The following is a 226,415-nucleotide window of genomic DNA, read 5'->3' on the forward strand; positions in this document are numbered from 1 at the left end:
CGCCGGCGCAGCACGGGCGTGGTCGTCAACAGCTGCCACATCGAACCGATCAGGCGGCCGTAGGGCAGGGACGAGCCAGGGGCGCGTTGCGGCAGGCGCGCACGCAGCACGAAGGCCAGCGCCGCGATCGCCAGCGCCGCGCCGCCGTACACGGCATGCCAGCTGAAGTGGTCGGCAATCAGGCTGGCGGCCGGCCGCGCCAGCATGATCCCCAGCAGCAGGCCGCTGACGACCTTGCCGACCGTCTGGCCGCGCGTTTCCTCGCGCGAGAGGTGGGCGGCGAAGGGTACCAGCACCTGCGCGGCGACCGAGCCGAGTCCGATGCCGAGCGAGGCGGCGAGAAACAATGCGGCGCTGCTGCTGAAGGCCGCCGCGGCCAGCATGGCGCTGGTGCCCAGCAGCAGGACGAAGACCAGCTTGCGGTTTTCCAGCAAATCGCCCAGCGGGACGATGAACAGCAGGCCGAGCGCATAGCCGACCTGGGTCAGCGTCACGATGAGTCCGGCCGCATCGAGCGAGAGGCCGGTGGCCGCGCTGATCGGTCCGACCAGGGTCTGGGCGTAATAGAGGCTGGCGACGATCAGGCCGGCGGCGAGGGCGAGCAGGCGGATCATGCCAGGTGAAATATCGTCTGCAGGGGAATGAATCGGTGTCATGGCGGCTCCTCGATAAGTTGCCCCCATTCTAGCGAGGCGCACTGTAAAGATAATTACCCGGTTCATCTCCTATACAATTCGTTTTATATGAACAATCGGGGCAGGCCGTGGACCGGATCAAAGCCATGCAGACCTTCGTGCGCATCGTCGAGGCGAGCAGTTTTTCGCGCGCGGCGGAGACCCTGAACCTGCCGCGCGCCTCGCTGACGGCGACCATGCAGAACCTGGAAGCCTATCTCGGCACCAGGCTGCTGCTGCGCACGACACGTTCGGTGGCGCTCACCACCGACGGCGCCGAATTCTACGCCCGCTGCGTCGAGATCCTGGCCGCCGTCGAGGCGGCCGAGGGACGCTTTCGCAGCAGCGAAGGCGTGCCGCGCGGCCGCCTGCGGATTGAGCTGCCGGGCGCGGTCGGGCGCCGCGTGGTGGTGCCGCGCCTGGCGCAGTTCCACGCGCGCTATCCGGGCATCGAACTGGTGGTGAGCCTGGGCGACCGCCTGGCCGACCTGACCCGCGACGGCATCGACTGCGCGCTGCGGGTGGGAGAGCTCGACGATTCTTCCCTGATCGGGCGCCAGGTCGGCAGCATGCGCTTCGTGACCTGCGCCGCGCCGGCCTACCTGGCCAGCCACGGCGTGCCGGAGACCCTGGAAGATCTCGACGGGCATCGCGGCATCGTGCATTTCTCGGGCCGCACGGGCCGCCCCTTCGACTGGGATTTCAGCGTCGGCGGGCGCATCGAGCGGCGCCGGCTGCCCGGCATGGTCTCGGTCAACGACGCCGACGCCTACGTCTGCTGCGGCCTGCAGGGCCTGGGCATCATCCAGGCCGCGACCTACATGGTCCACGACCACCTGGCGAGCGGCGCGCTGGTCGAGGTGCTGGCAGACTGTCCGAGCGTGCCGATGCCCGTGTCTCTGGTCCATCCGCAAGGCCGGATGGCGAGCCCGAAGCTGCGTGTGTTCGCCGAATGGGTCGAGGACCTGTTCGCCGCCGACCCGCATCTCTGCCGCGCACCGTCCTTACCGTTATCTTCGGAGAATGCATGAACCAACACATCCAGCCGGTCCCCCTCGATAAAGCCTACCGCCTGCTGACCCACGGTCCGACGGTGCTCGTGTCCGGCCACTTCGAGGGCGTCGACAACGTCATGGCCGCTGCCTGGGCCTGCGCCCTCGATTTCGCACCGCCCAAGCTCACCGTGGTGCTCGACAAGGCGACCCGCACGCGCGCGCTGATCGAGGCCAGCGGCCGCTTCGTGATCCAGGTGCCGACCGCCGCGCTGCTCGAGCTGACCAACCGGGTCGGCAACCGCAGCCTCGACCAGCACCCCGGCAAGCTGCGCGAAGCCGGCGTCGCGCTACTGCGCCTTGGCGGCGACACGCTGCCCTTCGTCGCCGGTTGCGCGGCCTGGCTCGAATGCCGCCTGGTGCCCGAGCCGCACATCCAGGCGACGTATGACCTGTTCATCGGCGAAGTGGTCGCCGCCTGGGCCGACGAGCGCGCTTTTCGCGACGGCCACTGGCAGTTCGAGAACGCCGGGCCCGAGTGGCGCAGCATCCACCACGTGGCCGGCGGCCAGTACTACGCCATCGGCGAAGCGCTGCGGGCGCAGGAGGATTGACCCGTTCGAAAATTTCGATGATAGCCGTGCAAACTACTCGCTTTTTGATCCGGCAGGGGGCGCGCATAATTCAATCCATGCACAACACGGCCAGCGTTGAACCGGGAGAGCCCGGGGAGGCAGCGAGATTCGAATCGTTCGAACGGCCGATAACAAAAGGAGCGCATCATGTTGAAAGTACGTAAAAGCGAAGAACGCGGCGTCGCCAATTTCGGCTGGCTCGATTCGAAGCACACCTTCTCGTTCGGCCACTACCACGACCCGGCCCACATGGGCGTCGGCCCGCTGCGCGTGATCAACGAGGACCGTGTCTCCGCCGGCCGCGGTTTCGACGCGCACGGCCACCGCGACATGGAAATCATCTCCTACGTGCTCGACGGCGCGCTGGAACACAAGGACAGCATGGGCAACGGCTCGGTTCTGCGCTATGGCGACGTCCAGCGCATGAGTGCCGGCGACGGCGTGGTGCACAGCGAGTTCAATCATTCGAAGACGGAACCGGTGCACTTCCTGCAGATCTGGATCCAGCCGAACGAAGTCGGCAAGCCGGGCGGCTACGAAGAGAAGCATTTCGACGTCGCCTCGAAAACCGGCCGCCTGCGTCTGGTGGCCTCGCCTGACGGCCGCGAAGGATCGGTCTCGCTGCGCCAGGATGCCTTCCTCTACGCGGCGATCCTGGACGGCAGCGACGACCTCTCGTTCCCGCTGCGGCAGGGCCGGATCGCCTATGTCCACGTGGCGCGCGGTGCGCTCAACGTGAATGGCGTGGCATTGAAAGCTGGCGACGCGGTGCGCATCGACGCCGAGGAGAAGGTGACGCTCGACGGCGCGGTCGACGCCGAAGTGCTGCTGTTCGACCTGCCGCTGTAAGCGATGGACACCTGCGGCACGATGTCCGTAGGGTGGGCATGCCCACCCTACAAGGCGTCAACGCGGCTCGATCAGCCGCGCCGCGCTGCCCGAGGTCCGCAGGCGCTCGCGCCACCAGCGCAGCGCCGCGCCTTCCTCTCCGGTGCGCCAGGCGAGATACAGGGTCTCGTCCGGCTTCGGTTCCTCGACTTCCTTGACAACGAAACGCCCCTGCGCAATGTCCTCGCGCACCCAGGCGGCGGGCAGGAAGCCGAAGCCGAGGCCCGCGCGCTGGAAGTCGTATTTGGTCTGCATGTCGGGCGCCGCCAGCGTGTCCTGGCCGAACAGCAGGCCGACGGTGCGGGCCTGCAGCTGGCGCGCCGAATCGGACACCGAGACCGCGCGATGGGCCGCGAGATCGCTTTTCGAGAGCGGATGGTCGACGCCGGCCAGCGGATGTCCGGGTGCGACCACGAACACGAAGGCGATCGTGGCGATCGGCTCGGCCGTGTAGCCGCCGCCCGGCGGACCCATGCCGGCCGCACCCACCAGCAGGTCGGCGCGGCGCTCGAGCAGGGCTTCCCAGGTGCCTGAGAGTGCTTCCTTCATCAGGCGCAGGCGGGTCTGGTCGGCGATGCCGTAGAAGGCCGTGATGTCGTCCATCAGCGCGCAAGGCGAGAGCATCGAATCGATCGCGATCGTGAACTCGGTCTCCCAGCCGGAGGCCACGCGCCGCACGCGCCGTTCCAGGTCGCCGGCGGCTTTCAGCAGGTAGCGGCCTTCCTTGAGCAGCTCGGCGCCGGCGGCGGTCAGTTCGACGCGCGGGCCGAAGCGCTCGAACAGCTGCACGCCGAGGTCTTCCTCGAGCCTGGAGACGGTGTAGGAAATCGTGGACGGCACCCGGAACAGCTCCTTGGCGGCGGCGGCAAAGGAGCCGCGGCGGGCGATGGTGTCGACGGTGAGCAGTGCGTCGAGGCTGAGTTTGAGCATGCGGTTCCAGGTCCCTCAAAAATGAAAAACCACGATCGCTCGTGGTTTTCGGTTGTGCGTCCCGAGGCGGCCTCAGAAATAGACGTTCACGAACAGGCCGACGTGGTCGCCCTTGACCGGGATGCGGCTGATTTTTTCCTTGAACTTGTCGTTCGCGTAGCGCAGCCTGAAGCCGACGCGCGGCGAGTAGGCGTATTCGATTTCCGCCACCGCACCGGTGCTGTCGGTGAAGTCGTAATCGCCGACGTCGGACGCGCCGCCGCTGCTGAACGCGACCTTGGTGACGTAACGCAGGCCGCCGCCGACGCGCACTTTCTCGCCCACATGATAGAAGCCCAGCAGCTCGAGCGGGATGCGGTCGAAGCGCATGTGGCCATTGCGCGCGTTCAGCTGGTCGACGTGGTAGCCGATCGTGCCCTGCATCGAGAACCGGGGGTTGAAGCGGTAGTCGATGCCCAACTGCAGGGCGATCGAGTCGCCGGCCTTGATGTTCAGTTCGCTGTCGTCTTCGTAGAAGGCGGTCGCGATCTTGTCGCCGCCAAGGGTCAGGCCGGCGCCGAACACGAAGCGCAGCGGCCTGGCGGCGAGGTCCTCGACCGGAACGAAGGTCTGGGCCTGGGCCGCGCCGAGCGAAGCGAGGGCAAATGCAAGTGCAATTTTTTTCATGTCGTTATCGTTGATTTTATCGTTCGGCACGACGCAGGCATGCGTGGTCCGTGGATCGACATGATAAAGAGACAATTGTCTAGATGCAATCAATCGCTGACTGGTTGTTGTCTCAATGGAACATTGACGGTATTGCCGGGCGAGGGAAGCGGCCTGCCGCTTCCCTCACCGGCGCGATCGAAACGATCAGAACACGCGCTGGATCCAGCCGTGCTTGTCTTCGGCGCGGCCGTTCTGGATGTCGAGCAGCGCAGTCTTGAGACGCGTGGTGACGGGACCTGCTTCGCCGTTGCCGATGGCCGCTTCGAAGCCCTTGCCCTTGACCTTGCCGATCGGGGTGACGACGGCGGCCGTGCCGCAGGCGAAGGCCTCGGTCAGGCGGCCGCTGGCGGCGTCCGCTTTCCACTGGTCGATCGAATACGGCTCTTCGCGCACCGTCAGGCCCATGTCGCGCGCCAGCACGATCAGCGAATCGCGGGTGATGCCCGGCAGGATGGTGCCGGTCAGCGGCGGGGTCTGGATCGAGCCGTCTTCGAACACGAAGAAGATGTTCATGCCGCCCAGTTCTTCGACCCATTTGCGCTCGACGGCGTCGAGGAACACGACCTGGTCGCAGCCTTCGCGCGTGGCTTCGGCCTGGGCCGCCAGGCTGGCGGCATAATTGCCGCCGCACTTGGCGTCGCCGGTGCCGCCGGGCGCGGCGCGGATGTAGTGCTCGGAAACCCACAGGGTCACGCCGGCGGCGCCGCCCTTGAAGTAGTTACCGGCCGGCGAAGCGAACACGCAGAACAGGTATTCGGCGGCCGGACGCACGCCCAGCGCGACTTCGGTGGCGATCATGAACGGACGCAGGTAAAGCGCGGCGCCTTCCAGTTTCGGGATCCAGTCGCGGTCGGTGCTGACGATCGCGTGCACGGCTTCCAGGAACAGTTCTTCCGGCAGCGGCGCCATCGCCAGGCGGGTGGCGGAGTTGCGGAAGCGGCGCGCGTTGGCGTCCGGGCGGAACAGGGCGGCGCCGCCGTCCGGCTGCGGATAGGCCTTCAGGCCTTCGAAGATTTCCTGCGCATAGTGCAGCACCATCGTCGACGGATCGAGGGGCAGCAGGCCGCGCGCCTCGACCTTGCCGTCGTGCCAGCCGCGGCCCTCGGTATAGCGGATCGTGACCATGTGGTCGCTGAACGCGCGGCCGAAGCCCGGGTTCTCGAGCAGCGCGGTGCGCTCGGGGGTGGGAAGGGGCATCAGGCTTTGCTGGATCGACAGGGTCGATGGACCAAGTTTGTTCATACAGTCTCCGAGAAACAAAAATGCGCGACAGTGCGGTAGTGCGTCGTCAGGCTGTATTATCGACCAATCACAGCATTTTGGCAGCGCCGAGTTGATCCCGGCCGGGTAAACATTGCGCTTTGACCGTCAATTGAGGGAGAAAACGTGCTTCGATCGATCGACGCCGGCACCGCGCCGGCCCTGCCGTCCATGGGACCCGGCCTTGTGCTGCGGGTGTTGTCGAAACGTCCCCGGCCGGCGGCTGGCGCTCCCGGTCCGTTGACCTCGGAATTCGTCCTTCCCCGCCTCGACCTCGATCACGTCGCGCGCTATGCCAGGGCGCTCGGCTTCGCTCCCGGCGCCATCCCGCTCACGTACTGGTACCTGCCGGTACAGCGCGCCCACATGGCGACCCTGCTGTCGGATGCCTTTCCCTACCGGCTGGCGGGCATCGTCCACGTCGAGAACGAACTGGTGGCGCACGCCGACGTGGCGCCCGGGGTTCCGATCCGGATCGCGACCCGGATCGACATCCTGCCGCCGACGCAGTCGGGCGCCGTCTACTGCACGCTCGAAACCGTCGGCTCCGCACACGGCGAGCCGGTCTTCACCAGCACCAGCAAATACCTTGCCGTGCGCGGGCAGGGTGGCCGCGCAGAATCGGCGGTAAAGCGGGCCGCGAAGCCGGCCGTGCAGCCGGGTGCGACGATCGACAGCTGGAGCGTGGGGCCAGCCAGCGGCCGTGCCTATGCACGCCTGTCGGGCGACTGGAATCCGATCCACCTGACGCGCTGGAGCGCCCGGCTGATGGGGCTGCCGGCGCCGATCATCCACGGCATGCAGTCGCTCGCCAAAACCTGCGCGGCGCTGGAGAAGTCGGCCGGGCGGCGCGTGGCGCGCATCTCGGTGCGCTTCACGGCGCCGGTCCCGCTCGGCTCGACGGCCGAGCTGACGGCGGGCAGCGAGCCCGGCCGCTACCTGCTGTTCTGCGGCGGTGTGCGCGCAGCCGAGGGCGCGTATACCCACGGCTGAAATTGCAGGATTGAAAGTAACGACGGGAAAACCGCCGTACAATGGTGCAGCGCACAAGCGCGCCTTTATCCATTGCCAAGCGAGAACGACATGAACGACCACCAAGGCAGACCCATCCACGAGCTGACGATGACGGTCCTGATGACCCCCGACATGGCCAATTTTTCCGGCAACGTGCACGGCGGCACCATCCTGAAATTCCTCGACAGCGTCGCCTATGCCTGCGCCAGCCGCTATTCCGGCTCGTACGTCGTGACGCTCTCGGTCGACCAGGTGATGTTCCTGCAGCCGATCCACGTCGGCGAACTGGTGACCTTCCTCGCTTCGGTCAACTACACGGGCAGGAGTTCGATGGAAATCGGCATCCGCGTCGTCACCGAAAACATCCAGCAGCGCACCCAGCGCCATGCCAACAGCTGCTATTTCACGATGGTGGCCGTGGACGCGCAGCGCAAGCCGCAGGCGGTGCCGCCGCTGGAGCCCGAGACCGAGGAGCAGAAACGCCGCTTCGACAAGGCGGAAGAGCGGAAGCGCTCGCGCCAGGCGCTGCACGGCAGGAAGGGCTGAAGGGGTCGCGCGCGCGGTCCGCGCGTTTGCAATTTAGTTCCCCTGCTGGGTTAGAGCGGGCTCAGGGCGGAGTCCGGCGCGGAATCTACAGTTGACGCTGTGGTTCCCCAACTCCCTGACCGAGGCTCCCCATGACATTCATGCTCAGCAACAAAGCCCGCCTGCGCTGGGCCGGCGTGTTCGTACCCGCCGTCACGGCCCTGTGCGCCACTGCGGCTCCCACCGGAACGCCAGCCGAAGCGGCGCAGGCGGCAATATCCGCGCGCCCGGCCGGGTACAGCGTCGTCAACCTCGGTCCGGACGCATCGAAGGCGATGCTGAACGAGCGTGGCCAGGCTGCCTTCGTGGTCTCGACCGGCGACGAGTGGCTCAACTGGTTCTTCGACGGCAGCCGCCTGCATGCCCTCGGTTCCCTGGGACGCTCCTTCGCCTACCTGAGGGGCCTGAACAATCGCGGCGTCGTCGTTGGAACGGCGCAGAATCCATTCGCTCGCAGCGAGGCCTTTTCCTGGAGCCTTGCGGGAGGCATGCGCCTGTTGCCGGGTTCTAGCTCGGCGGACGCGTTTGCCATCAACGACTGCAACCAGGTGGCGGGCACGGTGGAGATGCCCGGTTCGGCCCTCATGATGCGCGCCAGCCGCTGGAATGTCGACGGCAGCATGACTGCCCTCGGACCGCCGCCGGCAACCTTCTCGGCCGCCTGGGCCATCAACGAAAGCGGCGTCACGGCCGGCGCCGCCGATGACGAGAGGCGCTTCCTGCGCGCTACCGTATGGGACGCGGCGGGCAGGGCCACGGACCTGGGGGCCCTCGGCGGATCTTCATCGGCCGCCTCGCACGTGAACGCAAGCGGCCAGGTGCTGGGCACCGCCTACCGGGAGTTCGGCGGCGTCGGTTTCCTGTGGAGCCGCCAGACCGGTATCGTGCAGATCGGCCCGGACGCGGGCAACCGCGATGTCACCGCGCTCAACGACAACGGCGACGTTGCGGGCAACAACCAGGTCGAGGACGACGTCCCCGGGGTGAATCACAGGCCCTTCATCTGGTCGATGCGGGGCGGCCTGCGTCCCTTGCCGCTGGCCGGCGCACCCTACGGCAGGGCCGAGGCCCTGAACAACCGCCGCGAGATGGTCGGCTACGTCCAGGACACGCCCATGGATGCGCTCAGCCGGCGCGCGGTCTACTGGAACGATGTGTCCACGCCAGTCGACCTGAACACCCGGCTCTACCGTGCGCCCGCCGGGCTGGTGCTGTATTCGGCACGGGCGATCAACGGCAGCGGCAGCATCCTCGCCGATTCGAACGCCGGGCTGGTCCTGCTGCGCCCGGGACGGGAAGGGACGGCCGCACCGGTGCTCGGCCCCATCGCCGGCGTCGCGGAAGACGTCGGGGTGAGGTCGGGCGACACGGTCGACCTCACGCTCAGCTTCACCGACAGCGCCGTGGGCGAGTCGCACCTGGCCTCGGCCAGCGTCGACGACGGCTGCCCGCAGGCCGCCCCCAGCCTGCGCGAGCGGCGCGGGGTGGGCGACGTCAGCCTGCGCCACACCTTTTGCCGCCCCGGCTTTGCCACGGTCAAGATCACGGTGACGGACCGCGCCGGGAATGCCACGCAGGTGCAGCGCAGGCTGTTCGTCATCGACCGGTCGGTGGCAACGCTGGCCGGAGAGGGCGTGCTGGCGCCGGCGGCGCGGGCTGGGGCGCGCTCCGGCAAGGCGCCGCTGCGGTTCGCCGTGTGGGCGCCGCTGGACGCCAATCCTGCCGCCGGTACGCGTGCTGCCGCAGCTGCGGTCGTCACGCTGACTGGTTCTTTCCACTTCCGTGCCGACGCCGTCGGCAAGCCCGAGCGGAACGGGCAATCGGTGCGGCTGGCCGGCACCGGGCGCCTCGACGGACGCCCGGGCTATCGTTTCAGCATCGAGGCCAGCCCGGGAGACGCGCAGCGCGGAATTGCGGACCGCCTGCGGGTACGTATCAGCCATACCGATGCGGCAACCAGGGCCGAGCTTGTCGACTATGACAACGGGCCAGGCACTGCGTCGATGGCGTCGCTGGCCGCGGCGCGGGCACCTGTCGATGCGGCGGACGGAACCCTGGTCGACCGCGGCAGTCTGCGTATCGCTGACTAAGTCTCGCCCGGCAGGAAACGGAGGCGCGCAAGCGCCCGCATCAGGCAGCGCATCTTGCCTCCAAAAAACATCCGATTCCTGCCGAGTCTGTTTTCGTTCACACAATGAAGGAGTCGTTGCCGAGCCCGTCTTTTGCCAATACACTGAGTCGATCACATCCATTCGCATGTGAGCGGAGACAACCGCAATCCCGCAGCCGCGTCGCGGGCGACATCATAAGTATTCACACGGAGAAGACTCATGGCAAGCAACGACACCCGCGCAACGACACCCTTCAGCATTTGCCTGGCCGCACTCCTGGCCGCCGGCGTATTCGGCAGCGCGCAGGCCGCCGCACCCGACACCACGCGCGTCATCGTGGCCTTCAAGCCCGGCGCATCCGCCCATGTCAAATCGGCCGTCAGCGCAGCGAAAGGCGCCGTCAAGCACGAGATCTTCGGCATGAACGCAATGGCCATCGAAGTGCCGATCGTCGCCCTGAAAGGCCTGGAAAACAACCCGAACGTGGAATACATCGAAGAAGACGTGATCCGCAAGCCCTTCGCCCTGACCACGCCTTCGACCGGCACGCCCTACACCAGCGGCCAGTTGGTCCCCTACGGCATCAAGCTGGTCCAGGCCGACCAGCTGAGCGACTCGCTTGCCAGCAACCGCAAGGTCTGCATCATCGACTCCGGCGTCAACCGCGACCACGAAGACCTGTCCGGCAATAACTTCACCGGCGAATACGACAGCGGCACCGGCTGGTGGTACACCGACGAAAACCACCATGGCACCCACGTGGCCGGAACCATCGCCGCAATCAACAACAGCGGCGTCGGCGTCGTCGGCGTGAACCCGAACAAGCAGCTGAAACTGCATATCGTGAAGGTGTTCGGCGCCGACGGCTGGGCCTATTCGTCGACCCTGGCCAGCGCCGCCAACAAATGCGGTGCGGCCGGCGCCAACGTCATTTCGATGTCGCTCGGCGGCGGGGCGAAGAGCAGGACCGAAGAGAACGCCTTCAATACCTTGTACACGACAAAGAACGTGTTGAGCGTGGCGGCGGCGGGCAACGACGGCAACCGCGTCGTCTCCTATCCTGCCGGTTACGCCAGCGTCGTGATGGTCGGCGCGCTCGACGAGAACAAGCAGTGGGCGAGCTTCTCGCAGTACAACAGCAAGGTCGAGCTGTCCGGCCCCGGCGTCAGCGTGCTGTCGACCGTGCCGACCGGCGCCGGCATCGACGCCGCCCTGGCCGTCGGCGGCACGAACTATGCCGCCGGTGCGATGGAAGGCTCGCCCCTGAAAACGGCAACCGCGCCGCTGGCCGACTTCGGCATCGGCGATGCCATCAACACTGCTGTCTCGGGCAAGGTCTGCCTGATCGCCCGCGGCACGGTCGACTTCGCAACCAAGGTCTCGAACTGCCAGAACAGCGGCGGCGTCGGCGCCGTCGTCTACAACAATGTAGCCGGCGCCTTTGGCGGCACACTGGGCACCACCGTCACCAGCATCCCGTCCGTGACCGCGACCGATACCGATGGCGCGGCCATGAGGGCGAAGCTGGGCCAGAGCGCCACCGTCGCCGTCAAGGCCAGCAACTACGCCTATTACGACGGTACCTCGATGGCGACCCCGCACGTCTCGGCCGTCGCCGCCCTGGTGTGGAGCTACTTCCCGACCTGTACCGCGGCGCAGATCCGCACCTCGCTCGACAACAGCGCGCTGGACCTGGGCGCGGTCGGGCGCGACGTCAAGTACGGCTACGGGCTGGTGCAGGCGAAGGCGGCGTATGACCGCATCAAGTCGGCAGGCTGCGGCAAGTAATCGCTGCCGCAGGCTGTAAGGGAGAGGACGCCATATCGGCGTCCTTTTTTCGTTGGCCCTCGCGTCGGGCTGTTCCGTGCTCGAATCCGCATGCTATAAACACGCTCTCGAGTTCAAGACACCAGGAGGCGTACCCGATGATCACCCTGTACCACTGCATCGCGGCGCGCTCGTTCCGGCCGCTCTGGGCGCTGGAAGAACTGGGGCTCCCGTACGAACTCAAGATGCTGCCGTTTCCGCCGCGCGCGCACGAGCGCAGTTTCCTCGCCGTGAATCCGCTCGGCACGGTGCCCGCCATGTTCGACGGCGAGCTGCGGATGACGGAATCGTCGGCAATCTGCCAGTACCTGGGCGCCCGCTATGGCGATGGCAGGCTCGATGTCGCGGTGTCCGATCCGGACTTCGGTGCCTACCTGAACTGGCTGCACTTCGGCGAAGCCACGCTGACCTTTCCGCAGACGCTGATCCTGCGCTACGAGCGCTTCGAACCGCCCGAACGCCAGTCGCCCCAGGTCGCACACGACTACAAGCGCTGGTTCCTGGGCCGGCTGCGCACCCTGGAACCGGTGCTCGATGGCCGCTCCGCCATCTGCGCCGGCCGCTTCACCATGGCCGACATCTCGGTCGGCTATGCCTTGCTGCTCGCGGAGTACCTGGGGCTGGCCGGCGAGTTCCCGCCGGCGGTCGCGCGTTATCTTGAAAGCCTGAAGGAACGCCCCGCGTTCAGGAGGGCGCAGGAAGCGGAGGCCGCCGCGGCGGGCGAGCAGGGCGTGAGTACCGTGCCGGCGCCCTTGACCTTGCCCTAGCACGCTTAATCGAGATCCTCGTGGTGGTCGGTCACGCCACGCTTCCAGTAAGCCGAGACCCGCATCGCCTCCTTCGGCAAGGCCTTTTCGGCGGCCAGCACTTCGCGCAGGGCACGCATGGCTGCCGCTTCGCCGCCTGCCCAGGCAAAGCCTGCGCCGGGCGGCAGCGCGAGCGCGCGCACGGCGCCGGCCAGCGCAGCCGCGTCCTCTACCCAGTGCACCTCGGAGAGGGACGCGCCCGCGAACGGGATCCGGTCTGCTTCGCCGGCGGCGGCCACGACGATCACGCGCGCAGCGGCCGGCAGTTCCTCCAGACGCCGGCGCATCGCCGGCAGCGCGCTGGCATCGCCGGCCAGCAGGTGCCAGTCGACATCGGGCGGGATGATCATCGAGCCGCGCGGCCCGCCGATGACGGCGGCGTCGCCCGGCCGCGCACAGCGTGCCCAGTTCGAGGCGGCCCCCTCGCCGTGCAGCGCGAATTCGATCGTCAGCTCGCGCGCTTGTGCGTCGAAGCGGCGCGGCGTATAGTCGCGCCGCACCTGTTCGCCGTCCGCTCCCTCGAACATGAACTTGACGTGGTCGTCGAAGGACAGCGAGACGAAACCGGCCAGCGAATCGGCGCGAAAGGTGATCGCGACAAAGTGGGCGCCGAGCGGCTCGACCCGCGTGACCACGACCTCGCGCCGGTGAAGTTCGTGGCGCACGCGCTGGACGCTCCTGCGATTATCCTGTTCCATCATCGGACCCTCAATTTAGTTGATAATGTCTCCCATTATGAAAAAACACGTTGATAAAGTCAACCAAAATTCCCCTGCCTCGGGTCAGGCCGTGTTCGAGGCCATCCATTCGATCATGCATCTCTACCGCGCGCGCCAGATGCGCGCGGCAGGCGCCGGCGTGCCGGAACTGACCCATATGGAAGGCAAGGTGCTGGGCTTTTTTGCGCGCCGGCCGGGGGCGACGCTGAGCGACCTGGTGGCGCATTCGGGGCGCGACAAGGCCCAGCTGACCCGCCTGATCCGCGCCCTGCGCGAGCGTGGACTGCTCGATGCGCAGGCCGACGAACAGGATCGCCGCAGCACGCGCCTGCGCCTGAGCGGCAGCGGCGAAGCGATCCACGCGGGTTGGCACCGCCAGGGCGCCGCGGCGGCCGAGGAGGCCTTTAAGGGAGTGCCGGAAGCCGAGCGGGCCGCCTTGCTGGCGCTGCTCGAGCGCGTGCGCGCCAACCTCGACGCGCAGGACGGGAACTAGCGCTGCGGGGGAACCGGCGGCGCGGCCGGGATGCTGCGCAGGTAGCCCAGCAGGTCGCCGACCTGCTGCGGATCGCTCATGCCCCAGAAACGCATTTTGGTGCCGGGGACGAGGTCGCCCGGCGAATCGAGGAAGGCGGCGAGCGTCTTGTCGTTCCAGACGATGCTTGACTTCAGCATCGCCGGCGAATAGCGGAAGTCGGGCGTGCTGCCGGCGCGCCGGCCCATGACGCCGTTCAGCTGCGGGCCGAAGCCGGCGCGTGCCGACGGACCTACCGCGTGGCAGGATGCGCAGCGCGAGGCGAACAGGCGCTGGCCCTTGGCCAGGTCGGCGGCGCCGGCGGCAAGCGGAAAGCAGGCGACGAGGAGCAGGGACAGTCTGTTCATGAGGCGTCGGTGGCGACCGGCAGGGCAGGGGCCCAGGCGCGCAGGAAGGCCGCCAGGGCGAATTCGATTTCCTCTTCGACCTGGCCGGGGCCCGGTCCGCTGCCGTAATCGAAGAGCACCCGGTCGAACCAGGACGCCTCGAGCAGCGCCCTGAATTGCTGGGCGCTGCCGCGCGCATCGCCGCCGCGCAGGGCGCCGGCTTCCATCTGCGCGCGCAGGTAGCCCGCCAGCGCGGCGTCGATGCGCGCCGCACCGAGGTCGCGGCAGCGCAGGTCCAGTTCGGAGCGGCCGGCGCCGGCGGCGAGCACGCGCCGCAGGCTGCAGACCGATGGCGACAGCGCATACGACAGGTAGCGTCCGGCAAAGCGTTCGAGCGTGACGGCCAGGTCCGGGCCGGCGCCGGCCAGCACCTCGAGCATCGCCGCGACCCCGTTTTCGGTCGCCTCGTCGACGAGGGCGGCGAGCAGGGCCTCCTTGGCGCCGAAATAGCCGTACAGCGTGGTCTTCGAAAAGCCGGTGCGCAGGCCGATGTCGGACATCGATGCGCGCTCGTAGCCCTTGTCGCGAAACTCCTCGGCAGCGGCATCCAGGATCGCCTGCCGCTTTTCAGGCGTGCGTTTCATGGCGTCCGGCGCCGCTCAGTCGACCCGGCGCACCTTGGCCGACTGGTTCGTGCCTTCGACGCTCAGGAACATGGTGCCGAACATGTTGCGCGCGATGCGCACCTTCGTGCCGCTGCGCCGCGGCAGCACGGCCGAGCTGTCGTCGACGATGCGCCAGACCTGGCCGTTCGCCAGCTTGATGCGCGAGTTCGGGCCCCAGCCTTCGAACTCGCCGGCGACCGTGCTCTCCATTGCGGCCGGCAGTTCGTCCGGCTTTTTCTTGATGGTCTCGCTGCCGAAACCGGCGGCCGGCGCGGCACCAAGCGGCATCGCGTCGTAGCAGGCGAGCCGGCTCGCCGCCTCCGGCAGGGCGCGGCACTTCAGGACGGCGTCGTCGTCCGCCAGCGCGGCACTCGATACGAACAACAGCAGGGTCAGGCTTTTTTTCATGAACGGTTCCGGAAAAAGCGCCGCAAGGTGCGGGCGCGGCAGCGCCGATTATAAAGGCAAGCGCGCCAGCCGCGCCCGGCCGTGTCAGGCCGCCAGGGCCGGCGCACCCTCCGCCGCGCTTCCCATGTGGCGGTTCACGGCCGACAGCACCGCCTTGAACGAGGCCGTGACGATATTGCTGTCGATGCCGGCGCCGAACAGGGTCGGGCCGTTGCCCACCCTCAGTTCGACATAGCAGGCCGCGCGCGCATTCGCGCCCGAGCCGATCGCGTGCTCGTGGTAGTCCATCAGGCGCACGTCGAGGCCGAGCGCATTCACGAAGGCGTCGATCGGACCGTTGCCGGCGCCGCGCAGTGCCCGCTGCACCTGCTCATGGCCCGCCGTCACTTCGACCTGCACCTGCTCGCCGGCGGCCGTGTTCTCGCTCATGCGGTGCGAGATGTAGCGGTAAGGCGCTTCCTGTTCGAGGTATTCGCGCACGAACAGGGCGTGGATGTCGCTTGCGGCGATTTCGCGCCCGCTGCTGTCAGCCAGGCGCTGCACCACGCGCGAGAACTCGATCTGGAGGCGGCGCGGCAGGGCGAGGCCATATTCCTGCTCGAGCAAATAGGCTATGCCGCCCTTGCCGGACTGGCTGTTCACGCGGATCACGGCGTCGTAGCTGCGTCCGAGGTCGGCCGGGTCGATCGGCAGGTAGGGCACTTCCCAGACCGCGTCCTTCGGCTGCACCGCAAAGCCCTTCTTGATCGCGTCCTGGTGCGAGCCGGAGAAGGCCGTGAACACCAGGTCGCCCGCATACGGATGGCGCGGGTGCACCGGGAGCTGGTTGCACTCCTCGACCAGCTGGCGCACGCTGTCGATGTCCGAAAAATCGAGGCCCGGATGGACGCCCTGGGTGTAGAGGTTCAGGGCCAGGGTCACCAGGTCGACGTTGCCGGTGCGTTCGCCATTCCCGAACAGGCAGCCTTCGACACGGTCGGCGCCGGCCAGCACCGCCAGTTCGGCCGCCGCCACGGCGGTGCCGCGGTCGTTGTGCGGATGCACGCTGATGACCAGCGCTTCGCGGCGTTCGAGGTGGCGGCACATCCATTCGATCTGGTCGGCATACACATTCGGCGTGCTCGCTTCCACGGTCGAGGGCAGGTTGACGATCATCCGATTGTCCGGGGTCGGCTGCCATTCGGCGCTGACGGCGTCGACGATGCGCTTCGAGAATTCCAGCTCCGTGGTGGAGAAGGATTCCGGCGAATATTCCAGGCCCCACTGCGTCTGCGGGTGCTGCGCCACGAGTTCCTTGATCAGGCGGGTGCCGTTGACGGCGATCTGGACGATCTCGTCCTGGGTCATGCCGAACACGACACGGCGGAACACGGGGGCGACCGAGTTGTAGACGTGGACGACGGCGCGCCTGGCGCCGGCCGCCGATTCCACGGTGCGGCGAATGAGTTCGTCACGGGCCTGGGTCAGGACGATGATGGTGACGTCGTCCGGGATGCGGTTTTCCTCGACCAGCATGCGCACGAAATCGAAGTCGGTCTGCGAGGCGGAGGGGAAACCGACTTCGATTTCCTTGACGCCGATTTTGACCAGCATCTCGAAGAAACGGAGCTTCTTTTCTGGGCTCATCGGCTCGATCAGGGCCTGGTTACCGTCGCGCAGGTCGGTGCTCATCCAGATCGGCGGACGGGTGATGGTGTTACCCGGCCATTGGCGGTCGGCGATCGCGACGGCGGGGAAAGGACGGTATTTCGAAGATGGGTTGGTCAACATGTTCAGTACTCCTGCTAAAAACGAAGGGTGCCGGGTTCGGCGCGGGAGTGGCGAAGGGCTGCCGGACGGGCCACGAGAACGCTAGGCCCGGCAACCGATCGGTAGTTTTAGCAGTAGACGAAGCGAGGCCCGTGCGCCGAGTGGCAGCGTGAGGACAAAACTGATGGAGTGCGGAGAAACGTACATCGTTGCAACCTTCCTGTAACTACTTTGAACACCGGCGGGGGCCGGAACGCGTGAGAATCAGGCGCGTAGTAGCAGCGCCGGCGCTAGCAGGCCGGTCAGCGGTAGAAGGTTCGACAGATGCAGTTGGGTAGTCATTGACTTGACTCTAAGCGGGATGCCGGCGCCCTGTCAAGCATAAATTTGTGCAGCGCAAAATGGCCGCATGCCTCAAGGCTGCTGCGGCTGGGTCAGGAAGATCCAGGCGACGGTAATGACGACGGTGCCGGTGGCCGTAATGCAGGTCCAGGTGAAGAACCAGGCCGACAGCAGGGTGGCCTGCAGCGCGCGTTCGACCAGGCAGCCGAGCGCGAAATCGAGGACGGTGAGGAAGGACCAGCGGCGCAGGTAGACCGGCAGGTATTTGCTCATGCGCCGGTTGTGCTGGGTCGCGGCATGGCGCTCGATCGGCGTGCGCGCGCCGCCGACGTCCTGGAACAGCCAGTCGAAAAAGATGAAGCGGTAGAGCAAGGTGCGAAAGCGCAGGTGCTCGCTGGTCATGCGCACTCCCTGGTGGGTGGTTCGCCTCAGTATGCCGCAAGCGGGGCAGGCGCCGGCGCGCGGATCGCACCTGGCATGCTCATCCTTGATATCATCGCTTCTTTCGGCGCCGCCCGCTCCGGCCGCGTCCACATCGTCAAGAGGAATGCATGAAGAAGACCCTGATCACGGCCGCGCTGCTGGCCGCCGGCCTGGCCAACGCCCAGGAAGTCGTCAAGATCGGCCACTCGGCCGCCGTGACCGGCCCGGTTGCGTATTTTGGCAAGGACACCGAGAACGGCGCCCGCATGGCGATCGAGGCCCTGAACGCGCGCGGCGTCAGCGTCGGCGGCAAGAAGGTGCGCTTCGAGCTGGTCGCCGAGGACGACGGCGGCGACCCGAAGCAGGCGACCAGCGTCGCCCAGAAACTGGTCGATGCCCGCGTCAACGGCGTGGTCGGCCATGAAACCTCGGGCACCACGATCCCGGCTTCCAAGATCTACCACCAGGCCGGCATCCCGCAGATTTCTCCCTCGAGCACCAGCCCGAAATACACCCAGCAGGGTTTCAATACCGCCTTCCGCGTCGTCGCCAACGACATCCAGCTCGGCCAGGCGCTGGGCCACTATGCGGTCAGGAACATGGGCGCAAAACGCGTGGCCGTGATCGACGACCGCACTGCCTACGGCCAGGGCCTGGCCGTCGAATTCGCCAAAGGCCTGCAGCAGCAGGGCGCCCAGGTGGTGGCGCGCGAATTCACGCACGACAAGGCAACCGATTTCAACGCCATCCTCACCAAGATCCGCGCCAGCAAGCCGGACCTGGTCTTCTTCGGCGGCATGAGCGCCGTGGCCGGCCCGATGTTGCGCCAGATGAAGCAGCTCGGCCTGAACGTCAAGATGATGGGCGGCGACGGCATCTGCTCGGACGAGATCCACAAGCTGTCCGGCGGCGCCATGCTTGATAACCAGGTCTTCTGCGCCGAAGCGGGCGGGGTCGATGCCGCCGGGCGCGCAGGCCTGGACAAATTCCGTGCCGACTACAAAAAGCGTTTCGGCATCGACGTCCAGATCAATGCGCCCTACGCCTACGACGCCGTGATGACGATGGCCGAGGCCATGACGAAGGCCGGCTCGACCGCGCCGGCCAGCTACCTGCCGGTGCTGGCGAAAATCCAGCACAAGGGCGTCACCGGCCCGATCGCCTTCGACGCGCGCGGCGATATCCGCGACGGCACCATCACCCTTTACACCTTCAAGGGCGGACGCCGTACGGTGCTGGCCGTGACCAAGTAACATTGCCCCGGCCAGCCAGGCCGTGAGCGATGGCAATCTTTCCGCTGTGGCGGCTTTGCAGCTTTTTGGCTCCGACGCCCACGGATGTGCCGAAAGTCGGGGCAAGGGCGCTACACTGGCGACTGCGCATGCCCGCCGTACAGGGCGCGCGCACCGGTCCCGCAGCACGACGCCGTACACGCCAGGGAGGACAGGCAGGATGAAGATACCGAAGCAGGCTGAGGCTGCCGATGCGGCGGCCGGCGCGCAGGCTGTCGGCCCCGACCAGCTGCAAAGCCTGTGGACGCTGGTCGACAATCTCGACGTCCTGTTCTACGTGAAGGACCTCGACGGCCGCTACCTGTTCGTCAACCAGGCGCTCGCCGCGGTGTTCGGCTCCGATCCGGCCAGCATCGTCGGCCGCACCGACGAGGGCTTCGTCGACGTCGCGGCCTCGGGCATCGCCGCGACCGACCGCCAGGCCCTGGGCAGCGAGAAGGTCGACACCGACGAAGTGGTCTGCCTCAAGAACGGCGACTGCCGCATCTTCCGCACCGTCAAGGTGCCGCTGTTCGATGCGCAGCGCCGCGTGACCGGCCTGTGCGGCATCTCGACCGACATCACCGAGCAGCGCCGCGCCATCGAAGAACTCGTCCAGCGCAACGAACTCCTGAACACCATCCTCGCGAATGTCGACGCGGCGATCTACCTGAAGGACCAGCAGGGGCGCTACCTGTACGCCAACGGCCCGGTGCTGGCCCTGTATGGGCGCGAGTTGAGCGACCTGATCGGCCGCACCGACCGCGAGCTGATGCCGCCCGAGATCGCCGCGCGCGTCGCCGAATACGACGCCGAGGTGTTCGCCGGCGAGGGCGGCGAGATGCGCGAGGAAACCATCATCGGCGCGGACGGCTGCAAGCACCATTTCAGGTCGCGCAAGGTGGCGCTGCGGCTGCCGGGCCAGCCGGTCTGCCTGATCGGCTTTTCGAGCGAGATCACCGAACTGCGCGGCCTGCGCACGCGGCTGGAGCAGGAACGCATCACCGATTCGCTGACCGGGCTGGCCAATCGCGTCATGTTCGAGTCGGCGCTCGAGGAACAGCTGGTGATGGCGGCGCTGCACGGCGCCCGGCTGGCCGTCGTCATCATCGACCTCGACGGGTTCAAGTACATCAACAATACCTTCGGACAGGGCATCGGCGACCAGCTGATCCAGCTGGTCGGCCAGCGCATCCAGCAGTGCAATGTCGCGCTGGGCAGCCTGGCGCGCCTGTCGGGCGACGAATTCGCCTTCACCCTGCCGCGCGCCGCCACCAGCGAGGAGGTGGCGCGCCAGCTCGACCAGGTCCGTGCCTTCCTGGCGCAACCCTATGCGGTGCTGCGCCAGCCGCTCCACCTTACCTTCAGCGCCGGCATCGCCATTTCGAGCGACGGCAAATACGGCGCGGCGGAGCTGCTCGGGCGCGCCGAGGCGGCCATGTACTCGGCCAAGGACAACGGACGCGACCAGTACCGCTTCTATTCGCCCGAGCTGGGTTCCACTGTCGCACGGCGCGTCGAACTCGAGCGCGACCTGCGGGCGGCCGTCGGCAGCACCGAGTTCGCGCTGTTCTACCAGCCGAAGATGCGGCGCGACGGCAGCATCGCCGGCTTCGAAGCGCTGATCCGCTGGAACCGCCCGGGCGTCGGCATGGTCGCGCCGGATAACTTCATTCCGCTGGCCGAGCAGCTGGGTTTGCTGTTGCACCTGGGGCGCTGGGTGATCGAGCAGGCCTGCCGCCAGATCGCAGCCTGGCGCGACGCCGGCCTCGGGACGATTCCGATCGCGGTCAACCTCTCGACCAGCCAGCTGACCAGCGCCGCGCTGCCGGACTACGTGTTCGACCTGATGCGCGAGCACCGCATCGAAGCCGGATGCCTGGAAATGGAACTGACCGAATCGATGATGATGTCCGACCCCGATCTTGCGATCGCCATCCTGCATCGCCTGCGCGGCGGCGGCGTGGCGCTCTCGATCGACGATTTCGGGACCGGCTTTTCCTCGATGTCCTACCTGCGACAGCTGCCGGTGAACTACCTGAAGCTGGACCGCTCCTTCGTGCAGAACTGCGCGGTCGACCCGAAGGACGCCGACCTCTGCGCTGGCATCATGGCCCTGGCCCACAAGCTCGACATGCACGTGGTGGCCGAGGGCGTGGAGACGGCGGAGCAGCACCGGACCCTGACCGACTGCGATTGCGACCTGTTCCAGGGCTTTTTGTTCAGCCGGCCGATGTCGGCCCGGGCGGCGACGGAATTCCTGCAGGGCCGGGACTGAGGCGCGGCTTCAGCCGCGGTCGAGGATCCTGTTGAGGAAGTCGACCGCCTCGACGGCGCCCATTCTGGCCGCCGCCTCGCGGATCGGGATGCCGGCCGCATCGGACAGATGCGGGTCGGCGCCGCGTTCGATCAGCATGCGCATCATCTCGACCCGGTTGAACATGGCCGCGATCATCAGGGCCGTCTTGCCGTTCGGACCGGCGGCATCGACCTGCGCGCCGCGTTCGAGCAGCAGCGCGACCACGGCGGCGTCGCCCTTGAAGGCGGCCCCGGCGAGCGGGGTCTGGCCGGCATCGTTCAGCAGTTCCGGGTCGGCGCCATGTTCGAGCAGGACGCGCGCCGTTTCCAGGTGGCCGTGGTAGCAGGCCAGCATCAACAGGCTGTCGCCCCGCTCGTTGCGCAGGTTCGGCGGCAGGCCCTGGCCGAGCAGCGCACCTAGTTCTTCTGTTTGGCCAGTTCGCGCGAACTGAAAAACGCGCCTGGCGAATTCAAGGGTTTCTTCGTCCATCTGGCTCCTTTCGATCTCGTGTTGCTCTCAGCGTAACGTAGGGTGGGCACCGCCCACGCGTTCGTGCTCATGCGTGGGCATACCGCCCCCGACAGCCGTCAGCATCGGATACGGATTGATCGCCCCCGCCGCCCCATAAATCCCATAATGCAAATGCGGCGGCGTCCCCGCCGCATTCCCCGTGGTCCCCACATACCCGAGAACGGTCCCGGCCCGCACCCGCTGCCCGTTCTCGATGTCCGCATAGCGGTCCAGGTGCGCATAATAATGCCGCTGCCCGCCCGGCCCCAGTACCCAGACGACTTGCCCGCCCAGCCGGTTGGTGCCCACGCGCAGCACGACGCCTTCGGTGCTGGACGTCACCGCCGTGCCGCGCCTGGCGAAGATGTCGATCCCCTCATGCTTGCGCCCCTCGCTGCGAGCCCCATGCCAGGTATCGCGCAGGCCGCGCGGCGCAATGCCGCGCACCGGCACCGGCAAAGCGGCCGGCGGCGCCATCGCGGCCAGCCGCATCGCATACAGCATGTTCTTCAGCCAGGGGCCGAGCAGCGCGAAGCCGCCCAGCAGAAGAAAAAGGAGCAGGGCGCTGCGCAACAGGTTTCGCATCGGGTCTCCTCGGCGCGGTTTGGCAAGATGGCGGGCGCGACGACGCGAACGCCGGGCCGGGAGCGGGGCGTTCGCCGATGTCGATGGCGCCGCAAACGGGCGCCGTGAGATGGGATATGGTCGCGGCTTATTGCTCCTTGCCCATCACGTCCTGGTCCAGGCTGTGGCCGAGGCCGCCTTGGGCGCTCTGGCCTTTCTGTCCGCTCTGCTGGCTGCCGCCGCCTTGGCTCCCCTTGTTGCCCTGGCTGCCCTGTCGTTGCTGGCTGGCGTTCGAGCGGGCGCCCCTGCCGAGGGCAGGCGTGGTGTCGCCGTCGTCCAGGTCGGCCGACTGGCGGTTGCCCGCACGGTTGCCGCTGTCGCCGGCCGAAGGCATGCCGATGCCGCCGTCGCGGGTGCCGGTATTCAGGTTGCCGGTGGTGCCGGTGATGCCCGCACTGCTCGTACCCACGCCCGTCAGTTCGTCGTAGTTGCGGCCTTTCGTGCCCCTGCCTTTGTTCTCTGCCATTGCTGCCTCCTACTGTGGGTGATCGGTTCCCCGATGGTAACGCCAGCCTGAGGACGGACAATAGGCGCATGGGAGAGAGCCTTGTAGGAGCAGTCGCACGCGGTCTCATCCGTACTATTCCGTCGGCAATCAGCTCAAGCATTGGTCCAGGCTTTACTCGACCACCGACCCGTTGCATACTGCTTGCTCTTGTGTCTACATTCCTCGAGGGGACAGTCGATGTCGTACATGTTGCTGATACACGAGGCCGTCGGCCAGCGCGCCACGCGCACCGAGGCCGAAGGGCGCGCAGTCTATGAGCGCATGCTGCGCTTCGGCGACGCGCTGCGCGAGGAGGGCGTCCTGCTGGGCGCGCAGTCGCTGGCGCCCCTGAGTCGCGCCACCCGGGTGCGTGTGGAAGGCGGCAAGGCCAGCGCCGTCGACGGCCCCTTTGCCGAGGCCAAGGAAATGATCGGCGGCTTTTACCTGGTCGACGTGGCCACCCATGCCGAAGCCGTGGCGCTGGCGGCGCGCTGCCCGGCTGCCGAATGGGCGACGGTCGAAGTGCGGGCGCTGGCGCCCTGTTACGAAAGCTGAGATTTTTTTCGCACGGCGTGTCGATTCGCGGTGCGCCCGTTCGTCGTGTCAATGGAAACGGATACAGCGCGGCAGGGGCCGTGCGCCGGCCATCACACCGACAGGAGAACAGCATGCGTTACATGATCATCGTCAAGGCCACCCCCGAGTCCGAAGCCGGCGTCATGCCCGGCGAAGAACTGCTGGGCGCCATGGCCGACTTCCACGGCGAACTGGCCCGCGCCGGCGTCCTGCTCGACGCCAACGGCCTGCATCCGAGCAGCCGCGGCTGGCGCATCCGCTACCGGGGCAAGGAGCGCAGCGTGATCGACGGCCCGTTCACGGAATCGAAGGAAATGATCGCGGGCTATTCCATGATCAGCGTGCGCACGCCCGAGGAAGCTTTGGCGTGGGCGCGCCGCTTCCCGAACCCGCGCGGCGAGGGGCTGGACGCCGAGATCGAGGTGCGCCGGGTGTTCGAGCTCGACGACTTCCCGCAGACCGGAACCCTGGAGCGGTTCCGCGAACTCGAAAACGGCCAGCCTCCGCCGCAAGCCTGAAGGAACACCGATGTTGACTTTATTCCTGCTCGCCGCCGCCGTGCTGGCGATTGCCCTGCTGGCCGCCAGCCGCAGGCCCGACGCCTTTCGCGTCGAGCGGCGCATCCACATCGAAGCGCCCGTTGCGCAGGTCGAACCGCTGGTCGGCGACATGCGCCGCTTCATGACCTGGAATCCGTTTGCGAAGGACAAGCCGCTGGCGCTGGATTTCAGCGGTCCCGCCGGCGGGACGGGCGCCACCTGCGACTTCGCCGGTTCCGGCGCGGCCGGCCGCGGCAGGCTGGAAGTGATCGACTCCCGGCCCGGCAAGATCACGATGCGCCTGACGATGGCCGCCCCGGTCCGCTGCGAAAACACCATCGAATTCCTGCTGGTGCCCGGCGCGGCGGGAACCGACGTCAGCTGGGCCATGCATGGACGCAGCCCCCTCATCGCCAAATTCATGGGCCTGCTGTTCGATACCGACAACATGGTCGGGCGCGAGCTCGAAAGCGGACTGGCGGACCTCAAGGCCCTGGCCGAGGCGGCCGGCGCCATCAAAGCGGCCTGATGCCGCGAAACGGAAAGGACACGGTATGCACAAGCAAATCTTCGTCAACCTGCCGGTCAAGGACCTGGCGCGCAGCCGCGCCTTCTTCTCCAGCCTCGGTTTCGATTTCAATCCCCAGTTCAGCAACGACGACGGGGCCTGCATGATCATCGGCGAGAACATCTACGCGATGCTGCTGGTCGAGCGCTTCTTCCAGGGTTTCACCAGCAAGCCGATCGCCGACGCCAGGGTGAGCACCGAGGTGCTGACCTGCCTGTCCTGCGAGAGCAGGGAGGAGGTCGACGCACTGGTCGCGAAAGCCGTCGCAGCCGGCGGGCGCGTGCCCAACCCGAAGCAGGACCATGGCTTCATGTACGGCCACGGCTTCGAGGACCTGGACGGGCACGTATGGGAACTGTCGTGGATGGACATGAACGCCTTGCCGCCGCGACCTTGATGAGAGGAGCCGTCGACGCGGCGATCGCCGCCGTCTGGCGCATCGAGTCGGCAAAGATCGTCGCCGGCGTGGCGCGCCTGGTGCGCGACATCGGCCTGGCCGAAGAGCTGGCCGGCGACGCGCTGGTGGCCGCGCTCGAGCACTGGCCGGAGGCAGGCATTCCGGACAATCCGGGCGCCTGGCTGATGCGCACGGCGAAGAACGCCGCGCTCGACCACCTGCGGCGCGACAAGTCTTACCGGGAAAAATGCGCCCAGATCGGCCACGACCTGGAAGCGATGGAGGCCCATATTGTGCCGGATTTTGTCGACGATCTCGACGCTGCGCGGGACGCAGCTGACAACGGCCTTGTCCACGACGACCTGCTGCGGCTGATGTTCACCGCCTGCCATCCGGTGCTGTCGACCGAAGCGCGGGTCGCGCTGACGCTCAAGCTGCTGGGCGGCCTCTCCACCCACGAGATCGCGCGCGCCTTCCTGGTGCCCGAACCGACGATTGCCCAGCGGATCGTGCGTGCCAAGCGCAGCCTCGGCCAGGCGCGCGTTCCCTTCGAATTGCCGCCGCCGGCCGAGCTGGCCGAACGGCTCGCATCGGTGCTGGAGGTGGTCTACCTGGTCTTCAACGAAGGCTACACCGCCACCAGCGGCAGCGACTGGATGCGCCCCGCGCTGCAGGACGAAGCCCTGCGCCTGGGGCGCATGCTGGCCGAACTTGCGCCGCGCGAACCGGAGGCCCAGGGACTGGTCGCCCTGATGGAGCTGCAGGCCTCGCGCGCCGCCGCCCGGGTCGACCGCGAAGGCCGGCCGGTGCTGCTGCTGGAACAGGACCGCCTGCGCTGGGACGGCATCCTGATCCGGCGCGGCCTGGCCGCGCTGGCCCGCGCCGAGCTGCTGGGGCCGCCCGGCCCGTACACGCTGCAAGCCGCGATCGCCGCCTGCCACGCGCGGGCGCGCACGGCGGCGGAGACCGACTGGAAGCGCATTGCCGCGCTGTACGGTGAGCTGGCGCGCGTCAACCCCTCACCGGTGGTCGAGCTGAACCGGGCGGTCGCGGTCGGCATGGCCGAGGGGCCGGCGGCCGGGCTGGCGCTGGTGGACGAACTGGCAGGGCAAGGCAGGCTGGCGCGCTACCAGTGGCTGCCGGCGGTGCGCGGGGATTTGCTGGAGAAGCTGGGACGAGGTGCGGAGGCGAGTGCCGAGTTCACGCGGGCCGCGCAGATGGCGACGAATGCGCGGGAAAAGGCGCTGCTGGAGGAGCGGGCGCGGACGAATGCCGGCACGTAGGGTGGGCATGCCCACGCGGACATATGCGTCTCGTCTGCGCATCCTTCCGCGTGGGCGCCCGTCAAACCCGTCGTTACAAATCAATGCCCGTGCTGCTTCTCGTACTCGTCCGCTTCGGCCTTGTTCGCATGCACGATGCCGTCCGGGTGCTCGGGCGGGGTGTACAGCGTGTACAGGCGCATCGGTTCGGTCTTCGAGGTGTTGATGACGTTGTGCTCGGTCCCGGCCGGAATCACGACGGCCACGCCGTCTTCCAGCTTGTGCTCTTCGCCGTCCAGGATGGCGACGCCTTCGCCGGCTTCGACGCGGATGAACTGGTCATGGCCTTCGTGGTGCTCCATGCCGATTTCCTCGCCCGCCTGCAGGGTCATGATCACCAGCTGGCTGCGCTTCGTCGTGTACAGGACCTCGCGGAAGTTGTTGCCCGCAAGCGTTTTTTGTTCGATGTTGATGCTATAGCCCGACATGTTCTCTCCCATTCAAGTTCGGCGCCGCTCGCATCGGGCGCCAGGTGACTTGATTGTATAGCACGTGCGCGCGGGCTGCCGGAGACGGTTCAGCGCCTCCTTCAGCGTCTCCAGCCGCGCTCGCGCGCCGCGCGCTCGGCGGCGGCGTTCATCGTCGTTCCCGCAATGCGCTCGTCGATGGCGTCGAGCACCGCCTCCGGCGCCGTGCTGGCCGCCTGCCGGTAGGCGCCGCCGCTCGCCGCCTTGTCGCTCAGGACGGGTATGCGCCAGGTCTCGCCCTCGCGGCAGGCCAGGCCGGCGCTGGCGCCCACGCTGAAGCTGCGGCAATAGCCGCCGTCGCGGGTGGCGAAGCTGACGCCGATGCGCACCGGGCTGTTCGGCGCCGGATCGCTCGCCAGCTGGCGCGAGAGGGCGCCGGCCAGCTGGCCGCGCGCCACCAGGCGTCCGCCGCCGTCGGCACCGACGAAGCCGCCGCCGTCGTCCTTGAACCACAGGCTGCCGGCCAGCACGCCCAGCACCAGGGTCGCGGCCAGCGCGCCCCAGCGCGGCCAGACCGGCTGGCGGACGGGCGCCGCCGCGGGCGCGGGCGTGGCTGCGGCGCGGGTGCGGGCGTTGCGCGCGGCGTCGAGGGACAGCACCTTGCTGGCGGCAGCCGCGTCGAGGCGCGCCGGCACCGGTTCCTCCAGCACGCCGGCAAAGGCATCGAAGACCCGCGCGCGCAAGGCGCGGTGGCGTTCGACGATGGCGGCCAGCTCTGGATCCGCGCGCACGGCGGCGTCGACCTGGCTGCGCTGCGGTTCGGCCAGCTCGCCGTCGGCATAGGCCATCAGGATATCGTCGGAAAATGTCATGTCAGGGCTCTTTCATCGGACAACAGCTTTTGTAATGCCTCGCGGGCACGCGCCAGGCGGCTGGTGAGGGTGCCCATCGGAATATCGAGGACGGCCGCGGCTTCCTTGTAGGGCAGGCCGTCGACCAGCACCAGCGCGACCACGATCCGGTGTTCCTCGCTCAAGAGGCTCATCGCCTTCTGCACGGCCATGCGCTGTACCTGGGCTTCGGCGCCGTCGTGCCCGACGTGTTCGCCTTCTTCCTCGGGGGCGAAGACGGCATCGCGCCGGACCCGGCTGCGCACCTCGTCGATCCAGGCATTGCGGATGATGCGGAACAGCCAGCTGTCGAGCCGGGTGCCGTCGGTATATTGTTCACTGCGGCCGAGCGCGCGCTCCATCGCGACCTGGACCAGGTCGTCGGCGTCCTCCCGGTGGAAGGTGATGGAACGCGCGAAGCGTCGCATCCGGGGCAGCAGGGCGGCAAGTTCGTTGGCAAGCATGGGGCGATTGGGGTTCACATGAATAAAACGTTGGCGGCATGGATTTTATTCCATCTGACCATCGTTTTATATTTCATGACGCCAACCATCCCTTATGATCGCGACCATGAGACTCTTTTCTTCCTTCGCAAAAGGCCTGGCCTGGGCGCTGCTGCTGTGCTCGACCGGCGCCGCCCATGCCCAGTTGCGCCTGCCCGGTTTGCACCTGCCCCAGCCCCTTGGCGGGCTGGACAGTCTGGCGCGTCCGGCCGAACGCCTGCTCGAGCGCAGCGTGCCGGGCGACCTGCGCGGCTTGCGCCTCGATGCCGTCGAGACGCTGCTGCGGCGCCACCGCACCGAGCTGGAAGCCGATCCGCGCGGCGAGCCGGTGGTGCGGGGCGAGATCCTGGCCACGTCGCCGGCCGCCGCGGCCCTGGAGGCGGCGGCGGGCCTCGAATTTGCGGTGCTGCGCGCGGACCGCTTCGAGGAACTGGGCGAGTCGCTGGTGGTCCTGCGCGTGCCGCCGAACCTGTCGACGCAGGAGGCGCTGGCACGGCTGCGGGCGCTCGACCCGGCCGGTTCCTACGATTTCAACCATGTATATACGGGCAGCTCGGCCTTGCCGCTCGGTGGCGGGGGCGGGGCCGAAGCGGCGCGCGGCGGGACTGCGGCGGGCGCCGTCGGCCTGGTCGACAGCGGCGTCGACCTCGGTCACCCGGTGTTCGAGGGTGCCGCCGTCGAATCCTTCGGCTGCGACGGCAAACCGCATCCGGCGCCGCACGGCACGGCGGTCGCGGCCCTGATGGTCGGACGCGCCGAACGCTTCGCGGGCGCCGCGCCCGGCACCCGGCTGTTCGCGGCCGACATCTATTGCGACAGCCCGACCGGCGGTTCGGCCGACAAGATCGCCGGCGCCCTCGGCTGGATGGCACGCGCGCGCGTCGGCGTGGTCAACATCAGCCTGGTCGGGCCGCCGAACGCGCTCCTGGAGCGGGTGGTGGCCGCGATGGTCGCGCGCGGACACCTGCTGGTGGCGGCCGTCGGCAACGACGGGCCGGCTGCGCCGCCCCTGTATCCGGCCAGCTATCCCGGCGTGGTCGGCGTGACCGGCGTCGACCGCCAGGGCCGTCCGCTGCCCGAAGCCGCGCGCGGCCCGCAGGTGATGTTCGCCGCGCCCGGCAGCCAGATGGTCAGCGCCGCGCCCGGAACGCCGCCTTACCGGCAGGTGCGCGGCACCTCGTTCGCCGCCCCGATCGTCGCCGCCTTGCTGTCGAAAGCGCTGCCGCAGCCGGACCGTGCCGCCGCTGCCCGGGCCGTGTCGACGCTGGCTGCGCAGGCCGTACGGGAGAACGATGCACCGGCGGACGCGCTCGGGCGTGGCGTGGTGGGCGCCGCCTTGCGCGTCGACCCGAACCGGTTTCGCTAAAAATTTAAAAATATTTTTTGGATGGATGGAATAAACGGCCGAGTCCGCTCGTTTTCCTGATAACGGCGCGCAATCGAGCGCCTCTAACAGGAGAAACCACCATGCAAACCAAAAATATCGTCCGCCAGCTCGCCATCGTTTTCGCCCTGTCCGCCGCCGCGTCGGCGCAGGCCCAGTTGCTCGGCGGAGGAGGCGGCCTCGGCGGCTCGGTCGGCGGCATGATCGGCGGCGGCCTCGGCGGCGGCATGCGCCCGATGGCGCCGATGCAGGACATGCGCCGCGTCGAGCGGGCCGCTCCGGTCGAACGCAGTGTTTCCGGCCGCGGCGCGGCAGGCGGCGAGGGCAGCGCCCGCGCTGCGGCACTCCCGGGCGTGGGAGGCTTGCCGCTCGCTTCGCGCGGCGCGGCTGACGCCACGGGCAGCGGAAACGGCAGCCTGGCCGGCAGCGGCGCGCAAGCCGGGCGCGATGTGCAGGCCGGCGGCAACGGTACGGGCGGCCTGACGGGCGGGCTGGCCACGGGCCTGGGCGGCGGGCAAGGCGCCGCCAGTGCAAGCGGTAACGGCGAGGCCGGCGTGGCCGGCAGCGTCCGGCGCGGCGCGGCCGACCTGGGCGGCGGTACGACGGCCGGCGGCACATCGGCGGGCGCTGGCGGCACGGCCGCTCCGGCGTACCCGATGGCCGGCGGCGCCAACGGCAGCGCCTCGACCGGAGGCGGCGCAAGCGCATCGGCCGGCATCGCGCCGGGCGCAACGCTGGGCGGCGCCCGTGAACTGGCCGGCAGCGCCGCCGGCGGCGCACGTTCGGCAGCGTCGCCGGTTGCAGGGGCTGCGCGCAGCCAGGTCGCCAGCACCCGCGACTATGCCGCCGGTACGGCCGCCAACGCCCGCGGCGCGGCGCAAGCGGCCGGCAGCGCCGCCGGCGGCAGCGCGCGCGGAATCGCGAACAAGGCTGCGTCGACCCAAATGCCGGTGTCGGGTTCCGTGAACGGCTCGGTGGGTGGCTCCGCTTCGGGCAGCGCCAACGGCAGCGGCAAGGCCGGCGGCAACTAACTCCCCGCCTGTAGTAAGGCAGGGTGGGCATTCATGCTCACGCGGTGCTACGTAGCAGCGAGATCGCCGTGCACGATCACGAAGCCCGTACGTATCACCGCGTGGGCGGAGCACGGTGAAACCGTGGGCGAGGCCATTGGCCTCGCCCACCCCGACGAAAAAGGCGCACCGCCGCCGGCCGGCGGTGCGCCTTTATGCCGAATGAACATGTCCTTATAGGAATTCAGTCCTTCATCCGGTCATTCACATGGCGTATACTCTCGGGTTCGTCTATTCATGCCCCTTGGAGTCTCATGGCCACCCGCCGCACACTACTTGCCTGCGCGATCGCGCTTTCCGCCCAGCTCGCCCTTGCCGGCGGCGCCCATGCCGACCAGCTGGCCGACATCAGGAAGAAGGGCGAGATCGTCTTCGGCGTGCTCGGCACCGACGAGCCGAACAGTTTCATCGACCCGAAAACGCGTGAACTGGTCGGCTACGAGGTGGACCTGGCCAAGGCCGTGGCAAAGAAGATCGGCGTCAAGCCGGTCTTCAGGCAGATGTCGGTCGCGGCCCGCATTCCCGAGCTGCAGCAGGGCCACGTCGACGTGCTGGCGGCCACGCTCACCCACAACAAGGAACGCGAATCCCAGGTCGATTTCGCGCTGACCCACTTCGTGACCGGCTCCAAGGTCATGGTGCGCGCCGCCGGCGGCGTCACCGCCTTGCCCCAGCTGGCCGGCAAGAAGGTCGTCACCGTCCGCGGCGGTACCCAGGAAACGAACATCCGCGCCGCCGTCCCGACCGCGACCATCGTCACCTTCGAAAACACCCAGCAAGCCTTCCAGGCCCTGCAGCAGGGCAAGGGCATCGCATATGTCAACGACGAGTCCTCGCTGCTGGCGGACTACGGCAAACTCGGTCCCGGCGCGAAGAATTTCACGATCCTGCCGAACAGCATCGGCGTCGAGTCGATTGCGCTCGGCCTGCGCAAGGGCGAGAAGAGCCTGAAGGCGGTCGTCGACGCGACCCTGCGCGAACTCGAGACCAGCGGCGCGGCCAATGCCCTGTTCAACAAGTGGTACGGCCCGGGCACGCGCCCGAACATGACCAAGCGCACGTTTTCGATCCACACCGACAAGATCTGAGTTTTTGTTTTGACGTTTTTCGATGCAAGCCTGCTCCGGTCCGGCGAATACCACGACTGGCTGGTGCAGGGTTTTACCACTTCGCTCCAGCTCCTCGCCGCCAGCTTCGTGATCGCCTTGCCCCTGGGCGTGGCGATCGCGCTGATGCGCACTTCGCACGGCCGCGCCCTGCGCGGCCTCGGCGCCACCCTGGTCGAGGGCATCCGCAACGTGCCGCTGCTGGCGCACCTGCTGTTCTGGTACTTCGCCTTTCCCGAGCTGCTGCCGGAACCCGTGAAACTCGCGCTCTACGACAGCAATCCCGAATTCATCTGCGCCGTGATCGCGCTGTCCCTGTACGCGGGCGTGCACATGGCCGAGGATATCCGCAGCGGCATCCGCGCCGTCCCGGGCGCCCAGATGGAAGCGGCGCGCTCGCTCGGCCTGGGCCGCCTCGCCAGTCTGCGCCTCGTGCTGCTGCCGCAGGCCATCCGCATCGCCGTGCCGCCGCTGCTGTCGCAGACCGTCAACCTGTGGAAGGACACCAGCGTCGCCACCGTCATCGGCGCGGCCGAGATGATGTACCAGGCCGCGCGCGTCGAGACGGCGACCTTCCGCAGCGTCGAAGCGTTTACGTTCGCGACCCTGGCCTACCTGACGGTCTCGCTGGCGATTTCGCTGGCCGCGCAGCTGTATGCGCGCCGTTTCCCGGTGCGGACCTGAGGCCGGCATGATTGAACTGATCCACGACTACTGGCTGTACTTCCTCGTCGGCCAATACCCGAACGGACCGCTCGGCGGCCTGACGCTGACCATCCTGTTATCAAGCGCCGCCCTGGTGCTGGCAATGCCGCTCGGGCTCCTGCTCGGCGTCGCACGCGTCAGTCCCTGGCGCGCGGTGCGCTGGCCGACCGCGGTGCTGGTGCAGATCGTGCGCGCGGTGCCGCTGCTGCTGGTGGTGTTCTGGGCCTACTTCTTCCTGCCGGCCGTGACCGGCGTGAAGACGGGCCAGGCGACCACGATGCTGATGACCCTCGTGCTGTTCGACGCCGTCTATCTCGCCGAAATCGTCGCCGCCGGCATCCGCTCGCTGCCGAAAGGGCAGCTCGAAGGTGCGCGTTCGCTCGGCCTCTCCTACGGCCAGGCGCTGCGGCTGGTGATCCTGCCGCAGGCGCTGCGCCATGTCCTGCCGTCGCTGGTGAGCCAGCTGGTGGCGACCATCAAGGCCACCTCGCTCGGCTATATCATCGGCCTGTCCGAAGTCTCCTTCATCGCCACCCAGGTCAACACCCTGGTGTTCACCAGGGCGGTCGAGGTCTACATCGTGCTGGCCCTGACCTATTTCATGTTGTGCTTCGGCCTCTCGCGCCTGGCCTTCCTGCTCGAGCGCCGCATGAACCGGCGCCCGGTATCTGCTTTCGCAACAAAGGTGACACCATGATCGTCCTCGACCAGGTCAACAAGTGGTACGGCCAGTATCACGCACTCGCCGACGTCTCCGAGCGCGTCGCGAAGAACGAAGTCGTGGTTGTCTGCGGCCCCTCGGGTTCCGGCAAGTCGACCCTGATCCGCACCCTGAACCGGCTCGAGGAAATCGACGGCGGCAGCATCGCCATCGACGGGCGCGACATCCATGCGCGCGGCCTCGACGTGAACGCGCTGCGCGCCGGGATCGGCTTCGTGTTCCAGCACTTTAATCTGTTCCCGCACCTGACAGCGCTCGAGAACTGCATGCTGGCGCCGGTGAACCTGAAGCGCGCGACGAAAACCGAGGCGCGCGCCTATGCCCTGGAGCTGCTCGACGGCGTCGGCCTCGCGCACAAGGCCGACGCCTTTCCGCACGAACTGTCCGGCGGCCAGCAGCAGCGCGTGGCGATCGCCCGCGCGCTGGCGATGCGCCCGCCGATCATGCTGTTCGACGAGCCGACCAGCGCGCTCGACCCGGAAATGGTGGGCGAAGTGCTGGGCGTGATGCGCAAGCTGGCGGGCGAGGGCATGACCATGGTCTGCGTCACCCACGAGATGGGATTCGCGCGCGACGTGGCCGACCGCATCTGGTTCATGAGCGAAGGCCGCATCCTCGAAAAAGCCAGGCCTGAAGACTTCTTCACCCATCCCGCGCATCCACGCGCGCAGCAGTTCCTGGCCGACCGCAGCGGCCGCTGATCAGACCTTGTTGACCTTGCTGGCGGCCTTTCTGGTCGCCAGCGCTTCCATGTCCAGCTCGATCCAGGTCGGCACGTGGTCGCTGGGCTTGTCGCGTCCGCGAATCTCGTGGTCGGTGCCGGCTGCGCGCAGGGCAGGCGCCAGCGAAGGGCTGAGCAGCAGGTGGTCGATGCGCAGGCCCGCGTTGCGGCCGTAGGCATTCCGGAAGTAGTCGTAGAAGGTGTAGATGACCTCGTCCGGGTGCATGGCGCGTAGCGAATCGGTCCAGCCCTGGTTCACGAGGCGATGGAAGGCCTCGCGCGACTCGGGCCGGAACAGGGCGTCGGTCAGCCAGCGCTCCGGCTTATAGACGTCGAGCTCGGTCGGCATGACGTTGTAGTCGCCGGCGATCACCACCGGCGCGCCGGTCTCGAGCAGTTGTTGGGCGCGCGTGATCAGGCGCTCGAACCAGGCCAGCTTGTAGTCGAATTTCGGCCCCGGCGCCGGGTTCCCGTTCGGAAGGTAGAGGCAGGCGACGACCAGGTCGCCGATGACGGCTTCCAGATAGCGGCTCTGTTCGTCGCTGTCGTCGCCCGGCAGGCCGCGCGTGACTTCGACCGGATCGGTTCCGCGCGCGAGGACGGCGACGCCGTTCCAGCTTTTCTGTCCCTGCCAGATCGCCCCGTAGCCGGCGGCATTGATCTCGGCCAGTGGGAAGCGCTCCTGCGGCGCCTTCAGTTCCTGCAAACAGGCCACGTCCGGCTTCTTTTCCTCGAGCCATTCGAGCAGGGCCGGGAGGCGGCTGCCGATGCCATTGATGTTGAAGGTGGCGACGCGCATGTTTTCTCCATGTTGTTGATAGCGATGTTGTAACTCAGCCGGGCTGGAGCAGGCGCACGACAGGCTGTCAACGTTTCCAAAAAGACATGTATCTTGAGAACCACAGACACTGCTGAGCGTGCGCGGTTTTTTTTGCAAAATATATATGATTGAATCTTACTTACTTAACTCCGGAGAAACACATGTTCACTTCCATCCTGCGCACCATCGCCCGTCCAGCCGCCGTTACTCTTTTGCTGGCGGCGTCGGCCACTGCGTCCGCAGGGAGCTGGGTCGTCAAGCCGATCACGATCGAAGGCGCGCTGGTCGAGGCTGTGGGTCCGGCCGATCGCTGCCTGTCGAAATTCGGCGGCACCATCAGCGGTCATGGCACTAGCGACCTCATGGGCGGCAAGGTCGTGTTCATCGCAACCGACTGCATCACCCCGGTCGGACCGCTGTTCAACTTCAGCAACGGCAAATTCGTCGTGATGACGACCTCGGGTGACCAGATCTTCGCCAACTACAGCGGCCAGTTCGTGCCGACCGGCGAAGGCGCGAAATACGTGTTCTCCGGCGCGAGCTTCCAGGTCACCGGTGGCACCGGCAAATTTGCCAAGGTGACCGGCGGCGGCACCCTGACCGGCGGCGAAGACATGATCACCGGCACCGGCAACATCAAGCTGGAAGGCAAGGTCCTGTACTTCCAGAACTGATCCGCCAGGCACGGACGGAAGCGGCGCCAGCGATGGCGCCGCTTTTATTTTGGCGCTGTTCGCGTTAAGTGTGGAATCTTCTTGAACGGCTAAGGTCCAACCTGGACTTCACCCCTGAGACCGCCGCCTGCGCGGCCGGCTGCAGCCGTTTCGCGGGGTTGACAGCCGTTACCTCGGCAACTATCTCGGCTGGCGCTGGGCGCTCGACGGCGCCCGCGTCAAGACGCCGGAGGCTTTGCTGCGAGCGGCAATCGGCATATTCCACACTTAACGCGAACAGCGCCTTTTATTTTGTCCTGTGCGCCGGTGGTTTTCGCACGCTGGCATCCTGTGACGTCTCGATACCAACCAACAGGAGCACAGCATGTCGACATACGACGACAAGAACAACGCGAAAGGCCGGTCCTGGGACCAGATCACGAAGAACGGCACCGGCAGCGCCGCCAGCGTGGGCGTGGGCGGCACCGGCGACAGCGGCAAGCTCACCGGCGACGGCAGCCGCCAGTCGGCGGGGCGCACCGACGACCTGCTCGACGACGGCTCGTCGCAGGAGGAAACCAAGGGTTTTTCGAGCAGCGGCGGCAAGGTCGATACCGGCCTGGAAGGCATGGGCAAGCAGGGCGGCTCCCAGGGGAATCGCCAGTCGGGAGAGCTGGGCAAGACGGGCGACAGCGAGCCGCGCAAGCGCTAGCGCTTCGCCCGCAGCGTGATCCGGACGATCTCGCCCGGCTGCCACAGGCGCATCCGCGGCCCCCAGCTGCCGGCGCCGCGGCTGATTACCAGCTGCATGCCGTGCGCCGCGTGCTGCCCGACCACGTGCGGAAAGCGCCGCTGCACGAGGTAGTTGAACGGCCAGATCTGGCCGCCATGCGTATGCCCCGAGAGCATGAGGCCGACGCCGCGCGCGGCCGCCATGTCGATGACCGGCGCGGCCGGCGTGTGCGAGAGCAGGATGGTCGCCTCGTTCGTGGACGCCGGCAGCACGCGCTCGAGAGCGGTGGTGAGGGACGCGCCGCCGTGCATTGCGCGGCCGACGTCCTCGATCCCGGCCAGCACCAGGCCGGGCGCCAGCTCGACCCGGGCATTGCGCAGCCAGCGCACGCCGCCGGCTTCGAACTCGGCCACCGTGGTCTCGGCGTCGCCGTAGAACTCGTGGTTGCCGGTCACGGCCCAGACCCCGCGCGGGGCCTGCACACCGCGCAGGATGGCCGCCAGGCGCGGGTCGCCGATCGGGTTGTCCTCGACCTGGTCGCCCACCATCAGCACGGCCGCCGGGTGCAGGGCATTGATCTGGGCGACCCGTTCTTCCATCCAGGCGGCGCGGCGCTGGGCGCCCAGGTGCAGGTCGGTGACCATCACCAGCACGGTACCGTCCAGCGCGGGCGGCAGGTTTTTCATGGCCACCTCGTACTCGACCACGACCGGCGCGCGCACACCCTGGTAGACGGCGAAGGCGCCGAGCAGCACGCCGGCGATGGCCGCGATGCCCAACAGGCGCGGCGCGCGCGCACGCCACCATAAGCCAAAGCCGGTCGAGAAGTCCGCCACCAGCAGGCACAGCGTCATCACCAGCATGATCCCGAGCCAGTTCAGCGCGAACTGCTCCGGCCACCAGCGCCAGTCGGTCGCGTCGTCGCCCATGTGCACGCCGGCCAGGTAGACGAGCCAGACGAGCAGGGCGCCGGGCCACCAGCCGCGCGCAGGCACGCGTGCACGGATCCCCTCGATCCGGTACAGGCGGTGGGCCACGTAGAAGTGGAACAGGGTACCGACGATGTTCAGTACGACTGAAAACATGGAGGGCCTAGTCCGCCACCGCTCCTTGCGCCACGTCCTGCAGGGCCAGGCGTGCCAGCGCCCGGATGCCCTCGTAGGATTTGGCCGCAGCGATGAAGCGTCCGTTATGGCAGAAGCTTGCATCCGGCACGCCGGTCACCCGGGCGAGATCGGCGTCGCGCAGGCCGGCCCAGGCTTCGGGCAGGTCGGCGCGCGCATCGAAACTGTCGGCGCTGACCGGCACCGTGTGGATCATGTAGCGCTGTTCTGCGATGCTGTGGCTGATGACGAACAGGACTTTCGGCATCTCCTTGCGCACCACGGCGGTCCAGGGCAGGGCGCCGTTGTTCAGGAAGAGCAGCCTGCCGCCTTCGAGCACCTCGGCGCCGCGCACCTGTTCCAGCGCCAGCAGGGCGCCGACCCGGTACTTGACCGAGTTGACCATGATGTCGGTGAGCAGGGCCATCGCTTTCCGGAACTGGCTCAGGCGGTAGGCGTCAGCCGCTTCGCCGTAGCCGAGGCGCTGCTCGTCCATCCAGTTCGGATTGAAGCCGGAGACCACGGCCGACAGGCCATAGCCGCCGGGCGCGTTCCTGGCCGCGCCCACGTCCGACAAATCCAGGTACTGGACGACGTCGGCATCGATCGCGTAGGCCATCTGCTGGCAGGCATCCGCGCTCAGCGTCTGGCCCGTGTGTTCGAGGGCCAGCGCCGCGACGCAGCGGGCGCCGTATTCGCGCCAGACCAGGCCGGCGCTGGCGTAGGGCACGCCGGTCGGGCGCGCGGTGTCGAAACCTTTCTGGTGGTGGTCGAAGCGGCCGCTGGCCGGGTCGTGGATGCCGCCGACGTCGATCGCGAAGTCGGCCGCCTCGATCGTGGCCGTGTCGCGCGTGCGCACCAGTTGACTGTCCGGGAACAGGATGAAGAGGACGGCGCATGCCCATGCATCGTCCGCGTGAAACTTGCCGCTATGCGTTACCACTACCATACCTGCTCCGATCTGAAATCAGCGAACTGGCCGCGGGCTTGAAACGCCCGCCGGCCCTGAGTCCAGATGATACCGGTTCAGGCGAAGCGGCGTGCGCCGATGCGGACGGGGCTCAGGAAGCGATGTGCGCCGGCGCCGCCGTGCGCGCGCACTGTTCGACGAATTCGGCGACCAGCTGCGGCTGGGTCACCGGCAGCATGTGGCCGCCGTCAACCAGCTGCAGCCGCGCGCCCGCCACCTTGTCGGCCAGCGCCTGGCCGTTCTGTTGCCAGTCGAGGATGGCGTCCTCGCGGCCGTACAGGACCCCGGTCGGCACCGACAGTTCGCGATAGCGCGCCTGCACCCGCGGCATGTGGCCGGGCAGGGCCTGCATGTCGGCGGACGAGGCCAGGAACTGGCGCGGACGCAGGCTCAGCATGCCGCCGCCCTTGACGGGGAAATCGCGCGGCGCGCTTTCCGGCGCGAAGACCGCGGCCAGCACCTTCTTGCCGCCCGCGATCGAGCCCGGCGTGGCCAGGGTCCAGGCGAACAGCTTGCGCAGCCAGGGCGATTCGATCGCGAGCGCCTTGAAGACTTCGGGCGCCGCGTCCTGTAGATGGGTCAGCGGCGCGATCAGGGCCAGGGCGCCGACCTTGCCGGGATGTTCGAGCGCCAGCGTCAGCGCGATGGCGCCGCCCAGCGAATGGCCGGCCACGGTCGGGCGCTCCAGGCCGAGCCGGTCGATCAGGGCGGCCAGGCTCGCGGCCTGGCTCGAAACGTCGGCCGGCGTCGCGGCATCGCGGGTCGAATGGCCCGAGCCTGGGCGGTCGACCACGACCACGCGGTGGTTCCTGGCGAGGTAGTCGGCCACGCCGTAATCGAAGTGGGCGCCCTGGCCGCCGAGTCCGTGGATCAGCAGAACGGCCGGGCCGCTTCCGGATTCGCGCACATGCAGGCGCGCGCCCGGCACGTCGACGAAGCGCCCCTTCGGCGGCAGGAAGGCCTCGATGCGGCCCGCGGTGCGGTGCGTGAACCAGGCCAGGCCGAGCAGCACCAGCAGCACCAGGGCCAGGAGGACGAACAGGATAGTCATCGGGCAGTCGCTTTCTTGAGGATGCGCCAGTAATTCACCGGCGACAGGCGTTCGAGGAGGGATACGAATCGGGCGTCGTTGCCGACCAGGATGCGCGCCTGGCGTCGTTCGATGCCGCGCGCGATGATTTCGCCCGCGGTCTCGGGCTCCATGCGCAGCAGCTTTTCGGACAGCTTGCGCCCGCGCGCGATTTCCTCGGCCGGAGCGTCGCGCGGCACGCGGGCATTCTTCGCGATCGCGGTGGCGACGCCGCCCGGATGCACCACGCTCACCGCCACCGTGCTGCCGTCGAGTTCATGGCGCAGCGCGTTGGAAAAGCCCCGCACCGCGAACTTGCTGGCCGAGTAGGCGGCCTGGCCGGGCGGCGAGACGAGACCGTAGATGCTGGAGACGTTGACGATGCGCGCTTCGTCGCTGGCGCGCAGGAGCGGCAAGAAAGCCCGCGTCATGCCCACGACGCCGTTGAAATTGATGTCCATCAGCCAGTCGAAATCGTCTTCGTCGACCTGCTCGAAGCTGCCGCCCAAGGCCACGCCGGCATTGTTGACGAGCAGGTCGACCCGCTTGTGGGCGTCCATCACCGCCGCCGGCAAGGCGCGTACGGCCGCGCGGTCGGCCACGTCGAGGAGATGGGTGGTGACGCGCACCCTGAGGCTCGACAGCATCCAGGCGGTCTCCTTCAGGCCGGCGGGGTCGATGTCGGCCAGCGCCAGGTGGCAGCAGCGCCTGGCCAGCGCCAGCGCAGTGGCGCGGCCTATGCCGCTGCCAGCGCCGGTGACGACGGCGACCCGGTTCGAAACGTTCATGGCATTCTTCCTTTCGGCCCGAAACGCATCACGCCGTCGGCGATGCGTCCGAAGCGGATCGTAAACATATCCTGGAAATAGTTCTGGTAGACCTGCCAGGGACGGCGGCTGCCCTGTTTCGGCAGCAGCGCGGCGGCACGCTGGACGTAACCCGAGCTGAAGCCGAGGAAGGGTTCCGCCATCACGCCCGCTTGCTGGCGCACGACGGCGATCGCCTGGCTCTTGCGGTCCATGTAGGTCAGCAGGCGGCATACCCAGGCCGCCGTCAGGTCCGCCTTCAGCGTCCACGAGGCATTCGTGTAGCCGAAGGTCATGACGCTGTTGGGCATCCCGCTCAGCATCATGCCCTTGTAGGCCATGGCTTCGCTGGGCACCCAGGGCTTGCCGTCGACCGAGACCTGCGCGCCGCCCAGCACCGACAGCGACAGGCCGGTGGCCATGACGACGACGTCGGCGTCCAGCACGCGGCCGGACGCGAGCACGATGCCGCTTTCGGTGAAACGCGCGATATGGTCGGTGACGACTTCCGCCTGGCCGTGCTTCAGGGCCTTGAACAGGTCGCCGTCGGGCACGACGCAGACGCGCTGGTCCCAGGGCTTGTAGTCGGGCGTGAAATGGGCGATGTCGACGCCCGGGCCGAGCTGGTGCTGCGCCATCTGCACGATCTTCCGTTTCGCCAGTTCCGGCTTGCCGCGCGCGATGCGGTACAGGAGCATGGACTCGAGGATCACGCGCCAGCGCGTGGCCCAGTAGGCGAGGTTCGGCGGCAGGCGGCGCTGCAGGCGCCGGGCGAACCCGTATTCCGACGGGCGCGACACCACATAGCTGGGCGAGCGCTGCAGCATCGTCACGTGGGCGGCGGTCGCGGCCATCGCCGGCACCAGGGTCACGGCGGTGGCACCGCTGCCGATCACGACCACGCGCTTGCCGGCGTAATCGAGGTCCTCGGGCCAGAACTGGGGCTGGACGATGCGTCCCCTGAAGGCTTCTTCGCCCTCGAAACGCGGGCGGTAGGCCTGCTCGTAATCGTAGTAGCCGCTGCACATGTGGAGGAAACGCGTGCGGATCGTGCGGGTTTCACCCGCTTCGCCAGCCTGCGCCTCGACCGTCCACAGGGCGTCCGCGCTCGACCAGGCCGCGCTTACCACCTTGTGCCGGAAGCGGATGTGCTGCTCGATGCCGTGGCTGCGCGCGGTCTCGCGGATGTAGTCGCGGATCGCGGGACCGTCGGCGATCGCCCTGGCGTCGCGCCAGGGCCTGAAGCCGTAGCCGAGCGTGTACATGTCGGAGTCGGAGCGGATGCCCGGATAGCGGAACAGGTCCCAGGTGCCGCCGATCGCCGCGCGTGCTTCCAGGATGGCGTAGCGCTTGCCCGGGCAGCGTTCCTGCAGCATGGCGGCGGCCCCGATGCCCGACAGGCCGGCGCCGACGATCAGGACGTCCAGGGGCGCGTCCTCGTGCCGCGAAGGTGGGGTGTGCATGGCGTCTCTGCTTGTATTTTTGTATAGTTGACACTCTACATTGTCAGATTATTTGTGACAAGCAAGTGTGTCAAAATAGCGGGATGACTTTCGAACCGACCGCACCCCGCGCCTACCGCGGCGTCTCGCCCGAACAGCGCCGCGCCGAGCGGCGGGCCAGGCTGATCGCCGCCGCGATTGCCGTATATGGCGAGCGCGGCTACCGCCAGGCCACCGTCAAGGCGGTATGCGAGGCGGCCGGGCTGACCGAGCGCTATTTTTACGAATCCTTCGAGAACAGCGAAGACCTGCTGGTGACCTCCTTCAATGCCGTCACCTATGCCGTGTTCGACGAGCTCACGGCCGCCGCCCGCGCCGCCGGACGCGGCCGGGGCGCGCGCGCACGCGCCATGCTCGACGCCTATTTCAGCGCGCTGCAGCGCTCGCCGGCCTCGGCGCGGGTCTACCTGGTCGAGATCCGGGGCGTCAGCCGCGAAGTCGACAAGGCCTTCGATGCGGCCCTGCACGCGATCGGCGCCGAGGTGGCGCGCCAGATCGCGCCGGCCGGGGCCGAGCCCGACCCGCTGCTCGAAGCGGGAATCGTCGGCGGCGTGATGCACATCGCGCTACGGTGGATCGATGCCGGCTACCAGCCGCCGCTGGAAGTGGTGACCGACACCGCGCTGCGGCTCGGGATGGTACTTGCGCGGCCTCGGCGCAGCCCCGGCCGCGGCCAGCCGGCCCGGAGCTAGTCGCCTACCTTGCGATCGAGGACCGCGGACAGCGACTCGAGCTTGACCGGTTTCACGAAGTGGTGGTCGAAGCCGGCGCTGCGCGCCAGCACCTTGTCGTGCGCCTGGCCGTAGCCGGTCAGGGCGACGTAGCGGGCCGGACGCGCGCCCTGCAGGGCGCGCAGGCGCCGTACCAGTTCGTAGCCGTCGATGTCGGGCAGGCCGATGTCGAGGATGAACACCTCGGGCCAGTCGGCAGCGGCGATGGCGAGCGCCGCGCCCGGGCTGTCGGCGGTCGACACCGTGTGGCCGAGGGCGCCCAGCACGTCGGCCAGCGATTGCGCGGCGTCGATGTTGTCGTCGACGACCAGCACGCGCCGGCCCGGCGAGCCCGGACATCCGGCTTCGCTACCCACCGCGCCGGCCCGCTCGCGCGCACCCGGCGTGCGCTCCGGACCGGCCGTGGCGGCGATGTCGAACGCCACGCGGAAGGTGCTGCCCTGCCCGAGTCCCTCGCTGTGCGCCTCGACCCGGCCGCCGTGCAGCTGCACCAGGCTTTTCACCAGCGCCAGGCCCAGGCCCAGCCCGCCCTGCGAGCGGTCGGGCGTGCGTTCGGCCTGCGAGAACAGGTCGAATACCTGCGGCAGCATGGCGGCGCCGATGCCGATGCCGTTGTCGCGCACGCTGATCGTGACGCAGCCGGCGCGGGTCGAGACGGCCAGTCCGATGCGCCCGCCCTGGGGCGTGTACTTGGCGGCGTTGTTGAGCAGGTTGGCCACGACCTGCACCAGGCGCGTGCGGTCGCCGAGGACGCGCACCCCGGCGCAGCCGGGGTCCGGTCCGAGGTCGAGCTCGAAGCGGTGCGCGCGCGCCTCGATCAGCGGGCGCGCCTGTTCGACGGCGCCGGTGACGACCGCGTTGATGTCGACCAGCTCGCGCTCGAGCGCCACCAGGCCGCGCGTGACGCGCGAGACGTCGAGCAGGTCGTCCACCAGCGCCGTCATGTGGCGCACCTGGCGGGTGATCACTTCGCTCGACTGGCGGATGCGCTGTGCGTTCGAGCCGGCCATGGTCAGCAGCTGGGCCGCATTGCTGATCGGCGCCAGCGGGTTGCGCAATTCGTGCGCCAGCATCGCCAGGAACTCGTCCTTGCGGCGGGCGGCGGCGCGCAGTTCGTCGGCGCCGGCCTTCTGGTCGTGGATGTCGGTCAGGGTGCCGACCCAGTGGGTGGCGCGGCCGTTCTCGTCGAAGCTTGGCATGGCGCGGTTGAGCACCCAGCGGTAGCCGCCCGCGTGGTGCACCATCCGGTGCTCGGCCTCGAACAGCACGTTGGCGGCGAAGCTCTTTTTCCAGGCCGCCAGCAGCGGGCCCTGGTCGTCTGGATGGACCACCTGGCGCCAGATGCGGTAGGAAGCCGCGGCCGGCACGATGCCGGTGTATTCGTGCCAGCGCTCGTTGACATAATGCTCGCTGCCTTCGACATTGCTGGACCAGACCATCTGCGGGATCACGTTGGCGATGCTGCGGAACTTCTGCTCGCTTTCCTTGAGCGCGCGCTCGGCCTGGACCTGGGCCGAGATGTCCATCGTCGCGGCCACCGCGCCGACCAGGGCGCCGCCGGCGTCGCGCATGGCCTGGGCGCGCACCAGGACGGTCTTTCTCGTACCGGGCGCGCCGAAGGGTTCGATCTCGATCACCGCTTCGTGGCTGTCGCCGCCATCGAGCACGCGCGCGATCGGCCAGTCGGATGGCGCCATGCAGGAGTCCGGGGTGGCGCCATCGGCCGCGAGCCATCCCTTCCAGGCGTCGTAGCCGGCGATGCCGTTGTCGGGCAGGTAGTCGCCCCAGATGGCCCGGTTCGCGGCATTCGTCACCAGCAGGCGACCGTTGGTGTCGGCATAGGCGATGCCGACCGGCGCCGCCTCCAGCAGGGCGTCGAGGCGGCGCCGGCTGTCTTCGGCGCGCAGCGAGGCCGCGGCGGCCCGTGCTTCGCTGGCGATACGCGCATCCTCGGCCATCTTGCGCGCCGTGATGTCGACCGCGATTCTGGCAAAGCGGCGCTTGCCGCTGGCCGGATCGGTGAACACCTTGCCGCGCGCATTGACCCAGACCTCGCATCCCGAGCGCTGGGGAATCCGGTAGTCGATGTCGTAGCGGGTGTCGAGGTGCGCCGGGGCCAGGATCACGGCCTCGATTGCGGCCACCACGCGCGGCCGGTCTTCGGGATGGATCATGTCGGTGAAGCGTTCCAGTTCGGTGCCGGAGCGCGCCAGCGCCGCGTCGACCTGGAACAGGCGCGCGAAGCGCTCGTCGACATGGGTCGCGCCGTCGTCGAGGTCATACGACCAGGTGCCGATATTGCCGGATGCCTCGAGCGAGAGCGCCAGGCGTTCCTCGGCCTCCTTGTGGCGGGCAAGGGCCCGCACCTTGTCGGTGACTTCGACGCAGGTGCAGATCAGGCCGCGCACGCTGCCGCCGGCGTCGCGCAGCGGGTTGTACGAAAAGGTGAACCAGGCCTGTTCGGGGTAGCCGTGGCGCTCGAGCGTGGTTTCGTAGTTCTCGAAAAAGAAGGATTCGCCCGCCATCACGCGGCGGATATACGGGCCGAGGCTGTCCCAGACTTCGTGCCAGACCGCCGGGTAGGGCGAACCGAGGCTGTGCGCCTTCTGGCCCAGCATCGGCTCGTAGGGGTCGTTGAAGAACAGGGTCAGGTCCTCGCCCCAGACCAGGAAGGTCGGGAAGGAGGAGCTGAGCACGATGCCGAGGCTGGTGCGGAGCGTGGCATCCCAGGCCTCGATCGGGCCGAGCGGATGCTTCGACCAGTCGAGGCTGCGGATGCGCCGGCCTGTCCTGCCGCCGTTATCGAGGAATTCTGCCTGGTTTGCTTGCTGGTTCACGGTCGTCCGAGGCGGCTAAATTTTGTATTCTACACAGTTCCTCGTCCGCAAATCCGGCATTGTCGATCCGCCAGCGGGCGGCCCGCCGCGAAGCCGGCGCCCTTGGCGCTCAGTTCCGTCATTTTTTTCGCCGGCTTCGGCCCGCGGCGGACGCAGGCTCAGTCCCAGCCTTTTTCCGATTCCTTTTCGTAGCTCTTGAGGTCGCGCGCGAACATCTCGTTGAGTTCGTCGCGCGCACGCTTGGCCATCGAGACGTACTGCTCGCGGTCCTTGTAGAAGGGATAGACGGCCTCGACGCTCGCCTTGTTGTGCTCGCGGAATTTCAGGGTCGCCTCGCGTGCGCGGTAGGCGCCGTAGCCGAGCTGGCCGAGCACGCGCCGTCCGAGCTGCAGGGCCGACTCGAAGGTCTCGCGCTCGATCACGGTCACGCCGCGGTCCATCAGCTGGTACAGGTGGGTGACGTTGCGCGCCCGCGCGAGGATGGGCAGGTCCGGGAAATGCTCGCGCACGGCGTCGGCCAGGGCCAGGCTGTCTTCGATGTCGTCGATCGCCAGCACCAGCGCGCGCGCCTTGCCTGCGCCGGCCGCATGCAGCAGGTCGACCCGGGTGGCGTCGCCGTAGAAGACCTTGAAGCCGAAGCGGCGCAGCAGTTCGATCTGGTCCGGATCGTGGTCGAGCACCGTCAGGCGGATGCGGTTCGCGTTCAGCAGGCGCCCGACGATCTGGCCGAAGCGTCCGAAGCCGGCGATGATCACGTGGCCCTCGTTGTCGTCGATGGCATCCGGCTCGCGCAGGTTCTGCCCGTGGTAGCGCGGTTCGAGTGCCTTGTCGTGCAGGAGCAGCAGCAGCGGCGTGGTCACCATCGACAGCGCCACGGTCGCGACCAGGATCGAGCCGACTTCGGGCGTGAACACGCGCGCCGCGCCCGCCGCGCCGAACACGACGAAGGCGAACTCGCCGCCTTGCGAGAGGAGAAAGGCGAACAGCCAGCGCTGGCCGCGCGCGATGCCGAAGCGGTGGGACAGTGCAAACAGCACGGCCAGTTTCAGCGCCAGGAAAGCGAGCACCAGCCCGAGTATCAGCAGCGGCTTCGACAGGAAGACGCCGAAGTCGACCGACATGCCGACCGCGATGAAGAACAGCCCGAGCAGCAGGCCCTTGAACGGTTCGAGGTCGGTCTCCAACGCATGGCGGTATTCGGAGTCGGCCAGCAGCACGCCGGCCATGAAGGCGCCGAGCGCCATCGACATGCCGACCCACTGCATCAGCAGCGAGATGGCGATCACCAGCAGCAGGGCAAACGCGGTGAAGATCTCGCGCATGTCCGACTTGGCGATGATGCGCAGCGCCGGACGCACGAGGTAGCGGCCGGCGACGATCACGCCGAGGATCACGCCGGCCAGGCGCGCGGCGCCGAGCCAGCCGCCGCCGCTGCTGTCGCCTGCCGCCACCCCCAGCAGGGGGATCAGCGCGATCATCGGGATCGCCGCGATGTCCTGGAACAGCAGGATGGCGAAGCCGGCCTGGCCGGCGGGCGTGCCCATCAGGTTGCGCTCGCCCAGGGTCGCCAGGGCGATCGCGGTCGAGGACAGGGACAGGCCGAGCGCGCCGACCAGGGCCACCTGCCAGGAAATGCCCGCCAACAGGGCCGCGCCGCACAGGACCCCGGCCACGCCCAGTACCTGCGCGGTGCCCCAGCCGAAGATCGGGCGCCGCATCGACCACAGGCGCGCCGGCTCGAGTTCGAGGCCGATCAGGAACAGCAGCAGCACCACGCCGAACTCGGAAAAGTGCAGGACGGTCTCCGCCTGCGTGATCAGCTTCAGTCCCCAGGGCCCGATCGCCATCCCGGCCAGCAGGTAGCCGAGCACGGCACCGAGGCCGAGGCGTTTGGCCAGCGGCACCGCCAGCACGGCGGCGGCGAGGTAGACGACGGCATTGGCGAGGAGCTCATTTTCCATTTGCGGTTCCATCGGCGTGTCGTTTAGGCGGGGTGAGCAGGAAGGCCTCGAGGCGGGCGCGGAAGGCCGCGACGTGCGCCTCGATCGCGGCCTGGTCGGCGCCGTTCGCGCCATGCAGGATGTGGGGCGGCCACCAATGCATGCCGCACAGGAGGGCGGTCTGTTCGAAGGGCGGCAGGTAGGCCTCGAACGGGCGCCCGTGGCGCTCGCCCGCCTGGTACGCGTCCTCCGGGCTGCCGGTGGTCACCGCCAGCCAATAGCCCTTGCCGCGCAGCGCGGTGGCGCCGGGACCGTAGGCCCAGCCGGGTTCCAGCACGCTGTCGGTCCACTCCTTCATCAGGGAAGGCATGCTGTACCAGCGGATCGGATGCAGGAACACGACCAGCTCGGCCTGTTCCAGCAGCGCCTGCTCGCGCGGCACGTCGATGTAGAAATCGGGATAGGTCTCGTACAGGTCGTGCACCAGCACGCCATCCAGGGCCCGCGCGGCCTCGGCCAGCCTGCGGTTGATGCGCGAGCGGTGCGGCGCGGGGTGGGCGTAGAGGACGAGGACGCGGTGATTCGGCATAGGCATGTACGTGATTGTCTTGCACGATTGTACATGCCGGGCGGCCAGGCGCAGCGCCGCTTGCCTCTTCTGCCGGTGCCGATGCCGGGCGCTAGATCCCGGGTGCCGCGCCGGGCAGCGGCGCATCGGCCGGCAGCAGGCCTTCGCCGACGAGCGCCTCCCAGAATGCGCGCGGTATCGTCATCCCCATCAGGGCCGCGTTGCGGCGCAGGTGCTCGGGGCTGCTGGCGCCCGGAATGGTCGCCGCCACCACCGGGTGGGCGGCGCCGAACTGGAGGGCGGCCGCCGCCAGGTCGACCCCGTGGCGCGCCGCGACCTGGCGCAGGCGCTCGCGCCGGGCGTGCTTGTCCGGGCCGGCCGGCCTGTAGTCGTAATGCTCGCCGCCGGCGAGAAAGCCGGAATTGTAGGGCCCGCCCAGCACGACCGATGCGCCGCGCCCGGCGCACAGCGGAAACAGCTCGGCCAGGGGCGTCGTCTCCATCAGCGTATAGCGTCCGGCCAGCAGGAAAATATCGGGATCGGACGCCTGCAGCGCGCGCAGGCAGGGCTCGACCGTGTTCACGCCCATGCCCCAGCCCTCGATGAGGCCTTCCTCGCGCATCCGGACCAGGCCCTCGAAGGCGCCGCCCGGACCTGAGGCGATGGCAAACCAGTGTTCGAATTCGGCCCGGCTGAACTGGTCGGGCGAAAGGTCGTGCACATAGACGATGTCGATGTGGCCGAGCGCCAGACGCTGCAGGCTGTCCTCGACCGCCCGCCGGGCGCCGTCGGCGCTGTAGTCGATCACGCGCCGGAACGGCAGCGCGGAAACGAAAGGGCTGGCGATCTCGCCCACGGGACCGGGCACCAGCAGGCGTCCGACCTTGGTCGACAGCGTGTAGTGGTCGCGCGGGCGGCACCGCAAAGCCTGGCCGAAACGGTGTTCGGACAGGCCGGCGCCGTAGTGCGGGGCGGTGTCGAAATAGCGGATGCCGGCTTCCCACGCGGCGTCGACGGTCGTGCGGGCGGCCTCGTCGCTCGTCGTATGGTACATGTCGCCCAGGCCGGTGCCGCCCAGGCCCAGGTGCGTGATCGGTCGATAGCGCTGGTTCACGTCGGCTCCCTTGTCGTCGCTGGTCAGGAAAGACATCATGCCCGCTGCGTCACGCCGGCCGCGCACGGTTGACGACAAAAAACCCGGGCAGCTTGCGCTGTCCCGGGCTCTTGTCGCCAGCGCCGGTACGAGCCGGCTGCCACGCCTATCAGAAGTGGAAGGCGACGCCGGCGGTGACCTTGGTCATCTCGCTGATCGGCTTCGACACTTCCAGGCGGCCGCTGATGGCTGGCGAGAAAGCGTAACCCAGGCCGACGCCGTAGACGACGCCGTCGTCCAGCTTTTCGGAAGCCGACACGCCCATGTACGAGCCCTTGACCTTGATCTCGTTGTAGCCGAGGCGGCCGAACAGGTTGAAGCCGCTCGACAGCGGCAGGGTGCCGATGACCGAGATGCTGGTCTGGTTGAACTTGACGTTGACGTTGTGGCCGTCGACATCGACGTCGCCATCGGCCAGGCGGTTGTAACCGGCTTCGATCGCCACGGTCTGGTTGAATTTGTAGCCGACGAAGCCGCCGAAGCCGCCTTCGCGACCTGCGCCATCCAGCTTGGTCGAGCTGGCTTCAGCGCCAACGTAGAATTGTGGGGCTTGCTGGGCGAATGCCGACGACGAAGCGATGACCAGGGTTGCTGCGGCTGCGATTTTCTTGAACATGTCTATGGACCTTTTATGCGATTGTTATTGATGCGGGATAATATTTCCACACAGAACTATTATCGCATGCTTTACTCGAATTTACAATTCGACGAAGGAAAATCTGTGAAACTTTTGGTAGCGATATCGAAGGAAGTGCAATAATTCAAGGACTTGGATTCTCACGCTTTCTCACAGATGGTTAGATTCCGTCGTGCAATTGTTAACTGATAGGTCAGCCCTGCGGGCAAGAAAAAGCCCGGCTGCTTACGCAAGCCGGGCCGGACTGCGTGCCTTGGGGCGCGGCTCAGAACCTGAAAGCGACGCCGGCCAGGATCCTGGTTGCGTCGCTGGACGGCTTCTGCACCTCCAGGCGCGCGTGGATCACCGTGGTGAAGGCGTAGCCCAGGCCGACGCCGTACAGCACGTTATTGTCGTGTTCCCTGGCGCTGAAACCGGCAACCTCGGCGTCGGCCGTCAGGCGGTTGTAGCCGAGGCGGCCGTAGACGTCGAAGCCCGCACTCAGGGGCAGGCTGCCGATCACCGCCAGGTCGAGCTGGTCGAGCGTCACCTCGGCACGCAGCGGCCCGGTACGGTATTCGGTATCGGCCAGGCGGTGGTAGCCGCCTTCGACGGCGAAGCTTTCGTTGAACCTGTAGCCGAGGAAGGCGCCGTAGCCGCCGTCGCGGTCGTAGTTGTGGACCTTGGTCGACGAGACGTCGACGCCGGCGTACAGCGAGGGCGGTTCGGCGGCGAAGGCGCCAGATGCGGCGGCGAGAAGGGCGGTGGCGGCGGCAAATTTCTTGAGCATGGTGTGGGTCTCTTGTCTGGTCAATGAAAGAGGCCGAAAGCGGCGCTTCGGCCAGGCGCGGGTTTGTCGTACGCACCAAGGTGACGCACCAAGGTGACGCACCGAGGTGGCGCACTAAGGTGACGCACGATTGCCAGCCAGCGATTGTTGCGCGCGTCGGGGTGGGTAGGTATTGATCGATCCCAGACAGCGGCCGCGGGTGTGCGCGATTACAACGATTGGAGCGCGCGCAATGCAGGAATCACATCTTGCAGGCGCGTCGCTTCGCAGCTGGGGACCGCCTCCGAGTTGTTGGCCTGGCCGCCGGAATTGAACCAGCAGCTGTCGATGCCGAACCGGTTGGCGCCGAGGATGTCGGCGTCGAGGCGGTCGCCGACGATGACCGTCTCCTGGTGCGAGAAGGCGCGCGCCATGTTGACGGCATAGTTGAAGAAGCGGGCGTCCGGCTTGGCGTGGCCGCAGGCCTCGGAGGTGGCCACGAAGGAAAGGTGCGCATGCAGCCCCGAGGCGCGGATGCGCCGGTGCTGGATGTGCTCGACCCCGTTCGTGATGATGCCCACTTCGCCGATGCCGGCCAGCGTTTCGCACAGTTGCTGCGCGCCGTCGACCAGGACGACGGTGTTCGGCAGCGACTCGAGATACAGGTCGCTGGCCGCTTGCGGATCCAGGTCCAGGCCCGCGCCATACTCGGCGAAGGTTCGGCGGAACCGTTCCACCTTCAGGAAGTCCTTCGACACCGCGCCAAGCTCGAACGCCCTCCAAAGTGCCAGGTTGATGGCCTGGTAGCGAACGAACAGCCCGTCGGGAACCGCTTGCAGGCCCAATTCGCGCATGGTGCGTTCGAAAGAGAGCCGTTCCGAGGCCTTAAAGTCGAGCAAGGTGTCGTCGAGGTCGAACAGGAAGAGTCGGTGTTTCATCGGGGGAGCGTGGCCGTAAAACCCCATGATACAAGGCCCGGTGTGCACGCGCCGGATGCGAAGAAGGCCTGCCCGCGCAGGCCTTCCGGTTGCCACCCGGCCTGCGTTCAGATATGCAGCGCGTGCCCCAGCGCCCGCAGCGCCGCTTCCTGTACCGCTTCGCCCAGGGTCGGGTGCGCGTGGATGGTGCCGCCCACGTCTTCCAGGGTGGCCCCCAGCTCGATCGAGTGGCTGAAGGCCGTACTCAGTTCCGACACCCCGCGCCCGACCGCCTGCCAGCCGAGGATCAGGTGGTTGTCGCGCCGTGCCACGACGCGCACAAACCCGTCGGTCGACTCGATCGTCATCGCCCGGCCGTTCGCCGAGAAGGGGAAGTTGGCGCTGATCGCGTCGATCCCCGCGGCCTCCGCTTCGCCCGGCACCATGCCGACCACGACCACTTCCGGATCGGTGAAGCAGACCGCCGGCATGGCGTTCGGCTGGAAGTGGCGGCGCTTGCCGGCGATGATCTCGGCCACCATTTCGCCTTGCGCCATTGCGCGGTGCGCGAGCATCGGCTCGCCCGCGAGGTCGCCGATCGCCCAGACATTGCGCATCGAGGTACGGCACTGGTCGTCGATTTTCACGGCGCGGCCGTTCATGTCGAGCTGCAGCGATTCGAGGCCCCAGCCGCCGGCGCGCGGACGGCGGCCGACGGCCACCAGCACGCGGTCGGCGGACAGGACGATTTCCTCGCCCATGGCCGTCTTGACCCGCACGCCGTCGCCGGCCGCGTTCAGGCCCAGCACCGAGGAACCCAGGCGCAAATCGATGCCCAGCTTTTTCAGACTGGCCGCGACCGGCTTGGTCAGCTCCGCGTCATAGGCCGGCAGGATACGCTCGGCCGCTTCGACGACGGTGACTTCCGCGCCCAGCTTGCGGTAGGCCGTGCCCAGCTCCAGGCCGATGTAGCCGGCGCCGACGACCACCAGCTGCTGCGGAATCGTTGCGGGCGAAAGCGCCTCGGTCGAGGAGACGACGTTCCCGCCAAAAGGCATGAAGGGCAGTTCGACCGGCTCCGAGCCGCTGGCCAGCAGCAGGTGTTCGCAGCGCACGCGCTGCAGTTCGCCGTCCGCCGTTTTCACCTCGACCGTCTTGCCGTCGAGGATGCGGGCGAAGCCGCGGATCACCTGCACGTCGTTCTTCTTCAGCAGCGCGCCGACGCCGCCGGTCAGGCGCTTGACGATGCCGTCCTTCCAGGCGACGGTGCGCGTGACATCGATCGAGGGCGCGGCGGCCGAGATACCGAGCGGCGAATCGCCGGCATAGTGGCCCGCCTTCTCGAATTCCTCGGCCGCGTGGATCAGGGCTTTCGAGGGGATGCAGCCGATGTTCAGGCAGGTGCCGCCCAGTTGGCCGGCGTCGACCAGGATGGTCGGGATGCCGAGCTGGCCCGCCTTGATGCCGGCGACATAGCCGCCGGGACCGCCGCCGATGATGAGCAGGGTCGTGACAAGTTGATTCATCTCCTTACTCCACGAACAGGGTTGCCGGGCACTCGAGGTAGCCGCGGATGGTCTGGATGAATTCCGCCGCCACCATGCCGTCGATCACCCGGTGGTCGAAGGAAGACGACAGGTTCATGGTCTTGCGCGCCACCATCGCGCCGTTCAGGATCACGGGTTTGTCGATGATGCGGTTCACGCCCACGATGGCCACCTCCGGACGGTTGATCACCGGCGTGGTGACGATGCCGCCCAGCGCACCGAGGCTGGTGATGGTGATGGTCGAACCGCTGAGTTCCTCGCGTAGCGCCTTGCCGCTGCGGGCGGCGTCGGCCAGGCGCGCCACTTCGGCGGCTGCCGACCATGGATCGCGCGCTTCGGCATTGCGCACCACGGGCACCATCAGGCCGGCGTCGGTCTGCGCGGCGATGCCGAGGTGGACGGCGTTATACGTGGTGAGGATGTTGGCGTCGTCGTCGAAGCGGGCGTTCACCGATGGGTACTTGCGGATCGCCAGCACCACGGCGCGCATGATCAGCGGCAGCAGGGTCAGTTTCGGGCGCTGGCCCGCATAGCGCGCGTTGAGCTGGACGCGCAGGGCTTCCAGTTCGGTGACGTCGATTTCCTCGACATAGGTGAAGTGCGGGATGCGGCGCTTCGCTTCGGCCATCTTCTCGGCGATCTTGCGGCGCATGCCGATCAGCGGCATCGCCTGTTCGCCTTCCAGCACGGCGTAGCGGCGGTCGCCTTCGGCGGCCTTGCGCTGGCCGCGCGCGACGTGGGCGTCGAGGTCGGCGTGGCTGATGCGGCCGGCCGGACCGGAGCCGGTCACGTACTGCAGCTCGATGCCCATGTCCCAGGCACGCTGGCGCACGGCGGGAGCGGCCAACGGTTTTTCGCCGGCGGCGCGGCCGTGGTGGGCCGGCGCCTGCGATCCGCCCGCGCCTTGCGTGTAGGCCGGCGCCGGCGCGGGGCGCGCAGGTGCGGCCTGTGCCGGCGCTGCGTCTTCCGCGCTGGTCACGGTGGTGACGACGGTTTCCGGCTGCGCTACCGTGATCGGTGGGAACTCCTCGGCGGTGCCGGCGCTGGAGCCGGCCGGCGCCGCCTTGGCGGCAGGGGTCTGCTGGCGCGCTGCAGTCGTCTCACCGGAGTGATTGCCCGCGCCTTCGACCTCGAGCCGGATCAGTTCCGCGCCCACGGCCATCGCTTCGCCCAGCTTGCCGCCCAGGGAGGTGACGGTGCCGTGCACCGGCGACGGGATCTCGACGGTTGCCTTGTCGGTCATGACATCGGCCAGCACCTGGTCTTCCTTGACCGTGTCGCCCGGCTTGACGTGCCAGGCCACGACCTCGACTTCGGCAATGCCTTCGCCCAGGTCGGGCATTTTAATGACGTGAATACCCATTTATTTCGCCTCCATCGCACGTTTGAACGCGGCGCCGACACGGTCGGGGCCGGGGAAGTACGCCCATTCCTGCGCGTGCGGATAAGGAGTGTCCCATCCGGTGACGCGCTCGATCGGCGCTTCCAGGTGATAGAAGCAGTGTTCCTGCACGAGCGCCGTCAGTTCCGCACCGAAGCCGCTGGTGCGGGTCGCTTCGTGCACGACGACGCAGCGGCCGGTCTTCCTCACCGATTCGACGATGGTGTCGAGGTCCAGCGGCCACAGGGTACGCAGGTCGATGATCTCGCAGTCGATGCCGGTCTCCATCGCCGCCGCTTCCGAGACCCAGACCATGGTGCCGTAGGTGATCACGGTGAGATCCGCGCCGGGACGGAAGATCGCCGCCTTGTCCAGCGGGACCGTGTAGTAGCCCTCGGGGACTTCGCCCATCGGGTGCTTGCCCCAGGAGACCACCGGACGGTCGTGGTGGCCGTCGAAGGGACCGTTGTACAGGCGCTTGGGCTCGAGGAAGATGACCGGGTCGTCGTTCTCGATCGAGGCGATCAGCAGGCCTTTCGCATCGTAGGGATTCGAGGGCATCACGGTGCGCAGGCCGCAGACGTGGGTGAACATCGCTTCCGGGCTCTGGCTGTGGGTCTGGCCGCCGTAGATGCCGCCGCCGCAGGGCATGCGGATCGTCAGCGGGGCCGTGAAGTCGCCGGCCGAGCGGTAGCGCAGGCGCGCCGCTTCGGAGACGATCTGGTCGGAGGCCGGATAGAAGTAGTCGGCAAACTGGATCTCGATCACCGGGCGCAGGCCGTAGGCGCCCATGCCGACCGCGGTGCCGACGATGCCGCCTTCGGAAATCGGCGCGTCGAACACGCGCTGCTTCCCGTATTTGGCCTGCAGACCGTCGGTGGCGCGGAACACGCCGCCGAAATAGCCGACGTCCTGGCCATACACGACCACGTTGTCGTCGCGGCCCAGCATCACGTCCATGGCCGAGCGCAGGGCCTGGATCATGGTCATCTGCGTCATGACCGGATCTTTATCACTATCACGCACCATCATCACACCCCCAGTTGTTGACGTTGGCGGCGCAGGTGCTCGGGCATGTCCTTGTAGACATCCTCGAACATCGACGCCGCGCTCGGGACGCGGCCATCGGCCAGCGTGCCGTATTGTTCTGCTTCCTTCTGCGCGGCGATGACCTCGGCCTCGAGTTCGGCCTGGACCCGCTCGTGCTCCTCGTCGGACCAGGCGCCCAGTTTTGTGAGGTGCTGGCGCAGGCGCGCGATCGGGTCGCCCAGCGGGAAGCGGCTCCAGTCGTCGGACGGGCGGTAGCGCGACGGATCGTCGGAAGTGGAATGGGGGCCCGCGCGGTAGGTCACCCATTCGATCAGGGTCGGTCCGAGGTTGCGGCGGGCACGCTGGGCGGCCCAGCAGGACGCGGCATACACGGCGAGGAAATCGTTGCCGTCCACGCGCAGGGACGCGATGCCCGAGCCGACGCCGCGCGCGGCGAAGGTCACGCTCTCGCCGCCGGCAATCGCCTGGAAGGTCGAGATCGCCCACTGGTTGTTGACGACGTTGATGATGCACGGCGCCCGGTAGACGTGGGCGAAGGTGAGGGCGGTATTGAAGTCGGATTCGGCGGTGGCGCCGTCGCCGATCCAGGCCGAGGCGATTTTCGTGTCGCCCTTGATCGCCGAGGCCATGGCCCAGCCGACCGCCTGCGGCACCTGGGTGGCCAGGTTGCCGGAGATCGAGAAGAAGCCCTTGTCCTTGACCGAGTACATGACCGGCAGCTGGCGGCCCTTCATCGGGTCGCGCTCGTTCGAGAGCAGCTGGCAGATCATGTCGACCATCGGATATTCGCGCGCCATCAGGAGGCTTTGCTGGCGGTAGGTCGGGAAGCACATGTCGCCGTCCTTCAGGGCCAGCGCGTGCGCGGTGCCGATGGCTTCCTCGCCGAGCGAGGTCATGTAGAAGGACATCTTCTTCTGGCGCTGGCCGATGACCATGCGCGCGTCGAAGATGCGGGTCTTCATCATCGTGCGCAGGCCGAAGCGCAGCTGTTCGGTGTCGATCTGCGGCGCCCACGGGCCGACGGCATTGCCTTCGTCGTCGAGCACGCGGATCAGGACAGTCACGAGGTCGGCGGTGTCGCCGAACTGGACGTCCACCTCGGGCCGGCGGACGGCGCCGGCGGGACTCATTTGTAAGTACGAAAAATCGGTCTTGCAACCCGGGCGGCCGGTTGGCTCCGGGACATGCAGCGACAGAGGGTTACCCTGGCTCATAATGCGCGTTTCCTTTGTGAGGTGATGTGCGGCAAGCTGAGATCATAAATCGTGCGATGGCGCGCACGGTCATTGCAGAGAAGTATTTTCGTGGTGCTTTGCAGCATAGATCGCGGGTGTCGGAAGTGTTTCGACAGCGCACATGTCACGTATCACCGCGTGGGCACAAGTGCCCACCCTACGGTACGCAACGACCGTAGGGTGGGCTCTCGAGCCCACGCGGTGATACGCGTCCTCGGAAAACTCGCGACCGCGCCGCCACCCACACGTGGCAAAACCTAGCATGTGGCCGACCGCCGAAGCCTGAACCAGACCAAACCAACCTGATGTTGGATTGCTCCAAGACACCTACCGCGCCATCCATCCACCGCCCAGCGCCCGGTACAGCCCGATCAGGTTCTCGACCTGTGTGCGCCGCAACGTAACCAGGCTCAGCTCGACCTGGTACAAATTGCGCTGCGCATCCAATTCCTCGAGATAAGAGGCGTAGCCTGCCTGGTAGCGGTCGTGCGCGTAGCCGAGCGAACGGGTCAGGATATCGCGCCGCTGCGTCGCATGGTCGACCTGCTCGGCCAGGCGCGGCACCCCGGCCAGCGCATTTTCGACCTCCGAGAACGCCGTCAGGACGCTGCGCCGGTAGGCGAACGCCGCCTGGTCGCGCTGGGAGGCGGCGGCCTCGTACTGGGCGCTCAGGCGCCCGCCCGTGAACAGGGGCGCGAGCACGCTGCCGCCCAGGCTCCAGACGGTCACCGGATCGTAGTCGAGGGCGTTCACGAACAGGCTCCCGAGCTGGGCGCTCAGTGAGACTTGCGGCAGGAAGGCCTGGCGCCGCAGCGCGAGGTTGACGTCGCTGGCGGCCAGCAGCAGTTCGCGCTGGGCGATGTCGGGCCGGCGCGCCAGCAGCTGCGAGGGCAGCACGGCGGGCACCGGCGGCAGGCGCAGGGCCGCGAAGCCGCCTCTCCCATCGGTACTGCGCTCGACGTCTCCGGGCAGTTCGCCCGCCAGCAGGCGCAGCGCGTTTTCCTGGCGCCGTACCGCCAGTTCCAGCTCCGGGATCGCGCCCAGCACCGACTGGTATTCGGACTGGGCCTGGGTCAGCTGCAGCTGCGAGATGTAGCCGACCCGGGCCTGGTCCTGGGCCAGGCGCAGCGCCTCGTTGCGCGAGGCGACCGTCTCGCGCGTGATGCTCAGCTGTGCATCGAGAGCAAGCAGGGCGACATAGTTCTGGACCGTGCCTGCCGCCACCGCCAGCGCGGCCGCATCGCGTTCGGCCTGCGTCGCCCGGTATTGCAGGCCGGCCGCGCGGACCTGGTTGCGGATGCGGCCGAACAGGTCGGGTTCCCAGCTGGCCTGCAAAGTCGGCTGGATCGAGCGGCTGGTGCTGATGCCGGTTGCCGTCAGCGCGCGGCCCGCCTGCACGCCGAGCGCGCCGTTCAGGGCCGGCAGGCGCGCGGCTTCCGCGAGTTCGGCCTGGGCGCGGGCTTCGTCGACGCGCGCCACCGCGATCAGCACGTCGCTGTTGCGCGTCAGCGCCGCCTCGACCAGGCGAGAGAGGGCCGGATCGCCGAAGCTGCTCCACCAGCCCGGATCGACGGCGGCGCTGCCGGCAAGCTGTTCGCGCCAGTTCTCGGGCGCCGTCACGCGGGCGGCGTCCGGCATCGCGCGATAAGTTGGCAGGCAGCCGGCAAGAGTGCCCGCACCGAGCAAGGCCAGCGCCGTGTTGAAGCTGCGCCGCCTCATCGGGCGTTCCCGGCTGCGCGCGCGTTATCGGCCTCGCGCGGCGCCGCGCCGGTATCGACTTCGGCCGTCACCGACATGCCGGGACGCAGGCGCTTTGCCAGCGGCTGGTCCGGGTCGATCGCGATCCGGACCGGCAGGCGCTGCACCACCTTCGTGAAATTGCCGGACGCGTTATCCGGACGCAGCACCGAGAATTCCGAACCCGTGGCCGGCGCGATCTGCTCGACGTGGCCGGTGAGTACCTCGCCCTCGAAGGCATCGACCTTGAAGCTGGCCTGCTGGCCGACCCGCATGCGCCAGGTCTGGCCTTCCTTGAAGTTGGCCACCACCCACAGGGTATCGGGCACGAGGAACAGCAACTGCGAGCCGGCCGTCACGTACTGGCCGCGGCGCACCGTCGCCTCGCTCACCTGGCCGGCGCGCGGCGCGACGATCACGGTGTTGGCCAGGTCGATCTTGGCCAGCTCGAGCTGGGCCTGCGCCATGCTGACCTGGGCTTCCAGGCCGCCGCGCGAGACCGTCGTCCCTTTCACGCGCTGCTGCGCGATCTCGATCTCGGCCTGCGCCTTGAGCACATTCGCCGCCGCCAGACGGGCCGAGGTGCGCACCCGATCGCGCTCGCTGAGCGAGACCGAGCCGCGTTCTGCCAGTTCGTCGACCCGGGCCTGCTCGGCGCGCGCGCGGGCCTGCTCGGCCTGGGCCGCCACCAGGTTGGCGCGCGCCGAGCCGACGGTGGCGGTGTTCTGGGCCTGCGTCTGTTCGGCGTTGTTCAGGGCGGCCGTCGCATTCGCGACCTGGCCCTCGGCCGCGCGCACCCGTTCGCGGTAGATGCGGTCGTCGATGCGCAGCAGTTCCTGGCCACCCTTGACGTACTGGTAGTCCTTGACCAGCACCTCGGTCACATAGCCGTTGACCTGCGGCGCCAGCACGGTGATGGCGCCGCGCACATAGGCGTTGTCGGTGCTGACGCGGGTACTGTTGAAGGGGCCCAGGTGCCAGGCCCACATGATCAGGCCGATGCCGACCGCCGCGACCACCGCCATGATGCCGATCGAGGCCGGGGTGGCCTTGATTTTTTTCGGCGGCGCCGCGGTGTCGGCGGCGCCTGCGGCCGCGGCGGTCCCTGGCGCGGCGACGCGCGCGCTGTCGTCGGCGTCGGTGGGGACCGGCGGGTTGGCCTTGGCGGCTTCGATTTCGTCGCGGGTGGGAGGTGTCGGACTATTCATGTATACCAGGTTCAGGAGGGGTTGTTGGCAAGGGCGGCACGGCGCTCGCGGATGGCCACGCGCACCGCCACGTACAGGGACCAGAACAGGAACAGCAGGGCCAGCACGCCGCTCAGTGCGAAGACATCGTTGTAGGCCCTGACGTTCGCCTCGCGGCGCGTGATCTGGGCCAGCAGGGCGGCGCCTTGCGCGGCGCGCAGGACCGGGTCGGCGATCGTGCCGCGGTAGATCCCGCCCTGCAGCTGCAGGCGCTGGGCGACCTGGGGATCGGCGGGATTGAGTTGCGCCGTGAGGTCGCTCGAATACACCTGCTCGCGGTGCAGCTGGTAGGTGCTGAGCAGCGCGGAGCCGGTGAGGCCGCCAAGCGTCTGCGTCATCGACAGCACGACGGTGAAGGTGATCACGTAGTTCGGCCCGAACTTCAGGGCCTGGGTGATCCCGAGCAGGACCAGCGGCCCGAGGAACATGCCGCTGCCCACGGCCACCAGGAACTGGCTGAAGAAGAAGTCCTGCGGCCGGTCCAGGCTGGTGCGCCCGTAGTCGAGGGCCGCCGCCGTGCCGAACAGGACGATGGCGACGATGATCTGCGCGATCAGGGTCTTGGGGCTGAAGGTGAGCGAGCTGGCGGCGATGCCGCAGATGGTGCCGATCAAAATCACGCCGAACAGCGGCTGCATCTGGTCCGGCCCCATGCCCAGCACGCGCAGCAGGCCGACCGCGCCCACGGTCTGCTCGGTGGTGAGAAAGCGGATCAGGAAGGCGCCGACGATGAAGCGCAGGATGCTGGGCGTGACCAGCCAGCGCGTCTGGATCAGCGGGTTCGCGCGATGATGCTCGATGTAGAAGGCGGCGCTGATCAGGACCAGTGCGCCCATCAGGAGCCAGGCCAGCCAGGGCTCGTCGAACCACCACTGCGAATAGCCCTGTGCCAGTACCGCCACCAGCATGGCGGCGCCGGGCGCCATCAGGGCGAAGGTGAGGAAGTCGAGCTTTTCGAAGACCTTGATGTGCATGCCCGGCGGGAGCTTCAGCACCACCACGGCCGCCCACGAACACAGGGCCAGGCCGGCCTCGAACAGATACAGGTTGTGCCACTGGCCGAACACCAGCAGGGTCGGCGAGAGCAGCCAGGCGAGGGGCGTCGCCAGTTGCGGGATGCCGACCCCGATCACGACCATCTTGCCGGTGTAGGCGCGCGGCGCGGCCTGCAGCATATAGAGCATCGAGAGCGTGGTGGCCGCGGCGCCGGCGAAACCGCTGACGGCGCGCACCGCGACGGCCATCGTGAAGCCGCCGACCATCAGGTGCAGGCAGGTGACGGCCGCGTACATCGCCAGGCCGATCTCCGCGAACAGGCGCAGGCCGTATTGCTGGCGGAACTTGAAGACCAGCAGGTTCACGGTCACGTTGACCATCGCGTAGGCGGCCGGGAGCCAGGTGGCCTCGGAAGGCGTCAGGCCGAGCTGGCCTCCTATCGTCGGCAGGTTGGCCGAGACCAGGGCGTTCCCCAGCCCGCCGGTAATGCCGACCAGCAGGGCGACCAGCGCATAGGCCAGCCGCACCATCGGCGTATGGTAGGGCATCGAGGCGGAGCCGGGCAGGGTCGGCTTTTCGTGTTCCTCCCAGTTGGGCGTCGGTCTGAGCAGCTGCGCCATCAGCGTCCTCGCGGGGCCGGCGCGGGGGGCGACAGCGCGCCGCCCGTCAATTCGAGCGCGCGCCGCACCAGGCTGCGGCGCCTGGCCAGGGTACCTCCGCGCAGCGCCGCGCCCAGCATGCCGCAGAGCAGAACCAGGTCGGCCGGGCGCAGGTCGGGGCGGCAGGCCTTGCTCTTCAGGGCCGCGGCCAGCGGCGAGCGGAACAGCCGCGCCAGGCGCTCGCGCGCGGCTTTCGCGGCCGGGTGGCCGGGTTCCAGCGCGCGCCAGTAGTCGGCGATGGCAGGTGCTGCGACCAGATTCATTCCCACCTGCTCGACCAGGGCGAACAGGTCGTGGCCGCGCGCTTCGGCTTCCAGGCCGCTCATGGCGCGTTCGAACAGGGCCTCGACGAGGGCCGCGCGGTCGGGGAAGTTGCGGTACAGGGTCGCGCGCCCGACGCCGGCGCGCGTGACGACCAGGTCGAGCGGCGCCGTGATGCCACGCTCGGAGAAGACCGCGTCGGCGGCATCGAGGATCTGGTCGCGCCGCAGCGCGGCGTCGGAGCGCAGTAGGGTCATGGTTGTGGACACCCTTGTCCGGTTGGAGGTTGTCGGATTGTTACCAGAATACTGCGATGCGCCGCGGGCGAGCGCACGGGTGGCGGCGGCGGGTGCACGGAGACGTGCGTACCGCGTGGGCATGAATGCTTACCCTGCGTAGAGTGGCTTCCCATAGGGTGGGCATTCATGCCCACGCGGATCTAAAGGACCGAGACAGCAACACGCGACAGCACCACGAACTCACATTGCGCCGCCCCACATCCGCTCGAATTCTTCCATCGCCACCGGCTTCCCGAACAGGTAGCCCTGCAGCACCCCGCACCCGTGCGCCACGAGGAAATCGCGTTGCGCCTCGGTCTCGACCCCTTCGGCCACCACCTGCAGCTTGAGCGTGCGCGCCAGCCCCAGGATGGCGTCGACGATCGCCCCCGCATTCGCGTCCCCGGGCAGGTCCTTGACGAAACTGCGGTCGATCTTGAGCTCGGCCAGCGGGAAGCGCTTCAGGTAGCTGAGCGAGGAGTAGCCGGTACCGAAGTCGTCCAGCGAAAAGCTGACCGCGTGCGCGCGCAGGGCGTGCATCTTGCCGATCACGTCCTCGACGTCCTCGGCGAAGACGCTCTCGGTCAGTTCGAGGCAGAGGCGGTGCGGTGCGGCACCGGTCTCGACCAGGGTCGCCAGCACGCGCTCGACGAAGTCGGCCTGGCGCAGCTGCTGGGCGCTGACGTTGACGGCGAGCGTGAGGCCGGCCAGCTTCGGGTCGCGCGCCCAGCGCGCCAGGACGCGGCAGGTCTCCTGCAGCACCATCGCGCCCAGCGGGACGATCAGGCCGCTCGATTCGGCCAGGCCGATGAATTCGGCCGGGCCGACCAGCTCCAGCCCCGCATGGCGCGAACGCAGCAGCACTTCGCCGCCGACCAGGCGCCCGCCGACGCCGAACTGGGGCTGGCAGTGCAGCTCGAAGCGCTGGCGCCGGATGCCGTCGCGCAGGTCGTGTTCGAGTTCGATCTGGCGGTCGGCCGCCGCCTGCATGCTGGGGTCGAAGAAGCGCACCGTGTTGCGGCCCTCGGCCTTGGCCCGGTACATCGCGAGGTCGGCCTGGCGCAGCAGGGCGTCGACGCTGGCCGGCAGCGCGCCGAACATGGCCACGCCGATGCTCGGCGTGCTGACGCTGGGACGGTCCGCCAGCTGGTAGGGCTGGGCCAGGGCGTGCAGCAGCTTGGCGCCGATCGTGCCCGCTTCGTGCACGGCCGCATCGGCGGTCTCGCCCAGGTTCTCGAGCACGACGACGAATTCGTCGCCGCCCAGGCGCGACAGGTGGTCGCTCTCGCGCACCGTGTGGCGCAGGCGCTCGGCCACTTCGCGCAGCAGCTGGTCGCCGACGTCGTGGCCGAGGGTGTCGTTGAGCAGCTTGAAGTTATCGAGATCGATGAACAGCAGGGCGCCGAACTGGCGCGTGCGCTCGCTGCGCGGCAGGATTTTCGCGAGCTGCTCGATCAGCAGGCGCCGGTTCGGCAGCCCGGTCAGGTAATCGAAATAGGCCAGCTCGTAGATGTGGCGCTCGGCCAGCTTGGCCTCGGTGAGGTCGGTATTCGTGCCCGACATGCGCAGTGCCCGGTCGTGTTCGTCGCGCAGCACGAAGCCGCGCGAGAGCACCGGCACGTAATGGCCGTCGCGGTGCCGGAGCCTGAATTCGACGCTGTAGCTGCGGTCCTGGCCGCGCAGCAGGCTGCGCACGAAGTGGATCGCCCGCTCGCGGTCTTCGGGATGCAGCATGGCGGTCCACGTTTCGGGCCGCTCGGGCAGTTCGCCCGGCCGGTAGCCGACCATCTCCCAGTAGCGCTCCGAATAATAGAGCTGGTCGCTGACCAGGTCCCAGTCCCAGGGTGCATCGGTCGAGCCCTGCAGCACCAGGCGCAGGCGCTCCTCGGACTTGAACAGCGACTGTTCGACTTCCTTGAGCTGGGTGCAGTCGGTGAAGCAGACGATCACCTCGTTGACGCTGCCGTCCCTGGCGTGGACCGGAAAGGCGTTGCAGATCAGCCAGCGCAGCGTTTCGCCGCAGCGCAGGCCGATGATGAAATTGCTGAGCATGGTCCCGTGGCGCAGCACCGAGGCGACCGGGTAGTCGTCGGGCGCGAGGACCGTGCCGTCGGCGCGCAGCAGGATCCAGTCGCTGGCGGCCAGCGGGGCGCGGCGCATGGCGTCGAGGGCCGAGCCGAGCAGGCGCAGCGCATGGCAGTTGGCGTAGACCGCGCGCTCGTCGCTGGCGTGGACGACGACGCCGGCCGGAATATGGTCGAGCAGCTCGTCGAAGCCGCGCGGCCGGCTGGCCGGCGCCGCGGCATGCGTGGGCAAGCCGCTGCCCTCGCGCAGGGTGGCGGTGTAATGGGTGGCCGCGCCGCCGGCGCCCTGCACCGGGACGATGTCGAGTTCCGCCGGCTGGACCAGCGCGTGATTGTGCGCCAGCGCGACGGCCAGTTCGGCCAGGGTACGTCCGACGACGTCGGGGTTCGCCAGGCGGGTACGTTCAAAAAAGGTCTTGCTCGCGGCCAGCACCCGTTGTTCGGCGTCCGCCACCAGCACGCCCGGGTCGGCCGGGTGCGCCGGAGCCGCGCCTGCCGGCCCGGGAAGGGCAGCGGCGCCGCTACCGCGAGCGAAACGCTGTGCAAAGGTTTCCATGTCGTGGCCACCATAGGTAACGGGACCATGGTAGCCGCTTTGTCCAGGCCGCGGCGCGAGCCTCGCTCAGGCCAGCGCGGCGCGGGCGCGGCGCTGGCGCACCACGTAGCCGATGCACAGCACCAGCAGCCATACCGGGATCAGGTAGACCGAGATGCGCATGCCGGGGATCAGGTACATCACCACCGTGATCCCGGCCAGGAAGGCCAGGCACAGGTAGTTCGCGAGCGGGTAGAAGGGGCTCGGGAAGCCGGTGCGGGACCCCGCCTTTGCAGCGCGGAAGCGCAAATGCACGAGCGAGATCGTGGCCCAGTTGATGATCAGGCCCGCCGTCGCCAGTCCCATCATCATCCCGAAGGCTTCGGCCGGCAGGAAGTAGTTCACCAGGATGCAGGCGCCGGTGGCGAGCGCCGAGACCCCGAGCGCGGCCAGCGGCACGCCGCTGCGGGTGAGCTTGAGCAGCGCACGCGGCGCATTGCCCTGGGCCGCGAGGCCATACAGCATGCGCGTGTTGGCGTACACGCCGCTGTTGTAGACCGACAGCGCGGCCGTCAGCACGACGACATTGAGGACGGTGGCGACGGCATTGCTGTTCAGGGCGGCGAAGATCAGGACGAAGGGGCTGCCGCCGCTGGCGACCTTCTGCCACGGGAACAGCGACAGCAGGATGAACAGCGAGCCGATATAGAAGATCAGCACGCGGTACAGGGCCTGGTTGGTCGCGCGCGGGATCGAGCGGGCAGGATCGTCCGCTTCGGCGGCGGTGATGCCGATCAGTTCCAGCCCGCCGAAGGAGAACATGATGACGGCCATCGCCATCACCAGGCCCTGCACGCCGTTCGGGAAGAAGCCGCCATGGCGCCACAGGTTGGCCACGCCCGCCTCGGGGCCGGCCGTGTGCGACACCAGCAGCCAGCCGCCGAACAGGATCATGCCGATCACGGCGACGACCTTGATCACGGCGAACCAGAATTCGAGCTCGCCGAAGGCCTTCACGTTGAGCAGGCTGAAGGAATTGATGATGGCGAAGAAGACGAGGGCCGACACCCAGGTCGGCACCTCCGGGAACCAGAACTGGACATAGATGCCGACCGCCGACAGCTCGGCCATGCTGACGAGGATGTACATCACCCAGTAGTTCCAGCCCGAGATGAAGCCGGCCATGTGGCCGCCGTATTTGTCGGCGAAATAGCTGACGGAACCGGCAACCGGTTCCTCGACCACGAGCTCGGCCAGCTGGCGCATGATCAGGAAGGCGACCAGGCCGGCGACGCCGTAGCCGAGCAGGACCGAGGGTCCGGCCATCTGGATCGTCTGGGCGATGCCGAGGAAGAGGCCGGTGCCGATCGCGCCGCCGAGGGCGATCAGCTGGATGTGGCGGCTTTTGAGGCCGCGTTTGAGTTCTTGTTTTGGGTCTGCCATTGCCGCCTGCGCCGGTATGCAAAAGTCAATGATTCTAATGCATATGGGCATCGGCGGGGATGGAATGGCGGGTCAGACGGTGTGCACCAACCCCAGCCGCCGGTTCGCCGCCAGCGCCACGTCGATCATCTTCGGCTGCGGCAGGTCGAGCGCCGCCATCAGGGCGATGAAATCGTCGCGGCTGCGCCCGGCGAGGCGCGCGTTGTTGCGCTTCTCCCAGCCGATGGTCGAGACGCTCTGGCCGCGGTAATCGTGCCCCGGCCAGACCCGGGTCTCGTCCGGCAGGGCGAACAGTTTATCCCGGACGCTGTCGTACAGGTCGCCCGCGCTGCCGCCCTGGAAGTCGGTGCGGCCGCAGCCGTCGATCAGCAGGGTGTCGCCCGTGAACAGGTTGGCGCGCCACAGGAAGCTGACGCTGCCCGCGGTATGGCCGGGCGTGTGCAGCACACGGACCTCCTCGCCGCCGAAGTGGACCACGTCGCCATCCTCGAGCTGGACTTCGGCCGGCGCGATGCCGCAGCCGCTCGGGGCGCAGGCGCGCGCGCCGGTCAGTTCGCGCAGTCTGCCGCTCGAGGTGACGTGGTCGGCATGGGCATGGGTTTCCAGCGCGTAGGCGAGCCGCAGGCCGAGCCGGCGCAGGTGCGCGAGATCGCGCTCGCAATGGCGGTCGACCGGGTCGATGATGGCCGCCTCGCCGTTGGCGGCCGCCAGGATGTAAGTATAGGTCGACGACTCGGCGTCGAACAGCTGGATCGGGTTCATGGCGTTCTCCTCGCCGCGCATTCTACGGCAGCGGAGGCGGACTCAGGCCATTTTCGGGCCGCGTGCCCGCAGCCATTCGACCAGCTCGAACAAGGCCATGCCGGCGACCATCGCGAGGACGAACAGGAGCGGCTCGCCGCGCCCGGTGCCGAGCGAGGCCAGGGCCGGCCCCGGACAGAAGCCCGCCAGGCCCCAGCCGGCGCCGAAGACGAGGCTGCCGATCACCAGGCGGCGGTCGATGGCGGTGCTTGTAGGCAGCCTGATCGGCGCCCCGGACAGCGTCCGCCCGCGCCGCCGCGCCAGGGCGAAACCGATGGCCGCGACCAGGGTCGCGCCGCCCATCACGAACAGCAGCGACGGGTCCCAGTTCCCAGCGAGATCGAGGAAACCGAGCACCTTGCCGGGGTCGGTCATGCCGGAGACGATCAGGCCGATGCCGAACAGGAGGCCGATGGCGAAAACGAATACGAGTTGCATGGGGTATTCCTCAGGCGAGGGCGTGGCGTACCAGGTACACGGTGGCGAAGCCGGCGCCGACGAACAGGCCGGTTGCGGCGAGCGAACGGGGCGAGCGGCGCGCCACCCCGCACACGCCGTGGCCGCTGGTGCAGCCGGAACCGTAGCGGGTGCCGATGCCGACCAGCAGTCCGGCGCCGAGCAGCATGCCGCTGCCGGCGTCGACGTGCAGTTCGGGCAGCTGATTGAAGAGCGCGTAGAGGACCGGCGCGAGCACCAGGCCGAGCAGGAAGAGGGCGCGCCAGGCGGTGTCGCCATGGCTCGGGCGCAGCAGGCCGCCGAGGATGCCGCTGATGCCGGCGATGCGGCCATTCAGCAGGATCAGGAGCGCCGCGGCCAGGCCGATCAGCATGCCGCCGATGAGCGAGGTCCAGGGCGTGAAGTGGATCCAGTCGACTGTCATGTTCATTCTCCCCTGGATTTGGTCAAGCTGGATCGTACAAGGTGTGCCATCCGGCCAGCGCCCGGGTGAATGATGGCATGTCAGGGCGCCTTGCGCAGCCCGCTCAATTGCTCGTCCAGCGCCGCGCGCGACACCTCGCCCATGTGGCGCCCGGCCAGCATGCCGCGGCGGTCGTAGAACAGCGTGGTCGGATAGCCGGCCGCGCCCACGGCCGGGGCCAGCGCGCGCGGACCGTCCAGCAGCACGTTCGGCAGGGACAGGCCTTGCGCCGCGAGATAGCGCCGTACCGTATCGGGCTCCTCGCCGGCGTTGACGAAGACAAAGGCGACGTCAGGACTGGCCGCCTGCGCCGCCGCCATGGCTGGCATCTCGCGCCGGCAGGGCGGACACCAGGTGGCCCACAGGTTGAGCACGACAGGCTTGCCCTTGAACTCGGCGAGGCGCACCGCGCTGCCGTCGAGGCGCCGGAAGGCGAGCTCGGGCAGTGGGCTGCTGGCCGGCTGGCTGGCCTGGATGGCCAGTCCGGTGCCGGCCCAGACCAGGATGCCCGCCAGCGCCGCCCCGAGCAGCGGCCGGCGCAGCGCGGGTTGGCGGCGCAGCTGCTCGAAACCGGCCGCACAGGCGGCCAGCAGGCCGGCAAAGGCGACAAAGCCGCCGTCGCGGATGTCGAGCATCGACAAAGGCGCGGCGAGGTAGGTATCGAAGTGCTTGAAGACGAAGGCGGCACGGGCTGCGACGAAGCCCCAGACCGTCATGCGCCACAGGGCGGGGCCGGCATCGATGCCGTGCCGGCGCTGCCAGGCCCAGGCGGCAAGGTTGGCGACGGCGAGTGCTGTGAGGGGACTCACGACCCGCAGCGGCAGGACCAGTGGTCCCAGGTGGATGGCATCCAGGGTGCGCTCCTTGATTCGTAGAACGGACGTTCAGGAGCACATATTAACTGGACAGTATTAACGGAAAATTAAGGCGCTGTTCGCGTTAAGTGTGGAATATGTCCGGGTTGGACCTCAGCCGTTCAGAATTCCACACTTAACGCGAACAGCGCCAAATTGATTGGCACACAGGAGCACGGCGCCTGAAGCCCCGGCCTGCGCGAAAAAAAAGGCGCCGCGTCCGGTGCTGCCGGGACGTGGCGCCTGCGCCGGGATGCCCCGGCTTATCGACCCTTGGCCTTGCTGCGACGGCGCAGCGCGCCAATGGCCAGCGCGCCCGCGCCGAGCAGTGCGACCGAGCCCGGTTCGGGCACTTCGCCGCCGCCGGGACCGCCCGTACCGCCGCGCTCAAATGCGCCGACATACAGGGTTTCCGGTGTTGCCTCGGTGCTGCCAAGCGCGAACTGGATGCCGCCGCCGACCACGCATTGCGACAGTACCGGGCAGGCCAGCATGGCCGCCGCGGCCTGGGCGTCGTCCAGCAGGAACAGGTTCAGGCCGGATTGCCCGATGCCGCCACTGTCGCCGAGCACCAGGTCCGGTCCCGTGTACGAGTAAAAGGTCCGGGTACTGGTCGCCGTATTGAAGAGGCTCAGATAAAGGTCCGTGAGCGTGGCCGTGTTGCCGGGAGCGCCTTCGCTGATGTTCACCGTAAAGCCCAGCTGGCCGGCGCTGGTGAGGCCGGCGATATCGCTGAGGAAATACGTATTGTTGCCGGCGTTGCCGGCCGTGTTGTCGCCGCCGAGCAGCCCCTGGTCGCAGGTCTGGGCGGGCGTTCCCGGGTTGCCGCTGGTGAAGGTCACGCATCCGGACTGGATGCCGTTGACGTTGGGCGGGTTCCCGTTACCCTGGCCATTGTCCTGCACGGTCACGACCGTCGAGACGGCTCCGAGTCCGGTTCCGGTCGTCTGGGTGCCGTTCGTGTAGACGAGGTCGGCGAAAGCCGGCGCGGCACCGGTGAGGCAGGCCGCGCTCACCGCAAGTTTGAGGATTGCTGATTTCATGACGTTCCCTTTGTAACAGTTTTCACATCTGTAACTACCGAACACAACACCGTAAGCGAAGCAATTTGCGAACCAGCGTGAATACAACGAATGAAATCATACGTTTAGGCGTGTATAGCTCAGCAGCAAGAACGTGACATGTAAAATCTTCCGAAAGACTTGGTTTACCTCGATGTCACGTTTCAATCAGGCGCGCTATCGAGGCCCAGGGGCTTGAAAATGGAAATTCCCTGCCGAGCACTGTATTCGGGAAGAGAACGCCGATGTGGAGCGATTGCCGCATGAATCCGACCAAGGAACGTGGCGGAGACGTAAAGAATATCCAGCCCGCATACATGGTGGCGGTTTTCAAGTTGCACCGGCCGCGAACCGTGGAAAAAGGCGAAGGCAGGGCAGCTTGTCGAAATAATTTACAGCAGCGCCTGGGCCGTCGTGTGCGGGCGCCGTGGACGCCCTCCACGGAATCAGCTGGTTTCAGGCGTCGTACCTGCGTGGCGCGCTGTGGCCTGCGGAGCGGGAACATGGCTGACCAGCAGCCGGTCGATCCGGTTGCCGTCCATGTCGACGACTTCGAAGCGGTAGTCTCCCCACTGCGCCGTGTCGGCCGCGCGCGGGATGACGCCGAGCTGGTAGAGCATGAAGCCGGCCAGCGTGTGGTAGGTGCCGCCTTCTTCGCCCGGGAAGCGCACGTCGGTGCCCATCAGGTCGCGGAAGCGGTCGAGCGCGACGCCGCCGTCGAGCAGCCAGCTGCCGTCCTCGCGCTGGACCGCGTCGGGTTCGCCCTGTTCGCCGATGACGGTGACCTCGCCCACCAGCGCGCTCATCACGTCGGTAAGGGTCACCATGCCCTGGATGTCGCCGTATTCGTCGACGATCAGCGCGATCTCCGCATTGTTTTTCTTGAACAGTTCGAGCAGGGCCATTGCGCTGACCGTTTCCGGCACGTACAGGATCTCCTGCACCGCCGCCTCGATATCGATCGCGTCGAGCGAGCCGGCCCGCACCGCCTGGGCCAGCAGCTCGCGGGTGTGCACGAAACCGATGATCTGCGAGCGGTCGCCGCGGCAGACCGGCATGCGGCTGTAGTGGCTGGCGGCCACGCGCGCCAGGTTCTCGCTGCGCGGCTGGTCCAGGTCGACCAGGGTCAGGTCGACACGGGGCGTCATCAGCGCCTTCAGGTGGCGGTCGTCGAGGCGCAGGGCGCGCGAGACGATATCGTATTCGGTTTTCTCGAACACGCCGGCGTCGGTGCTTTCCTTGATCATGCCGGTGATGTCTTCCTCGGTCGGCGCCTCTTCCTTGTGGCGTCCGATGCCGATCAGGCGGACGATGGCCTCGGTGGCGAGCGCCAGCATCTTCACGAAGGGCGACATGATCGTCGACAGCATCCGTAGCGACGGCGCAATCAGCGTGGCCATCGCTTCCGGATAGGCCATCGCGATCCGCTTCGGGACCAGTTCGCCGAGGATGATCGAGGCAATCGTGATGCACACCACCACCAGGCCGAGCGAGGCCTGGTAGGCGTAGGGCGCGAGCATCGGCATTTCCTTGAACTGGGGTGTCATGTGCGCCACCAGCGAGGCCTCGCCGAAGGCGCCGTTGAAGATGCTGATCAGGGTGATGCCGACCTGCACCGTGGAGAGGAAATGGCTAGGCTCGTCGGCGAGCCCGAGCGCCGTGCGCGCGCCGCGGCTGCCTTCACCCGCCGATTTCTCCAGCCGCATGCGCCTGGCCGAGACCAGCGCCAGTTCCGACATCGCAAATACGCCATTCAGGAGGATCAGGAAAAGGATGATCAGTATGTCGGTCATCATGGCGTGTGCGTTGGTCTCCAGCGGCATGGCGGGCCGCATCCGGGGGCGCCGGCGGCGCGCGATCATTCGCCGGCATCATCGCACGCGGCCTGGCGCGGCCCGCGCACCGCACGCAGGGCCGCGCCCGGGCCTGCGCAGGCGGGCCATGACGGTTCATCCGCGGGCGCACGCGCTTCGGCCATCGGTTTCGACCGGCCGTCGCGGCGGCCGGGCAGGGCGGCGGCGGCGGTGCTAATGTGCGGCCACCAGACCAAGGGAGACAAGCATGCGAAACCGACTGTTCAAGCTGGCCGCGCTGGCGGCCGCGCTGGTGTGCGGCGCCGCCGCCGCCCAGCCGACGCCCGCCGGCGACTACCACCAGCACGTCTTCAGCGACGAGATCCTTGCACTGCTGGGACCGGACGCGGGCTTGAGGCCGGTGCAGGCGAAAGAAGTGATCGGGCTGCTCGACGCGGCCGGCATCCGCAAGGCGGTGCTGCTGTCGACCGCGTATATGTATGGCAGCCCGCGCCGCGCGGTCGAGGACGAATACGCGCAGGTCAGGCGCGAGAACGACTGGACGGCGGCGCAGGCGGCGCAGTTTCCGGACCGCCTGATCGCGTTTTGCGGCGTCAATCCCCTGAAGGATTACGCAATCGACGAGATCAGGCGTTGCGCCGGCAAGCCCGGGCTGAAGCGCGGCCTCAAGCTGCATCTCGGGAATTCCGACGTGCAGCTCGACCAGGAGGCGCACCTGAAGCGCCTGGCCGAGGTGTTCGCGGCTGCGAACCGCGCGGGCATGGCCATCGTGGTGCACATGCGCGCCAGCATCCGCAACAAGCGGCCCTACGGCGCGGCGCAAGCGCAGGCCTTCCTCGACAAGGTATTGCCGGCCGCGCCCGACGTGCCGGTGCAGGTCGCGCACCTGGGCGGGAGCGGGCCGGGCTTCGAGGATCCGCCGGCGCGCGAGGTGCTTGCCACCCTGGCCGCGGCCGCCGAAAGCGGCAGCCGCAGCACGCGCAACCTGTGGTTCGACGTCGCCTCGATCGCCGACCGCGACATCAGCGCGGAGGCGGCCGCACTGCTGGCAAAGCGCCTGCGCCAGGTCGGCATGGGGCGCATGCTCTACGGGACCGACTCGGCACAGGGGAATAACCTGCGTCCGCGCGAGGCCTGGGCGGCGTTCCGGCGCCTGCCCCTGACCGAGGCCGAGTTCGCGCAGATCGCCGCCAACCTGCCGCCGTATTTCCGCTAGCTGTGGCAATTCGGCCACGACGCTGCGATGACATTGTGACATCAGGACTCATCAATATTTTGCATTGCTGAGTAAACGAGGTATCCTGCCGCCAAGATTTTGAACTTGCAACCGCCATATTCTTTAGCAGAAATACGACAGAGATCACGCGCATGCGTGTTTAGGTTGCCTTACGGAAATTCCAGGGCTACACTCTGCTCAGTAACTGAAAAGGGCAAACACCGCGAAAGCGGTGGACGCAAAGTCAACGGTCTACCGAGCCATGCATGGCTCCATGACGGCAGGACTGCCAGGCATCGACATTCCGTGTTGCGAGCTTTCGTTCGCCCGGATGCATACGGCCAGCATTCCTGTGATTTCTACCTAACAGGATTCGCTTGCCATGATCAATGCTTCCAACCTCTTCTCCCTGCGTCAAACCGCCGCCGCACTGGCAGTCGCCAGTCTCGTCCTCTCGTTCGGCGCCAGCGCCCAGGCCGCACAGCCTGGCGAATTCGCGCGCGGCCGCATCCTGATCGAAGCGCGCGCCGGCCTCTCCGACGCCGAGCTCGACGACCTGGTCAAGGCCCACGGCGGCAAGCGCCGCAAGGTCGGCCAGAGCCGCATGCAGATCGTCGACCTGCCGCCCGGCCTGTCGGAAGAGGACGTGGTCGCCAAGCTGGCGCGCCGCCCGGAACTCAAGTTTGCGGAGCTCGACCGTAAAGTCACGGTCGCGATGGCCGTCAACGATCCTTACATCGGCAGCGCCTGGCACATCGGCAAGATCGGCGCCCCGACCGCCTGGGACAGCACCCAGGGCAGCGGCATCACGATCGCCGTGCTCGATACCGGCGTCAACGTCGCCCACCCGGACCTGAAGGACCGCATCGTTCCCGGCTTCAACGTCCAGGACAACAATACCGACACCAGCGACCTGTGCGGCCATGGCACGGCGGTGGCCGGCACGGCCGCGGCCAGCACCAACAATGCGCTGGGCGTGGCCGGTATCGCCGGCGCCGCGAAGATCATGCCGATCCGTATCGTGTTCAAGGATGCGGCCGGCGCCTGCCAGGCCTATTTCAGCACCATCGCCAGCGGCATCACCTACGCCGCCGACCACGGCGCGCGCGTCGCCAACGTCAGTTTTGTCGGCATCGCGGGCAGCTCGGCCGTGAAAAGCGCCTCGAACTACATGAAGAGCAAGGGCGGCCTGGTCTTCATCTCGGCCGGCAACAACAACGTCGACGAAAACGTGGTGCCCGACACCTCCTTCATCATCGTCTCCTCGACCGACAGCGCGGACGCCAAATCGAGCTTCTCCAGCTGGGGCAGCTTTGTCTCGCTGGCGGCGCCCGGCACCGGCATCTGGACCACCAACAACGCGCTCGGCTATTCGGCCTGGAACGGCACCTCGTTCGCCAGCCCTGTCGCCGCAGGCGTGGCCGGCCTGATGATGGCATCGCGTCCCGACCTGAGCTCGGCGCAGGTCGAGTCGCTGCTGTTCAAGACCGCGGTCGACCTGGGCGCGGCCGGCCGCGATCCGGTGTTCGGCTATGGCCGCGTGAACGCCGCGGCCGCCGTCAGCGCCGCCCGCGCCTTCGTCAGCACGGTCGACACCACCGCGCCGACGGCCTCGATCGCCGCGCCGCTGGGCAGCAGCACGGTGTCGGGTTCGGTGCCGGTCAGCGTGAATGCGCTTGACAACGTCGGCGTGGCCCGCGTCGAGCTGAAGGTGAACGGCACCGTGGTCGCCACCGACAGCGCCGCGCCGTACAGCTTCAGCTGGAACTCGGCCGGTTCGCCGAACGGCATGGCCGCGTTGGTCGCGGTCGCGTATGACGCCGCCGGCAATGCGGGCGCCTCGAGCACGGTGTCGGTGAACGTCGCCAACGTCACCACCTCGGTGCCGAGCGACACGATCGCGCCAAGCGTCAACATCACCAACCCGGTCGCCGGCGCGGTCAACGGTACGGTGGCGGTGAGCGTCAGCGCCACCGACAACGCGGGCGCCGCCGGCATCCGCACCAGCCTGTCGATCGACGGCGTGCTGAAGGCCAGCGGCAGCGGCGGTTCGCTGTCGTACAGCTGGAACACCAAAAAGGAGCGCGCCGGCACCCATACGGTTTCGGTCACCGCGCGCGACGCGGCCGGCAACGCCAGCACGAAATCGGTTGCCGTCACGGTCAATTAAAACCGTCCGACGCAATGGAAAATGGCGCCCTGCGGGGCGCCATTTTTTTCGCCTGATCGCAGGATCGAAGGCTTATTGACGGCTGCGGCGGCGCAGGGCCATGCCGGCCAGGCCCGCGCCCAGCAGGGCAAGCGAAGCCGGTTCCGGCACTTCGCCAGGATTGCCGCCAGGACCGCCGGTGCCGTCGTCGCCCGGCACGTAGGTGATGTGGCTCAGGCGGCCGATGTTGCAGTTGTTGTCGTTGTTGTTGTCGGAGCAATTACCGCCGCTGAGGAAGTTCACCTGGGCGCTGCTCCAGACGAGCTGGGTCAGGTCGCCGATGTTCTTGAAGACATAGGTGTCGATCTTGGTATTGCTGCCGCCGGTGCCGAACTTCAGCAGGAAATAACCTGGTCCTGGTGCGGCAACATTGATCACGAACAAACCGGTCGCCGCGTCGAACGTCGCGCCGTTGGTACCGTCGATCTTGGTCAGGTCGTTTTGGTTGTAATCGTTGCCGGTTGCATCTTCGAAAAAGCTCAGTTCGGTTCCGGCGCCCGAGCTGGCGCTGTCGTACGATTTCAGGAACTCGTCCATCGTTGGTCCTGCCATGGCGCTGCCTGCTGCCAGGCCGGTTGCTGCGATTGCTGCAATCAGGATGCTCTTCATCTTCGTTGCGTACATGGTCAACCCTCTTTTTAGTTGTGAGCTCATCTATATGCAAAGGGCGTGCCAGCGTGCGTAAGTGCTTGATTAGTTTATGAACAGCATTTATTCGAGGTGTGGAAAACACAATAGTAGTTGACCACTGTAAATTATTTCGACAGCGCAGTCCGGGGTGCGGGGCGATTCAGCCGATAACCGTGACCACCACCGTGCGCCGGTGCGGCCTGGTCCGATGCTCCCACAGGAAGATGCCCTGCCAGGTACCGAGCAGCAGCCGGCCGCCGCCGACCGGGACCGTGATACCCGTATCGGTCAGCACGTTGCGCGCGTGCGCCGCCATGTCGTCGGGGCCTTCGTCATTGTGGCGGTAGGCCGGGTCGCCGTCCGGCGCCAGGCGTCCCAGCACAGTGTCGAGGTCGCGCCGCACGTCGGGGTCGGCGTTCTCCGTGATCGTCAGCGAGCAGCTGGTGTGCTGGACGAAGACCTGCGCCAGCCCGCAAGCGATGCCCGACGCCGCGACGACTTGCGCCACCTCGTGCGTGATGTCGCGGGTGCCGCGGCCGCGGGTCTCGACATGCAGGATGTGCTGGTGCGCCATCGGCCCGCTCCCTTACGGCGTCGGCCGGAAGTTTTTCCGGATGCCGGCCCAGCAGTCGTGATACCCGGCCTGCAGCTGCGGGGAAGCGAGGGCGTGCGCGGTCGGGCAGAGCACGTTGCGGGTTTCGAACATGAAGGCCATGGTGTCACCGACCTTCGCCGGCTTGCCCGTATCGGCCGTGCTGGCCTTGTCGAAGGTCGCCGCATCCGGTCCGTGCCCGCTCATGCAATTGTGCAGGCTGGCGCCGCCCGGCACGAAGCCCTCGGCCTTGGCGTCGTAGGCGCCATGCACCAGGCCCATGAATTCGCTGGCGACATTCCGGTGGAACCAGGGCGGGCGGAAGGTGTCTTCGCCGACCAGCCAGCGCGGGGGGAAGATCACGAAGTCGAGGGTGTCGACGCCCGGGGTGTCGGAAGGGGCCTGCAAGACCAGGAAGATCGACGGGTCCGGATGGTCGTAGCTGATCGAGCCGATGGTGTTGAAGTGGCGCAGGTCATATTTATAGGGCACGTAGTTGCCGTGCCAGGCGACGACGTCGAGCGGGGAGTGCCCGATCCTGGCGCTCCACAGGTTGCCGCAGAATTTCGCCACCAGCTGGAAATCGCCTTCGCGTTCTTCATAGCGGGCCACGGGCGTCAGGAAGTCGCGCGGGTTGGCCAGGCCGTTCGAGCCGATCGGCCCCAGGTCGGGCAGGCGCAACAGGGCGCCGAAGTTCTCGCAGATGTAGCCGCGCGCGGCGCCGTCCGGCAGGCGCACCTGGAAGCGGATGCCGCGCGGGACGACGGCGATTTCCTGCGGTTCCAGCGCGATCGTACCGAGCTCGGTGGCGATCTCGAGACGGCCCTGCTGGGGCACGATGAGCAGTTCGCCGTCGGCCGAGTAAAAGAAACGGTCCGTCATCGAGCGGTTCGCCGCGTACAGGTGGATCGCGCAACCGTTCATGCTTTCCGGCGAGCCGTTGCCGGCCATGGTGACCCAGCCGTCGACGAAATCGGTGGGCGCATCGGGCAGCGGCAGCGGACTCCAGCGCATCTGGTTCGGCGGCGGGGCGACGTCGGTAAAACTGCCGACGATGCGGCCCTTGTCGATTTGTTCGAACGGCCCGTGCATGGCCGCCGGCCGGATGCGGTACAGCCAGGAGCGGCGGTTATGCGCGCGCGGGGCCGTGAAGGCCGTGCCGGAAAGCTGCTCGGCGTACAAACCATAGGCGACCTGCTGGGGCGAATTGCGGTGCTTCGGCAAGGCGCCGGGCAGGGCTTCGGTGGCGAATTCGTTGCCGAATCCAGACAAATAAGCTGATTGGTAAGCGGATTCGGTACCGATGTGCTGGGTCATGCGGATCTCCTTGCAGTATTTCCGTGCACTCTAAGTCAGGCGTTGGCATTTTACGACGTGAATAGATGAATGTAGACTATTCATCTGCTAAATACTGGAGTCCCTTGTGATCGAGCCGCACGATATCGACCTGAACCTGTTGGCCGTGTTCCAGGAAGTCTACCGCGAACGCCAGATTTCGAACGCGGCGCGCCGCCTGAACCTCAGCCAGTCGGCCGTCAGCAATGCGCTGGCGCGCCTGCGCCGCCTGTTCGGCGACGCGCTGTTCGTGCGCACGGGGCAGGGCATGCAGCCCACGCCCTTCGCGCAAAGCCTGGCGGAACCGGTCGGCGCCGCCCTGGCCCAGGTCGCGCTGGCCCTGAACCAGCGCAGCGCCTTCGAAGCCGCCACCAGCACGCGCCGCTTCACGATCGCCATGACCGACGTCGGCGAGCTGCATTTCATGCCGGCCCTGATCGAACGCTGCCGCCTGGCGGCGCCCCATCTGCAGATCAGCTCGCGCCGCGCGGGCAGTATCGCCCTCAAGGAAGAAATGGAGAGCGGGCGGGTCGACCTGGCGATCGGTCCCTTCGAGGACATTTCCGAAGCCTTGTATCAGCGCCTGCTGTTTCGCCAGCCCTATGTGAGCATGGTCAGGCGCGGCCATCCGCTCACCGAAGGCAAAGTCGACCTGGCCCGCTTCGCCGCCGCCGAGCACCTGTTCGTCGACTCCAGCGAGAGTCCTTACGACCGCATCAACCAGCTGCTGGAAAAGGCCGGGATCGGCGCCTCGACGCGCTTCCGGGTGCCGCATTTCACGGCCGTGCCCTACATCGTCCAGGCCAGCGACCTGGTGGTGACGGTGCCGCAGAAGCTGGCCGAGCGGGCCGGGCCGCCCTTCGGGCTGGCCTGGATCACGCCGCCCCTGAAGCTGCCGCCGCTGCAGACCAATATGTTCTGGCACCGGCGCTACAACCAGGACCCGGGCAACCAGTGGCTGCGCGGGCTGGTCGCCGGTACCTTCGCCCAATAGGGCGGACGGCCATGCTCCAGCTCGTTCAATCCGCTCGCTTTGATCTAACGCAAACTCTAAACCTTGCGGACAGCGATCCTGACGGCTTGTCCTGAGAGGAGATCAACATGCAACTGCATCGACTCACCCGCGCGGCCGCGCCGCTTGCGCTGACTGCGCTCATGTTCGGCTTCACCGTCCCGCAGGCCTTCGCGGACGAGACCTGCAACTCCCCCTACCTGTCCAGCCTGGTCAAGGGGCAGGAAGACTACCTGTACGTGTGGACCCTGGGCGTGAAGGGCATGGGCGACGGCTCGGACAAGCTGGTCACCCTCGACGTGAATCCGAAATCGCCCAGGTTCGGCCAGGTGATCACGCAAGTCTCCGTGGGCGGGCGCGGCGAGGCCCACCATGCCGGTTTCACCGACGACCGCCGCTTCCTCTGGGCCGGCGGCCTCGACGACAGCAAGATCTATGTATTCGACATCCACACCGATCCCGCGAAGCCGCGGCTGGTGAACACGATAGCCGATTTCGCCAAACGCTCCGGGCTGGTGGGCCCGCACACCTTCTATGCCTTGCCCGGCAGGATGCTGGTCGGGGCGCTGTCGAACAACAGGGACGGCGGCGGCACCACCGGCATGGCCCTGTATAACAACAAGGGCGAGTTCATCCGGACCTACGACATGCCGGCCGCGCCTGCAATGAAAGGCGGCGACGGCTACGGCTACGACCTGGCGATCAATCCGGCCAGGAACGCGATGCTGAGCTCCAGCTTCACCGGCAAGAAGAACTACATGACGCCGCTCGGCACCCTGATCAAGGACCAGGGCGCGATGAAGCAGTTCGGCAATACGATGGTGCTGTGGAACCTGAAGGCCATGCAGCCCGAACACGTGTTCCAGGTGCCCGGCGCACCGCTCGAAATCCGCTGGTCGCTGAACCCGGGCGACGACTGGGCGATCACGGCGACCGCGCTCACCTCGAAGCTGTGGCTGGTGAAGAAGGACGCCAAGGGCCAATGGCAGGCGAAGGACGTCGCCACCATCGGCGACCCGGCCAGGACGCCGCTGCCGGTCGACATCTCGATGCGGGCCGACGGCAAGGGCCTGTGGGTGAATACCTTCATGGACGGCACCACCCGCTACTTCGACATCAGCAATCCGGAGGCGCCGCGCCAGACCTATGCGAAGAAGACCGGATCCCAGGTCAACATGATTTCGCAGAGCTGGGACGGCAAGCGGGTCTATGTGAGCTCCTCGCTGCTGGCCAACTGGGACAAGGGCGGCGCGGACGACGAGCAATTCGTGAAACTGTTCGGCTGGGACGGCAAGGAGCTGAGCGAACAATGGAAAGTGGATTTCTACAAGCTCAAATTGGGGCGCCCGCATCACATGAAGTTCGGCGCGAAAGCGGGGCAGCTTGCGGCCTATCCGGCGGCAGCTACGCCGGCCGCGGTCTCGATCGCGAACCGGTGAGGGCGGGCGCGCTGCCGCGTGCCGCCTTGCTGGCGCTCGCCCTGTGGGCGGGCGCCGCCACGGCGGCGCAGGACCCCGGCCCCTCCACCGTCCCGGTGCTCGGCTTCATTCCGCCCGCGCCGGGCAGCTACCGGCTCGAGCGCATCATGAAGGCGCCGGACGGGATCGTGCTGGAGAGCGACGGCAGCCTGCGCCGCCTGTCGGAATTCACGACCGGCAAGGTCACGCTGTTCTCCTTCATCTATACCTATTGCACCGACGCGAAGGGCTGTCCGCTGGCCTATGCCACCCTGCACAGCCTGAAGGGGACGATCGAGCGCTCGCCCTCCCTGCGCGGCAAGGTGCGTTTCGTCAGCATGAGCTTCGATCCGGAATTCGACACCCCGGTGGCGATGCGCAGCTATGGCGGCAGCGAGGCCCGCGATCGGCGCGGCCTGGACTGGCACTTCCTCACCACCCGTAACGGCAGGGAACTGGCGCCGCTGCTCGACGGCTTCGGCCAGGATGTCTCGGTCGCTGCCGAGGGCCGGCCCGGCCGGCGTCCTCCTGTACTGAGCCACATGCTGAAGGTCTACCTGCTCGACCCCGGCGGCGAAGTGCGCGAGATCTATTCGACCTCCTACCTGCACCCCGTCGTACTCCTCAACGATGTCAAGACCCTGTTGCAGGAGCGGCCCGGTCCTCGCCCGCGCTGAAAAAAAACCGGTTTTCGAACGGGGCGGGGACGGGTATGCTCCGCCCCGAGCATGCCGATCCGACATGAGTGTCCGGAGCAGCTTGAGGAAGGGCGCCCCGACTGGCGTATCATTCCGCTCGCACGGTTCCGCCAGGTAGCGCGCTCACGAGGCGCGCGCCGGCTGGAGGAGATCATTTGTACCAGTAGGAAGATAAGGGAAAACAAGATGGCTGACCTGTTTGAGAATCCAATGGGCCTGATGGGCTTCGAATTCGTCGAGTTCGCGTCCCCGACGCCGGGCGTGCTCGAGCCGATCTTCGAGAAGCTGGGCTTTACCAAGGTCGCGGTACACCGCTCGAAGAACGTGAGCCTGTACCGCCAGGGCGAGATCAATTTCATCATCAACAACGAGCCGAAAAGCTACGCCGCGTATTTCGCCGCCGAGCACGGCCCGTCGGCCTGCGGCATGGCCTTCCGCGTCAAGGATTCCCATCAAGCCTACAAGCGCGCCCTGGAACTCGGCGCCCAGGCGGTCGAGATCCCGACCGGCCCGATGGAGCTGCGCCTGCCGGCCATCAAGGGCATCGGCGGGGCGCCGCTCTACCTGATCGACCGTTTCGAAGACGGCAAGTCGATCTATGACATCGATTTCGAGTTCCTGCCCGGTGTCGAGCGCCGCCCGCCCGGCCACGGCCTCAAGATCATCGACCACCTGACCCACAACGTCTACCGCGGCCGCATGGCCTTCTGGGCCGGCTTCTACGAGAAACTGTTCAACTTCCGCGAAATCCGCTACTTCGACATCAAGGGCGAGTACACCGGCCTGACCTCGAAGGCGATGACCGCGCCCGACGGCAAGATCCGGATTCCGCTGAACGAAGAAGGGAAGGCGGGCGGCGGCCAGATCGAGGAATTCCTGATGCAGTTCAACGGCGAGGGCATCCAGCACATCGCCCTGCTGACCGACGACCTGGTCACGACCGTGGACGCCCTGCGCGCCGCCGGCGTGCCGCTGATGAGCGCGCCACCGGCCACCTATTACGAGATGCTCGACGGCCGCATCCCGGGCCACGGCGAAAATCCGGCCGAGCTGCAGGCGCGTGGCCTGCTGCTGGACGGCAGCGTCGTCGACGGCAAGCCGCGCCTGCTGCTGCAGATCTTCGGCGAAGCCCAGCTCGGTCCCGTCTTCTTCGAATTCATCCAGCGCAAGGGCGACGACGGCTTCGGCGAAGGCAACTTCAAGGCCCTGTTCGAGTCGATCGAGCGCGACCAGGTGAGGCGCGGGGCGATCGGGCAGGCGGCAGAGGCCGCGTAATATAATACGATGCGCCGGACAAACCGGCGCCATTCGGAGAACCTCGCCTTTCGGAGAACCTGTTTGCTGCCCGCATTCGCCCTGCTGCTCCTCTTCCAGTGCCTCGGCGAAGGCCTCGTCTTCCTGCTCGGCCTGCCCGTGCCCGGCCCGGTGGCCGGGATGATCCTGCTGTTCGTCACGCTGGTGCTGCGGCCGGCGCTGCAAACGCGTATCGAAACCGCCGCAAACGCACTCCTGGGCCACCTGTCGCTGCTGTTCGTCCCGGCCGGCGTCGGCATCGTTGCGGCCGCCGGCAGCGGCAGCGGGCACTGGCTGGCGATCGTCGCTTCCCTGGTTGCCAGCACGGTGCTGACGCTGGCGGTCACCGGGCTGGTCCTGCGCGGAATGAAACCGGAAGGAGAGGGCGATGCCTGATTTCGCCCAGCTCAGTCCGCATCTGAACCAGTTCTGGGTGTATTTGTCCGCCTCGCCGCTGCTGGGCCTGACGATGACGCTGTGCGCCTACGTGCTGGCGCAGGAAGTCTACAGGCGCTGCAAGTATTCTCCGCTGGCCAATCCGGTGGCGATCGCGATCGCCCTGGTCAGCATCGCACTGCTCGTGAGTGGCATGTCCTACCAGCGCTATTTCGCCGGCGCCCAGTTCGTCCACTTCCTGCTGGGACCGGCCACCGTGGCGCTGGCCGTGCCGCTGGCGCGCCAGGTACCGCGCATCCGGCGCGCCTTCCTGCCCCTGGCCTGCGCCTTGCTGGCGGGCTGTGTCACCGCCATCGTGTCGGCGGTGGGCGTGGTGCTGGTGCTGGGTGGGTCGGGCGTACTGGCGCGCACGGTGGGGCCCAAGTCGGCCACCTCGCCGATTGCCATGGCGATTTCGGAACGCCTGGGCGGCGTGCCCGCGCTCACGGCCGTGCTGGTGATCGGCACCGGCATTTTCGGCGCCGCGATCGCACGCTCCCTGTTCAATGCCATGAAGATCGAATCCCATGCGGCGCGCGGTTTTGCGCTGGGCCTGGCCGCCCATGGCATCGGCACGGCGCGCGCCTTCCAGGTGAGTGCCGAGATGGGTGCGTTCGCCGGTCTCGGCATGGGATTGAACGGCGTGATGACGGCCGTGCTGGCGCCCTGGCTGGTACCCCTGGTCATGCGCCTGCTGGGCTAGCCGGCAGGCGTTCCGGCTCCAGATTCAGCCCCGAGCTGTCAGCTTGCGTGCCGCGTCGAGCTGGCGTTGGACCAGGTACGGGTGTCGTCCGGCTTGCCACCCGGTTTCTTGACCAGGCTGCGCAGCGCGAGCAGGGCACTGATGCCGCCCACGACCATCGCGGTCGTGCTGCCGGAGAAGCCGACGGCGTGGCTCTTGGCCAGCTGCCCGGCTTTCGGCGCAACCAGTTCCATGCGGCGCTTGTTCATCTGGGCGCCGAGTTCCGACAGGCGCGCCTTGCTCATCAGGGTTTCCGCCTGCGGCAGCAGCGTCGTTTCCTCGTCGGCCACGTGGTGGATCACGTCGCGCATCAGTTCGAGCAGGATCTTGTCGTGGCGCGGGTCGGAACCGCTGGTACGGCGCAGTTCCGCGATCAGGCGGCGCATGTCGTCGTGCTCGGGCTCGGCCTTGTGGACGAAGGGCTCTCCCTTGTCGATCTGGCGCATCACGGGATAAAACACTTCCTCTTCCAGCGTGGCGTGGATCTCGAGCGCAGTGCAGATGGTATCGGCCAGCGCTTTCTTGACGCTCGGCGACTTGTCCTTCGTGTACTGGTGAAACGTGACCATCACATGCGAGTGATCGAAACGGATCATGTCGGTGATAGTCGGGCTCAGCTGGTTCATGGAAAACATGGTGTGTCCCTCCGGATTGACGAATGAATAAGATCCTAGTCCGGGCCGGTGCTGCACGGCGTAGGAGTGCGACGCATCGGTTTGTCGGCAAACGGCGCGCTGATGCGAAAATAGTTGAGTAACTGAAAGTAATAGCTACGGACGCAATCTGACCGGAAACAGGTGTTTTTCCTTGTGATAGTTTGTCACCGATGTCCTACACGGGAACGGCCAGGCTGCTGATTACTCGTCGAAATTTGTCCTGCCAAGATGAAGCCATGTTCGACTGACGGTTGACACCGTGCAGCCGTGTTGAGAGGGCGAGGCACGCTGTCGCGTGGACGCTTAGTTTTCATCTATCGGAGGAGTCGGAATGTTTGCACATAACAAACGCCTGCAGTACACGGTTCGCGTTTCCGGACCGAATCCAGGCCTGGCCAACCTGATGCTCGAGCAGTTCGGCGGGCCCCAGGGCGAGCTGGCTGCCGCCATGCGTTACTTTACCCAGGCCGTATCGGAAGACGATCCGGGCCGCAAGGACATGCTGTTCGACATCGCAACCGAAGAGCTGAGCCACCTCGAGGTGATCGGCAATATCGTCGCCATGCTGAACAAGAGCGCCAAGGGCGAGCTGGCGGAAGCGGTCGATACCGAAGCCGAGATGTACCGCAAGATCACCGGCGCCGGCAACGACTCCCACATCACCCAGGTGCTGTACGGCGGCGGCACACCGCTGGTCAATTCGGCCGGCGTGCCCTGGACTGCGGCCTATATCGACTCGATCACTGAGCCGACCGCCGACCTGCGTTCGAATATCGCCGCCGAGGCGCGCGCAAAAATCGTCTACGAGCGCCTGATCGCGCTCACCGACGACCCCGGCGTGAAGGAAGCGCTGGGCTTCCTGATGACGCGCGAGGTGGCGCACCAGAAATCCTTCGAAAAAGCCCTGTATTCGATGGAGTCGAATTTCCCTCCGGGCAAAATGCCGGTCGATCCGCGCTTCTCCAGCGTCTATTTCAACATGTCGCAGGGTCCCGGCGAAATGCGCGGCCCATGGAACCAGGGTCCGCAGTGGGACTTCGTCACCGACCGCGAAAAGCAGATGGCGGTCGACGGCGGCTCCGGCGAAGCCGAGGTCAAACTGCCCGCGGCCGACATCGAGGTGCTCAAGCAGATGCAGGCGCGCACCCTGTCCGATCCGTCCAAGGATCCGCAGACCGGCGCCGAACTGGGCCTCGACCCATCGACGCCGAAAGGCGCTTCGGCTGTCAGCAAGCCGTAATCACGCAGCGAAGGGCGCGCGCCCTCGTTTTCGGACCGCTTCTCGGTCCGATCCAGGCGCGCGCCGTGGCCGCTCGGGTGTTTGCTACCCTGTTTTCAAGCCGGGTAGTGCGCCCCGGGCGGACGGAAGGAATCGTGGATGGACTCCGAAACAAGCAAACTGGGCTGGACTGGCGCGTATCTGCGCCCCCTTGTTCGTGCCTTGACCGTGCGGCGCATCATCGGCCTGCTGATTTTCTCGGCCGGCTGCGTCCTCATGCTCGGCAGCCTGGCCGACCAGCTCATGACCAATCCCAAAATGCCCGCGGCCTTGCTGGGCGGCGCGACGGCCGCCGCGGCCACGGCCCTGGGCACCCTGCCGGTCCTGTTTTCACAGAATTTTTCGAAACGTACCTATGACGGTTTCCTCGGCTTCGGCGCCGGCGTGATGCTGGGTGCGACCGCATTCTCGCTGGTCATCCCGGCCCTCGCTGCCGCGCGCTCCTCGGGCGCCGGCCCCTGGGAAGCCAGCCTGCTGGCGGGTGTCGGCATCATGGGCGGCGCCGGCGCCATCCTCCTGATGAGCCGCGCCACCGAGCCGGCCCAGGTGCTGGCGAGCGACGTGCACGGCAGCTCGCTGCGCCGCGCCTGGCTGTTCGTCACCGCCGTCGCCCTGCACAACATGCCCGAAGGCCTGGCGATCGGCGTGGCCTATGCCGGCATCGACATTGAAAAAGCCCATTCGCTGATGACCGGCGTCTCGATCCAGGACGTGCCGGAAGGGCTGGTGGTGGCCCTCGCGCTGCGCACGGTCGGCTACAGCCGCCTGGTGTCGGTCGGCCTCGGCGTCCTGTCGGGCGTGATTGAGCCGATCGCCGCGGCGTTCGGCGTGGCCCTGATCGGGGTCGCGGGCGGGATGCTGCCGGTGGCGCTGGCGGCGGCCGGCGGCGCGATGCTGTTCGTGATCGTCAACGACGTGATTCCCGAGATGCGCGAAAACGGAAATGGGACCTCGGCGACGATTGCCCTGATTTTCGGGTTCATCCTGATGACGGTGCTGGATACGGCGCTGGCCTGATTTCTCGACCGGTGCGCCTTCAAGGCTCGAAATGCCGCACGAACCAGCTGCAAGCCAGGTCCGCCACCTGTTCCAGCGCGCCCGGCTCCTCGAACAGGTGGGTTGCACCCGGCACGATCTCGAGCGCCTTCTCGCAGCCCAGCGCCTCGTACGCTTCCCGATTCAGGTCGACCACCTGCCCATCCTCGCCGCCCACGATCAACAGGGTCGGCGCGATCACGTGGGCCAGGGCCGTCCCGGCCAGGTCAGGCCGCCCGCCGCGCGAAACCACGGCCGCGATCCCGGTGCCGCTGTCGGCCGCCACCCGCAGGGCCGCCGCGGCGCCCGTGCTGGCGCCGAACAGGCCCAGGGGCAAGGGCGCCGTCAACGGTTCGGTACCGAGCCAGCTTGCCGCTGCGTGCAGGCGCGCAGCCAGTACGTCGATGTCGAAGCGGTTCCGGTAAGCGGCGTCTTCCTCGGGGGTGAGCAGGTCCAGCAGCAGGGTGGCGATGCCGCCATCGCGCAGCTCGGCCGCCACCTGGTTGTTGCGCGGGCTGAAGCGGCTGCTGCCGCTGCCGTGGGCGAACAGCACGACCCCGATCGGCGTGGCCGGCAGTTCGAGCATGCCTTCGAGAAGCGCGCCGCCCGCAGGAATGCTGATCAATAGCTTGCGTGTCATGGCTCCCTCCAGCGCCTTACAACATCGCCATGGCAGCGTTGCACCGCCTTGCCCTGACGATGTTGTCAGGCGCACTAAATCAGCTTAGACCTCGGCACAAAAAGAAAAATCCGGCAGGACACGCGGTCCGGCCGGATCGTGGAGGTCGGCGCCGGCACGGGCCGGCACCTACTCAGTATAAGAAGCTTAGTCGCGGATTTCCAGCTTGCGGTTCAGGCTCAGCGCCGCCAGCGAGCCAACCGCGCCCGACAGCAGGTAGAGGCTGACATAGCCGAGGCCGAAGTTGGCCGACAGGCCGAGCGCGACCAGCGGGGCGAAGGCGGCGCCGACCAGCCAGGCCAGGTCGCTCGTCAATGCCGCGCCGGTGTAGCGGAAGCGCGACTCGAAGTTCGAGGTCACGGCGCCGGCCGCCTGGCCGTAGGACAGGCCGAGCAGGCCGAAACCGATCAGGATAAAGGCGTTCTGGCCGGCTTCACCGCCGTCGATCAGCATCGGGACGAAGGCCGAGAAGATGGCGATCAGGGCGGCGAGGGTGCCGAGCGTGGTGCGGCGGCCGACCTTGTCGGCGATCAGGCCGGAAATCAGGATGCAGACGGCGGCCACCGCGGCGCCCCACATCTGGACATACAGGAAGCCGCTGATCGGACGGGTGTCGTAGAGCTGCATCCAGGACAGCGGGAACACCGTCACCAGGTGGAACAGGGCGTAGCTGGCGAGGGCGGCGAGGGCGCCGATGACGACGTTGGCGCCCTGCGTGCGGACCAGTTCGCCAACCGGTGCCGGATCGAGTTCGTGGGCGTCGAGCAGGCGCGAATATTCCGAGGTCGAGACCAGGCGCAGGCGGGCGAACAGGGCGACGACGTTGATCGCGAAGGCGACGAAGAAGGGGAAGCGCCAGCCCCAGACCAGGAAATCGTCGGTCGACAGGTTGTCCAGCATGTAGGCAAACAAGCCGGCGGCGATCAGGAATCCTAACGGTGCGCTCAATTGTCCCAGCATCGCGTACCATCCGCGCTTGTGCTCGGGGGCGTTCAGTGCCAGCAGCGACGGCAGGCCGTCCCAGGAGCCGCCCTGCGCCACGCCCTGGGCGATGCGCATCAGCGACAGCAGGACGATCGAGGTGGTCCCGATCTGCGAATAGGTCGGCAGGAAGGAAATGACGACGGTTGCCGTGCCGAGCAGGAAGAGGGCGATGGTCAGCTTGACTTCCCGGCTGAAGCGCTTCTGGATCCCCATGAACAGGATGGTGCCGATCGGGCGCGCGATGAAAGCGAAGGCGAAGATGGTGAAGGCGTACAGGGTGCCCTCGAGCCGGTCGGCGAAGGGAAAGAACACCGCGGGAAACACGAGCACCGAAGCGATCGCATAGACGAAGAAGTCGAAGTATTCGGAGGCGCGGCCGATGACCACACCGACTGCAATTTCGCTCGGGGAGATATGGCCGTCCCGGGCATTGATGTTGCGGGCGCCGCTATGGGGGGCGGTTACTGGCGCAGCTCCTGCGCCGCCGTACGTATTCGTGCTTTGCATATTCTTCGTCTCCAGTCAGGTCGGCGGCCTTCAGAAATCCCCCTGGCCTGGGCAAGGGTGGGACAAAACGTCCAATGTTCAGCGAAGGCCGATGGCATTACAGTAGCATGTTCTCATTCCCATGTAACGTTAGATACCTAGCATGATTCCTAAAATTGTCCGACCCGGGCTTTCACTTCTCCTGCTTGCAGCGCTGTCCGGCTGCAATACGGTGACGATGAATGCGGCCGGTGATATCGCAAGGCAGCAGGCCGACCTGATCAAGGTCTCGGTGTGGCTGATGTTAATCATCATCATTCCGGTGATGATCCTGACCGTCGTTTTTGCGTGGAAGTACAGAAAGAACGCAAACGCCCGGTACGAGCCGGACTGGGATCACTCGACCAAGCTCGAGCTGGTCATCTGGGGCGCGCCCCTCCTGATCATCATCGCGCTGGGCCTGATCACCTGGATCAGCACCCACAAGCTCGACCCTTACCGTCCGCTGGACCGCCTGGACGCGCAGCGCGCGGTGCCGGCCAACACCAAGGTCCTCGAGGTGCAGGTCGTCTCGCTCGACTGGAAATGGCTGTTCATCTATCCGGAGCAGGGCATCGCCACCGTCAATGAACTGGTGACCCCGGTCGACACCCCGATCCGCTTCAAGCTGACCTCGTCGACCGTGATGAACGCGTTCTACATCCCGACCCTGGCCGGCATGATCTACACGATGCCGGGCATGGAGACGACCCTGAACGCGGTGGTCAACAAGGCCGGCGCCTACAAGGGCCAGTCGTCCAACTTCTCGGGCGACGGTTTCTCGCACATGAAGTTCGCCTACCACGGCACCAGCCAGGCCGAGTTCGACGCCTGGGTTGCCAAGGCCAAGGCCAGCGGCAACGCCCTCGGCCGCGCCGACTACCTGGCGCTGGAAAAGCCGTCGGAAAAAGAGCCGGTGCGCCTGTATGGCAGCGTCGAGCCGAACCTGTTCCTGTCGATCGTGAACCGCTGCGTGGCCGAAGGCGCCGCCTGCATGAATCACCAGATGGCCCAGGACATGCAGCGCGTGCGCAACGACATCGCCCTCAAGCAGTTGCCGCAGGATGGCAAGCGCGTGGCCGATGCCAGCGGCGAAGTCTGCGAAACCCCTATTAATTCTGTGAAGAAGTAACCATGCAAGACTCATTTGACTTGACGAAGCTTATCTTCGGACGGCTCAGCTGGGACGCGATTCCGTTCCATGAGCCGATCCTGCTCGCTACCTTCGCGGGTGTGCTGGTAGGCGGTGCGGCCCTCGTCGGCCTCATTTCCTACTTCCGCCTGTGGGGCACCTTGTGGCGCGACTGGATTACCAGTATCGACCACAAGAAAATCGGCATCATGTACATGATCCTCGGCCTCGTGATGTTCCTGCGCGGCTTTGCCGACGCGCTCATGATGCGCGCCCAGCAGGCCATTTCCTTCGGCGACAACGCCGGCTTCCTGCCGCCGCACCACTACGACCAGGTCTTCACCGCCCACGGCGTGATCATGATCTTCTTCGTGGCGATGCCCTTCGTGACCGGCCTGATGAACTACGTCGTGCCGCTCCAGATCGGCGCGCGCGACGTGGCGTTCCCGTTCCTGAACAACTTCTCGTTCTGGATGACGACCATGGGCGCCGTGCTGGTCATGGCCTCGCTGTTCGTCGGCGAATTCGCGCGTACCGGCTGGCTGGCCTTCCCGCCGCTGTCGGGCATCCTGGCAAGTCCGGGTGTCGGCGTCGACTATTACATATGGTCATTGCAGATTGCGGGCGTAGGAACATTGCTGTCCGGGGTCAACCTGATCGTCACCATCGTCAAGATGCGCGCGCCGGGCATGGACCTGATGAAGATGCCTGTCTTCACCTGGACCTCGCTCTGCACCAACATCCTGATCGTCATGTCCTTCCCGATCCTGACCGCCACCCTGGCGATGCTGGGCATGGACCGCCTGTTCGACACCAACTTCTTCACGGCCGACAAGGGTGGTAACGCCATGCTGTACGTGAACCTGATCTGGATCTGGGGCCACCCGGAGGTGTACATCCTGATCCTGCCGGCCTTCGGCATCTTCTCCGAAGTCGTCTCGACCTTCTGCGGCAAGCGCCTGTTCGGCTATACCTCGATGGTGTACGCCACTGTCGTGATCATGATCCTGTCCTACCTGGTCTGGCTGCACCACTTCTTCACCATGGGTTCCGGCGCGAGCGTCAACTCGTTCTTCGGCATCACCACGATGATCATCTCGATCCCGACCGGCGCGAAGATCTTCAACTGGCTGTTCACGATGTACCGCGGCCGCATCCGCTTCGAACTGCCGATGATGTGGACCGTGTCGTTCATGCTGACCTTCACCATCGGCGGCATGACCGGCGTGATGCTGGCCATCCCGGCGGCCGACTTCGTATTGCACAACTCGCTGTTCCTGATTGCGCACTTCCACAACGTCATCATCGGCGGCGTGCTGTTCGGCCTGTTCGCTGGCTTCAACTACTGGTTCCCGAAGATGTTCGGCTTCAAGCTGAACCGTTTCTGGGGCCTGGTCTCGTTCTGGCTGTGGTCGATCGGTTTCTGGGTTGCCTTCCTGCCGGGTTATATCCTGGGCTTCATGGGCGTCACCCGCCGCTCGAGCCACTTCGAAGATCCTGAAATGCAGTGGCTGTTCGTCATCTCCTTCATCGGCACGCTGATGATCGCCGGCGGTATCGCCGCCCTGCTGATGCAGATCTTCGTCTCCTGGCGCGACCGCAAGAAGAACGTCGACGTCACCGGCGACCCATGGGATGGCCGTACGCTGGAGTGGGCGACCTCGTCGCCACCGCCGGACTACAACTTCGCCTTCACGCCGGTCGTGTACGACAACGACACCTACGCCGACATGAAGAAGAACGGCTGGAAGCGTCCATTGACCGATTACGTCGCGATCCACATGCCGAAGAACACCTGGGCCGGCTTCGTGATCTCGGCGCTGTCGATGGTGCTCGGTTTCGCGATCATCTGGCACATGTGGCTGCTGACCGGCCTCGCGTTCTTCGCGATGATGGTGGCAACCATTGCCCACACGTTCAACTACAAGCGTGACTATTACATTCCGGCGGAGGAAGTGACCCGTACCGAGAATGCACGCACTAAATTGCTGGAAGCCCATGTCTGAAATTAACGCAACCCTCAGTGCGCAAAACGGCGGCGTGACCGGCGCCGACGCCGGCTCGCGCTACCACGTGCGCGAGCACCATCCGGAACACGGCACCATGCTCGGTTTCTGGATCTACCTGATGAGCGACTGCCTCATCTTCGCCAGCCTGTTCGCGACCTATGCTGTCCTGGGCCGTAACTACGCCGGCGGGCCATCGGGCGCGGAACTGTTCAACCTGCCGCTGGTGGGCCTGAACACGGCCTTCCTGCTGGTGTCGTCGATCACCTTCGGCTTCGCCATGATCTCGGCGCAGTCGAAGAACCTCGGCCGGGCCCAGCTCTGGCTGGCCGTGACCGGCATTCTCGGCGCCTGCTTCCTGGGCCTGGAAATGTACGAATTCGTCGAGCTGATCCACGAAGGCGCCGGCCCGTCGCGCAGCAGCTTCCTGACCGCGTTCTTCTCGCTGGTCGGCACCCACGGCCTGCACGTGCTGTTCGGTATCGTCTGGCTCGTGACGCTGATGTTCCAGCTGGCCAGGCATGGCCTGTCGGTCGAGAACCTGCGCCGCATGGCTTGCCTGTCGCTGTTCTGGCACTTCCTGGACGTCGTCTGGATCTTCGTATTCACCTTTGTTTACCTGATGGGGACGCTGCCATGAGCGAACATCACAACCACGGTCACGACGACCACGGCCACGGCCACCATGACGCGCACGCAGTGCACTACAGCCTGAAGGACTACTCGATCGGCTTCGCGCTGGCCGTGATCCTGACGGTGATCCCGTTCTGGCTCGTCATGGGCAACATCCTCGATCCTTCGATGACGCGCTTCGTCATCATGGGCTTCGCCGGGGTCCAGGTCGTCGTCCACATGATCTATTTCCTGCACATGAACTCGAAGTCCGAGGGCGGCTGGAACATGATGGCGCTGATCCTGACCATCGTCCTGCTAGGCATCGTCCTGTCGGGTTCGATCTGGGTCATGTACCACATGAACGCCAACATGATGCCCGGCATGGGCGACGCAGCGGCCGTCACCGGCCACGGCACCCACGACATGCCATGACGGACCGGCACGGTCCGGGAGAGGGCGCCCCGGCAACAGGGCGCAATTCAAGCGTCGCCAGGCTGGTCCTGGCGGTAATCGGACTCTTCCTGATCGTGCTGTTTGCGGGGCTGGGGACCTGGCAGGTGCAACGCCTGTCCTGGAAACTGGCCCTGATCGAACGCGTGGAGACACGCGTCGGCGCACCGGCGGCGGCTCTGCCGCCGGCAACGCGCTGGTCTTCCATTTCAAAAGAGTCCGACGAATACCGGCACGTAGCGCTCGCCGGGCACTTCCTCTACGAATACTCGACGCCGGTGCAGGCGGTCTCCGAACTGGGAGCCGGCTTCTGGCTCGTCACGCCGCTGTGCACGCCTGACGGCAGCATCGTGCTCGTGAACCGGGGCTTCATTACCGCCGACCAGGCGCGCGGCCGCTATCCGGCGCGCAGCGCGGGCGGCAATCCCTGTGCCGCCGCCGCCGGCCCGGCGCACCGCCTCACCGGCCTGTTGCGCATCACCGAACCCGGCGGCGGCTTCCTGCGCGATAACGATGCCGCCGGCAATCGCTGGTTCTCACGCGACGTCAAGGCCATCGCCACCGCGCGCGGCCTGAGCAATGTCGCCCCGTTCTTTGTCGATGCGGCGCGGGCGCAGGACCCCGCCGACGCCCCTGAACATCCAGTCGGCGGCCTGACGGTCATTTCCTTCCAAAACAATCACCTCGTGTATGCGATCACTTGGTATGCTCTTGCTTTGATGGTCGCCGGTGCGTTGTGGTACGTCGCGCGCACGGGCGGCAGGGAAACCCGCAAGGCAAGGAACGATGGCAGTAAAGCTTGATCTGTTAACAAAAATAACGCCTTCGATCGCATCCGCGCTCGAGGCGAACGTCGAATACGCCGCCGGCCACAAGAACATGCTGCAGCTCATCGAGCTGCGCTGGATCGCCGTCATCGGCCAGATCACGACGATTGCCGCCGCGATCCTGATCTTCGACGTCAACCTGCCGCTGGTGCACATGCTGCAGGTGCTGGCCTGCCTGATCGCCTTCAACATCGCCAGCCATCTGCGCTGGCACGAACGGCGGCCGGTCGCCAACAGCGAGCTGTTCATGGCCCTGCTGGTCGACGTCGCCACGCTCACCGTCCAGCTCTACCTGTCCGGCGGCACCACCAATCCCTTCGCTTTCCTGTACCTGCTGCAGATCATCATCTCGGCCGTGCTGCTGGAAGCCTGGTCGACCTGGTCGATCGTGTTCGTCACCTTGCTGTGCCTGGCCCTGCTGGCCATCTTCGCCCAGCCGCTCGCGCTGCCCTTCGACCATGCGCGCGGAATCGCCAGCCTGTATGTGCAGGGCATGCTGCTGTGCTTTGCGATCAACGCGGCGCTGCTGGTGATTTTCATCACCCGTATCAGCGGGACCCTGCGCGCCAAGGCGGCCGACCTGGCCGACCTGCGCCAGCGCGCCGCCGAGGAAGACCATATCGTGCGCATGGGCCTGCTCGCTTCCGGCGCGGCCCACGAACTGGGCACGCCGCTGGCCACCCTGTCGGTGATCCTGGGCGACTGGAAGCGCATGCCCGAGTTCCGCGACAACCCCGACCTGCGCGAGGAAATCGCCGAGATGCAGACGCAACTGAAACGCTGCAAGTCGATCGTCAGCGGGATCCTGCTCTCTGCGGGCAGCGCGCGCGGCGAATCGGCGGTGCGCACCACCATCCACACCTTCCTCGACGGCCTGGCCGAAGAATGGGAAGAGCGGCGCCAGGTCGCCGTGTTCGAGTACGAGAACCGGATCGCCGAGGACATTCCGGTCGCCTTCGATTCGGCCCTGAAGCAGACCATCGACAACCTGCTCGACAACGCCTTCGAGGCCTCGCCCGACTGGGTGCGGCTGGAAGCGAGCGTCGAGGACGACACCCTGCACCTCGTCGTGCTCGACAAAGGACCGGGTTTTGCACCGGCCATGCTGAGCCAGTTCGGCAAGCCTTACCAGTCGACCAAGAGCCGCCCCGGCGCCGGCGTCGGCCTGTTTTTGGTGGTGAACGTGGCGCGCACGCTGGGCGGCGGTGTGGCGGCGCGCAACCGCGACGGCGGCGGAGCGGAGGTCAGGCTGACGATTCCCCTCGCGGCGATCGTGCTGAGCGGGGAGGGCGAGCATGTCTGAGCTGTCGCCTGAAACGCCGGTCCTGCTCATCGTCGAGGACGACGAAGCCTTCGCCCGCACCCTGGGGCGTTCCTTCGAGCGGCGCGGCTACCGCGTACTGCACGCGCCCGGTTACGAGGAAGCGGCGAAGGTGCTGGACGAGCACGACCCCGGCTACGCGGTGGTCGACCTCAAGCTGAAGGGCAATTCCTCGGGCCTGAACTGCGTGCAGCTACTGCATGCGCACGACCCGGAGATGCTGATCGTCGTCCTGACCGGCTTCGCCAGCATCGGCACCGCGGTCGAGGCGATCAAGCTGGGTGCCTGCCAGTACCTGGCGAAACCCTCGAACACGGACGACATCGAGGCCGCATTCGGCCACGTGGCGGGCAATGCCGACATCGAAGTCACCAACCGCTCGACCTCGATCAAGACGCTGGAATGGGAGCATATCCACGCGGTGCTGGCCGAGACCGATTTCAATATCTCGGAAGCGGCGCGCCGCCTGGGGATGCACCGGCGCACGCTGGCGCGGAAGCTCGAGAAGCAGCGGGTGAAGTAAGCCCCGCGGGTGTCAGGCGGGGGTCTTGGCTGCGGGAGCCTGGACGGGAGCCGGTGCCGCTTCCGGCGCACCGGGTACCGGACCGCAAATCGCGACCAGGATTGCAGCGGGGGTAGGTTTCGCGCGCGACTGGAAACGGACCGTGCGAATGCCGGCCTGTTCGAGCCGGGAATCGCGCAACTGGTCTTTCGCCGCCGAATGGCTGCGGTCGTCCAGCTCGACGACGGCGACCACGTCGCCGTTCTTCGCGCACACGACGTAATCGGCGCGCTGCTGGGCGATTTTCAACCGGTCGCTGTGGGCGGTTTTCTTGTCGCCGCTGGCGGCTTCGATCAGCGCCGACAGGGCAACCTGCGGAAAAATGTAATGCTCGGGCAGCGCCGCGACGAGCCTGCCGAAAAACTCCAGCTCGTTATCGGTCATCAGTTTCCGGCGACGGTAGGATCCTGTTCGACCTGTTCCTTTCTTGCCTTTCAGCTGAAGGGCAACGACGGCTGCGGCGACAACGAGGAGCAGGAGGGCAAGCAATAGCGTTTTCATGTGCGGACAATCCCATTCTGGCTGACGGTTTTTATCGGAAGCGATATGCCGTCGCGTTAATATGTTTCCCTAAGGAATCACATTATTGCCAAGTCCTGTCGTTTTGTCATCCTTCTTTTGCAGGCAAAAAGCAGCCGGTAAAGCGAACGAGAATCAGCAGACCGCAGTCATGGTCGCCTGCTCCGCCGTCTTCAGCTGTTTCGAAATCAGCTCCGCGAACAGGCGCATGGTCGTCACCGTGGTTTTATTGCTCAGCGATGCAGGGTAAGGATCGAGGCCGCAGAGCGTCCCGAAATACGTGCCGCAGGGGCGGAACAGCGGTACCGAAAAATAGCTCTTGAAGCCATACATGAGCGGCGTCGGATGGTCTTTGTAGACCGGGGAATCGTCGACACTGTCGATGACGATCGCCAGGCCGGTGTCGCGCACGTCTTCGCAGAGCGTGGTCGTCACGTCCAGCGGATCGCCGGGTTGCAGGCCGAAGTCGAGCTGGTCCAGGATGGCGCATGCGGTCCAGGTCGCATCGGTCACGTGGGCGATGCAGATGAAGCGCAGGCCGGTCAATTCGGCCAGTGTGCGCATGATATCGGGAACGGCACTGATGGCCTGCACTTCGGCTACACAATGCTGCAAGGCTTTGTCCAACGGGTGCTCCTGGAATAAAACGGTGAGGATGACATCCTAGCATCCAGCCGGCGCCTGTCCCCGATTAATCGCTCCCTGCCTACTGCTCAGAGCCCCGCCAGCAGCTTGCGCACCGCCTGGTGCGCTTCCAGCCAGCCGCTTTCGATCAGCTTCGGCCGGCACTCGGCGCATTCCTCGAACGGGTTGCAGGCGTGCTGCAGCTCGACATACTTCGATCCGACCACCGGTTTGGCGCCGTGGGCGTCGCGCGAGGAGGGGGCTTTCGGACTGCTGTCGGCGCTGTCGCCGGAGGCGCCGCCGGCGATCCAGCGTGCGAAGGGCTCGCTATCCTTGCCGTCCGGGACGTACCAGCATTTGCGCGTCGGGTTCCAGCGCGCGCCCAGGGACTTGGCTTCGTCTTTTTCGGCGTAGGGGACCTTCAGGAGAATCATGGGTGTGCTTTCGACTGAGCCGCGGTGGTGCGGCGGTCGGTATTGTACGGGGAAGTGGCGCGATGGGGGAGTCCACCCTGGGCTACGCAAGCGGCCGCGGCGCGGATGCCTGCTGCGTTCCGATGCATGCCTGAAGCGGACGGAAATTGTTCAAAAACTTGTTCGAATACGATAATATTATCTTTTAACAACATTTTCGGGAGCGCGTTTGGAACACGAAAGCCACCACCATCATCATGCGCCCAAGACCGGCGTGCGCTGGCTGGACCTCGGCCTGGGCCTGTCGGCCGGGGTCGTCTCGCTGGTCTCGCTCTGGCTCGGCCTGCACTCGGCGCATTCGATGGAAAAGCTCGTCGCCGCGAACAGCTACCCCTACCTGGAACTGATGCGTTCGAACATCTCGACGGTGCGCATGCCCGATTCCGATCGCATGCGCCAGACGGTGACCTATTTCTTCGAGAATAACGGCATCGGTCCCGCGCGCATCGAGTGGGTACAGTTCAACTTCAAAGGCAAGCCGATGCGGGACATGAACGACCTGATCGAAGCCTGCTGTTCGATGGCTGGGTCCGATCTCAGGGCGATCGATACGCGGGGCAATGTAGTAAATGCACTCGTGCGTCCGGGCACCAGCGTCCCGATGTTTACCTGGAACGAGCCGTCGACCCCGAACCCGGCGTTTTATGCGCTGCTCAAGCAGATGAACGACATCACCTTCTCGGCATGCTATTGCTCGGTCTTCGATGAATGCTATGTGCGCAGCGACGACGACCGGAAGCCCCAAGCGGTCGAGCAGTGCACCCCGCCCGCCGTCACCTTCCGCCCAGGCTTCCACCCCAAGGGTGCCTGAACGAGGGATTTCCCTCAGCCGCCCATCTTGCTGAGCGCGAACGCCGCCAGGAAACCCATCACCGTGATCAGGCCCGCGAAATCGTGGGCCTCGTCGAAGGCTTCGGGAATCATGGTATCGGCCAGCATCGCCAGGATGGCCCCGGCCGCGACCGCCGTGGTCGCGGCCACCATTCCCGGCGACACACCTTCGAACAAGGTAAAACCGGCCAGCGCCGACAGGCCCGAGGCCAGCGCGATGCCGCCCCAGATGCCGAAGATGTAGCGCGCGCTGCGGCCGGCCTTCTTCATCCCGGCAGCGCTCGACAGCCCCTCGGGCACGTTCGACAGGAAAATCGCCCACACCGCCACCATGCTGACCTTGCCGCCGCCCAGCATCGACAGGCCGATCACGATCGATTCGGGAATGCCGTCGAGCAGGGCGCCGACCGCGATCGCGGTGCCGCTGCCTCCGTGTTCCCCTTCGGTCGGCTGGCAGCCGGAGCGCTTGCGGTGGCGTGCGCCGCGATGGGCCAGCCACCAGTTCGCCAGGGTATAGACCAGGGCGCCGCCGAGGAAACCGAGCGCCGTCGCCGGGAAGCCGCCCTTGTGGAAGGCCTCGTCCATCAGCTCGAAGGAGAGGGCGGAGATCAGCACGCCGGAACCGAAGGCCATGATGCCCGCCACCATCCGGATCGGCACCTTGAAGCGGTAGCCGACGCCCGCCCCCACCAGCAAGGCGGCTCCTGCCACCAGCCCCCAGAATCCCGCCTGCAGCCACATCGGTATATGTTCCATCGGTTCTCCTTTGTTTTGTCAAAATGTTACGCCGAAGCGCGAAACCGCCGCGTTCGCGAGCCCCGGGCATGCCATGGAACCGTCATAGGGCTGTGGTACATTCGGCACTTTTGCACGGAGCGTAACGCATGACCTCGTCCCCCTTTATCCGGCCGCGTATCAGGATCACAGCGCGGCTGACTGCGCTCGCGCCGGCGCTGCTGCTGGCGGCCTGCGCCGGCCTGGTGAGCGATCCCGGCCCGGACGATGCCGCCTTCGTCGTGATCGGCGAAGACGGCGCCGCCACCGCGCGCCTGGTAACGAGCGCGGCGACCTGTCCGCCGCTGCTGGTCGACAACCGCGCCATGCCGATGCGGGTGCGGGTGCCGAAGTCGAGCATCCCTGCGCGGCCGGGCCAGCCGCACACGCCGCCCTCCAGCGCGATGCTGGCCTGCGAGGCGCCGATCGCGGCCGGTGCAGTCACCGCCAGCGTGGCCGGGCACGATTTACCGGTACCGAAATCGGCGCCGCAGCGGATCGTCGTCATCGGCGACACCGGCTGCCGCCTGAAGGGCAAGGACTTCCAAGACTGTAACGATCCGGCCGCCTTTCCCTTCGCGCGCGTGGCCGCCAGCGCCGCCGCCTTCAAGCCCGACCTCGTGATCCACGTCGGCGACTACCATTATCGCGAAGATCCATGCCCGGCCGGGCGCGCCGGCTGCGCCGGCAGTCCTTACGGCTATGGCTACGACGCCTGGGCCTCCGATTTCTTCACGCCCGCGCGCAAACTCCTCGCGGCCGCCCCCTGGGTGCTGGCGCGCGGCAACCACGAAAACTGCAGGCGCGCCGGCCAGGGCTGGTGGCGCTGGCTCGATCCGCGTCCTTTCCAGGCGGGGCGCGACTGCGATTCGCCGGCCAACGACGCCGTCGGCGAATACAGCGATCCGTATGCCGTGCCGCTGGGCGGCGGCGTCCAGCTGATCGTGTTCGACAGCGCCAACACGAGTTACAAGGGCTTGCCGCCGGGCGACCCGCGGCGCGCGGCCTACGCGGCCCTTTACCGCAAGATCGAGGTGCTCGCGCGCGGCGCGCGCTCCAGCATCGGGGTCAACCATCATCCGGTGTTCGGCGTCGGCGCCCTGCGCGACGAACAGACCGGGGCGGTGAACCTGTTCGGGGGCGATGCCGGCCTGCTGGACGCCTTCGGCGACGTCGATCCCGGCTACCTGCCGTCCAGCGTGGCGATGCTGCTCTCCGGTCACGTGCACCTGTGGGAGCAGGTCAGTTTTGCCAGCAGCCACCCGACCCAGTTCGTGTCCGGCTTCTCGGGTACCTCGGAAGACATCGTGCCGCTGCCGGCCATGCCGCCGCCGGGCATGGCGCCGGCGCCCGGCGCCATCGTCGAGCACATGAGTTCCTGGATCGACGGTTTCGGCTTCATGACGATGGAGAGAACCGGACCCGATGGGTGGCTGGTCCGTGTCCATGACCGCGACGGACTGGAGCGCAATCGCTGCAAGGTAGAGGGCAAAAAGTCGCGCTGCGCGCTGGCGCAGGTGCATTGACCGTCCATACGTTCGCACAAATGTAGTTGCCAAGAATATATATTTGAGGCAATATGGCTGGGTTCGGGGCGCACCGCCAAGGTGGGCTCTCGATCAGCGATGAGACGCGCTTGCGTTTCTTTTGCGCCCCCGGGCCTTCCGGGGGCGGTTTTTTCAGGACCTGCCCAGGTTCTCAATGGGAGGCGCACCGCCCGGTGCACAGCGAGCCTCCCGCCCATCGAGGAGGATGTCCATGCCCGATTACGCCGATCTCGGCCTGCAACTTGCCTGGCCGCTGGCCATCGCGCTGTCCTGGATGGCAGGCGAACTGATTTTCCGCTGGACCGCGCTGCCGCGCATCGCCGTGTATGGCCTCGCCGGCTTCGTGTTCGGCAATCTCGCCGCCGGCTACCTGCCGCCCTCGGAATCGAAGAACTTCATGCTGCTGGCGAACCTCGGCTTCGGCCTGATTCTGTTCGAACTGGGCTACCGCATCAATTTGCGCTGGCTGCGCCACAATCCCTGGATCGTCGCCACCTCGCTGCTGGAAGCGGTGCTGACCTTCGCGGCCGTCTACCTGGTGGTCGGCGCCTGCGGGATGGACATGCTGCCGGCCGCGCTGACGGCCTCGCTGGCGATGTCGAGTTCCCCAGCCGGCCTGTTGCGGGTGCTGAACGAGCAGGGCGCCGCCGGCCAGGTGACCGAGCGCGCCATGCACCTGACCGCTCTGAACTGCGTGATGGCCGTGTTCACCTTCAACGTCGTGGTCGGGATCGGCGTGTTCCAGACCTCGGGCGACCTGGCCCACGCGGCCGGCAGCAGCCTGCTGGTGCTGGGCGCGTCGAGCGTGCTGGGCGCGCTGTTCGGCGCTCTGGTTCCCCTCTGGCTGCGGATGATCAACGCTGCGCGCGACGCCACGCTCGCCTTTGCGCTGGCGGTGGTGCTGCTGGTCGCGGTCACCTATGTGCTGCAGTTCTCGCCGGTACTCGCGGCCCTGACCTTTGGCCTGGTAGCGCGCCACCGCCGCATCGCCCTCAGCCCGGCCCAGCGTAATTTCGGCGTGCTGGGCGACCTGCTGGCGGTGCTGATGTTCTTCTTTGTCGCCACCAGGGTCGAGGTCGAGCACCTGGGCGGCGGCATCGCGCTCGGCCTGCTGCTGGTCCTGGTGCGCGGCCTGGTGAAGGTCGGCGTGTGCACGGCTTTCGCGCGGGTGTCCGGCATCTCGGCGAAAAAGGGCGCCTTGTCCGGCCTGGCGCTCACGCCGATGGCGGTGTTCGCGATCCTGCTGATGGAGCAGACGCGCTGGATCGGCGTCGACCTGTTCGACAGCCTGGCGCCGCTGGCGGCCGTGATGCTGCTGCTCGACGTGCTCGGCCCCGTGCTGACCCAGCGCGCCGTCGTCTGGGCCAACGAAACCCGTCACATCAAGGAGGCGTGAGTATGGCACTCCCACCATTCGCCCAATCGCAATCGCTCACCATGGGCGTCGAGCTCGAACTGCAGCTGGTCAGCCTGTCCGACTTCGACCTGGTCGCGGCTTCGCCCGACATGCTGGAACTGCTGGGACGCGCGCCGTTCCCCGGCAACGTCACACCCGAGATCACCGAGAGCATGATCGAGATTAATTCGAGCGTGCACACCCGGCATGGCGAACTGCTGGCGGAACTGCGCGAGATCCGCGACACCCTGCTGCGCGCCGGCGACCGCCTGAACGTCGGCGTCTGCGGCGGCGGCACGCACCCGTTCCAGCAGTGGTCGCAGCGTAAAATCTTTTCCAAGCCGCGCTTTCGCGAAGTGTCGGCGCTGTACGGCTACCTGGCCAAGCAGTTCACGGTCTTCGGCCAGCACGTCCACATCGGCTGCAAGTCGGGCGACGAGGCTTTGTACCTGCTGCATGCGCTGAACCGCTACATCCCGCATTTCATCGCGCTCTCGGGTTCCTCGCCCTTCCTGCAGGGCAGCGACACCCAGTTCAATTCGGCCCGCCTGAACAGCGTGTTTGCCTTCCCGCTGTCGGGCCGCGCGCCCTTCATCCTCGAGTGGGACGCCTTCCGGCGCGATTATTTCGCGCGCATGGAAAACACCGGCATCGTGCGCAGCATGAAGGATTTCTACTGGGACCTGCGTCCCAAGCCCGAATACGGCACCATCGAGCTGCGCGTCTGCGATACGCCGCTGACGGTGGAGCGGGCGGCGGCGCTGGCCTGCTACCTGCAGGCGCTGTGCCGCTATCTGCTGGAAGGGAACGAGCCGCCGCCGCTGGAAGACGACTACCTGGTCTATAACTACAACCGCTTCCAGGCCTGCCGCTTCGGCCTGGACGGCACGCTGGTGCATCCGCAAAGCCACGAGACGATCTCGCTGCGCGAAGACATCCTCACCACCCTGCGCCGGCTCGCGCCGCATGCGCAGGCGCTGGGCAGCGAGGCGGCGCTGGAGCACATCTACAACGAAACCCATACCGGCAGCGATGCCCACCTGCTGCGCGAAGCGCATCTGGAGGCGGGCAGTACCGAGGGCATTGTGGATGCGGCGCTGCGGCGTTTCCGCGCGGATTGCGACTGAGCGTGGCTGGACAAAGGGTGCTGGTGGAAGGGTGATGCGGTGGAGGCGGACGACGGATCCGGAAAAAGGGGCGTTCACGGCGAATGCCCCTCCATCCCTGCGCAACTTTACCTCGGCTTGACGCTGATGCTGCCGCCCCCAATGACAGTGCCTTCAAGGTTGCTCCCATCGGTGCTGGAATCGAGCTGGTTATCGTAATCCGTCACGTCGGTATCGGTAGCGTCATCGTGGTGCCAGATCTTGATGCGGAAACGGTCGGCTGTCCCCTTGGCGATCCGGTCGCCGTCGACTGCCGTCAGCATGAACTTGTAGCTGCCTGTGCCGTTGATGGTCCCTGTTCCCTTGTATTGGGCGCGCGCACCACCGACGACCAGCCAGTCGTAATCGCTGCTATGGAAGTTCAGTTTGGCAGCCTGGAACTGGAATTCCGTCTCGCCGGAAGGCTTATTGGCGCCGGAAACATACTTCGAGACAAAGCCAAAGCTCGCACGGCCGGTCACCGAAGCATCCTTTCTGTAGGCGCCAGCCGGCGACATGATCCAGCCTCCACCAGTGACAAAGCCGGCGGAGGGGTCATACACGACGACCTGGCGGCTGACCTGGCTCTTCAGGCCGCCGCTATCTGCGAGTTCGATCGTCACATTGTAGATGCCGGCCGCCGTAAACACCCGGGACCCGGTGACGGTGCCGGGAACCGTGCCGTTCTGCTCGGTCACGGTTCCGGTAGTCGTTCCATTGCCTTCCCAGCTCCAGACGGCGCTGTGGGTATCGCTCGTGTTCACGTCGGCAAACCTGACGCTGACGCTGACCGGCGTGCCGACGGCTACAGGGTCGTTTGCAGTGATCGGACTCAAGGTTGCGGCGGTGGGCCCGGGGACATTCACCGCCGGCTTGAGCAATACCCAGCCGGTGTTGCCGTATGCCACGATCAAGCCGGTGTCGGAAATCGCAACTGCATAGTAGAGCTCGACTCCCGGGGCATTGCCCAGACGTGTGTTCAGGTCGATCATCTGGCTGTCTCCGGGGGAGCGGATAAAGGCGCGCGCGCCTCCCTGGCCATATGCATAACCGACCACCTGTCCGGCAGCATTGATGGCACGGGCAGTGGAACGTTCGTACGCACTACCAATCGCGCCCAGGTCGCTCATGGTCGTGCCATCGGACAGGAACGCACGCGAAACCGTTCCATTGAATGAGTCACCCACGACCTGGCCGCTCGCATTGATGGCCACGCCGACCGAATAGGAGCTTGGGCCGCCGAGTGCCCCCAGATCGGTCATGGTTGTGCCATCGGATCGAAACGCGTGGTAGGTGCTGCCGATGGACGAATAACCCGTTACCTGTCCATTGGCGTTGATGGCCTGCGCGTAGGAATAGTTGCCCGGGTTTCCGAGCGCCCCCAGGTCGATCATGGTTGTGCCGTCGGAACGGAAGGCGTGGGAGACGCCGCCGATGTACGAATAACCCGTTACCTGCCCGTTGGCATTGATACCCGTCGCATAGGAATAGGAATAGGAGTAGGCCTGTCCGTCGAGTGCCCCCAGGTCGCTCATGCTTGTGCCATCGGAGCGGAAGGCGTGGTAGTGGACACCATTGTATGAATAGCCCGCTACCTGACCGTTCGCGTTGATATCCGCGGCATACGAATAAGAGGATCCGCCGTCGAGTGCCCCGAGGTCGGTCATGCCTGTCCCATCGGACCGGAACGCATGCACGGTATTCCCGTTATGGGAGTAACCGGTGACAACCCCACTGGCATTGATGGCAACGCCGTAAGAAGGATCGCTTCCGCTGCCGAGGGTGCCCAGGTCGGTCATGGTCGCGCTGTCGGCATCGTAGCGGAACGCGCGCGTGGTATTGGCGGCGCCACTCCAGTCCATGAGGGCGACCTGTCCCCGGTCGTTCAAGACCCGGTTGTCCCAGTAGAGCACCGAGCCGGTCGACGTGATATTGGCGACGGTATAGGTGGCCGGCGTCGCGACAGTGGCAGCGACTGCCGTCGTGGTCGCCGCCAGGCGAGTCCCGCCGGAGGCGGCAGGGTCTCCTGTGCCGCCTCCGCAACCGGCCAGCACGATGCTCAGCACAAGCGCGCCGCTTCGGCTGGCGGGGCATTTACGAATAGAATGGATCAACATGATTGGCTCCCTGGTTCTGGTATCGACACGCCCGGAAAACGGCGTGCATTATCCGGCCCCGGCCCGCCGGACGGGTGACAGTAGTCGCATGACGATTTGCGCCGGCGAGTATTTCGAATGGACTGCGCTGCGCTATCGAACCGACGTCGTCATGGCGATTCCGGTGCCTGTCATGCCATGTTCAGAGCTTGCGGGAAAGCGCACAACCCTCATTTGCGGGGGGAGGCCACATGCCGGTATGCGATTTTCCGGCCCTGTCGACTATGCCCACGTTGGTCCGGCGCGGAGATGCACCTTGATCGTTTGACGTACGCGGCTTGTTTCGGGCAAGCGGCCGGCGGGGGAAATAATATCGGCATCGCCCCGTCTAACGCGGAAGGCCATGGGTCAGCACACTCCATACATGCTGGAGTGCGGCCTGGCCATGGCAGCCGGTTTTTTCGTAAACAGATTTCAGATACGAGCGGGCTGTTTCGTAGGTAATGTTGAGGGTGGCAGCTGCGTGCCGCACCGACGGGGCCTGTTGAATCGCTTCGATAAAACGGGCTTCGGCATCCGTGACCGCGAAAACAGAGCGGAATATCAGGCAGGCGTTGGCGTCTTGCCGCTTGGCCGTCCGCACCACCACGAGACCGACCGGCTCGCTGAACTGCGCGGCGATACGATGCGATTCGGGCAAGGCCAGACCAATAAAATAGGTCGCGTCGGCATCGAGGCTGCGCACCGCGCAGCAGGGAACCGGGGATTTGCGGCAAATCCGGTCCGCGAGCCGCGCCATCGCAGTGCGTGAATGCTCGCACTGCACGGCGCGCTGTTGCCCCAGCAGTTGCGCACTGGCGCGCAGCCAGCACGCCCCCGCGGCGTTGGCAAACAGGATGTCGGCTTTCCTGTTCAGGACCAGGATCGGTTCCGGAAGGCTGTCGAGGATGGCTTGCCCGAGCGAAGCCGAAGCTGCCAGCTCCCTGAATTGCATACGCATGGACGATGCCTGTATCAGATGGGGCATGATTGGCCGAATACGGGCCAGATGCTGTTCAGTGAACCCCTCGCCGCCAAGCACACCCTGAAACGCAAGACCAGTCAGGTAGCGGTCATTATTCGCGAGCAGGCTGCACATGACCGTATCGAGGCTATATCTGCGCAAGAAGCATTGATAAAACTCGTTATGTTCGAGCGTCTGCCGCCCGATGTGTTTCCTGTCTAAAAACCATTCGCCGACACCCAGGCTTGCGACGACCGGCCGGACGGGATCGATCTGAAAGAAATGGCTTTCGTAATCCTGCGAAAATTGAGAATCCTCGACCGCCTGTTCACTTACCAGGGTCCTGTCCAGTGTTTTGTCGTGGACGAGATACGTTCCCTGGCCGCAGTCCAATAAATCGCGCAACATGACAATGGCGCGGTTCCACCCTTCGTGCGATGTCACCGCGCCATACAGATGACGAATCAGAATATCGTACCCTTGCGTATTCATCGCTCCACCGTCGATCGTCTTCGATGGATATACAAAACCGGATCCTGGTGCCGGTTTAAACAACGCCCGGGGAAAGCCCGCGGAATGACTGCTGCCGTAATCCTTCCTTTGCTTATCCCCGGCTTTGCAATGAAAAGAACCGGTGCGGCGAGCACAGCCACCCAGAAAGTATATTAGCGCCCGCCGCCAGTTTCAATGTGGGATTCAAGCGACAGGTCGACATCAAATAATTTGCGTAATGGAGCGGAACGTCCGATGCCGGGCCAGCAGCGCCTCAGTAGGTTTCCTTCAGGTTGGAGGCCTTTGCGACTTCCTTCCACAGCGTCAGTTCGGACGCCAGCTTCACGCCGAATGCGGCCGGCGTTCCCGTGAAGGACGCGGCCCCTTCGCTGGCAAGGCGCGCTTTCATCGACTCCGACGCGCCCAGTTCGTTGATCACCTTGTTCAGTTTCGCGACGATCGGGGCGGGCGTATTGGCGGGGGCGAGAACGCCCCACCAGGTGGTGATGCTGTAGTTGGGCACGCCGGATTCGGCAATCGTCGGCACGTTGGGGAACAAGGACGAGCGCTCGCTGCCGGTGACGGCGAGCAGGTCCACCGCGCCGGTCTTGACGTGCTGCGCCATCGCGGGAATCGTCGTGAAGAAAATTTGTGTACGTCCCGCCAGCAGGTCCGCCGTTGCCGGGCCGCTGCCCTTGTACGCAACGTGCGTCATGTTGGCCCCGGTGCGCTGCTTGAACAGTTCTCCGGCGAGATGCAGGACGGTGCCGGGCCCTGACGAGGCAAAGTTGATTCCACCCGGGCTTTTTTTGGAAGCCGCAATCAGCTGCGGAACCGTCTTCGCACCGACGCTTTTGTGCGACACGAGGATCAATGGGGCGGTGCCGATCATGGCGATCGGAGCAAAGTCCTTTGCCACGTCGTACGAAGGCTTCTCTTCGGTAGCGACGTGGGTGACGAACGACGAGCTGACGAACAGCAGGGTGTAGCCGTCCGGATCGGCCTTGGCCACGAGCTTGGACCCGATGACGCCGCCCCCGCCGCCGCGATTGTCGACCACGACGGGCTGGCCCAGCTTCTCGGACATGCCTTTCGCCAGGCCGCGGGCGACGTTGTCGGTGCCGCCGCCGGCCGCGTAGGGCACGACCAGGGTAATGGCCCGGGTCGGGTAGTTCTGCGCCATGGCGGCAACCGGCATTGCCAGCAGCGCGGCGGCAATCGGGGCGAGCAGGCGAGGGAAGGTCGTCGATGTCATGTGGGTCTCCGCTTTGTTTTAAGATCAATTTATGGGATCGATTTCGAAGCCCGGTTTTTCAGGACCGGTTGCGTGCACAATCGAAGTTTCCCGGATCGGGATTGATATGTAAATTGCAAAATATTGTTCTATTAATGCTTCAAGCGCATTAGTTAGTGCCGGATCTCAGTTGGGGGACCACAGCTCGCCCGTCGCCCTGGCTGCACGCACGACGGCCTTCCATTTTTCCAGCTCGGCCTTCACCAGATCGCGCAGTTCTGCCGGCGTGCTGGCGTGTACTTCTGCGCCATCGCGCTCGATGCGCTCGACGAGCTCGGGGTCGGCGAGGACTTTCCCGAGGCTGGCATTGAGCCGCTCGACAACCGGCCCGGGCGTGCCCGCCGGTGCGAACAGCGCATACCACTGGGTCACGTCCACGCCGTCGACGCCGGCTTCGGCCAGGGTCGGCACGTCCGGCAGGATCGGCGTGCGCTTCGGCCCGGCGACGGCCAGCGCGTGCAGCTTGCCGCTCTTGATCAGGCGCGCAGCGGTGAACAGGCTGGGGAACATGAGCTGCGCCTGTCCAGCCATCGTCGCATCGACTGCATGGGCCGCGCCGTTGCAGGCCCGGTGCTGCAACTCGGTACCTGAATTCGAGGCGAACATGGCGCCGGCGAAGTGCGGCGCCGTGCCGATGCCGGCGGATGCGTAGCGGTACTTGCCTGGTTCCTTCCTCAGGCGTGCGACCAGGTCGCCGACAGTGCCGACCGCGAGCTCCGGGGACGCCACCAGCACGGTCGGCGAATAGCCCACCAGCCCGACCGGCTCGAAGTCTGCGACCGGGTCGTAGCGCAAGGTCTGCAGGGCCGGGTTCATGGCGTGGGTGGCGATATAGCCGAACATCAGGGTGTGGCCGTCCGGGGCGCTGGCGGCGACGTATTCGGCGGCGATCGTGCCGTCGGCGCCGGCCCGGTTGTCGATCACCACCGCTTGCCCCAGCACCTGTCCGAGTTTGTGGGCGATAGCGCGCGCCATCGTGTCGTTGCCGCCGCCGGCCACCGTGGGCACCACGATCCTGATCGGTTGCGCAGCCGCGTCCGCGGCGGGGCGCGCCGTGCGTTCCTGCGTCGCTTCCGGCGCGGCGGGCCGCGACAGCACGTAGTCCGGAATGTGCAGTTCGCCGCTCAGGATCTTGCGGGCGGTGCGCAGCAGCGAAGCACGCTTGACCTGCGCCGCTGCCCCGACCCCTTCGACGGCAACTTCGATGTCGATGCGCCCGGAAGGATGGAGCACCGAGACCTTGCCGAGGCATGCGCCCGGCTCGGCGCGGCTGGCCACCGTCCCCGGCAGGGCAAAGGCGCTCGCCACGCCGATGGCGCCGGTAACGGCATGCGACGCATGGCAGCGGCGCGGGGTGAAATAGCGCGAGGTGATGCTGTCGGCGCCGTCGCCCTGGCTGACGAGGACCGGTTTCGGTATCACGCTGTTCGAGACGTCTCCCAGGCCCATCATCCCGCCCGCCACCCGCCGCAGCGCTTCGAGGCGGTCGAGCAAGGCCCCGTTCGAATCGAGTTCGACCGGGCTCTCGCCGCCGTGCAGGCCGAGATCGGCGGCGCGCACGATCATCAGGGGCATGGCCGCATCGATGCAGGTGACCTCGATGCCGTCGATGGTGTCGATCCGTCGGCCGGTCGGGAACACCTTGCCCGTGACGGCGCCCCAGGCGTCGAGGAAGTTCAGGAGGATCGGCGCGGCGGTCCCGGCGACGCCGTCGATACGCGCGTCGCCGTCGTAGGTGATGCGCCGTCCCGGGGTCTGGACCGTCACCTCGATGCGCGACCCGGTGTTCACGTTGAACACCCGCGCAGTCGTACTGCCTTCGGTCGCCTCGATCAGGCCTTGCTCGAGCGCGAAGGGCACCACGCCCGACAGCATGTTGCCGCAATTCGGGCGCGTATCGACCGAGCGTTGTCCGACCCCGACCTGGGCAAACAGGTAGTCGAGGTCGCAGTCCGGCCGGGTCGAGCGCGACACGATCGCCACCTTGCTGTTGAGGGTGCTGCCGCCGCCCACGCCGTCCAGTTGCAGCGGGTCCGATGCGCCGATGGCGCCGATCAGGACCTGGTCGCGTGTTTCGTCGTCCTCGGGCAGCCACTCGCGGAGAAAAAAGGGACCGCGCGAGGTGCCCGCGCGCATCAGTACACAGGGTAGGACTTTGCTCATGGTGTCGAATGCTTCAGAAGTTGTGGCGCAGGCCGAGATTGAATGCCCTGTCGCCGGTGCCGGTGTCGGTGGCGTTGCCGACCCTGAAGGCGGCGCCGTTACGGTTGTCGATCACGGCGTAGGCGATATAGATGTCGGTCCGCTTGGACAGGAAGTAGTCGTAGGCGACACCCCATTGGCGCGCATCGTTGTTCGCCGCCGTGTCGTCGTTGTGGCGGACGTGGGAGAACAGCAGCTTGTTGGCGCCGAAGGGAATCGACACGCCCGCCAGCATGTCCTTGCTGTCGGCGGCTGCGGGCCCCTTGTTGACTGCATAGGACGCGTAGACGGTCACCGGCTTGAACGCATAATTCGCGGACACCAGGGTATTTCGGGTGCGGTCGGTCGCGGTGGGGTTTTCGATGCGGTGATGCGCCAGCTGGATGGTCAGGGGCCCGGCGGCATAGCCGACCGATCCGCCCAGCTGCCGGCTCCTTGCGCTGTCGCCCGCCACTTCGCCGGGCGCCCAGGCCAGGTCGGCACGCAGCCCGGCAAACACGGGACTCACGTACTCGACCATATTGTTGGCGCGCGTATTGGTGGCGAACAAATTGCCGGAGCGCCCGGCCATGCTGACCGCGCCGAACGGATCGCCGATGTCGCGCAGGGTCTTGTAATAGGGCGTGTACTGGCGTCCCAGCGTGACGGCGCCGAACTTGCCGTTCAGGCCCACGAAGGCCTGGCGCCCGAACAGCACGCCGCCCTGGCCCGACGCGCCGGTGTCGGCATTGAAGCCGGCCTCGAGCCCGAATACCGCCGACAAGCCGCCACCCAGGTCTTCCTTGCCCTTGAAGCCCAGGCGCGATCCGGACGCGATGCCGCTGCTGATGTTGGTCACGGCGCCGTCCGGACCGCCGCTCTCGCGCACCAGGCCGGCGTCGACGATGCCGTAGATGCTGACGCTGCTCTGCGCCATGGCGCTGGTCGAACATGCGGCCAGCAGCGCGAGGCCGATCGTGGATTTGTTCATGACTGTCTCCTTTTTTCGTTTGTTTTCAAGACCGGAACGTCCCTGGCTGCCCGCTGCGAACGTCGCGAGAACGGTCCAGGCAAGCTATGGGACACCGCGCCCGGACTGAAGTTTCTACTCCTGGACGGGGTGTCCGCGCCCGGCCCGGCTGCGCAGGACGCGGTCTACCATCTCGCCCGACAGGCCCAGGTAATTCCCGGGATCGCAGAGCGCGGCCAGTGCCGCCCGGTCCAGGTGCTGGGAGATTTCCTTGTTCTCGACCAGCAGCTCGAGCAGCGGCCGATTGTCCCTGATCGCGACGCGGCAGATGTCGTACACGAGGTCGTGCGCATACTCGCGCCCGAGATAGGGGCCGAGTCCCATCATCACGGCTTCCGACACGACCAGGCCATTGGTCAAATCGAGATTGGCTCGCATCCGGCCCTCGTCCACTTCCAGGCCTTCGAGGACGAAGCGCGACTGGGCCAGTGCCCCTGCGGCCAGGCAGAACATCTCGGGCAGGACGATCCATTCGATCTCCCATGGCCCGGTCGAACGCTCGTGGTCGGCCACGTTCGCGTCGAGCAGGGCCGCCACGTGCTGGCGCACGACGCTGATGCAGGCGTGGATATAGCACGAGGAAATGGGGTTGCGCTTCTGGGGCATCGTGCTGCTCGAGCCGCGGCCATGCGCGAAGGGCTCGTACACTTCGCCGACTTCGGTCTGCATCATCAGCTTGACGTCGGTCGAGAACTTGCCGAGGGTGCCGGTGACTAGGCCGAGGAAGCAGCCGACTTCGGCGATGTTGTCGCGGATCGTGTGCCAGGCGATGTCGGGCTGGCCCAGTCCCAGCTCCTGCATCAGGCCCGCCTGGGTTTCGAGGCCGCCTTCGGAGAGCGAGGCGAGGGTGCCCGAGGCGCCCGCGAATTCGCCGACCAGCACGCGCGGGCGCAGCTGCGCCAGCCGTTCGCGATGGCGTTCGATGGCGCTCAGGAGACCCGCGACCTTGTAGCCGAAGGTGATCGGTACCGCCTGCTGCAGGTTGCTGCGCCCGATCATCGGGGTGTCGCGGTGGCGCGCCGCCAGGCCGGCCATCGCGGCCGAGATCGCGGCCAGTTCGGCATCGACCAGTTCGAGCGCTTCGCGTATCTGCAGCACGGTGGCGGTGTCGGTGATGTCCTGGGTGGTGGCGCCCCAGTGGCAGTACTCGCCCAGCTTGTCGCGGCACAGGGCGTTGATCTGCGAGACCACGCCGAGGATCGGGTAGCCGATGCGCTGGGTCTGCTCGGCGAGCTTCGCCATGTCGATCTTCTCGAGCACGCAGTTACGGACGATTTCGTCCGCGGCTTCCTGGGGAATGATGCCCAGGCGCCCCTGGACGCGGGCCAGCGCCGCTTCGATTTCCAGGTATTTGCGGGTGCGGTTTTCGTCCGACCAGACCTGGCGCATCGCCGCGGTGCTGAAGATGTTTCCGAAGATCGTTGAGTCGACAATTGTTGCGGCCATGATGAGTCTCCTGAATTGTAGGTAAATTCGCGTGGGTAAGTTCAGCCTGCGGTGGATGCGGGCGGGTAGTCGAGGATGGCGCCGGCGCGCAGCAGGACAGGGCGGTCGACCATTTTTCCGTCGACCTGCACCGCCCCCGTGCCGGCCTGTGCCGCGGCGAGCACGCGCGCGGCCCAGTCGCGTTGTTCCGGCGTGGGCGCCAGCATGGCGTGCAGGGCCTCGACCTGGCGCGGGTGGATGCACATCTTGGCGCCGAAACCGCAGGCCCGCGCCAGCCCGACATCGTCCCGCAGCGCGGCCTCGTCGTTGATTGCGGCCGTCACGCCGGCAATCGGCGCCGGCAGCCCGGCGGCGCGCGAGGCCAGCGCGATCCGGCTGGCCGGGTAGAGCAGGCCGCGCGGATCGTCAGTCAGCCCGAGGTCCAGGGCATAGTCGAGGGTGCCGAAGGCCAGCCGCTCAACGGCCGGGGTGGCGGCAATGGCGTCGACCTCGAGCAGGCCCCTGGCCGACTCGATCAGGGCGATCACGCGGGTGCCGGGCACCAGGGCGGCGGCGACGCGGTCGATCTGGCTCGCCGATTCGGCCTTGGGCAGCATGACCGTGCAGGGACCGAGCGTTCGCAGCGCGGCCAGGTCGGCGTCGAACCAGGCGCTGGCGTCGTCGTTGATGCGTACGACCAGCTGCGCGGGGTGATCGCGTCCTTCGGCGCTCCAGGCGGCGAGCGCTTCGCGTGCCGCTTCCTTCTGGTCCGGCGCCACCGCATCTTCGAGATCGACGATGACGGCGTCCGCGCCGCTGCCGAAGGCCCTGGCGAAGCGATCGGGGCGGTTGCCCGGGACGAACAGGTAGCTGCGCGGCGTGCGCGCGGTGGCGGCGCTCATATCGCCTCCTCGCTGCGCAGTGCGGCGATGCGTTCGGCCGCGTAGCCGAGTTCGGCGAGGATCGCATCGGTGTGCTGGCCCAGCGCCGGCACGGCATCCATGCGCGGCGCCCCTTCCTCCCAGGAGCCGGGCGGCAGCAGCGCAGGGATGGCGCCGACCGGGGACCCGACCTCGGTCCAGCGGCCGCGCGCCTGCAATTGCGGATGCGCCCACACCTCGGCCATCGTGTTGACGTTGGCGTTGGCGATTTGCGCCTCGTCGAGACGGGCCACGACCTCGGCCGCGGTCAGGGAAGAAAAAACGGCGACGATCAGTGCGCGCAGTTCATCGCGGGCTGCGCTGCGTTTCGGATTGCTCGTGAAGCGTGGATCGGCCGCGAGTTCCGGCATCCGCAGGACCTTGCTGCAGAACAGGGCCCACTCGCGTTCGTTCTGCAGGCCGAGCATGACGGTCTTGCCGTCGCCCGCCGGAAAGGGGCCATACGGATAGATGGTCGCGTGGCTGGCGCCCGTGCGCGGCGGCGGCGGGGCGCCGTCGAAAGCGTAATACAGCGGATAGCTGGTCCACTCGACCAGCGACTCGAGCATCGAGATGTCGATGTGCTGGCCGCGTCTGGTCCTGGCGCGCTGGAGGAGGGCGGCCAGGATGTTCGTGTACGCGTACATGCCCGCCGAAATGTCGGCGATCGACGGCCCCGCTTTGGCCGGTTCGTCGGCGCTGCCGGTGACCGAGACGAAGCCGGCCTCGCTCTGGATCAGCAGGTCGTAGGCCTTCTTGTCGCGGTAGGGGCCGTCGCTGCCGTAGCCGGAAATGTCGCACACGATCAGTTCCGGCTTTTCCCGGGACAGGACCTCGTACGACAGGCCGAGCCGCGCGGCGGCGCCGGGCGCCAGGTTCTGCACGACGACGTCGGCCTGTTCCATGATCAGCCGGCGCAGGATGGATTGGGCCTCCGGGTGCTTGACGTCCAGCGTCAGGCTCTCCTTGGAACGGTTGGTCCAGACGAAGTGCGAGGCCATGCCGCGTACCCGCTCGTCATAGCCGCGCGCGAAGTCGCCGACGCCGGGGCGCTCGATCTTGATGACGCGGGCGCCGAGGTCGGCCAGCTGGCGCGTGGCGAAGGGCGCGGCGATCGCATGCTCGAGCGTGACGACGGTCATTCCTTCGAGCGGCCTCATGCTGCACCTCCGTCCACGGCCTGCAGGGTGGCGCGGGCATCCATCGTCAGCCAGCCCTCGTGATCCTTCGCCCACAGGTGGATGCTGCCGTCGGCTTCCCGCTGTCCGCAGACGTAGAAGTGGTGGATGTCGAACACGGGGCGCAGGGCGCGGAATTCGAAGCGCGCCACCTGCGCCTCCGGCAGGTGCTCGCGCAGCAGGTCGAGCAGCAGGGTGGCGACCAGGGGACCGTGCACCACCAGGCCCGGATAGCCTTCGACCTCGGTCACGTAACGCCGGTCGTAGTGGATCCGGTGGCCGTTGAAGGTGAGGGCGGAATAGCGGAACAGCAGCACGTCGTCGGGGACGACCTTGCGTTCCCAGTCGGCGTCGGCCGCGGCCTGCTTGGGCGGCGGTTCCGCCGCGCCGGGCTGGACTGCCTCGCGGTAGACGATGTCGTGGAATTCGGTGAGCGCCACGGCCTGCTCGCCGCTGCGGCGCAGTTCGTGCTTCACCGTGACGAACACCAGCTTGCCGGTGCGGCCTTCCTTCTCGAGGATGTTGGCGATCGTGGAAGTGCGGGTGACCTCGTCGCCGATCCGCAGCGGTGAATGAAAGCTGAATTGGCTGCCCGCCCACATCCGGCGCGGCAGCGCCACCGGCGGCAGGAAGCGGCCGCGCTTCGCGTGGCCGTCGGCGCCGACTTCGGACTGGCGGTACAGGGGCAGGAAGTACAGCCAGTGCCACAGCGGCGGCAAGGCGGTGCCCGGCTGCGGCCGCTCAGCCGGGTGGTCCAGCGTTGCCGCCAGCGCGGCATACGGCGTCGCGGTGAAGGTGTCGGTGACCGTTTCGGTCCTTCCGATCCATTCTGTCAGATTCATGCCTGTCTCCTCTGCGGTGTAGTCGTCCGCTTGCAATGGATACAGTTTCGCGCTAGCGTATTGATTTGTATATTGCAAATTTTATTGGGATTGATGCGTCATGAACATGAATTTCGACCTGGCCGACTTGCGCGCCTTTGTCGCCGTCGCGGAACTCAACAGCTTCCGGGCCGCGGCCGATTCGATCCACCTGTCGCAACCGGCCTTGAGCCGCCGCGTCGAAAAGCTCGAGCTGGCGCTGGGCGTGCGGCTGTTCGAACGGACCACGCGCAGCGTCAGCCTGACGGCCGTCGGCAGGGACTTCTCGCGCAAGGCGCGCAGCCTGCTCGACGACCTGGAGCGCTCCCTGCTGAGCATGCAGGCGGTGGCGGCCTCGCAGCAGGGTGAAGTGGTGATCGCCTGCGTGCCCTCGGCCGTGTATTACTTCCTGCCGAAGGTGCTGCGCACCTTCCACGAGCAATACCCGCGGATCCGGGTGCGCATCATCGACGACGGCGCGAACGCCGTGCTCGAGAGCGTGGCGAAGGGAGATGCCGACTTCGGGATCAATATCATCGGCACGCAGGAGCCGGAGATCGCCTTCCAGGCCATCCTGAAGGAACCCTTCGTCGTGGCCTGCCACCGCGACCATCCGCTCGCCGGCCGGCGCCAGGTGAGCTGGGCCGAGCTGGCCAACTATGATTTCATGACCGTGGACAAAAGCAGCGGCAACCGGCTGCTGGTGGACCTGGCGCTGGCCAACTCCGACGTGCGCCCCAGCTGGTGCTTCGAGGCCAGGCACGTGTCGACCCTGCTGGGGCTGGTGGAGGCGGGGTTGGGCATCGCGGTCGTGCCGCGCCTGTCGATGCCGCAGGGCGAACACGCGACCCTGGCGCAGGTGGCATTGGTCGAGCCGACGATCGACCGGAATGTGGGACTGATCCGCCGCAACGGGCGGGAGCTGTCTCCGTCTGCGCGCAAACTCTACGAGCTGATCGAGTCGACCTGGCCGCTCGGCGGCGGCCAGGCCGCGCGGGTCGATACTGCTTCAGGCGGGTGAGGGCAAGCCCTCGGAGAGACCGGCAGACTCGTCGAGCGAAGGGGCGGCAACGAATCCGCCGTCCAGTTCGCGCTTCAGCGTGTCGCGGTCGCATGCGCCTTCCCAGATCGATACCACGACGCTGGCGACCGCATTGCTGATCAGGCTGGTCAAGGCGCGGGCCTCGGACATGAAGCGGTCGATGCCGACGATCAGGGCCACGCCCGCCACCGGGATTTCCGGCATGACGGTCAGGGTCGCCACCAGGGCCACGAAGCCGCTGCCGGTCACGCCCGCCGCGCCTTTCGAACTGAGCAGCATGACGCCCAGCATGGTCAGGATCTGGCCGAGCGACAGGTGGACATTGCAGGCTTGTGCGATGAACACGCTGGCCAGGGTCAGGTAGATGGCCGTGCCGTCCAGGTTGAAGGAATAGCCCATCGGGAGCACCAGGCCGGAGACGCTCTTCCTGCAGCCCAGCTTTTCCAGCTTGAGGAGCATGCGCGGCAGGACCGGTTCGGTCGACGAGGTCCCGAGCACGACGATCAGTTCGTCCTTGAAATAGCGCAGCACCTTGAGCAGGCTGAAGCGGTGCAGGCGGGCCAGGGTGCCGAGCACGACGAACACGAAGAACAGGCAGGCGAGGTAGAAGCTACCCATCAAGGTGCCGAGGGAGCTGATCGACTTGATGCCGTACTTACCGACCGTAAATGCCATGGCGCCGAAGGCTGCCAGCGGCGCCAGCTTCATCAGGAAGCCGAAGACCGCAAACAGCACATGCGAAAAGGCATCGATCGCCTCATGTACGGGCCTGGCCGCCGCGCCGACGCGGGACAGTCCAAAGCCGGTCAGCACCGCCAGCAGCAGCACCGGCAGCACCTCGCCCTCGGCGAAGGCGCCGAAGAAAGTGTTCGGGATGATGTGCATCACGAAGGGGACGAAACCGGTCGGCGCTCCGGTCTTGGCATACTTGGCGGCCACGCCGTGGTCGAGCAGGGCTGGGTCGATATTCATGCCCACGCCCGGATGGATCAGGTAGACCGCCGCCAGGCCGGTCATGAGCGCAATGAAGGTCAGCACGTAGAACAGGCCCATCGCCTTGCCCATGGTCCTGGCCACGCCCTTCATGTCGCTCATGTTGGCGATGCCGAGGGCAATGGTGCAGAACACGATCGGCGCGATCATCATCTTGATCAGCTTGACGAAGCCGTCGCCTAGCGGCTTGAGCGAGGCCCCGAATTCCGGCCAGATATAGCCTACTGTAATGCCGAGCGCGACCGCCATCAGCACCTGAATGTAGAGCGCGCGATAGAACCGCGGTGCCTTAGTCATCTCAATCTCCTTTAGTGAACTTGCCTGGGTTCGAATGCCCATTGCGGTGGAGATGTCAGTGTCGCCAGCTTTCAGTTATTTGTGAAATGCAAATTTCGACCCCAATTGATGCGGAAGACGGATCAATGGACGAAAAAAAGGGCTTCCGCAGGAAGCCCTTCTTGTGCATGCCGGCGACGGTCAGATCTGCACGGAATCCGCCACCTCGCGGAACTGCGGGATCTGGTCGAAGTTCATGTAGCGGTAGATGTCACCCGCATTCTTGTCGAGCACGCCGATGTTGGCCATGTATTCTTCTTTGGTCGGAATACGGCCCAGGATCGAGCACACCGACGCCAGCTCGGCCGAGCCGAGATAGACCTGGGTTTCCAGACCCAGCCGGTTCGGGAAGTTGCGGGTCGAGGTCGACATGACCGTGGCGCCTTTCCTGATCTGCGCCTGGTTGCCCATGCACAGCGAGCAGCCCGGCATTTCCATGCGCGCGCCCGTGCGGCCCAGGGTACCGTAATGGCCTTCGGCGGTCAGTACCTGCTGGTCCATCTTGGTCGGCGGCGCCATCCACAGGCGGACCGGGATGTCGGACTTGCCTTCCAACAGTTTGGACGCTGCGCGGAAGTGGCCGATGTTGGTCATGCAGGAGCCGACGAACACTTCGTCGATCTTCGCGCCGGCAACCGCGGAGAGCGTCTTGACGTCGTCCGGGTCGTTCGGGCAGGCCAGGACCGGCTCATGGATGTCGGCCAGGTCGATCTCGATCACGGCGGCGTAATCGGCATCGGCGTCCGGCGCCAGCAGCTCGGGTTTGGCGAGCCAGGCTTCCATCGCCTCGATGCGGCGCTCCAGCGTGCGGCGGTCGAGGTAGCCGCTGGCGATCATCCACTTCATCAGTGTGATGTTAGAGGTCATGTACTCGATGATCGGTTCCTTGTCCAGGTGGACCGTGCAGCCGGCGGCGGAGCGCTCGGCCGAGGCATCGGACAGTTCGAAGGCCTGTTCGACCTTCAGCTTCGGCAAGCCCTCGATCTCCAGGATGCGGCCGGAGAAGATGTTCTTCTTGTTCATCTTGTCGACGGTCAGCAAGCCTTGCTGGATCGCGTACAGCGGGATCGCGTTGACCAGGTCGCGCAGGGTCACGCCCGGCTGCAGCTCGCCCTTGAACCTGACCAGCACCGATTCCGGCATGTCGAGCGGCATCACGCCCGTCGCGGCGGCAAATGCCACCAGGCCGGAGCCGGCCGGGAAGGAGATACCGATCGGGAAGCGCGTGTGCGAGTCGCCGCCGGTGCCGACGGTGTCCGGCAGCAGCAGGCGGTTCAGCCAGGAGTGGATGACGCCGTCGCCCGGGCGCAGCGCGACGCCGCCGCGGTTCTCGATGAAGGGCGGCAGCTCGTGGTGCACCTTGACGTCCACCAGTTTCGGGTAGGCCGCGGTATGGCAGAACGACTGCATCACGAGGTCGGCCGAGAAGCCCAGGCAGGCCAGGTCCTTCAGTTCGTCGCGGGTCATCGGCCCGGTCGTGTCCTGGGAACCGACCGTGGTCATGCGCGGTTCGCAATAGGTACCGGGGCGGATGCCCTGGCCTTCCGGCAGGCCGCAGGCGCGGCCGACCATCTTCTGCGCCAGCGAGAAGCCGCGGCCGGAATCGGCCGGGTCGCGCGGCAGGCGGAACAGGGGCGACGGGCCCAGGCCCAGCGCTTCGCGCGCCTTGGCGGTCAGGCCGCGTCCGATAATCAGCGGAATCCGGCCGCCGGCGCGCACTTCGTCGAACAGCACGTCCGATTTCACCGTGAACTCGGCGATCACCACGCCATCCTTGAGGGCCTTGCCTTCGTACGGGCGCAGTTCGATCACGTCGCCCATGTCCATTTTCGACACGTCGAGCTCGATCGGCAGGGCGCCGGCGTCTTCCATCGTGTTGTAGAAGATCGGGGCAATCTTGCTGCCCAGGCAGACGCCGCCGAAGCGCTTGTTCGGCACGAAGGGAATGTCCTTGCCGGTGTACCACAGCACCGAGTTGGTCGCGGACTTGCGCGAGGAGCCGGTGCCGACCACGTCGCCCACATAGGCGACCAGGTTGCCCTTGGCCGTCAAGGCTTCGATCTGCGCGATCGGGCCGATCTTGCCCGGTTCGTCCGGATGGATGCCGGGACGGGCATTCTTCAGCATGGCCAGCGCATGCAGCGGGATGTCGGGACGCGTGGTCGCATCGGGCGCGGGCGAGAGGTCATCGGTATTGGTTTCGCCCGACACCTTGAATACGGTGAGGACCAGGCTGTGCGGCACTTCCGGGCGCGAGGTGAACCACTCGGCATCGGCCCAGGATTGCAGCACGCCCTGGGCGTTGGCGCTGCCCTTGTCGGCCAGTTCCTTGACGTCGTGGAAGTAATCGAACATCAGCAGCGTCTTCTTCAGGCCTTCGGCCGCCACCGCGCCGACGACCGGGTCGTCGAGCAGGTCGATCATCGGCTTGATGTTGAAGCCGCCCAGCATCGTGCCCAGCAGGCGGGTCGCCAGTTCGCGCGAGATCAGCGGACTGGTTTGCGTGCCCCTGGCGACCGTGTTCAGGAAGGCGCTCTTGACCTTGGCTGCGTCGTCCACGCCTGCGGGAACGCGGTGGGTGATCAGGTCGAGCAGGAACTGTTCGTCCCCCGCCGGAGGGTTCTTCAGGAGTTCGACCAGTTCCGTGGTCTGCGCCGCGGAAAGGGGAAGGGGAGGAATGCCGAGGGACGCGCGTTCGGCGACGTGGTTGCGGTATGCGGATAGCATGTGAAGCTCTTTTAGTCAGGTCAACAAGTCAAGGAGGCGATCGCCCCTTGTTCCGCCCCGGATTATACCTCAAAGAGTCTTCTATAAGACATAAGACATAAAACAAAAAGGACAGGCCGCCGCCGTAGCGGCGGCGCGGGTTGCAGCGCCTTAGAGCTGCGCCAGCGGCACCTGGGCGCCGGCTTCGTCGGCGGCGAGCAGGGCGATCAGGCTGGCCAGGTCCGCTTCCAGGCGCTCGAGGGTGGCCGCGTCGAGGCTGGACAAGGCGTCCGGCAGCACACCCGCGAAGGGTAGCGGCGCGCTTTTCAGCAGGGCGTCGGCCGCCGGCAGGGCGCGCAGGGCGACCCCGCGCCGGTCGAAACCGTCGCGCGCGGTCGAGACCAGGCCGCGGCTAGTGAGCGTGCGCACCAGGTTGCTGGCGGTGGACTGGTGGATGTCGAGCGAGCGCGCCAGTTCCGTCACGCCGATCCCGGGTGACTGTGCGATCACGGACAGCGCCCACAGCTGCGCGCCGCCGAGGCCGGCTTCGCGCTCGACCTGGCGGAAATGGGTTTTCACGGAATTGAACACGATCCGGAACTGGCGCAGGACGCGCGTCGCAGGTTCCGGCTGGGCTGCGTCGGGTGTGTCGGGTGAGATAGATTGTAAAGACATTGTGACATCATAACGGAAAGCGTCAGGCCTCGCGAGGGCTGACGCGGAGACTGTGGCATGGACTGTGGCACGTACGCCGCACGGCGTCGGCTATACTGCGCGCAAGAGAATCAATTTAGCAAGGAAAACAGTGGATCAGGACGAGAAGACCGAGAGCGGCATCCGCCAGCAGGCCAGGGATTTGTTCGGCAGCGCCGGCGGCAGGGCCAGGGCGGGGGTAAGGCAGGCGCATGGCATTCTCGCCGGCCGTCCGCGCCACCAGCAGGTGCTGCTGATCGGTTTGTGGTCCTTCGCGGCGCTGCTCATCGCGCTCATCATTTACCTGCTGATCCTGATTCCGCTTACGCCCGGCATCGCCGACCTGAAACAGGTCAGCAGCGCGCGCCCGACCGTCATCATGTCGTCCGACGGCAAGGAGCTCGGCACCTTCGAACAGGGCCTGCAGGAGCGCGTCAAGCTGTCGCAGGTCTCGCCGCATGTGGTGACGGCCCTGATCGCGACCGAAGACCACCGCTTCTACGAACACCATGGCGTCGACTTCACGCGCATCGGCGGCGCCATGCTGGCCAGCCTGAAGGGCGACGCCCAGGGCGGTTCGACGATCACCCAGCAGCTCGCCCGCAACATGTTCCCGGAAGAGATCGGGCGTGCGCGCAGCATCAACCGCAAGCTGAAAGAGCTGATCACCGCGATCAAGATCGAGAACAACTACAGCAAGACCGAAATCCTCGAAGCCTACCTGAACACGGTGCCCTTCCTGTACAACGCGCGCGGCATCGAGATGGCGGCGCGCACCTATTTCTCCAAGCCGGCATCGAAGCTGGACGTGCTGGAGGCGGCAACCCTGGTCGGCATGCTGAAGGGGACGTATTACTACAATCCCGTCACCAATTCGCAGCGCTCGCTCGCGCGCCGCAATGTGGTGCTCGGCCAGATGTACAAGCACGGCGCCTTCAACGAGGCGCGCTACAAGGCGCTGGTGAAGCGTCCGCTGCGCCTGGACTTCGAGCGCCAGGTCGAGCGCAGCGGCCGCGACAACCATTTCACGGCCTATGTCCGTAAATGGCTGCTCGAATGGGCCAACGAAAACGATTACGACCTCGAACTCGACGGACTGGTGGTGCAGACCACGCTCGACGCCGGCCTGCAGGAAGCGGCGCTGCGCGCGGTCGAGAAGCAGGCCAGCGCGCTGCAGGCGGTGGCCGACGTCGAGTGGGCCAATCCGAATCCGCCCGGTTCGACCTCGATCGGCACCTACACCTCGATGCGCACGAGCGTCGCGCCCTTCGACTACTACTGGCTCACGCACCGCGCGCAACTGGACGCGTTTGTCCGCGAAAGCGGCGACTACAAGCGCGCGGTCGAGGGCGGCGAGGCGCCGGCCGCGGCGCTCAAACGCATCAAGGCGGACCGCGACTTCATGCGCAAGCTGCGCGAAGCGAAGACGCGCCTGGAAGCCGGCTTCGTCGCGATCGACCCGGCCACCGGCGAAGTCAAGGCCTGGGTCGGCAGCCGCGATTTCGCGCGCGACCAGTTCGACCACGTGGCCCAGGCCGCGCGCCAGCCGGGATCGACCTTCAAGCCCTTCGTGTATGGCGCCGCCCTGGAAAAGGGCATCCCGCCCGAGCAGCCTTATGTCGACGCCGTGATGGACATCAAGGCCGCCGACGGCACCATCTGGCGCCCGACCGACATGACCGGCACCACCGGGCGCCAGATGACGATGCGCGACGGCCTGGTGTACTCGAAGAACACGATCACCGCCCAGGTCGGGCGCGACGTCGGCCTGGGGCCGGTGATCAAGCTGGCCCAGAACCTCGGCATCCGCCAGAGCAAACTGTCGCAGGTGCCCTCGCTGGCCCTGGGCACCAGCCCCGTGACCCTGCTCGAGATGGTCAGCGGTTACGCCAGCATCGCGGCCCAGGGCGAGTACCGCAAACCGGTCTTCGTGCGCCGCATCAGCGACCGCGACGGCAACGTGATCGCCGACTTCGCCACCGTGAAGCCGGAGCGCGCGATGTCGCAGGCGTCCTCGGTGACCCTGATCGACATGCTGCGCGGCGTCGTCAACCGCGGCACCGGCACCGCCGTGCGTTCGCGCTTCGGCATCAACGGCGACGTCGCCGGCAAGACCGGCACCACCCAGAACAATGCCGACGGCTGGTTCATCCTGATGCACCCGAACCTGGTGGCCGGCGCCTGGGTCGGCTTCAACGACAACCGCGTGACGATGCGCTCGGCCTATTGGGGGCAGGGCGGCCACAACGCCATCCTGCTGGTAGGCGACTTCTTCAAGACGGCGCTCGACGCCGGCAAGATCGACCGCGAGGCGCTGTTCCCGGGCGGGCGTCCGCAGGCGCCGGCGCGGGTCGAGCGCGAGCAGCCGGAAGAGGAATTCATCGACCCGCGTGAGTTGTCCGAGGGCGTGCCGGCGGATGCGGCGCACCCGCTGCAGCAGGAAGAGCCGGCCGAGGACGAGGCCGAGGAAGCCCAGGACGCGCCGATGGAAGGGGTGCCGCCCCCTCCGCCGCCGCCGACGCCGGTACCGTCGCCCCTGTATTAACCCGAAAGGCCCGGAACCGCTCGTCAGGCCGGGCCGGGCTGAACTGCCGTAGGGTGGGCTCCCCGAGCCCACGCGGTGATACGTGCCGGCTCCGATGCCGCATTCGACGATCTTGAGGGCAGGTATCACCGCGTGGGCATGTCCACCCTACGCTAAGGTCGCGCCGCGCCTTCTCATTTGGTCGTGAAGTTGGTCAGCCACTGCAGGTTCGGGTCCTTCGCCCAGCTCGCGGCGCCGGTGTTCCAGTTGCTGTCGACGCTGTTCTGGCTGCCGAAGCAGTCGCCGGAGGGGCGCGTGGACCCAGCCGCTGCTGTTCGCATTCAGGCACCAGTACAAGCCCGCCGCGCAGGTCAGCCCGGCCGGCGAAATTATCGCGTTCGCCGTTGACCGCCCGCGAGCGGGGCCCGGCAGGGCCGGATGGCCGGCGAGTGCGTCAATACTATCTTCAGATGAGCTCGTTTGCGCGCACGGGCTTACAGAATTGGCGTGCCGCCCGTGACGGCGATGCGAGCGCCGGAGATATAGCTCGCCTGGTCCGACGCCAGCAGCACGTAGACCGGCGCCACCTCGGCCGGCTGGCCCGGCCGCTTCATCGGCACCTGCTGGCCGAAACTCTCCACCTGGTCGGGTGGCATCGTCGCCGGGATCAGCGGCGTCCAGATCGGCCCCGGCGCGACCGAGTTCACGCGAATCCCCTTGTCCGCCAGCAGCTGGGCCAGGCCGGCCGTGAAGTTGGCGATCGCGCCCTTGGTCGCGGCATAGGCGAGCAGGGTCGGCTTCGGGTTGTCGGAGTTGATCGAGGTGGTGTTGATGATCGCGGAACCCGGCGCCATGTGTTTTACCGCGGCCTTGCAGATGTGGAACATGGCCGTGATGTTGACCTGGAAGGTGTAATCCCATTCCTCGTCCGGAATCTCCTCGATCGAATCGTGACTCATCTGGAAGGCGGCGTTGTTCACCAGTACGTCGATGCGGCCGAATTCCTGCACCGCGCGCTCGACGATGGCGCGGCAGTGCTTCGGGTCGGCCAGTTCGCCCGGCATCAGCACGGCGCGCCGCCCGGCCGCCTCGACCAGGCGCGCCGTTTCCTGCGCATCCTCGTGTTCGTTCAGGTAGGCGATCAGGACGTCCGCCCCTTCGCGTGCAAAGGCGAGGGCGACGGCGCGGCCGATGCCGCTGTCGCCGCCGGTGATCACGGTTGCCTTGCCCACCAGCTTGTCCGAGCCCTTGTAGCTCGTTTCGCCGTGGTCGGCCGGCGGATCGAGTGCGGATTCGTGACCGGGTGGCTGTTGCTGCTGTTTCGGCTGGTTCATCGCATGCTCCTCAGTGAATGCGACGGACGCTCAGCTGCCCTTCGGCAGGCTGCGCAGGGTCGCGGGAAAGCGTGGGCCTCCGGGCAGTTCGGTGGCTGGCGGTTCGACCGCGTCCTGCAGCAGCAGTTGCTGCGCGCGCGGGGCGGTCGAGATGCCGAGGTCGGCGAACATCTGCATCGAGGCCAGGATCACCGCCTGCTGGGTATTCATGAACAGGTCGTAGTCGGCGTCGAGGACCGTGTAGACGATCTCCCACTCGATGTAGTCCTGAGTGTACTTCGCCAGGTGGGCTCGGTCGAAGCGTACCTTCTCGCGCTTGCCGATGAATTCGGCCACCGCGGTCGGCACCTTCGCCGCCAGCGCCGCCGGCGTGTCCGGATGGGCGCGCAGGTTGAAGACGATGCGGCGCGTGACCATGCGCTTGAAGTTCGACACCGTGGCCTTCAGCAGTTCGGCGTTCGAGACGATGATCTGCTCGCCGCTCGATGCGCGCAGGCGGGTAGTCTTCAGGCCGACCTTCTCGACCGTGCCCGAGGTGTTCGAGGTCGAAATGAAATCGCCCACCTCGAAGGGCTTGTCGATCGCGATCGCGAGCGAGGCGAACAGGTCGCCGAGCACGTTCTGCACCGCCAGCGCGATGGCGATGCCGCCGATCCCGAGGCTGGCGACAAAGGTCGTGATGTTGATGCCGAGATTGGCCAGCAGGGCCAGTGCGAAAATCACCCAGACGCTGGTCTGCAGCACCCAGATGATCAGGGTATGGGCCACGGTCACCTGAGCGTCGGTCGTCGCGTGCTCGTGGTTGCGGAAATAGCGGCGCGCGGTGACCTTGATTGCGCTGTGCAGGTAGATCGCCAGCTGCAGGCCCAGGGTCAGGAACCAGAGGTGGCTCACGCGCGCGTTCCAGGGCGGCGGCAGGTCGAGCGCGGACAGGCCGATCAGGAGGCTGGTGGCGATCACGACGAGATTGCTGGTGCGCGCCAGGGTCTTGCGCAGCACTTCGGCGACCGGGCGGTGTGCGTGCTCGTCGCCCAGCTGGTCGAGGCGGCGCCGGAACAGCATCAGCGCGCCGTGGATGGCGACGAAGCTGGCCACGGCCAGGGCCAGTGCGAACAGGGCGTTCGGGAGCGTGATGTCGAGGGATGCAACGAAGGCGCGGATATCCACTTTGGGCTCCTTTTTTTATGGAAGAGGGGGCGCAAGGGCGCGCAAAACGTCCGGCGGCACGAAGGGCGCCGGAGGGTGAAGCGGAATTGGCACTGCAGTGCGCTGCCGCGGCGCGGGGCCGCGACAACGGGCGGACGCTCAGGGCGTCCGCGGAGGCGAACTACTTATTTGCGCTTCAGGTGCTGGCGTACCGCTTCGGCCGACACGCCGACCTCGGATACCGCCTTTTCCAGCTCTTCGCGCGTCACGCCCAGGGCCTCGGTCCAGTGGCGCACTTCCCACTCTTCGTGAACGTTGATGCGGCTGCGGTCCTGCTGACCGGATTTTTGCAGATTATCGGACATGATGGCCTCCTATCGATGAATTTGGAACGAATATGCCACGCCCTGCAGCCACCGTCGGTTAAGCATTTCACGTTGAGCAGGCATTGCCCGGTAGCCGGCCTGCGCGTGTGCTCAGGCGCAGCCGAAGTTGTGCAGCGACGAGCCGGAGCATTCCGAGGAACCGGGCGGGCACGCACATTGAGGGACGGTGGAGCTGTTGCCTGTCGCGTTATCGGTGGTTTGAATCGGCGTGGGCACCGATACCTGCACAGGCAACAGCCCCGACGCCCCCACGCACCGATGATTCCGCCAGTGCAATAAATTCCTTGGCTCCGTGCTGCTGTTTCGGTTACGCTTGTCGGATCGGCACTATTGAGGAGCACACCATGTCTTATGAAACCTCCCAGCCCGAGCGCAGCGCGGTGGACGCGCTGCCCGGTCTTGTCGCACTCGACTTCGGCACCAACTGGTGCGGCTATTGCCGCGCCGGCGAACCGCTCATCGCGGGCGCGCTGAAGGACTATCCGGACGCCCGCCACATCCAGGTCGAGGACGGCCCCGGCCGCCCGTTGGGGCGCTCTTTCAAGATCAAGCTGTGGCCGACGGTCGTGGTCCTCAAGGACGGCGTCGAGGTCGCACGCGTGACCCGTCCCGACAGCGCCGACGAGGTGCGTGAAGCGCTGTCGAAGGCGGGGAGCACATGAGTCGGCAGACGAATTAGCCCATGCAGCAACCCATGCAGCAACCCATAACGAGAATATGAACGAGACTATGAGTCAGCCATCCAATAAAGCGCGTACCGTCCTCTTCGCCAGCTTGATCGGCACCACGATCGAATTTTTCGACTTCTACATCTACGCCACCGCCGCGGTGCTGGTGTTCCCGAAACTGTTCTTCCCGGCGGCCGACCCGGCCGCCGCCGTGCTGCAATCCTTCGCCACCTTCGCCATCGCCTTCTTCGCGCGTCCGGTCGGCTCGGCCCTGTTCGGCCACTTCGGCGACCGCATCGGGCGCAAGGCCACCCTCGTTGCGGCGCTGCTGACCATGGGCCTGTCGACCATCGTGATCGGCTTGCTGCCGACCTATGCCACGATCGGCACCCTGGCGCCGCTGCTGCTCGCACTGTGCCGCTTCGGCCAGGGCCTGGGCCTGGGCGGCGAATGGGGCGGGGCGGTGCTGCTCGCCACCGAAAACGCGCCGCCGGGCAAGCGTGCCTGGTATGGCATGTTCCCGCAGCTGGGCGCGCCGATCGGCTTCCTGCTGTCGGGCGGCATCTTCCTGATCCTGACCCAGACCATGGGCGACGAACAGTTCTTCGCCTGGGGCTGGCGCATTCCCTTCCTGTCGAGCGCCATCCTCGTCATTGTCGGCCTGTACGTGCGCCTGAAAATCCACGAGACGCCCGACTTCCAGGCCGTGCTCGACAAGGGCGAACGCGTGAAGGTGCCGTTTGTCACCGTGTTCAAGGAACATGGCCGCGCGCTGCTGCTGGGCACCCTGATGGCGACCTCGACCTTCGTCCTGTTCTACCTGCTGACCGTGTTCGCGCTGAGCTGGGGCACGACCGGCCTGCACTATTCGCGTACCCAGTTCCTGCTGCTGCAGCTGGGCGCCGTGTGCTTCTTCGGCTTCCTGATCCCGCCTTCGGCCATCATCGCCGACCGCTTCGGCCGCCGCGCCGCCATGATCGGGGTGACGGTCGCGATCATGGTGTTCGGCCTGACCTTCGGCGCGCTGTTCGTCGCCGACGACCTGGTCAAGGCCGGCCTGTTCCTGGTGATCGGCCTGTCGCTGATGGGCCTGACCTACGGACCGCTCGGCACGCTGCTGGCCGAACTGTTCCCGCCGGCGGTGCGCTATACGGGTTCTTCGCTGACCTTCAACCTGGCCGGCATCCTGGGCGCCTCGCTGGCACCGTATGTGGCGACCGCGCTGGCGAAGAATTACGGGATCGAATATGTCGGGTATTACCTGACGGGTGCGGCGGCGCTGAGCCTGGTCGCGCTGTTGCTGGTGAAGAGCCCGGCGCGCCAGCCGGAGGTGGCGCGGGTCTGATTTATTGACGATAACGGGGCTGTTGCCTGCCCCGTTTTCGGTAATGTTGATCCGCATGGGCTCGGAGAGCCCATCCTACGGGATGCTTTTCGACCGGTAGCGTCGCCCGTAGGATGGGCTCTTGTGCCCATGCGGATTCAAAACACCGATAACGCTGCAGGCATCAGCCCCATAACGCCTGCACGCGGCATCAACCCGACGGCAGCAGCTTGTCGTCTTCCTTCTTGTCCGAGCGCACCCCGGCAAGCCGGTCGACCGTGATCAGCCCCTCCGCCGCCGCATGCGAGGCCGCGAAGACGCTGTCCGGCGCCAGGATCAGCTGGGTCCCGGTGGTGCTGACCTCCTCGATCAGCCTGTCGAGCGCCTCGATCCGCACCGGGTCGGGGTTCACGTTGCGGATATAGATCATCCGTACCGCCTGCGGATGGCGCCGCACGATCTCGGCATAGATCTCCGGATCCTTCTCCCCGCTGTCGCCGATCAGCACAAACTGCATGCCCGGATAAAAACGCAGGATCAGTTCGATCTTCTCCAGCTTGTGGTTGCCGTGCTTGGTGAGCTTGAACACGTCGCGCATGCCCAGCTCGCGCAGCAGCAGCGGACCGACCGGGATGCCCTGCAGGCGCAGGAAGTCGACCAGGAAGCCGAACAGGTGCCAGGGACTGGACGACACATAGAACAGCGGATTGTCCTCGTTCCCGCTCGCGCCGTCGCGCAGGGCCCGGTAGAAAGCGGCCACCCCCTTGAAGGGCTTGCGCGTGTGGGCGTTGGTACGCGCCAGCATCAGCGCCATGTTCAGCTTGTTGGTGACATTGGTCCACAGAACCGTGTCGTCGATGTCGCTGATGATTCCGAAGCGGGCGCTCGCGGCCGGCACGAAAGCCTCGGCCGAGGCGCGCACCGGTTGGCCGTCGGCGCCGAGCGAGTCCGGCAGTTCCAGGTCGACGCGGTGCGCGCCGCCGGCGAGCGGGGAGGAGGGCAGGATCTCGAACTCGAAATAGCCGCCGCTGTCGGTCACGGTTTCCCAGCTGCGGCCGTCGAAATGCGCGGTCACGCGCGCGCCGGCCACCTCGTCCGATTCGAGCCGGCGGTAGAGGGCGACCAGGTTGCTCCAGCTGCTGTCCTTGCCGGTCTGCTCGCGAAAACTCGCCTCGTCGAGCACGCGGCCCTTGATCCAGAGTTTGTTCGCGTTGCCAAAACCGAGATAGGGCAGCACCAGCAGGGGGTGGTCGCTGCCCAGCCGGCGCAGGCGGCGCAGGGCGCGGGTGGCGAACTGCCCGGCCGCGTCGGCCAGGCGGTCGTGCAGGGCAGGCGCTTGCGCCGCTTCGTCCAGGCGCCGCGGCGCTGCGGCCACGGCTACGGCCTCGCGCGCGGCGGGCGGGTGCTCGATCCAGAGCCGGTGCGGGGCAATTCCCGCAGCCTGCAACGCGCGTTCGAACTCCCCGGACAAGGCGGCGGGCAGGGCGCGCGGCAACAGCTGCACCTGCACGCCGGCCTGCCTCAGCCGCGCCAGCTCGCTGTCGGAGGCAAGGCCCGGATTCAGATAGACGGTGGCGCCGGGTGCGGCGCGTGCGGCGACCTCGGCAAGGCCGGCAGGGCTCAGGATCAGGTAGGCGGTTTCAATGCGCGGTTCGGTCATCGGTATCGGCAGGTGGCCAGGTTCAGGCATCAGTATCGCGTATCTGGCCGATCCGGCAACGCACGGCTGGCCTGGCATGCACTGTGCACGCTAGCGCACAGTCCGATTCGGCGAACCAAGGCATACTGCGGGTATTGTCTTATTGTCATGAGATACCGAACAGCCCACAGGACTCCTGCCCCATGTCTTTCGCCATCATCGCAAGCCTGGTCGTACTGATTGTGATCGCCACCCTGATGCCGCTGTCGCGTCACACCGAATGGTGGGTGCGCGACCTGGATTTCCCGCGCCTGCAGATCGCATGCGTGGCGCTCGGCGTCCTGCTCGTCAAGACGATTGTCCTCGACTGGGACGAGACCGAAACCTATATCCTGGCCGCCGCGACCCTCGCCTGCCTGGCCTACCAGGCCTGGTGGATCCTGCCCTACACCCGGCCCTGGCCGAACGAGGTGAAACGGGCGGTCGGCGGCGCGCCGGGCGACCGCATCCGCATCCTGACCGCGAACGTCCTCACGCCCAACCGGAATACCGGCGCACTGATCGCGCTGATCCGCGAGCACAAGCCGGATGTCTTCGTCACCCTGGAGACCGACCAGTGGTGGCAGGAGCGGCTCGACGTGCTCGAAGCCGCCTATCCGCACTCGATGAAATGTCCGCTCGACAACCTGTACGGCATGCACGTCTATTCGAAGCTGCCGCTCGAGGACAAGGCGATCCAGTTCCTGGTCGAGGACGACATCCCGTCGATGCACGCGCTGGTCGTGCTTCCTTCAGGGCGCAAGGTGCGCATGCACTTCCTGCACCCGGCGCCGCCGAGCCCCACGGAACACGACGAATCGACCGAGCGCGACGCCGAGCTGCTGGTGGTGGCGAAAAGCGTGGCCGGGCTGGACACGCCGGTGATCGTCGCGGGCGACCTGAACGACGTGGCATGGTCGACCACGACCCGGCTGTTCCGCAAGATCAGCGGGCTGCTCGACCCGCGCATCGGGCGCGGCATGTTCAACACCTTCCACGCCGACCACTGGTTCCTGCGCTGGCCGCTGGACCACCTGTTCCACAGCCGCCACTTCACCCTCGGCTTCATCCGCCGTTTGCCGCATTTCGGTTCGGACCACTTCCCGATGCTGGTCGAACTGGTCTACGACCATGCGCGCGGCGCCGACCAGGAGGGGCTGGAGGCCGATGCGCAAGACCATGCGCTGGCCGAGGAGAAGATCGCCGCCGAGCCGGTGACGGTCGACGACGTGCACGAGCCGCAGGCGTGATTCAGGCCTCGCGTTTGAACTCCGGTGCAGGAAGAGGATGGCGCCGCTCGTCGGGGCGCATCAGCACCCGGCGCGCGACGTCGAAGGGCACGCCCATGCCGGCCATGACGCGCGCGGGCGAATCGCCGGTCGGGGTCTTGATCGCCGCGTCGATCAGGAGCGCGGTCTTGTAGTCGGTTCGTCTGTCCATGCACCGATTGTCGCACGGGTTCGGCTCAGAACGAATACACCAGCGTCAGCGAAGTCTGGGTATCGAGGTTCTTCTTGTCGACCGGCACGTTGGTGTCGTTGCGGGCGGAGAAGGCGGCCTTCATCTGCATCGTGTCGTTGATCTTGGTGGACAGGGCCGATTCGGCGATCGAGTGCACGTTCGAGGTGCCGCGCTCGACGCTGACGGTCTGCACGAAAGCGGCCGAGGGGCTCACCTGCCAGCGGAAACGCGCGGCGCCGCGCACCGTCATGCCGCTCTCACGCTCGCCCGTTTCGCGCTCGCCGCTGAAATAGCCCGGGCCGATTTCGACGTCGAGCGCCTTGTCCGCGGTATTGTAGAGCTGCGAGCCGTGGCCGACCGCGAACGAGGTGTAGCGCGTGTAGGCGCCGAACTTGTCGTTCACGTGCGAACCCAGCACGAAGGCGCGCGAACCTTCCTTCATCAGCTTGTAGGCGGCCTTGGCCGACGCGGTCCAGCGCTCGGCCGAGCGGGTGCGGTAGCGTTCACCGTCGTCGTCCGTGATCTCGTCTTCCTTGAAGAAGCCGCTGACGATGTATTCGTTGCTCCAGTCGGCGGTCTCGTGGCGGGCGTCGATCTTGCCGCTGATCGAGGTGCCGGTGGTATTGCCCGAGGTACTGATCGCACCCAGTTCGGCCGAGGTGAACCAGCTGCCCTCGGGAATCGTCTCGGGACGCGCCACCGTCAGGGCGCTGTGGATGCTGCCGATGGTGGGCAGCTCGTCGGCGGCGCCGTCTGCATGGGCGGGGAAATGGGCCAGGCCGAGCAGGGCCAGGGCGTACAGCGGGAATGGTTTCATAAGCTAGGGTGCGGCCGCGGCGCCAGCCCGTGGGCTGGACCGTCTGCCTGCCGGTCGGTGATCTGTCAACTGCGCAGCAAACTGCGCGCAAAGAGCGCCGGTGCACGCGGTGCGGCAAAGGGGCTCGGCCGAGATTGTATCCCAGAAGCAGCATAAATGCGCGCCGAAGCCAACCGAACGGGCCATGTTGCGGCCACGGCGCGACTCGGCAGTAAGCCGAAGCGCGCTCGCATTCCCGCTCCGCCGGCTTCAGGTGCCGATGTAGACGATCTTGAAAATGAACAGCGCCGCGATCACCCAGACGACCGGTTTCACATCGCGCGCCCGGCCCGTGGTCAGCTTCAGCGCCGCATAGGTGATGAAGCCGAAGGCGATGCCTTCCGCGATCGAATAGGTGAACGGGATCACCAGTGCGGTGATCGCGGCGGGGATGCTCTCGGTGGTGTCGCCCCATTCGATGTCGCCCAGGTCGCGCAGCATCAGGCAGGCGACGAACAGCAGGGCCGGGGCCGTGGCATAGGCCGGCACCACGCCGGCCAGCGGCGCGATGAACAGGCAGGCCAGGAACAGCACCGCCACTGCCAGGGCGGTCAGCCCGGTGCGTCCACCCGCCTGCACGCCGGCCGCGCTCTCGATATACGCCGTGGTGCTCGAGGTGCCGAGCATCGAGCCGGCGACGATGGCGCCGCTGTCGGCCAGCAGTGCCTTGTTGAGGCGCTCCATCTTGCCTTCGACCAGCAGGCCGGCGCGGCTGGCCACGCCCATCAGGGTGCCGGTCGCGTCGAACAGTTCGACCAGGAAGAACACCAGCACCACGTTGATGATGCCGACCGACAGGGCGCCCCGGATGTCGAGCTTCAGCAGGGTCGGATCGATCGAGGGCGGCGCCGAGAAGATGCCGTGGAAGGTGTTACCACCGAAGAAGAATGAGAGGATGGTGACGACGATGATGCCGATCAGGATCGCGCCGCGCACCTTCAGGCGGTCGAGGGTCACGATCAGGAGGAAGCCGAGGATCGCCATGATGGCTTGCGGCTTGTGCAGGTCGCCCGCCTTGACCAGGGTCGGCTCGCTGCCGACGACGATGCCGGCGTTCTTCAGCGCGATCAGGGCCAGGAACATGCCGAGGCCGACGGTGATGGCCACCCGCAGCGAATGCGGGATGCCGTTGACGATCATGCCGCGCAGGCCCAGCACGGACACCAGGATGAACAGGCAGCCCGAAATGAACACGGCGCCCAGCGCCGCCGGCCAGGCCACGCCCATGCCGAGCACGACGGCGTAGGCGAAATAGGCGTTCAGGCCCATGCCGGGCGCCATGCCGATCGGGTAGTTGGCGTACAGGCCCATCACCGCGCTGCCGAGGGCGGCCACGAGGCAGGTTGCCACGAACACCGCTTCCTTCGGCATCCCGGCGTCGCCGAGGATCGAGGGGTTGACGAAAATGATGTAGGCCATCGTCAGGAAGGTGGTCAGGCCGGCGAGCAGTTCGGTGCGGACGTCGGTGCCGCTTTCGCTGAGTTTGAAGTAGTTGTCGAGCATCGTGGATGGGGTTCCGTGTGGGGCGCAGAAGGCTTGTCATGCGCGCGGTTGGGATGACCGAAGCATAACACCGCAGAGCCCGTAGCGCGGCCATAACATGGTCTTCGGCACGACAAAAACGCCGGCCGGCGCGGGCGCCAGGCGGTCTCAGCCGTTTTTCCACTCTTTTCTTGCTTTACGTTGCAGGATTGGTATCATCGATTTTGCTGGCTGTCATGTCGATGGCCGTCAACCTGTGAGCCCGCGATGCAAATCCGTGCCTACCTGTATCTGATGGCTGCGGCAATCCTGGTCCCGGTGATCCTCTTCGCTGGATTCGCGCTGCGCCTGATCGAAGGCGCGGAAACCGACCTGGAGCGGGCCAGGGTGGTCCGCGCGGCCGATCGCGTCGCCCTGCTGGTCGACGCCGAACTGGCCGCCACCCGGAGTGCGCTGCGCGTGCTGGCCGCCTCGCCCAGCCTGGCGCGCGGCGACCTCGACGCCTTCTACGAAGAAGCGAAAGCGGCCACCGGCAGTCCCGACGCATGGGGGGTGCTGCTCGACGAGAACGGGCGCATGTTGTTCAACACGCTCGCCCCCAGCGGCGCCGCGCTGCCCCAGGAAGCACTTCCCCCTTATCTTTCCTCCGTACTGGCCGCGCAGCGTCCTTTCGTCACCGACCTCGTTCCGGGCTACGTCAGCGGCCGCATGATGACGGCCGTCGGCATGCCGGTGAGCGCCGGCGGACGGCGCTACGTGCTGGGGATGGCTTACGGCGCCGAGCATTTCCGCCGCCTGCTGGCCGAAGCCGGGACGCGGCCCGACTGGCAGCTCGACATCCTCGACCGCGCCGGCAAGCTGGTCGCATCGAACCTCGGGTCGGCCGAGCTGGTGGGCCAGGAAGCGCCGGCGGCGCTCGCCGCGGCCGCCACCCGTTCGCGCGAGGGCATGCTCGGGCTGGCGCTGCGCAATGGCGGCGAGGGCACGGTCGCCTTCAGCCGGTTGCCGGACTCCGGATGGCTGGTCGCGGTCGGGGCGCCTGCCGCGTCGCTCATCGCGCCGCCCGGCGGCGCGCGGCGCGCGGCGGCGCTGGCCCTGGTTGCGGCCCTGCTCGGGGCCGCCGCGGTCTCGGCCTCGTTCGGCCGCGGCCATGCGCGCGCCATCCGCAGCGCGCTCGAAGCGGCAAGCAGCCTGGGGCGCGGCGAACTGCCGCCCCAGCGGCGCTCGCGCATCGTCGAGATCGACCGCCTGCTGGCGGCGTTGCGCCAGGCCGGCAGCGAGCTGCGCCGCACCCAGGCCACGCGCGACTCGGCCGGCAGCGAACGCCAGTCCCAGCTCGAGCACGCCCAGCTGGCGCGCCAGAGGGCGGAGGAGGAAAACCGCGCCAAGGACCAGTTCCTGGCCATGCTCGGACACGAACTGCGCAACCCGCTCGCGCCGATCGGCACCGCGGCCCAGCTGCTGAAAATGCCCGACCTCGACAGCCACCGCGCGCGCTATGCCGCCGACGTGATCGGGCGCCAGGTCGAGCACATGAACCGCCTGCTCTCCGACATGCTCGACGTCTCGCGCGTGACGCGCGGCCTGGTCACCCTGAACCTGGAAGACGTCGACCTGCGCAATATCGTCGAGCGCGCCGTCGAGCAGACCCGGCCGCTGATGGAGGAACGCCAGCATCGCCTCGAACTGCGCCTGCCGTCGCAGGCGGTGATGGTGCGCGGCGACCAGACCCGCCTGACCCAGGTGGTGGCCAACCTGCTGACGAATTCGGCCAAATACACGCCGCCGCACGGCGCGATCCAGCTGTCGCTGGGCAGCGCCGGCAACGAAGCCACCCTGAGCGTGGCCGACGACGGCGAAGGCATCACCCCGGATCTCCTGCCGCGCGTGTTCGACCTGTTTTCCCAGGGCGAGCGCAAGGCCGACCGCGCCCAGGGCGGCCTCGGACTGGGCCTGGCCCTGGTGCGCAGCCTGGTGCAGCTGCACGGCGGGGAGGTCGACGCCAGCAGCCCCGGAAGCGGCGGCGGCAGCATCTTCACCGTGCACCTGCCGCTCAAGCACGAACTGGCGGCGCTCGCGGCGCCGGCGCCGAACCCGCGCCGCGGCCGCGATCCGGCCCGTGATGCGGCCCGCGATTCGGCGCGCAACAGCGCGCCGCCCGCGCTGCCGGCGGCCTTGCGGGTGATGCTTGTCGACGACAATATCGATGCCGCGGTCAGCCTTTCGCTGCTGCTGGAGGCGGCCGGCGACCACCTTGTATCGACCTATTACGACGCCGCCAGCGCGCTCGAATGGGCCGCCTTCGAGCGCCCCGACGTGTTCATCCTCGACATCGGCCTGCCCGACATGAACGGCTACGAGCTGGCGCGGCGCCTGCGCGCGATGCCCGAGTTCGCCGACACGCTATTGATCGCGCTGACCGGCTACGGCCAGCTGGCCGACAAGGTAAGGGCGCGCGAAGCCGGCTTCGACCTGCACATCGCCAAACCGGCCGAGCCGGAGGAGATCCTGGCGGCGCTGGCGACGGTCAAGGTCGCCGGCGAGACCGAGCGCGTGGAATAGCGCGGCTCCGGCGGGCGATTCCGGCTGCGCGCGAGGCCACCGATGCGCTACCATGGCGTTTTCATCCTTCACCACGCTGACCCATGCCGAAAAACAAGAAGCCCGTGCCGCGCAAACCGGCCGCCGCCGCCGAACCCGATACCGACGCACTGGCCCAGGCCCTGGCCGACCTCGCGCTCGAGGTGGCCGAGGGCGAGGACAGCGATCCCGAACTGGCCGCCGCGCGCGAGCAGGAGCTGCTGGTCGACATCCGCAAGGCCCTGCGCAAGAAGCGCGACGAGGTGCTCTACGGCGCCATCGAGCTGGCACGCTTCACCGATCCCGAAGCCTGCCGCCTGCTGCGCGCCCACATCGGCGAACAGTCGGCGACGCTGCACCTGCGCCGCGAAGATGAGCCGGAACTCGAGATCGATGCCTTCCTGATCCCGCTGTTCGTGCGCAGCACGGGCGGGCTGGTGGCCGAGGAAACCTTCGCCGACGATGCCGCCTACGAGGAGCTGGCGAACAGTTTCGTCGCCGCTGAACTCGACAGCCCGCGCGCCAAAGTGGCCCTGGTGCGCCATGCCTACGACCTGGCCGAGGCCGACCACATCGGCTATTCGGCCCTGCAGGAGCTGCTGCGCGAGGCCGCCGCTTCCCTGACCAGCAAGAAGCCGGTGGCCGCGCCGCTGCTCGAAGCGAGCATCCGCGGCTGGACCGGCGAGCGCTTCGCGCCCGACGAGACGGCGATGGAGCTGCGCTTCCTGTTCGGCTTTTCGCTGAAACGCGCCGATGATCCGTTCTACGCCGTGCCGAAGGACGAGATCGACGCCGACGTGTATTTCGCCGACCGCATGCGCCGCTACCGCGCCTGGACCGAACGCGTGGCGCCGCTGGTGCGCCGCTGCCTGGCGGCCGATCCGGACAGCATCAGCGTCGACTTCCTGTACCAGGACCTGTTCCATGGCGCCAAGGAGCAGGGCGTGTCCGAGCTGGCGATGCTCGGCACCCTGGCCGAAATCAACCGCCTGCTTGCCGGGAAAGAACTGGCGGCCGACCGTGTGCGCGCCGTCGTCGCGCCGCTCGACGCCGGCGAACACATCGAGCTGCGCGTCAACCTGTACGCCCTCGATGGCGGACCTCCCTGGGGCGGGACCGCAAAGCCCGTCGACCTGGCCGCCGATCTCGGCGCCGAGGTCGACGAACTGTGCGATGCGCTCGGATCGATCGGCATCGACGACGTGTCCACCGCCGACGGCTTCGACGACCAGGGCCATCCGGAAGGCGCCCAGCCGTATCCTCCAGGCTGACTCCGTTCCAGCCTGCGCTGCGCTGCAACAACGGGGCGGCGCGGCCCCCGCTGCGGGGCTGGGGCAGGGCGCCGCCGGATGCCCCCGGGTCCCGCCGCGGCGCGCGTTTCGCCCACATAACGGCAGAGTATGCCTACACCCTCCGGGGCGCACGCCGTGCCCCGATGATCCCTCCGAAGCCGCCTGCGCAGCCCCTTGCCGGGCGTGCGCACGCTTGCGCATGCCTGCCGTATGGATGAGTTTTCGTAGTGGATTTCCTTGTATATGGGTAGGACTACACCTACAAAATTGCCTGCGGGACACCGGACTCTCCTATGAGGAAATGCTCTGCGTTTCCAACGAGTCCTTTCTAGCGGCTAATGTTGCGATGCATAAATGAAAATAGTAGTAATTTTGCATGATACGATTCGGGGGTCCGGCTGCGTGACAGGGCGTGAATTTCCCGCCACCGCCATGATTAGCCACGGACCCAAGATCAACTAAAGCGCCACAAAGGCGAAAGGAAATCAACATGCCGACCCTGATCGTGTTTTGCCACCTGCGCTGGGACTTCGTCTTCCAACGCCCACAACATCTGATGACGCGCCTGGCGGAACACTACCAGATTCTGTTTGTCGAGGAACCCGTCCACAGCGAGGGTCCCGCCCACCTGCAAAAGACGACCGTCGCGCCGAACATCACGGTGTGCCGCCCGCATACGCCGATCCAGAACACCTGGGGTTTCCACGACGACCAGCTGCCGACCATGCAGCGCCTGCTGGCCGACCTGGTGCCCGAAGGCGAGCGTCCGGTGGTGTGGTTCTATACCCCGATGGCGCTGCCGCTGCTGCAGGGCTTCAATCCTTCTCTGGTCGTGTACGACTGCATGGACGAACTGGCCGCCTTCAAGAACCCGCCGAAGCAGCTGCTGCAGCGCGAATCGGCCCTGCTCAACATCGCCGACCTGGTCTTCACCGGTGGCCCGAGCCTGTACGAAGCCAAGAAGGACCGCCACGCGAACGCCCACTGCTTCTCGAGCAGCGTCGACGCCAAGCATTTCCGCAAGGCCCTGGACGCCTCGATCTCGCACCCGGACCAGGCACACATCGCCGGTCCGCGCCTGGGCTTCTACGGCGTGATCGACGAGCGCTTCGACACCGAGCTGGTGCGCCAGATGGCCGCCGCCCACCCGGACTGGCAGATCGTGCTGGTCGGCCCGGTCGTGAAAATCGATCCGGCCGAACTGCCGCGCGCCGACAACGTCCACTACATGGGCCAGCGCAACTATGACGAACTGCCGAAGTTCCTGGCCGGCTGGGACGTCTGCCTGCTGCCGTTCGCGATGAACGATTCGACCAAGTTCATCAGCCCGACCAAGGTGCTCGAATACATGGCCGCCGAAAAGCTCAGCGTCAGCACCCCGATCACCGACGTCAAGGTGCCGTACGGCGACGTCGTCGCGATCGCCTCGACCGCGGACGAGTACATCGCCGCCTGCGAACGGATGCTGGCCGCGAGCGAAGACGAAAAAGCGAAGCTGATCGAGCGCATGCGCGACATCGTCGCCAACACCTCGTGGGACAAGACTGCCGGCCGCATGCACGAGCTGATCAGCACCACCGCGCCGGGCAAGGCCCGCTCGGCCGCTGCCGCCGTGCTCGAAGCCGGCACCGCCGCCCGCGTCAGCCCGCTGCCGGTCGCACAGAAGTCCGCCGCCTGATTTCCAGGCAGCGCAAGAACCCGCCCGGCCTCGCGGTCCGGCGGGTTTTTTTATGCATGTCGCTGGCTGCCAACGAAGCCATTGACGGCAGTGCACCGTAGGGTGGGCACCGCCCACGCGTTACCTGCCTCGCCGAAGTAGCAATCAGCACTGCTCCGACAAATCGCCTGGACAAACGCCAATACGCCAACACGGATCATCATCCCGCGTGCGCGTGCGCATGCCCACGCTACGGTGGGCGTCTGCCAACACCTGAATAAGAGCACTCGTCCACTCCACGTCCTCAATGCCTGAACGACGCCGCCGGCGCCACCGCCTGCGGCCGCGGCGGTACCTCGCCGTCGGCCATGCGCACGATCGACAACGGATGCGCGAAGCGGATGCCTTCGCGCTCGAAGCGCCGGTAGATCTCGAGCAGGACCGCCTGCTGGGTATCCATGTGGGCGATGTAGTCGGGACTCTGGAAGTGGTACACCACCTCGAAATTGAGCGACCACTCGCCGTAGTTGAAGAAATGGGCGCGCTCGAAGGCGGCCATCGGCTCGGCATCGACGACTTCGCGGATCAGTACCGGAACCCGCGCCAGCTGGGTGTCGCTGGCGCCATAGGCCACCCGCAGCACGAAGGCGACGCGGCGCGTCTCCATGCGCTTGTGGTTGTGGATGCGGCTTTTCAGCAGGTCGCTGTTGGCGAAGATGACCTGCTCGCCGCCCAGGCCGCGCAGGCGCGTCGTCTTCAGGCCGATGTGCTCGACCGAGCCGAGCACGTCGCCGACGATGATGAAGTCGCCGATCTCGAAGGGCTTGTCGAGCATGATCGAGAGCGAGGCGAACAGGTCGCCAAGGATGTTCTGTACCGCCAGCGCCACCGCGATGCCGCCGACACCCAGGCTGGCCACCAGGGCCGTGATGTTGAAGCCGAAGTTATCGAGCACCATCAGGAAGGCGATCACCCACAGCGCCAGGCGTGCCATGAAGCAGACGATCGTGCGCGAGGCCTTGCGCGGCGCGTCGCTCACATACGCGTGGTCGCGCCAGGCCCGCAGCAGGGTGTCGCCCCAGATCGCCAGCTGCAGGATCAGGGCCGCGATCGCGATCCGCGACACCACCAGGCGCTGCCTGTCGGCCAGCTCGAGGACGAGGCTGGCAAGGTAGGCCGCGAGCGTCAGCATGATCAGGAGATAGGTCTTGCGCAGCATCCTGGCGACCAGGTCGTCGGCCAGGGTTTCCGTGCGCTGCGACCGCGCCTGCATCTTGTGCAGTGCGAAGCGGCGCAGGCAGTGCATCGCCAGCGTTGCGCCCAGCAGGACCGCGAACGCGATCGCCCAGCTTTCCAGCGTATTGTTCAGGTAGGTAAAATCCATTGCGACTCCGTGATGGCTTCATTCCTGGCTGCGCTGCGGCAGCGAGACCGCCTAGTGTGCGGCCCGCTCGGCTGAAGGCGCGCACAATTGACAATTGGATGCCTGAGGCATACATTGCATTCTTCACAATTATTCACACAATCTCACGCGCACAGCGTCCGCCCACCTGCCTTTGACCTTCTGCCCCCGACCCTCTCCCGATCAATGAGCGCTGCCGTCCAACCCCGCATCCTTCTCGTGGACGACCAGCCAGCCAACCTTGCGGTGCTCGAAGCGCTGCTGGCCGGCCTCGACGCCACCTTGGTGTCCGTCGGGTCAGGCGAAGCCGCGCTGCGCGCGCTGCTCGAGGAGGAGTTCGCGCTCGTGCTGCTCGACGTCCAGATGCCGGCCATGGACGGCTTCCAGACCGCCGAGCTGATGCGCCGCCATCCGCGTTCGCAAGCGGTGCCGATCATCTTCATCACGGCCGCCGATCCGGACGACTTTCCCGATGAACGCGCGTATGCGCTGGGGGACGTCGACCATCTCGCCCAACCAATCAAGGCCCACGTGCTGCGCGCCCGCGTGAACCGCTGTCTGGCACTGCAGCGCCAGGCCGCCGAGCTGGCGCGCCTGCGCAGCGAGGCGCCGGCGCGCGCTTCCGAAGCGGCCGGCGGCCACGCCAGCCGCCTGCGCCTGATCGTCGACAACCTGCACGACTACGCCTTCATCGGTACCGACACCGAACGCCGCATCACCGAGTGGGAGGCCGGAGCGCAGGCCGTCACCGGCTGGAGCGCGGCCGAGGCGATCGGCCAGAGCGCGGACATGCTCTTCCTTCCCGAAGACCGCGCCGCCGGCCAGCCCGACGAAGAAGCGGCGCGCGCCCGCGCGACAGGACGCTCGGAAGACCGGCGCTGGCACCTGCGCCGCGACGGCCGCCGCTTCTTCGCCGACGGCATGATGATCGCCCTGCGCGAAAAGGGGCAGCTGCGCGGCTACGCCAAGATCATGCGCGACGCCACCGCCGAACACGAGGCGGCCGAGCAGCTGGCCGCGAGCGAACGGGCGCTGGGCGAAAGCACCGAGCGCTTTGCACGCCTGCTCGAATCCTCCGGCGAGGGCATCGTCGGGCTCGACGCCGGCGGACGCTGCACCTTCCTGAACGCCGCCGGCGCGGCCTGCCTTGGCTACACCCCCGAGGAACTGGCCGGCCAGGCGGTCGGCAAGCTGCTGCCGGCCCGCGGCGCCGCGCAGTCCGACGGTGACCTGGAAGAGGGCGCGCTGCTCGACGCCTTGAGAAACGGCAGCGTGCTGCGCCTGGACGACACCCACCTGCTGCGCAAGGACGGCTCCATCCTGCCGGTCGCCTGCTCGGTCCATCCGCTGACCACCGGCGCGGGTCCCGGCGGGGCGGTGCTGACCTTCACCGACATCAGCGCGCGCCAGACGGCCGGGCGCGAACGCGAACGCCTGGTGGCGCAGCTGCGCGCGGCGGGCGAGCGCATGCGCGACATCTTCTACCAGGCGCCCGCCTTCATGGCCGTCATGCGCGGGCCCGACATGGTGTTCGAGATGGCCAACCAGCGCTTCTCGAACCTGGTGGGGCGGCGTGCGCTGCTCGGCAAGCCTTTCCACGCGGCCCTGCCGGAGCTGGTCGGCCAGGGCCTGTACGAGCTGCTGAAAACCGTCTATCGCAGCGGCGAAGCGCACGAGGGCAGCAACGTGCGCCTGCAGCTGCAGACCGAAAGCGGGGAACTCGACACCTATTACGTCGACTTCATCTACATGGCACTGCGCGAGCCGGACGGCAGCGTGTCGGGGGTGCTGATCCACGGGATCGACGTCACCGAACGCACCCGCGCCAACCTGCTGGCGGTCGGCCAGCGCGGCGCCCTCGAACTGGCGGTCTCCGACGCGCCGCTGGACGACGTGCTCGACCTGCTGGCGCGCACCGCCGAGGAATACGCCGGCGGCGCGGCCCTGGCCGGGATCCAGCTGGCCGATGCGGGCGGCGGCTTGCGCCACGCGGCCGCGCCCGGCCTGCCGGACGACTTGCGCGCCGCCCTCGACAAGCTCGGCATGTCGCCCCTGGGCGGCGCCGGCGGCACCGCGGCCTGGCGCGCCGAGCCGGTCGACTGTCCCGACATCGCCACCGATCCGCTCTGGGAGCGCTGCCGCGGTCCGGCGCTGGCGGCCGGCCTCGCCGCCTGCCGCGCCTTGCCGATCCTGTCGCCGGCGGGCAGCGTACTTGGCGCCTTCACCTGGTACTACCGTGCCGGCGCGGCGCGCACGGCGCGCGACGAAGCGGCGCTGGCACTGCTGGCCAACAGCGCCTCGCTGGTGATCGGCCAGCGCGCCGAAGCGGCGGCGCGCCAGCTCGCCGAGGAACGTTCGCACGCGATCCTGGAAAGCATGACCGACGGCTTCCTGGCCCTCGACAGTTCCTGGCGCATCGGCTACGCGAATGCGGCGGCCGAACGGATCACGGGCCTGGACCGTTCACAGCTGTTCGGCGACGTGTTCTGGGACCTGTTCCCCGACTGGCAAGGCAGCCGCCACGAGCAGGCCTGCCGCCGCTGCGCCGGCGAGCGTGCCGCCACCCGCACCGAGGCCTATCTCGCCGCCTGGGGCGGCTGGTACGAGATCAACTGCTTCCCGACGCCGGACGGCGGCATCGCCCTCTACCTGCGCGACGAAAGCGAGCGGCGCCTGGCCGAGGAGGGCGTGCGCCGCCTGGCGGCCGTGGCCGAACAGTCTTCGGACTTCATCGGCATCTTCGCGCCAAACGGCAGCGGCCTTTACCTGAATCCCGCCGGGCGTGCCATGGCCGGGCTGGGCCTGGATGCCGACATCGGCGGCACGCGCCTGCTCGACCTGTTCTCGAAGGATTGCCGCGCCTTTGTCCGTACCGACGTGCTGCCGGCCCTGCGCGGCGGCGAGCAGAAATGGGAGGGCGAGCTGAAGTTCGCCGCACGCGGGACGGGCGACGCGGTGCCGGTCTATTTCAAGGGCTTCGCGGTGCACGGCGCCGACGGCGCCCACCTCGGCCTGGCGACGATCACGCGCGACATCACGGAACAGAAGCGCGCCGAGGACGAGCTGCGCCGCATCGCGGCCGACCTGTCCGAGGCCGACCACCGCAAGAGCGAATTCCTGGCCACGCTGGCGCATGAGCTGCGCAATCCGCTGGCGCCGATCCGCACCGGCCTCGACCTGCTGCGGATGGCGCCGGCGAATGCCGCCACCGCGGCCGCCACCGCCGTGCGCGTGCACGAGATGATGGACCGCCAGCTCGGCCAGCTGATCCACCTGGTCGACGACCTGCTCGACATCGCCCGCATCACGCGCGGACGCATCGAGCTGAAAAAGGAGCCGATCGACCTGCGCACGGCGGTGTCGATGGCGGTGGAGAGCAGCACCGCTTTGATCCACGCCGGCAATCACGAGTTGCAGGTGACCCTGCCCGAGGAAGCGCTGCCGCTCGACGCCGACCTGACGCGCCTGGTGCAGGTGCTGTCGAACCTGCTCAACAACGCGGCCAAGTACACGCCGGGAGGCGGCCGCATTTCGCTGGCGGCCTGGCGCGAGGGCGCGCAGGCGGTGGTGGCCGTCACCGACAGCGGCATCGGCATCGCGCCCGACGCCATCGGCTCGGTGTTCGAGATGTTTACCCAGGTGCGCAGCAGCCTCGATCGCGCCCAGGGCGGGCTCGGGATCGGGCTGTCGCTGGTGCGCCGCCTGGTCGAGCTGCATGGGGGCCGGGTACACGCCTTCAGCGAAGGGCGCGGGCGCGGCAGCACCTTCACCGTGCGGCTGCCGCTGCGGCGCGGCGCGGGCGAAGCGCGGGACGCCGTCCCCGGCCCGGCGGCCCAGGCGCCGGCGCGCCGCCTGCGCGTGCTGGTGGTCGACGACAACCAGGATGCGGCCGAAAGCCTGGTCGCGCTGATCGAAGCCCTCGGCCACGAAACGCGCATGGCGCATGACGGGCCGGCCGGGCTGGCGGCGGCGCGCGAATTCAAGCCCGACCTGGGCTTCCTCGATATCGGCCTGCCGGGCATGAACGGGCATGAAGTGGCGCGCGCTATCCGTGCGAGCAATGGTGCCGGCGGCGCGCTGCGCGACATGATGCTGGTCGCGCTGACCGGCTGGGGCGCGGCCAGCGACATGACGCTCTCGCACCAGGCCGGCTTCGACCAGCACCTGACCAAGCCGGTCAGCCGCGAGGCGCTGGAGCAGGCGCTCGCCACCGCAACCGGCGGGCGAAACTTGAGCAGCACATGAGACGCACATGAGCAAGCACACCGTCTCCTGCGGCACCCTGGTGCTCAACGCGCGCGGCCAGCTGCTGCTCTGCCATGTGACCCATACCGCCGCCTGGGACATCCCGAAGGGCATGCGCGATCCGGGCGAGACCTCGCTCGAGGCGGCGATGCGCGAACTGCAGGAGGAAGCCGGCGCCGTCTTCGACGCCGGGCGCTTCCTCGACCTCGGCGAATTCGACTACCGGCGCGACAAGCGCCTGCACCTGTTCCGGGTCGACGCCGGCGACGAGCTGGGCGACCTGGCGCAGCTCGCCTGCACCAGCTTTTATCCGCACCAGAAGACCGGCAGGCCGACGCCGGAGACGGATGGCTTCATGTGGGCCGACCGCAGCGAGATCAGCCGCCTGTGCTGGCCGAGGATGGGCGCGCTGTTGCTGACCCTGGATTGGTAGCGTCGGCGCCTTGCCATGCGCCCCGGGTATCCAGGCGCCCGTGCGCGCCGCCGATGCTCTTTCGCAGTAACATGAACCCGCCCGGAAAACAGGAGGATCTTCATGCGCACCCAACTCACCGCCGCCCAGGACTACGACGTCGCCGCCATCATGGGCGGGATCTACGGCGACGGCATCATCGCCTGCAAGGGCGCCTTCGAGCGCGCCTGGGTCGAACGGCTCGGGCGCGATATCGCCATGCTGTTCGAGGAAGCCCAGCGCCAGCCCGGCGGCGCGCTCGCACGCGGCCCGAACCGCTATTACGTCGAGGTCCATCCCGAGCGTTTGTCGGGTTTCGCGGACATCATCAGCCATCCCTGGGTGGTGGCGGTCTGCCGCGCCATCCTCGGCCCCGAGTACCGGGTTGTCGAAGCGGGCTTCGACGTGCCCGGTCCCGGCGCGCTGCACCAGCCCTGGCACCGCGATTTCAAGTCGCCCGACGCGACCCTGATCGGGCGCCGCATCAACTCGCTCGCCTTTAACATCACGACGGTCGACGTCACCGAGGACATGGGACCCTTCGAAATCGCGCCCGGTACCCAGTGGGACGACCTGGCCGGCGGCGACCCGATGTTCCCTGCGAAGGAGCTGTGGCCGCGCTACGAGGCACGCGCCCAGCGCAAGCTGCCGAAGATGGGGGATATTTCGGCGCGTTCGGCGCTGACCATCCACCGCGGCACGGCCAACCAGTCGGACCGTTCGCGTCCGGTGTTCGTGCTCGGCGTCGACGCGCCCGACGCGCACAACGCCGACAAGCACGACCTGCAGCTGACCCACGCCTATTACGAGAGCCTGGCGCCCGAGCTGCGCCGCCACATCACCTGCCGCGTGGTCGAGCGCCTGGAACCGATCGTGCAGGCGCATACGATCGAAGGCCTGCGCATGGGCGTCAAGGTGTAGGCGGCAAGGGCAGAAAGCATCGCGGGCGCCATCGGCGCCCGCTGTTTTTACGATCGGAGGAGGGGGATCAGGGCGTACCCTTGTTCTCGTCCTCGGCTTCGGTCTGGACGGTGTCGGGCATCGACTCCTCGACGTTCGCCAGGTGGCCGACGCGGCGCGCGTCGTCGCCCTGGATGTCGAGGCTGACCTCTTCGGCCACCTCGAAGCGGCCGTCCTCGGCGCCTTCTTCGCCGGGCAGCAGGTTTTCCGAGCGATTGTGCTCGCCGGTGCCGGGCTGCGGGGATTGCGGGGTTTGCGGCTGGCCGCGCGGATCGGTGGTTGCCGAATTGTTCGCCATGCTGTTCTCCTTATCGGAATGTTCACATGGCTTCATTATGTCAGCGCGTCCTGCGCACGGGCGCACGCTATTTGCGGTCGCGCTCGCGCGGCAGGTTCTTCTCCAGGATCGCCCACAGGATCAGGCCATAGGCCAGCAGGCGGATCAGGTAGTGCAGCGGCGAATCCTCGCCCCCGGCGTCGTGCAATGCCGAATACAGGCGGTGCAGCCCTTCGATGAAGAAGGAGAGCGCGAAGTACAGGAAGAACCGGTCGCGCGAATCGCGCCAGAAGCGCAGGAAGAAGAGCGCGATCAGGAGCGAACCCATGCAGACGGCGCCGGCAATCACATCGTTCATTGCTTATTCCTTCTCGTAGATCAGGCCGTACAGCAGCAGCAGCGTGGCGACCAGCGCGCTGATGAGGCGCGCGGGCAGGAAGTCGATGCTCGGGAACACGATCTTGTCGAGCAGGAGGAAGAGGTTATTCAGCGTCATCACCGCGAAGCAGGCGCCGCTCCAGAACAGCAGGCGGTAGCGCGTGCGGCGATAGCTGCCGAACAGCAGCCAGGTGCAGGCAAGCGAGGTCAGGATACACAGGATGTAGATCGTTACCGCCACTTACGAGTCCTTTCGCAGTTTGAAGGCGTCGGCGAATTGCTGGGCCTTGCGGTCGAGTGAAGAATGGATGAGCAGGGTGACTTCGACAAGGTGGCGCGCATACAGGTCGGCGAGCGCATCGATGCGTTCGCGCAGCATACTGGAAGAAGGGTGGTATTGATAGCAGCCCTCGTCGGGCGCCGGGCAGGGCGCGATCATGCCGGCCCGGCACAAGTCCTCGAGCAGGGCCTGCGCGGTGCGCTCGCGCACGTAGAGGCGCTGCGCCAGGGTGTCGCCATGCCATTGCTGCGTCGGATTCGCGCGCAGCAGCAGCAGGGCTTCGAGGAAGGGGACGGACGGTATGCTGGTGAGCACGAACCGCCGCAGCTCCTCCGGGAACGGGACCTTTTCCATCGGCGGTGGTTGTTTCCGGTATGGAATGTTATCGAAAGAGCCGTAATTCTAGAGCATTCTGCTCGACAATGCAGGCGCGCTTTCCTATCGTGCGCCGGTATTGACGCCCCGGCGCAAAGGCGGGTCCGAGGCGGGGCAGGGCGGTAGCGCCGCCCGGCGCAATCTGTGTCGGCTACAATGCGCTTTTGTCACACACTTTCGATTCATTCATGTTCCAGAAATTTATTGCCGGCGCCGGCCTGGTGGCGGCGCTGCTGGCCCCCGCGCTGGCCCTGGCATCGGACTGTCCCGACCATTACGCCGGCGGCCGCGCGCCCGAGATCCGCAACCCCAAGCTCGCCGTGGCGACGCGCGAACTGTGCTACGGCGTGTTCGGCGTGATGCATTCGGGGGTCACGCGCACGCCCTTGTGGTCGGCCGAACACTTGCGCGCCGAAAACGTGGAATCGGCCCAGGGCCTGAAACGCGACAACGCCTTCCATCCCGAGGAGCGGCTGCCGCGCGGCCAGCGGGCCGAACTCATGGATTACGCGCGCAGCGGCTACGACCGCGGCCACATGACCCCGAACGGCGACATGCCGGACCGCGACACCCAGCGCGAGAGCTTCACGCTGGCCAACATGGTGCCGCAGGACGGCGACCACAACCGCCATATCTGGGCCCCGATCGAGGGCGCGGTGCGCAAGATGGCGAAGAAGGAAGGGCAGCTGTACGTGATCACCGGCCCCGCCTTCCTCGGCACCAACCTGAAGAAGGTCGGCAACGTGCTGGTGCCGACCCATCTGTACAAAGTGGTCTACAGCCCGCGCCAGCAACGCGCCGCGGCCTACTTTACGGAGAACCGCGCGGGCGCCGACATCCAGGTCATTCCCGTGGCCGAACTCGAACGCATCGTCGGCATCGAATTCCTGCCCTCGCTCACGACCCAGCAAAAGGAACGCATGCTGGCCCTGCCGAAGATCCGCCTGAAAAAGAAGAGCGGTTTCTTCTCCTGACGCTGATTCCTCATTTGACGCATTTGAATACCGGAGCCATCCATGACCGCGAAAAAGAAGACCTTTGTGCCGTATGCGAACGAAGCCGATGTCCTGCAGATCGATAACCTGATGATCGAGAACCGGCTTGACCGGATCACGATCTCGGGCGACGTCGACCTGACGGCCGACCAGCAGGGCCTGGCGCACGCGCGCCGCCTGCACGAGATCCTGGGAGCCGTGCTCGCCAAACTCGAGGGCCAGACCCTGCCGGAACACCTGCCGCCGCCCGACGTCAAGAACGTCGCCAACCCGTTCAACTAGTCTCCGCAGCAAGCCCTTCCACGGCCTCGTTCGAGGCCGTTCTTACCCTTTCCTTTTCCGGGTTTTCAAGACCCGCCGATCTGGCGTTTCGCCTTTATTTACGCCCTTTCTGCCTATTTGTTCGTTTTTATTTGCTTAACATTTACAGGAGTCAATGGTGCGCGGTGTCCCGGCAGTTTGGGGTACGCTGAATCTGTCTCGCACCAACAACCACACGGAGTCGAATCAATGGCAGGGAACCCCGCAGAACCGTTAGCGCAAGACTCCTTGCGGGTCCCCGTTATCGCGGAAGAGCTTGCCATCGGCACCCGTACGGTGGACACGGGACGCGGTGTCCGCATTCACAAGACCGTGGTCGAACAGCCGGTCACCATCGACGAGCGCCTTGCGCGCGACGAGGTGGAGATCCGGCACGTCCCGGTCGATCGCATCGTCGCCCCGGACGAGGCGCCCGCCAACCGCTACGAGGGCGACACCCTGATCGTGCCCATCCTCGAGGAAGTACTGGTTGTCGAGCGCCGCGTGCGCATCAAGGAAGAGCTTCACATCACCCGGATCCGTCGCGAGGAACACCACCAGGAAGAAGTCGTCCTGAAGGCCGAACAGGTCAGTGTCGAACGTTTCGACGAATCCGGCACCCCGCCACTGAAGTAATCAATACTATCTGGAGGACTCATCATGCAACATACTCTGATCGCCGTTTTCGACAATCACAACGACGCCATGAGCGCCAAGAACGAATTGCTGTCGTCGGGCTTTTCGAGCAGCGACGTGCGCCTGTCGCATGGGGACGAAACGCTGCCCGGGGGGTCGATGTCCGCCACCGGCGGATCCGCTCCCGATTCGACCATGAGCACCGCTGACCGGGTCGACGATGAGCCAGGCATCGGCACCAGCATCAAGAACTTCTTCAGCGATATCTTCGGCACCGACGACAGCGTGCACAGCACCAAGTACTCGACCGCCGTCGAGCGCGGCAACCATGTGCTGCGGGTCAACGCGGACAGCGAGGCCGAAGTCGAGCGCGCCGCCGACATCGTCGAGCGCTTCGGCCCGATCGACATCGACGAGCAGTCGGAAAAGTGGGGCATGACCGAAGGTTCGGGCGCCATGATGGGCAGCGCCGGCAGCATGAGCGGCGGCCAGTCGATGTCGCTGCAGTCCGATAACGACCGCCTGCCGCTGAACCAGCAGTCGCTGAACGACCCGAACCCGATGGGCACCACCTATCAGGAGCCGCTCGGTTCGCGCGACGAACTGAGCACGGGCAGCTATGGCTCGGGCTCGGGCAACCTGCAGAACCAGTCGCTGGCCGGCTCCTCGCTGGAAGGCTCGGCCGCATCGGCCGGCAGCCTGCAGGGCTCCCAGACGGGCTCCTCGCTGACGGGTTCGATGCAACGCGACACCGCCATGGCGCGCGACACGAATACGGCCGCCATCCCCGTCGTGCAGGAGCAGCTGAAGATCGGCAAACGTGAAGTCTCGCGCGGCGGCGTGCGCGTCTACTCGCGCGTCGTCGAGACCCCGGTCAACGAAAACGTCCAGCTGCGCGAAGAGCACGTGAACGTCGAGCGCCGCCCGGTCAACGAGCCGATCAGCGGCGCGGACGCCACCGCCTTCAAGGAGCAGTCGATCGAGATGCGCGAGACGGCCGAGGAAGCCGTGGTCGAGAAGTCGGCACGCGTGGTCGAGGAAGTGACGATCAACAAGGAAGTGACGCAGCGCGAACAGCAGATCCGCGACACGGTGCGCCACACCGAGGTCGAGGTCGAGCAGCTCGGGGCCGGCTCGGCACGTTCGAGCATGATGAGCGACGACGACTACTACCGTAACCACTTCACCAGCAACTACGGCACCACCGGCGGTTCGTACGAAGACTACGCGCCGGCCTACAGCTACGGCTCCGAAATGGCGCGCAACCAGAAGTACAGCGGCCGCCAGTGGAACGAAGTCGAGAACGACCTGCGCACCGACTGGTCCACCCGCGCCGGCAACAAGGCCGGTTCGACCTGGGAAAAGATGAAGGATGCGGTGAAATCGGGCTGGGACCGCATGACGACCGACGACGACGACAGCTACTACCGTAACCACTACAACGCGACCTACAGCAGCACCGCGGGTGCGAGCGGTTACGACAGCTACAAGCCGGCCTACAGCTATGGCAGCGAAATGCGCCAGAGCCAGATGTACCGCAACCGTCCATGGGACGAAGTCGAACCGGACCTGCGCAGCGGCTGGGAAGCACGCAACACCGGCAATACCGGCTCGACCTGGGAAAACATGAAGGCCGCCGTTCGCCACGGCTGGGACAAAATGACCAAATGAGAATGACGAAGTAAGCAGTCAGCGTGAATGATGCAAGGGGCGCCCGCGGGCGCCCCTTTTTTCGTTCTTACTCGGCGAAGGCTTGCGCCGCCGGCGTGATCCTGACGTTCTCCGGCCTGATGCCCAGCTTCATCGCACCGATCAGCTTATCCTCCTCGAGCACGGCCTGCGGCTTGGCCGCATCGTAGGTAATGGTCGAGAAGGCGTCGCTCACCAGCGCGTCCTTCAGGCCGGCAGCATCCTTCGTGATGAAGACGACCGAGAGATCGCGCGCCGACAGATGCTTTTTGATGGCCGCGTTCACGTCGGCCACGCTCAGCTTCGCCAGTCCCTCGCGCATCATGCGGGTAAATTCCGGCGTGCCGTACCACTGGGCGTCGAGCGCATAGCCCAGGCGCTGGTCCTGGGTCGCGGTCATGACGAAGACGTTCTTCATCAGGTAATCGCGCGTGGTATCGAAGTCCTCTTTGCTCAGGCCCCGTTCGACCAGTTTCCCCAGTTCCGACAGGGCCAGGCGCAGCGCGAAGTGCGCGTTTTGCGGCGCCACCGGACGGATCCAGACCTCGAACAGCTGCGCCTTGCGGCCCAGGTTCGGATTCGGGAAGAACTGGAACATCCCGCGCGGGAAGGCTTCGATATAGGCGTAGTCGCCGTAGTTCATGCCGCGCAGCTCGCGGATCTGCTGGTACAGGTGCGAGCTCGAGGCGCGGTGTTCGCCGAGCCAGGTCTTGGCCAGCCACAGGGCCGGGAAGTCGGGGTGCGAACGCGTCACGGCCAGGGGCAGGCCGAAGGAAATCGCGGTGGCGCGGGTGTTCTTTTCGATGATCTCGACTTCCAGGCCGTGCGGCTTGCGGCCCTGGGGCAGGCTTGTGGCCGCCAGTCCGGCGCCGGCCGGCAGACGTGCCAGCGCGGTCTTCAGGGAGGCCGTCATGCCCTCGCTGACGTCGCCCGAAATGCCGACGCGTACTGCGCCCTGGGTATACGCCTGCCGGTAAAACGCCTTGACGTCGTCGAGCGTGATCGACTCGATTCCCTTCAGGGTGCCAAGCACCGGATGGGCATATGGCGTGCCGGCATAGACGTTCGCCTGCAGGCGCTCCTTGCCGAATTCTTCCTCGTTGTTGTCCTTCAGGTCGAGGAGCAGGGCGTTCTTTTGCGCGTCCTTCAGGCGGCGGAAGTCTTCTTCGCGAAAGCCCGGTTCCAGCAGCAGCGGCAGGGCGATGGCGAGGTAGTCGTTCCAGTTGTCCTTGTGGATCGAGCCGCTGAAGGTCGTCATCTCCTTGTCGACCTGTTCGGAGAAGCTGCCGGCCAGCGGGAACAGCGCTTTCGTGACTTCGTCGATCTTGCGCTCGCGCGAGCCGCCTGACGCGACCATGGCGGCGGTGAGCGTGGCCAGGCCTTTCTTGCCCTGCGGGTCGTGGGCGGAACCGGCGGCGAACAGCAGCTTGAAGCGTACCTGCGGCAGCGCCGATTTCTGTACCAGGACCTCGAACTTCGCCTCGCCCGCGGCGGGCGCCAGCGCGGCCAGCTTCGGCAAGGCCTCGATCCCGCCTGGCAAGGCGTCGTGCGCCAGGGTGGTGACGACCATGCTGTCGTCGACCAGGTATTTGCGCGCCGCGGCCTGCAGGTCGGCCGGGGTCAGGCTGTCGACCACGCGGTAGTAGCGGTTCAGGGTGCCGTAGGAGCGGTTGAAGTGGACGTAGGAGGCCAGGGTGGAGGCGATCTGCTCGGTGTTGTCGAGGGTGCGCACCAGGCCGTATTTCTGCGCCGATTTCGCGTCGGCCAGTTCCTTGGCGCTTACCTGCGTCTCGCGCAGGCGCGCCACGGTGTCCAGGATCGCGTCGCGCACATACAGGGCGTCGGCGGGCTTCTTCACGCGCGCGCCGATCGTGGCCAGGGTCGGGTCGACCCGGTTCGGCGTGAAATCGAACAGCTGGTCGACCTTCTGCTCGTCCTGCACCAGGCGCTTGTACAGCGGCGAGGTGCGTCCGAACGACAGCGAGAGCAGCATGGCCAGCGCCGCATTGTCTTTCGTCGTGTCGGAGAAGGCGGGGGCGCGGAAGGCGACGGTGACCAGCGGCAGGGTCGGCGTCGGCCACGGCACGTGGCGGTACTGGGCGCCGCGCGCGGGCGGTTCGGCCGGGACCGGCGCCGTGTAACTGCCTTTCTTCCAGCCCGACCAGTATTTCTCGACCATGGCGATCGCCTTGTCGGGGTCGACGTCGCCGGCGACGATGATGGTCGTCTTTTCGGGCCGGTACCAGCGGTCGAAGAAGACCTTCGAATACGCGTACTGGTTCGGCATGTCCTCGATGTCCTTCAGGAAGCCCATCGTGGTGTGTTTATAGGTGTGCGTGCTGAAGGCGGCGTCGCGCTGGACTTCGAACAGCTTCTGCATCGGGTTGGCGCTGTTCTTGTTGTACTCGCCCAGCACCGCACGCGACTCGGTCTTGAACGCCTCGATCGGGTAGTCGAGGTGCTGGAAGCGGTCGGCCTCGACCTTCAGGACCGTTTCCAGGTCTTCCTTGGCGAAGGTCGTGTAGTAATTCGTGAGGTCGTCGCTCGTGTACGCGTTCTGGCGGGCGCCGGCACGGGTGATGATTTCCTGGTATTTCGCGGGCGGGTAGGCCTTGGTGCCGCGGAACATCATGTGTTCGAAGAAGTGCGCGAAGCCCGATTTGCCGGGCTCGACTTCGTTGCGCGAACCGGTCTGGACCGGAATCGTCACCGACACCAGGTTCGGCAGGCCGGTCGGCACGACGATGATCTTCAGCCCGTTGGCGAGGGTTTTCTCGGTCGCCTTGAAGGGCAGGACGTCGCCCGTGGTTTTGGCGGGCGCGGCCGCAGCGGCCAGCGCCGGGCTCGAAGCGAGCGCGGACAGCGCGATCGCCGTCGAAATGAGTTTGGACACACTGTCTCCTTGGAAAAAAATCTAGCGCGAAGCATAAGATATTCCCCAGGGAATGAACAGCGAGATCAGATATGCATGTGAAGGCGCGGACTCAGCCGCCCTCGGCCGACGGCAGGCTGATGCGGTTGCGCCCGAGGTGCTTGGCGCGGTACAGGGCGGCATCGGCGATCGCCACCAGCTCGCTCGCGCAATTGTCCGGTCCGGCGATCGCGGTGGCGGCGCCGATCGACACCGTTACCTTGCGCAGGGGCGCCAGGCCGCTCGGCAGCTGCAGCTGTTCGACGCGGCGGCGGATGCGTTCGGCGACGATGGCCGCGCCCTTGAGCGCCTGGTTCGGCAGGATCACGGCGAACTCCTCGCCGCCGTAGCGCGCCACCAGGTCGTTGGCGCGCATTTCGCTGGCGACGGCGGTGGCGATGCGCTTCAGGCATTCGTCGCCGCCGAGGTGGCCGTTGGCGTCGTTATAGGCTTTGAAATTGTCGACGTCGACCATCAGCAGCGAAATCGGCTGGCTCTGGCGCAGGGCGCGCGCCCATTCGGCGGCGAGGGTGTCGTCGAAGCAGCGGCGGTTGGCCAGGCCGGTCAGGCCGTCGCGCGTGGCCAGCTTTTCCAGTGCGAGCAGGGCCATCTTTTCGTCGGTCAGGTCGCGCAGGGTTTCGACGACGGCTTTCAGGCGGCCGTTGTCGTCGAAGATCGGGCTGGCGTCGGCAGCCAGGTAGCGGCGCTTGCCGGCGCGCGGCATGTCGCACCAGGTTTCGACCGACAGCGGCGCGCTGTTGCACGACTGGTTCCCCGGCTGCGTGCCCGCCTGGGGCTTGCCGTGGCGCGGGTAGATGTGGCGGATTTCGTCGAGCCGGTTCTGGATCACCAGGTCGGCCAGGGTAGGGCGCGGCTCGTCGTAGAAGCTGCGCCAGTGGTTGTCGGTGCCGACGATTTCGCTGGCGGGCACGCCGGTCAGGCGTTCGCAGGCCCGGTTCCAGATCAGGACCTGGGCCTTGCTGTCGAGTACGAATGCAGGCACCGCCAGCATCTCCATCAGCTGGTAGGCGAAGGCCAGGTCGGCGGCCGGGGCCATCGACTCCGTGATCTTGGCCGGCAGGCCGGCATGCGCGTTTGCGGGAGGCATCCCGTCGATCGGCGGGCTGGTGGTGAGCGGGCTGGTCACGCACTGCATTGCTGTACTGGTCATCAGTCGGCCTTTTTCCGTTAAGCAATTTGTTGATTGCTGACAAGGTCCGATTCTGCGACTGCGGCTCCCGCACGCTATTGATGTGGAGCAATCTGCTCCGGATTGACAATTCAACTGAGGGCGAAACCCCGGGTCGAGGGCAGGGTCAGCGCCAGCGCGGTTCCGCCGCCCGGTGCGGCGGCGATACGCAGGGCGCCGCCCGAGGCTTCGACCCGTTCGCGCATGCCCGCGAGGCCGCAGGCGCAGCGCCGGCCGCCATGTTGGGCGGCGCGGGTACTGCCGTCACCGTTGTCGTCGATACGCAACGTTACCCCCGTGTCGCCGCGCTGCAAACGTACGTGCACCTCCGTGGCGCTGGCCTGGTCGGCAAGCTCGGTCAGTGCTTCCTGCAAGACCCGGTAGAGCAGGGCGTCCGCGTCGAAGGCCGCGCATTCGGGTTCCATCAGGGTGCCGGGAGCGATCTCGAGCTGGTGGGCGATGCCGTTCAGGCGCGTGAATTCGTTCAGCTGGCGCTCGAGCGCGGCGCGCAAGCCCTCGTTCAGGGCCAGCGGGCGCAGTCCATTGACCACCCCGCGCAGGGAGTTCAGGGCCAGGTCGAGGGTGCCGATCATGGCGCCGGCGCGCGCATGCACCGAGGCCTGCACCCCGAGTGAGGCCGCCTGCAGCAGGGACAGTTCGACCCGCAGGGTCAACAGGGTCTGGCCGAGTTCGTCGCCGATCTCGCGTGCGATCCGGCCGCGCTCGCTGTCGCGGGCGCTGTCCTGCTGGCGCACCAGCTTCGACAGGACGGTCTGGGTGTCGGCCAGGTTGGTCTCGGCGGCGCGGCGGGCGTCCTGTTCGCGCGCCAGGCGCGTGGCCAGTTCGCGGGCGCGGTCGTCGGCGTCGATCGCGCGGCGCAGCAGCAGGCAGACCGCGGCGCCGGCACCGAGCAGCCAGACGACCGTCGTCAGGGTCGACAGGCTCGGCGTTGTCACGGGCAGCGTGGCGCCGAAGGCGCAGGCCGCGCCGACGAGGGCGATCGTGATGACGGGGACGCTGCCGGCTGTTTTCATGACGCTCCTTCCGACGGGTTATCAGAAATTTCCTCTAATCAAGTTACCGCTAGTCGTCAAGCGTTGTTTTGTCTGGAGTCAATACCCAAGCCGGATGGCAATTTTGGCAAACGGCCCTGCAATGAAGCCGAAGCCCAGGGCAGGACACTCGGCAAGCGCGCTTTCGGCGCGGTATAATGGAAGGTTGACGAGAGGCTTAACGTGACTTACAGCATTAAAGAGATTTTCTACACCTTGCAGGGAGAAGGGGCGCACGCCGGCCGGCCGGCTGTGTTCTGCCGCTTCTCCGGTTGCAACCTGTGGACCGGGCGCGAAGCCGATCGCGCGACCGCCGTCTGCACCTTCTGCGATACCGATTTCGTCGGCACCGACGGCGAACGCGGCGGCAAGTTCCGCGATGCCGAAGCCCTCGCCGCCGAGATCGACAGCCTGTGGCCCGCGAGCCACGCGCCTAGCAAGTACGTCGTCTTCACCGGCGGCGAGCCGCTGCTGCAGCTCGACGAGGCGCTGATCGCGGCCATGCATGCGCACGGCTTCACGATCGCCATCGAAACCAACGGCACCCTGCCGGTGCCGCCCGGCGTCGACTGGATCTGCGTGAGCCCGAAGATGGGTTCGAAGCTGGTCGTCGAGAAGGGCAACGAGATCAAGGTCGTGATCCCGCAGGCGAACCAGGACCTGGCCGCCTACGAGCATCTCGACTTCGACAATTTCTTCGTGCAGCCGATGGACGGCCTGCTGGCCGCGCAAAATACGCGCCTGGCGATCGAGACCTGCCGCCGCAATCCGAAGTGGAAGCTCAGCCTTCAGACCCATAAACTGCTGCAAATCCCGTAAGAAAAGAACCACCCAGATGCTCACTATTACCCGCAAGCTCGAATTCGATGCCGGACACCGGATTCCCGACCACAAAAGCCAGTGCCGCAACCTGCACGGCCACCGCTACACCCTCGAAATCACCCTGGTGGGCGAGGTGATCCAGGCCGAGGGCAACTCGGACAACGGCATGATCATGGACTTCTCCGACATCAAGGCCCTGGCCAAGGAGCACCTGGTCGACGTCTGGGACCACGCCTTCATCGTCTACGAAAAGGACGACAAGGTGCGCGACTTCCTGGCCAGCCTGCCCGGCCACAAGACGGTCGTGATCGACCGCATCCCGACTGTGGAAAACCTGGCGCAAGTGGCCTTCGGCATCCTGAAGGCGGCCTATACCGACCGCTTCGGCACCGGCCTGCACCTGCATAAACTGGTGCTGCACGAAACGCCGAACTGCTGGGCCGAGATCACCGATGCCTGACAGCGCCGAGCTCGCTGCGACCCTGCCGGCCGGCGCCGTGCATGATGCGGTGCGTGATGCCGCGCTGGATGCCAAATTCATGCGCATCGCCCTGGCGCAGGCCGAGCTGGCGCGCCTCGAGGGCGAGGTGCCGGTCGGCGCCGTCGTCGTCAAGGATGGCGAAGTGGTGGCGGTCGGCTACAACCAGCCGATCGGGCGTCACGACCCGACCGCGCACGCCGAGGTCGTGGCCCTGCGCGCAGCGGCCGAGAAGCTCGGCAACTACCGGCTGCCCGGCTGCGAGCTCTACGTCACCCTGGAACCCTGCGCCATGTGTTCGGGCGCGATGATGCATGCGCGGCTGGCGCGCGTCGTGTATGCGGCAAGCGACCCGAAGACCGGGGTTTGCGGGTCGGTGCTCGACCTGTTCGCGCACGCGGTGCTGAATCACCACACCGAAGTCGCCGGGGGCGTGCTGGCCGGGGAGGCGAGCGCCATGCTCAAAGGCTTCTTTGCCGAACGGCGAGCGGCTGCGCGTCGAACCTGAGGGCTTGACCTGCTGACCTGCGTCCGCGAAGACGCGCACGCACAGCCACGGGCGCCGCGGCTGCAGTGAAAATGCTATGCTGGTTTCATCCGGCCGCCGTGCGGCGCAACAGACACCAGCTTCCACTTCACCGGCTCCCTTTCACTACCATGCCGACGCTGACCGCCAACGGAATCCGCATCGCCTTCGACACCGCCGGGGACGCCAAGTCCGCGCCGGTGCTGCTGGTGCAGGGCCTCGGCATGCAGCTGACGAGCTGGCCCGAGGAATTCGTCGACGGCCTGGTCGAGCTGGGCTTCTACGTCATCCGTTTCGATCACCGCGACAGCGGGCTGTCGACCAAGTTCGACCGCGCCGGCAAGCCGAACCGCGCCTGGAGCTGGCTGAGGTCGCACCTGAAGCTCCCCGCCAAACCCGCTTACCACCTCGAGGACATGGCCGACGACGCCCTTGGCGTGCTGTCGGCGCTGGGCGTGGCGCGCGCCCACCTGGTGGGCGTGGCCATGGGCGGCATGGTGGCGCAGATCCTCGCCGCGCGCCACCCGCAGCGCGTGCTCAGCCTCGCCTCGGTCATGTCGAGCAGCGGCAAGCGCGGCCTGCCCGGGCCGACGCCGGCCGTGCGCCAGGCGCTGTTGCGCCGTCCGGCCAACCCGAACGACGTCGATTCGATCATCGAAGCGGCCGTCGGCCTGCAGCAGGCGATCGGTAGCCCGGCCTATCCGACGCCGGAAAAGCAGCTGCGCCGGCGCGCCGCGCGGGCCTTGCGGCGCTGCTATTGCCCGTCCGGCGCAGTGCGCCAGATGCAGGCGGTCGAGGCCGCACCGGAACGCAGCGAACTGCTGCGCTCGATCCTCGCGCCCACCGTCGTGATCCACGGCGCAGCCGACCCCCTGGTGCCGCCAGGTTGCGGCGAGGATACGGCCGCGCAGATACCGGGCGCGCGCCTGGAAATCATCCAGGGCATGGGGCACGACCTGCCGGCCCAGCTGAACGAGCGAATGCTTGCCTTGATCGACGCCAACGCGCGCGGTAAGATGACGCCGGACTCAACACCCCGGCTCTTCGTCAAACAGTGATCACATCCCCTATCGGCGTCGCCATCGTGGCGCCTTCCGGCTGCGTGCCGGACCCAGCCTCAGTCGAGCGCGGCATCGCCTACCTGCAGGCGTGCGGCTGCCGCGTGCATAATTACTATGACCACGGCGCCATCCACCAGCGCTTCGGCGGCACCGACGAGGCGCGCCTGGCCGCGCTGTACGCGGCGGCCGACAACCCCGAGGTCGATATCGTGATGGCCGCGCGCGGCGGCTATGGCCTGACGCGCCTGATGCCCGCCATCGATTTCGAGCGCCTGGCCGCCAGCGGCAAGCTGTTCGTCGGCTATTCCGACATCACGGCGCTGCAGATGGGCCTGTATGCCAGGACGGGCGCACTCAGCTACGCAGGCCCGTTTGCCGCGAGCGATTTCGGCCTGCCGGAGCCGGACCCGTTCACCCAGGAGCAGTTCTGGTCCTGCCTGGCCGGTCCCACCCACTCGATCCTGGAGACCGCGGCCGGCAACCCGCGCGTGGAAGCCTGCGGCACCATCTGGGGCGGCAACCTGGCGATGGTCGCATCGCTGATCGGCACCGAATGGTTCCCGCGCATCGACGGCGGCATCCTGTTCGTGGAAGACGTCGCCGAGCACCCGTACCGGGTCGAGCGCATGCTGCTGCAATTGCACCAGGCGGGCGTTCTGGCGCGCCAGCAGGCCCTCGTGCTCGGCGATTTCTCCGGTTACCGGCTGGGCGCGATGGACAACGGCTACGACTTCGAGGCCATGCTCGCTTACCTGCGCCAGACGGTCCCGATCCCGGTCATCAACGGCCTGACCTTCGGACATGGCCTGCGCCGGGTCACGATTCCGTTCGGCGCCCAGGCCAGGCTGGTCTCGGACGAGGCCGGCTTCCGGCTGACGATGAGCAACTACCCGACCCTGCGTCGAGCCCAGGCCTGCGCCTGAGCGGCTGCGCGAGAGCAGCCCGTGGCACCCCGGCACGCGCCCGGGGTGGTAAAATACCCGGTTAATCGAACACGCTTCTAAAGGTTTCCACCAGTGCTCTCCACAGCTAACATCACAATGCAATTCGGCGCCAAGCCGCTCTTCGAGAACATCTCCGTCAAGTTCGGCGATGGCAACCGTTACGGCCTGATCGGCGCCAACGGCTGCGGCAAGTCGACCTTCATGAAGATCCTCGGCGGCGACCTCGAACCGTCGGCCGGCAACGTCAGCCTCGACACCGGCGAGCGTCTGGGTAAATTGCGCCAGGACCAGTTCGCGTATGAAGACGTGCGCGTGCTCGACGTCGTCATGATGGGCCACACCGAGCTGTGGGACGCCATCGCCCAGCGCGACGCCATCTACGCCAATCCGGAAGCGACCGACGACGACTACATGCGCGCCGCCGAACTGGAAGGCAAGGTCGCCGAATACGACGGCTACTCAGCCGAAGCCCGCGCCGGCGAACTGCTGCTGGGCCTGGAAATCGCGAGCGAACTGCACCAGGGACCGATGAGCGCCGTGGCGCCCGGCTGGAAGCTGCGCGTGCTGCTGGCCCAGGCCCTGTTCTCGAACCCGGACATCCTGCTGCTCGACGAACCGACCAACAACCTGGACATCAACACGATCCGCTGGCTGGAAGACGTGCTGAACCAGCGCAATTCGACGATGATCATCATTTCCCACGATCGTCACTTCCTGAACCAGGTCTGCACCCACATCGCCGACATGGACTACGGCACCCTGAAGGTGTATCCGGGTTCCTACGACGACTACATGCTGGCCTCGACCCAGGCGCGCAACCAGCAGCTGGCGAACAACGCCAAGGCCAAGGAAAAGGTCGCGGAACTGCAGGAATTCGTGCGCCGCTTCTCGGCCAACAAGTCCAAGGCGCGCCAGGCCACCTCGCGCGCCAAGATGATCGACAAGATCAAGATCGAGGACTTCAAGCCGTCCTCGCGCGCCTATCCGTTCGTGCGCTTCGAGGGCGAGAAGAAGCTGCACCGCCTGGCCGTCGAGACCGAGGGCCTGACCAAGGCCTACGACCGCACCCTGTTCAAGAATTTCTCGATCATGATCGAGGCAGGCGAGCGGGTTGCCATCATCGGCGCCAACGGTGCCGGTAAAACCACGCTGCTGCGCTGCATCGGCGGCGCAGACATCACCGGCCTGTCCGCCGACCACGGCCGCACCAAGTGGGCCGAGAACGCCAACGTCGGCTACATGCCGCAGGATCCGACCGAGGAATTCGCCACCGACGCGCTGCTGACCGACTGGATGGGCCGCTGGACGAAAGAGGGCGACGACGACCTGGCCGTGCGCTCGATCCTGGGCCGCCTGCTGTTCGGCGGCGACGAAGTCAAGAAATCGGTGCGCGTGCTGTCCGGCGGCGAAAAGGGCCGCATGATGTACGGCAAGCTGATGCTGGGCCGTCACAACGTGCTGCTGCTCGACGAGCCGACCAACCACATGGACATGGAATCGATCGAGTCGCTCAACATCGCGCTCGACAAGTACGAAGGCACGCTGATCTTCGTCTCGCACGACCGCGAATTCGTCTCTTCGCTCGCCACCCGCGTGCTGGAAGTGAAGGAAAACGAAGTCGTCGACTTCCGCGGCACCTACGAGGAATACCTGACCAGCCAGGGCATCGATTAAGGTACGTGGCGGCTTGTCATGCGGGCATCTGGCCCGCATGACCCCACGCGTTCAACCGGCGCTGGCTTGGCATGCGCCGGTATCACTGCCGGACAAGAGAGCATATAACGCATGAACATCCTGCCCATCCAGACCTACGAATACGACCACCCGCAAGGCGGCAACGCCTGCACCGCGCAAGCCTGGGCACGCACCCCCGCACCCCTCGCCAGCGAAGAAAAAGCGGAACTGAAAGAGCGCATCCGCCGCCTGCTGAAGGAAAAAGAAGCCGTCCTCGTCGCCCACTACTACGTCGACCCCGACCTGCAGGACCTGGCCGAGGAAACCGGCGGCTGCGTCTCGGATTCGCTCGAGATGGCCCGCTTCGGCCGCGACCATCCGGCGAAGACCCTGGTCGTCGCCGGCGTGCGCTTCATGGGCGAGACCGCGAAAATCCTGAGCCCCGAAAAGACGATCCTGATGCCCGACCTGGAAGCGACCTGTTCGCTCGACCTGGGCTGCCCGGCCGACGAATTCGCCGCTTTCTGCGACCAGCATCCGGACCGCACGGTCGTGGTCTACGCGAATACCAGCGCCGCCGTGAAAGCGCGCGCCGACTGGATGGTGACGTCCTCGATCGGCCTGGACATCGTCAAGCACCTGCACGAGCAGGGCAAGAAGATCCTGTGGGCGCCCGACCGCCACCTCGGTTCGTATATCCAGAAGCAGACCGGCGCCGACATGCTGCTGTGGCAGGGTTCCTGCATCGTGCACGACGAGTTCAAGGGCATCGAACTCGACCTGCTGAAGGCTGAATACCCGGATGCGAAAGTGCTGGTGCACCCCGAGTCGCCCGCCAACGTCGTGGCCCAGGCCGACGTGGTCGGCTCGACCACCCAGCTGATCAACGCCGCGGTGACGCTGCCGGCGACCCAGTTCATCGTCGCCACCGACAACGGCATCCTGCACAAGATGCGCGCCGCCGCGCCGGGCAAGCACTTCATCGAAGCGCCGACCGCCGGCAACAGCGCGACGTGTAAAAGCTGCGCCCATTGCCCGTGGATGGCTATGAACGGCCTGAAGAACCTGGCCGAGGTGCTTGAATCGGGCGCAAATGAAGTCTTCGTCGACCCGGCGATCGGCAAGGAGGCCGTTCGCGCGATCGACCGTATGCTGGACTTCGCCGCCGCCAGGAAAGCGCAGGCGCTGCCGAGCGGAGCGCTGGAACAGAACGCCCAACTCTTCTCGAATGTAGGCCCCGCATGACGACGCTGAAGAACCCCCACGATGCCTTCGACGACAAGCTGCAGGCCTCGTTCGAACAGAACATCCTGGCCGCGCTGCTGGAAGACATCGGGACCGGCGACCTGACCGGCATGCTGGTGCCCGAAGAACCGCGCGCCCAAGCACGGGTTCTGGTGCGCGAAGCGGCCGTTCTCTGCGGCGCACCCTGGTTCGAAGGCGTGATGCTGGCCGTCGACCAGGACATCGAGATCGACTGGAAGTATGCCGAGGGCGACCTGATGGCGAAGGACAGCATCGTCTGCACGATAACCGGCTCGCCCCGTTCGCTGCTGACCGCCGAGCGCGCGGCCCTGAACTTCATGCAGCTGCTGTCGGGCGTGGCGAGCGCCACCCGCAAGTACGTCGACGTGATCGCGGGGACGAATGCCGCCATCCTCGACACCCGCAAGACCTTGCCCGGCCTGCGCCAGGCGCAGAAATACGCGGTGCGCGTCGGCGGCGGCAAGAACCAGCGCATGGCTTTATACGACGGCATCCTGATCAAGGAAAACCACATCGCCGCGGCCGGCGGCGTCACCGCTGCCCTGAACAATGCCGCGGCATTGAACGCCGGCCGGGGTTCCAACGTTCCGGTGCAGATCGAGGTCGAGACCATCGCCCAGCTCGAGGAAGCGCTGGCCGCGGGTGCGAAGTCCGTCCTGCTGGATAACTTCGACCTCGGCATGATGCGCGAAGCGGTGCAGGTGAATGCGGGCCGCGCGCTGCTGGAGGCCTCGGGCGGCATCAACATGGAGACCGTGCGCGCGATCGCGGAGACGGGCGTGGACCGGATTTCGATCGGCAGCCTGACCAAGGATGTGCGGGCGACGGATTATTCGCTGCGGATCATCGGCTGAGCGGACCACGACAAGCGCACGAAAAAGGGCGGGCTCTTCAAAGGACCCCGCCCTTTTTTACACCCCGCTCTCGCTCGCCCTCGCCAGGGCTTCCGCCCGCGGGCTGCGCAATCCGATCGGCTCTCCCACCTGGGCCGCGATGGCATCGACGGCGGCGACGATCTGCTCCGGATGCGCATAATGCACCATGTGCCCCACGCCCGGCTGCAGGTGCAGCTCGCTCGAATGCCCCTCGTCCTGCAGCGCCTCGTGCAGCCGCTCGGACTGGACCGCCGGCTTGACGATCTTGTCCTGGGTGCCCGTGATGATCTGCACCGGCACGCGCAACTGATCGACCCGTTTCGACAGCGACATCGCCGCCGGCACCATCAGCGCCGCCTCCGCTCCGCTGGCGCGCAGCTGCTTCGGCCGCAGCGCCATCCAGGGCGACAGCTGGCGGAAGCGTTCCGGCACCTTCATCGGCGAGAACACGCGCTTGCTGAGCAGCGGCCACAGCATGCGCGAGATCAGGGGCGACACCGTATAGCGCATCAGGTCGCCGATGATCGGAATCGCCGGCTGCGCGACCACCGGCACGTCCAGGCGCAGGGTAGGGTAGAAGTAGCCCGACAGCAGCACCAGGCCGCGCACGAAGTCGGGCATCTGCAGGCCCATGGCGAGCGCGACCATCGTTCCCCAGGAATGGCCGAGCACGATCGCCGAATCGACCCCGATCTCCTGCAGCGCGTGATGCAGCAGGCGCGCCTGGGCATCCGGGGTCCAGACCGTGCTGCGCGGCCGGTCGCTGTAGCCGTAGCCGGGACGGTCGAAGGCGATCACCCGGTAGCGCGCGCTCAATTGCTCCATCAGGCCGCTGTACTCGAAGTCGTTGGCGAAGACGCCGTTCCCGTGCAGCAGCACCAGGGCCGGCCCGCTGCCGCGCTCGAGATAGTGCAGGCGCACGCCGTCGACTTCGACGAACTTGCCGCGCGGCGGGTTCTCGCGTTCGGCCTGGGCGGTCTTGCTGCGCACGACCAGGAAGGCGGCTGCCAGGCCGAGGCCGGCGACGATGGCGCCGGTGGACAGGCCCGAACCGGATGGGCGGGAGATGATGCTGCGGAATGAACTCGTCACTGTGTTTCCCCTTGTGCAAAATGTTGGAGTGGAGTGTCTCCTCCGGTCTGGTTCAACAGGTGTGCGACGCCTGGAAGCAGGTGCTCGGCCTGCTTCTCGATCTTGAGCGTCAGCAGCGGGTCGGCCCGGGTGTAGCCGAGATTCACCGCCGCGATCGGTTTGCCGGCCGCGTGGGCCAGGCGGCAAAAGCGAAAGCCGGAAAACACCACGAGCGAGGACCCGACCACGAGCAGTGCGTCGGCTGCGTCCATCATCGCAACCGCGGCGGCGGTACGGGCGGCAGGGACGTTGTCGCCGAAGAAGACGACGTCCGGCATGAGCGTGCCGCCGCAATGCGGACAGGCGGGCAGGCGAAAGTCAGCCAGCGCCTCCGGTTCCAGCTGTGCATCGCCGTCCGGCAGGGGCGTGGCGACGATGTTCGCGAAGTGCGGGTTGGCGGCCACCAGCTGCTCCTGGACGGAGGCGCGCGAGCTGCGCTCCCCGCAGTCCAGGCAGACGGTGAGGTGGATGTTCCCGTGGAGTTCAATCACGGCGCGGCTGCCGGCCTGGGTATGCAGGCCGTCGACATTCTGGGTCAGCAGCGCGCGCAGGTGGCCGCCCTGTTCGAGCGCGGCCAGCGCCCGGTGACCGGCGTTCGGACGGGCGCCGGCCAGCACCGGCCAGCCGACCATGCTGCGCGCCCAGTAACGCCGCTGCGCGGCCTGCGAGCGGCGGAACTCTGGGCCCTGGGTCGGCAGGTTGCCGCGCCTGACGCCCTCGCGGTCGCGGTAGCCCGGAATGCCGGAGGCGGTCGACATGCCCGCGCCGGTCAGGACCAGCGTGTTCGGATGGCGCGCCAGGAAGTCCGCCAGTTGCGTGGCGTGCTCGTGCTCATGCTCGTCGAATCCTTCTGCCATCGTAATGCTTTCTCCCGTTCTGCTGGGATCGTAGCACCCTTGCAGGTTCAGCCGACACACGATTCCGGGTGTTCATCACAGCGCGATTGCGGGCAGGCGGGCGCCGGCCTACGCTGGCCGCTCCGACATCCTGAAAGGAAAACCCATGCGATACCTGATTCTGGCCATATTGAGCGCGTTTGCGATGATCGTCACCTCAGCAGATGCGGCCGATGCGGCCGTGGCGCCCGCCCACGTCGGGCGCCACACGGCCACGGTGGAAGACGAGCGCGAGATCCGGCAGGTGGTGGCCGAGTTCCAGTCCGCGCTGAAGACGAAGAACACCTACCAGCTGGCCTCGCTGATGCTCCACAGCGACATCGAATTCGCGTCGCCGACGCCGCCCGAGGTACTCCGGAAGCTCCAGGAATCGGTCGATCCGAACGCCGTGCCCGTGCGCGCCGGCGGCTTGCGCGATTTCGCGCGCTTCATCCGCGACAGCAAAGTGCCGGTCGAAGAGCGCTTCGACAACCTGAACATCACCCAGGACAAGCACATCGCCTGGGTGATGTTCGATTACGAGTTCGTGGAAGACGGCAAGGTCGGGAATTACGGGATCGAGACCTGGCAGATGACGAAGAATATCGAGGGCAAATGGAAGATCGCCAGCGTCTGGTGGAGCACCAACCTGATGCAGTGAGCGCCGCTTACCTTGCCGAGACGGCGATGCCGCCGACGATCAACCCGAAGGCCAGCGCGTGGTACAGGTGCGGCGCCTCGCCCAGAAAAGCGGACGAGAGCAGCGCCGTGAAGAGCGGGGTCAGGTTGATGAAGAAGGAGCCGAGCGTCGGCCCCGCCTTTTGCAGGCCTGCGCCCCAGCAGCGCATCGCCAGGATCGCCGGCCCGATCGCGACGTACAGCAGGGCGGCCGCGAGCGGCCAGCTCCACGCGATCACGACATCCTTGACAGCCCATTCGGCAGCCGACAGGGCCGCCGACCACAGCACGCCATAGCCGACCTGGGCCAGCAGGAAAGCGGCCCAGTCGGCGCGCAGGCCGGGCACATCGCGCTGCTGCATCAGCATCCAGCTGTAGAAGGACCAGGCGATCGTCGCCAGGATCATGTACAGGTCGCCGGGCACCAGGCGCAGGGCCGCCAGCTGGCCGATGTCGCCGCGGCACAGCACCACCAGCACGCCTGCGATCGAGAGCAGCGCGCCGGCGACCTGCTTCGGCTTCACCGGCGCCTTGTAGAAGAGCTTCCCGACCAGCAGCATCCAGACCGGCATGCCGGAGGCCACCAGGGTGACGTTGATCGGGGTCGAGCTTTGCAGGGCCAGGTATTGCAGCGAGTTGTAGAGGCCGATGCCGAGCAGGCCGAGCATGCTGTAGCGGCGCCAGTTGGACAGCACGCCGCTGCCGGGAGCGAACATCGCGCGCCCGAGCGGCAGCAGCACTACCAGGGCGATGCTCCAGCGCAGCAGGTTGAGCGTCATCGGGGGCACGGCGTCGCGCACCATGCGGCCGACGATGGCGTTGCCGGCCCAAAGCAGGGGCGGCACCGTCAGCAGCAGCGCCGTGGGGAGGGTCAGTTTGCGGTTCAAGGCGGAACGTGAGCTTAGCGCCGCTCGGGCGTCAGGACGCTCGGCAGCGCCTTCGGCAGCGTGTCCGGATAGTCGCGCGAATAATGCAGGCCACGGCTTTCGTGGCGCGAGAGCGCGCTGTTGACGATCAGCGAGGCCACGTCGACCAGGTTGCGCAGCTCCAGCAGGTCGTGCGTGATGCGGAAATTGCGGTAGTACTCGTCGATCTCTTCCTTCAGCAGCTTGATCCGGTGCTGGGCGCGTTCGAGGCGCTTGGTGGTGCGCACGATGCCGACGTAATTCCACATGAAGCGGCGCAGCTCGTCCCAGTTATGGGCGATGACGACTTCCTCGTCGGCGTTGGTGACGCGGCTTTCGTCCCAGGGCGGCAGCACCGGATTCTCGGCCCGCGGCGCGGCTGCGATCTGGCTGGCGCAGGCGCGGCCGACGACCACGCATTCGAGCAGCGAATTGCTGGCCAGGCGGTTCGCGCCGTGCAGGCCGGTGCAGGCCGTTTCGCCGACCGCGTACAGGCCGGGGATGTCGGTGCGCCCGGCCAGGTCGGTGACCACGCCGCCGCAGGTGAAGTGCACCGCCGGCACGACCGGGATCGGTTCTTTGGTGATGTCGATGCCCAGTTCCAGACAGCGCGCGTAGATGGTCGGGAAGTGCTCCTTCAGGAACTCCGGGCTCTGGTGGCTGATGTCGAGGTGGACGTAATCGAGGCCGCGCTTCTTCATCTCGAAGTCGATGGCACGCGCCACCACGTCGCGCGGGGCCAGTTCGCCGCGTTCGTCGTGGGCCGGCATGAAGCGCGTGCCGGCCGCGACGCCGGCTTCCGGCGGCAGTTTCAACAGGCCGCCTTCGCCGCGGATCGCTTCCGTGATCAGGAAGGATTTGGCATACGGGTGGTACAGGCAGGTCGGGTGGAACTGGATGAATTCCATGTTCGACACGCGGCAGCCGGCGCGCCAGGCCATCGCGATGCCGTCGCCGGTGGCGGTGTCGGGATTGGTCGTGTACAGGTAGACCTTGCCGGCGCCGCCGGTGGCCAGCACCGTGTGCTCGGCCTCGAAGGTCAGGACCTTGCCGCTCTGTTCGTCCTGCACGTAGAGGCCGTGGCAGCGCGGCTGGCCGACCAGGTGGGGAGTTCCGCTGTGAACCGCGCCATGCACACCCTTGCCGCTCAGTTTGTCCGAGGTGATGACGTCGATCGCGCAGTGCTGCTCGAACAGCGAAATGTTCGGATGGGCGCGCACCTTCTGTTCCAGCGTGACCTGTACCGCGTGGCCGGTGGCGTCGGCGGCGTGGATGATGCGGCGCTGGCTGTGGCCGCCCTCGCGGGTCAGGTGGAAGCCCAGCTCCGCCGTCGCGTCGCGCGTAAACGGCACGCCTTGCTCGATCAGCCATTCGATCGCTTCGCGGCCGTGCTCGACGATGTAGCGGGTGGCCCCTTCGTCGCACAGCCCGGCGCCGGCCACCAGGGTGTCGGCAATGTGCTGGTCGTGGCTGTCGCCGGAATCGAGGACGGCGGCGATGCCGCCCTGGGCCCAGTTGCTGGCGCCGTCGAGCAGCGCCCGTTTCGAGATGATGGCAACCTTGCGCGTTTGCGCGAGGTGCAGGGCCACCGACAGGCCGGCCAAACCGCTGCCGACAATTGCGACGTCAAATTTCATGGCACGTTTAATGTTTGTACAAGAGCATTACTATAGTCGATTTGCCGTGGATGCGTTCCCCCCGTGCCCGGGGAGGCCACCAGCCTACCAGGAACCCAGCCAGCTGGCGCAGGCAAAGGCGACGGCATCGCGCCAGGCGCTGCGCCGGCTGTCGGCGCCGGCATGCGCGATCTCGACCCGGCGGCTGCGCGGGTACTGGCCCACGAGCGCGCGGGTGGCGTCGCTGCCGGGAGCCTGGGCGCCGCCGCAGACCAGCAGTACGCGCCCGCCGAAGCCGGCCAGGGCCTGGGCGAGCGCCGGCGCCAGCTTCTGCCCGGGCGCTTCGCCTCCGGGCCCGCGCCCGACGGCGCGGCTGGCTGCCTGGCGAAAGGCAGCGGCACGCCGGAACAGGCGGTCGGCGGCCGAGCGCGGCCCGTAGCGCAGGACCGGCGTGTTTTCCGGCGCGCGACCGGTGCCGCCGCCCCGCTGCGGCAGCAAGGGGTCGAGCACAGGGTCGAGCAAGGCCAGGCCGGCGATGCGCGTGTCGCCGGCGGCATACAGCGCGGCGGCAGCAGCCGCGTCGCCCGGCGCCAGGATCACGCATTCCTTCATTTCGGGGACATGGAAGAAGAATTCTTTCATGGCTGCGCCGACGTCCTCGACGCCCTGGCCGATCGCCTGCCCCTCGCTGTCGCCGGCGCCGGCGCGGTCGAAACGCATCACGGCCACGCCGCGCGCCGCCAGCAGGCGCGAGAGCAGGGTGAACTGGCGATGGCTGCCGGCGCGGTACTGGCTGCTGTCGGCCAGGATCAGCATGCCGCGCACCAGCGGCCGTTCGGGGACGTCGACGATGCCGATCAGGGCATTGCCGGCGCAGTGAAAGCGCAGCGCACGCTGTTCGAGTTTCATGCCGGATCTCCTGTAAACAGGTCGCAGGTCGCCGCGCGCAGGGACGGGCAATCGAGTTCGCCCGCGCCGCTCCAGAGCGGCGAACCCTCGAGCGGATGGAAATGCAGGGTCGCGCCGGCCGCGCGCCAGCGTTCGCCGAGGCGGGCGGCACTGGCCGCCAGTTTCGAGGGCGCCGGACCGCCGTAGGCGAACCAGTGCACGGGGCAGGGCGGCAGCACCACGTGGGCGGCGTCGCAGGCATCGATGGCTTTGACCAGCGGCACCGCCACTTCGAAGCCGCCGACCTCGATCGCGCCGTGCACGGCGAGCTGCGCGCGCAACGCCGCCGTGCTGCGCGGCGCTCCGGGGGCGGGATCCTGGAGTTGCTCGGACAGGCGCAGGAACTGGTTGATGCAGGCGCGCCCGCTCATGTAGGGCTGCCACAGCAGCACCCGGCATGCCGCCAGGCGCACCGCCGCGTCGAGCGCCAGCAGGCCGCCCAAGCGCAGGCCCCACAGGGTCAGCGGTCCGTTGCCGCGGTCGGCAAGCCAGGCGGCGGCCTGGGCCAGGTCGGCGTGCCAGATCTGCCAGCGCCCCGCATTGAACTCGCCGCAGCTGTCGCCGCAACCGAACAGGTCGATTTGCAGCACCGCGTAGCCGAGTGCGGCAAAGGCGCGCGACTGCAGGGCCGCCATCCGCCGCGTTCGGCTGAGCTCGCCGGCGAAGGGATGGACGTAGAGGATCGAGCCGCGCGGCGCCACGTGGGGATTCGGCGCGTGGTACAGGGAAAAGCGCGTGCCAGGCTCGGCATCGAAGAAAAAGGGCTCCACGCGCGGCGTGGTCAGCAGCGGAGCATTCATGGCCTGTCATCTCCTGCACTCTGGGGCCGGGCGCGCGCAGGGCGTGTCGAGGCCGGTTTAAGGACGTAACGATCATGCATTTATGTCAATTAGACACGCGTGCCGCCGGCCGACCTTGCGCGCACACAGCTGAGGCCAAGCAATTTCCATTGACGAGAATCAATGACCTGTTTGCAGTTTTTCTCAATCATGCATTTTTACGTTGAGCTTGATTGGAGGAAAAAATGGCCCAGCTGGCAAATGAACTGGTGGAAGCGGCAGCCGTCTGGACGCCGCACGCCACCGCCTTGCGCCACGGCGCCGAGCGCATCAGCTACGCCGGCCTGGCCGGCGCGATCGCCGCCTTTGCCGGCGCCCTGGGAGCGGCCGGGATCGGCGCCGGCGAACGGGTCGCGGTCTGCCTGCCGGCCTCCACGCCCGCGGTCGCCGCGCTGCTGGGCGCGTCGAGCGCCGGCTGCGCCTTCGTGCCGGTCGACCCGACGCTGGCGCCTGCACAGGTGGCGGCCCTGCTGCGCGATTGCGGCGCGCGTCTGCTGGTCGTCGATCCGACCGGACTGCACGTGCTAAGCGATGCCCTGAAAGCGTGCTCCTCGCTGCGCAGCATCGTCGTCCACGGCGCCAGCATGCAGCGCTCGGCCCCGGTTCCGGTGCTTTCCTGGGACCGCTTCCTGGCCTCCGCGACGCCATCCAGCTCGCCCGCACCGGCCAGCGCGACGCTGGCGGCCCTGATCTACAACACAACTGAGAACGCAACTGCGGACACAGCGCCGGACAAGGCGTCCCGGATTGCCACGCCGGCGCCGCCGCGCGGCGTCGCGTTCTCGCACCGCAACCTGGTCGCCGGCGCCGAGTCGACCGCGCGCTGCCTCGGGATCAAGCCCGGCGACCGCCTGCTGGCGGCCTTGCCCTTCCATGGCGACTACGGGCTGAACGCCTTGCTGGCCGCGCTCGCCGCCGGCGCTACCGTGGTGCTCGATACGCCGGGCGCCGCGCCGCGCGGTATCCAGCCCGCTGCGTTGCCCGATCCGGCAGCCCTGGCGCGCCTGCTCGAGGGCGGCGAGATCACCGGGCTGGTCGCGCTGCCCGCCACCTGGAATGCCCTGTCCGGACAGACGCTCGGCCGCGCCGCCGACTGCCTGCGCTATGCCGCCTGCGCCGGCGGCGGCCTGGACCCCGACGCGTTGACGACGCTGCGGGCCGGCCTGCCGCGCACCCGCATCCACCTGCTGTACGACATCGGCGAGGCCTGCCGCTCGACCAGCCTGATGCCGGCCCAGCTCGACGAGCGCCCGGGCTCGATCGGGCGCGCCGTCCCGTATTCCGACTGGCTCGTGGTGCGCGCCGACGGCCGCGAGTGCGCGCCCGGCGAGACCGGCGAACTGGTGCGCCGCGGCGCGCTCGTACCATTAGGTTACTGGAACGACCCGTCGGCCAACCGCGAGCAGTTCCGCTTCCTGCCGCCGGCCGCAGGCATGGCGCAACGCGAAACCCGGCGCGAGAGCGGCTACTGGCCGGGCGTCAGCGCGCGCCGCGATCTCGACGGCTACCTGTACCTTGCCGAATCCTTTGCCGATCCACGCCAGAACACCATCACCAGCGGCGGCTACCGCATCAGCGGGCGCGAAGTCGAAAAAATCGTCGTCGGCACCGGGCTTGTGCTCGAGGCGGCGGCGGTCGGGGTCGCCCATCCGGTGCTGGGGCAGGTCATCGCCGTGCTGGCCACGCCGCGGCCCGGCGCGCGGCTCGATTCCTCGATCCTGTTCGGCGCCTGCCGCGCGCGGCTGCCGCTGCACATGCTGCCGGCCATGGTCGACGTCCGGCGCGCACCCCTGCCGCGCGCGCGCGATGGACAGATCGACCGCGCGCTGCTGGCGGGCGAACTGGCGCCGCTGTTCGCGGACGTGGCGTCATGAGCGGGCTGTGCGGGTGGGTGTCGCTCGAACCCCCGGGCCTGCCGATCGAGGACATGGCCGCGCCCTTTACTTCGCATCTTGCCAGTTCGCGGCCACTGCGCAGCGCCGGCCACAGCCTGGGCGCCGTCGCGCTAGCGGCCGGTCACGACGAGGTCAGCCTGTACCACCAGGACGGACTGCTGATCGTGCACTGGGGCGAACGGGTCGAGGTGCTGGCGCAGCTGTGGCGCACGCATGGGGCGAGGGCCTGCGCGGCGCTGTCCGGCCACTTCGCCTTCGCGCTCCTCGACGAGCGCCGCGGCGAAGCCTTGGTCGCCGTCGACCGCTGCGCCACGCGCCCGCTGTTCTACCAGATGGCGGGACGCAGCCTGCTGTTTGCGAGCAGCAGCGAAGCGCTGGCGCGCCACCCCGGCGCGGGCCGCACGGTCGACCCGCAGGCCCTGTTCGACTACCTGTACCTGCACGCGGTACACGGGCCGCGCACGATGTTTGCCGGCCAGCGCCGCCTGGCCCCGGGCGAATGCCTGCACCTGCACGGTGGCCGCGTCGAGCGCATCCGCTACTGGCGCATGCGCTATACCGAACACGCAGTCGAGCCGGCACCGCAAACGGAACTGCTCGATGCGCTCACCTGCGCCCTGGACTGCGCCTCGGACGCGGGCGCCGCGCTGATGCTCGGCGGCGGCTGTGCCGGCACCCTGTTGGCAACGCTGCTTCAGCGCGGCGCCGGAGAACCGGTACACAGCTACGCCGTCGGCTTCGGCGTCGGCGGCGAGCGGCAACTGGCGGGCGCCCGCATGGCCGCGCGCAGGATCGGCAGCCGCCACCGCGAACGATTGCTGGCCCCGGACGACGTGGCCGACGCCGTGGCCGCGCTGGCCAGGCAGGGCGATGCACCCTGCGGCGACCCGGGCGCGGTCGCCATGCTGTACGCGGCGCAGATGGCGCGCGAGGATGGCCACGGGCGCCTGCATGGCGGCTTCGGCGCGGCCCAGCTGTTCGGCTGCGGCCCCCACGCCGCGCTGGCGCGCACCAGCCGCTACGAACGCCTGCCGGGCGCATTGCGCCAGCTGGCCATCGAGCCGCTGCTGTTCGGCCTCGGTGCGCAGCTGCCGGGCGCCTTCGAACGGGTACGCGCGCGCATCGAACAGGCGCTGCAGCCGCCGCTGGTGCGGCTGCGCCGGCGCAATGCCTTGCTCGCCCTGGGCGCGGCGAACGTGTTCGAACCGGCCTTCCTCGAACTGGTGGACCCGGACGCGCCCGCCGCGAGGCAGGAAGAAACCTGGTGGCTGGCCCAGGCCCGCAGCGCGGCCAACCGCGCGGTCGACCTCGAACTGCAGGGCGAGCTGCCGTGCCGTATCCTGCCCGCTTTCTCGGCCGCCTGCGCGGCAGCGGGGATGCAGCCGGTCCTGCCTTACCTCGACGACGCCGTGGTCGCCATGGCGGCCCGCCTGGCGCCGCACCACAAGAGCGGCAAGGGCGCGCGCCGCCTGTTTGTGCGCGCGCTGGGCGAGATCGGCGCCGGCCTGCCGGCCGCGCAGCGGGCACCGGTGCTGCCCTTTGGCCGCTGGCTGCAGGGCGACGCCCGCCTGCGCGCGCTTGCCTATGACAGCCTGTCCGGCCTGGCCCGGCGCCGCATCCTGCGCCGCGAATTCGTCGACCTGCTGCTCGCACGGCGCCTGCCGGAAGACCCGGCGGCGCACGGCGAGACGGCGTGGCGCCTCATGATGCTGGAACAGTGGCTGGCGCGCGGCCGGCGCGACGGCTTCGGCCTGGAGACGGATCGCGGCGCGGCTGCGCTCGTGCAGGCCTGAACGCGGGCGGCTTCACCAGGCGCCGCCCTCGGGCAGACATTGCGCCGTCCCTGATTCAGCTTGCCGCCAGCGCGTCGTACACGGCCAGGTAGCTGCGCGCCATCGCCGGCAGGCTGTGGTGGGCAATCACCTGGCCCCTGGCCCGCGCGCCATGGCGCGCGCCCATCTCGGGGATGCGGCAATAGTCCGCGATCGCTGCCGCCATCACGTCCGGCGACATCGGCGGTACCAGGATGCCGGTCAGGCCGGGCTGGACCAGTTCCTTGTGCACGCCGACCGAGGTGGCAACGACCGGCAGCCCGGTCGCCATCGCCTCCAGCAGCACGTTGCCGCTGCCTTCGGCCAGCGCCGGCAATACCATCAGGTCCATCGCCCGCATCAGCTGGGCGGTGTCGGGCCGCTCGCCCGGCAGCCAGGCGCGGTGGCCCGCCCCGGCGCGGTCGAGCATCGCCTGGCATTCGGCGCGCATCGGACCGTCGCCGACGATCATCAGGCGCAGCCGCCCGTGCGAGGCATGCGGCGACGAGATCAGGCGCAGGAAGGCTTCGACCAGGGTCGTGTCGTTCTTGGCGTCGTCCATGCGGCCGACGCTGCCGATGACGAAGGCATCGTCGTGCATGAAGCCGTCCGGCCCGACCGCCGCGTGCGGCCCCAGGCGCGGGTGGAACTCCAGGCTGTCGACGCCGTTCGAGATATGCGACACCCGCGAGGGTTCGGCTCCGACCTGTTCGATCAGCCAGCGCTCCTGCTCGGCACTGGCGGCGATGTAATGGCCGACCAGGGGGCGCAGCGCCCGGCGCAGCAGGCTGGGCGGGCGCGCCCGGCCGGGTTCGGCCGGAGCATGTCCGGATTCGCGTCCGAATTCGCGTCCATATTCCCCATGCACCCGCAGGCGCACGCCGGCCAGCGCCGCCGCCAGCTGGCCCTCGAGGCCGCCGAAGTTACGCGTATGCACCAGATCGGGCCGCAGCGCGCGCAGCGCGCGCACCATGCGCAGAAAATGGCCGAGATCGGCGCCCTCGCGCTTGTTCAGGTCGATGACCTCCACCCCGTGCTCGCGCAGGTCGGCATGGAACATGCCGTGGTCGCGCATGCAGAGCACCGCGTGGCGGTAGCGTTCGCCGGGCATGTGCGCGATCAGGTCGAGCAGGCCATTGCCGGCTCCGCCGCAGTCGAGCCGGTTGACGACGTGGGCGACGAGGCGCGGCGGCGCAAAGGCCGGGCTCATCGCGGCGACGGGACGGTTACCCATGGCTGACGGCGCCGGCCTGGCGGCGTGCGGGAAGGTGGACGGCGCTCATGGACGTAAAGCGGGGCGTCGAAGGTCGGCGCAGGACTCGGTGGGCGGCAACTGGCATGGCCGGGCTGGCCGGGAACGGCGGGGGAGGGACATGGGACGGTCTCCGGAGAAAGCCAGCCGGCGCGCAGCGGCAGGTTGTTCGATTATATGGCTGCGCGCGGCGCGCACCGCGTAACCCTTTTTACCGTTGATACCCGTCAAAGCGCCCATGTGCTGAACCGAAACTTCCGCATGGGGCCGGCAATTCCGTCTGGTGCTTGTGACAAGTTTCTCATCAGCTTGATCCATATCCAGACAGCAAAGAAGCTGCGGAAATGTGGGGAACCAGCTTACTGATGACCTTGTCTGAATGGCAGTCGTGACGTTTTCGCCAATGCCGGCGGGACGCTTTTTCAGGAGACCAGCATGTTGGTAGAAGAATTGCCCATCGCATCGTTCCAGGCGCCGGCGGCGCAGGGACACGCCGTCGGGCGCGCGGCGCAGGGTGGCCAGGACGCGCCGCGCCCGCAGCCCGAGCCCCAGCTGTTCAACGTCCGCGTCGCCCTGTCCGCAGGCCGCCACGCCGACAGCGGCGACCTGGTGCGCCGCATGTACGCCTGGCGCGGCTATGCCTTCGAAGCGGGCGAGCGCAGCGCCGCCGACAAGGTGACTCTGTATGCGGAAACCGGGGGCGAGCTGGTCGGGACGATGAGCCTGTGGCTGGACAAGGGCAATGCGCTGCCGGCCGACGAGAATTTCCGCGACCGGCTCGACATCCTGCGGCGCCAGGGGAGGCGGCTGTGCGAACCGTCGCGCCTGGCGATCGATGCCGGCATGTCCAAGCGCGTGTTCGCCGCCCTGATCCACATCTCCTGGCTGTATGCGCGCGAGCTGCATGGCTTTACCGACTACGTGATCGAGGTCAATCCACGCCACGTGGCCTTCTACCGGCGCATGCTCGGCTTCGCCGATTTCGGCGGTGAGCGGCCGTGCAGCCGGGTCGGCGCACCGGCGGTGCTGCTGCGCCTGCCGCTCGACCAGATGGGCGCGAGCATCCGCAAATGGGGCGGCAGCGTCCAGCAGCAGGCCGGCGAACGCTCCTTCTATCCGTATTTCTTCCCGGCCTGCGACGAGCCCGCAATCAGTGCCCGGCTCGCCGCGCTGTGCCATGGAGGAGAATGGGCATGAGCCAACTCAAGGATTTGCCGCAGAGCGCCCATCTGGAAGCCGCCCTGGCCGCCATGGCCGACGTGGTCGGTGCCGCCCATGTCCTGGTCAACGAGGACACGCGCGAACGCTATGCGCGCAGCACGGCGGCGCGGCCGGTGCGTCCGCTGGCCCTGGTGCGTCCGGGCGATGCGGGCGAGGTGGCGCAACTGGTCAGGATCGCCGCCGGCGCCCGCATCGCCGTCTACCCGATCAGCACCGGCAAGAACTGGGGCTATGGCGACGCCTGCGCGGTCGGCGCCGGCCAGGTGATCCTCGACCTGTCGCGCATGAACCGCATCATCCACGTCGACCCGGAACTCGCGTATGCGGTGATCGAGCCCGGCGTGACCCAGCGCCAGCTGTCGGACTACCTGCGCCAGCGCGGCTACCGGCTGTGGGCCGACTGCACCGGCGCCGGGCCCGACACCAGCTACATCGGCAACATCATGGAGCGCGGCTTCGGCCACTCTCCCTACGGCAACCGCTTGCAGCACGTGGCCGGGATGCAGGTGGTCCTGCCCGGCGGCGAGCTGCTCGAGACCGGTTTCGGGCATTACGCGCAGTCGCGCACCACCCACCTGTTCCCGTATGGCGTCGGGCCTTTCCTGGATGGCCTGTTCACCCAGTCGAACATGGGCATCGTGACCCGGCTCGGCATCTGGCTGATGCCGCAGGCGGAATGCGTGAACCACTTCCTGTGCAGCGTGCCTGCGCACGCCGATATCGGGCCGGTGGTCGACGCCCTGCGTCCCTTGCGGCTGGACGGGACGCTGCGCAGCATCCTGCACATCGGCAACGACATGCGGGTGTTGTCCGGAGCCGGCGTGTTCCCGCGCGCCCGCGTCAGCGAGGGCGCGCGCCTGCCGCAGGCGCTGCGCAGCGCCATGCGCGAGCAGGGCGGCGTCGGGGCCTGGAGCGTGTCCGGCGCGCTCTACGGCACCCGGGCCCAAGTGGCGGCGGCGCGCGCGGCCCTGCGCCGGGCCCTGCGGGGCACCGCGGCGCGCCCCGTCTTCATCAGCGAACGCAGCCTGCGTGCCGGCGCCCTGGCCGCGCGCCTGCTCGGGAATACGAATGCGGGGCGGCGCCTGCGCGGCAAGGTGGCGCTGGGCGAATCGCTGTTCGCGATGAACCGCGGCGTACCCGACGGACGTTTCCTGGCCGGTGCCTACTGGCGCCGCCGCGACGGCTTGCCGGCGGGCTTTCCTGCGCAGGCCGATCCGGCGCGCGACGGTTGCGGCCTGCTGTGGGTCTCGCCGGTGCTGCCGCTGCGCGGCGAGGACATGCTGGCGGTCCACGCGCTTGCCGAGGCCAGCTTCGAGCGCTACGGCTTCGACCTGTTCGCCACCTTCAGCATGATCAACGAACGCACGCTGGGCGGCGTCCTGACGATCGCCTACGACAAGCAGGACCCGGACGAGACCGCGCGCGCCCGTGCCTGCCATGACGAGGTCTTCGGGCGCATGTTCGAGGCCGGCTATATTCCCTACCGCGTCGGCAACCATGCGATGGCCAGGCTCGACCCGGCGCGCGACACCTACTGGCGCACGGTGGGCGCGATCAAGGCGGCGCTCGACCCGGCGGGCATCCTGGCCCCGGGACGCTACCAGCCGGACGTGGCGAGGGAGCTCGGGTAGAGACAGGGGCCTGAGCAGATGGGGAGCCGTGCGCGCGACTGCGTACGGCGCCGCACGGAGCGTTGCACGCGCACGGCCTAGGATGTCGGTTCACTCAATCATCAAGGAAACACCATGTCCATGACGAATGCTTCCGCACAGGCGGCTGCACTGGCGGACAAGATCCGCTCGATGCGCTTCGCGATGTTCACCACTGTGGACGAACAAGGCCACCTGATCAGCCACCCGATGACCAACCAGGAGACGGACGAGCAGGGCGGCCTGTGGTTCTATACCTCGATCCATGCGCCGCTGTGGCAGAACATCGCGCTCCAGCCCGAAGTCAATGTCAGCTTCGCCCAGCCGGAGGACAGCCTGTACGTCTCGATCAGCGGCACGGCCGAGCGCGTGGTCGACCGCGAACGCATCCGCGCGCTGTGGAACCCGATGGTGCAGGCCTGGTTCCCGCACGGCCCCGAGGACGAACATGTGGTGCTGGTGCGCGTGGCGCCGCACGCCGCCGAATACTGGGATTCGAACGACAGCAAGATGGTGCGCCTGTTCCAGATGGCCAAGGCGGCCGTCACGGGCAGCACGCCGGACGTCGATCCGGGAGAACACGGGACGATCAGGCTGCAATCCTGATTCCGCAAAGCGCCGCTGCCGGGCAGGAGGACGCCCGGCGGCGGGATATTCAGGGCGCCGGAGGCAGATCGTCCGGCGACTGGTTCGCACCCGTCTCCGGGCTGCCCAGGCCGGTGCCCGTGCCGCCTGCCTGCTGCGATCGGGTATCGAGCGCGCCGCGCGAGCCGCTCTGGACGGCGCTGCCGTCGGCCTCGGGCTTCGTTTCCGGTGCCGCCGGCGAATCTTGCGCTTTCGAGCCCGGCGGCGCGTCGATCTCGCCCGTGCTCTGCGTCAGTTGCGCGCCGCCGCTGCCGCCGGTTTCCTGCATGGTTTCGTGGCTGGGGGTGGCGCCGGCCTGGCCGCTGGTGGTGCCGCCCACGCCCAGGGTGGTCGACGCCGCGTCCTGCGTGCCGGTCGTGCCGGTCGTACCGCTTGTTCCGCTGGTTCCACTAGATGCTTGCGTAGCCATATTGGTCTCCCGATCTTCGATATTCTCATTATGCGCGCCGGCGCTTGCCCTGCCATCGGTGCGTGCAGCGTGATGCTGTAGGAGAGTGACTCATCGAAGCGCAAAGCCATGTGTAGTGCGCGCCCATGCACCCCACATGGCGGGCAGCAGCGGGCGTGACCGAATCGAACCCGAGGGCGATCTCCTCGTGTATTGTTGCGGTTGGGAATGATCGCTTTCCGTATGCCGAGGAGACCGCAGATGACAGCAGTGCCCCCCTTGAATGCCGGCGCAGCGCCGGAGACCGTCCTCGAAGCCCTCGTCATCGGTGCCGGCTTCGGCGGCATCTGCATGGGGGCGGCGCTGCGCCGTGCCGGGGTCGAGGACTTCCTGATCCTGGAGAAGGGGAGCGATGTCGGCGGTGTCTGGCGCGACAACACCTATCCCGGCGCCGCCTGCGACGTTCCCTCGCACCTGTATTCGTTTTCCTTCGCCCCCAATCCGAACTGGTCGCACACCTATGCCCGGCAAGCCGAGATCCACGCCTACCTGCGCGACTGCGTGCGCCGCTTTGCGCTGGCGCGCCATATCCGCCACGGGGCCGAGGTTGCCGGGGCGCGCTTCGACGAGGCACGCGCGCTCTGGGTAGTCGAGCTGGCGGGCGGGGAATGCCTGCTGGCGCGGCTGCTGGTGAGCGCCACCGGCCTGCTGAGCCGTCCGCTGCTGCCGCGCCTGCCCGGCATCGGCAGTTTCCGCGGCCAGGCGTTTCACTCGGCGCACTGGAACCATGCCTGTTCGCTTGCCGGCAAGCGCGTCGCCGTGATCGGCACCGGCGCCTCGGCGACCCAGTTCGTTCCCGCGATCGCCGCCGAGGTCGCGCAGATGAGCGTGTTCCAGCGTTCGCCGTCCTGGCTCAAGGCGCGCAGGGACCGCCCCTATGCGGCCTGGCAAAAGGCACTGTTCCGACGTTTCCCATTGACGATGCGCGTGCACCGCGCCCTGATCTATGCGAAATACGAAGCCAGGGCGCTGGCCCTTACCCGACTCAAGAGCCTGATGTGGCTGGCGGTCGGCATGCCGTTTGGGCGCATGCTGGCGCGCAACATCGCCGATCCGGCCTTGCGCGCCAGCCTGACCCCGGATTATCCGATCGGCTGCAAGCGCATCCTGATCACCGACGATTACCTGCAGGTGTACGCCCGGCCCACGGTCCGCCTCGTGATCGACCCGATTCGCCGCATCACGCCCACTGGAATCGAGACGGGCGACGGCGAGCACCGCGAGTTCGACGTCCTCATCTATGGAACCGGCTTCGCCGCCACCGACTTCCTCGCCCCGATCTCGGTCCGCGGCCGTGGCGGACGCGCGCTGAACGATGCCTGGCGCGACGGGGCCGAGGCCTATCTCGGCCTGACGGTACCGGGCTTCCCGAATTTCTTCATGCTGTATGGACCGAACACCAACCTCGGTCATAATTCGATCATCTACATGCTGGAGAGCCAGGTGCGGCACGTCATGCGTTGTCGCGCAGCGATGCGCGCTGCCGATGCGGCGTCGGTCGAAGTCGAGGCCGCGCCGCACCGGCGCTTCAATGCACGCCTGCAGCGGCGCCTCGCCGGCACCGTCTGGCAGGGCTGCAGCAGCTGGTACCTCGACCGCCATGGCCGCAACAGCGCGAACTGGCCGGGTTTTACGTTCAGCTACCGTTTCCTGACCCGTCACGCCAGCCTGCTTGCCTATCGTTTCAGTTCAGCGCTGGCCGGCCAAGCCGTCGCCATCGCCGCGCCGCGCCCGATCCTCGAGCGGATGAGCGCCGCATTCCAGCGCGCCTTTCTGCGCACCTGCTTCAAGCCCCTGATCGGGCCGCCATTCAGTGCGCGCGCCCAGCGCCGCGTGGTCGGCCTGCTGGCGCCGCTGATGCCCGGCGTCGGCGGCGTCGGCTACCGCCAGATGCAGGTGGGCCGGCTGCCGGTCGAACTGGTCACGCCCCGACAAATAGAACAGTCGGAAGAGGGTGCGCTGCTGTTCCTGCATGGCGGCGCCTTCTGCCTGGGCAGCCCGCGCACCCATCGCAGCATCACCTCGCGCCTGGCGCTGGACGCCGGCATGCCGGTCTGGGTGCCGGATTACCGCCTCGCGCCAGAACACCCGTACCCGGCCGCACTGGACGATGCGCTCGCCTGTTACGAGGCGATGCGCGCGTCCGGCATCCCGGCGCAGCGCATCGTGCTGGCCGGCGACTCGGCCGGCGCATCGCTGGCGCTGGCCCTGGCGCTGCGCCTGCGCGAACGGGGCGAGCCGATGCCGGCCGCGCTGGCGCTGGTTTCACCGGTGACCCGGATGCCTCCCCCGGGGCCGGAGGGCTATCCGCATGCCGCCATCGACCCGATGGTGCGGGCCGACTGGGCGCGGCAGGGGATCGCCTGGTACGCCTGTCCGCCCGCGGTCGACGCCCACCATCCGCTGCGCTGCGATTTGAACGGCCTGCCGCCGATGCTGGTGCAGGCCGGCGACGAGGAAATCCTGCTTCCCGACGCCGAGCAGCTGGTCGCCCACGCACGCGCCTGCGGGGTCGACTGCCGCTTCGAGCTCCATCGTGGGCGCTGGCACGTATATCACCTGCAGGCGTTTTACCTGCGCTCGGCGGCCAACGCGATCGGCGCGCTGGCGGAGTTCGCGCGCGAGCGGATCCGCGCCGGAACCGAAGCGGCGACGGGCGCGGGCGCCACGCCCTGACCCAGCTGCGGGAACAGGTCCAGCCATGCTCTACGCCGCCGCAGCCGTGCTGGTCCTGATGATCCATCTTGCCTTCGTCCTGTTCGTCGTGTTCGGGGCCTGCCTGGTGCTGCGCCGGCCGCGCCTGGCCTGGCTGCACCTGCCGGCGGCCGGCTGGGGCGTCTTCGTCGAGCTGAGCGGACGCGGCTGTCCTTTGACGGGGCTGGAAAACCTGCTGCGCCTGCGCGCCGGCCTGGCCGGCTATGCGGACGGCTTCGTCGAGCACTATATTGTTTCGCTGCTGTATCCGCAGGCGCTGACGCGGGCGACGCAATGCGTGCTGGCCGGCGTCGTGCTGGCCATTAATCTCGTACTCTATGCCCGCCTGCGGCGGCGGCGCCGGTCCGCCACATTTCCCACGCACACGCAAGCGATTCCTGCGCCCCGCCCGAAAAAGCGGAAATGACGCGGCGCGGTACGGCCAGCGCTTGCTCAACCGGGGTTGCCGGAGCAATAATGCGGATGTGCTGGCTTATTGTTATTGCTTTTTCCGGCCGTCCGCGATTCGGACGGCTGTGGATGGGGTGGGTCGATCGGCGCCTGGCGGTATCGCAGGCGCTTTTTTATGGTAGCGCCGTATTTACCTGACTCATGTAAACGATAAACCGGCGAAAAACAGCTGGCTGCAGGAAAGCGGAAAAGCCGACCGGAATGATCCGGCATCTTTTCGGAGGAGACATAATGCATAACAGGAGAACACGTAGTGAGTCTTTTTAGAACCAAGAATCTCGATACCATGGTCGCGGACGCCCGCACGCCTGGCGGGCTGAAGAAGGTCCTCGGGCCGATGGACCTGATCCTCATGGGTATCGGGGCGATCGTCGGCACGGGTATCTTCGTGCTGACGGGTACCGGCGCGGTCACGGCCGGCCCGGCGCTGACCCTTTCCTTCGTCATCGCGGCGATTGCCTGCGGCTTTGCCGCCCTGTGCTATGCCGAATTCGCCTCGAGCGTGCCGGTGGCCGGCTCGATCTACACCTATTCCTATGTCACCCTCGGCGAAATCGTCGCCTGGATGATCGGCTGGGACCTGCTGCTCGAATACGGCCTGGCGACCTCGACGGTTGCCGTCGGCTGGTCCGGCTATTTCCAGTCGCTGCTCGAGGGCTTCGGCTTCATGCTGCCGGAAGCCTTCCGTGCAGCCCCGGGCGCCAAGCCCGGGGTCGATACCCTGTTCAACCTGCCGGCCTTCCTGATCATGATGGTGCTGACCTGGATGCTGTCGCTCGGCGTGCGCGAATCGGCCCGGGTAAACAACGTCATGGTGCTGATCAAGACCGGCGTCGTCCTGCTGTTCATCTTTGTCGGCGCCAGCTATGTGAAGCCGGGCAACTGGCAGCCCTTCATGCCCTTCGGCGCCGGTAGCGTGATGAGCGCCGCGGCACTGGTGTTCTTCGCCTTTATCGGCTTCGACGCCGTGACCTCGGCTGCCGAGGAAGTCAAGAATCCAGCCAAGGACCTGCCGATCGGCATCATCGGTTCGCTGGGCATCTGCACCGTCCTGTACGTGATCGTCTCCGCCATCATGACCGGCATCGTCCCGTTCATGCAGTTCAAGGGCGTCGACCACCCGGTCTCGCTGGCCCTGAAATACGCCGGACAGGACTGGGTCGCCGGCTTCGTCGACCTCGCCGCGATCCTCGGCATGAGCACCGTGATGCTGGTGATGGCCTATGGCCAGACCCGCATCCTGTACGCCATGTCGCGCGATGGCCTGCTGCCGGCCAAGCTGTCGACGGTGCACCCGAAATACGGCACCCCGTATTTCGCGACCTGGATGGTCGGCATCATCTTCGGCCTGATCGCCGCTGTCGTGCCGCTCGACGTGCTGGCCGAACTGGTCAACATCGGTACCCTGGCCGCCTTCTCGCTGGTGTCGCTGGCCGTGATCATCCTGCGCAAGAAGCGTCCCGACCTGCACCGCGCCTTCCGTTGCCCGGGCGTGCCGGTGGTCCCGGCCCTGGCCATCATCTTCTGCGTGGCGCTGATGTCCTTCCTCAGCTGGCACACCTGGGTGGCCTTCGTCATCTGGCTGGTGATCGGCCTGGTGGTCTACTTCGGCTACGCGCGCTCGCGCTCCAAGCTGAACGGCAAGTAAAACCTGTCCGCCCGGCTGCGGCCGGGCGTGTACGGACATAAAAAAACCTGGCTCCGGCCAGGTTTTTTTATGTCCGCGCGGCTCAGGCGTTCGCGAACACTTCCACGCTTGCCAGCCGCGCACCGAGCCCCGTCATGCGCGCGATCGCCCGTTCGCCGTCGCCCGGCGCCACGTCGACGGCGCGCATGGCCTCCGGCACGATCACGACCTCGAAGCCGTTCTCGCGGGCATCGACCACGGTGTTCAGTACGCAGTAATCGGTTGCCAGCCCACAGACCACGACCCGGCGCACGCCGCGCGCGCGCAGTTGCGCCGCCAGCGTCGTGCCGTTGAAGGCCGAGTAGGCATCGGCGTCTTCCGTGTCCGCCTTCGACACGACGACCGCGCCGTCCGGCAAAGCGAGCTCCCCGGAAAAGGCCGCGCCGGGCGTTCCCGCCACGCAATGCGGCGGCCAGGGACCGCCGCGTGCCGCGAACGAACAATGGTTCTCGGGATGCCAGTCGCGCGAGGCGTAGATCGGCAAGCCGCGGCTGTCGAACAGGCCCAGCAGCCGGTTGATCGGACCCAGAACTGCGTGTCCGTCCGGTACGCCTAGTTTGCCGCCAGGAAGGAAATCGACCTGCATGTCGATCACGAGGAGGGCGTCTTCTGGTGTCAGCTGGAGTGTGGGCATATCGGTTGTTTTCCATGGATTTGATATGGACAGGTTAGCACGCTCCGTGCGGCTGGGGACTGCCTGGTCCGCATGCTATACTGTATAAAAACACAGTATAAAATGGAAACTGAAGCGGAAACACCATGAGCAAGTTTGCCCCCATCGATCTCGCGCCACGCCTCCCGGGCCAGCCTGACGCAGCCAGCGGCCGGCTCGACGTCAAGATGTTCCGCGTCGCCGACGACCCCATCACCGAGGCGCAGACCGATGCCGAGATCGCCCGTGAATTCATCGGCAACGGGGAACTCAGCCCGAAATCGATCGCCAACAGCCAGAAGGAATTGTTCCGCTTCCTGACCTGGTGCCGCGAGGAAGCGAAGAAGACCCTGTCCCAGCTGAACGTCGCCGACCTGAACGCCTACAAGGAATTCCTGCGCAATCCTCCGCCCGACTGGATCTCGAAGACGAAATGGCCGCGCAGCGATCCGCGCTACCGTCCCTTCACCGGGCCCTTGTCCGACCCCAGCCGGCGCCAGGCGATGATCGCGGTGAAAGGCCTGCTTGCGTTCGCCGAGCAGACCGGTTACCTGCGGCGCAACCCGGCCGCCCTGGTGCGCAATGTGCGCACCCCAAACGCCAGCCGCATCACGCGCTACCTGACGCCGGAGGCCATCGCGCTGGCCGTCGACACGGTCTCGTGCCGGGTGCCGGATTCGGCCGCCGCGCTGCGCCGGCGCGAGCGCGACCGTTTCCTGCTGATCGCGTTTGCGCATACCGGGGCGCGCCTGAACGAAATCGTCGGCGCCGGGATGGGGGCGATCTATTCGGAAGACGGCCGCTGGTGGCTGGACGTGCTCGGCAAGGGCAACAAGCCGCGCCGCCTGCCGGTGCCGGACGACATGCTCGACGCTTACCAACGCTACCGCGCAGCCTTCGGCCTGCCGGCTCATTCGGCGCGGGCCGACCGCACGCCGCTCGTGCTGTCGAGCCGCAGCCGGACCGTGGCCCGGCTCACCGACGAGGCGGCGTCCGAAGCGATCAAGGGAATCTTCGCCGAGGCCGCCCTGGCGGCCGAGCGCGCCGGGGACGGCGACAGCGCCTCCAGCCTGCGGCATGCCTCCGCGCACTGGCTGCGCCACAGCATGCTGACCAACCATGCCAACAACGGCGTACAATTGAAGACACTGCAGGACACGGCAGGGCACGCGAACATCTCGACCACGGCGGGTTACCTGCACAAGACCGACCAGCAGCGGCACGACGAGATTATCGCTTCGGCGGCGCACAAGGGCGGGAAGAAGCCCAGGTAGGCAAGGGCTGGGAAAAGACCTTACTCTGCGGCAGGTGCGGACCCAATGCGGCCGATCGCTGTCTAACCGGATTCCCATTTGCAACCGGAGATGAGCCATGAACTCGGATATTGCCCAAGCCTCGGGGCTGGCCGCCCCTGCATCCCCACATGGCGCCATGGCGGACGCCGCGCACGACCAGGAAGTGCCGGAGGTTGACCTGCTCAGCCCGCTCACCCTGCGTAGCCTGACCCTCCGTAACCGCATCGCGATGGCGCCCATGTGCCAGTATTCGGCCGAGGAAGGCATGGCCAACGACTGGCACCTCGTGCACCTGGGCAGCCGCGCGGTCGGCGGCACCGGGCTCGTGATCGTCGAGGCCACCGGGGTCACCCGGGACGGGCGCATCACCCCGGGCGACCTGGGTATCTGGGCCGACGAGCACATCGAGCCGCTGGCACGCATCGCCCGTTTCGTCGACAGCCAGGGGGCGGTCGCCGGGATCCAGCTCGCGCACGCCGGACGGAAGGCCAGCACAGCTGCGCCCTGGGCGGGCGGCGCCGCCCTGAAGACGGCCGGCGAGGGCGGCTGGCCGGTCGTGGCGCCCAGTGCCATCCCTTTTCATCCAGGCGATCCAACGCCGGTCCCGCTCGACGAACAGGGCATCGAGGGCGTCGTCGACGCGTTCGAGGCGGCCGCGCGGCGCGCCCTCGCGGCCGGCTTCAAGGTGCTGGAAATCCACGCCGCGCACGGCTACCTGCTGCACCAGTTCCTGTCGCCCCACAGTAACGGGCGCACTGACGCGTATGGCGGCAGCCTGGACAACCGGATGCGCTTCGCACTGCGCGTGACCGAGCGGGTCCGGGCCGTGGTTCCCGCCGACCTGCCGCTGTTCGTCCGCATTTCCGCCACCGACTGGGCGGCAGGCGGCTGGGATATCGACCAGTCGGTGGAACTGTCGCGCCGCCTGAAGGACCTGGGCGTGGACCTGGTCGACGTCTCGACCGGCGGCAACCTGCCGACGGCGCGGATTCCCGTGGCCAAGCGCTACCAGGTTCCCTGCAGCCGCCGGATCCGCGACGACGCCGGGCTCCCGACCGGGACGGTGGGACTGATCACGGATGCGAAGGAGGCCGACGAAATCATTACTGGCGGCGACGCCGACCTGGTGCTGGTCGGTCGCGAACTGCTGCGCGAGCCCTACTGGGCCCTGAAAGCCCAGCATGCGTTCGAGGAAGAACCGGCCTGGCCGGTGCAGTACGGCTATGCGGTGAAGCGCCGCGCGAAGTGAGGGCGCCGCAGCCGGGGCAAGACGGTTCACCTCGTTCGCTGCCGCTTGCGCGCCGCGGCCGACGCCCATTTTGCCCTGCACGCGTGGCCCTTGTACCGCTTCCCGCTGTTCGCGGCCCTGTCGCCCCGCCGCCTGGGACGCCGTCGCCGGCGATGCCGGCCACAGCGCGCTCGGCTCGCGCTCTCCCGGGACTGAAGGCGCGGACGGCCATTTCGCGGCACTCCTGTCGCAGCGGACGCCGGGCCGGGCGGTCTACGCGCTCTGGTTCGATCCCGAGCGGCGCCAGGCCGTCGAATGGAAAGAAGGGCGCGCGGCCGGACCTGCGCCGGGAGGCCCCACGGCGCTCGCGCGACGGCTCGGCTTCGGCGTTGCGGCGCAAGCTTTACGGGCGAGGGCAGGGGCGTCGGCGGCAGTGGTGGAGGGCGCCGACGGCTTCCGGGTGCTGGTACTGAGGGAAGGGCGCGAGCTGGGTGCGCTGCGCCTGCCGCCGCTCGCGGGTGGTGAACACGGGCTGGCGGCCATCAAGGGGGCGGCGACACCGGCGGCGATCGTGCGGGTACTGGGGATTCCGGCCGGGGCGCTGTCCCTTAGCGATGAACGCACACGCTGATGGGGACGGCGAAGCGCGCGGGATGGGCGCGGGAGCCTGGTCCTTCATGTTCAGCGACCCGTTCGCGTCTCGATTACCTTCATTGCGTCGTGCGTCATCAAGCGAGGCGGGCGGATCGGTGGATTCGGCGATCGAGCGCGAACGCGCATGCTTCTGCGTCTAACTCGACATTATTTACTGTAATGTCGAGTTCAGTTTTGGCCGGTAGGGAGCCTGCCGCAGGGAAGCGCCCTGTTCATGCTCTCTGCCTCTGCAACGGCACGGTTCAATGATGAGTATGATGGAAAAGTGTTGTGCAGGTGGCCGGCGCGATTTCGCGATCTTCCAGGGCTGCGATGTCGATCGCCCAGGGCCCGGACCGGCGGCATCTGGAACCTGCGATGATGGCCATCCCGGCCTGGAGACGTACCACGATCACGCCATGAACAGGGACTTTGGATAGCGGTCAAGGTACGGCGGCCCGGCGAGGACGCGCCTTACGACCCGGTGTTGAATTTCCTTCCGGGCGCCTTCGCCGGGCCGATCCCGAACTCCCGGCACTGCCAGGATGCTGAGAAACCATCGACAGCCAGCCGTGGCGAGATCGCCGACGTCCGCGACCGCTACAGCGACCGGGTATTCGGCGACTGCCGCGATTGGCCGACGCGGGCGTGCCTCCTTGTCCGTGCCGTGGCTGCGGCGCTGGTCGTCGGCACGGGCTGAGGCGACCCACGATACGAGTGCATCGGTTCGCCGCGTCGGCCGCTTCGCTGTTCGAACAGGCGGAGCGGACGCAGCGCCCGAAGGCCTGGCGCGGACACGGGACGGTGCGGCGCTTCCAGGCACGGCAGGCGTCAGCCTGGAAGGCTGCGCAGTTTGCGCGGATCGGCAGCGTAGGCGATGACACGCGAACGAGGTCGACGAAGGGACGGGCGGGCACCTGATGGCGCCGGCCGACATCCTTTCAACCGCTACCGTCCAGGCTTGACCTTGCTGGTGGGGCACTGCCTTGGCGGAGATCCGGTATCGATACGGATGGCGGATTTGACATAATATAGATTATGCGAAGTGCTGGATTGTTCGTCGGACTGGTAAGGTTTCGTTCCGCCAGCCCCGGGAATCCCTGGTATCCGATGCGGGCCACGCTGCAAACTTTCCGCTGCCAGGTGCCCGGCATTTCCATCGCACGGACTCTTCTCAGCCGGCCGCGTGCGTCTCGAACACCGCCAGCTGCGCCGCGAACGCCCGCCCGAACGCCGGCCGCGCCTCGCCGCGCGCGACATAGGCCGCCAGGTTCGGATACTCCTCCATCAAGCCCGACGTTCCCAGCCGGCGCAGCACGGTCACCATCATCAGATCGCCCGCACTGAATTCAGCGTCGAGCCAGTCGTCCTGGCCCAGGTGCGTCGACAGCTCGGCCAGGCGCTTGCGGATCCGCTCTTCGACCGCGGCCAGGCGCTGCTTGCCCCAGCTTTCCTTGCCGTCCACGAAAATGGTCACCTGGCGGTCGACGATCGGCGGCTCGACCGTGTTCAGGGCCGCGAACATCCAGGTGATCGCCCGCGCCCGCGCATGGGGATCGGGCGGCAGCAGCCCCGGATGCTGCTCTGCGATGTGGAAAACGATGGCCCCGGACTCGAACAGCACGAGCTCGCCTTCTTCATAGGTCGGGATCTGTCCGAACGGATTGCGTGCCCGGTGCGCGGCTTCCTTCATCGCCTGGAATGAAACGAGCCGCACCTCGTAAGCCTGCCCGACTTCCTCGAGCGCCCAGCGCACGCCCATGTCGCGCGCAAGCCCCCTGCCGCGGTCCGGCGAGGTTTCGAATGCGGTAATGGTCGGGATCAAAGGAAGCCTCCAGGCGGGTATTGGACAATCGGTTGACGCTGCGCGGCAACAAGCGTATCACAGGCTCGGCCGTCGGCGCCGCCCCGTCACGCATGCCCGGCCGCACCATACATGCTCTCGAAATCCTCGATCGGCATCGGCGCGCCGAGCAGGTAGCCCTGCAGCGCATAGCAGCCGCTGCGGGCGAGGAAGTCGCGCTGTTCCTCGTGCTCCACGCCTTCGGCGACGATCTCGAGCTTGAGCTGGCGCGCCAGGGCGATGATGGCCTTGACGATCGGTCCCGCGTCCGGGTCGACGTGCACGTCGTGCACAAAGGAGCGGTCGATCTTGAGGGCCGCCAGCGGGAAGCGCTTCAGGTAGGCCAGCGAGGAATAGCCGGTGCCGAAATCGTCGAGCGAAAAGCACAGGCCCTGCCCGCACAGCTGGTGCATCTTGTCGGCGAGGTCCTGCTTGTCGTCGGCAAAGATGCTTTCCGTCAGTTCCAGGCACAGCTTGCGGCTCGGCGCGCCGGAGCGGGCGAGAATCGCCGCGACTTCCGCAGGAAAATCGGGGCCGCGCAGTTGCTGCACGCTGACGTTCACCGCCAGTTTCAACTTGCCGAGCGCCCTGTCGCCGCGCCAGCGCGCCAGCGCACGGCAGCTTTCCTCGAGCACGTAGTGGCCCAGGGGCAGGATCAGGCCGGACGACTCCGCCAGGCCGATGAAGTCGCCGGGACTCACGAGGGCGCCATTCTCGCGGCGCCAGCGCACCAGTACTTCGGCGCCCACCAGGCGTCCGCGGATGCTGAATTGCGGCTGGCAGAACAGGACGAACTGGTGGCGCGCCAGGCCGTCGCGCAGGCCGGTCTCGAGCGCCGACTGGCGGTCGGCGGCCGCCTGCATGCCGGGGTCGAAGAAGCGGGCGATGTGGCGGCCGTCGGACTTGGCGCGGTACATGGCAAGATCGGCCTGCTTGAGCAGCGTGTCGACCTCGGTTTTCAGTCCTTCGAACAGGGCGACGCCGATGCTGGTCGTGCTGACGAACATGCGGCCGGACAGATGGTAGGGCTGGTCGAGAAGCGCGAGGATCTTGTCGACGACGTGGTTGGCCTCGGCAATGGCATCCTCGAGTACCTCGCCGAGGTCTTCGAAGACGATAACGAACTCGTCGCCGCCGAGGCGCGCCAGCTGGTCGCTCTGGCGCAAGGCCATCTTGAGGCGCTGGGCCACCTGGCGCAGCAGCAGGTCGCCGACGTCGTGCCCCATGGTGTCGTTGAGCAGCTTGAAGTTGTCCAGGTCGAGGAACAGCACGGCGCCGATCTGGCCGGAGCGTTCGCTGCGCGCCAGCACCTTGTCGAGTTCCTCGGACAGGAAGCGGCGGTTCGGCAGCCCGGTCAGGTGATCGTAATAGGCCAGCTCGTGGATGCGCTGCTCCGCGCGCTTGCGTTCGGTGAGGTCGGTGTTCGTACCCGAGATGCGCAGGGCGCGCCCGTCGGCGTCGCGCAGCACGAAGCCGCGCGAGAGGATCGGCACGTCGTGTCCGTCGCGGTGGCGCATCCGGAATTCGACGCTGTAGCTATCTGTCCGTTCGGCCAGGATCTTGTGCAGGAAGGCGAGGACGCGCGGCGCGTCGTGCGGATGCAGCATCCTTTGCCAGGTCTTCTCGTCGCTCGGCAATTCGCCCGGCCGGTAGCCGAGCATGCTCCACCAGCGATCGGAGTAGTACACCTCGTTATTCGTGAAGTCGTAGTCCCAGGGGGCGTCGGTCGAGCCTTCCAGGATCAGGCGCAGCCGCTCCTCGGATTTCTGGGCGCGCCGCTCGGCCTGCTTGAGCTTGGTGCAATCGTTGAAGCACACCACCACCCGCTCGATGCGCCCTTCCCCGTCCAGCTCCGGATAGGCAGTGCAGATCAGCCAGCGCAGCGGTCCCGGCGGCGTCGCCGGCACGCCGACCACCATCTCCTCCACACGTTCGCCAGTCGACAATACCTGGTTGACCGGGTATTCCGCTTCCGGCATGACCGTGTAGTCGGAACGGACGAGGGACCATACCGTCTCGGTCGACTCGGTGCCGACCAGCTCCGGTTCGCTCTGTCCGAGCAGCACGCGCGCGCGCCGGTTCGCGGACAGGATGCGGCCATCCGGACCGTGCACCACGACGCCTGCCGGCAGGTGGTCGAGCAGTTCGTCGAGCTGGCGCCGGAGAGCGGCTGGGTCGGGGGTGGACATGGGATTACGCTGCCTTGCGTGTCAATCCCGATTCTGCCACCTTCCGCCTGTGTGCGGCGATTTGCTGCGCGCGCCGCCTGGTTCCCGGAACGCGTTTGAGCGGAATCAAATGACAGGGAGATGATCGCGCGAGACTGGTTACTAGACGAATCCGTTGAGCCATTCGAGGAGCCACCATGTTCAAGCGCATTTTGCTGCCGACGGACGGATCCGAGCTCTCTTCGCGCGCCGTATTGGCCGGCGTGAGTTTTGCGAAGGAAGTCGGTGCGGAACTGGTCGGCATGACCGCCCTTCCGGACTTCAAGACCTTCACGGCGGACGCCGAGATGCTCGAGAGTACCGAGGACGAATACCTCGCCGCCAGCGAGGCGCGCGCCAACAAGCGCCTGGCGCCGCTCGTGGATGCGGCGCGCGCAGCGGGTGTCGCCTGCACTGCGATGCTGGTGCGCTCCGACGATCCGCACGAAGCCATCCTGCGCACCGCGCGCGACCGTGGGTGCGACCTCATCATCATGGCTTCGCACGGCAGGCACGGACTGAGCGGGGTGCTGCTGGGAAGCGAGACGCAGAAAGTGCTGGTGCACAGCTCGATTCCGGTGCTGGTCTACCGTTGAGCGGCAAACGCTGCCGCAGTCAAGGAACGGGGCACGCGGCATGGCGGCGTCGCCGCCTGCTTGCACGCCCTGCCCCATTGTGCTGTCCGCGCCTTCCCGCGCTGGCTCGGACCATCCGGTGTACCACGTCGATCCACCGGTCGGTCGCCTGCCAACAATCGTATGCCTGGTCAAACCCTCCTTCCTGCTGGCCGGTTTTGAGTTGAGCCGGCGTGTTCGGAGTCCGAAACGCAAATTTCTTTTGTTTTTTGCGTGCGCGCCGTCGGTTAGTTACGTTTATGGTAGTCTGGAAGCTCTCGATTTCGTGCAGGCCACCATGGACAAGCTGACGATGTGGGATGCCAATCCGGTCCAGGCATTCAAGGAATTCATCGCGACGAGCGCATTCGCCGAGACCGGCCGCCGCTTGCGCGCGGACGGCAGCATCCGGGTGCTCTCCCCGCAATCGGCGAAGATCTACCTCTTCATGTTCGGGAGCCTGGCAGACTGGCTGCATCAGGAGCGGATCCGCTTCTCGGCCGTGAAGCAGACCGACCTGCTCCGCTTCATCGATCGTAGGGCCAAGGGCAAGCGTATCCTGAACAGCAAGATCGCCTACCGTTACCTGCGCTTGCTGGAACGCTGCTACGAGCACCTCGAACTGACGCCGAACCCGGCCCAGCAAGCGATCCTCGGCATCGACCGCGCCCACATGGTGAGAGACGACGCCGGCCGCAGCCTGTCGAGCGAGCAACTGGAACGCTTCTTCGCCGCCCTGCCGGCGCAGGCGCCCCAGGGCCGGCTCAGCACCGCTTTCGCCGGCTGGAAACGACGCCGCGATCGGGCCATGCAGGTCGTCATCGCGCTCGCGGGTCTGCGGGTGTCCGAGGCGATCGGATTGCTCGTCGGCGAGCTGGGCAGGCAGGTGGCGATCGACGGCTCGATCCTGCTGACGATCACGCCCGACGAAAAGCTCGACACCAGTCATGAACACACGGTCACCCTCCCCCGCGCAGGCGCCGACGAGCTGCGGGCCTGGCTGAACGAACGGGAGGGGATGGGGATACCGGGCCAGTTGGTCTTTCCCGCCAACCTGACCGGCAACAAAATGACGCGCAAGACCGTGTATGTGCAGATGCGGGCAACCTTCGAGCGGGCCGGGCTGGATCTGGCGCGCTCGGGCGGACGCACCTTGCGCAATACCTTCGCCAGGCAGCAGCTCGACCAGGGCGCAAGCGCCGAGGAACTGAAGGACGTGCTCGGCCTGGCGCTCGAGCGTTCGGCGGCGGACTACCAGTTCACCCAGGTCAAACCCGATCCCGCGGCCTGAGGATCCAACAGGCCATGCGGCCACCGCCTGGCGGCGGGTGCGCTCAGATCCAGTAGATGAAGGCGGCCACAGCCACGATCAGCGCGACCTTGGTCACTTTATAGGCCGTCTTGTTCCAGGCCTTGTAGCGGCGCCGGTACTGGCCCATCACGTGCGAGATGCGGAACAGCTTGCTCACCAGGCCCGTCTGGTCGCCGGTCTCGTTGGGCGAGCTGGCGGCCGTCATCATCGTCCGGCCGAGCCAGCGGTTGATTGCCGACATCCAGCGGTAACGCATCGGACGCTCGACGTCGCAGAACAGGATGATGCGGTCGCTGTCGCTGCCGTTGATGGCCCAGTGGATATAGGTTTCGTCGAAGATCACGCCCTCGCCGTCGCGCCAGCTGTGGCGTTCGCCGTCGACTTCGATGAAGCAGCGATCGTCGTTCGGCGTGGCCAGGCCCAGGTGGTAGCGCATCGAGCCGGCGAAGGGGTCGCGGTGCGGGTTCAGCTTGGCGCCGGGCGGCAGCTCGGCGAACATCGCGGCTTTTACCGAGGGGATCGATTGCAGCAACGCATGGGTTTGCGGGCACAGGCGGGCGGCCGACGGGTGGCTGGCGTCGTACCACTTCAGGTAGAAGCGCTTCCAGCCGGTCTTGAAGAAGGAATTGAAGCCGGCATCGTCGTTCTGCTCGGCCGCCTTGATCTTTTTGAGGGTCAGCAGGTGTTCCGCTTCGGCGCGGATGACCTGCCAGTTGGCCTGCAGCGGCGCCAGTTCAGGGAAATCGCGCACCGGAATGTAAGGCGTGCTCGGCACTTTGGAAAACAAGTGCATGAACACATTGATCGGCGCCATGAACGACGAGTGGTCGAACAATTGCCGTCCGAACGGCAGGCGCACCTTGCCGCGGAAGTGAATGTGGAAAACCGCGAGGAAATAAAAAGCTACCACCGCCCACTTCATCTTGCCCCCATGCCGGCCCAGGCAGCCGGTGTCAATTTAAACAGGGCGCAAGAATAGCATATCCACCGGGCGCCCGTCGGGGACCCGGTGAAAACGACATCGCTTGTAGCGTGCATGCCGAAGCTTGCACCGTGAGTGCGCTCGCTGCGGCAAAGACCGCGCGGGCGCCGTCCCTTACTGCTTAGTGGACATGGGTCATCGCATAGCCTTTTTCGGATAGCTGGCCACTCAGGTTATCGATCTCGTAGTCGGGCAGGTGATCGGCATTGTCGTCGATCTCGAAGGCACGTGCCTCCACTTCCCAATCCGTATTGGTGGCTTCTTCGGGGATGTTGCGAGTTTCCGGCACGGCCAAGTAGGAGAACTTGCCGTCGCTTTCGGCTCTGCGGTAAATGTCCAGGCGCATAATCGTTTCCTTACAATGAAAGCGCGCTTTCGGATGAAAGCGTACGGCTCCACAGTAGGCGATCGGCAAGCGTGCGTCTGTTAATTGCCCCACACTCTGCCGGGCCGGGCCAGGTCACGCGGGCAATTACCGTCCCGGCGAGAGGCCGAGTACGCGCGCCGGCAGCATCAGGACGGCGCGCAGCAGGCTGAAGACGGCGTCCACGCCGATGCCCAGCAAGCGCAGAGGCAGCAGAAGCAGCCAGACGATCGGATACAGGATCAGGGCCAGCAGGGCGAGCGGCCAGCAAAAGAACAGAAGTAGCAGCCACAGCAGGAAACCGAACATTGCATGCTCCAGTAGAAGGTGAGCATCGAGTGTAGGGCGTGGCGTACAGACATGCCGGCCGAATGCGACGAACGGCGGCCTGGCGCGGCCGGCCTGCAGATAGCGGCGACGAACCAGCCCCGGGGCGAGGCTGGTTCCCCGGGGATTATGCGAACTCGACGGTACGCATGGCGCGCGCCGGGACTTCGTTCGGCAGGTCGACGGACAGCGTGGCGCGGATCGAGGCCTGCAGGCTGGGGATGGAACCGCCCGCGCGGTACTGGAACGCCACCTCGACCACGTCGCCCGCCACCACGTCGAGGGCCCTGGCCAGCGGCAGCGTCATGTAGTGGTTCAGCCAGTCGATGGTGCTGCCCTGCTCCTCGACGATCGAGAGCACGTTCTTGGTCACGAAACGCAGCGCGTTCAGCGAACCGTCCTGCTCCACCGTGAAGCTGCCGCTCCAGGCGATCAGGCTGTCGACGGGTTCGGCGAAATCGAGCACGCTGTACACGGCCGGCCGGGCCAGCTCGATCGTGCCCGGATAAGCCACGCCCGTGTCCTGGAACTGGACGATCGGGGCGTAATAGCCGTGGAAGCTGTAGTCCTGCTGCAGCGGCTGCACCGCCATCACGACGGCTTCCGGCATGAAGATGGGGAGCGGAGCGCCGAAACGGGCAAGATAGCGCTGCTTGAAGGCTTCGATCACGGCCACCTGCTTTTCGCGCAGCATGGCGACGTGGATCATTTCGCAGATCACGACATCGACCGGCTCCGGCGGCAGGTAGTCGAAGGCGTCGGCGTGGATCACCTCGACCTTGTGGCCGTTCGGGTTCATCGCCAGGAAACGGCGCGCTTCCTTCACCAGGTCCGGGTTGAACTCGACGCAATACACCTTGTCGGCCTGCTGCGCCGCGAAATACGAGAGCACGCCGGTCCCGCCGCCGAGCTCGAGCACCTTCATGCCCGGCCGGACCGCGTGCGCGATCGCGCCCTGGAAGGCATTCATGCGGTTCTGGTCCATCAGCATGTTGTGGTGATAGTGGACCGGGATGAATTGCCCGAGGTAGCAGCTTTCGATTTCGCGTTCGTTCAGCATGGAAGATCCTTGTTGTGCGCCGTTCATTTCCACGTCGCAATATTCGTTTCGGTAACGAGATTATGCAATGCGGCGCACAGGATCGATGCTGTAAAGAAAGACGGGATTACCCGCCAGTTCGGCCTACACCCAGCGCTCAGCGCCCGCCCCGTTGCAGGGCTGCGGCCACGCGCGGCTTGCCGGCTCGCTCGGCGATCTGGACGGCGTTCAGGCCTTCGACATTCGTACGATTGCGGTCGGCGCCGTGCGCGATCAGGACCAGGGCGGTGCCGTCATGCCCTTCGCGCGCCGCCATCATCATCGGCGTGTAGCCGCCGCTCGCCTTCGGCGAGACCGCGTCGACTTTCGCGCCGCGCGCGAGCAGCAGGCGGACGATCTCGTCGTCGCCGCTGGCGGCCGCATAGTGCAGTGCCGTCCAGCCCGGCTGGTTGACCTTCGCGCCTTTGGCCAGCAAGGCCTCCACCGCCGCACGGTTGCGCTTGAAGGCCGCCATCATCAGCGCCGTGTTGCCGTTGGCGGCCTGCGCTTCCAGGTTGGTGCCCGGATGGGCGAGGAAGGCCTTGAAAACCTCCATCGCATCCTCGCGCAGCGCCTGCACCAGGCCCGGCTCGCCGCCGATCGGGTTCGGCTGGTTGGCGTTGACGACGCTGCCGATCATGGCATTGACCGTCTTCGCGTCGTCCAGCTGCACCGCGCGGAAGAAAGTGGTCAGCTGGGCCTCGGTCGGCGGCGCCGCCGCGGCGGCGATCCCGCAGGCCAGGCCCAGGACGAGTACGGCACTGCGGAGGACGAGGCGGCGCTGTGCTCCCATTGTCAAACCTTTGCGTGCTGGAACAGGTTGAAGAAGTTCCCGGTGGTGCGGTCCGCGACTTCGCGCAGCGGCACCCCTTTCAGGGTGGCGATGTATTCCGCCACGTGCGCCACATAGCCGGGCTCGTTCATCTTGCCGCGGTAGGGCACCGGGGCGAGATAAGGCGAATCGGTCTCGATCAGGATCCGCTCGAGCGGCACCGCGCGCGCCACCGCCTGCAGGTCTTTCGCGCTTTTGAACGTGACGATGCCGGAAAACGAGATATAGAAACCCATCTCGATCGCGGCCTGCGCCACCTCGAGCGACTCGGTAAAGCAGTGCATCACGCCGGCCACGCCGCCATCCTGCGTGCCGGCGCCCTCTTCCCGCATGATGCGGATGGTGTCTTCGCTGGCGGAGCGGGTATGGATGATCAGCGGCTTGCGGGTCTCGCGCGAGGCGCGGATATGGGTGCGGAAGCGCTCGCGCTGCCATTCGAGGTCGCCCTCGAGGCGGTAGTAATCGAGGCCGGTTTCGCCGATGGCGATGATCTTCGGATGCTGTGCCAGTTCGACCAGCTGCTCGACCGTTGGTTCCGGCGTGTCCTCGTAGTCCGGATGGACGCCGACCGAGGCATAAATGTGCGGATATTGCTCGGCCAGGGCGAGCACCGAGGGAAAGTCCGGCAGGTCGACCGAGACGCACAGGGCGTGGGTGACGCGGTTCTCGGCCATTTTGGCCAGGACTTCGGGCATCCGGGCGGCGAGCTCGGGGAAATTGATGTGGCAGTGGGAATCGATGTACATCCGCGTATTGTACGGGGAGCCGCGAGGTCGCGTCACGCGGTGTCCGCCGATCCAAAAGCCGTGGACTCGGGAGTCCACCCTACGGTTCGTGGCTGATCGACGATGTAGGGTGGAGTCCCGACTCCACGCGTTTCCGCCACCCGATCAGTCGACGACGCGTTTCCCGAGGATGATCAGGTCGCGCTCGATCCCGTCCAGATTCGCCACCCGCGGAAAATTCGCCCAGGTCTCGAAGCCGAACTTGCGGAACAGCGCCAGGCTCGGCACGTTGTGCCCGAAAATGAAGCCGAGCAGGGTATGCACCTTGATCTTCGGCGCAAAGGCGATCGCCTGCTCCAGGCAGTAGCGCCCCAGGCCGCGTCCGCGCCATTCCTCGTCGATATAGATCGACAGCTCGGCCGTGCCTGAATAGGCCGGACGGCCGTAGAAATTCGAGTAGGACATCCAGCCGATCACGGTCGGCTCGTCCGACACATCGTTCGCATCGTGGATCACCCACAGCGGACGCCGCTCGGGCGTGTGCTCGTTGAACCAGGCTTCGCGCGAGGCGACGCTCACGGGCTCGGTGTCGGCGGTGACTTCGCGCGAGGCGATGGTGGAGTTATAAATATCGACGATGACGGGCAGGTCGTCGCGGCGGGCAAGACGGTGGACGTAGGACGGCATAAAAACGAAAAATAGATTACAGGGTATGGGTGGCGCGCGACGAGCGGAGCGCCGCGCCCAGGATTTCTTCGATGCGGGCCTTGGCGCGCTGGCCGGTTTCATCGGCAGGGAAATGCACGCCGATGCCCTGCGCCTTGCTGTTGTTGGCGCCGGCCGGGGTGATCCAGGCGACCTTGCCTGCGATCGGGTATTTATTCGGGTCGTCCATCAGCGACAGGATCAGATAGACCTCGTCGCCGATTTTATACGGCTTGTTGGTCGGCACGAACATGCCGCCGTTCTTCAAAAACGGCATGTAGGCCGCGTACAGGGCCGCCTTTTCCTTGATCGCCAGCGACAGGACCGACGGCCGCGGCACGAGCGCTGCGTTCGGGTCGGTGGTATTGCCAGTCATTTCGGTCCTCTCAAGCCGGATTGCAGCACGCTGTATAGTCCAGCAACATGTCCTCGACAAAGAGCTTGGCCGACAGCGGATGGTCCGCCACGGCGCGCCGTTCGTTCGCGGACTTGATTGCACGTAACAGATTCGCAGTGTGCACGTTGCCGGCCAAGGCTGCAAGTTCCTTCTGGTAGCGCGGATAGTAGCGCACCGTTCCCGCCAACTTGCTCGCCAGCAGGTCGTAGAGCCAGCGCTGCTGCCAGGAGACGAGCGAAGCCAGCGGCGTCTTGCTGAGTTTATCGGCCTGGCGTAGCGCCGACTCGACGTTCGGACGGGCAAGGAAACCGAGCAGGGTGTCGAGCTCCTCGCGGCTGCCGCCATTCGCCTTGTCGAGCGCGGCCAGCGGCGCGCCGCCCTCCTCGCGCAGCCAGCTGTCGGCGTCCGGCACGCCCTGCTCTTTCAGCCAGGCCAGCGCGGCAGCATGGTCCGGCATCGGCAGCGCGAACTTGCGGCAGCGCGACAGGATGGTCGGCAGCAGGCGGTCCAGTCCGTTCGAAGCGAGCAGGAACACGGTGCCCGGCGGCGGTTCTTCCAGGGTTTTCAGCAGGGCATTCGAGGCCGGCATGTTCAGCGCCTCGGCCGGATACAGCACCACCACCCGCAGACCCTGGCGATGGGTCGAGATGTTCATGAAATCGGCCAGGTTCCTGATCTGCTCGATCTTGATCTCTTTCGAGGGCGCCTTGGTCGACTTCGATTTCTTGTCGCCCTCGCCGCCTTCAACCCCTTCGCCCTCCGCGGCCGGTTCGTCTTCCAGCGCTTCGGGACGCACCCGGCGGTAGTCGGGATGGTTGTGCTGGAGGAACCAGCCGCAGGAGGCGCAGCTGCCGCAGGCCTGGCCATCGGGCTGCACGTTCTCGCACAGCAGCGACTGGGCAAAGGCTTCGATGAAGCCGGCCTTGCCGATGCCGGCCGGGCCGTGGAACAGGATCGCGTGCGGCAGGCGCTCGCGCATGGCCTGGAGCTGGGTCCAGGCGGATTGTTGCCAGGGGTAGATCATCACAGCAAACTCATCACAGCAATACCTCCAGCGCCTCGCTGATCCGGGCCTGCGTCTCGGCGATGCTGCGCGTCGAATCGATCACGACGAAGCGCGCCGGGAACTGTTCGGCGCGGCGCAGGTATTCGGCGCGGCAGCGGGCAAAGAATGCTTCCTGCTCGCGCTCGAACTTGTCCAGGGTACGGGTGGCATCGAGCCGTTCGCGCGCCACTTCCAGCGGCACGTCGAACAGCAGGGTCATGTCCGGTTGCAGGTGCGGGTGCACCCAGGCTTCCAGCGCTTCCATTTTAGTACGGTCCAGGCCGCGCCCGCCGCTCTGGTAGGCGAAGCTGGCATCCGTAAAACGGTCCGACAGCACCCAGGAGCCGGCATCCAGGGCAGGTTCGATGACCTGCGCCATGTGCTCGCGGCGGCTGGCGAACATCAGCAGGGCCTCGGTTTCCAGGTGCATTTTTTCGTGCAGCAGCAGGTCGCGCAGCTTCTCGCCCAGCGGCGTGCCGCCGGGTTCGCGCGAGGTGACGACGGTCTTGCCGCGCGACTCGAGGAAATCGGTAATGAAGCCGATATGCGTCGACTTGCCGGCGCCATCGATCCCCTCGACGCTCAAAAATTTACCGCGGCCACTCATGGCTTGCTCGCACCGCGCTGGTACTGGTTCACAGCGCGGTTGTGCTCGTTCAGGTTGTCCGAGAAATGACTGGTGCCGTCGTTGCGCGAGACAAAATACAGGGCATCGGTCTTGGCCGGCGCCAGCGCGGCGCTGAGCGACTGCACGCCCGGCAGCGAAATCGGCGTCGGCGGCAGGCCGTAGCGGGTATAGGTGTTGTACGGGGTGTCGGTCAGCAGATCCTTCTTGGCGATCTTGCCTTCGTAGCGCGCCCCCATGCCGTAGATCACGCTGGGATCGGTCTGCAGCATCATGCCGGTACGCAGGCGATTGACGAAGACGCCGGCGATCATCGAGCGCTCGCTCTTCTGGCCGGTTTCCTTTTCAACGATCGAGGCCATGATCAGGGCTTCGTATGGCGTTTTATAGGGCAGGTTGTCGGCGCGCTTTTCCCAGGCGGCGTTCAGGCGGGTGAGCAGCATCTGGTGCGCCTGCTTATAGATCTGCAAGTCGCTCGCGCCCTTCGCGAAGAGATAAGTGTCCGGGAAGAACAGGCCTTCCGGCTGCTTGTATTCGGTCGACACCTTGGCCATCAGCTCGGCGTCGCTCAGCTTTGCCGTTTCGTGGCGCAGGGTCTTGGTGGCGGCGATGGCGTCGCGCATCTGGCGGAAGGTCCAGCCTTCGATGATGGTGACCGCTTCCTGGGCGAATTCGCCACGCACGAGCTGGTTCAGCAGGCGCCGCGGCGAGGTATTCGGTTTCAGCTCGTAGCTGCCGGCCTTGATGCGGCCGCTGTCGCCGGTGACGCGCGCCAGGATCTGGAACAGCGTCGGATTGACGGGCACGCCGGCCGCCACCATCTGCTGGGCAGCCGCGCCGACGCCGCTACCCGGGGTGATGGTGAATTCGATGGGCGGCTCGGCCGTGGTAAGGGCCTGCTTCGACCACCAGCTGAAGCCGCCGACGGCCACGATGGAAACGATGACTGCGGTGACGATGGTTTTTTTTATGAATGCCATTTGATTTGGGGTTTACGCCGTCTCCGGCGCGAAATGCTCGACAACTCTATAATGAGGCCGTAATGATAAAGCCTAAACCGCAAAGCATATTGCATTTATGAGCAACTGGACAGAATATCTGGCGTCCCATGGCGCCCGCTTCCATATGGATGAAGCCACCCAGGTCGAAGATTTCGGCCGCGTATTGACGGCGTCCGACCTCGCGGCCGGTTTCGTCGCCCCCGTTACCGATCTCGGCCTGATCGCCGTCGCCGGCGAGGATGCCGCGCGCTTCCTGCACAGCCAGCTGACGAACGATGTCGAGCACCTCGGCACGAACGAAGCCCGGCTGGCCGGCTTCTGCACGCCGAAAGGCCGATTGCAGGCGACCTTCCTGATGTGGCGGGATGGCGAAGGCACCGTCTGGCTGCAACTGCCGCGCGCCATCCAGGCGCCGCTGCAGAAGCGGCTGTCGATGTTCGTGATGCGCTCGAAAGCGAAACTGCGCGACGCCACCGAAGAAGAAGCCGTCGCGGCCGTGATCGGCGTCGGCGGTGCGAAGGGCGAAGCGGCCCTGCGCGCCCAGGGCTTCGAACTGCCGGGTGCGCCGAATGCGGTGGTCCAGGGCGAGCGCGGCACCGTGATCCGTCTCGGCGATGCGTTTGGCGCGCCGCGCTTCCTGTGGATCGCCTCCGCCCAGGCTGCCGAGGCCGCGCTGCCGGCACTGGCCGCGCAACTGGCGCTGGGCGGCAACGCCGCCTGGCAGCTGGCGGCGATCCACGCCGGCGTGCCGCAAGTGACGGCCGCGACCCAGGAACAATTCGTGCCGCAGATGATCAACCTGGAATTGCTGGGCGGCGTGAATTTCAAGAAAGGCTGCTATCCGGGCCAGGAAATCGTCGCCCGCAGCCAGTATCTCGGCAAACTCAAGCGCCGGACCGCCCTCGCCAGCGTCGACAACGCCGCGGCCCGCGCCGGCGACGAGGTGTTTTCCAGCGCCGACCCCGACCAGCCCTGCGGCATGGTGGTCAACGCCGCGCCGAACGGCGCAGGCGGCGCCGACCTGCTGGTCGAGATGAAACTGGCAGCGCTGGAGGAAGAGGTGCACCTGGGCTCGGCCGCGGGCGCGCCGCTGCGCTTCCTGCCCATGCCCTACCCGCTGGACGCACTCGAGCTCTAGCATGATCGACCTTTACGTGTATTACAAGGTGCGCGACGAAGACGCCGACCGCCTCGCGCCCCTGGTCTGCGCCCTGCAGGCCCGGGTGATCCAGCCCGGCCATGCCAGGTTGCTGCGCCGTCTCGAAAGCCGTGACGGCATGCAGACCTGGATGGAAGTCTATCCCGACGTGCCCGAGAGCTTCGCCGCCGAGCTGGAAGCGGCCGTTGCCGGCGCCGGCTTCGAGGGCCTGATCGAAGGCCCGCGCCGCGTCGAAGTGTTCACGGAGTTTCCACCATGTGCCTGATCGTTTTTGCCTGGCGCGTCATTCCCGGCGTACCCGTGGTGGCCTGCGCCAACCGCGACGAGTTCTACGACCGTCCCACCGCGCCCGCCGCGCCCTGGCCGGAACACCCGAACCTGATCGCGGGACGCGACCTCGAGCACGGCGGCAGCTGGATGGGCATCACCCGCGAAGGCGCCAACGGCCCGAAATTCGCCGCGTTGACGAATATCCGCGCGCCCGGCGAAGGCCGCGCCAACGCCCCTTCGCGCGGCGAGCTGGTGGCTGACTTTTTAAAGAGTTCGCTTTCCGCTGCGGAATACCTGGAGCTGGTCCAGGCGCGCGGCGACGTCTATAACGGCTTCAACCTGGTGCTGGGCGACCGCACGGCCCTCTACTGGTACTCGAACCGCGCCGGCGACGACCCGCGCAACGGCCAGCCGCTCGAGCCGGGGCGCATCTACGGCATCTCCAACGGTTTGCTCGACGCTCCGTGGCCGAAGGTCACGCGGACAAAAGCCCAGTTCGCCAGCCTGCTGTGCCAGGGTGCGCCGGAAGATGCCTATTTCGAGATGCTGGCTGATACCACGCGCGCGCCGGACATGCGGCTGCCGGAGACCGGCGTGCCGCTCGACCTGGAACGCGTGCTGTCGGCGGTCTGCATCGAGACGCCCGGGTATGGAACCCGGACCTCGACGGTGGTGAAGTTGTACGAGAACGCGCCGGCGGAGTTGCACGAGCGGATCGTGCAGCCGTAGGGTGGGCTCTGCCCACGCGGTGATACGCGAGGGCTCCGATTTCGTGCCGGATGATCTCGCGGCAATCTATCACCGCGTGAGCGGAGCCCGGTGAACCCGTCATCGAGGCCATTGGCCTCGATGACCCCGTACGGTACACCGCCGCTACCAACTCGCGTTAAAGCTTCGAGCGCAGCATCTCACGCACATGCGGCGTCGCCGCATACGGATCCGGCGGATTTTTACCCTGCACGATCGCCTCCATCCGTTCCTGCACGCCGCCCAGCGCCTGCGGATGCGAATAGATATAGAACTGCCCATCTCGGATCGCATCGAAGGTGATGCGCGAGACGTCGCTCGCCGACACCTTGCCCGACTCGACCGCCTTGCTCGTGAGTGCCTGCGCAGCCATCTGGCTGGCGGTGGCGCGCATCTCGGGCTTTAACTCCTCAGGCCGGTTGCGATGCGACTGGTGGATCCCGGTCGGCACGAAGTAAGGGCACAGCACCGAGGCGCCGATCGGGGCGTCGACCAGCTGCAGGTCGTGGTACAGGGTTTCCGACAAGGACACCACCGCGTGCTTGGAGACGTTGTAGACCCCCATCGCCGGCGCGTTCAGCAAGCCCGCCATCGAGGCCGTATTGACGATGTGGCCCTCGTAGTCCGGGTCGCGCCGCGCGCACTCGAGCATGGCGTGCGTGAAGACGCGCACGCCGTGGATCACGCCCCACAGGTTCACGCCCAGCACCCATTCCCAGTCGGCTTCGGTGTTTTCCCAGATCAGGCCGCCCGAGCCGACGCCGGCATTGTTGAACACCAGGTGGATGCCGTGGAAGCGGGCAATTGCCGCGTCCGCCAGTTCCTGCACGTGGGCGCCCTTGCTGACGTCGCAGACCATGGACAGGACTTCCACCCCCTGCCCCAGCAATTCGTCGGTGGTGCGCTCGAGCGCGTCCGCCTGGACGTCGGCCAGCACCAGCTTCATGCCCAGCCCGGCCGCCGTGAGGGCGAATTCACGGCCCAGGCCGCTGCCAGCGCCCGTGATGACGGCTACCTTGCCGCTGAAATTTTTCATGCTCCCTCCTAGACCGCGGACACGCCGCCGTCGACCGCCAGGATCTGGCCCGTGATGTGCTTGCTCGCGTCGGAGGCGAACAGGATCAACGCGCCCTTCAGGTCTTCGTCGTCACCCAGGCGGCCGAGCGGCGAACCCTTGGCCAGCCTGTCGACGCCGATCGACTCCAGCACACCCTTGGTCATTTTAGACGGGAAAAAGCCCGGTGCGATCGAGTTGACGGTGATGCCGTGGCGGCCCCATTCGCCGGCCAGGGTGCGGGTGAAATTCACGACGGCGCCCTTCGAGGTGTTGTAGGCGATCGTCTGCATCGTGCCCGGACCGTTGCCGGCCAGGCCGGCGATGGACGAGATGTTGATGATCTTGCCGTAGTGGCGAGGGATCATCGACAGCTTGCCGACCGCCTGCGAGACGAGAAAAATGCTGCGCACGTTCAGGTTCATGACCTTGTCCCAGGCTTCCAGCGGGTGGTCCTCGGCCGGGGCGCCCCAGCTGGCGCCGGCGTTATTGACCAGGATGTCGATCTGGCCGAGGCGGCGCAGTGCTTCCTCGACGAAAGGCTGGACGTTCGCCTCCTTCGACAGGTCGACCGCAATCGCGGAGGCTTCGATGCCGCGGGCGGCAAGATGCGCCACGGCTTCGTCGAGTTCTTCCTGCTTGCGGGCCGAAATCACGACCCGCGCGCCCTGCTCGCCTAAGGCCTCGGCCATCTGCAGGCCGAGCCCGCGCGAGCCGCCGGTCACCAGCGCCGTCTTGCCTTGCAAAGAAAAAAGTTCCTGGGGTGTGCGCATGCTGTCTCCGTTCTATTTTTGGTTGGGATATTACACTTCGTAATCCATGCACTGCCGTCCCTCGCGGATGGCCCCGATGAAGGGGACCAGCGCCTTGTGGGTCGGGTGGACGGCATAGGCATCGAGCGCGGCCTTGTTCTCGAATTCCGAGTACAGGACCACGTCGCAGGTTGCTTCCAGGCCCGGCTGGGCGAGGGTGACCTCGAATGTCAGGATGCCGGGGACGATATTCGCGCATTCGTCGAGCCGGCGTTTCATTTCACGGGCATTGGTGAGGCGGTCGGCGCCTTCGGCCTCCTCCTTCAGCTTCCACATGACGATGTGTTTGATCATTTCTTTCCTCGCTTTTTACAACACTTCGAACAGGCCGGCCGCGCCCTGGCCGCCGCCGATGCACATGGTCACCACGACATACCTGACGCCGCGGCGCTTGCCCTCGATCAGCGCGTGGCCGACCAGGCGTGCGCCGGAGACTCCGTACGGGTGGCCGACCGCGATCGCGCCGCCGTTCACGTTCAGGCGATCCATTGGAATGCCGAGCTTGTCGGCGCAGTACAGCACCTGCACGGCAAAGGCTTCGTTCAGTTCCCAGAGGCCGATGTCGGCTACCGTCAGGCCGGCCTTCTGCAGCAGTTTCGGCACCGCGAACACGGGGCCGATGCCCATCTCGTCCGGCTCGCAGCCGGCGACCGCAAAGCCGCGGAACACGCCCAGCGGCTGCAAACCTTTCGATTCGGCCATGGCGCGGCTCATCAGGATCGAGACCGAGGCGCCGTCCGAGAACTGGCTGGCGTTACCCGCCGTGATCACGCCGCCCGGCAGCGCGGTGCGGATCTTCGACACGCCTTCGATGGTCGTGTCGGCGCGGATGCCTTCGTCGGCCGCGATCGTCACTTCGCGCGTGAGCAGGCGGCCCGAGGCCTTGTCGGCCACGCCCATGACGGTCGTCATCGGCACGATCTCGGCGTCGAAGCGGCCGGCGGCCTGGGCGGCGGCGGCGCGCTGCTGGCTCTGCACGCCATAGGCATCCTGGCGTTCCTTCGGAATGCCGTAGCGCTTGGCGACGGTCTCGGCCGTCTGCAGCATGGGCCAGTAGATTTCCGGCTTGTGCGCGCGCAGCCACGGGTCCTGCAGCATGTGGGTATTCATTTCCTGCTGCACGCAGGAGATCGACTCGACGCCGCCGGCGGCGAAGATCTCGCCTTCGCCGGCGATGATGCGCTGGGCCGCCAGCGCGATCGTCTGCAGGCCCGAGGAGCAGAAGCGGTTGACCGTCATGCCCGGCACCGTGGTCGGGCAGCCGGCGCGCAGCGCGATCTGGCGCGCGATGTTGGCGCCGGTCGCGCCTTCCGGATTGGCACAGCCCATGATCACGTCCTCGACTTCGCCCGCCTGAATACCGGCGCGTTCGATGGCCGCGGCCAGCACGTGGCCGCCGAGGGTGGCTCCGTGGGTCATGTTGAAGGCGCCCTTCCACGACTTGGCCAGGCCCGTGCGGGCGGTCGATACGATCACTGCGTCTTGCATGCTGGTCTCCCTCATTGTTGGTGTTTGGACCAAATGAGAATAGCACAATTAAGTACGACCGTTCGCAAATCTTATGACCGGCCTCAAGCAGTTTTCGCGATCTTTCGGGAGGCGCCTGCTGTCCAACTAAAGAGATGAGTTGGCTCCGCCGCCCGCAACCGACCTCGTCAATAAACTGTAAGTTTCGGGTAAGTTTGGAGCAAGCATGACGTAAGTTTAACGGTCCACACTCCGAGCCAGCTGACACACACTCGGCTACATCCGACGCATTAAATTATTATACGGAGACAAAAAATGGCTATCACACCCGGCATGACCGCGGGCGGCAAGGCTGCACCAGCCGCCCAGGGGATGACCAAGGAAGAGCGCAAGGTCATCTTCGCTTCTTCCCTCGGCACCGTTTTCGAATGGTACGACTTCTACCTCTACGGCTCGCTTGCCGCCATCATCGGCAAACAGTTCTTCCTTGGCGATCCCACCACCTCGTTCATCTTCGCCCTGCTCACCTTCGCAGCCGGCTTCATCGTCCGTCCGTTCGGCGCCCTCGTGTTCGGCCGCCTGGGCGACATGATCGGCCGCAAATACACCTTCCTCGTCACCATCCTGATCATGGGCGGCTCGACCTTCATCGTCGGCCTGCTGCCGGGCTATGCGACGATCGGCATCGCGGCGCCGATCATCCTCGTCTCGCTGCGCATCCTGCAGGGCCTGGCCCTGGGCGGCGAATACGGCGGCGCGGCCACCTATGTCGCCGAGCACGCACCCGAAGGCAAGCGCGGCGCCTTCACCGCCTGGATCCAGACCACCGCGACCATGGGCCTGTTCCTGTCGCTGCTGGTCATCCTCGCCACCCGCACCGCTGTCGGCGAAACCGAATTCGCGGCCTGGGGCTGGCGCATTCCTTTCCTGGTCTCGGTCGCGCTGCTGGGCGTCTCCGTCTGGATCCGCCTGTCGATGAACGAATCGCCGGCCTTTGCCAAGATGAAGGCGGAAGGCAAGACCTCGAAGGCCCCGCTGTCGGAAGCCTTCCTGAACTGGAAGAACGCCAAGATCGTCATCCTGGCCCTGGTCGGCCTGACGATGGGCCAGGCCGTGGTCTGGTACACCGGCCAGTTCTACGCCCTGTTCTTCCTGACCCAGACCCTGAAGATCGACGGCCCGACCGCGAATATCCTGACCGCCATCGCGCTGCTGCTGGCGACGCCGTTCTTCATCTTCTTCGGCTCGCTGTCGGACAAGATCGGCCGCAAGTGGATCATCCTCGGCGGCTGCGTCATCGCCGCGGCGACCTACTTCCCGATCTTCAAGGCCATCACCCACTACGGCAACCCTGCCCTCGAACAGGCGATCGCCACCGCGCCGGTCACCGTCGTCGCCGACCCGGCCACCTGCCACTTCCAGGTCGACCCGACCGGCACCAAGAAATTCCCGTCCTCCTGCGACATCGCCACCCGCATGCTGACCAATGCGTCGGTGAACTACACCACCGTCCCCGCCCCGGCCGGCTCGGTCGCGCAGGTCAAGGTCGGCGACAAGGTGCTGCAGTCGTTCAACGCGACCATGACGCCGGATAACATCGACTTCGACAAGGACAGCAAGGCCCGCGAAGCCGCGCTGAAGAAAGAAGTGGCCGGCACCCTGAAGGCCGCCGGTTATCCCGAGAAGGCCGACCCGGCACGCGTCAACAAGCCGATGGTCGTGCTGCTGCTGTTCATCCTGGTGCTCTACGTGACCATGGTCTACGGCCCGATCGCGGCCATGCTGGTCGAGATGTTCCCGACCCGCATCCGCTACAGCTCGATGTCCCTGCCTTACCACATCGGTAACGGCTGGTTCGGCGGCCTGCTGCCGACCATCTCGTTCGCCCTGGTGGCCGCCAACGGCAATATCTACTATGGCCTCTGGTACCCGATCATCATCGCCCTCATCACCGTCGTGATCGGTGCGATCTTCGTTCGCGAAACCAAGGACAACAACATCTACGCCGCCGACTGAGCGCAAGCACGGCCGGAAACTGAAAATGCCGCTGGAGACAGCGGCATTTTTTTTGATCCTAGGCGCGTTCGCTCACCAGATAGGTACAGCGCCGCGCGCCCTCGAGCTGGTGCTCGATGCGCACGACGGCCGTCCCGGCACCGAGGACGCGGCGGAATACCTCGAGTTCCGAGCGGCAGAACTCCCCGCAGGCCCGGGCCGCGGTGCCGATGGGACAGTGGTTCTCGTGCAGGAGAACACTGCCGTCGACCCGCGGCTCGGTCTCGGCCATGTAGCCGTCGAGGGTGCGGGCCGCGGCCAGCGCCGCCACCCGCTGGTCGAGCGTCGCGGCGCCGGCCATCCGTTCGCGGTAGGCCAGCTCGCCGGCATGCGCGCGCACGGCAATCAGCTTTTCCAGGCCGCTTTCGCCGAACAGCGTGCGCACGTCCTGGATCAGGTCCAGCGTCAGTTCCGCATGCCGGTCGGGGAAGCGCGCATGGCCGCTGTCGGACAGCAGCCAGCGCCGCACCGGCCGCCCGACCTTGCCGGGGCTGTCCTGGAAGCGCACCAGCCCGTCCTCCACCGCCGCTTCCAGCTGGCGCCGCACGCCCATCGCCGTCAAGCCCATCAGTCCAGCCAGCGACTGGGCCGTTTGCGGACCACGCGTCTTGAGCAGCATCAGGATCTGGTCATAGGTGTTCATCGCAGCTCCCTTGTCGTGTCGGCGCGGATGCCGACCGCGCGCGCACTCCAGCTGCGCATCGCCAGTGCGGCGGCGACGGCCATGGCCCCGCCGACCACCAGCACGATGCGCGTATCGACCAGCGCCAGCAGCCCGCCCGCCAGCGCCATCACGATATTGGCCAGGCAAAAGGTCGTCGACAGCAGGCCCATGACCGCACCCTGGCCGTGGCTGGCGAACTGGTCGGCGGCCCAGCCCTGCACGGTCGCGTTGTAATAGACATGCGGCAACCCGAACAGCACGATCGCCGCCAGCCCGACGCCGAGGTTGCCGAAGCCGACCGCCAGGATGGCGAGCGCGGCCAGCCCGGCCTGGAGGCTGGCGCGGCGGCGCGGGTCCGCCGTGCTGGCGCGGCCGGCGAACAGCGCGGCAAACGTCATCAGCGCGCACATGCCCATGTTGACGAAGGCGATCTGGCGCACGTCGTAGCCGCCGACGTCGACCAGCCACAGCGGAAAGAATTCGTAGAAGGCGGCCACGCCGCAGGCATAGGCGAAGTGCACCGAAAAGAGCGTGCGCAGCGGCGGCTGGCGCAGCAGGGTGAAGGCATGGCGTTCGCGCGCCACCGACCACCAGCGCTGCCCCAGCGTCGGGCCTGCCGCTTCGCGCTCCAGCGCCATCGCAACGAGGGCGGCGCCCAGCAGCAAGGCGCCGGCGGCAATCGAAAACGGCAGCGTGATCGAGAAGCCGACCGTCAAACCGGCGAGCAGCGGGCCGAACAGCCAGCCGAGGTGGAAAGCGCCGTTCAGCCAGGACAACGCATGGTTGCGCAGCCCGCCCGTCAGCCTTTCCGCCAGCATGGCACGCATGATCGCCCCGTTCCCCTCGAGCAGGCCGGTGGCGAAGCGAGCCAGCAGGAACAGCGGGAAGGATTCGGTGACGAGGGCCGCGGCCGTGAGCGCATGACCGACGGCGCCGCCGATGGCCGTCGTCAACAGGATGCGGCGGCGCCCGAAGCGGTCCGAGACCGCGCCCAGCACCGCGCTGCCGATCAGGAGACCGAGCGGATTGACCATCAGGGCGATCCCCAGCAGCAGTTTCGGCGGCAGGCCAAGGAAGGACGTCAGCGCGCTCCCGGTGTCGTTGCCGAACAGCGGCGCCAGGATCGGGTAAGGCAGCGAGGCGCCCGTCGTCGACAGCAGCCCGAGCAGGCAGGCGCTCGCGATCAGCAAGGCGTTTTTCGTAGGCGCAGGAGAGCTCATGCGCCCATTCTGGCCCTGGCTCGACAATAAGTAAACGAAAACGTTTATTTATTCACCAACGAGGCCGCCACCTGCGTCGAACATGGCTGCGACTGCGACGAATGTTCCCGAAACGAAAAGGCGCTGTTCGCGTTAAGTGTGGAAAATGTCGAGCTCCACTCGTCCTGCGGACCACGGCCGTTCACAGCGATCCCACACTTAACGAGAACAGCGCCAACGAAAAACGCCGCTGGAATCCAGCGGCGTTTCGGGTCGACGAGCAGCCGGCAGGCTTAGTCGTTAAAGCCCTTGCCCTCACCCGCCAGGCGTTCCAGCAGCGGCGCCGGCGTCCAGGCGTCGCCGTGGCGGCCGCGCGCGAATTTGCGCATGGTCTCGAGCACGTTCGGCAAGCCGACCGTGTCCGCGTACAACATCGGGCCGCCGCGGTAGAGCGGGAAGCCGTAGCCGGTCAGGTAGACCATGTCGATGTCCGACGCCCGCAGGGCAATGCCCTCTTCCAGGATCTTCGCGCCTTCGTTGACCAGGGCGAACACGAGGCGCTGGACGATCTCTTCGTCCGATACCTGGCGCCGTTCGCCGCCCGCCGCCTGCACCTGCGCCATGATCAGTTCGTTGACGACTGGCGAAGGATAGGCCGTGCGATCACCCGCCTTGTAGTCGTACCAGCCGGCGCCGGTCTTCTGGCCGAAGCGGCCCTGTTCGCACAGCAGGTCCGGCACCTTCGAGTATTCCAGGTCCGGCTGCTCGATGTAGCGGCGCTTGCGGATGTACCAGCCGATGTCGTTGCCGGCCAGGTCGCTCATGCGGAAGGGCCCCATGGCGAAGCCGAAGCGTTCGATCGCCTTGTCGACCTGTTCCGGCAGCACGCCTTCCTCCAGCAGGAAGAAGGCCTGGCGCAGGTATTGTTCCAGCATGCGGTTGCCGATGAAGCCGTCGCACACGCCCGAGACCACGCCCGTCTTCTTGATTTTCTTCGACAGCGCCAGCGCGGTGGCCAGCACGTCCTTGCCGGTCTCCTTGCCGCGCACGATTTCCAGCAGCTTCATCACGTTCGCCGGGCTGAAGAAGTGCAGGCCGATCACGTCCTGCGGGCGACTGGTAAAGGCCGCGATCTTGTCGAGGTCCAGGGTCGAGGTGTTCGAGGCCAGGATCGCGCCCGGCTTCATGGTCGCGTCCAGCTGGCGGAACACGGTTTCCTTGACGTTCAGGTCCTCGAACACGGCTTCGATCACGATGTCGGCCTGGGCAATGTCCTCATACGACAGGCTGCCAGTGATCAGGCCGATGCGCTGCCCGGCCTTTTCCGGGGTCAGCTTGCCCTTCTTGACGGTGTTCTCGTAGTTCTTGCGGATGGTGGCGAGACCCTTGTCGAGCGCTTCCTGCTTCGTTTCCAGGATCGTCACCGGAATGCCGGCGTTGGCGAAGTTCATGGCGATGCCGCCGCCCATGGTGCCGGCGCCGATCACGGCCGCCTTCGCGATGGAGCGGGTCGGGGTGTCGGCGGGCACGTCCGGCACCTTGCTCGCCGCGCGCTCGGCGAAGAAGGCGTGGCGCAGGGCTTTCGATTCCGTGGTCTGGGCCAGCGCCAGGAAACGGTCGCGCTCGTACTTCAGGCCATCCTCGAATTTCATGGTCACGCTCGCCGCCACGCATTCGACGCATTCGAGCGGGGCCGGGAAGGCGCCGGCCATGGCTTTGACGGTATTGCGCGAAAATTGCAGGAAGGCTTCGTGGTTCGGATAGTCCACCTTCAGGTTGCGCACCTTCGGCAGCGGACGGGTGTCGGCGATGCCGTTGGCAAATTCGACGGCGGAGGCAACCAGGTCGGCGCCTTCGGCAAACACCTTGTCGAACAGTTTGGTCTCGGCCAGCTTCTCCGACAGCACCGGGTTGCCGGAGACGATCATGTTCAGGCCCTGCTCGAGGCCGACCACGCGCGGCAGGCGCTGGGTGCCGCCGGCGCCCGGCACCAGGCCGATCTTCACTTCCGGCAGGCCGATCTGGGCGCCGGGACTGGCGACGCGGTAGTGGCAGCCGAGCGAGAGCTCGAGGCCGCCGCCCATGCAGACGCCGTGGATGGCCGCAATGACGGGTTTGCTCAGGTTTTCGGCGGTAGCGATCAGGGTGTGCAGGGTCGGCTCGGTCAGCGCTTTCGGGGAATTGAACTCGCGGATGTCCGCGCCACCCGAGAAGACCTTGCCGGCGCCCGTGATCACGACGGCCTTGATCGCCGCGTCGCTTTCCGCGCGGCGCAGCGCCTCGACGGCCGCGCTACGCGTCGCCATGCCGAGGCCGTTGACTGGGGGATTGTTCAGGGTAATGACGGCAACGCTGCCATGCACGACGTAATCTGCACTCATGTCTCTTCCTTTTGTAATAGATGAACCCGTTGGTTGAACCGGCACTTTTAACTATAACGCAAAAAAGTACGGTCGTCTTATTTCTTCGGGCCCGATCGCGCTCTTTTTTACGCGCTTTTTTTGCTGTGTCAGAATGCGACCCGCAAGCCGCCTGCGCAGACCTGCCGCCGGCGGCCGACTTCGGAGAACACGATGGAAAAACTGATCGCGCAACTGCTGCGCCTGTACCTGGTCCCCGGCCAGCTCGCCCCGGAACTCCTGCGGCAACACCTGCTGGGACAAGTCACGCTCCCGCTGTCCCTGCCTGCCGGCGGCGAGACGCGCGCCCTCATCCTCGATTTCGACAAGGCGAAGGGCGACGCGGACGGGGACCACTGGACGCGCCTGTGCGCAGTCGCCCAGGCCCTGCAGGCGGATTACGGTTTCCCGGCGCCGGGCGTGAGCATTTCCGCCGATGCCGGTTTTCGCCTGTGGCTGTCATTCGAGGTCCCGGTGCCGGCGGCCGAGGCCCAGCGCTTCCTGGAGCAGCTGCGCGACACCGCCTTTCCCGAACTGGCCGTCGCGCCCGATGCCGTCGACCGTCCGGTCGCCCTGCCGCCCTGCCTGGACCCGGCGTCCGGCCGCTGGTCCGCCTTCATCCACCCCGGCATGGGCGCCTCCTTCGCCGACGAGCCGGGACTGGAGATGGCGCCGCCGCCGCTGGCCCAGGCCGCTTTCCTGGAACAGCTCGAGACCATCGGCGCCGACCAGTTCAACGCTGCCCTCTGGTCCCTGCAGCCGGCGCCCGTTGGCGCGCCGCTTGCGCCGAGCGAGCCGGCCGCGCAGGCTGCAAGCGCCCCAGGCGAACTCCTGCTGCGCGACGCTACCCTCGAAGACATCGTGCGCCACCTGCATGCGCGCAATATCGAGCCGACCTTCCGCCACCTGATTCCCGCTCACAGTCCTCGCTGAGCCAGTCCGGGAGCGGCGTTCGGGCCACAGGTCCGGACGCCGTGCGGCGCGCCCCTCCCTGCGGGTGTATCCTTGTCGCATGGAGCGCCTCCATGGGCTCGCCACTACAAGGAGCACCACATGGCGGAGGCGAAACGGCATGTTTGTCTCGGGTTCACGGAAGAGCTTTATCCGGAGGGGACCCATATCTGCTACCTGTACAACAGCGACGAGGAGCGCAGGCGCATCCTGCCCCAGTTTGCGCGCCAGGCCCTGCTCCAGAACGAAGCCTTCGGCTACCTGGCCGACGTGCCCACGCGCGCAGACCTGCCGGAGGCCATGGCGCGGCTCGACCTGGCCGGGGCGCTGACGGGCTCGCCATCCCAGGTCGAACTGGCGACCTCGATGGAAGGCTATTATCCCGGCGGCAGCTTCGACCCCGAGGGGATGCTGGCCCGTTTGCGCAATAAATACGTCGCCTCGCTGGCCGCCGGCCTGGCCGGGGCGCGTGTCGCCGGCGAAATGGACTGGGCGCTGCGCGGGGTGCCCGGCACCGACCGCATCATCGAATGCGAGTCGCGCATCAACGAGCTGGTCAAGGAAGCACCGATCACCGTAATGTGCCAGTACGACCTGCGCAAATTCGACGGCGCCATGATGTTCGACGTCATGAATGTCCATCCGGTCATGATCGTCGGCGGCCATATCCTGCGCAATCCCTTCTACAGCCAGATCTGAGCCGATGGATACGAGTCGATGGAAGCGCAGCTGAAGGCAGGCGCCAACGAACCCAGCGCCGAGGGGCTGGGGCGCCTGCTGGTCATCCAGCAGGCCGTCGACGCCATTCCCGACGAGCTGCGCATGGCCGACTTCGTGCGCCGCGCCCTCACGGGCCTGCCCGGTATCGCCGATGTCTTCCTGCATATCGAGGGCGTCACCTTCCCGGAGCCCGAGCTGGCGGCGCTGATCCAGCGCTGCCGCACCGAGATACCGGAAGACCCCACCCAGAACACGCAGCGCCAGCTCGAAGCCGGCATCCAGTGTTTCCCGATGGATTCACCGGGCCAGCACCTGGGCTGCCTGGTCATCTATGTCGCGGACGAGCCCGCGCTGCGTCCCTATCTCCCGTTTCTGAGCAATATCTCGAGCGCCATCCACCGCATCATCGTGGGACGCCGCGACCAGGCCCGCCTGGCCCAGCTGAACGAGGAGTTGCGGGCCGCGCGCGACCACCTCGAAATGCGCGTGGCCGAGCGCACCCGCGAACTCGAATACCGCGCCACCCACGACCCGGTCACAGGGCTGGCCAACCGCGCGCTGCTGATCGACCGCCTGCGCAACGCCATCTCGAACGCCGCGCGCGACGGCAACATGGTGGCGGTCGTCTACCTCGACCTCGACAGCTTTTCCTTCATGAATACCGGATTCGGAAACGACTGCGGCGACGCCTTCCTGTGCGAGACGGCGCGCCGCCTGTGCCGCCTGGTGCGCGAGAGCGACACGGTGGCACGCATCGGCTCGGATGAATTCGTGATCCTGCTCGCCGGGCTCGAGAACGTCGAACGCAGCAGCGTGCGCCTGTCCGCCATGCTGGCCGCGGTGCGCGAACCGATGCCGCTGGCCGGCAAGGACGTGGTGGTCACGGCCAGCATCGGCGCCTGCGTCTACCCGCTCGACGGCGCCGATGCCGAACTCCTGCTGCGGCGCGCCAACACGGCGATGCACCGCGCCAAGGCCTCCGGCAAGGACAATATCCAGTTCTACGCCAGCACCCGCGACGCCGCCGTGGCCGAACGCATGGAGCTGGAAACGGAACTGCGGCGGGCGATCCCGGCCGGCGAGCTGGTCGTGTACTACCAGCCCAAGCTCGACGTCGACACCAATACCTTCATCGGCGCGGAAGCCCTGGTGCGCTGGCAGCACCCGAAACGCGGACTGCTGCAGCCGGGTCAGTTCGTCCCGATCGCGGAAGACTCCTCATTGATCGTCGCGCTGGGCGAATACGTGCTGCGCCAGGCCTGCCTGCAGGCGCGCCTGTGGCAGGAGGCTGGCCTCGGCGGCAGGACGGTCGCGGTGAATGTCGCGGCGCGCCAGCTGCGCGACGGGCGGCTGGTCGAGGCGGTCAAGGAAGTGCTGCGCGACACCGGCCTGGCGCCTGCCTGCCTCGAGCTGGAAATCACCGAGAGCTCGATCATGCACGACCTCGACCATGCGACGGCGCTGCTGCACGAACTGAAGGGACTAGGCGTGTCGATTTCGATCGACGATTTCGGTACCGGCTATTCCAGCCTGAGCGCGCTGCGCAATTTCCCCGCCGACAAGCTCAAAATCGACCGCTCCTTCGTGCACGAGATCGAAACCGTGCCCAGCGCGGCGGCGGTGGCGCTGGCCGTGATTTCCTTTGCGCGCACGCTCGGCATGCGCGTCAACGCCGAGGGCGTGGAAACGCTCGGCCAGGCCCAGTGCCTGAGGAAACACCACTGCGACGAGATCCAGGGTTTCCTGCTGGCCCGTCCGGTGCCGGCGGACGAGGTGCAGGCGCAGTTCAGGCAGCCGGGGCTGGCAAGCTGGGACGCTTCGTAGGGTGGGCGGGTTCCCCGCCCACCCTACGGTCCCAGGTCAGGCCGTCGGCAGCTTGTGTTCCCGGTACTGCTCGCGCAGCCGGTTCTTCTGGATCTTGCCGGTGGCGCCGGTCGGCAGGGCTTCGGTGAAGACGACATCGTCCGGCAGCCACCATTTCGCGATCTTGCCCTCGAAGAAGGCCAGCAATTCCTCGCGGGTCACGTCCATGCCCGGGCGCTTGACGACCACCAGCATCGGCCGCTCGTCCCATTTCGGGTGGGCCACGCCGATGCAGGCCGCCTGCAGCACGGCCGGGTGCGCCATCGCGATGTTTTCCAGGTCGATGCTGCCGATCCATTCGCCGCCGGACTTGATCACGTCCTTGCTGCGGTCGGTGATCTGCATGTAGCCGTCGCCGTCGATGGTCGCCACGTCGCCGGTCGGGAACCAGCCGTCGACCAGCACCTCGCCGCCCTCGTCCTTGAAATAGCGCTCGATGATCCACGGCCCTTTCACGTACAGGTGGCCATAGGTCTCTCCATCCCAGGGCAACTCTTTCCCCTCGTCGTCCACGATCTTCATGTCGACGCCGAAGATCGCGTGGCCCTGCTTCTGCAGGATCTTGCGCTGTTCTTCCTTCGGCAGGCTCAGGTGTTTCACCTGCAGGCCGCCGGTGGTACCCAGCGGCGACATCTCGGTCATGCCCCAGCCGTGGATGACGTGGACATCGAGCTTGTCGATCAGGGTGTCCATCATGGCCGGCGGGCAGGCCGAGCCGCCGATGACGGTCCTGCGGAAGGTCGAGAATTGCAGCTTGTTCTGGATCGCATGGTTGATCAGGCCCAGCCAGACCGTCGGCACGCCCGCCGAGAAGGTGACTCCCTCGGCTTCGAACAGCTCGTACAGCGACTTGCCGTCCAGCGCCGCGCCCGGGAACACCATCTTGGCGCCCGACAGCGGCACCGAATATGGCAGGCCCCAGGCGTTCACGTGGAACATCGGCACCACCGGCACCACCGAGTCCATGGACGAGACGTTGAGCGCGCCCGGCATGCTCGAGGCGTAGGCGTGCAGCAGGGTCGAGCGGTGCGAATACAGCGCGCCCTTCGGATTGCCCGTCGTGCCGGAGGTATAGCAGAGCGAGGCCGCGGAGTTCTCGTCGAACAGGGGCCAGGCGTAGTCGTCGCTGGACGATGCGATCAGGTCCTCGTAGCACAGCAGGCTGGCGATCTTCGTTTCCTGGGGCATGTGCGCGCGGTCGCTCATCAGCACAAAAGCCTTGACCGTCCTGCAGTGCGGCGCGACGGCTTCGATCAGCGGCAGGAAGCTCAGGTCGAAGAACAGGTACTGGTCTTCGGCGTGGTTGACGATGTAGGCGATCTGCTCCGGATGCAGGCGCGGATTGACCGTGTGCAGCACGGCGCCCGACCCCGAGACGGCGTAATACAGCTCCATGTGGCGGTAGCCGTTCCAGGCCAGGGTGGCGACCCGGTCGCCGATCTGCACGCCGAGTCCCTCGAGTGCCTTCGCCATGCGGCGCGCACGCTCCTCGCATTCGCGGTAGGTGTAGCGGTGCATGTCGCCCTCGACGCGGCGCGACACGATTTCGTTGTTGCCGTAATGGCGAGCGGCGAATTCGATGATGCTGGAAATGAGCAGGGGCTGGCTCATCATCTGGCCCATGAGCGGGCTCTTCGGATAGGACATGTGCAGGGTCTCCTGTGGTCGGAATACTAACTCTCGGTCGAGTGTGAGTCGGGCCGGCTCACCCCGTCAAGACGTTTCGATGCTGCGCCGCAGCACGACCGTGCTTTTCCGTTACGGGATGTAAGCGATCTTGCAAGCGAGGCGTGCGCCGATAGAATCGGCCCGGTACGGTAGAATCGCGCCATCGCCCCACCATTTGTACTGGAGTTGCCATTACGCCCGATGACCTGCAATTGACGAACGGCTTCGCCGCGCTGCCGCCGGCGATGTATACCCGCCTGATGCCGACGCCCCTGCCCGCGCCGTATTTTGTTGCGGCCAGCGGCCCTGCCGCGGCCCTGGTCGGGCTCGACGTCGAAGCGCTGGCGCAGGAAGCCTTCGTGGCCGCCTTCACCGGCAACACGCTGCTGCCCGGCTCCGAGCCGCTCGCGGCCGTCTATTCGGGCCACCAGTTCGGCGTCTGGGCCGGCCAGCTCGGCGACGGGCGCGCCATCCTGCTTGGCGAGCTCGACGGCCCGGAAGGCCGCATGGAACTGCAGCTGAAAGGTGCCGGCAAGACCCCGTATTCGCGCATGGGCGACGGGCGCGCCGTGCTGCGTTCCTCGATCCGCGAATTCCTCTGCTCCGAAGCGATGGCCGCGCTCGGCATCCCGACCACGCGCGCCCTGGTCGTGACCGGCTCGAACCAGCGCGTGATGCGCGAGAACATCGAGACCGCCGCGGTCGTCACCCGCATGGCGCCTTCTTTTGTCCGCTTCGGCTCCTTCGAGCACTGGCATTACCGCGACAAGCCGGAGGAACTGAAAACTTTGGCCGACTACGTGATCGACGGTTTCTATCCGGACCTGCGCGGCGCGGCGAACCCGTACAAGGAGCTGCTGGCCGAAGTCACGCGCCGTACGGCGCGCATGATCGCGCATTGGCAGTCGGTCGGCTTCATGCATGGCGTGATGAACACCGACAATATGTCGATCCTCGGCCTGACGCTCGACTACGGCCCCTTCGGCTTCATGGAAGCCTTCGACGTCAACCACATCTGCAACCATACCGACCAGGGCGGGCGCTATTCGTATGCGAACCAGGTGGCGATCGGCCACTGGAACTGCTATGCGCTGGGGAACGCCCTGCTGCCCCTGATCGGCACCGTGGACGAGGCCCAGGAAGCGCTCGACGTCTACATGCCGGCCTTCGAGGCGAAGCTGGACGAATTGCTGCATGCGAAACTGGGACTGACCACCGTGCTTGACGGCGACCGCGCCCTGTTCGACAGCCTGTTTACCATCATGCAGGCCAGCCATGTCGACTTCACGCTGCTGTTCCGGCAGCTCGGCGACTTGCAGGCCGATGCGCCGAAGGACCAGCCCGAACTGCACGACGCCCCGCTGCGCGACCTCTTCATCGACCGTGCGGCCTTCGACGAGTGGGCCCTGCGCTACCGCGAACGCCTGCGCGCCGAATCCAGCGTCGACGCCGAGCGCCGCGCCGCGATGAACCGCGTCAACCCGAAGTACGTCCTGCGAAACTATCTGGCCCAGCAGGCGATCGAACAGGCACAGAATGGCGATTATGCCGGCGTGCGCGATCTGCTCGCCGTGCTCGAGCACCCCTTCGACGAGCAGCCTGGCAAGGAACACTTCGCCGCGCTGCCGCCGGACTGGGCGGCCCACCTCGAGGTAAGCTGCTCGTCCTGATTTGAAGCATTGATTTACGAACGAAAGAATGTCATGACCGATAAAGTAACGAAGACCGACGCCGAGTGGCGTGCCCAGCTCGACCCGATGGAGTACCAGGTGACGCGCCACGCGGCCACCGAACGCGCCTTCACCGGCAAGTATTGGGATCACCATGAGCACGGCATCTACTACTGCGTGTGCTGCAATACGCCGCTGTTCGAATCCGATGCCAAGTTCGAGTCCGGCTGCGGCTGGCCCAGCTATTTCAAGGCGCTCGATCCCGCCAACGTGATCGAAAAGACCGACCGCACCCACGGCATGGTGCGTACCGAAATCATCTGCGCCGTGTGCGACGCCCACCTCGGCCACGTCTTCCCGGACGGCCCGCCGCCGACCGGTCTTCGCTATTGCATCAATTCGGCCGCTTTGCGGTTTGAAGAAATCTGAGTATCCGAATCACATGAAATTCCTGTTCGATTTTTTCCCGCTGGTCCTGTTCTTTGCCGTCTACAAGATCGGCAACGGCAATGAAGCGGCCGCGCTGGCCATCGCCGACCAATACCTGGGCGGCATGGTTTCCGGCGGCAAGATCCTGGCAGGGCAGGCGCCGACCATGCTCGCCACCGTCGTCGCCATCATCGCCACCGTGCTGCAGGTAGGCTACCTGCTGGCGCGCCGGCGCAAGGTGGACGGCATGCTGTGGGTGTCGCTGTTCGTGATCGTCGTCTTCGGCGGCGCGACCATCTACCTGCACGACGAAACCTTTATCAAGTGGAAGCCGACCATCCTGTACTGGGTATTCGCCGCCGCCCTCCTGATCAGCCAGGTCTTCTTCGGCAAGAACCTGATGCGCAAGGCCATGGAAGAAGCGCTGCCGCTGCCGGACGCGCTCTGGCCGCGCGTCGGCTACAGCTGGGTCATCTTCCTGTTCTTCCTCGGCGCATTGAACTTGTTGATGGCCTTCGTGGTCTTTCGTAACAACACGGCGGCCTGGGTCAATTTCAAGGTCTTCGGCATGACCGCCATTTTCTTCCTGTTCACCGTCGCCCAGTCGATGCTGCTCATGAAGCACATCCCGCAGGAGGAAGCATGAGTCTGGACAACAAGGTCGACCACCGTGTCGAACGCATTCGCGAAGCACTGGAAGCGGCGCTCAAGCCCAGCCTGCTCGAGGTCGGCGACGACTCGCACCTGCATGCCGGCCATGCCGGCGCAGCCTCGGGCGGCGGCCATTACAGCGTGAAAATCGTCTCGGAACGCTTCGATGGACTGAGACTCGTCATGCGCCATCGACTGGTGTATGATGCCGTGGCCGAAATGATGCGGGCCGAGATCCACGCGCTCGCCATCACGGCCCTGGCGCCCTCTGAATCGGACTGAGGCCGGTTCAGGATCGCTTAAGTATTTAGACGCACAATCACGATTGAACTGCTCTGCAAAAAGAACTAAACCAATCTCGTCCAAGCAACTCCCTCCACAGGATATTCAATAATGACCGCTAAGCCAGCACGCCTGCTGTTCGCCTTGATCGCTGCCGCCACCCTCGCAGCACCCGCCTTCGCCCAGAACCTCGCCGTCGTGAACGGCAAGGCCATTCCGACCTCGCGCGTCGACGCGATCGTCAAGCAGGTCGTCGCCCAGGGCCAGGGCCAGGATTCGCCGCAGCTGCGCGAAGCGATCAAGAAAGACCTGATCGCACGCGAAGTGCTGATGCAGGAAGCGATCAAGCAAGGCTACGACAAGAAGCCGGACGTCAAGCAGGCCCTCGACAGCGCCCGCCAGGCCATCGTCGTGAACCAGCTGGCGCGCGACTACATTGCCAAGAACCCCGTCACCGATGCCGAGATCAAGGCCGAGTACGACCGCTTCGCCAAGACCCAGTCCGGCGAGAAGGAATACCACCTGCGCCACATCCTGACCACGACCGAAGACGAAGCGAAAGCCGTCATCGCCAAGCTCAAGGGCGGCGCCAAGTTCGAAGACCTGGCCAAGCAGAGCAAGGACACCGGTTCGGCTGCCAATGGCGGCGACCTCGACTGGGCTGCCCCTTCGGCCTTCCCGCCCGAGTTCGCAGCCGGCTTCACCAAGCTGAACAAAGGCCAGGTCACCGAGACCCCGGTCAAGACCGGCGCCGGCTTCCACGTCATCAAGGTCGACGACGTGCGCGCGGTGAAAGTGCCTGCCATGGACGAGATCAAATCGCAGATCGCGGAAAGCCTGACCCAGACCAAACTGGCGGCTTACCAAGAGGAAATGGTCAAGAAGGCAAAGGTGCAGTAATATGTTTGCCACCGGCGCCGTCGCAGGCGCCGGCCTGTCGTCGCCAGCGGGCGACTTTTCGAGTTTTTATAGGATCTGAACAATGATTTTGAAGCCAACCCGCCTGTTGCTCGCCATGTCCTTTATCGTGGCAGCACCTGCCTTCGCCCAGAACGTTGCGACCGTGAACGGCAAGCCGATTCCGGCAGCGCGGGTCGACCAGATGGTCAAGCAGGTCGTCGCGCAAGGGCGTGCCACCGATTCGCCGCAGCTGCGCGAAATGATCAAGAAGGACCTGATCGGCCGTGAAGTGCTGATCCAGGAAGCCGACAAGCAAAACGTGGGCGCCCGTCCGGAAGTCAAGGCGGCCATCGACAACGCCCGCCAGAGCATCATCATCAACGCGATGCTGGCCGACTACGTCAAGAAGAACCCGGTCAAGGATGCCGACATCAAGGCCGAGTACGACAAGGCGAAAGCCGGCGCACCGGACAAGGAATACCACGCTCGCCACATCCTGGTCGAGAAGGAAGAAGACGCGAAAGCGATCATCGCCAAGCTCAAGGGCGGCGCCAAGTTCGAAGAGCTGGCCAAGCAGAGCAAGGATCCTGGCTCGGCTGCCAACGGCGGCGATCTCGGCTGGACCGACCCGGGCCGTTTCGTGCCTGAGTTCTCGAAGGCGATGACCTCCCTGCAAAAAGGCGCCATCACCGACACCCCGGTGAAGACCCAGTACGGCTACCACGTGATCAAGCTGGAAGAAGTGCGTCCACTGGCGATCCCGCCGCTGGACCAGGTCAAGCAGCAAGTCGCGGAACAACTGCAGCAGCGCAAGCTGGCGGAATACCGCGAGTCGCTGTTGAAGAAGGCCAAGATCCAGTAATCCGGATCGGCTGAACTGAGAAAGGCGCTTCCACGGAAGCGCCTTTTTTATTGCTGCCGGCCTTTTGCCCTTCGTAGGGTGGGCACGCCGTGCCCACGCGGCGATACGCATCGGCACCGTTTTCGTGCCCGCCGATCTTGCAGCCGCGTATCACCGCGTGCGCGTGGTGCTGGCATTTAGCCATCCCCACTGCCCACCCTACGAAAACGCCTCCCGAAGGAGGCGTTCTCATTCACGCTGGGCCTTGAATCAACCCACCCACTTGCGCGCATTGCGGAACATCCGCATCCACGGCGCGTCGTCGCCCCAGCCTGGGGGCGCCCACGAATGGACGGCCGTGCGGAACACGCGCTCGGCGTGCGGCATCATCGCCGTGAAGCGTCCGTCCGGCGTCGTCACCGCCGTCAGGCCGCCCGGCGAGCCGTTCGGGTTGAACGGATACTGCTCGGTCGCCTGGCCGCGGTTGTCGACATAGCGCAGCGACTGCGCTACCTGCCCGATATCCCCGGTCAGCGAGAAGTCGGCAAAGCCTTCGCCGTGGGCGATCGCGATCGGCGCCTGGGTGCCCGCCATGCCGGCGAAGAAGATCGACGGCGAGTCGAGCACTTCGACCATGCCGAAGCGCGCCTCGAACTGTTCCGACTTGTTGCGGGTGAACTTCGGCCAGGCGTGGGCGCCCGGGATGATCGATTTCAGGTTGGAGAGCATCTGGCAGCCGTTGCAGACGCCGAGTCCGAAGGTGTCCTGGCGCGCGAAGAAGGTGGCGAACTGGTCGGCCAGCTGGGTGTTGAACAGGATGGTCTTGGCCCAGCCCTCGCCCGCGCCCAGCACGTCGCCGTAGGAAAAGCCGCCCACCGCTATCACGCCGTGGAAGTCGGCGAGCCTGGCGCGGCCGGCGATCAGGTCGCTCATGTGGACGTCCACCGCCGTAAAGCCGGCCTGGTGCATCGCCCAGGCGGTCTCGATGTGCGAATTGACGCCCTGCTCGCGCAGGATGGCCACGCGCGGACGCACGCCCCTTGCAATGAAGGGCGCGGCGATGTTCTCGCTCGGGTCGAAGGTCAGCTTCGGCGTGATCCCCGGGTCCGACTCGTCCAGCAGGCGCTCGTATTCCTGGTCGGCGCAATCGGGATTGTCGCGCAGGCGCGCGATGCGCCAGCTGGTCTCCGACCACAGGCGGTGCAGGCTGCTGCGCTTCTGGTTGTAGATGACCTTCGCGTCGCGCGTAAACTCGATCGCGCCACGGTCGTTGACCTTGCCGATGATGTGGCTGCAGGCGCCGAGGTTCAGCTCGCGCAGCACGTTCATGACCGCGCTCTTGTCGTCCATGCGCACCTGCACCACGGCCCCGAGCTCTTCCGAGAACAGCGCGCGCAGCGTCATTTCGTTGCGGCGCTCGCCGACCTGTCCGGTCCAGTTCTTGGCGTCGCCCCAATCCGAGGCATGTTCGCCTTCCATGGTGAGGATGTCGAGATTGACCGACACGCCGGCGCGGCCGGCAAAGGCCATCTCGACCAGGGTGGCGAACAGGCCGCCGTCCGAACGGTCGTGGTAGGCGAGCAGCTTGCCTTCCTTGTTCAGGCGCTGGATCGCGGCGAAGAAGTTTTTCAGGTCGTCTGCCGAATCGACGTCCGGCACCGAATCGCCCAGCTGCTGGGTCACCTGGGCCAGGCTGGATGCGCCCATGCGGTTCTTGCCGCGGCCGAGGTCGATCAGCACCAGGGCCGTCTCGCCCAGGTCGGTGCGCAGCTGTGGCGTGAGCGAGGAACGCACATCCGGTACCGGCGCGAACGCGGAAACAATCAGCGAGACCGGGGAGATGACCGATTTCGCTTCACCCTCGTCGTTCCAGGTGGTGCGCATCGACAGCGAGTCCTTGCCGACCGGGATGCTGATGCCCAGCGCCGGGCACAGTTCCATGCCCACCGCCTTGACCGTGTCGAACAGCGCGGCGTCCTGGCCAGGCTGGCCGCAGGCCGCCATCCAGTTGGCGGACAATTTGATGTCTTCGATCGAAGCGATCGGGGCGCAAGCGATGTTCGTGATCGCCTCGCCCACGGCCATGCGGCCCGAGGCGGCGGCGTCGATCACGGCCAGCGGCGTGCGCTCGCCCATCGCCATCGCTTCGCCCGCGAAGCCTTCGTGGCTCATCGCGGTGACGGCGCAGTCGGCCACCGGCACCTGCCATGGACCGACCATCTGGTCGCGCACGGTCATGGCGCCGACGCTGCGGTCGCCGATGGTGATCAGGAAGGATTTGTCGGCCACGGTCGGCAGCAGCAGCACGCGGCGCGCGGCTTCCTCGAGCTCGATGCCGGTCAGGACGATGGCCGGCAGCGCGCGCTTCACATGCTCGACCTCGCGGGTCATCTTCGGCGGCTTGCCGAGCAGGACATCCATCGGCATGTCGACCGGCTTGTTACCGGCCAGCGGGTCGACGACCTGCAGCTGGCGCTCCTCGGTGGCCACACCGATGACGGCGAAGGGCGAACGCTCGCGCTCGCACAGCGAGGCGAACAGGTCCAGGTTGTCAGGCGAAATGGCAAGAACATAGCGCTCCTGCGATTCGTTCGACCAGATTTCCTTGGGCGCCATGCCCGATTCTTCCAGCTGAATCTTGCGCAGGTCAAAGATCGCGCCGCGCTTGGCGTCGTTCACGATTTCCGGGAAGGCATTCGACAGGCCGCCCGCGCCGACGTCGTGGATCGAGATGATCGGGTTGTCCTTGCCCAGCTGCCAGCAGCCGTTGATGACTTCC

At 66.8% G+C, this 226,415-nt stretch carries 211 protein-coding genes, 1 pseudogene and 1 riboswitch (2 of these 213 cut by a window edge); of the genes and pseudogenes, 98 read left to right on the plus strand and 114 right to left on the minus strand.

All coding sequences use genetic code 11. From position 1 onward, the window contains the following. Positions 1–656: the 5' portion of an MFS transporter gene (locus tag ACI48I_RS15805; protein ID WP_498574729.1), read on the minus strand. It extends 574 nt beyond the left edge of the window; 656 of the gene's 1,230 nt are visible here — the first part of the coding sequence; it begins with the start codon at positions 654–656; the stop codon falls past the left edge of the window. Between the two features lie 107 nt (positions 657–763). Between ACI48I_RS15805 and ACI48I_RS15810 the strand changes: the two genes are divergently transcribed. From ACI48I_RS15810 to ACI48I_RS15820, 3 genes are all read left to right on the plus strand, one after another. After that, positions 764–1,705: a LysR substrate-binding domain-containing protein gene (locus ACI48I_RS15810; protein ID WP_498574730.1), complete on the plus strand. Its 942-nt coding sequence runs from the start codon at positions 764–766 to the stop codon at positions 1,703–1,705. Continuing rightward, complete coding sequence (locus ACI48I_RS15815) at positions 1,702–2,280, plus strand: flavin reductase family protein (RefSeq protein ID WP_193685695.1); 579 nt, start codon at positions 1,702–1,704, stop codon at positions 2,278–2,280. Before ACI48I_RS15810 ends, ACI48I_RS15815 begins: the two co-directional genes overlap by 4 nt. 168 nt (positions 2,281–2,448) lie before the next feature. Next, positions 2,449–3,150, plus strand: coding sequence for a pirin family protein (locus tag ACI48I_RS15820; RefSeq protein ID WP_193685696.1), 702 nt, complete (start codon positions 2,449–2,451; stop codon positions 3,148–3,150). A 57-nt stretch (positions 3,151–3,207) separates the two neighbouring features. On the opposite strand, the gene ACI48I_RS15825 is transcribed toward ACI48I_RS15820, so the two are convergent. The 3 genes from ACI48I_RS15825 to ACI48I_RS15835 form a co-directional block, all read right to left on the minus strand. Beyond that, positions 3,208–4,119, minus strand: coding sequence for a LysR substrate-binding domain-containing protein (locus ACI48I_RS15825; protein WP_498574731.1), 912 nt, complete (start codon positions 4,117–4,119; stop codon positions 3,208–3,210). Positions 4,120–4,191: 72 nt separating this feature from the next. Then, on the minus strand, positions 4,192–4,785 hold the full coding sequence (locus ACI48I_RS15830) for an outer membrane beta-barrel protein (protein ID WP_498574732.1): 594 nt from the start codon (positions 4,783–4,785) through the stop codon (positions 4,192–4,194). 186 nt (positions 4,786–4,971) lie between these two features. Further along, a complete protein-coding gene (locus tag ACI48I_RS15835) occupies positions 4,972–6,024 on the minus strand; it encodes a branched-chain amino acid aminotransferase (protein WP_407943905.1) in 1,053 nt (350 codons plus the stop codon). A gap of 189 nt (positions 6,025–6,213) precedes the next feature. On the opposite strand from ACI48I_RS15835, the gene ACI48I_RS15840 reads away from it, so the two are divergent. The 5 genes from ACI48I_RS15840 (at position 6,214) to ACI48I_RS15860 (ending at position 12,391) form a co-directional block, all read left to right on the plus strand. Beyond that, positions 6,214–7,080 carry a MaoC/PaaZ C-terminal domain-containing protein gene (locus tag ACI48I_RS15840; protein ID WP_498574733.1) on the plus strand — a complete coding sequence of 289 codons (867 nt, stop codon included), beginning with the start codon at positions 6,214–6,216 and terminating at the stop codon, positions 7,078–7,080. A gap of 90 nt (positions 7,081–7,170) precedes the next feature. Then, positions 7,171–7,647 (plus strand): acyl-CoA thioesterase, encoded by a 477-nt coding sequence (locus ACI48I_RS15845; protein ID WP_193685701.1) that lies wholly within the window; start codon positions 7,171–7,173, stop codon positions 7,645–7,647. Positions 7,648–7,778: 131 nt separating this feature from the next. Beyond that, complete coding sequence (locus ACI48I_RS15850) at positions 7,779–9,776, plus strand: hypothetical protein (protein ID WP_498574734.1); 1,998 nt, start codon at positions 7,779–7,781, stop codon at positions 9,774–9,776. Positions 9,777–10,016: 240 nt separating this feature from the next. Beyond that, complete coding sequence (locus tag ACI48I_RS15855) at positions 10,017–11,585, plus strand: S8 family serine peptidase (RefSeq protein WP_498574735.1); 1,569 nt, start codon at positions 10,017–10,019, stop codon at positions 11,583–11,585. A gap of 137 nt (positions 11,586–11,722) precedes the next feature. Next, positions 11,723–12,391 carry a glutathione S-transferase family protein gene (locus tag ACI48I_RS15860; protein ID WP_193685704.1) on the plus strand — a complete coding sequence of 223 codons (669 nt, stop codon included), beginning with the start codon at positions 11,723–11,725 and terminating at the stop codon, positions 12,389–12,391. A gap of 5 nt (positions 12,392–12,396) precedes the next feature. On the opposite strand, the gene ACI48I_RS15865 is transcribed toward ACI48I_RS15860, so the two are convergent. Then, on the minus strand, positions 12,397–13,128 hold the full coding sequence (locus ACI48I_RS15865; protein WP_498575037.1) for a siderophore-interacting protein: 732 nt from the start codon (positions 13,126–13,128) through the stop codon (positions 12,397–12,399). Between the two features lie 37 nt (positions 13,129–13,165). On the opposite strand from ACI48I_RS15865, the gene ACI48I_RS15870 reads away from it, so the two are divergent. Next, complete coding sequence (locus ACI48I_RS15870; RefSeq protein WP_193685706.1) at positions 13,166–13,642, plus strand: MarR family winged helix-turn-helix transcriptional regulator; 477 nt, start codon at positions 13,166–13,168, stop codon at positions 13,640–13,642. On the opposite strand, the gene ACI48I_RS15875 is transcribed toward ACI48I_RS15870, so the two are convergent. The 5 genes from ACI48I_RS15875 to ACI48I_RS15895 all read right to left on the minus strand — a co-directional run bounded on the left by ACI48I_RS15875 (position 13,639) and on the right by ACI48I_RS15895 (position 17,573). After that, on the minus strand, positions 13,639–14,028 hold the full coding sequence (locus ACI48I_RS15875) for a c-type cytochrome (protein WP_193685707.1): 390 nt from the start codon (positions 14,026–14,028) through the stop codon (positions 13,639–13,641). The genes ACI48I_RS15870 and ACI48I_RS15875 overlap by 4 nt on opposite strands. Further along, complete coding sequence (locus ACI48I_RS15880) at positions 14,025–14,651, minus strand: TetR/AcrR family transcriptional regulator (RefSeq protein WP_498574736.1); 627 nt, start codon at positions 14,649–14,651, stop codon at positions 14,025–14,027. The genes ACI48I_RS15875 and ACI48I_RS15880 overlap by 4 nt, the downstream gene beginning before the upstream one ends. Before the next feature lie 15 nt (positions 14,652–14,666). Next, positions 14,667–15,080, minus strand: a complete 414-nt coding sequence (locus tag ACI48I_RS15885) for a hypothetical protein (protein WP_193685709.1) — start codon at positions 15,078–15,080, stop codon at positions 14,667–14,669. An 84-nt stretch (positions 15,081–15,164) separates the two neighbouring features. Beyond that, positions 15,165–16,850, minus strand: coding sequence for a 2-isopropylmalate synthase (gene leuA / locus ACI48I_RS15890; RefSeq protein WP_498574737.1), 1,686 nt, complete (start codon positions 16,848–16,850; stop codon positions 15,165–15,167). 393 nt (positions 16,851–17,243) lie between these two features. Next, positions 17,244–17,573, minus strand: coding sequence for a hypothetical protein (locus ACI48I_RS15895; protein WP_193685711.1), 330 nt, complete (start codon positions 17,571–17,573; stop codon positions 17,244–17,246). Between the two features lie 149 nt (positions 17,574–17,722). Between ACI48I_RS15895 and ACI48I_RS15900 the strand changes: the two genes are divergently transcribed. Both ACI48I_RS15900 and ACI48I_RS15905 read left to right on the plus strand, forming a co-directional pair. Then, on the plus strand, positions 17,723–18,847 hold the full coding sequence (locus ACI48I_RS15900) for a branched-chain amino acid ABC transporter substrate-binding protein (RefSeq protein WP_498574738.1): 1,125 nt from the start codon (positions 17,723–17,725) through the stop codon (positions 18,845–18,847). 199 nt (positions 18,848–19,046) lie between these two features. Next, positions 19,047–21,143 (plus strand): putative bifunctional diguanylate cyclase/phosphodiesterase, encoded by a 2,097-nt coding sequence (locus ACI48I_RS15905; protein WP_498574739.1) that lies wholly within the window; start codon positions 19,047–19,049, stop codon positions 21,141–21,143. Between the two features lie 9 nt (positions 21,144–21,152). On the opposite strand, the gene ACI48I_RS15910 is transcribed toward ACI48I_RS15905, so the two are convergent. The 3 genes from ACI48I_RS15910 to ACI48I_RS15920 all read right to left on the minus strand — a co-directional run bounded on the left by ACI48I_RS15910 (position 21,153) and on the right by ACI48I_RS15920 (position 22,764). Further along, positions 21,153–21,653, minus strand: a complete 501-nt coding sequence (locus ACI48I_RS15910; RefSeq protein ID WP_498574740.1) for an ankyrin repeat domain-containing protein — start codon at positions 21,651–21,653, stop codon at positions 21,153–21,155. A 27-nt stretch (positions 21,654–21,680) separates the two neighbouring features. Next, positions 21,681–22,259, minus strand: a complete 579-nt coding sequence (locus ACI48I_RS15915; RefSeq protein WP_498574741.1) for a M23 family metallopeptidase — start codon at positions 22,257–22,259, stop codon at positions 21,681–21,683. Between the two features lie 127 nt (positions 22,260–22,386). After that, positions 22,387–22,764, minus strand: coding sequence for a hypothetical protein (locus tag ACI48I_RS15920; RefSeq protein ID WP_498574742.1), 378 nt, complete (start codon positions 22,762–22,764; stop codon positions 22,387–22,389). 219 nt (positions 22,765–22,983) lie between these two features. On the opposite strand from ACI48I_RS15920, the gene ACI48I_RS15925 reads away from it, so the two are divergent. From ACI48I_RS15925 to ACI48I_RS15945, 5 genes are all read left to right on the plus strand, one after another. Next, a complete protein-coding gene (locus ACI48I_RS15925) occupies positions 22,984–23,340 on the plus strand; it encodes a YciI family protein (RefSeq protein ID WP_498574743.1) in 357 nt (118 codons plus the stop codon). A gap of 113 nt (positions 23,341–23,453) precedes the next feature. Continuing rightward, on the plus strand, positions 23,454–23,879 hold the full coding sequence (locus tag ACI48I_RS15930; protein ID WP_498574744.1) for a YciI family protein: 426 nt from the start codon (positions 23,454–23,456) through the stop codon (positions 23,877–23,879). Positions 23,880–23,889: 10 nt separating this feature from the next. After that, positions 23,890–24,429, plus strand: coding sequence for an SRPBCC family protein (locus tag ACI48I_RS15935; protein WP_498574745.1), 540 nt, complete (start codon positions 23,890–23,892; stop codon positions 24,427–24,429). Positions 24,430–24,454: 25 nt separating this feature from the next. Continuing rightward, positions 24,455–24,865 (plus strand): VOC family protein, encoded by a 411-nt coding sequence (locus ACI48I_RS15940; protein ID WP_498574746.1) that lies wholly within the window; start codon positions 24,455–24,457, stop codon positions 24,863–24,865. Further along, a complete protein-coding gene (locus tag ACI48I_RS15945) occupies positions 24,865–26,148 on the plus strand; it encodes an RNA polymerase sigma factor (RefSeq protein ID WP_498574747.1) in 1,284 nt (427 codons plus the stop codon). The genes ACI48I_RS15940 and ACI48I_RS15945 overlap by 1 nt, the downstream gene beginning before the upstream one ends. A gap of 80 nt (positions 26,149–26,228) precedes the next feature. Here the strand turns inward: ACI48I_RS15945 and ACI48I_RS15950 are convergent, their stop codons facing one another. The 3 genes from ACI48I_RS15950 to ACI48I_RS15960 form a co-directional block, all read right to left on the minus strand. Continuing rightward, positions 26,229–26,615: a cupin domain-containing protein gene (locus tag ACI48I_RS15950; protein ID WP_193685722.1), complete on the minus strand. Its 387-nt coding sequence runs from the start codon at positions 26,613–26,615 to the stop codon at positions 26,229–26,231. Between the two features lie 101 nt (positions 26,616–26,716). Continuing rightward, positions 26,717–27,466, minus strand: coding sequence for an anti-sigma factor family protein (locus ACI48I_RS15955; RefSeq protein WP_193685723.1), 750 nt, complete (start codon positions 27,464–27,466; stop codon positions 26,717–26,719). Further along, a complete protein-coding gene (locus ACI48I_RS15960) occupies positions 27,463–27,948 on the minus strand; it encodes an RNA polymerase sigma factor (protein ID WP_193685724.1) in 486 nt (161 codons plus the stop codon). Before ACI48I_RS15960 ends, ACI48I_RS15955 begins: the two co-directional genes overlap by 4 nt. 106 nt (positions 27,949–28,054) lie before the next feature. Between ACI48I_RS15960 and ACI48I_RS15965 the strand changes: the two genes are divergently transcribed. From ACI48I_RS15965 to ACI48I_RS15990, 6 genes are all read left to right on the plus strand, one after another. After that, entirely contained in the window at positions 28,055–29,353 is a 1,299-nt protein-coding gene (locus tag ACI48I_RS15965) for a S8 family serine peptidase (RefSeq protein ID WP_498574748.1), read from the plus strand. A 101-nt stretch (positions 29,354–29,454) separates the two neighbouring features. After that, positions 29,455–30,402, plus strand: coding sequence for a hypothetical protein (locus ACI48I_RS15970; RefSeq protein ID WP_498574749.1), 948 nt, complete (start codon positions 29,455–29,457; stop codon positions 30,400–30,402). Positions 30,403–30,695: 293 nt separating this feature from the next. Then, positions 30,696–31,529, plus strand: a complete 834-nt coding sequence (locus ACI48I_RS15975; protein ID WP_193685727.1) for an ABC transporter substrate-binding protein — start codon at positions 30,696–30,698, stop codon at positions 31,527–31,529. A gap of 9 nt (positions 31,530–31,538) precedes the next feature. Further along, positions 31,539–32,231, plus strand: coding sequence for an amino acid ABC transporter permease (locus ACI48I_RS15980; RefSeq protein WP_193685728.1), 693 nt, complete (start codon positions 31,539–31,541; stop codon positions 32,229–32,231). Between the two features lie 7 nt (positions 32,232–32,238). Next, positions 32,239–32,949 carry an amino acid ABC transporter permease gene (locus tag ACI48I_RS15985; protein ID WP_193685729.1) on the plus strand — a complete coding sequence of 237 codons (711 nt, stop codon included), beginning with the start codon at positions 32,239–32,241 and terminating at the stop codon, positions 32,947–32,949. Continuing rightward, positions 32,946–33,674: an amino acid ABC transporter ATP-binding protein gene (locus tag ACI48I_RS15990; protein ID WP_498574750.1), complete on the plus strand. Its 729-nt coding sequence runs from the start codon at positions 32,946–32,948 to the stop codon at positions 33,672–33,674. The genes ACI48I_RS15985 and ACI48I_RS15990 overlap by 4 nt, the downstream gene beginning before the upstream one ends. Here the strand turns inward: ACI48I_RS15990 and xth are convergent, their stop codons facing one another. Next, positions 33,675–34,493: an exodeoxyribonuclease III gene (xth, locus tag ACI48I_RS15995; RefSeq protein WP_498574751.1), complete on the minus strand. Its 819-nt coding sequence runs from the start codon at positions 34,491–34,493 to the stop codon at positions 33,675–33,677. It lies immediately after the preceding gene. 182 nt (positions 34,494–34,675) lie between these two features. Between xth and ACI48I_RS16000 the strand changes: the two genes are divergently transcribed. From ACI48I_RS16000 to ACI48I_RS16010, 3 genes and pseudogenes are all read left to right on the plus strand, one after another. Next, positions 34,676–35,188, plus strand: a complete 513-nt coding sequence (locus tag ACI48I_RS16000; protein WP_227496450.1) for a hypothetical protein — start codon at positions 34,676–34,678, stop codon at positions 35,186–35,188. A 124-nt stretch (positions 35,189–35,312) separates the two neighbouring features. Next, a pseudogene (locus ACI48I_RS16005) lies at positions 35,313–35,459 on the plus strand (IS1595 family transposase); the annotation flags it as partial. Positions 35,460–35,552: 93 nt separating this feature from the next. Further along, positions 35,553–35,879 (plus strand): hypothetical protein, encoded by a 327-nt coding sequence (locus tag ACI48I_RS16010; RefSeq protein ID WP_498574752.1) that lies wholly within the window; start codon positions 35,553–35,555, stop codon positions 35,877–35,879. On the opposite strand, the gene ACI48I_RS16015 is transcribed toward ACI48I_RS16010, so the two are convergent. The 5 genes from ACI48I_RS16015 to ACI48I_RS16035 form a co-directional block, all read right to left on the minus strand. Next, positions 35,876–36,985, minus strand: coding sequence for a metallophosphoesterase (locus ACI48I_RS16015; protein WP_498574753.1), 1,110 nt, complete (start codon positions 36,983–36,985; stop codon positions 35,876–35,878). The genes ACI48I_RS16010 and ACI48I_RS16015 overlap by 4 nt on opposite strands. A 7-nt stretch (positions 36,986–36,992) precedes the next feature. Continuing rightward, positions 36,993–37,952, minus strand: coding sequence for an MYG1 family protein (locus ACI48I_RS16020; protein WP_193685734.1), 960 nt, complete (start codon positions 37,950–37,952; stop codon positions 36,993–36,995). A gap of 112 nt (positions 37,953–38,064) precedes the next feature. Beyond that, positions 38,065–39,024: an alpha/beta fold hydrolase gene (locus ACI48I_RS16025; protein ID WP_193685735.1), complete on the minus strand. Its 960-nt coding sequence runs from the start codon at positions 39,022–39,024 to the stop codon at positions 38,065–38,067. Beyond that, entirely contained in the window at positions 39,021–39,830 is an 810-nt protein-coding gene (locus tag ACI48I_RS16030; RefSeq protein ID WP_498574754.1) for an SDR family NAD(P)-dependent oxidoreductase, read from the minus strand. Before ACI48I_RS16030 ends, ACI48I_RS16025 begins: the two co-directional genes overlap by 4 nt. Beyond that, a complete protein-coding gene (locus ACI48I_RS16035) occupies positions 39,827–41,311 on the minus strand; it encodes a flavin-containing monooxygenase (protein WP_498574755.1) in 1,485 nt (494 codons plus the stop codon). Before ACI48I_RS16035 ends, ACI48I_RS16030 begins: the two co-directional genes overlap by 4 nt. A gap of 83 nt (positions 41,312–41,394) precedes the next feature. Between ACI48I_RS16035 and ACI48I_RS16040 the strand changes: the two genes are divergently transcribed. Further along, entirely contained in the window at positions 41,395–42,042 is a 648-nt protein-coding gene (locus ACI48I_RS16040) for a TetR/AcrR family transcriptional regulator (RefSeq protein ID WP_193685738.1), read from the plus strand. Here ACI48I_RS16040 and ACI48I_RS16045 read toward each other — a convergent pair. The 23 genes from ACI48I_RS16045 to ACI48I_RS16155 all read right to left on the minus strand — a co-directional run bounded on the left by ACI48I_RS16045 (position 42,039) and on the right by ACI48I_RS16155 (position 70,765). After that, positions 42,039–44,918: a hybrid sensor histidine kinase/response regulator gene (locus ACI48I_RS16045; protein WP_498574756.1), complete on the minus strand. Its 2,880-nt coding sequence runs from the start codon at positions 44,916–44,918 to the stop codon at positions 42,039–42,041. The genes ACI48I_RS16040 and ACI48I_RS16045 overlap by 4 nt on opposite strands. A 158-nt stretch (positions 44,919–45,076) precedes the next feature. Next, positions 45,077–46,879, minus strand: a complete 1,803-nt coding sequence (gene kefC / locus ACI48I_RS16050; protein ID WP_498574757.1) for a glutathione-regulated potassium-efflux system protein KefC — start codon at positions 46,877–46,879, stop codon at positions 45,077–45,079. Then, entirely contained in the window at positions 46,869–47,453 is a 585-nt protein-coding gene (kefF, locus tag ACI48I_RS16055) for a glutathione-regulated potassium-efflux system oxidoreductase KefF (protein WP_307727231.1), read from the minus strand. The genes kefC and kefF overlap by 11 nt, the downstream gene beginning before the upstream one ends. 85 nt (positions 47,454–47,538) lie before the next feature. Next, the gene (locus ACI48I_RS16060; RefSeq protein WP_193689055.1) at positions 47,539–48,576 is read right to left on the minus strand and encodes an aldo/keto reductase; all 1,038 of its coding nucleotides are present in this window, start codon (positions 48,574–48,576) and stop codon (positions 47,539–47,541) included. A 112-nt stretch (positions 48,577–48,688) separates the two neighbouring features. Continuing rightward, positions 48,689–49,195 (minus strand): outer membrane beta-barrel protein, encoded by a 507-nt coding sequence (locus tag ACI48I_RS16065; RefSeq protein WP_193685741.1) that lies wholly within the window; start codon positions 49,193–49,195, stop codon positions 48,689–48,691. A gap of 286 nt (positions 49,196–49,481) precedes the next feature. Then, complete coding sequence (locus ACI48I_RS16070) at positions 49,482–49,985, minus strand: porin family protein (RefSeq protein ID WP_498574758.1); 504 nt, start codon at positions 49,983–49,985, stop codon at positions 49,482–49,484. A gap of 209 nt (positions 49,986–50,194) precedes the next feature. Further along, complete coding sequence (locus tag ACI48I_RS16075; protein ID WP_193685743.1) at positions 50,195–50,902, minus strand: YjjG family noncanonical pyrimidine nucleotidase; 708 nt, start codon at positions 50,900–50,902, stop codon at positions 50,195–50,197. Positions 50,903–51,009: 107 nt separating this feature from the next. Then, on the minus strand, positions 51,010–52,407 hold the full coding sequence (gene lpdA / locus ACI48I_RS16080; RefSeq protein WP_498574759.1) for a dihydrolipoyl dehydrogenase: 1,398 nt from the start codon (positions 52,405–52,407) through the stop codon (positions 51,010–51,012). A gap of 4 nt (positions 52,408–52,411) precedes the next feature. After that, the gene (locus ACI48I_RS16085; RefSeq protein WP_498574760.1) at positions 52,412–53,791 is read right to left on the minus strand and encodes a dihydrolipoamide acetyltransferase family protein; all 1,380 of its coding nucleotides are present in this window, start codon (positions 53,789–53,791) and stop codon (positions 52,412–52,414) included. After that, the gene (locus ACI48I_RS16090) at positions 53,792–54,808 is read right to left on the minus strand and encodes an alpha-ketoacid dehydrogenase subunit beta (RefSeq protein ID WP_498574761.1); all 1,017 of its coding nucleotides are present in this window, start codon (positions 54,806–54,808) and stop codon (positions 53,792–53,794) included. It lies immediately after the preceding gene. A gap of 32 nt (positions 54,809–54,840) precedes the next feature. Next, positions 54,841–56,073, minus strand: coding sequence for a 3-methyl-2-oxobutanoate dehydrogenase (2-methylpropanoyl-transferring) subunit alpha (locus tag ACI48I_RS16095; protein WP_498574762.1), 1,233 nt, complete (start codon positions 56,071–56,073; stop codon positions 54,841–54,843). A 348-nt stretch (positions 56,074–56,421) separates the two neighbouring features. Then, entirely contained in the window at positions 56,422–57,813 is a 1,392-nt protein-coding gene (locus ACI48I_RS16100) for an efflux transporter outer membrane subunit (protein ID WP_498574763.1), read from the minus strand. After that, positions 57,810–59,039 (minus strand): HlyD family secretion protein, encoded by a 1,230-nt coding sequence (locus ACI48I_RS16105; RefSeq protein ID WP_193685749.1) that lies wholly within the window; start codon positions 59,037–59,039, stop codon positions 57,810–57,812. Before ACI48I_RS16105 ends, ACI48I_RS16100 begins: the two co-directional genes overlap by 4 nt. Before the next feature lie 11 nt (positions 59,040–59,050). Beyond that, complete coding sequence (locus ACI48I_RS16110) at positions 59,051–60,694, minus strand: MFS transporter (protein ID WP_498574764.1); 1,644 nt, start codon at positions 60,692–60,694, stop codon at positions 59,051–59,053. After that, positions 60,694–61,251, minus strand: coding sequence for a TetR/AcrR family transcriptional regulator (locus tag ACI48I_RS16115; protein WP_193685750.1), 558 nt, complete (start codon positions 61,249–61,251; stop codon positions 60,694–60,696). Before ACI48I_RS16115 ends, ACI48I_RS16110 begins: the two co-directional genes overlap by 1 nt. Before the next feature lie 222 nt (positions 61,252–61,473). Then, on the minus strand, positions 61,474–63,912 hold the full coding sequence (locus tag ACI48I_RS16120; RefSeq protein ID WP_498574765.1) for a putative bifunctional diguanylate cyclase/phosphodiesterase: 2,439 nt from the start codon (positions 63,910–63,912) through the stop codon (positions 61,474–61,476). Between the two features lie 66 nt (positions 63,913–63,978). Then, entirely contained in the window at positions 63,979–65,334 is a 1,356-nt protein-coding gene (locus ACI48I_RS16125; RefSeq protein WP_498574766.1) for an amino acid permease, read from the minus strand. A gap of 72 nt (positions 65,335–65,406) precedes the next feature. Beyond that, on the minus strand, positions 65,407–66,096 hold the full coding sequence (locus ACI48I_RS16130; RefSeq protein ID WP_498574767.1) for an MBL fold metallo-hydrolase: 690 nt from the start codon (positions 66,094–66,096) through the stop codon (positions 65,407–65,409). Positions 66,097–66,138: 42 nt separating this feature from the next. After that, complete coding sequence (locus ACI48I_RS16135) at positions 66,139–66,573, minus strand: YeeE/YedE family protein (protein ID WP_498574768.1); 435 nt, start codon at positions 66,571–66,573, stop codon at positions 66,139–66,141. Between the two features lie 10 nt (positions 66,574–66,583). Continuing rightward, positions 66,584–67,015 (minus strand): YeeE/YedE family protein, encoded by a 432-nt coding sequence (locus tag ACI48I_RS16140; protein ID WP_498575038.1) that lies wholly within the window; start codon positions 67,013–67,015, stop codon positions 66,584–66,586. Positions 67,016–67,095: 80 nt separating this feature from the next. Next, a complete protein-coding gene (locus tag ACI48I_RS16145) occupies positions 67,096–67,863 on the minus strand; it encodes a TlpA family protein disulfide reductase (RefSeq protein ID WP_498574769.1) in 768 nt (255 codons plus the stop codon). 308 nt (positions 67,864–68,171) lie between these two features. Beyond that, entirely contained in the window at positions 68,172–68,951 is a 780-nt protein-coding gene (locus tag ACI48I_RS16150; protein ID WP_498574770.1) for a PEP-CTERM sorting domain-containing protein, read from the minus strand. Positions 68,952–69,415: 464 nt separating this feature from the next. Next, positions 69,416–70,765 (minus strand): hemolysin family protein, encoded by a 1,350-nt coding sequence (locus ACI48I_RS16155; RefSeq protein WP_498574771.1) that lies wholly within the window; start codon positions 70,763–70,765, stop codon positions 69,416–69,418. 265 nt (positions 70,766–71,030) lie between these two features. On the opposite strand from ACI48I_RS16155, the gene ACI48I_RS16160 reads away from it, so the two are divergent. Both ACI48I_RS16160 and ACI48I_RS16165 read left to right on the plus strand, forming a co-directional pair. Beyond that, the gene (locus tag ACI48I_RS16160; protein ID WP_498574772.1) at positions 71,031–71,999 is read left to right on the plus strand and encodes an amidohydrolase family protein; all 969 of its coding nucleotides are present in this window, start codon (positions 71,031–71,033) and stop codon (positions 71,997–71,999) included. A gap of 203 nt (positions 72,000–72,202) precedes the next feature. Then, positions 72,203–72,293: riboswitch (cyclic di-GMP riboswitch) on the plus strand. Between the two features lie 88 nt (positions 72,294–72,381). Then, positions 72,382–74,169, plus strand: coding sequence for a S8 family serine peptidase (locus tag ACI48I_RS16165; protein ID WP_498574773.1), 1,788 nt, complete (start codon positions 72,382–72,384; stop codon positions 74,167–74,169). Positions 74,170–74,241: 72 nt separating this feature from the next. Here ACI48I_RS16165 and ACI48I_RS16170 read toward each other — a convergent pair whose 3' ends face one another. From ACI48I_RS16170 to hmgA, 3 genes are all read right to left on the minus strand, one after another. After that, on the minus strand, positions 74,242–74,832 hold the full coding sequence (locus tag ACI48I_RS16170; RefSeq protein ID WP_498574774.1) for a PEP-CTERM sorting domain-containing protein: 591 nt from the start codon (positions 74,830–74,832) through the stop codon (positions 74,242–74,244). Between the two features lie 166 nt (positions 74,833–74,998). Then, positions 74,999–75,412 (minus strand): secondary thiamine-phosphate synthase enzyme YjbQ, encoded by a 414-nt coding sequence (locus tag ACI48I_RS16175; protein WP_193685759.1) that lies wholly within the window; start codon positions 75,410–75,412, stop codon positions 74,999–75,001. Positions 75,413–75,424: 12 nt separating this feature from the next. Then, positions 75,425–76,747, minus strand: a complete 1,323-nt coding sequence (gene hmgA, locus ACI48I_RS16180) for a homogentisate 1,2-dioxygenase (RefSeq protein WP_498574775.1) — start codon at positions 76,745–76,747, stop codon at positions 75,425–75,427. 106 nt (positions 76,748–76,853) lie between these two features. Here hmgA and ACI48I_RS16185 point away from each other — a divergent pair, with 106 nt between their 5' ends. From ACI48I_RS16185 to ACI48I_RS16210, 6 genes are all read left to right on the plus strand, one after another. Next, the gene (locus ACI48I_RS16185; RefSeq protein WP_498574776.1) at positions 76,854–77,759 is read left to right on the plus strand and encodes a LysR family transcriptional regulator; all 906 of its coding nucleotides are present in this window, start codon (positions 76,854–76,856) and stop codon (positions 77,757–77,759) included. 107 nt (positions 77,760–77,866) lie between these two features. Next, a complete protein-coding gene (gene mtoX / locus ACI48I_RS16190; RefSeq protein WP_498574777.1) occupies positions 77,867–79,216 on the plus strand; it encodes a methanethiol oxidase in 1,350 nt (449 codons plus the stop codon). Further along, positions 79,213–79,911 (plus strand): SCO family protein, encoded by a 699-nt coding sequence (locus ACI48I_RS16195; RefSeq protein ID WP_498574778.1) that lies wholly within the window; start codon positions 79,213–79,215, stop codon positions 79,909–79,911. The genes mtoX and ACI48I_RS16195 overlap by 4 nt, the downstream gene beginning before the upstream one ends. A 207-nt stretch (positions 79,912–80,118) precedes the next feature. Next, positions 80,119–81,207, plus strand: coding sequence for a 4-hydroxyphenylpyruvate dioxygenase (gene hppD / locus ACI48I_RS16200; RefSeq protein ID WP_498574779.1), 1,089 nt, complete (start codon positions 80,119–80,121; stop codon positions 81,205–81,207). 63 nt (positions 81,208–81,270) lie between these two features. Continuing rightward, positions 81,271–81,621, plus strand: coding sequence for a CidA/LrgA family protein (locus tag ACI48I_RS16205; protein ID WP_193685764.1), 351 nt, complete (start codon positions 81,271–81,273; stop codon positions 81,619–81,621). After that, the gene (locus ACI48I_RS16210; RefSeq protein ID WP_193685765.1) at positions 81,614–82,363 is read left to right on the plus strand and encodes an LrgB family protein; all 750 of its coding nucleotides are present in this window, start codon (positions 81,614–81,616) and stop codon (positions 82,361–82,363) included. Before ACI48I_RS16205 ends, ACI48I_RS16210 begins: the two co-directional genes overlap by 8 nt. Before the next feature lie 38 nt (positions 82,364–82,401). Here the strand turns inward: ACI48I_RS16210 and ACI48I_RS16215 are convergent, their stop codons facing one another. Then, positions 82,402–83,037 (minus strand): hemerythrin domain-containing protein, encoded by a 636-nt coding sequence (locus ACI48I_RS16215; protein WP_193685766.1) that lies wholly within the window; start codon positions 83,035–83,037, stop codon positions 82,402–82,404. 352 nt (positions 83,038–83,389) lie between these two features. Between ACI48I_RS16215 and ACI48I_RS16220 the strand changes: the two genes are divergently transcribed. Together ACI48I_RS16220 and ACI48I_RS16225 are read left to right on the plus strand one after the other, a co-directional pair. Next, complete coding sequence (locus ACI48I_RS16220) at positions 83,390–84,298, plus strand: manganese catalase family protein (protein WP_193685767.1); 909 nt, start codon at positions 83,390–83,392, stop codon at positions 84,296–84,298. Positions 84,299–84,436: 138 nt separating this feature from the next. Continuing rightward, the gene (locus ACI48I_RS16225) at positions 84,437–85,354 is read left to right on the plus strand and encodes a ZIP family metal transporter (RefSeq protein ID WP_193685768.1); all 918 of its coding nucleotides are present in this window, start codon (positions 84,437–84,439) and stop codon (positions 85,352–85,354) included. A 19-nt stretch (positions 85,355–85,373) separates the two neighbouring features. Here the strand turns inward: ACI48I_RS16225 and ACI48I_RS16230 are convergent, their stop codons facing one another. Together ACI48I_RS16230 and ACI48I_RS16235 are read right to left on the minus strand one after the other, a co-directional pair. Beyond that, the gene (locus tag ACI48I_RS16230; protein ID WP_193685769.1) at positions 85,374–86,012 is read right to left on the minus strand and encodes a dienelactone hydrolase family protein; all 639 of its coding nucleotides are present in this window, start codon (positions 86,010–86,012) and stop codon (positions 85,374–85,376) included. A gap of 186 nt (positions 86,013–86,198) precedes the next feature. Continuing rightward, the gene (locus ACI48I_RS16235) at positions 86,199–87,542 is read right to left on the minus strand and encodes an MFS transporter (protein WP_498574780.1); all 1,344 of its coding nucleotides are present in this window, start codon (positions 87,540–87,542) and stop codon (positions 86,199–86,201) included. A gap of 142 nt (positions 87,543–87,684) precedes the next feature. Here ACI48I_RS16235 and cyoA point away from each other — a divergent pair, with 142 nt between their 5' ends. The 7 genes from cyoA to ACI48I_RS16270 are packed head-to-tail and all read left to right on the plus strand — an operon-like array spanning position 87,685 to position 94,434. Beyond that, positions 87,685–88,692 (plus strand): ubiquinol oxidase subunit II, encoded by a 1,008-nt coding sequence (gene cyoA, locus ACI48I_RS16240; protein ID WP_498574781.1) that lies wholly within the window; start codon positions 87,685–87,687, stop codon positions 88,690–88,692. A 2-nt stretch (positions 88,693–88,694) separates the two neighbouring features. Further along, entirely contained in the window at positions 88,695–90,698 is a 2,004-nt protein-coding gene (gene cyoB, locus ACI48I_RS16245) for a cytochrome o ubiquinol oxidase subunit I (RefSeq protein WP_193685772.1), read from the plus strand. Continuing rightward, positions 90,691–91,338 (plus strand): cytochrome o ubiquinol oxidase subunit III, encoded by a 648-nt coding sequence (cyoC, locus tag ACI48I_RS16250; protein WP_193685773.1) that lies wholly within the window; start codon positions 90,691–90,693, stop codon positions 91,336–91,338. Before cyoB ends, cyoC begins: the two co-directional genes overlap by 8 nt. After that, positions 91,335–91,745, plus strand: coding sequence for a cytochrome o ubiquinol oxidase subunit IV (cyoD, locus tag ACI48I_RS16255; protein ID WP_498574782.1), 411 nt, complete (start codon positions 91,335–91,337; stop codon positions 91,743–91,745). Before cyoC ends, cyoD begins: the two co-directional genes overlap by 4 nt. Then, the gene (locus ACI48I_RS16260; protein WP_498574783.1) at positions 91,742–92,566 is read left to right on the plus strand and encodes an SURF1 family protein; all 825 of its coding nucleotides are present in this window, start codon (positions 91,742–91,744) and stop codon (positions 92,564–92,566) included. Before cyoD ends, ACI48I_RS16260 begins: the two co-directional genes overlap by 4 nt. Continuing rightward, positions 92,550–93,893 carry an ATP-binding protein gene (locus ACI48I_RS16265; RefSeq protein ID WP_498574784.1) on the plus strand — a complete coding sequence of 448 codons (1,344 nt, stop codon included), beginning with the start codon at positions 92,550–92,552 and terminating at the stop codon, positions 93,891–93,893. Before ACI48I_RS16260 ends, ACI48I_RS16265 begins: the two co-directional genes overlap by 17 nt. Then, positions 93,886–94,434, plus strand: a complete 549-nt coding sequence (locus ACI48I_RS16270) for a response regulator transcription factor (RefSeq protein ID WP_193685777.1) — start codon at positions 93,886–93,888, stop codon at positions 94,432–94,434. Before ACI48I_RS16265 ends, ACI48I_RS16270 begins: the two co-directional genes overlap by 8 nt. A gap of 12 nt (positions 94,435–94,446) precedes the next feature. On the opposite strand, the gene ACI48I_RS16275 is transcribed toward ACI48I_RS16270, so the two are convergent. The 3 genes from ACI48I_RS16275 to ACI48I_RS16285 form a co-directional block, all read right to left on the minus strand. Next, the gene (locus tag ACI48I_RS16275; RefSeq protein ID WP_498574785.1) at positions 94,447–94,974 is read right to left on the minus strand and encodes a DUF2726 domain-containing protein; all 528 of its coding nucleotides are present in this window, start codon (positions 94,972–94,974) and stop codon (positions 94,447–94,449) included. 153 nt (positions 94,975–95,127) lie between these two features. Continuing rightward, the gene (locus ACI48I_RS16280) at positions 95,128–95,619 is read right to left on the minus strand and encodes a GAF domain-containing protein (RefSeq protein WP_498574786.1); all 492 of its coding nucleotides are present in this window, start codon (positions 95,617–95,619) and stop codon (positions 95,128–95,130) included. 86 nt (positions 95,620–95,705) lie between these two features. After that, positions 95,706–96,050, minus strand: coding sequence for a DUF5710 domain-containing protein (locus ACI48I_RS16285; RefSeq protein ID WP_498574787.1), 345 nt, complete (start codon positions 96,048–96,050; stop codon positions 95,706–95,708). A gap of 208 nt (positions 96,051–96,258) precedes the next feature. Between ACI48I_RS16285 and ACI48I_RS16290 the strand changes: the two genes are divergently transcribed. Then, the gene (locus ACI48I_RS16290) at positions 96,259–96,900 is read left to right on the plus strand and encodes a hypothetical protein (protein ID WP_498574788.1); all 642 of its coding nucleotides are present in this window, start codon (positions 96,259–96,261) and stop codon (positions 96,898–96,900) included. 14 nt (positions 96,901–96,914) lie between these two features. On the opposite strand, the gene ACI48I_RS16295 is transcribed toward ACI48I_RS16290, so the two are convergent. Then, the gene (locus ACI48I_RS16295; protein WP_498574789.1) at positions 96,915–97,676 is read right to left on the minus strand and encodes a ZIP family metal transporter; all 762 of its coding nucleotides are present in this window, start codon (positions 97,674–97,676) and stop codon (positions 96,915–96,917) included. 128 nt (positions 97,677–97,804) lie between these two features. On the opposite strand from ACI48I_RS16295, the gene ACI48I_RS16300 reads away from it, so the two are divergent. The 3 genes from ACI48I_RS16300 to ACI48I_RS16310 all read left to right on the plus strand — a co-directional run bounded on the left by ACI48I_RS16300 (position 97,805) and on the right by ACI48I_RS16310 (position 101,764). After that, complete coding sequence (locus ACI48I_RS16300) at positions 97,805–99,220, plus strand: metallophosphoesterase family protein (RefSeq protein WP_498574790.1); 1,416 nt, start codon at positions 97,805–97,807, stop codon at positions 99,218–99,220. A 232-nt stretch (positions 99,221–99,452) separates the two neighbouring features. Next, complete coding sequence (locus ACI48I_RS16305; RefSeq protein ID WP_498574791.1) at positions 99,453–100,637, plus strand: cation:proton antiporter; 1,185 nt, start codon at positions 99,453–99,455, stop codon at positions 100,635–100,637. Between the two features lie 2 nt (positions 100,638–100,639). Next, entirely contained in the window at positions 100,640–101,764 is a 1,125-nt protein-coding gene (locus ACI48I_RS16310; RefSeq protein WP_193685784.1) for a YbdK family carboxylate-amine ligase, read from the plus strand. 107 nt (positions 101,765–101,871) lie between these two features. Here the strand turns inward: ACI48I_RS16310 and ACI48I_RS16315 are convergent, their stop codons facing one another. From ACI48I_RS16315 to ACI48I_RS16355, 9 genes are all read right to left on the minus strand, one after another. Then, on the minus strand, positions 101,872–103,899 hold the full coding sequence (locus ACI48I_RS16315) for a hypothetical protein (RefSeq protein WP_498574792.1): 2,028 nt from the start codon (positions 103,897–103,899) through the stop codon (positions 101,872–101,874). 367 nt (positions 103,900–104,266) lie between these two features. Then, the gene (locus ACI48I_RS16320) at positions 104,267–105,373 is read right to left on the minus strand and encodes a helix-turn-helix transcriptional regulator (RefSeq protein ID WP_498574793.1); all 1,107 of its coding nucleotides are present in this window, start codon (positions 105,371–105,373) and stop codon (positions 104,267–104,269) included. A gap of 274 nt (positions 105,374–105,647) precedes the next feature. Then, positions 105,648–106,628 carry a tripartite tricarboxylate transporter substrate binding protein gene (locus ACI48I_RS16325; RefSeq protein WP_498574794.1) on the minus strand — a complete coding sequence of 327 codons (981 nt, stop codon included), beginning with the start codon at positions 106,626–106,628 and terminating at the stop codon, positions 105,648–105,650. A 165-nt stretch (positions 106,629–106,793) separates the two neighbouring features. Beyond that, the gene (locus ACI48I_RS16330) at positions 106,794–108,830 is read right to left on the minus strand and encodes a 4-oxalomesaconate tautomerase (RefSeq protein WP_193685788.1); all 2,037 of its coding nucleotides are present in this window, start codon (positions 108,828–108,830) and stop codon (positions 106,794–106,796) included. 13 nt (positions 108,831–108,843) lie between these two features. Continuing rightward, positions 108,844–109,839, minus strand: a complete 996-nt coding sequence (locus ACI48I_RS16335) for a porin (RefSeq protein ID WP_498574795.1) — start codon at positions 109,837–109,839, stop codon at positions 108,844–108,846. 114 nt (positions 109,840–109,953) lie between these two features. Next, positions 109,954–111,324: a 3-carboxy-cis,cis-muconate cycloisomerase gene (gene pcaB / locus ACI48I_RS16340; protein ID WP_498574796.1), complete on the minus strand. Its 1,371-nt coding sequence runs from the start codon at positions 111,322–111,324 to the stop codon at positions 109,954–109,956. A 41-nt stretch (positions 111,325–111,365) separates the two neighbouring features. Further along, positions 111,366–112,205 (minus strand): HpcH/HpaI aldolase/citrate lyase family protein, encoded by an 840-nt coding sequence (locus ACI48I_RS16345; protein WP_498574797.1) that lies wholly within the window; start codon positions 112,203–112,205, stop codon positions 111,366–111,368. Beyond that, complete coding sequence (locus ACI48I_RS16350) at positions 112,202–113,383, minus strand: CaiB/BaiF CoA transferase family protein (protein ID WP_498574798.1); 1,182 nt, start codon at positions 113,381–113,383, stop codon at positions 112,202–112,204. The genes ACI48I_RS16345 and ACI48I_RS16350 overlap by 4 nt, the downstream gene beginning before the upstream one ends. After that, the gene (locus tag ACI48I_RS16355; protein WP_498574799.1) at positions 113,380–114,243 is read right to left on the minus strand and encodes an HTD2 family dehydratase; all 864 of its coding nucleotides are present in this window, start codon (positions 114,241–114,243) and stop codon (positions 113,380–113,382) included. Before ACI48I_RS16355 ends, ACI48I_RS16350 begins: the two co-directional genes overlap by 4 nt. Before the next feature lie 100 nt (positions 114,244–114,343). On the opposite strand from ACI48I_RS16355, the gene ACI48I_RS16360 reads away from it, so the two are divergent. Continuing rightward, positions 114,344–115,282, plus strand: coding sequence for a LysR family transcriptional regulator (locus ACI48I_RS16360; RefSeq protein ID WP_498574800.1), 939 nt, complete (start codon positions 114,344–114,346; stop codon positions 115,280–115,282). Here ACI48I_RS16360 and dctA read toward each other — a convergent pair. The 3 genes from dctA to ACI48I_RS16375 form a co-directional block, all read right to left on the minus strand. Then, positions 115,271–116,593 carry a C4-dicarboxylate transporter DctA gene (gene dctA, locus ACI48I_RS16365; RefSeq protein ID WP_498574801.1) on the minus strand — a complete coding sequence of 441 codons (1,323 nt, stop codon included), beginning with the start codon at positions 116,591–116,593 and terminating at the stop codon, positions 115,271–115,273. The two genes, ACI48I_RS16360 and dctA, sit on opposite strands and share 12 nt — an antisense overlap. A gap of 180 nt (positions 116,594–116,773) precedes the next feature. After that, positions 116,774–119,359, minus strand: coding sequence for a bifunctional aconitate hydratase 2/2-methylisocitrate dehydratase (gene acnB / locus ACI48I_RS16370; RefSeq protein ID WP_498574802.1), 2,586 nt, complete (start codon positions 119,357–119,359; stop codon positions 116,774–116,776). Between the two features lie 150 nt (positions 119,360–119,509). Next, positions 119,510–120,013 (minus strand): MarR family winged helix-turn-helix transcriptional regulator, encoded by a 504-nt coding sequence (locus tag ACI48I_RS16375; RefSeq protein ID WP_193685797.1) that lies wholly within the window; start codon positions 120,011–120,013, stop codon positions 119,510–119,512. 130 nt (positions 120,014–120,143) lie between these two features. Here ACI48I_RS16375 and ACI48I_RS16380 point away from each other — a divergent pair, with 130 nt between their 5' ends. Beyond that, entirely contained in the window at positions 120,144–122,576 is a 2,433-nt protein-coding gene (locus tag ACI48I_RS16380) for a penicillin-binding protein 1A (protein WP_498574803.1), read from the plus strand. A 173-nt stretch (positions 122,577–122,749) separates the two neighbouring features. Here the strand turns inward: ACI48I_RS16380 and ACI48I_RS16385 are convergent, their stop codons facing one another. From ACI48I_RS16385 to ACI48I_RS16400, 4 genes are all read right to left on the minus strand, one after another. Then, positions 122,750–122,896: a hypothetical protein gene (locus tag ACI48I_RS16385; protein WP_498574804.1), complete on the minus strand. Its 147-nt coding sequence runs from the start codon at positions 122,894–122,896 to the stop codon at positions 122,750–122,752. 153 nt (positions 122,897–123,049) lie between these two features. After that, positions 123,050–123,889 (minus strand): glucose 1-dehydrogenase, encoded by an 840-nt coding sequence (locus ACI48I_RS16390; protein WP_193685800.1) that lies wholly within the window; start codon positions 123,887–123,889, stop codon positions 123,050–123,052. Positions 123,890–123,919: 30 nt separating this feature from the next. Continuing rightward, positions 123,920–125,056: a mechanosensitive ion channel family protein gene (locus tag ACI48I_RS16395; RefSeq protein ID WP_193685801.1), complete on the minus strand. Its 1,137-nt coding sequence runs from the start codon at positions 125,054–125,056 to the stop codon at positions 123,920–123,922. 164 nt (positions 125,057–125,220) lie between these two features. Then, entirely contained in the window at positions 125,221–125,400 is a 180-nt protein-coding gene (locus ACI48I_RS16400) for a DUF3606 domain-containing protein (protein WP_193685802.1), read from the minus strand. Between the two features lie 365 nt (positions 125,401–125,765). On the opposite strand from ACI48I_RS16400, the gene ACI48I_RS16405 reads away from it, so the two are divergent. Beyond that, positions 125,766–126,083 carry a thioredoxin family protein gene (locus ACI48I_RS16405; protein ID WP_193685803.1) on the plus strand — a complete coding sequence of 106 codons (318 nt, stop codon included), beginning with the start codon at positions 125,766–125,768 and terminating at the stop codon, positions 126,081–126,083. A 67-nt stretch (positions 126,084–126,150) separates the two neighbouring features. Continuing rightward, positions 126,151–127,434, plus strand: a complete 1,284-nt coding sequence (locus ACI48I_RS16410) for an MFS transporter (protein WP_498574805.1) — start codon at positions 126,151–126,153, stop codon at positions 127,432–127,434. Positions 127,435–127,624: 190 nt separating this feature from the next. Here ACI48I_RS16410 and ACI48I_RS16415 read toward each other — a convergent pair whose 3' ends face one another. Beyond that, the gene (locus ACI48I_RS16415; protein ID WP_498574806.1) at positions 127,625–129,103 is read right to left on the minus strand and encodes an App1 family protein phosphatidate phosphatase; all 1,479 of its coding nucleotides are present in this window, start codon (positions 129,101–129,103) and stop codon (positions 127,625–127,627) included. Between the two features lie 152 nt (positions 129,104–129,255). Between ACI48I_RS16415 and ACI48I_RS16420 the strand changes: the two genes are divergently transcribed. Next, on the plus strand, positions 129,256–130,341 hold the full coding sequence (locus ACI48I_RS16420; protein WP_193685806.1) for an endonuclease/exonuclease/phosphatase family protein: 1,086 nt from the start codon (positions 129,256–129,258) through the stop codon (positions 130,339–130,341). Between the two features lies 1 nt (position 130,342). Here ACI48I_RS16420 and ACI48I_RS16425 read toward each other — a convergent pair whose 3' ends face one another. From ACI48I_RS16425 to ACI48I_RS16435, 3 genes are all read right to left on the minus strand, one after another. Beyond that, complete coding sequence (locus ACI48I_RS16425) at positions 130,343–130,531, minus strand: hypothetical protein (protein WP_193685807.1); 189 nt, start codon at positions 130,529–130,531, stop codon at positions 130,343–130,345. A 25-nt stretch (positions 130,532–130,556) separates the two neighbouring features. Next, positions 130,557–131,369, minus strand: coding sequence for a DUF481 domain-containing protein (locus tag ACI48I_RS16430; protein ID WP_498574807.1), 813 nt, complete (start codon positions 131,367–131,369; stop codon positions 130,557–130,559). A gap of 249 nt (positions 131,370–131,618) precedes the next feature. Further along, positions 131,619–132,911: an NCS2 family permease gene (locus ACI48I_RS16435; RefSeq protein WP_193685809.1), complete on the minus strand. Its 1,293-nt coding sequence runs from the start codon at positions 132,909–132,911 to the stop codon at positions 131,619–131,621. Positions 132,912–133,157: 246 nt separating this feature from the next. On the opposite strand from ACI48I_RS16435, the gene ACI48I_RS16440 reads away from it, so the two are divergent. The 3 genes from ACI48I_RS16440 to ACI48I_RS16450 all read left to right on the plus strand — a co-directional run bounded on the left by ACI48I_RS16440 (position 133,158) and on the right by ACI48I_RS16450 (position 138,440). Then, entirely contained in the window at positions 133,158–135,452 is a 2,295-nt protein-coding gene (locus tag ACI48I_RS16440; protein WP_498574808.1) for a hybrid sensor histidine kinase/response regulator, read from the plus strand. Between the two features lie 83 nt (positions 135,453–135,535). After that, positions 135,536–136,741 carry a hypothetical protein gene (locus tag ACI48I_RS16445; RefSeq protein ID WP_193685811.1) on the plus strand — a complete coding sequence of 402 codons (1,206 nt, stop codon included), beginning with the start codon at positions 135,536–135,538 and terminating at the stop codon, positions 136,739–136,741. A 511-nt stretch (positions 136,742–137,252) separates the two neighbouring features. Then, positions 137,253–138,440 (plus strand): glycosyltransferase, encoded by a 1,188-nt coding sequence (locus ACI48I_RS16450; protein ID WP_498574809.1) that lies wholly within the window; start codon positions 137,253–137,255, stop codon positions 138,438–138,440. Positions 138,441–138,723: 283 nt separating this feature from the next. On the opposite strand, the gene ACI48I_RS16455 is transcribed toward ACI48I_RS16450, so the two are convergent. After that, complete coding sequence (locus ACI48I_RS16455; protein WP_193685813.1) at positions 138,724–139,803, minus strand: mechanosensitive ion channel family protein; 1,080 nt, start codon at positions 139,801–139,803, stop codon at positions 138,724–138,726. 237 nt (positions 139,804–140,040) lie between these two features. Here ACI48I_RS16455 and ACI48I_RS16460 point away from each other — a divergent pair, with 237 nt between their 5' ends. From ACI48I_RS16460 to ACI48I_RS16470, 3 genes are all read left to right on the plus strand, one after another. Then, positions 140,041–144,066: a PAS domain S-box protein gene (locus ACI48I_RS16460; protein ID WP_498574810.1), complete on the plus strand. Its 4,026-nt coding sequence runs from the start codon at positions 140,041–140,043 to the stop codon at positions 144,064–144,066. A gap of 7 nt (positions 144,067–144,073) precedes the next feature. Then, complete coding sequence (locus tag ACI48I_RS16465) at positions 144,074–144,499, plus strand: NUDIX hydrolase (RefSeq protein ID WP_498574811.1); 426 nt, start codon at positions 144,074–144,076, stop codon at positions 144,497–144,499. 102 nt (positions 144,500–144,601) lie between these two features. Beyond that, positions 144,602–145,438 (plus strand): phytanoyl-CoA dioxygenase family protein, encoded by an 837-nt coding sequence (locus ACI48I_RS16470; RefSeq protein ID WP_498574812.1) that lies wholly within the window; start codon positions 144,602–144,604, stop codon positions 145,436–145,438. A gap of 67 nt (positions 145,439–145,505) precedes the next feature. Here ACI48I_RS16470 and ACI48I_RS16475 read toward each other — a convergent pair whose 3' ends face one another. The 4 genes from ACI48I_RS16475 to ACI48I_RS16490 form a co-directional block, all read right to left on the minus strand. Next, a complete protein-coding gene (locus ACI48I_RS16475) occupies positions 145,506–145,775 on the minus strand; it encodes a hypothetical protein (RefSeq protein WP_193685817.1) in 270 nt (89 codons plus the stop codon). A 67-nt stretch (positions 145,776–145,842) separates the two neighbouring features. Further along, on the minus strand, positions 145,843–146,112 hold the full coding sequence (locus tag ACI48I_RS16480; protein WP_193685818.1) for a DUF5985 family protein: 270 nt from the start codon (positions 146,110–146,112) through the stop codon (positions 145,843–145,845). Between the two features lie 3 nt (positions 146,113–146,115). After that, a complete protein-coding gene (locus ACI48I_RS16485) occupies positions 146,116–146,373 on the minus strand; it encodes a DUF5985 family protein (RefSeq protein ID WP_193685819.1) in 258 nt (85 codons plus the stop codon). Then, positions 146,374–146,766 carry a hypothetical protein gene (locus ACI48I_RS16490; RefSeq protein ID WP_193685820.1) on the minus strand — a complete coding sequence of 131 codons (393 nt, stop codon included), beginning with the start codon at positions 146,764–146,766 and terminating at the stop codon, positions 146,374–146,376. It abuts the gene before it with no gap. A gap of 209 nt (positions 146,767–146,975) precedes the next feature. On the opposite strand from ACI48I_RS16490, the gene ACI48I_RS16495 reads away from it, so the two are divergent. The 4 genes from ACI48I_RS16495 (at position 146,976) to ACI48I_RS16510 (ending at position 150,389) form a co-directional block, all read left to right on the plus strand. After that, on the plus strand, positions 146,976–147,761 hold the full coding sequence (locus ACI48I_RS16495; RefSeq protein ID WP_498574813.1) for a DNA/RNA non-specific endonuclease: 786 nt from the start codon (positions 146,976–146,978) through the stop codon (positions 147,759–147,761). A gap of 42 nt (positions 147,762–147,803) precedes the next feature. Next, positions 147,804–148,064 carry a hypothetical protein gene (locus ACI48I_RS16500; protein WP_498574814.1) on the plus strand — a complete coding sequence of 87 codons (261 nt, stop codon included), beginning with the start codon at positions 147,804–147,806 and terminating at the stop codon, positions 148,062–148,064. Between the two features lie 267 nt (positions 148,065–148,331). Beyond that, entirely contained in the window at positions 148,332–148,718 is a 387-nt protein-coding gene (locus ACI48I_RS16505; protein WP_227496457.1) for a YsnF/AvaK domain-containing protein, read from the plus strand. Positions 148,719–148,742: 24 nt separating this feature from the next. Continuing rightward, positions 148,743–150,389 (plus strand): YsnF/AvaK domain-containing protein, encoded by a 1,647-nt coding sequence (locus ACI48I_RS16510; protein WP_498574815.1) that lies wholly within the window; start codon positions 148,743–148,745, stop codon positions 150,387–150,389. A gap of 67 nt (positions 150,390–150,456) precedes the next feature. On the opposite strand, the gene ACI48I_RS16515 is transcribed toward ACI48I_RS16510, so the two are convergent. The 3 genes from ACI48I_RS16515 to ACI48I_RS16525 form a co-directional block, all read right to left on the minus strand. Continuing rightward, positions 150,457–153,300: a M16 family metallopeptidase gene (locus ACI48I_RS16515; protein WP_498574816.1), complete on the minus strand. Its 2,844-nt coding sequence runs from the start codon at positions 153,298–153,300 to the stop codon at positions 150,457–150,459. 91 nt (positions 153,301–153,391) lie between these two features. Further along, positions 153,392–154,375, minus strand: coding sequence for a sensor domain-containing diguanylate cyclase (locus ACI48I_RS16520; protein WP_498575039.1), 984 nt, complete (start codon positions 154,373–154,375; stop codon positions 153,392–153,394). A 224-nt stretch (positions 154,376–154,599) separates the two neighbouring features. Next, complete coding sequence (locus tag ACI48I_RS16525) at positions 154,600–155,541, minus strand: sensor histidine kinase (RefSeq protein ID WP_498574817.1); 942 nt, start codon at positions 155,539–155,541, stop codon at positions 154,600–154,602. Between the two features lie 201 nt (positions 155,542–155,742). On the opposite strand from ACI48I_RS16525, the gene queE reads away from it, so the two are divergent. The 8 genes from queE to nadC all read left to right on the plus strand — a co-directional run bounded on the left by queE (position 155,743) and on the right by nadC (position 163,184). Next, on the plus strand, positions 155,743–156,378 hold the full coding sequence (gene queE / locus ACI48I_RS16530; RefSeq protein ID WP_193685826.1) for a 7-carboxy-7-deazaguanine synthase: 636 nt from the start codon (positions 155,743–155,745) through the stop codon (positions 156,376–156,378). 16 nt (positions 156,379–156,394) lie between these two features. Further along, positions 156,395–156,841 (plus strand): 6-carboxytetrahydropterin synthase QueD, encoded by a 447-nt coding sequence (gene queD / locus ACI48I_RS16535; protein WP_193685827.1) that lies wholly within the window; start codon positions 156,395–156,397, stop codon positions 156,839–156,841. Next, a complete protein-coding gene (gene tadA, locus ACI48I_RS16540) occupies positions 156,834–157,367 on the plus strand; it encodes a tRNA adenosine(34) deaminase TadA (RefSeq protein WP_193685828.1) in 534 nt (177 codons plus the stop codon). The genes queD and tadA overlap by 8 nt, the downstream gene beginning before the upstream one ends. Positions 157,368–157,516: 149 nt before the next feature. Beyond that, a complete protein-coding gene (locus tag ACI48I_RS16545; RefSeq protein WP_498574818.1) occupies positions 157,517–158,443 on the plus strand; it encodes an alpha/beta fold hydrolase in 927 nt (308 codons plus the stop codon). After that, positions 158,440–159,369, plus strand: a complete 930-nt coding sequence (gene ldcA / locus ACI48I_RS16550; RefSeq protein WP_498574819.1) for a muramoyltetrapeptide carboxypeptidase — start codon at positions 158,440–158,442, stop codon at positions 159,367–159,369. Before ACI48I_RS16545 ends, ldcA begins: the two co-directional genes overlap by 4 nt. Positions 159,370–159,462: 93 nt before the next feature. Beyond that, positions 159,463–161,064, plus strand: coding sequence for an ABC-F family ATPase (locus ACI48I_RS16555; RefSeq protein ID WP_498574820.1), 1,602 nt, complete (start codon positions 159,463–159,465; stop codon positions 161,062–161,064). Positions 161,065–161,175: 111 nt separating this feature from the next. Beyond that, complete coding sequence (gene nadA, locus ACI48I_RS16560; protein WP_193685832.1) at positions 161,176–162,309, plus strand: quinolinate synthase NadA; 1,134 nt, start codon at positions 161,176–161,178, stop codon at positions 162,307–162,309. Then, the gene (nadC, locus tag ACI48I_RS16565; RefSeq protein WP_498574821.1) at positions 162,306–163,184 is read left to right on the plus strand and encodes a carboxylating nicotinate-nucleotide diphosphorylase; all 879 of its coding nucleotides are present in this window, start codon (positions 162,306–162,308) and stop codon (positions 163,182–163,184) included. Before nadA ends, nadC begins: the two co-directional genes overlap by 4 nt. 57 nt (positions 163,185–163,241) lie before the next feature. On the opposite strand, the gene ACI48I_RS16570 is transcribed toward nadC, so the two are convergent. Together ACI48I_RS16570 and ACI48I_RS16575 are read right to left on the minus strand one after the other, a co-directional pair. Further along, complete coding sequence (locus ACI48I_RS16570; RefSeq protein WP_498574822.1) at positions 163,242–164,297, minus strand: alpha/beta fold hydrolase; 1,056 nt, start codon at positions 164,295–164,297, stop codon at positions 163,242–163,244. Then, on the minus strand, positions 164,294–165,193 hold the full coding sequence (locus ACI48I_RS16575) for an NAD-dependent protein deacetylase (RefSeq protein ID WP_193685834.1): 900 nt from the start codon (positions 165,191–165,193) through the stop codon (positions 164,294–164,296). The genes ACI48I_RS16570 and ACI48I_RS16575 overlap by 4 nt, the downstream gene beginning before the upstream one ends. A gap of 145 nt (positions 165,194–165,338) precedes the next feature. Between ACI48I_RS16575 and ACI48I_RS16580 the strand changes: the two genes are divergently transcribed. Further along, positions 165,339–165,872 carry a Cif family virulence factor gene (locus tag ACI48I_RS16580; protein ID WP_498574823.1) on the plus strand — a complete coding sequence of 178 codons (534 nt, stop codon included), beginning with the start codon at positions 165,339–165,341 and terminating at the stop codon, positions 165,870–165,872. A 7-nt stretch (positions 165,873–165,879) separates the two neighbouring features. Here ACI48I_RS16580 and ACI48I_RS16585 read toward each other — a convergent pair whose 3' ends face one another. The 4 genes from ACI48I_RS16585 to ACI48I_RS16600 all read right to left on the minus strand — a co-directional run bounded on the left by ACI48I_RS16585 (position 165,880) and on the right by ACI48I_RS16600 (position 170,158). After that, positions 165,880–166,776 (minus strand): DMT family transporter, encoded by an 897-nt coding sequence (locus ACI48I_RS16585; protein WP_193685836.1) that lies wholly within the window; start codon positions 166,774–166,776, stop codon positions 165,880–165,882. A 14-nt stretch (positions 166,777–166,790) separates the two neighbouring features. Beyond that, positions 166,791–168,431, minus strand: a complete 1,641-nt coding sequence (gene nadB, locus ACI48I_RS16590; RefSeq protein WP_498574824.1) for an L-aspartate oxidase — start codon at positions 168,429–168,431, stop codon at positions 166,791–166,793. A gap of 84 nt (positions 168,432–168,515) precedes the next feature. Then, a complete protein-coding gene (locus ACI48I_RS16595; RefSeq protein ID WP_193685838.1) occupies positions 168,516–169,319 on the minus strand; it encodes an alpha/beta hydrolase family protein in 804 nt (267 codons plus the stop codon). Further along, positions 169,316–170,158, minus strand: a complete 843-nt coding sequence (locus ACI48I_RS16600) for a hydrolase 2, exosortase A system-associated (RefSeq protein ID WP_498574825.1) — start codon at positions 170,156–170,158, stop codon at positions 169,316–169,318. Before ACI48I_RS16600 ends, ACI48I_RS16595 begins: the two co-directional genes overlap by 4 nt. Positions 170,159–170,382: 224 nt before the next feature. Here ACI48I_RS16600 and ACI48I_RS16605 point away from each other — a divergent pair, with 224 nt between their 5' ends. Together ACI48I_RS16605 and ACI48I_RS16610 are read left to right on the plus strand one after the other, a co-directional pair. Further along, positions 170,383–172,071: an AMP-binding protein gene (locus ACI48I_RS16605; protein ID WP_498574826.1), complete on the plus strand. Its 1,689-nt coding sequence runs from the start codon at positions 170,383–170,385 to the stop codon at positions 172,069–172,071. Next, a complete protein-coding gene (locus ACI48I_RS16610) occupies positions 172,068–173,885 on the plus strand; it encodes an asparagine synthase-related protein (RefSeq protein ID WP_498574827.1) in 1,818 nt (605 codons plus the stop codon). The genes ACI48I_RS16605 and ACI48I_RS16610 overlap by 4 nt, the downstream gene beginning before the upstream one ends. Before the next feature lie 55 nt (positions 173,886–173,940). Here ACI48I_RS16610 and ACI48I_RS16615 read toward each other — a convergent pair whose 3' ends face one another. Then, positions 173,941–175,137, minus strand: a complete 1,197-nt coding sequence (locus tag ACI48I_RS16615) for a glycosyltransferase (RefSeq protein WP_498574828.1) — start codon at positions 175,135–175,137, stop codon at positions 173,941–173,943. A gap of 453 nt (positions 175,138–175,590) precedes the next feature. Between ACI48I_RS16615 and ACI48I_RS16620 the strand changes: the two genes are divergently transcribed. From ACI48I_RS16620 to ACI48I_RS16630, 3 genes are all read left to right on the plus strand, one after another. Next, complete coding sequence (locus ACI48I_RS16620; RefSeq protein ID WP_498574829.1) at positions 175,591–176,352, plus strand: N-acyl amino acid synthase FeeM domain-containing protein; 762 nt, start codon at positions 175,591–175,593, stop codon at positions 176,350–176,352. Next, positions 176,349–178,007: an FAD-binding oxidoreductase gene (locus tag ACI48I_RS16625; protein ID WP_498574830.1), complete on the plus strand. Its 1,659-nt coding sequence runs from the start codon at positions 176,349–176,351 to the stop codon at positions 178,005–178,007. Before ACI48I_RS16620 ends, ACI48I_RS16625 begins: the two co-directional genes overlap by 4 nt. A 114-nt stretch (positions 178,008–178,121) precedes the next feature. Continuing rightward, positions 178,122–178,631: a pyridoxamine 5'-phosphate oxidase family protein gene (locus ACI48I_RS16630; protein WP_227496463.1), complete on the plus strand. Its 510-nt coding sequence runs from the start codon at positions 178,122–178,124 to the stop codon at positions 178,629–178,631. 49 nt (positions 178,632–178,680) lie between these two features. Here ACI48I_RS16630 and ACI48I_RS16635 read toward each other — a convergent pair whose 3' ends face one another. Beyond that, on the minus strand, positions 178,681–179,079 hold the full coding sequence (locus tag ACI48I_RS16635; RefSeq protein ID WP_498574831.1) for a hypothetical protein: 399 nt from the start codon (positions 179,077–179,079) through the stop codon (positions 178,681–178,683). A gap of 240 nt (positions 179,080–179,319) precedes the next feature. On the opposite strand from ACI48I_RS16635, the gene ACI48I_RS16640 reads away from it, so the two are divergent. The 3 genes from ACI48I_RS16640 to bcaP all read left to right on the plus strand — a co-directional run bounded on the left by ACI48I_RS16640 (position 179,320) and on the right by bcaP (position 183,931). Then, the gene (locus tag ACI48I_RS16640) at positions 179,320–181,794 is read left to right on the plus strand and encodes a flavin-containing monooxygenase (RefSeq protein WP_498574832.1); all 2,475 of its coding nucleotides are present in this window, start codon (positions 179,320–179,322) and stop codon (positions 181,792–181,794) included. A gap of 25 nt (positions 181,795–181,819) precedes the next feature. Further along, positions 181,820–182,239, plus strand: a complete 420-nt coding sequence (locus ACI48I_RS16645; protein WP_498574833.1) for a DUF2784 domain-containing protein — start codon at positions 181,820–181,822, stop codon at positions 182,237–182,239. A 297-nt stretch (positions 182,240–182,536) separates the two neighbouring features. Further along, complete coding sequence (gene bcaP, locus ACI48I_RS16650; RefSeq protein WP_307727235.1) at positions 182,537–183,931, plus strand: branched-chain amino acid transporter BcaP; 1,395 nt, start codon at positions 182,537–182,539, stop codon at positions 183,929–183,931. An 82-nt stretch (positions 183,932–184,013) separates the two neighbouring features. Here the strand turns inward: bcaP and ACI48I_RS16655 are convergent, their stop codons facing one another. Further along, positions 184,014–184,604, minus strand: coding sequence for an isochorismatase family protein (locus ACI48I_RS16655; RefSeq protein ID WP_498574834.1), 591 nt, complete (start codon positions 184,602–184,604; stop codon positions 184,014–184,016). A 125-nt stretch (positions 184,605–184,729) separates the two neighbouring features. On the opposite strand from ACI48I_RS16655, the gene ACI48I_RS16660 reads away from it, so the two are divergent. The 4 genes from ACI48I_RS16660 (at position 184,730) to ACI48I_RS16675 (ending at position 188,478) form a co-directional block, all read left to right on the plus strand. Then, on the plus strand, positions 184,730–185,896 hold the full coding sequence (locus ACI48I_RS16660; RefSeq protein ID WP_498574835.1) for a tyrosine-type recombinase/integrase: 1,167 nt from the start codon (positions 184,730–184,732) through the stop codon (positions 185,894–185,896). Positions 185,897–186,053: 157 nt separating this feature from the next. Then, a complete protein-coding gene (locus ACI48I_RS16665) occupies positions 186,054–187,166 on the plus strand; it encodes an NADH:flavin oxidoreductase/NADH oxidase (RefSeq protein ID WP_498575040.1) in 1,113 nt (370 codons plus the stop codon). 415 nt (positions 187,167–187,581) lie between these two features. After that, complete coding sequence (locus ACI48I_RS16670; protein WP_498574836.1) at positions 187,582–187,776, plus strand: hypothetical protein; 195 nt, start codon at positions 187,582–187,584, stop codon at positions 187,774–187,776. A gap of 489 nt (positions 187,777–188,265) precedes the next feature. After that, complete coding sequence (locus tag ACI48I_RS16675) at positions 188,266–188,478, plus strand: hypothetical protein (RefSeq protein WP_193685851.1); 213 nt, start codon at positions 188,266–188,268, stop codon at positions 188,476–188,478. Between the two features lie 474 nt (positions 188,479–188,952). On the opposite strand, the gene ACI48I_RS16680 is transcribed toward ACI48I_RS16675, so the two are convergent. Then, positions 188,953–189,603, minus strand: coding sequence for a glutathione S-transferase family protein (locus ACI48I_RS16680; protein ID WP_193685852.1), 651 nt, complete (start codon positions 189,601–189,603; stop codon positions 188,953–188,955). A gap of 86 nt (positions 189,604–189,689) precedes the next feature. Continuing rightward, positions 189,690–191,810 carry a sensor domain-containing protein gene (locus tag ACI48I_RS16685; RefSeq protein ID WP_498574837.1) on the minus strand — a complete coding sequence of 707 codons (2,121 nt, stop codon included), beginning with the start codon at positions 191,808–191,810 and terminating at the stop codon, positions 189,690–189,692. A gap of 176 nt (positions 191,811–191,986) precedes the next feature. On the opposite strand from ACI48I_RS16685, the gene ACI48I_RS16690 reads away from it, so the two are divergent. Together ACI48I_RS16690 and ACI48I_RS16695 are read left to right on the plus strand one after the other, a co-directional pair. Beyond that, positions 191,987–192,424: a universal stress protein gene (locus ACI48I_RS16690; protein WP_498574838.1), complete on the plus strand. Its 438-nt coding sequence runs from the start codon at positions 191,987–191,989 to the stop codon at positions 192,422–192,424. A 316-nt stretch (positions 192,425–192,740) separates the two neighbouring features. Further along, complete coding sequence (locus ACI48I_RS16695) at positions 192,741–193,733, plus strand: tyrosine-type recombinase/integrase (protein ID WP_498574839.1); 993 nt, start codon at positions 192,741–192,743, stop codon at positions 193,731–193,733. Positions 193,734–193,776: 43 nt separating this feature from the next. Here the strand turns inward: ACI48I_RS16695 and lpxO are convergent, their stop codons facing one another. The 11 genes from lpxO to mltG form a co-directional block, all read right to left on the minus strand. After that, on the minus strand, positions 193,777–194,676 hold the full coding sequence (gene lpxO / locus ACI48I_RS16700) for a lipid A hydroxylase LpxO (protein ID WP_498574840.1): 900 nt from the start codon (positions 194,674–194,676) through the stop codon (positions 193,777–193,779). Positions 194,677–194,857: 181 nt separating this feature from the next. Continuing rightward, a complete protein-coding gene (locus tag ACI48I_RS16705) occupies positions 194,858–195,082 on the minus strand; it encodes a DUF6139 family protein (protein WP_193685857.1) in 225 nt (74 codons plus the stop codon). Positions 195,083–195,208: 126 nt separating this feature from the next. Then, positions 195,209–195,409: a hypothetical protein gene (locus tag ACI48I_RS16710; RefSeq protein WP_193685858.1), complete on the minus strand. Its 201-nt coding sequence runs from the start codon at positions 195,407–195,409 to the stop codon at positions 195,209–195,211. A 145-nt stretch (positions 195,410–195,554) separates the two neighbouring features. Next, complete coding sequence (locus ACI48I_RS16715; protein ID WP_498574841.1) at positions 195,555–196,487, minus strand: class I SAM-dependent methyltransferase; 933 nt, start codon at positions 196,485–196,487, stop codon at positions 195,555–195,557. A gap of 136 nt (positions 196,488–196,623) precedes the next feature. Further along, entirely contained in the window at positions 196,624–197,298 is a 675-nt protein-coding gene (locus ACI48I_RS16720) for an ankyrin repeat domain-containing protein (protein WP_498574842.1), read from the minus strand. 2 nt (positions 197,299–197,300) lie between these two features. Next, positions 197,301–198,083, minus strand: a complete 783-nt coding sequence (locus ACI48I_RS16725; protein WP_498574843.1) for a TatD family hydrolase — start codon at positions 198,081–198,083, stop codon at positions 197,301–197,303. Between the two features lie 144 nt (positions 198,084–198,227). Continuing rightward, positions 198,228–198,749, minus strand: a complete 522-nt coding sequence (locus ACI48I_RS16730; RefSeq protein WP_498574844.1) for a GNAT family N-acetyltransferase — start codon at positions 198,747–198,749, stop codon at positions 198,228–198,230. A 16-nt stretch (positions 198,750–198,765) separates the two neighbouring features. After that, positions 198,766–199,143 (minus strand): PilZ domain-containing protein, encoded by a 378-nt coding sequence (locus ACI48I_RS16735; protein ID WP_193685863.1) that lies wholly within the window; start codon positions 199,141–199,143, stop codon positions 198,766–198,768. 10 nt (positions 199,144–199,153) lie between these two features. Then, positions 199,154–200,188 carry a DNA polymerase III subunit delta' gene (locus ACI48I_RS16740; RefSeq protein WP_498574845.1) on the minus strand — a complete coding sequence of 345 codons (1,035 nt, stop codon included), beginning with the start codon at positions 200,186–200,188 and terminating at the stop codon, positions 199,154–199,156. A gap of 13 nt (positions 200,189–200,201) precedes the next feature. Then, on the minus strand, positions 200,202–200,816 hold the full coding sequence (gene tmk, locus ACI48I_RS16745; RefSeq protein WP_193685865.1) for a dTMP kinase: 615 nt from the start codon (positions 200,814–200,816) through the stop codon (positions 200,202–200,204). Further along, positions 200,813–201,814 carry an endolytic transglycosylase MltG gene (mltG, locus tag ACI48I_RS16750; protein WP_193685866.1) on the minus strand — a complete coding sequence of 334 codons (1,002 nt, stop codon included), beginning with the start codon at positions 201,812–201,814 and terminating at the stop codon, positions 200,813–200,815. Before mltG ends, tmk begins: the two co-directional genes overlap by 4 nt. Before the next feature lie 97 nt (positions 201,815–201,911). Here mltG and ygfZ point away from each other — a divergent pair, with 97 nt between their 5' ends. The 3 genes from ygfZ to ACI48I_RS16765 are packed head-to-tail and all read left to right on the plus strand — an operon-like array spanning position 201,912 to position 203,993. Continuing rightward, positions 201,912–202,973: a CAF17-like 4Fe-4S cluster assembly/insertion protein YgfZ gene (ygfZ, locus tag ACI48I_RS16755; protein ID WP_498574846.1), complete on the plus strand. Its 1,062-nt coding sequence runs from the start codon at positions 201,912–201,914 to the stop codon at positions 202,971–202,973. Position 202,974: 1 nt separating this feature from the next. Then, a complete protein-coding gene (locus ACI48I_RS16760) occupies positions 202,975–203,259 on the plus strand; it encodes a DUF4936 family protein (RefSeq protein ID WP_498574847.1) in 285 nt (94 codons plus the stop codon). Then, the gene (locus ACI48I_RS16765) at positions 203,250–203,993 is read left to right on the plus strand and encodes an NRDE family protein (RefSeq protein ID WP_193685869.1); all 744 of its coding nucleotides are present in this window, start codon (positions 203,250–203,252) and stop codon (positions 203,991–203,993) included. Before ACI48I_RS16760 ends, ACI48I_RS16765 begins: the two co-directional genes overlap by 10 nt. A 157-nt stretch (positions 203,994–204,150) precedes the next feature. Here the strand turns inward: ACI48I_RS16765 and ACI48I_RS16770 are convergent, their stop codons facing one another. From ACI48I_RS16770 to ACI48I_RS16785, 4 genes are read right to left on the minus strand one after another with little or no spacing between them, the layout of a single operon-like run. Continuing rightward, positions 204,151–205,047 carry an SDR family oxidoreductase gene (locus ACI48I_RS16770; RefSeq protein WP_193685870.1) on the minus strand — a complete coding sequence of 299 codons (897 nt, stop codon included), beginning with the start codon at positions 205,045–205,047 and terminating at the stop codon, positions 204,151–204,153. Positions 205,048–205,055: 8 nt separating this feature from the next. Next, positions 205,056–205,838, minus strand: a complete 783-nt coding sequence (locus tag ACI48I_RS16775) for an SDR family oxidoreductase (protein ID WP_193685871.1) — start codon at positions 205,836–205,838, stop codon at positions 205,056–205,058. 30 nt (positions 205,839–205,868) lie between these two features. Continuing rightward, complete coding sequence (locus ACI48I_RS16780) at positions 205,869–206,171, minus strand: Dabb family protein (protein WP_193685872.1); 303 nt, start codon at positions 206,169–206,171, stop codon at positions 205,869–205,871. A gap of 15 nt (positions 206,172–206,186) precedes the next feature. Continuing rightward, on the minus strand, positions 206,187–207,365 hold the full coding sequence (locus ACI48I_RS16785; RefSeq protein WP_498574848.1) for an acetyl-CoA C-acyltransferase: 1,179 nt from the start codon (positions 207,363–207,365) through the stop codon (positions 206,187–206,189). Between the two features lie 294 nt (positions 207,366–207,659). Between ACI48I_RS16785 and ACI48I_RS16790 the strand changes: the two genes are divergently transcribed. After that, positions 207,660–209,360: an MFS transporter gene (locus tag ACI48I_RS16790; protein WP_227496464.1), complete on the plus strand. Its 1,701-nt coding sequence runs from the start codon at positions 207,660–207,662 to the stop codon at positions 209,358–209,360. Positions 209,361–209,418: 58 nt separating this feature from the next. On the opposite strand, the gene ACI48I_RS16795 is transcribed toward ACI48I_RS16790, so the two are convergent. The 3 genes from ACI48I_RS16795 to ACI48I_RS16805 form a co-directional block, all read right to left on the minus strand. Further along, a complete protein-coding gene (locus ACI48I_RS16795; protein ID WP_193685874.1) occupies positions 209,419–210,042 on the minus strand; it encodes a helix-turn-helix transcriptional regulator in 624 nt (207 codons plus the stop codon). Then, entirely contained in the window at positions 210,039–211,283 is a 1,245-nt protein-coding gene (locus ACI48I_RS16800; RefSeq protein WP_498574849.1) for an MFS transporter, read from the minus strand. Before ACI48I_RS16800 ends, ACI48I_RS16795 begins: the two co-directional genes overlap by 4 nt. A 272-nt stretch (positions 211,284–211,555) precedes the next feature. Beyond that, entirely contained in the window at positions 211,556–213,643 is a 2,088-nt protein-coding gene (locus tag ACI48I_RS16805; RefSeq protein ID WP_498574850.1) for a 3-hydroxyacyl-CoA dehydrogenase NAD-binding domain-containing protein, read from the minus strand. 192 nt (positions 213,644–213,835) lie between these two features. Between ACI48I_RS16805 and ACI48I_RS16810 the strand changes: the two genes are divergently transcribed. The 3 genes from ACI48I_RS16810 (at position 213,836) to ACI48I_RS16820 (ending at position 217,156) form a co-directional block, all read left to right on the plus strand. Next, complete coding sequence (locus ACI48I_RS16810) at positions 213,836–214,594, plus strand: hypothetical protein (protein WP_193685877.1); 759 nt, start codon at positions 213,836–213,838, stop codon at positions 214,592–214,594. A gap of 120 nt (positions 214,595–214,714) precedes the next feature. Next, entirely contained in the window at positions 214,715–215,311 is a 597-nt protein-coding gene (locus tag ACI48I_RS16815; protein ID WP_193685878.1) for an MEDS domain-containing protein, read from the plus strand. An 18-nt stretch (positions 215,312–215,329) separates the two neighbouring features. Beyond that, positions 215,330–217,156, plus strand: a complete 1,827-nt coding sequence (locus ACI48I_RS16820) for a putative bifunctional diguanylate cyclase/phosphodiesterase (protein ID WP_498574851.1) — start codon at positions 215,330–215,332, stop codon at positions 217,154–217,156. A gap of 36 nt (positions 217,157–217,192) precedes the next feature. Here ACI48I_RS16820 and ACI48I_RS16825 read toward each other — a convergent pair whose 3' ends face one another. Next, positions 217,193–218,842: a 3-(methylthio)propionyl-CoA ligase gene (locus tag ACI48I_RS16825; protein ID WP_498574852.1), complete on the minus strand. Its 1,650-nt coding sequence runs from the start codon at positions 218,840–218,842 to the stop codon at positions 217,193–217,195. A gap of 266 nt (positions 218,843–219,108) precedes the next feature. Between ACI48I_RS16825 and ACI48I_RS16830 the strand changes: the two genes are divergently transcribed. The 6 genes from ACI48I_RS16830 (at position 219,109) to ACI48I_RS16855 (ending at position 223,657) form a co-directional block, all read left to right on the plus strand. After that, positions 219,109–220,533, plus strand: coding sequence for a protein adenylyltransferase SelO (locus tag ACI48I_RS16830; RefSeq protein WP_193689069.1), 1,425 nt, complete (start codon positions 219,109–219,111; stop codon positions 220,531–220,533). Positions 220,534–220,566: 33 nt separating this feature from the next. Continuing rightward, positions 220,567–220,962, plus strand: coding sequence for a peptide-methionine (R)-S-oxide reductase MsrB (msrB, locus tag ACI48I_RS16835; protein WP_193685881.1), 396 nt, complete (start codon positions 220,567–220,569; stop codon positions 220,960–220,962). Between the two features lie 13 nt (positions 220,963–220,975). Beyond that, entirely contained in the window at positions 220,976–221,608 is a 633-nt protein-coding gene (locus ACI48I_RS16840; RefSeq protein WP_193685882.1) for a septation protein A, read from the plus strand. Beyond that, complete coding sequence (locus ACI48I_RS16845) at positions 221,605–221,895, plus strand: BolA family protein (protein WP_193685883.1); 291 nt, start codon at positions 221,605–221,607, stop codon at positions 221,893–221,895. The genes ACI48I_RS16840 and ACI48I_RS16845 overlap by 4 nt, the downstream gene beginning before the upstream one ends. Before the next feature lie 111 nt (positions 221,896–222,006). Next, on the plus strand, positions 222,007–222,795 hold the full coding sequence (locus ACI48I_RS16850) for a peptidylprolyl isomerase (RefSeq protein WP_193685884.1): 789 nt from the start codon (positions 222,007–222,009) through the stop codon (positions 222,793–222,795). Between the two features lie 82 nt (positions 222,796–222,877). Next, on the plus strand, positions 222,878–223,657 hold the full coding sequence (locus ACI48I_RS16855; RefSeq protein ID WP_193685885.1) for a peptidylprolyl isomerase: 780 nt from the start codon (positions 222,878–222,880) through the stop codon (positions 223,655–223,657). A gap of 249 nt (positions 223,658–223,906) precedes the next feature. On the opposite strand, the gene purL is transcribed toward ACI48I_RS16855, so the two are convergent. Beyond that, positions 223,907–226,415, minus strand: the 3' portion of a protein-coding gene (gene purL, locus ACI48I_RS16860; RefSeq protein WP_498574853.1) for a phosphoribosylformylglycinamidine synthase. Its footprint extends 1,517 nt past the window's final position; the window shows 2,509 of its 4,026 coding nt (coding positions 1,518–4,026); its start codon lies off the right edge, out of view; its stop codon occupies positions 223,907–223,909.

The organism is Massilia sp. LXY-5 (assembly GCF_059801075.1).

Bases quoted from the DNA above. Each gene is read 5' to 3' on its own strand.
- ACI48I_RS15815 (WP_193685695.1), top strand. From the start codon at position 1,702: ATGAACCAACACATCCAGCCGGTCCCCCTCGATAAAGCCTACCGCCTG.
- ACI48I_RS15820 (WP_193685696.1), top strand. From the start codon at position 2,449: ATGTTGAAAGTACGTAAAAGCGAAGAACGCGGCGTCGCCAATTTCGGC.
- ACI48I_RS15825 (WP_498574731.1), bottom strand. From the start codon at position 4,119: ATGCTCAAACTCAGCCTCGACGCACTGCTCACCGTCGACACCATCGCC.
- ACI48I_RS15830 (WP_498574732.1), bottom strand. From the start codon at position 4,785: ATGAAAAAAATTGCACTTGCATTTGCCCTCGCTTCGCTCGGCGCGGCC.
- ACI48I_RS15835 (WP_407943905.1), bottom strand. From the start codon at position 6,024: ATGCCCCTTCCCACCCCCGAGCGCACCGCGCTGCTCGAGAACCCGGGC.
- ACI48I_RS15845 (WP_193685701.1), top strand. From the start codon at position 7,171: ATGAACGACCACCAAGGCAGACCCATCCACGAGCTGACGATGACGGTC.
- ACI48I_RS15850 (WP_498574734.1), top strand. From the start codon at position 7,779: ATGACATTCATGCTCAGCAACAAAGCCCGCCTGCGCTGGGCCGGCGTG.
- ACI48I_RS15855 (WP_498574735.1), top strand. From the start codon at position 10,017: ATGGCAAGCAACGACACCCGCGCAACGACACCCTTCAGCATTTGCCTG.
- ACI48I_RS15860 (WP_193685704.1), top strand. From the start codon at position 11,723: ATGATCACCCTGTACCACTGCATCGCGGCGCGCTCGTTCCGGCCGCTC.
- ACI48I_RS15865 (WP_498575037.1), bottom strand. From the start codon at position 13,128: ATGGAACAGGATAATCGCAGGAGCGTCCAGCGCGTGCGCCACGAACTT.
- ACI48I_RS15870 (WP_193685706.1), top strand. From the start codon at position 13,166: ATGAAAAAACACGTTGATAAAGTCAACCAAAATTCCCCTGCCTCGGGT.
- ACI48I_RS15875 (WP_193685707.1), bottom strand. From the start codon at position 14,028: ATGAACAGACTGTCCCTGCTCCTCGTCGCCTGCTTTCCGCTTGCCGCC.
- ACI48I_RS15880 (WP_498574736.1), bottom strand. From the start codon at position 14,651: ATGAAACGCACGCCTGAAAAGCGGCAGGCGATCCTGGATGCCGCTGCC.
- ACI48I_RS15885 (WP_193685709.1), bottom strand. From the start codon at position 15,080: ATGAAAAAAAGCCTGACCCTGCTGTTGTTCGTATCGAGTGCCGCGCTG.
- leuA (WP_498574737.1), bottom strand. From the start codon at position 16,850: ATGTTGACCAACCCATCTTCGAAATACCGTCCTTTCCCCGCCGTCGCG.
- ACI48I_RS15895 (WP_193685711.1), bottom strand. From the start codon at position 17,573: ATGACCAGCGAGCACCTGCGCTTTCGCACCTTGCTCTACCGCTTCATC.
- ACI48I_RS15900 (WP_498574738.1), top strand. From the start codon at position 17,723: ATGAAGAAGACCCTGATCACGGCCGCGCTGCTGGCCGCCGGCCTGGCC.
- ACI48I_RS15905 (WP_498574739.1), top strand. From the start codon at position 19,047: ATGAAGATACCGAAGCAGGCTGAGGCTGCCGATGCGGCGGCCGGCGCG.
- ACI48I_RS15910 (WP_498574740.1), bottom strand. From the start codon at position 21,653: ATGGACGAAGAAACCCTTGAATTCGCCAGGCGCGTTTTTCAGTTCGCG.
- ACI48I_RS15915 (WP_498574741.1), bottom strand. From the start codon at position 22,259: ATGCGAAACCTGTTGCGCAGCGCCCTGCTCCTTTTTCTTCTGCTGGGC.
- ACI48I_RS15920 (WP_498574742.1), bottom strand. From the start codon at position 22,764: ATGGCAGAGAACAAAGGCAGGGGCACGAAAGGCCGCAACTACGACGAA.
- ACI48I_RS15925 (WP_498574743.1), top strand. From the start codon at position 22,984: ATGTCGTACATGTTGCTGATACACGAGGCCGTCGGCCAGCGCGCCACG.
- ACI48I_RS15930 (WP_498574744.1), top strand. From the start codon at position 23,454: ATGCGTTACATGATCATCGTCAAGGCCACCCCCGAGTCCGAAGCCGGC.
- ACI48I_RS15935 (WP_498574745.1), top strand. From the start codon at position 23,890: ATGTTGACTTTATTCCTGCTCGCCGCCGCCGTGCTGGCGATTGCCCTG.
- ACI48I_RS15940 (WP_498574746.1), top strand. From the start codon at position 24,455: ATGCACAAGCAAATCTTCGTCAACCTGCCGGTCAAGGACCTGGCGCGC.
- ACI48I_RS15945 (WP_498574747.1), top strand. From the start codon at position 24,865: ATGAGAGGAGCCGTCGACGCGGCGATCGCCGCCGTCTGGCGCATCGAG.
- ACI48I_RS15950 (WP_193685722.1), bottom strand. From the start codon at position 26,615: ATGTCGGGCTATAGCATCAACATCGAACAAAAAACGCTTGCGGGCAAC.
- ACI48I_RS15955 (WP_193685723.1), bottom strand. From the start codon at position 27,466: ATGACATTTTCCGACGATATCCTGATGGCCTATGCCGACGGCGAGCTG.
- ACI48I_RS15960 (WP_193685724.1), bottom strand. From the start codon at position 27,948: ATGCTTGCCAACGAACTTGCCGCCCTGCTGCCCCGGATGCGACGCTTC.
- ACI48I_RS15965 (WP_498574748.1), top strand. From the start codon at position 28,055: ATGAGACTCTTTTCTTCCTTCGCAAAAGGCCTGGCCTGGGCGCTGCTG.
- ACI48I_RS15970 (WP_498574749.1), top strand. From the start codon at position 29,455: ATGCAAACCAAAAATATCGTCCGCCAGCTCGCCATCGTTTTCGCCCTG.
- ACI48I_RS15975 (WP_193685727.1), top strand. From the start codon at position 30,696: ATGGCCACCCGCCGCACACTACTTGCCTGCGCGATCGCGCTTTCCGCC.
- ACI48I_RS15985 (WP_193685729.1), top strand. From the start codon at position 32,239: ATGATTGAACTGATCCACGACTACTGGCTGTACTTCCTCGTCGGCCAA.
- ACI48I_RS15990 (WP_498574750.1), top strand. From the start codon at position 32,946: ATGATCGTCCTCGACCAGGTCAACAAGTGGTACGGCCAGTATCACGCA.
- xth (WP_498574751.1), bottom strand. From the start codon at position 34,493: ATGCGCGTCGCCACCTTCAACATCAATGGCATCGGCAGCCGCCTCCCG.
- ACI48I_RS16000 (WP_227496450.1), top strand. From the start codon at position 34,676: ATGTTCACTTCCATCCTGCGCACCATCGCCCGTCCAGCCGCCGTTACT.
- ACI48I_RS16010 (WP_498574752.1), top strand. From the start codon at position 35,553: ATGTCGACATACGACGACAAGAACAACGCGAAAGGCCGGTCCTGGGAC.
- ACI48I_RS16015 (WP_498574753.1), bottom strand. From the start codon at position 36,985: ATGTTTTCAGTCGTACTGAACATCGTCGGTACCCTGTTCCACTTCTAC.
- ACI48I_RS16020 (WP_193685734.1), bottom strand. From the start codon at position 37,952: ATGGTAGTGGTAACGCATAGCGGCAAGTTTCACGCGGACGATGCATGG.
- ACI48I_RS16025 (WP_193685735.1), bottom strand. From the start codon at position 39,024: ATGACTATCCTGTTCGTCCTCCTGGCCCTGGTGCTGCTGGTGCTGCTC.
- ACI48I_RS16030 (WP_498574754.1), bottom strand. From the start codon at position 39,830: ATGAACGTTTCGAACCGGGTCGCCGTCGTCACCGGCGCTGGCAGCGGC.
- ACI48I_RS16035 (WP_498574755.1), bottom strand. From the start codon at position 41,311: ATGCACACCCCACCTTCGCGGCACGAGGACGCGCCCCTGGACGTCCTG.
- ACI48I_RS16040 (WP_193685738.1), top strand. From the start codon at position 41,395: ATGACTTTCGAACCGACCGCACCCCGCGCCTACCGCGGCGTCTCGCCC.
- kefC (WP_498574757.1), bottom strand. From the start codon at position 46,879: ATGGAAAATGAGCTCCTCGCCAATGCCGTCGTCTACCTCGCCGCCGCC.
- kefF (WP_307727231.1), bottom strand. From the start codon at position 47,453: ATGCCTATGCCGAATCACCGCGTCCTCGTCCTCTACGCCCACCCCGCG.
- ACI48I_RS16060 (WP_193689055.1), bottom strand. From the start codon at position 48,576: ATGTCTTTCCTGACCAGCGACGACAAGGGAGCCGACGTGAACCAGCGC.
- ACI48I_RS16065 (WP_193685741.1), bottom strand. From the start codon at position 49,195: ATGTTCAAGAAAATCGCAGCCGCAGCAACCCTGGTCATCGCTTCGTCG.
- ACI48I_RS16070 (WP_498574758.1), bottom strand. From the start codon at position 49,985: ATGCTCAAGAAATTTGCCGCCGCCACCGCCCTTCTCGCCGCCGCATCT.
- ACI48I_RS16075 (WP_193685743.1), bottom strand. From the start codon at position 50,902: ATGAAACACCGACTCTTCCTGTTCGACCTCGACGACACCTTGCTCGAC.
- lpdA (WP_498574759.1), bottom strand. From the start codon at position 52,407: ATGAATCAACTTGTCACGACCCTGCTCATCATCGGCGGCGGTCCCGGC.
- ACI48I_RS16085 (WP_498574760.1), bottom strand. From the start codon at position 53,791: ATGGGTATTCACGTCATTAAAATGCCCGACCTGGGCGAAGGCATTGCC.
- ACI48I_RS16090 (WP_498574761.1), bottom strand. From the start codon at position 54,808: ATGACGCAGATGACCATGATCCAGGCCCTGCGCTCGGCCATGGACGTG.
- ACI48I_RS16095 (WP_498574762.1), bottom strand. From the start codon at position 56,073: ATGAGCCAGGGTAACCCTCTGTCGCTGCATGTCCCGGAGCCAACCGGC.
- ACI48I_RS16100 (WP_498574763.1), bottom strand. From the start codon at position 57,813: ATGAGGCGGCGCAGCTTCAACACGGCGCTGGCCTTGCTCGGTGCGGGC.
- ACI48I_RS16105 (WP_193685749.1), bottom strand. From the start codon at position 59,039: ATGAATAGTCCGACACCTCCCACCCGCGACGAAATCGAAGCCGCCAAG.
- ACI48I_RS16110 (WP_498574764.1), bottom strand. From the start codon at position 60,694: ATGGCGCAGCTGCTCAGACCGACGCCCAACTGGGAGGAACACGAAAAG.
- ACI48I_RS16115 (WP_193685750.1), bottom strand. From the start codon at position 61,251: ATGACCCTACTGCGCTCCGACGCCGCGCTGCGGCGCGACCAGATCCTC.
- ACI48I_RS16120 (WP_498574765.1), bottom strand. From the start codon at position 63,912: ATGGAAACCTTTGCACAGCGTTTCGCTCGCGGTAGCGGCGCCGCTGCC.
- ACI48I_RS16125 (WP_498574766.1), bottom strand. From the start codon at position 65,334: ATGGCAGACCCAAAACAAGAACTCAAACGCGGCCTCAAAAGCCGCCAC.
- ACI48I_RS16130 (WP_498574767.1), bottom strand. From the start codon at position 66,096: ATGAACCCGATCCAGCTGTTCGACGCCGAGTCGTCGACCTATACTTAC.
- ACI48I_RS16135 (WP_498574768.1), bottom strand. From the start codon at position 66,573: ATGCAACTCGTATTCGTTTTCGCCATCGGCCTCCTGTTCGGCATCGGC.
- ACI48I_RS16140 (WP_498575038.1), bottom strand. From the start codon at position 67,015: ATGACAGTCGACTGGATCCACTTCACGCCCTGGACCTCGCTCATCGGC.
- ACI48I_RS16150 (WP_498574770.1), bottom strand. From the start codon at position 68,951: ATGAAATCAGCAATCCTCAAACTTGCGGTGAGCGCGGCCTGCCTCACC.
- ACI48I_RS16155 (WP_498574771.1), bottom strand. From the start codon at position 70,765: ATGATGACCGACATACTGATCATCCTTTTCCTGATCCTCCTGAATGGC.
- ACI48I_RS16160 (WP_498574772.1), top strand. From the start codon at position 71,031: ATGCGAAACCGACTGTTCAAGCTGGCCGCGCTGGCGGCCGCGCTGGTG.
- ACI48I_RS16165 (WP_498574773.1), top strand. From the start codon at position 72,382: ATGATCAATGCTTCCAACCTCTTCTCCCTGCGTCAAACCGCCGCCGCA.
- ACI48I_RS16170 (WP_498574774.1), bottom strand. From the start codon at position 74,832: ATGTACGCAACGAAGATGAAGAGCATCCTGATTGCAGCAATCGCAGCA.
- ACI48I_RS16175 (WP_193685759.1), bottom strand. From the start codon at position 75,412: ATGGCGCACCAGCACATCCTGCATGTCGAGACCCGCGGCCGCGGCACC.
- hmgA (WP_498574775.1), bottom strand. From the start codon at position 76,747: ATGACCCAGCACATCGGTACCGAATCCGCTTACCAATCAGCTTATTTG.
- mtoX (WP_498574777.1), top strand. From the start codon at position 77,867: ATGCAACTGCATCGACTCACCCGCGCGGCCGCGCCGCTTGCGCTGACT.
- hppD (WP_498574779.1), top strand. From the start codon at position 80,119: ATGGCTGACCTGTTTGAGAATCCAATGGGCCTGATGGGCTTCGAATTC.
- ACI48I_RS16210 (WP_193685765.1), top strand. From the start codon at position 81,614: ATGCCTGATTTCGCCCAGCTCAGTCCGCATCTGAACCAGTTCTGGGTG.
- ACI48I_RS16215 (WP_193685766.1), bottom strand. From the start codon at position 83,037: ATGTTTTCCATGAACCAGCTGAGCCCGACTATCACCGACATGATCCGT.
- ACI48I_RS16220 (WP_193685767.1), top strand. From the start codon at position 83,390: ATGTTTGCACATAACAAACGCCTGCAGTACACGGTTCGCGTTTCCGGA.
- ACI48I_RS16225 (WP_193685768.1), top strand. From the start codon at position 84,437: ATGGACTCCGAAACAAGCAAACTGGGCTGGACTGGCGCGTATCTGCGC.
- ACI48I_RS16230 (WP_193685769.1), bottom strand. From the start codon at position 86,012: ATGACACGCAAGCTATTGATCAGCATTCCTGCGGGCGGCGCGCTTCTC.
- ACI48I_RS16235 (WP_498574780.1), bottom strand. From the start codon at position 87,542: ATGCAAAGCACGAATACGTACGGCGGCGCAGGAGCTGCGCCAGTAACC.
- cyoA (WP_498574781.1), top strand. From the start codon at position 87,685: ATGATTCCTAAAATTGTCCGACCCGGGCTTTCACTTCTCCTGCTTGCA.
- cyoB (WP_193685772.1), top strand. From the start codon at position 88,695: ATGCAAGACTCATTTGACTTGACGAAGCTTATCTTCGGACGGCTCAGC.
- cyoC (WP_193685773.1), top strand. From the start codon at position 90,691: ATGTCTGAAATTAACGCAACCCTCAGTGCGCAAAACGGCGGCGTGACC.
- cyoD (WP_498574782.1), top strand. From the start codon at position 91,335: ATGAGCGAACATCACAACCACGGTCACGACGACCACGGCCACGGCCAC.
- ACI48I_RS16260 (WP_498574783.1), top strand. From the start codon at position 91,742: ATGACGGACCGGCACGGTCCGGGAGAGGGCGCCCCGGCAACAGGGCGC.
- ACI48I_RS16265 (WP_498574784.1), top strand. From the start codon at position 92,550: ATGGCAGTAAAGCTTGATCTGTTAACAAAAATAACGCCTTCGATCGCA.
- ACI48I_RS16270 (WP_193685777.1), top strand. From the start codon at position 93,886: ATGTCTGAGCTGTCGCCTGAAACGCCGGTCCTGCTCATCGTCGAGGAC.
- ACI48I_RS16275 (WP_498574785.1), bottom strand. From the start codon at position 94,974: ATGAAAACGCTATTGCTTGCCCTCCTGCTCCTCGTTGTCGCCGCAGCC.
- ACI48I_RS16285 (WP_498574787.1), bottom strand. From the start codon at position 96,050: ATGATTCTCCTGAAGGTCCCCTACGCCGAAAAAGACGAAGCCAAGTCC.
- ACI48I_RS16295 (WP_498574789.1), bottom strand. From the start codon at position 97,676: ATGGAACATATACCGATGTGGCTGCAGGCGGGATTCTGGGGGCTGGTG.
- ACI48I_RS16300 (WP_498574790.1), top strand. From the start codon at position 97,805: ATGACCTCGTCCCCCTTTATCCGGCCGCGTATCAGGATCACAGCGCGG.
- ACI48I_RS16305 (WP_498574791.1), top strand. From the start codon at position 99,453: ATGCCCGATTACGCCGATCTCGGCCTGCAACTTGCCTGGCCGCTGGCC.
- ACI48I_RS16310 (WP_193685784.1), top strand. From the start codon at position 100,640: ATGGCACTCCCACCATTCGCCCAATCGCAATCGCTCACCATGGGCGTC.
- ACI48I_RS16315 (WP_498574792.1), bottom strand. From the start codon at position 103,899: ATGTTGATCCATTCTATTCGTAAATGCCCCGCCAGCCGAAGCGGCGCG.
- ACI48I_RS16320 (WP_498574793.1), bottom strand. From the start codon at position 105,373: ATGAATACGCAAGGGTACGATATTCTGATTCGTCATCTGTATGGCGCG.
- ACI48I_RS16325 (WP_498574794.1), bottom strand. From the start codon at position 106,628: ATGACATCGACGACCTTCCCTCGCCTGCTCGCCCCGATTGCCGCCGCG.
- ACI48I_RS16330 (WP_193685788.1), bottom strand. From the start codon at position 108,830: ATGAGCAAAGTCCTACCCTGTGTACTGATGCGCGCGGGCACCTCGCGC.
- ACI48I_RS16335 (WP_498574795.1), bottom strand. From the start codon at position 109,839: ATGAACAAATCCACGATCGGCCTCGCGCTGCTGGCCGCATGTTCGACC.
- pcaB (WP_498574796.1), bottom strand. From the start codon at position 111,324: ATGGCCGCAACAATTGTCGACTCAACGATCTTCGGAAACATCTTCAGC.
- ACI48I_RS16345 (WP_498574797.1), bottom strand. From the start codon at position 112,205: ATGAGCGCCGCCACCGCGCGCACGCCGCGCAGCTACCTGTTCGTCCCG.
- ACI48I_RS16350 (WP_498574798.1), bottom strand. From the start codon at position 113,383: ATGAGGCCGCTCGAAGGAATGACCGTCGTCACGCTCGAGCATGCGATC.
- ACI48I_RS16355 (WP_498574799.1), bottom strand. From the start codon at position 114,243: ATGAATCTGACAGAATGGATCGGAAGGACCGAAACGGTCACCGACACC.
- ACI48I_RS16360 (WP_498574800.1), top strand. From the start codon at position 114,344: ATGAACATGAATTTCGACCTGGCCGACTTGCGCGCCTTTGTCGCCGTC.
- dctA (WP_498574801.1), bottom strand. From the start codon at position 116,593: ATGACTAAGGCACCGCGGTTCTATCGCGCGCTCTACATTCAGGTGCTG.
- acnB (WP_498574802.1), bottom strand. From the start codon at position 119,359: ATGCTATCCGCATACCGCAACCACGTCGCCGAACGCGCGTCCCTCGGC.
- ACI48I_RS16375 (WP_193685797.1), bottom strand. From the start codon at position 120,013: ATGTCTTTACAATCTATCTCACCCGACACACCCGACGCAGCCCAGCCG.
- ACI48I_RS16385 (WP_498574804.1), bottom strand. From the start codon at position 122,896: ATGCGAACAGCAGCGGCTGGGTCCACGCGCCCCTCCGGCGACTGCTTC.
- ACI48I_RS16390 (WP_193685800.1), bottom strand. From the start codon at position 123,889: ATGAACCAGCCGAAACAGCAGCAACAGCCACCCGGTCACGAATCCGCA.
- ACI48I_RS16400 (WP_193685802.1), bottom strand. From the start codon at position 125,400: ATGTCCGATAATCTGCAAAAATCCGGTCAGCAGGACCGCAGCCGCATC.
- ACI48I_RS16405 (WP_193685803.1), top strand. From the start codon at position 125,766: ATGTCTTATGAAACCTCCCAGCCCGAGCGCAGCGCGGTGGACGCGCTG.
- ACI48I_RS16410 (WP_498574805.1), top strand. From the start codon at position 126,151: ATGAGTCAGCCATCCAATAAAGCGCGTACCGTCCTCTTCGCCAGCTTG.
- ACI48I_RS16415 (WP_498574806.1), bottom strand. From the start codon at position 129,103: ATGCCTGAACCTGGCCACCTGCCGATACCGATGACCGAACCGCGCATT.
- ACI48I_RS16420 (WP_193685806.1), top strand. From the start codon at position 129,256: ATGTCTTTCGCCATCATCGCAAGCCTGGTCGTACTGATTGTGATCGCC.
- ACI48I_RS16425 (WP_193685807.1), bottom strand. From the start codon at position 130,531: ATGGACAGACGAACCGACTACAAGACCGCGCTCCTGATCGACGCGGCG.
- ACI48I_RS16430 (WP_498574807.1), bottom strand. From the start codon at position 131,369: ATGAAACCATTCCCGCTGTACGCCCTGGCCCTGCTCGGCCTGGCCCAT.
- ACI48I_RS16435 (WP_193685809.1), bottom strand. From the start codon at position 132,911: ATGCTCGACAACTACTTCAAACTCAGCGAAAGCGGCACCGACGTCCGC.
- ACI48I_RS16440 (WP_498574808.1), top strand. From the start codon at position 133,158: ATGCAAATCCGTGCCTACCTGTATCTGATGGCTGCGGCAATCCTGGTC.
- ACI48I_RS16445 (WP_193685811.1), top strand. From the start codon at position 135,536: ATGCCGAAAAACAAGAAGCCCGTGCCGCGCAAACCGGCCGCCGCCGCC.
- ACI48I_RS16450 (WP_498574809.1), top strand. From the start codon at position 137,253: ATGCCGACCCTGATCGTGTTTTGCCACCTGCGCTGGGACTTCGTCTTC.
- ACI48I_RS16455 (WP_193685813.1), bottom strand. From the start codon at position 139,803: ATGGATTTTACCTACCTGAACAATACGCTGGAAAGCTGGGCGATCGCG.
- ACI48I_RS16465 (WP_498574811.1), top strand. From the start codon at position 144,074: ATGAGCAAGCACACCGTCTCCTGCGGCACCCTGGTGCTCAACGCGCGC.
- ACI48I_RS16470 (WP_498574812.1), top strand. From the start codon at position 144,602: ATGCGCACCCAACTCACCGCCGCCCAGGACTACGACGTCGCCGCCATC.
- ACI48I_RS16475 (WP_193685817.1), bottom strand. From the start codon at position 145,775: ATGGCGAACAATTCGGCAACCACCGATCCGCGCGGCCAGCCGCAAACC.
- ACI48I_RS16480 (WP_193685818.1), bottom strand. From the start codon at position 146,112: ATGAACGATGTGATTGCCGGCGCCGTCTGCATGGGTTCGCTCCTGATC.
- ACI48I_RS16490 (WP_193685820.1), bottom strand. From the start codon at position 146,766: ATGGAAAAGGTCCCGTTCCCGGAGGAGCTGCGGCGGTTCGTGCTCACC.
- ACI48I_RS16495 (WP_498574813.1), top strand. From the start codon at position 146,976: ATGTTCCAGAAATTTATTGCCGGCGCCGGCCTGGTGGCGGCGCTGCTG.
- ACI48I_RS16500 (WP_498574814.1), top strand. From the start codon at position 147,804: ATGACCGCGAAAAAGAAGACCTTTGTGCCGTATGCGAACGAAGCCGAT.
- ACI48I_RS16510 (WP_498574815.1), top strand. From the start codon at position 148,743: ATGCAACATACTCTGATCGCCGTTTTCGACAATCACAACGACGCCATG.
- ACI48I_RS16520 (WP_498575039.1), bottom strand. From the start codon at position 154,375: ATGGCCCCGGCCGCCGACCTGGCCTTCGCCTACCAGCTGATGGAGATG.
- ACI48I_RS16525 (WP_498574817.1), bottom strand. From the start codon at position 155,541: ATGAAAACAGCCGGCAGCGTCCCCGTCATCACGATCGCCCTCGTCGGC.
- queD (WP_193685827.1), top strand. From the start codon at position 156,395: ATGCTCACTATTACCCGCAAGCTCGAATTCGATGCCGGACACCGGATT.
- tadA (WP_193685828.1), top strand. From the start codon at position 156,834: ATGCCTGACAGCGCCGAGCTCGCTGCGACCCTGCCGGCCGGCGCCGTG.
- ACI48I_RS16545 (WP_498574818.1), top strand. From the start codon at position 157,517: ATGCCGACGCTGACCGCCAACGGAATCCGCATCGCCTTCGACACCGCC.
- nadA (WP_193685832.1), top strand. From the start codon at position 161,176: ATGAACATCCTGCCCATCCAGACCTACGAATACGACCACCCGCAAGGC.
- nadC (WP_498574821.1), top strand. From the start codon at position 162,306: ATGACGACGCTGAAGAACCCCCACGATGCCTTCGACGACAAGCTGCAG.
- ACI48I_RS16575 (WP_193685834.1), bottom strand. From the start codon at position 165,193: ATGGCAGAAGGATTCGACGAGCATGAGCACGAGCACGCCACGCAACTG.
- ACI48I_RS16580 (WP_498574823.1), top strand. From the start codon at position 165,339: ATGCGATACCTGATTCTGGCCATATTGAGCGCGTTTGCGATGATCGTC.
- nadB (WP_498574824.1), bottom strand. From the start codon at position 168,431: ATGAAATTTGACGTCGCAATTGTCGGCAGCGGTTTGGCCGGCCTGTCG.
- ACI48I_RS16595 (WP_193685838.1), bottom strand. From the start codon at position 169,319: ATGAAACTCGAACAGCGTGCGCTGCGCTTTCACTGCGCCGGCAATGCC.
- ACI48I_RS16600 (WP_498574825.1), bottom strand. From the start codon at position 170,158: ATGAATGCTCCGCTGCTGACCACGCCGCGCGTGGAGCCCTTTTTCTTC.
- ACI48I_RS16605 (WP_498574826.1), top strand. From the start codon at position 170,383: ATGGCCCAGCTGGCAAATGAACTGGTGGAAGCGGCAGCCGTCTGGACG.
- ACI48I_RS16610 (WP_498574827.1), top strand. From the start codon at position 172,068: ATGAGCGGGCTGTGCGGGTGGGTGTCGCTCGAACCCCCGGGCCTGCCG.
- ACI48I_RS16615 (WP_498574828.1), bottom strand. From the start codon at position 175,137: ATGGGTAACCGTCCCGTCGCCGCGATGAGCCCGGCCTTTGCGCCGCCG.
- ACI48I_RS16620 (WP_498574829.1), top strand. From the start codon at position 175,591: ATGTTGGTAGAAGAATTGCCCATCGCATCGTTCCAGGCGCCGGCGGCG.
- ACI48I_RS16625 (WP_498574830.1), top strand. From the start codon at position 176,349: ATGAGCCAACTCAAGGATTTGCCGCAGAGCGCCCATCTGGAAGCCGCC.
- ACI48I_RS16630 (WP_227496463.1), top strand. From the start codon at position 178,122: ATGTCCATGACGAATGCTTCCGCACAGGCGGCTGCACTGGCGGACAAG.
- ACI48I_RS16635 (WP_498574831.1), bottom strand. From the start codon at position 179,079: ATGGCTACGCAAGCATCTAGTGGAACCAGCGGAACAAGCGGTACGACC.
- ACI48I_RS16640 (WP_498574832.1), top strand. From the start codon at position 179,320: ATGACAGCAGTGCCCCCCTTGAATGCCGGCGCAGCGCCGGAGACCGTC.
- ACI48I_RS16645 (WP_498574833.1), top strand. From the start codon at position 181,820: ATGCTCTACGCCGCCGCAGCCGTGCTGGTCCTGATGATCCATCTTGCC.
- ACI48I_RS16655 (WP_498574834.1), bottom strand. From the start codon at position 184,604: ATGCCCACACTCCAGCTGACACCAGAAGACGCCCTCCTCGTGATCGAC.
- ACI48I_RS16660 (WP_498574835.1), top strand. From the start codon at position 184,730: ATGAGCAAGTTTGCCCCCATCGATCTCGCGCCACGCCTCCCGGGCCAG.
- ACI48I_RS16665 (WP_498575040.1), top strand. From the start codon at position 186,054: ATGGCGGACGCCGCGCACGACCAGGAAGTGCCGGAGGTTGACCTGCTC.
- ACI48I_RS16685 (WP_498574837.1), bottom strand. From the start codon at position 191,810: ATGTCCACCCCCGACCCAGCCGCTCTCCGGCGCCAGCTCGACGAACTG.
- ACI48I_RS16690 (WP_498574838.1), top strand. From the start codon at position 191,987: ATGTTCAAGCGCATTTTGCTGCCGACGGACGGATCCGAGCTCTCTTCG.
- ACI48I_RS16695 (WP_498574839.1), top strand. From the start codon at position 192,741: ATGGACAAGCTGACGATGTGGGATGCCAATCCGGTCCAGGCATTCAAG.
- lpxO (WP_498574840.1), bottom strand. From the start codon at position 194,676: ATGAAGTGGGCGGTGGTAGCTTTTTATTTCCTCGCGGTTTTCCACATT.
- ACI48I_RS16705 (WP_193685857.1), bottom strand. From the start codon at position 195,082: ATGCGCCTGGACATTTACCGCAGAGCCGAAAGCGACGGCAAGTTCTCC.
- ACI48I_RS16710 (WP_193685858.1), bottom strand. From the start codon at position 195,409: ATGTTCGGTTTCCTGCTGTGGCTGCTACTTCTGTTCTTTTGCTGGCCG.
- ACI48I_RS16715 (WP_498574841.1), bottom strand. From the start codon at position 196,487: ATGCTGAACGAACGCGAAATCGAAAGCTGCTACCTCGGGCAATTCATC.
- ACI48I_RS16720 (WP_498574842.1), bottom strand. From the start codon at position 197,298: ATGGGAGCACAGCGCCGCCTCGTCCTCCGCAGTGCCGTACTCGTCCTG.
- ACI48I_RS16725 (WP_498574843.1), bottom strand. From the start codon at position 198,083: ATGTACATCGATTCCCACTGCCACATCAATTTCCCCGAGCTCGCCGCC.
- ACI48I_RS16730 (WP_498574844.1), bottom strand. From the start codon at position 198,749: ATGCCGTCCTACGTCCACCGTCTTGCCCGCCGCGACGACCTGCCCGTC.
- ACI48I_RS16735 (WP_193685863.1), bottom strand. From the start codon at position 199,143: ATGACTGGCAATACCACCGACCCGAACGCAGCGCTCGTGCCGCGGCCG.
- ACI48I_RS16740 (WP_498574845.1), bottom strand. From the start codon at position 200,188: ATGATCTACCCCTGGCAACAATCCGCCTGGACCCAGCTCCAGGCCATG.
- tmk (WP_193685865.1), bottom strand. From the start codon at position 200,816: ATGAGTGGCCGCGGTAAATTTTTGAGCGTCGAGGGGATCGATGGCGCC.
- mltG (WP_193685866.1), bottom strand. From the start codon at position 201,814: ATGGCATTCATAAAAAAAACCATCGTCACCGCAGTCATCGTTTCCATC.
- ygfZ (WP_498574846.1), top strand. From the start codon at position 201,912: ATGAGCAACTGGACAGAATATCTGGCGTCCCATGGCGCCCGCTTCCAT.
- ACI48I_RS16760 (WP_498574847.1), top strand. From the start codon at position 202,975: ATGATCGACCTTTACGTGTATTACAAGGTGCGCGACGAAGACGCCGAC.
- ACI48I_RS16765 (WP_193685869.1), top strand. From the start codon at position 203,250: ATGTGCCTGATCGTTTTTGCCTGGCGCGTCATTCCCGGCGTACCCGTG.
- ACI48I_RS16770 (WP_193685870.1), bottom strand. From the start codon at position 205,047: ATGAAAAATTTCAGCGGCAAGGTAGCCGTCATCACGGGCGCTGGCAGC.
- ACI48I_RS16775 (WP_193685871.1), bottom strand. From the start codon at position 205,838: ATGCGCACACCCCAGGAACTTTTTTCTTTGCAAGGCAAGACGGCGCTG.
- ACI48I_RS16780 (WP_193685872.1), bottom strand. From the start codon at position 206,171: ATGATCAAACACATCGTCATGTGGAAGCTGAAGGAGGAGGCCGAAGGC.
- ACI48I_RS16785 (WP_498574848.1), bottom strand. From the start codon at position 207,365: ATGCAAGACGCAGTGATCGTATCGACCGCCCGCACGGGCCTGGCCAAG.
- ACI48I_RS16790 (WP_227496464.1), top strand. From the start codon at position 207,660: ATGGCTATCACACCCGGCATGACCGCGGGCGGCAAGGCTGCACCAGCC.
- ACI48I_RS16795 (WP_193685874.1), bottom strand. From the start codon at position 210,042: ATGAACACCTATGACCAGATCCTGATGCTGCTCAAGACGCGTGGTCCG.
- ACI48I_RS16800 (WP_498574849.1), bottom strand. From the start codon at position 211,283: ATGAGCTCTCCTGCGCCTACGAAAAACGCCTTGCTGATCGCGAGCGCC.
- ACI48I_RS16805 (WP_498574850.1), bottom strand. From the start codon at position 213,643: ATGAGTGCAGATTACGTCGTGCATGGCAGCGTTGCCGTCATTACCCTG.
- ACI48I_RS16810 (WP_193685877.1), top strand. From the start codon at position 213,836: ATGGAAAAACTGATCGCGCAACTGCTGCGCCTGTACCTGGTCCCCGGC.
- ACI48I_RS16815 (WP_193685878.1), top strand. From the start codon at position 214,715: ATGGCGGAGGCGAAACGGCATGTTTGTCTCGGGTTCACGGAAGAGCTT.
- ACI48I_RS16820 (WP_498574851.1), top strand. From the start codon at position 215,330: ATGGAAGCGCAGCTGAAGGCAGGCGCCAACGAACCCAGCGCCGAGGGG.
- ACI48I_RS16825 (WP_498574852.1), bottom strand. From the start codon at position 218,842: ATGTCCTATCCGAAGAGCCCGCTCATGGGCCAGATGATGAGCCAGCCC.
- ACI48I_RS16830 (WP_193689069.1), top strand. From the start codon at position 219,109: ATGTATACCCGCCTGATGCCGACGCCCCTGCCCGCGCCGTATTTTGTT.
- msrB (WP_193685881.1), top strand. From the start codon at position 220,567: ATGACCGATAAAGTAACGAAGACCGACGCCGAGTGGCGTGCCCAGCTC.
- ACI48I_RS16840 (WP_193685882.1), top strand. From the start codon at position 220,976: ATGAAATTCCTGTTCGATTTTTTCCCGCTGGTCCTGTTCTTTGCCGTC.
- ACI48I_RS16845 (WP_193685883.1), top strand. From the start codon at position 221,605: ATGAGTCTGGACAACAAGGTCGACCACCGTGTCGAACGCATTCGCGAA.
- ACI48I_RS16850 (WP_193685884.1), top strand. From the start codon at position 222,007: ATGACCGCTAAGCCAGCACGCCTGCTGTTCGCCTTGATCGCTGCCGCC.
- ACI48I_RS16855 (WP_193685885.1), top strand. From the start codon at position 222,878: ATGATTTTGAAGCCAACCCGCCTGTTGCTCGCCATGTCCTTTATCGTG.